The following is a 230686-nucleotide window of genomic DNA, read 5'->3' as shown; positions in this document are numbered from 1 at the left end:
GGCGAGCTCCTCGTCGAGCTGGCGGCGGCGGGCGATCGCCTCGGTGTGCCAGTCCGACTCGAACCTGGCCTGGTGCTCGGCCTGCTCCTGGAGCAGCCGCTGGGTCTGGGCGCGGGCCTCGCGCAGCTCCCGCTCGGCGTCGGCGCGCAGCTGGTCGGCCTGGATCTGGGCGTTGCGCAGCAGCTGGTCGGCCTGGTGGCCGATGTTGTCGTAGGCGGGACGGGTGGCGAGAGTGCGGCGCGCCTCGTGCAGCTTGGCGCGCAGCACTTCGACCTGGTAGCCGAGGTCGTCGGCGTGATCGACCGCCTTGCCGCGCTCGGTACGCAGCCGGTCCATCTCGGCTTCGAGTCGAGAGAGCTGGTCGTCAGCCCGGTAGCTGTCGTTGCCCCGCACTCCGCGGTCCCATCGGTCTCCTGGCGTCCTCACCCGCCAACCGGGTGAGATTCTCCGTAGCTCGGTTTGAGAGAACAGAGCTATACGAAGAATGGTGTCAGATCAACGTCACGGAGCGGGAGCGTACCCAGGAGCGTGCTCCCGGCCGCCCACCCCGGTCGGCCCTCGGTCACTCTACCGGGCGGCACCGGGGTTGGGTCAGTGGTCTCGGGCCTGTTCGGCGGTCCTGGGGGCCCGGTTCGGCCGGATCGCTACGCCTTGTCGCCGGCGTCGGGGGTGTGCGGGGCGGAGGTGACCAGCTCGGTGAGCACCCCGTGGCAGTCCTTGGGGTGCAGGAAGGTGATCCGCGACCCCATGGTGCCGATCCGCGGCTCCTGGTAGAGCACCCGCACGCCCTTGTCGCGCACCGCCTCGGAGTCGGTGTCGACGTCCCCGGTGCCGAAGGCGATGTGGTGCACGCCCTCGCCGTTCTTCGCCAGCCACTTGCCGACCGCGGAGTCCTCCCGGGTCGGCTCCAGCAGCTGCAGGTAGGAGGCGCCGCCGTCGTCCGTCCCGCTGATCCTGATCATCGCCTCGCGGACACCCTGCTCCTCGTTGACCTCGGTGTGCTCCACCTCGAAGCCGTACGTGGCACGGTAGAACTCGACGGTCGCGTCGAGGTCGAAGCAGGCGATCCCGATGTGGTCGATGCGTGTCAGCATGCGCACAGTTCACCGTACCGGCGGGCGGTCACGCAACGTGCGCGCCATCACACGTTCCGCCTCGTGACCCGGCGACTACCGGTCAGTACATTGACGGTAACCCTCGTTAACCTCTCTTCAGCCGAAGGGGCCGCACCATGACCAGTCAGGAAGCCCGCACCTCCGTGATCGTCGCCGGCGCCCGCACCCCGATGGGGCGGCTGCTCGGCAGCCTGCGCACCTTCTCCGGCGCCGACCTCGGCGGCGTCGCGATCAAGGCCGCGCTGGACCGGGCCGGCATCGCCGGCGACCAGGTCGAGTACGTGATCATGGGGCAGGTGCTCCAGGCCGGCGCCGGCCAGATCCCGGCCCGGCAGGCCGCGGTCAAGGCCGGCATCCCGATGAGCGTGCCCGCGCTCACCGTGAACAAGGTGTGCCTGTCCGGCCTCGACGCGATCGCCCTCGCCGACCAGCTGATCCGGGCCGGCGAGTTCGAGATCGTGGTGGCCGGCGGCCAGGAGTCCATGACCAACGCGCCGCACCTGCTGCCCAAGTCCCGCGAGGGCCACAAGTACGGCGCGATCGAGATGCTCGACTCGATGGCGCACGACGGCCTGACCGACGCCTACGACGAGATCGCGATGGGCGCGTCCACCGAGCGGCACAACACCCGGCTCGGCATCGAGCGCGCCCCGCAGGACGAGTTCGCCGCGCTGTCCCACCAGCGCGCCGCGGCCGCCCGGAAGAACGGCCTGTTCGACGCCGAGATCACCCCGGTGGAGATCCCGCAGCGCAAGGGCGACCCGGTGGTCTTCGCCCAGGACGAGGGCATCCGCCCGGAGACCACCGCGGAGTCGCTCAGCCGGCTGCGGCCCGCCTTCGCCGACGCCACCGGGGCGGGCACCATCACCGCGGGCACCTCCTCGCAGATCTCCGACGGGGCCGCCGCGGTCGTCGTGATGAGCCGGGCCAAGGCGGAGGAGCTGGGCCTGTCCTGGATCGCCGAGATCGGCGCGCACGGCAACGTGGCCGGGCCGGACAACTCGCTCCAGTCGCAGCCGTCGAACGCGATCAACCACGCGCTGCGCAAGGAGGGGCTGACCGTCGGCGACCTCGACCTCATCGAGATCAACGAGGCGTTCGCCGCGGTCGCCGTGCAGTCGATGAAGGACCTGGGCGTGACACCGGAAAAGGTGAACGTCAACGGCGGCGCGATCGCCCTCGGCCACCCCATCGGCATGTCCGGCGCCCGTATCGTGCTGCACCTGGCCCTCGAGCTCAAGCGGCGCGGCGGCGGCACCGGAGCGGCCGCCCTGTGCGGCGGCGGCGGCCAGGGCGACGCCCTGATCCTCCGCGTCCCGGGCAACTGACGGGAAAAGGGTGCCTACGGTCGGCTGACGGCGGAACGGTGCCTACGGTCGGCTGACGGCAGAACGGCGCCCCCGGACCGGACCTGAGGGCGCCTCGCGGGCGCGGCTTCCGGGGCCCGGAGGCGAACCGAGGACCAGAGAGCGGAAAGAGGTCGAGGTGCAGGCGGACGTCGGGACGCTGGTGGAGCAGGCGCGGGAGGGGCGGCCGCGGGCGGTGGCGCGGCTGATCTCGCTCGTGGAGGGCGGTTCCCCGCAACTGCGCGAGGTGATGGCGACGCTCGCCCCGCTGACCGGCGGAGCCTACGTCGTCGGGCTGACCGGTTCACCCGGCGTCGGCAAGTCCACCTCGACCTCGGCGCTGGTCACGGCGTACCGCAGGTCCGGCCGCCGGGTCGGCGTGCTCGCGGTCGACCCGTCCTCACCGTTCTCCGGCGGAGCCCTCCTCGGCGACCGGGTCCGGATGTCCGAGCACGCTTCGGACCCGGGCGTCTACATCCGCTCGATGGCCACCCGCGGCCACCTCGGCGGCCTGGCCTGGGCCGCCCCGCAGGCCATCCGGGTGCTGGACGCCGCCGGGTGCGACGTGGTGCTGGTGGAGACCGTCGGCGTCGGCCAGTCCGAGGTGGAGATCGCCGCGCAGGCCGACACCTCGGTGGTGCTGCTCGCCCCCGGCATGGGCGACGGCATCCAGGCCGCGAAGGCCGGCATCCTGGAGATCGGCGACGTCTACGTGGTGAACAAGGCCGACCGCGACGGCGCCGACGCCACCGCCCGCGAGCTGAACCACATGCTCGGCCTCGGCGAGGCCCGCGCGGCCGGCGACTGGCGGCCGCCGATCGTCAAGACGGTCGCCAGCCGCGGCGAGGGCATCGACGAACTCCTCGACGCACTCGACAAGCACCGCGGCTGGATGGAGGAGCACGGCACCCTCGTCGAGCGGCGCCGTGCCCGCGCCGCCGGCGAGATCGAGACCATCGCCGTCACCGCGCTGCGCCGCCGTATCGGCAGCCTGCACGGCGACGCCCGGCTCTCCGCGCTGGCCGGGAAGGTGACCGACGGCACGCTCGACCCGTACGCGGCGGCGGACGAACTCGTCGCGGGCCTGACGGAGTCGTAGCGGCGCGGGGCCGGCCCGATCGCGGCCCCACGCCGACCCGCTCGCCGTGGCCGCGTCGCGCCGGACCGGGCGGTCGGGCCGCCGCGTAGGAGCCCTGCGCCGGTTCGTCCGCCCGCCGTGGCCGCGCCGGCGCCCTACGCCGGCTCGCCCGTCGCTGCCGCCGCCTCGCGCGTGATGCCGGTCCTGCGCACCGACCTGAGCACCATGAACACCCCGGCCGTCCCCACCAGCCCGCCGCCGCCGACCACCGCGTACGGCGGGACCACCTCGGCGACCGCGCCGCCGGCCGTCAGGCCGACGCCCTGAAGCGTCATCAGGCCGGTGCCGAGCAGGGTCATCGCCCGGCCGCGCATGTCCAGCGGCACCGCCTGCACGAACCAGCGGTCCATGCCGAGCGCGTAGGCGCCGCACAGCCCGGTGAGCACCAGCAGCCCCACCGCCAGCGGCAGCGGGGGATGGACGAAGAACGCGAGCATCGGCAGCAGCGCGACGGCCGCCAGCGGCAGGGTGATCCGGTCCCTGGCCTCCGGACCGAGCAGCGACCCGGCCGCCATCTGACCGACGACGGTGCCGGCCGGCATCGCGGCCAGGAAGATGCCGTAGCCCACCGATCCGGCGCCGGCCTCGGCCGCGAACGGCACCGCCACCCCCTCGGCGACCCCGAAGAACATCGGCGGCACCCACCACATCAGCAGCAGCGCCCTGATCCGCGGCTGCGACAGCAACCGGCCGCTCGCCCCGAGCGACTCGCGCATCAGCGCCGCCCCCCGGGTGTCGCGGGCCGGCCGGGGCAGCGTGCCGAACCGCAGCAGCAGCGCCGAGCACAGGAACGTGCACACGGTGATGTAGAGGGTCTGGCGCGGGGTGAGCCAGGCGACCACCAGACCGGCCACGCCGAAGCCGATGATCTGCGAGGTCTGGGAGACCGTCGAGATCAGCGAGCGGCCCAGCACGTACAGGTCGCCGTCCAGGATCTCGGACAGGCTCGCGCCGCGGGTGCCGGTGAACAGCGGCGAGATGATCGAGACGCCCATCCGCAGCACCAGGAGCGCGGCGATCGGCATGTTCGGGATGACCATCAGGGCGACGCACGACGCCGACAGCAGGTCGCAGGTGACCAGCACCCGCCGGGCGGGGGCACGGTCGGTGATGCCGGACAGCAGCAGGCCGCTCAGCGCGTACGGCAGCGTGGTCAGCGCGAAGACCAGCGCGGTGAGCAGCGCGGAGCCGGTCTGCCGGAACACCATGACCGCCAGGGCGACTTCGCAGAACATCGTGCCGAGCATCGAGAGCACATGGGCGGCGAACATCGCCCGGAACTCCCGTACCGCGAACACCGCGCCGTATCCGGCGCTTCTCTTCTTCTCCCCCTGGGTGTCGGGGGAGTTGTCCGAGCCCGTCTGCGAGGAGTGGTTCCCCTCACGAGACGGGTGCTCGCTGTCCGTTGTCATGACATCACACTGGTGGCACTGGCCCCACCCGTCGTAGTCTTTCGGCTGCTGCCGAATCTTGGGGGGTGTGATGTCGCAGCGCATGCGCTTCACGGCCGAGGAACTGCTGCGCTGCCGCTTCGCGATCTCACCGTTGCGCGAGGCGCAGGGGGCGATCCGGACCCTCTCCCACCCGGACCGGCACGGCTATCACCTTCCGTGGCTGCGCCAGGTCCGTACGGTCGCCGCCGGCCTCGACCTGATCGCGTTCTGGTTGCTCGCTCCGGGCAACGGCCACGGCCCCGACTTCCTCCACCCCGTCCCCGCGGTGCCGTTGGCTGCGCTGGAGGACGAGACCGCCGCGATACGCGCCACCGATCCGGAGGTCGCCCGGCAGCAGATCGCGCAGGCGCTGGCCAAGACCCCGGGCGCGAGGGACTCCCGCCGCGGCCGCGCCATGCTCGCCGACCCGGCCGGCACCGTACGGCAGTTGGCCGGGCAGTACGAACACGTGTGGTCCGCGCTGCTCGCGCCGCACTGGCCGCGGTTGCGGGCGGTGCTGGAGGCGGATGTCGCCTATCACGCGCGGCGGTTGGCCGACGGCGGCATGCAGCGGCTGTTCACCGGGCTGCACCCGCTGCTCAACTGGTCGGAGGGGGCGCTGTCGGTCGGCGGCGGCCTGCCGGAGAAGGAGCGGCTGCCCTCGGCGAGCGGCGGCCTGGTGCTGGTGCCCAGCGTCTTCTTCTGGCCCGAGGCGAGCAGCGCCTTCGACCCGCCGTGGCAACCGACCGTGGTCTACCCGGCCCGCGGGGTCGGCGGCCTGTGGGCGCGCACCGGGCCCAGCGCGTCCGACGCCCTGGTCCGGCTGCTGGGCGCCAACCGGGCCGCGATCCTCTCCGGCCTCGACGCGCCCACGACCACCACCGCCCTCGCGCACCGGCACGACCTGGCGATGTCCTCGGTCTCCGCCCACCTCGCGGTGCTGCGCGACGCCGGGCTGCTCAGGTCCCGCCGCTACGGCCACCAGGTGCTCTACGAACGCACCCCGCTGGGCATCGCGATGGCGACCGGCGGCCTGCTCTGAAACGTCCCACGTCCCGCGTCCCACGTCCCGCGTCCCGCGCTCATGACGTCCCGCGCTCATGACGTCATGCCGTCATGCCCCTCATGCCCTCACTGCGCCAGGAACCGCTCCACCGTCTCGACCTTCGAGGTGAGCCCGTCCGTCACCGACGGCCGGATGTCGGCCTTGAGCACCAGGGACACCCGGGGCGCGCGAGCCTCGACGGCGGCCACCGCGCGCCGTACGACGTCCATCACCTCGTCCCACTCGCCCTCGATCGAGGTGAACATCGCGTCGGTGCGGTTCGGCAGCCCGGACTCGCGGACCACCCGCACCGCGTCCGCGACGTACTCACCGACGTCCTCGCCGACGCCCAGCGGGGTCACGGAGAAGGCGACGATCACGCGGAGGTCACCGCCTCGGCGTCCTGGTCGGAACCGGCCGGGCCCTCGGCCGCGGCCTGCTCCTGGGCCGCCCGCGCCGTCGCCACCGCGGTCTCGCACTCGCGCGCCAGCATCCGCTCCGCGAAGAAGCCGCCGGTGGGCAGCACCGACAGCACCAGGTAGAGCGCCGAGCGGCCGAGCGGCCAGCGCGCCCGGTTCCAGGCGTCCGCCCAGAAGAGCACGTAGATGATGAACAGGATGCCGTGCACCATGCCCATCACGGGCACGGCGTTGAAGTCCGTGGTGCTCTTCAGCACCACGCACACCAGCAGGATCACGAAGGACGCCGCCTCCGGGGCGGAGATCAGGCGCAGCCGGCGCAGAGCGGCGGCGGTCTTCAGTTCCACGGGGACCTCGCTGTCGAAAACGGTCGGGTGCGATGTGCGGACGGGCGGATGCGAAGCCTTTGTGAAGGCGATCACAAACTCTTCTCCATTATCACCGGACCGTATCGATGACCCGCGTCCGGGGTGGGCAACCGCGCGACGGGCGATAACGTCCCTCTCCACGGAGCGCCGTCCGGCCACGGGGCCGGCGCACCGCGTCACCACCAGTACCTTCCGTTTCCGAGCGACCACCACCCACGGGGACCGACACCGATGAGCAGAGACTGGGACCGCAGGCACTGCGCCAGCAAGGGCCACATCACCTACGCGCCCGACGAGCCGGGCCTGCGCGAGCGGCTCCAGGCCAGGACCGCCGTGGGCACCGTCTGGCGCTGCCTGCGCTGCGGGGACTTCGTGCTCGGCGAGCCGCACGGCTCGGGGCCGGCCGAGCAGGCGCCGCTGGTGCCGCGCGGCCGGGCGCTGCGCGACCTGTTCATCCTGCGCTTCCTCGCCGTCGAGCGGGTGCTGCGCGGGGTGCTGGTGATCCTGGCCGCCTGGGCGGTGTGGAAGTTCTCCAACTCCCAGGACGCGGTGCGCCGGCTCTTCGAGCAGGACCTCACCGTCTTCCGCCCGGTCGCCAACCACTTCGGCTACGACCTGGACCACTCCCCGGTCGTCGGCACCATCCAGAAGACCTTCGACTACAAGAAGTCGACCCTGCACGTGGTGGCGGGCGGCCTGCTCGGGTACGCCCTGATCGAGACGGTCGAGGGCGTCGGGCTGTGGTTCGGCAAGCGCTGGGCTGAGTACCTGGCGGTCATCGCCACCGCCGCGTTCCTGCCGATCGAGGTCTACGAGCTCACCGAGAAGATGAGCGGGTTCAAGGTCGGCACGCTCGCGCTGAACGTCGTCGCGGTGCTCTACATCCTCATCGGCAAGCGGCTGTTCGGGCTGCGCGGCGGCCACGCGGCGTTCGAGGCGGCCCGGCGCGGGGAGTCGCTGATCGAGGTCGAGGCGGCGGCGGGCGCGGCGGACACCGCGGGCACGCCGGTCGGCGGGCTGTTCGGCGGTCAGGACGACGCCGGCAAGGCGCCGCTTCCGGTCCGGCGCCGCCCGTCGGCCGATACCGTGTGACCCATGGCCAACTTCCGGTTGCAGGGCACCCGCGTGCTCGCCGTCGACCTGGCGGGCGATGCGGTCAAGGCGAAGAACGGCGCCATGGTCGCCTACGACGGCGAGATGACCTTCAAGAAGATGACCGGCGGCGGCGAGGGCCTGCGCGGCCTGATGACGCGCCGCATCACCGGTGAGTCGATGGCCGTCATGGAGGTCAAGGGCCACGGCACCTGCTACTTCGCCGACCGCGCCACCGAGATCAACCTGGTCCGGCTCAGCGGCGAGAAGCTCTACGTCGAGGCGTCGAACCTGCTGGTCACCGAGCCGTCGCTGCGCACCGGCACCACCTTCACCGGGCTGCGCGGCGCCTCCCAGGGCAACGGCCTGTTCACCACCACCGTCGAGGGCAGCGGCCAGGCCGCGATCATGTCCGACGGCCCGGCGATCGTGCTGCGGGTCAGCGCGCAGACCCCGCTCGTGGTCGACCCGGGCGCGTACATCGCGCACACCGGGGGCCTGCGCCAGCAGCTCCAGGCCGCGGTCGGCTGGCGCACCCTGATCGGCGAGGGCTCGGGCGAGAGCTTCCAGCTCCGCTTCGAGGGCGAGGGCCTGGTCTACGTCCAGCCCAGCGAGCGCGTCACGGTCGGGGGGCAGCTGTAGTGCCGTTCACCCGGATCAACTCGAAGATGGTCGAGGCGCACATCGCGCCCGGGCAGCGGGTGTTCAGCCAGCGCGGCGCCATGCTCGCCTACCGCGGCCCCGTCACCTTCACGCCCAGCATCACCGGCGGCCAGGGCGGGGTGATGTCCATGATCGGCCGCCGGGTGGCCAACGAGGCCACCCCGCTGATGACCGTGGAGGTGCCGGTCGGGCCCGGTGGCCCCGGCGGGACCCCGCCGGGCTCGGTGATGTTCGGCCACGGCGGCCACCACATCCACACCGTGGACCTCACCGGCGAGACGCTCTACGTGGAGGCCGACCGGCTGCTCGCCTTCGACGGCTCGCTCCGGCAGGGCACGATGTTCATGGGCTCGCAGGGCGGTGTGATGGGCGTGATCCGCGGCCAGGTCACCGGCCAGGGCCTGTTCACCACCACGCTGGCGGGAAAGGGCTCGGTCGCGTTCATGGCGCACGGCGGCGTCATCGAACTGCCGATCACCGCCCGGGGCCCGGTCCATGTCGACCCGCAGGCGTATGTCGCGCACCGCGGCGACGTCCGCAACAAGCTGACCACCGCGCTCGGCTGGCGCGAGATGGTCGGCCGCGGCTCGGGCGAGGCGTTCCAGCTGGAGCTGTCCGGCAACGGCACGGTGTACGTACAGGCGTCGGAGGAGAAGCTGTGACGTCCCCGGAGTTCCACGGACACGCGGGCGCTTCCACGCCTCCGCCCCCGCCCTCGTCGCCGCCTTCCGTGCCGCCGCAGGCGCCGCCCGCGCCGCCGGGCGGGCCGGTGGTCCATGACGCGTGGACGCTGCCGTCGAACGACAACGTCAACCCGTACGCCTTCAGCGTGGACCTGGACGGCCAGTGGTTCCTGCAGAAGGGGAAGATGATCGCCTTCTTCGGGCAGATCGACTTCCAGGCGATCGGCGCGGGCCCGCTGGACCACCTCATCGCGGAGAACTTCCACTCGCCGATGCACGCCGCCGAGTGGGTGGTCGCGCAGGGCCGCGGCAAGATGCTGCTCGCCGACCGGTCGTACGACATCAACTCCTACGACCTCGACGAGGGCAACCTCACCATCCGCTCGGGCAACCTGCTCGCCTTCCAACCCGGCCTGTCGCTGAAGCAGTCGATCATCCCGGGCTTCCTCACCCTCATCGGCACCGGCAAGTTCGTGGCCGCCTCCAACGGCGCCGTGCACTTCGTGGAGCCGCCGATCCGGGTCGACCCGCAGGCGCTCGTCGGCTGGGCCGACTGCCCCTCGCCCTGCCACCACTACGACCACGCGTACCTGCGCGGCGTGCTCGGCGGTATCCGGGCGATGACCGGGATAGGGGGCGCGTCGGGCGAGGAGCACCAGTACGAGTTCGTCGGCGCCGGGCAGGTGCTGCTCCAGTCGACCGAGTCGGTGCTCGCCGAACGCGCCACCGGCGCGGGGCCCGAGCCCGGCACGTGACGACCTGACTGACGCCCTGGCGCACCCCGGGGCGTAACCCCCGCGTCCGCGCGCTCGTTCCTCAGGGTGACCACACGGCTACCCTGGTGATCGAACGAGGTGCAACTCCCGGTAGCATAGGGGCCATGGGGACCATGGAGACCGAGACCGCGGGTGACACGACCACCTGGCTCAACGAGGACGAACAGCGGGCCTGGCGCCTTCACTTGGACGTCAGCCGCCTGCTCATGTACCAACTCGAGCGCGACCTCCAGCCGTTCGGCCTGACCAACAACGACTACGAGATCCTGGTCAACCTCTCCGAGGCCGCCGACCGCCGGATGCGGATGAGCGATCTGGCGAAGTGCACGCTCCAGTCGAAGAGCCGGCTCTCCCACCAGATCACCCGGATGGAGACCGCCGGCCTGGTCCGCCGGGTGGACTGCGAGTCCGACCGCCGCGGGCTGTACGCGGTCCTCACCGACGAGGGCTGGGCCACCATGCGCCAGGTCGCCCCGCGCCATGTCGCCTCGGTCCGGGAGCACTTCATCGACCTGCTCGCCCCCGGCGCGCTCGCCGCCTACCGCGAGGCCCTGCAGCCGGTGGCCGATCAACTGCGCGCCGCACGCCTGCGGTAGTGCCCACACGGTGGACACCTGTGCCCGGTATGTGACCGGCGGGTAGGCTCGGGGGCGTGCCAAAGCCGTTGAGCCTGCCCTTCGACCCCATCGCCCGCGCCGACGAGCTGTGGACGCGGCACTGGGGCGGCGTGCCCTCGATGTCCGCCATCACCTCCATCATGCGCGCCCAGCAGATCCTGCTCGGCCAGGTCGACGCGGTGGTCAAGCCGTACGGCCTCACCTTCGCCCGGTACGAGGCGCTGGTGCTGCTCACCTTCTCCAAGGAGGGCGAGCTGCCGATGTCCAAGATCGGCGAGCGGCTGATGGTGCACCCCACCTCCGTGACCAACACCGTCGACCGGCTGGTCTCCGCCGGCCTCGTCGACAAGCGCCCCAACCCCAACGACGGGCGCGGCACCCTCGCCTCCATCACCGGCAAGGGCCGGGAGATCGTCGAGTCCGCGACCCGCGACCTGATGGCGATGGAGTTCGGCCTCGGCGTCTACGACCAGGAGGAGTGCGGCGAGATCTTCGCGCTGCTGCGCCCGCTGCGGATAGCGGCGGGCGACTTCCAGCCGGAGAGGTGAGGGCCGACGCCCGAGCGGTGAGGCGTGGGGGCGGGCGCCCGTGCACGCGGGGGTGGGGGCCCTGAGCAGCACGGGGTCTGCGGGGCCGCCCCGGAGTCGGGGGGAGTTTCCGGGCGGTTTACGCTCGTACCCATGAAATCCAGCGTGTTGACCCGCTACCGGGTGATGGCCTACGTGACGGGTGTGCTGCTGATCGTGCTCACCCTCAGCGTCATCGCCGAGTACGTGCTCCACATCGACGGCGCGAGCACCGCCACCGGCATCGTGGGCTTCGCCCACGGTTGGCTCTACGTGGTCTACCTCATCTTCGCCTTCGACCTGTGCACCAAGGCGAAGTGGCCGCTGGGCCGGATGGTCTGGGTGCTGCTGGCCGGCACCGTGCCGACCGCGGCCTTCTTCGTCGAGCGCCGCGTCAGCCGCGAGCTGGCCCCGAAGGTGATCGGCGCCGAGAAGGTCGCCGAGCCGGTCGAGGTCTGACCGGTATTTCACCCTGACCTGCCGCTCCGTCGCAGGTCAGGGGCGTATCCCTCGGCTTCACCCGAGTGCGGGTCGGCTTCCCGTCGACATTTAGTAGGACGTCCAAGTAAATTTGAGGCATGGACGCCCACGAGATCGAGACAGGCCGCCGGCGCTGGCAGGCGCGCTACGACTCAGCGCGCACCCGGGACGCCGACTTCACCACCCTCTCCGGTGACCCCGTGCAGCCGGTGTACGGGCCACCGCCCGGCGCCGACGTGCCGGGCTTCGACCGCATCGGCTGGCCGGGTGAGTACCCCTTCACCCGCGGCCTGCACGCCACCGGCTACCGCGGCCGGACCTGGACCATCCGCCAGTTCGCCGGCTTCGGCAACGCCGAGCAGACCAACGAGCGGTACAAGATGATCCTGGAGGCGGGCGGCGGCGGCCTGTCCGTCGCGTTCGACATGCCGACGCTGATGGGCCGCGACTCCGACGACCCGCGCTCGCTCGGCGAGGTCGGGCACTGCGGCGTGGCGATCGACTCCGCCGCCGACATGGAGGTGCTCTTCGGCGGCATCCCGCTCGGCGACGTCACCACCTCGATGACGATCTCCGGGCCGGCCGTGCCGGTCTTCTGCATGTACCTGGTCGCCGCCGAGCGCCAGGGCGTGGACCCCGGCGTGCTCAACGGCACCCTCCAGACCGACATCTTCAAGGAGTACATCGCGCAGAAGGAGTGGCTCTTCGCGCCCGACCCGCACCTGCGGCTGATCGGCGACCTGATGGAGCACTGCGCGCGCTCCGTCCCCGCGTACAAGCCGCTGTCGGTCTCCGGCTACCACATCCGCGAGGCGGGCTCCACGGCCGCGCAGGAGCTGGCGTACACCCTCGCCGACGGCTTCGGCTACGTGGAGCTCGGCCTCTCCCGCGGACTGGACGTCAACGCCTTCGCGCCCGGGCTCTCCTTCTTCTTCGACGCGCACCTGGACTTCTTCGAGGAGATCGCCAAGTTCCGGGCCGCCCGCCGGATCTGGGCCCGCTGGATGCGCGACGAGTACGGCGCCACCTCCGACAAGGCGCAGTGGCTGCGCTTCCACACCCAGACCGCGGGCGTCTCGCTCACCGCCCAGCAGCCGTACAACAACGTGGTGCGCACCGCGGTCGAGGCGCTGTCGGCGGTGCTCGGCGGCACCAACTCGCTGCACACCAACGCGCTGGACGAGACGCTGGCGCTGCCCAGCGCGCAGGCCGCCGAGATCGCGCTGCGCACCCAGCAGGTGCTGATGGAGGAGACCGGGGTGGCCAACGTGGCCGACCCGCTCGGCGGCTCCTGGTACGTGGAGGCGCTGACCGACCGGATCGAGGCGGACGCGGAGAAGATCTTCGAGCGGATCAGGGAGCTGGGCGCCAAGGCGGTGCCGAGCGGGCAGCACCCGATCGGCCCGATCACCTCGGGCATCCTGCGCGGCATCGAGGACGGCTACTTCACCGGGGAGACCGCCGAGTCCGCCTTCCGCTACCAGCGGGCGCTGGAGAAGGGCGAGAAGAAGGTGGTGGGCGTCAACTGCCACACCGGCTCGGTCACCGGCGACCTGGAGATCCTGCGGGTCAGCCACGAGGTGGAGCGCGAGCAGGTGCGGGCGCTGGCCGACCGCAAGGCGGCCCGCGACGACACGGCGGTGCGCGCCGCGCTCGACGCGATGCTCGCCGCCGCCCGCGACGGGTCCAACATGATCGAGCCGATGCTGACCGCGATCCGGGCCGAGGCCACGCTCGGTGAGGTCTGCGGCGTGCTGCGCGACGAGTGGGGATCGTACACGGAGCCGGCCCGATTCTGATCGGACGTCACCCGAACAGACCAACACCCCCTTCCTGAAGCCGAGTTGATCACGGGATGCTACGGGCTGCAACGCCCGTAACCTCGTACGCACTCAACCGGCATCTCCGAGGAAGGAACCTGGTGTCCCTCGAAGCGACCGTCGGTGACGACGGGTTGATCTACATCCGCGAGACAGAGCGGCCTGAGGTGGTGGCGGTGACCACGCCCGCGAAGTGGGAGGCTTTCGTGAAGGGCGTCAAGGCCGGCGAGTTCGACCACTTCGTCGCGGGTGTGGAGGCGGAGGCAGGCTGAGGCGGCGGCGGGCCGGGGTGGCACGGGCCGATGTGGCGCGGGCCGAGGTGGAGGTGGACCGAGGGGCGGCGGGCCGGCGGGAGCGCGCGCCGGCCTGGACACCGGGCCGGCGCCGCATTGGCCCGGACGGGCGGTGGACCCGGGCTCAGCAGCCCGGGTTCGCGGTCAGGCCGCCCACCAGCAGCCGGGCCAGCCGGTCGGCCCACTCCTGGTCGACCGGCTCCGAGCTGACCATCACCCGGTGCACCACCGCGCCCGCCACCACGTCGAAGATCAGGTCGTCGCGGGCCGGGTCCGCGGCGCCCTCGTCGCCGGGCAGCTCGCCGCGCGACTGCGCGCGGGCCCGGCCCAGCAGCACCAGGTGCTTCTGCCGGTCGACGATCGCCTCCCGGATGCGCTCCCGCAGCGCCTCGTCGTGGCTCGCCTCGGAGACCACCGCCATCAACGAGGTCCGGGTCTCCGGGCGGTTGAGCAGTCCGGCGAAGCGCAGCACCACGCCCTCGATGTCGGCTCGCAGGCTGCCGCGGTCCGGCAGCTCCAACTGCTCCTCGAACAGCGCCGCGAGCGCGTCCACCACCAGCTCGTTCTTGCCCGCCCAGCGCCGGTACAAGGTGGTCTTCGCCACGCCCGCGCGGGCCGCCACGTCGCCGAGCGTCAACCCGCCGAAGCCCAACTCCACCAGCGCCGCGCGGGTCGCGTCCAGGATCGCGCGGTCCGCCTCGGCACTTCTGGGCCGGCCGGTTCGTTTGTGCGAGTGGGCCGGGGGAGTGGGGGGCATAGGCCGGACCATACCGGCCAGTAGCCTTCGTGGGTCGAGTGACGGTTGTCACAACGCCCGCCACCGCGCGGCCCGTGCCCGGCAGTTACGCTACGACTCGTAGCGAAAGGGTGGACCACGCGGCCCACCGACGCGACAGCCACACCGTACGGACGGGGATTCCGTACCCAGCACGTTCCGCGGCGGTCTCACCGCCGCGCCGGGGACCATCCCCGGTGCCCGCAAGCCGGCGGGTCCCGGGGTCTGTACACGCTTTGCTCCGCGAGGGGGGAGGATTGCCTCATGCAGCCACGGAACATGTCCATGAGCGGCGTGGTCGACCTCGCCGCGGTGAAGGCGGCCACTGAGGCCAAGGCGAAGGCCGAGCAGGCCAGGGCACAACGCCAGGAGGCCGGCCCGGGCGCCGCCCCCGCCTCCCCGCTCGTCATCGAGGTGACCGAGGCGACCTTCGAGAGCGATGTCCTGCAGCGCTCCGCCGAGGTCCCGGTCGTCATCAGCTTCTGGGCCGATCAGGCCGAGCAGAGCAAGCAGCTCAACACGGTGCTGGAGCGGCTGGCCGGCCAGTACCGGGGGCGCTTCGTCCTCGCCACGGCCGAGGTCTACGCCAACCAGATGCTCTTCCAGCAGTTCGGTGTCCAGGGGGTGCCGGCGGTCTTCGCGGTGCTGGCCGGGCAGGCGATGCCGCTCTTCCAGGGCGCCGCCCCCGAGGAGCAGATCACCGAGGTGCTCGACCAGGTGATCGCGGTCGCCGAGCAGCGGTTCGGCATCGTCGGCGCCGAGGTGGACCCCGGCGACGCGGCCGAGGAGCCCGCCGAGGAGGCCCCGCCCCGCCCCGCCACCCCGCAGGAGCTCGCGCTCGGCGCCGCGCACGAGGCGCTGGACGCGGGCGACCTGGCCGGCGCCGTCCAGGCGTACAAGAACGTGCTCGCCGACGAGCCGGCCAACGCCGAGGCCAAGTTGGGCCTGGCGCAGGCCGAGTTGTTGCAGCGGGTGGAGGGTGCCGACCCGCAGCAGGTGCGCCGGGCGGCGGCCGACGCGCCCGACGACATCGACGCCCAACTCGCCGCGTCCGACCTCGACCTGGTCGGCGGTCACGTCGAGGACGCCTTCGGGCGGCTGGTGGACACCGTGCGGCGCACCGCGGGCGAGGACCGCGACCGGGCGCGGCTGCGGCTGTTGGAGATGTTCGAGGTGATCGGCCCGGACGACCCGCGGGTGGCCGCGGCGCGTACCGCCCTCGCCAGGGTGCTGTTCTGACCGGCGCGGCGGGCTTCGCGTACTCAGGGATTTAGCGACACGGCGGCCGCACTTTATCAAACCGTGACAATGGGCGGCCGCTGTTACTTCCGGTAGGAAGCCCGCCCCCCTTTGCGAGTTGTTGTCCGGTGATGCCGGATTCGCTCCTCCCGAATTTGGTCACACAGCGTCATATAAAGCGCCCTGGCGATCATGTTGGTGACGCTCTGCCGTTACTCGCTGGTAACGAACCCCCTTGTGCACCGGCTCCGAATGGACCACGATCGGCCAAGCTCGGTCCCGTAACCGTGCGTCCGGCCGCCAGTCGGTACGACGGGTAACGGGTCCCCGCCGGGCGGGGTGTGCGGTGATCGCCGCCGCCCCGGGACAGGGGGGTCTCCGTCCACGGATGGAACCGGATGGAGCCTGTCCCGCAAGGTTGCGCGAGAGCGTGGCCAGTGGTTGTCGCTCGGGGGTGATCGCCGGCGTTCGGACACCGCCGTCCGTACTCCCCTGGGAGGGACGGCTCACCGACCACCGGCGCTCTCCTTTCCGAGGACGTAGCACTTCTCCCATCCCGGGCCGGGCCTGAACGATCCGGCCGGAGATGTACGTCCGAGAAGGAGGAAGTATGGAGTCGCTCGTTCGTGGCGGTACCAGATGGCGGCGGTTCGCCGTCGTCATGGTGCCGAGTATCGCGGCCTCGGCCGCGATAGGCGTGGCACTGGCGCAAGGGGCGCTGGCCGCGTCCTTCAGCGTGTCGGGCCAGGAGTTCAAGGTGCACGCCGACACCTTGAACGGCACCGGGTTCATCCAGTACGGCGCGGTCGACGTCCAGCACGACGGCAAGGCTCAGCCGGTCGCGGTGTCGGCCTTCAAGTCGGCCACCATCACCGGCCTTTGCCAGTCGGTGGTGCTGCCGAACGTCCCGCTGGTCGGCGATGTGACGTTGCGGCTCACCGCGGGAAACCACGGCAAGAAGGTCAAGGCCAGCAACCTCTACATCGACCTGAACCAGCTCAACGCGGATGCGACCTTCTACGACATCAACATCGGTGTCGCGGCGGGGGACAGCCACAAGGGCCCCGGGATCGCGTCGGGCGACAAGGCCGACCCGGGTTCGTTCGCGCAGGAGGCCGACCGGGCCGTCCTGACGGACGTGGATCAGACCGCTTGGGCGACCAGTGCCGGCACCTTCAAGCTCGCCGGTCTGAGCATGAGCGTGAAGAAGGGCTCCGGTTCCGGAGTCGAGTGCTACTAGGCGACCTGGCGAAAGCCGCGCCGAGTGGCCACGGGCGAGTCGCGCCGGTCGCGGCTCGCCCCGGCCGCCGAACGTATTTCCACCGCACCAAGCCAGTCCCAGGGAGCTGTTTTCGATGAGCGCCGAGTCGACAGGACTGAGTGCCCGGTTCCGCTACGGACGCCTGGCGTTCCGCCACTGGAGGTGGCAACGCCCCTTCTGGGCCGGACTGCTGACCCTCCTCGCGGGCCTGCCCATCGCGTACTTCCCGTACGCGGACCTCACGCTCGGCCAGTTGACCGTGCGGATGTCCACCACCACCGGGTCCGCCTCGCTGATCATCGGTGTCCTGCTGTTCGTGCTGGGCCTGACCATGTGGTTCCAGCCCGCGGTACGGATCTTCTCCGGCGTCGCCTCGATCCTGCTCGCCCTGGTGTCGCTGCCGAAGTCCAACGTCGGCGGCTTCCTGATGGGCTTCCTGCTCGCGCTGCTCGGCGGTGCGCTCGCCGTGTCCTGGGCGCCCGGCGTCCCGGCGACCGACGAGCCCGGTGAGAAGGCCGAGTTGCCCGACGGCGACCCGGGCCCGGCGGGCGAGGACCAGGGCACCCCGGACACCACGCGGCCGGACGAGCCGTTCGTGCCCGCGCAGGCGCGGGGCGACGAGCCGCAACGTGCCGAGGAGCCGGTGCTCGCCGGCGGCCGCGGCGACGAAGAGACCACCAAGGAGAACGGGAGGCACCGTGCTGGGTGACGACGCTCAGCCGGCCACGAGCGACGGGCCACGCGTCAGGGCGACCTCGGGGCCGCGCCACGCGGCTCCGCGCAAGTCGCTGCTGACCAAGCTGCATGTCCCCGCCGGGAAGGCGGTGGCGCTCGCCGCGATGCCGACGGCGGTGCTGATGGGCATGGGCCTGACTCCGCACCTCGCCCAGGCCGACGAGCCCTCGACCCCGTCCTTCGCACCCGGCGCCTGCGTCTCCCAGTCCGACACGCCGTCCCCGACGGCGAGCGGGCAGGACACCAAGGACGCCAAGAAGGCGGACAAGAGCGGAAAGGACGCGAAGTCCGGGTCGACCGGCAAGGACGGCGCCAAGGACGGCTCGGGCACGCCCTCGCCGTCGGCCAGCCCGGAGGGCGACAAGCCGTCCCCGAGCGCCAGTCCGAGCGCCTCGGGCGACAGCGCGGCCAAGGACACCAAGTCCACGGCCACCACCGCCCCGACGCCCACGGCGAGCCCGACCTCGTCGTACAACCCGCTGGACCCGCTGGGCCTCGGCGACCTGCTCAACGGGCTGCTGGGCGGCGGCAAGAAGACCGACCCGACCCCCGCGCCCACCACGACGAGCCCGACCCCGGCGCCGACCACCTCCGCGCCGAAGCCGGACCCGTCGCCCAGCGGCGGCTCGGACGCGGGCGGCGCGAAGGACAGCGGCAAGAAGGCCGCCAAGGACGCGGGCAAGAGCACCACGGACGCCGCCAAGAAGGCCGCCAAGGCGCTCAAGGACGCCACCGCGACCCCGAAGCCGACGGCCAGCCCGTCGCCCTCGTCCACGGCCGGCTCCGACGGCAAGCAGGGCTACCCCTGCCCGACGTACGACGCCAAGGCGCTCGACGACGCGAAGACCGAAGGGGGCATCCCCCTTCTGCCGGACCAGCCCTGGGTGCTCAAGAGCAGCATCCTGACCCTGCACGGCCTCAGTTACGACGGCATCGTGCAGGTGAAGACGGCCAGCGGTGAGATCAAGGACGTCCTGAAGTTCACCACCAGCGGCATCGACATCGGCGACCTCGACCAGTTCGTGGTCGGCGCGAACGGCAAGGGCCACACCGAGGTCAAGGCCGCCAAGGGCTCCACGTCCACGATCACCGGCGGCACCACGACGCTCTACACGGAGTCGCTCAGCGGCAATCTGCTCGGCCTGATCCCGATCACCTTCACCCCGAAGGCGCCGCCGCCGCTGACCCTGCCGGAGCTGTTCTTCACCGACGTGACGGTCATCAACGCCGGCCAGTTCGGCGGCAACCTGCACGTGCCCGGCATGCAGGTGCTGCCCGACCAGCCCTAGCGTTCCCACGGTCCGGCGAACAGCAGCGGCCACGTACCCCCTCCCACAGGGGTGCGTGGCCGCTGGTCGTCGCGCCGTCAGTTCCCGAGGTGGTGCACCCGGACCAGGTTGGTGGTGCCGGGCACGCCGGGCGGGGAGCCGGCCGTGATGATGACGGTGTCGCCCTTGGCGTACTCCGAGAGCTTGAGCATCTCCCGGTCCACCAGCTCCACCATCGCGTCGGTGTTGTCGACGTGCTCGACCACGAACGTCTCGACGCCCCAGGTCAGCGCGAGCTGGTTGCGGGTGGCGGGGTCGGTGGTGAACGCGACCACCGGCTCGGGCACCCGGTAGCGGGCCAGCCGGCGGGCGGTGTCACCGGACTTGGTGAACGCCACCAGGGTGCGCGCGTCGAGGAAGTCGGCCAGCTCGGCCGCCGCGCGGGCCACCGCGCCACCCTGGGTGCGGGGCTTCTTGCCCGGCGCCAGCGGCTGGAGCCCGCGGCAGAGCAGCTCCTCCTCGGCGGCCTCCACGATCCGCGACATCGTCTTGACCGTCTCGATCGGGTACTTGCCGACCGAGGACTCCGCCGACAGCATCACCGCGTCCGCGCCGTCCAGGATCGCGTTGGCCACGTCGGACGCCTCGGCGCGGGTCGGCCGGGAGTTGGTGATCATCGACTCCATCATCTGGGTCGCCACGATCACCGGCTTGGCGTTGCGGCGGCACAGCTCGATCAGCCGCTTCTGCACCACCGGCACCCGCTCCAGCGGGTACTCCACCGCGAGGTCGCCACGGGCCACCATCACGGCGTCGAACGCCATGACGACGTCCTCCATGTTCTCCACCGCCTGCGGCTTCTCCACCTTGGCGATGACCGGGACCCGGCGGCCCTCCTCGTCCATCACCCGGTGCACGTCGCGCACGTCCTTGGCGTCCCGGACGAAGGAGAGCGCGACCATGTCGACGCCCATCCGCAGCGCGAACCGCAGGTCCTCGATGTCCTTCTCGGACAGCGCGGGCACGTTCACCGAGGCACCGGGCAGGTTGATGCCCTTGTGGTCGGAGATCACTCCGCCCTCGACCACCAGCGAGCGGACCCGGGAGCCCTCGACCTCGATGACCCGCAGGGCCACGTTGCCGTCGTTGATCAGGATCGGGTCGCCCTGCGAGACGTCGCCGGGCAGGCCCTTGTAGGTGGTGCCGCAGATCGTCCGATCCCCGGGCACCTCCTCGGTGGTGATGACGAACTCGTCGCCGGCCACCAGCTCGACCGGTCCGTCGGCGAAGGTGGCCAGCCGGATCTTCGGCCCCTGGAGGTCGGCGAGGATGCCGACCGCTCGGCCGGTCTCCTCGGCGACCTTGCGCACGCGCTGGTACCGGTTCTCGTGCTCGGCGTGGCTGCCGTGGCTGAAGTTGAGGCGGGCCACGTTCATACCGGCGTCGACCAGCGTCTTGAGCTGGTCATACGAGTCGACGGCGGGACCCAGGGTGCAGACGATCTTGGCTCGGCGCATGGGCGCTATCCTATCGGTTTGTTCCGCTCCGGAATAATCTGGGTGTCAGTCCTCAACCGCTCACCAAGCGGTAAGTATCCCGCGCGATCTCGAACTCCTCATCAGTGGGGACCACCGCCACCGCCACCCGGCTGGCGGCGGTGGAGATCAGCCGGGCGCCGCCGGCGCGGACCGCGTTGTGCACCGGGTCGAGCGCGATGCCCAGGGTCTCCAGGTCGCGCAGGGCGGCGGCGCGGACCGCGGCGGAGTTCTCGCCGACGCCCGCGGTGAACGCGATCGCGTCGACCCGCCCGAGCACCGCGGTGAACGCGCCGACGTAGCGGCGCAGCCGGTGGACGTAGACGTCGAAGGCGAGCCGGGCGGCCGGGTCGCCCTCGCCCATCCGGCGGCCGATCTCCCGCATGTCGTTGTCGCCGCACAGGCCCAGCAGGCCGGACCGCTTGTTGAGCAGGGCGTCGATCTCGTCGCTGCCCATGCCGCCGACCCGCTCCAGGTGGAAGACCACCGCCGGGTCGATGTCGCCCGAGCGGGTGCCCATCACCAGGCCCTCCAGCGGCGTCATGCCCATCGAGGTGTCCACGCACTCCCCGCCCCGCACCGCCGACGCCGAGGCACCGTTGCCCAGGTGCAGCACGATCACGTTGACCTCGGCGGGCTCCCTGCCGAGCAGCGCGGCCGTGGCCCGGGAGACGTAGGCGTGCGAGGTGCCGTGGAAGCCGTAACGGCGGATGCCGTACCGGTCGGCGGTGGCCGCGTCGATCGCGTAGCGGGCCGCGGCCTCCGGGATGGTGGCGTGGAAGGCGGTGTCGAAGACCGCCACCTGCGGCAGGTCGGGGCGCAGCTCGCGGGCGACCTTGATGCCGGTGATGTTCGCCGGGTTGTGCAGCGGCGCGAGCGGCACCAGCTTCTCGATCTCGGCGACCACCTCGTCGGTGATCAGGGTCGGCTCGGTGAAGCGGGTGCCGCCGTGCACCACCCGGTGCCCGACCGCGGCGAGCGCCGGCGAGTCCAGGCCCAGGCCCTGCTCGTCGAGCTGCCGCGCGACCTGCCGCAGCGCCTCGGCGTGGTCGGCGACGCCGCCCTCCTCGCCGATCCGCTCCACCACGCCGGCCGCGGGCCGGGAGTGGTCGGCCATGTCGAGCAGCTGGTACTTCACCGACGAGGAGCCGGAGTTGAGCACGAGTACGCGGGTCGCCGCTGTCACCGGGGGTCCCCCTGGGCCTGGATCGCGGTGATCGCGACCGTGTTGACGATGTCCTGCACCAGCGCGCCCCGGGACAGGTCGTTCACCGGCTTGCGCAGCCCTTGCAGGACCGGGCCGACCGCGACCGCGCCGGCCGAGCGCTGCACGGCCTTGTAGGTGTTGTTGCCGGTGTTGAGGTCGGGGAAGACCAGCACCGTGGCCTGGCCGGCCACCGCGGAACCGGGCAGCTTGGTGGCGGCGACCACCGGGGAGACCGCCGCGTCGTACTGGATCGGGCCCTCGACCAGCAGGTCGGGCCGCTGCGCGCGGACCAGGTCGGTGGCGGCCCGCACCTTGTCCACGTCGGCGCCGGAGCCGGAGGTGCCGGTGGAGTACGACAGCATCGCCACCCGCGGCTGCACGTCGAAGCGCGCCGCGGTGCCCGCCGCCTGGATCGCGATGTCCGCGAGCTGCTCGGCGTCCGGGTCCGGGTTCACCGCGCAGTCGCCGTAGACCAGCACCCGGTCGGCCAGGCACATGAAGAACACCGACGAGACGATGGCCGCGCCCGGCCGGGTCTTGATGATCTCGAAGGCCGGGCGGATCGTGGCGGCCGTGGAGTGCACCGCGCCCGAGACCATGCCGTCGGCCAGGCCCTCCTGCACCATCAGGGTGCCGAAGTACGACACGTCGGCGACCACGTCGTACGCCAGCTCGTAGCTGATGCCCTTGTGCGCGCGGAGCTCGGCGTACAGGGCGGCGAAACGGTCCCTCAGCGGCGAGGTGTGCGGATCGACGATGTCCAGCGCCGGGTCGTCCAGGCCGATGCCGAGGTCGCCGGCCTTCTTGCGGACCACGTCCTCCTCGCCGAGCAGGGTCAGCTCGCACACGCCCCGGCGCAGCAGCACCTCGGCGGCCCGCAGGATGCGCTCCTCGGCGCCCTCCGGCAGCACGATCCGCCGCTTGTCGGACCTGGCCCGCTCCAGCAGCGCGTGCTCGAACATCATCGGGGTGACCCGCGCGGAGCGGGCCACCGACAGCCGGTCGGTCAGCTCGGCGGTGTCCACGTGCGTCTCGAACAGGCCGAGCGCGGTCTCCGCCTTGCGCGGGGTGCCCGCGCCGAGCTTGCCGTCCAGGCCGAACAGCTCGGTCGCGGTGAGGAACGACCCGGTCGGCACCGCCACCACCGGCGTGCCGGGCGCCAGCCGGTCGGCGAGCTGGAGGATGTCCGGGCCGGGCTTCTCGCCCAGCGTCAGCAGCACGCCCGCGATCGGCGGCGACCCGGCCGAGTGCGCCGCCAGCGACCCTATGATCAGGTCGGCGCGGTCGCCCGGGGTGACCACCACGCAGCCCGTGGTCAGCGCCGGCAGGAACGTCGGCAGCATCGCACCGCCGAAGACGAAGTCCAGCGCGTCCCTGGCCAGCCCCGCGTCGTCGCCGAGCAGCACCTCCGCGCCCAGCGTCTCCACGATCTGCCGGACCGTCGGCGCCGACAGCGCCGGCTCGTCGGGCAGCACGTACACCGGTACGTCCAGGCTGCGCCGCAACTGGTCGGTCGCGGCGTCGAGCTGCGCCGGGTCCACCCGGTTGGCGATCATCGCGATCACGTCGCAGCCGAGGTTGGTGTAGGCGTGGTGGGCGTTGCGGACCTCGGCGACCACCGACTCGGCGCTCTGGTCGCGGCCGCCGATCACCGGCAGCACCGACGCGCCGCACTCGTTCGCCAGCCGGGCGTTGACCCCCAGCTCGGCGGGCAGGTTGGTGGCGGCGAAGTCCGAGCCGAGGATCAGCACCGTCTCGAAGCTCCGGGCGACCCGCAGATAGCCCTCGACCAGCCGCGCGGTCAGCGCCTCCTGGCCCTGTTCGGCCTGGAGCGCGGCGGCCTCCTCGTATCCCATGCCGAAGAACGTCGCCGGGTCCTGGGCGAGCCGGTAGCGGCCGCGCAGCAGTTCGAAGATCCGGTCGGGGGTGTCATGGACCAGCGGGCGGTAGATCCCGACCCGGTCCACCTGCCGGGTCAGCAGCTCCATTATTCCGAGCTCCACGACCTGGCGGCCGTCGCCACGGCCGATGCCCGTGACATAGACGCTGCGCGTCACCCCTGTGCTCCGTTCCTGCCGAACCCGTGCCGCGGGCCGGCCCCGGCCCGCGCGGTGTGTGTAGGTGCGTACGTGCGCAGATCGCGCGTACGTACAGCAGACGCTAACGCGCCAACCGGGCGAATGCCCGACCAGGGCGGGGCATACCGGGGACGCGTCGGGGGACGGACGGTGCGCTGGGCCGTTCGGCTCAGCCGGCCGGGCGCGCCCCGGCGGCTCCGGCGGGTCCGGTCGGCGGAACCGGATGTGCACGTAGAGTGAGGGGGAGTGAAGAGGGAGGGCGGTGCCATGGAGGTCCTGGCCACCGGAGTGCAGCGCGACGAACGGCCCCTGCTGGAGCGCGCCTTCGCGCCGCGGCACGAGGTCCGCTGCCTGGAGACCGTCCTGACCGCCGACACCCTGCCGCTCGCCGCGGGCTACGAAGCGGTGTCGACCAGCGTCAACGCGGTCCTGGACGCGCCCGCGCTGGAGGCGCTGGTGCGTGGCGGCACCCGGCTGATCGCCCAGCGCTCGACCGGCTACAACAACATCGACCTCGCGCACGCCGAGCGGCTGGGCCTGACCGTGGCCCGGGTGGCGCGCTACTCCCCGTACGCGGTGGCGGAGTTCGCGTGGGCGCTGGCGATGGCGCTCAACCGCCGGATCGTGCGGGCCGCCTCGCGCACCCGCGACTTCGACTTCCGGCTGGACGGCCTGCTCGGCCGCGACTTCCACGGCCGCACCGCCGGGGTGATCGGCACCGGGCGGATCGGCTCGGCGTTCGCCTCGATCGCCCGCGGCTTCGGCATGCGGCTGCTCGGCTGGGACATCTCGGTCAGCCCGCAGTGCCAGGAGATGGGGATGGAGTACGTCGAACTCGACCGGCTGCTGCGCGAGTCCGACCTGATCAGCCTGCACGTGCCGCTGATGCCCTCCACCCACCACCTGCTCGGCGCCCGGCGGCTGTCCGAGCTGAAGGACGACGCGATCGTGGTCAACACCAGCCGCGGCGCGCTGATCGACTCCGGGGCGCTGGTGGACACGCTGCGCGAGGGCCGGCTCGGCGGGGTCGGGCTCGACGTGTACGAGGAGGAGGCCGGCGTCTTCTTCTACGACAAGTCCCTGGAGGTGATGACCGACGACACCCTGGCGCGGCTGCTGACCTTCGCGCAGGTGCTGGTCACCTCGCACCAGGCGTACTTCACGGTGGACGCCGTGGAGGAGATCGTGGCGGCGACCGTCCGCAATGTGGACGACTTCGTCGTCGGGCGGATCACGGAGTGCACGCTGATCCCGAAGTCCCCGTGACGCCGGGGGCCCGTTCTGCCGACCCGCGAGGCCGGTGCGGACCCGCGCCCGACCCGCGAACCGCTATCCGTGTCTCCTGGAGATATCGCCCATGCGCATCGGAGTGCTCACCGCCGGAGGCGACTGCCCCGGCCTCAACGCCGTCATCCGATCGGTCGTGCATCGTGCGCTGACCGGCCACACGGACGAGGTGATCGGCTTCGAGGACGGCTTCGTCGGCCTGCTCGAAGGCCGGTTCCGCGAACTCGACCTCAACTCCGTCAGCGGCATCCTGGCCCGCGGCGGCACCATCCTCGGTTCGGCCCGGCTGGAGCGCGCCCGGCTGCGCGAGGCCGCCGACAACGCCGACGAACTGTGCGCCGCCTACGGCATCGACGTGCTGATCCCGATCGGCGGCGAGGGCACGCTGACCGCCGCCCGGATGCTCGCCGACGCCGGGATGCCGGTGGTCGGGGTGCCCAAGACCATCGACAACGACATCAACGGCACCGACCGCACCTTCGGCTTCGACACCGCCGTCACCGTCGCCTCCGAGGCGATCGACCGGCTCCAGACCACCGCCGAGTCGCACCAACGGGTCATGGTGGTCGAGGTGATGGGCCGGCACGCGGGCTGGATCGCCCTGGAGGCGGGCATGGCCAGCGGCGCGCACGGCATCTGCGTGCCCGAGCGGCCCTTCGACCCGGCCGACCTGGTGGACATGGTCGAGAAGCGCTTCGCCCGCGGCAAGAAGTTCGCGGTGGTCTGCGTCGCGGAGGGCGCGCACCCGGCGAAGGACACCATGGACTACGGCGTCGGCGCCATCGACAAGTTCGGCCACGAGCGCTTCACCGGCATCGGCACCACCCTCGCCCGCGAGTTGGAGACCCGGCTGGGCAAGGAGGCCCGCCCGGTCATCCTCGGCCACATCCAGCGCGGCGGTGTCCCCACGCCGTACGACCGGGTGCTGGCCACCCGCTTCGGCTGGCACGCGGTCGAGGCCGCGCACGCCGGTTCGTTCGGGCACATGACCGCGCTGCACGGCACCCGGATCGTGATGGTGCCGCTCGCCGACGCCATCACCCACCTCAAGACCGTTCCCGAGGACCGGATGGACGAGGCCGAATCGGTGTACTGACCGTCAGGGCCGTCCACTTGAGGCCCGTCACCCGAGTCCGTCGTCCGAGTGCCTTCACCCGCCGGTCAAGTCCCGTACAACTCTTCGCCACGTTCGGCAGTCTCCCAAGCAAAGCACCGTTCAAGTGGTGCGTGGAGGGGAATTGCCGTGCTGAAGGCCAGTATTGTCGTACCCGTTTACAACGCCGGAGAGTACATAGACCGTTGCGCTCCGTCGCTGACCGGGCAGACCATCGGGCCGGACGCCTATGAGGTCATTTACGTCGACGACGGTTCCACCGATGACTCGGCACAGCGGCTGGCCCGGTTGGCCGAGGAGTTCCCGCACGTCAGAGTGCATGAGCAGGAGAACTCCGGCTGGCCGGGAAAACCCCGCAACGTGGGGATCAGACTGGCCCGGGGCGCGTATGTGCACTTCGTCGACCAGGACGACGAACTCGCCCCCGACGCGCTGGAACGGCTGCACGCGCTCGCGGTGCGCAACGGCTCCGACATCGTGTTCGGAAAGGCGCACGGCGAGATGCAGGGGCCCGGGAACATCTTCCGGCACACCCGGGAGCGCTGCTCGGTCCAGGACACCGAACTCTTCGAGACGCTCACCCCGCACAAGATGTTCCGCCGCGACTTCCTGCTGGAACACGGCATCGAATTCCCCGAGGGCCGCGTCCGGTTGGAGGACCAGCTCTTCCTCGCCCGCGCCTACCCGCTGGCCAGGACCGTCTCCATCCTCGGCGACCGCCCCGTCTACCACTGGCAGCGGCGCGGCGACGGCGGCAACAACAGCAGCCGGCCGCCCAGCCCCGAGGACTACTACGGGCACCTGCGCAACGTGGTGCGCGCGGTCAAGGAGCGCTCCGAGCCCGGCGAGATCCAGGACCGCATGCTGCGCCGCAACTACCGGGTGGAGATCCTCCGTCCGGTCACCGAGCCCCGGGTGCTCCAGCGCACCGGCAAGCAACTGGAGCGCCACTTCCGGATCGTCCGCGACCTGGCCCGCGAGGAGTTCCCGCCCGGTGTCGCCGCCGGACTGCCCGGCATCGCGGGGCTGCGGGCCCACCTGCTGGAGCAGGGCAACCTCGACGGGCTGGTCGCACTCGGCCGCCGTTCCCAGGACATCCGGCTGCGCGTCGAGGTCGGCGCCGCGCGCTGGCACGGCGGCCGGCTCACGCTGCCGCTGCGGGTCTGGCTGGCGCACGCCGACGGCAGCCCGGTCACCCTCGCCCGGCAGGACGACGGCCGCCTCCTGCTCGACCCCGGGCTGCTGGCCGACATACCCGGCCAGGACACCTGGGAGGTCAAGGACCCCTTCGCGTACGCGCACGGCGAGGTGCTGGTCAAGGACCCCCGGCAGACCCTGTACTGGTACCCGGAGAACGACCTGCGCCCGCGGCTGGAGGACATCGGGGACGGCCGCTGCCACGTCGTGCTCGCCGCCGACACCGTCATCGACCCGCTCACCCTCGCCGGCGGCGGCCCCCTGGACCCCGGGCGCTACGAACTGTGGCTGGACGTCCAGTCGCTGGGCGTGGGCCGCCGCCCGCGGGTGACCCTCCCCGCGAGCGCCCGCAGCGCCGGCCACCCGGGCCGGCACGCCGCCCGCCTCGCCATCGTCGGCACCCCGCCGCGCATGGTCGTGGCCGGCTGGAACGGCCCGGGCGGCCAGCTCCAACTGCGCGTCTCCCCGCCGCAGAAGACCTCCCTGCGGCGCGCCGTGCTGATGCGGGCGGCCGCCGACGAGCGGCTGCGTTCCCCCGCGAAGGCCGTCTTCCGCCGCCTGCCGCCGTCCGCCCGCGCCCATCTGCGCCGCACGCTGCGACCCGACGTCTGACCCGCGGGCGGCCGGCGCGGCGCGGCCACCCGCGGCGCGGCCGGCTCAGTCGATGGCCGGCCGCAGCCAGACCGTGGCGAGCGGCGGGACGGTCACCGCGATGCTGTGGCGCCGGCCGTGCCAGGGCGACGGCTCGCTCTTGACCGGCCCCTCCACCCGCACGCCGCTGCCGCCGTACCGGGTCTCGTCGGTGTTGAGCACCGCGGTCCAGACCCCTTCGGGGCAGCCGAGCCGGTAGTCCTGGCGGACCACCGGGGAGAAGTTGCTGACGCACATCAGCGGGCGCCCGGCGGTGTCGTAGCGCAGGAAGGACAGCGTGTTGTCCTCCGCGGCGCCGCCGTCGATCCACTCGAAGCCGCCCGGGTCGGTGTCGCGCTGCCACAGCGCGGGCGTCGCGGTGTAGACCGCGTTGAGGTCGCGCACCAGGTCGCGCACCCCGCGGTGGTCGCCGGCCGCGGAGTAGGTCTCGTCCAGCAGCCACCAGTCCGGGCCGCTCTCGTGCGACCACTCCGCGCCCTGGGCGAACTCCTGCCCCATGAAGAGCAGTTGCTTGCCCGGGTGGGCCCACATGTAGCCGAGGTAGGCGCGGTGGTCGGCCCGCCGCTGCCACCAGTCGCCGGGCATCTTCTCGACCAGCGCCCGCTTGCCGTGCACCACCTCGTCGTGCGAGATGGGCAGGACGTAGTTCTCGCTGTACGCGTACACCATCGAGAACGTCATCTCGTTGTGGTGGTACTTGCGGTGCACCGGCTCGTGCGCCATGTACTCCAGCGTGTCGTGCATCCAGCCCATGTTCCACTTCAGGCCGAAGCCGAGGCCGCCGAAGCCGGTCGGGCCGACCTGGTGGGTGGGGCGGGTGACGCCGTCCCACGCGGTGGACTCCTCGGCGATGGTGACCGCGCCGGGGCAGCGCCGGTAGACGGTGGCGTTCATCTCCTGGAGGAAGGCCACCGCGTCCAGGTTCTCCCGGCCGCCGTACACGTTGGGCAGCCAGTCGTCGCCCTCCCGGGAGTAGTCGAGGTAGAGCATCGAGGCCACCGCGTCGACCCGCAGGCCGTCGATGTGGAACTCCTCGCACCAGTACACCGCGTTGGCCACCAGGAAGTTGCGGACCTCGGTGCGGCCGAAGTCGAACTCCAGGGTGCCCCAGTCGGGGTGCTCGGCGCGGCGCGGGTCGGCCGGTTCGTACAGCGGCTCCCCGTCGAACCGGGCCAGCGCCCACTCGTCCTTCGGGAAGTGCGCCGGCACCCAGTCCATGATCACGCCGATGCCGGCCCGGTGCAGCGCGTCCACCAGGAACCGGAAGTCGTCCGGCGAGCCCAGCCGCGAGGTCGGGGCGTAGTAGGAGGTGACCTGGTACCCCCACGAGCCGCCGAAGGGGTGCTCGGCGACCGGCATCAACTCCACGTGGGTGAAGCCGAGTTCCTGCACGTAGGCGGGCAACTGCTCGGCCAGGCCGCGGTAGTCCAGGCCCGGCCGCCAGGAGGGCAGGTGCACCTCGTACACCGACAGCGGGGCGCGGTGCAGCGGGGTGTCCGCGCGGTGCGCCATCCACTCCGCGTCGTTCCAGTCGTACGACGACCGCGTGACGATCGACGCGGTGGCCGGCGGGAGTTCGGTGGCGCGGGCCATCGGGTCGGCCTTCATGCCGCGCGAGCCGTCCGGGCGGGTGATCTCGTACTTGTAGGCGGTGCCGGGGCCGATGCCCGGGACGAACAGCTCCCACACGCCCGACGAGCCCAGCGAGCGCATCGGCAGTCCGGTGCCGTCCCAGAAGTTGAAGTCCGCGGCCAGCCGCACCCCGCGCGCGTTCGGCGCCCACACCGCGAAACGGGTGCCGGTCACCCCGCCGTGCGTCATCGGCTCCGAGCCCAGCGCCTTCCACAGCTGCTCGTGCCGGCCCTCACCGATCAGGTGCAGGTCCAACTCGCCGAGCGAGGGCAGGAACCGGTACGGGTCGTCGACCACCAGCTCGCCCGCGTCGTATGTCACCGCGAGCTGGTACCGCGTCGGCACGTCGGCGAGGGGGAGCAGCGCGGAGAACAATCCGTCGCCCTCCGCGGCCAGTTCGCTGCGTTCCCCGTCCACGACGACCGCGACGGATCGGGCGAACGGGCGCAGGGCCCGGAACCGGAGGCCCCCCGGCTCGGGGTGCGCTCCCAGCAGCGCGTGCGGGTCGTGGTGGGCGCCGTTGAGCAGCCGCCACTTCTCGTCAGGGCTGAGCCCGGAGCCGTCGCCGGCGGTGCCCTCGCCCTTCGGGGTGGCCGCTCCCCGATCTCCCGGGGTGCCCCCGGTGCCCCTGCCGGCAGCGGCGCCGTTGCCGTTCGGGGTGGCCGCCACCGTCCCGGTGGGGCGGTTCGGTTCGTCCCGGACCACCTGCCCGGTGGGGGGCTTGTCGCGCGGTTCCCCGCGGGCCGCGCCGCCCGAGGCGGCGGGGTGGGGGGTGGTGGCGTCGTAGCCGCGGGCGGCGGCTTCCGGGAGGGCGCCGTCACCGGCGGACGGCTGGCGCGGGGGCTGTGCGGCGGGGGTCACGGCGAGCACTCCTCGGATTCGGACGCGGACAGGGGGGACGGGGCCGGCGACGCGGCCAGGCGGGCCAGGGCGGAGAGCGGGATGGGCAGCCAGGCGGGACGGTGCCGGGCCTCGTACCGGGCCTCGTACACCGCCTTGTCGGTCTCGAAGGCCCGTATCAGCACGGGCTGTTCGCGCGGGTCGGTGCCGGCGACCCCGGCGTACCCGGCGCAGAACGCGTCGCGGTGCCGGGCGGCCCAGGGGCCGTTGCCGCTGTGGTGGGCGGCGTAGTCGAAGGACCTCAGCATGCCGGCGACGTCCTGGACCGGCGGCGCGGGGCGGCGCCGCTCGGCCAGCGGGCGGGCCGGCTCGCCCTCGAAGTCGATCAGCACCCACTCGCCGTCCGGCCCGCGCAGCGCCTGGCCGAGGTGCAGGTCGCCGTGGATGCGCTGGGCGATCACCACCCCGCCGGGACCGGTGCCCGCGCCGAGTTTGGCGAGGTCGTCGTAGGCGGAGCGGAGCGCGCCCGCGAAGGGGCGGACCGCGGGCACTTCGGCGGCGGTCTCCTCCAGCCGCCGGGTCATCGCGGCGGCGACCCGCTCCAGCGCGCGGCCGTCGAGCCGGTGCACCGGCAGGGCCGAGGCGAGCGCCTGGTGCACCTCGGCGGTGGCCCGGCCGAGCGCGGCCGCCTCGGCCCGGAAGTCACCGTCCTCGGCCACCGACGCCAGCGCGAGCGCCCACCCGTCGGACGAGCCGGGCAGGAAGCGCTGGAGCACCCCGAGGGTGGTCGGCTCCCGGCCCTGCGCCGGGGCGCTGTCGCCGTCGTCGCCGTCCAGCCCCTCGAACCACGCCACCGGCTCGGCCACCCGCCGCGACCCGGACCGGGCCAGCGCGAGCGACAGTTCCAGGTCCGGGTTGGTGCCGGGCGAGACCCGGCGGAAGAGCTTGAGGATGTAGCGGTCGCCGTAGACCACGGAGGTGTTGGACTGCTCCGCGGTCGACACCCGGGGGGCCAGCCCGGGCGGGAACTCGGCGGTCGGCTCGGTGGTGAAGCGCAGGCCCCCGCTGCGGCCGGGCAGTTTGAGCCGTTCCAGCAGAAGTGCGGCCATTCGGGGGTCGTGCGGTGCGTCGTAGAGGGTCAGCCCGTCGTACGGGCCGCCGACGGCCGGGCCGAGGGCGGTGCGCACCAGCGCGGACGGCAGCAGCGGATGCGCGCCGAGCAGGAGTTGGTAGCAGTCCGGCGGCCGGCCGGGCTGCTCCACGTCGACCAGGACGTGCAGCAGGCCGAGCGGGCCGAGTCGGCCACCCGGGGGAACCAGCTCGGTCGCGGCGGCCAGCCGGAAGTCACCGATCGGCAGGCCCTTGCCGGCGAACCAGCGCTGTCTCGGCAGCCAGCCGCGCAGCAGCGGGTCGAGGGAGCGAAGCAGCCCCGGCACGAGATCGCGGCCGGTGACGGCGGGGACACGGGTCCAGGAGCTGTCCGACATGACGTCCTTTCCCCGGGGGAGTCGCGCACCCTGCCGCTGGGTCGAGCGGCGGATGCGCCAGCCTCCCGGATGACGGGTTCGGGCTGTCCGGCGACACGGGGAGCCTGCCCCGGCCGGGTGACAGGAAACCGCCGTACGGGCTGCTGCGGGTTTCGCTTGATCGTCCCAAAGGTGCGGGCCCCCCGCACCTCGGGCGCGGGAACGTAACCTCCCGGCGGTCGGACGTAACCGTCCGGGTGACGGAACGTTACGCCGAGGGGCCGGTCGAGCCCGGTCGAGCCCGGGGAGCCGGGGGAGCGGCCCAGTGGGGGCCGGTCCGCCCGGCCCCCGCCGTCAGGACGGGTCGCGCCGCAGCCGGAACCAGTAGAAGCCGTGCCCGGCCAGGGTGAGCAGGTACGGCAGTTGGCCGATCGCCGGGAAGCGCACCCCGCCGATCAGCTCCACCGGGTGGCGGCCCGCGAACTGCCGCAGGTCCAGCTCGGTGGGCTGGGCGAAGCGGGAGAAGTTGTTCACGCACAGCACCAGGTCGTCGCCGTCCTCCCGCAGGAAGGCGAGCACCGCCGGGTTGCTCGACGGCAGTTCGGTGAAGGAGCCGACGCCGAACGCCCGGTTCTGCTTGCGGATCTCGATCATCCGCCGGGTCCAGTGCAGCAGCGAGCTGGGGGAGCTCATCTGCGCCTCGACGTTGGTGACCTGGTAGCCGTAGACCGGGTCCATGATGGTCGGCAGATAGAGCCGGCCGGGGTCGGAGGAGGAGAACCCGGCGTTGCGGTCCGGCGTCCACTGCATGGGGGTGCGCACCCCGTCGCGGTCACCGAGCCAGATGTTGTCGCCCATCCCGATCTCGTCGCCGTAGTAGAGGATCGGCGAGCCGGGCAGGGACAGCAGCAGCGCGGTGAACAGCTCGATCTGGTTGCGGTCGTTGTCCAGCAGCGGGGCCAGCCGGCGCCGGATGCCGATGTTGGCGCGCATCCGCGGGTCCTTGGCGTACTCCGCGTACATGTAGTCGCGCTCTTCGTCGGTGACCATCTCCAGCGTCAACTCGTCGTGGTTGCGCAGGAAGATGCCCCACTGGCAGTTCGCCGGGATGGCCGGGGTCTTGGCGAGCACCTCGGAGACCGGGTAGCGCGACTCGCGGCGCACCGCCATGAAGATCCGCGGCATCACCGGGAAGTGGAACGCCATGTGGCACTCGTCGCCGCCGGCCGGGAAGTCGCCGAAGTAGTCGACCACGTCCTCCGGCCACTGGTTCGCCTCGGCGAGCAGCACGGTGTCCGGGTAGTGCGCGTCGATCTCGGCGCGCACCTTCTTCAGGAAGCTGTGGGTGCGCGGCAGGTTCTCGCAGTTGCTGCCCTCCTCCTGGTAGAGGTAGGGCACGGCGTCCAGCCGGAAGCCGTCGATGCCCAGGTCCAGCCAGAACTTCAGGGCGGCCAGGATCTCCTCCTGCACCTGCGGGTTCTCGTAGTTGAGATCCGGCTGGTGGGAGAAGAAGCGGTGCCAGTAGTACTGCTTGCGGACCGGGTCGAAGGTCCAGTTCGACGTCTCGGTGTCCACGAAGATGACCCGGGCGTCGGAGAACTGCTTGTCGTCGTCCGCCCAGGTGTAGTAGTCGCCGTACGGCCCGTCCGGATCGCTGCGGGACGCCTGGAACCACGGGTGCTGGTCGCTGGTGTGGTTCATGACGAAGTCGATGATGACGCGCATGCCGCGCTGGTGGGTGGCGTCCACGAACTCCACGAAGTCGGCGAGGTCGCCGAACTCCGGCAGTACCGCGGTGTAGTCCGCGACGTCGTATCCGCCGTCCCGCAGGGGGGAGGCGAAGAACGGCGGCAGCCACAGGCAGTCCACGCCGAGCCATTGCAGGTAGTCGAGTTTGGCGGTGATCCCCTTCAGGTCGCCGACGCCGTCGCCGTTGCTGTCCTGGAACGAGCGGACGAGGACTTCGTAGAACACCGCCCGTTTGAACCATTCGGGATCACGGTCCTTGGCCGGCGTGTCCTCGAACGTGTCAGGAACGGGTTCGTTGACGATCAACTGAGTGACCCTCCGATCGATGGAGACGGTCGCAGCGACAGGACGTGCGCGGGCGCGCGGCCCGGTTCAAGGCGCACATAGTTGTCCCTGCCCCAGTGGTAGGTCTGACCGGATAGCTCGTCGCGTACCGGGAACGACTCGTGCCAGGAGAGCCCGAGCGCCGCCATGTCCAACGACACGGTGGCCTCCTGGGTGTGGAAGGGGTCCAGGTTGACGACCACCAGTACGACGTCGTCGCCGTGCCGCTTGGAGAACGCGAGCAGGGCTTCGTTGTCCACCGGGTGGAACGTGATGTCCCGCAGCTGCCGAAGCGCCGGGTGACGGCGGCGCAGCCGGTTGAGCGTGGTGAGCAGCGGGGCCAGCGAGCGCCCCTCGGCCTCGGCCTTTGCCCAGTCACGCGGCCGCAGTTCGTACTTCTCGGAGTCGGCGTACTCCTCGCTGCCGGGGTGCGCGGGGGTGCCCTCGCACAGCTCGAATCCCGCGTAGACGCCCCAGCTCGGAGAGAGGGTGGCGGCGAGCACGGCGCGGGTCTCGAAGGCCGGCCGGCCGCCGTTCTGCAGGTAGGCGTGCAGGATGTCGGGGGTGTTCACGAAGAAGTTCGGCCGCATGTGGGCCGCGCTGTCCCCGCTCAGCTCCCGCAGGTAGTCGGTGAGTTCGGCGCGGCTGTTGCGCCAGGTGAAGTAGGTGTACGACTGCTGGAAGCCGATCTTGCCGAGGGTGGCCATCATCGCCGGGCGGGTGAACGCCTCGGCGAGGAAGATCACGTCGGGATCGGTCCGGTTGATGTCGGCGATCACCTTCTCCCAGAAGACCACGGGCTTGGTGTGCGGGTTGTCCACCCGGAAGATCCGGACGCCGTGCGCCATCCAGTGCCGCAGCACCCGCAGCGTCTCCCGCACGATGCCGGCGAAGTCCTGGTCGAAGGCGATCGGGTAGATGTCCTGGTACTTCTTCGGCGGGTTCTCCGCGTAGGCGATGGTGCCGTCGGCGCGGTGCGCGAACCACTCCGGGTGCTTCTCCACCCAGGGGTGGTCCGGCGAGCACTGCAGGGCGAAGTCGAGGGCGACCTCCAGGCGCAGGTCGCGGGCGCGGGCCACGAAGTGGTCGAAGTCGGTGAGGGTGCCCAGGTCCGGGTGGACCGCGTCGTGGCCGCCCTCGGGCGAGCCGATCGCCCACGGCGAGCCGACGTCGTCGGGCCCGGGGGTCAGGCTGTTGTTGCGGCCCTTGCGGAACGCGGAGCCGATCGGGTGGATCGGCGGCAGGTACACCACGTCGAAGCCCATCGCGGCCACCGCGGGCAGCCGCTCGGCGGCGGTGCGGAAGGTGCCCGAGCGCAGCCGCCCGTCCGGCCCGGCGGTCGCGCCCTCCGAGCGCGGGAAGAACTCGTACCAGGACCCGAACAGGGCGCGCTCGCGCTCGACGTGCAGCGGCATCGGCCGGGAGGCGCTGACCAGTTCGCGCAGCGGGAAGCGGTCCAGCGCCGCCACCACCTCGGGGGCCAGCGCGGCGGCGTGCCGGGCGGACGGGGCGAGGGCGGAGTCGCGCAGCACGTCCACCGCGGCGAGCACCGCGGGCCGGCCGTCGCCCTTGGGCACTCCGGCCGCGGCCCTTTCGTACAGGTGCGCGCCCTCGGCGAGCACCAGTTCGGTGTCGATGCCGGCCGGGATCTTGATGCCCGCGGTGTGCCGCCAGGTCGCCACCGGGTCCGACCACGCCTCGACCGTGTACGTCCAGCGCCCTTCGGCCGTCGGAGTGATGTGCGCCCCCCACCGGTCGGTGCCCGGCGCCAGCTCCCGCATCGGCGTCCACGGTCCGGACCGGCCGGAGCCGTCGCGCAGCACCACGTTCGCGGCCACCGCGTCATGGCCCTCGCGGAAGACGGTGGCGGTCACCTGGAACCGCTCACCGACCACCGCTTTGGCGGGCCTTCTGCCGCAGTCCACACTCGGCTGGACATCGACGACGGGGATACGACCGATCATTTCCTCACCTGACAGCTCGGTACGGGACGGACTCGACTGACGCGCGGGTGACTTCGGTGCACGGGGTATCCGGGACTGCCCGGGGACGGGAGCCTCGCTACTTTTTAACTGTTCTTGGCCGAACCGGCTCGCCTGCGGGGTCCCTCCGGGAGGGGTTCACCCGGGTGGCTGCCGGTGCGGTGCGGTGCGGTGCGGTGCGGTGCGGTGCGGTGCGGTGCGGTGCGGTGCGGTGCGGTGCGGTGCGGTGCGGTGCGGTGCGGTGCGGTGCTGGTGCTGATGCGGTGCCGGTGCAGTGGTGGTGCGGTGCCGCATACGTCCGAGCCTGCCCACGCTTCCCGGACTGAACGCCCCCTCTGACGCCGTTTCGGTAGCGCGCGGCGAGTGCGCGCGTTCGTGGTGACCGATCCGCCGACCGGCCGCACCCCTTACGCACGCTCGGTGTGAGAGCTTCACGCCCCTTTGCGCGCCCCCGCGTACGCCTGCGGGTGGGCGAACGCCGCCGGTGAGCCGCTCGCACGCCGTCTCGTTCCAGCCACCAGCATCGCACCCCCTCGGTACCACCGCAGCCCTCCCCTGCCTGCGGTGGACGTGCCCGCCGACCGGTCTCGAACGCGCCCGCGCCCAGGCCCGTCAGGCGTTCGCTTCCGTGAGCCTCCGTTCGGGCGTTTGGCCCTGGAGATCGTGGACAACCGGCCCGCCCCCCGGCCCACCGGGCTACGGTCGAAGGCGTGAAGGCAATCCGTCGATTCACCGTGCGCACCGTCCTGCCGGAACCTCTGCGCCCGCTGGGGGAACTGGCCGCGAACCTACGCTGGTCCTGGCACGAGGAGACCAGGGAGCTGTTCCGCAGCGTCCACCCCGAAGGCTGGCGGGCCGCCCAGGGCGATCCGGTCCGGCTGCTCGGCTCGGTCTCCAAGGAGCGGCTGGCCGCGCTCGCCGGCGACCGCCGCTTCCTGCGCCGGCTGACCGCCGCCGCGGAGGACCTCGCGGACTACACCGCCGGGCCCCGCTGGTACCAGGAGCAGAGCGACCTGCCCGCCGCCGTCGGCTACTTCTCACCCGAGTTCGGCATCACCTGGGCGCTGCCGCAGTACAGCGGCGGCCTGGGCATCCTCGCCGGAGACCACCTCAAGGCCGCCAGCGACCTGGGCGTGCCGCTGATCGGCGTCGGCCTGCTCTACCGGCACGGCTACTTCCGGCAGAGCCTGTCCCGCGAGGGCTGGCAGCAGGAGCAGTACCCCGTCCTCGACCCCAACTCGCTGCCGGTCAGCCCGCTGCGCGAGGCCGACGGCACCCCGGCCCGGGTCGCCCTCGCGCTGCCCGGCGGCCGGACGCTGACCGCGCGGATCTGGACCGTCCAGGTCGGCCGGGTGCCGCTGCTGCTGCTCGACTCCGACGTCGAGCCCAACCAGCCCGCCGAACGCGACGTCACCGACCGGCTCTACGGCGGCGGCAGCGAGCACCGCCTGCTCCAGGAGATGCTGCTCGGCATCGGCGGGGTCCGCGCCGTCCGCGCCTACTGCCGGATCACCGGCCACCTGGAGCCCGAGGTCTTCCACACCAACGAGGGCCACGCCGGCTTCCTCGGCCTGGAGCGGATCAGGGAGCTGTCCCACGAGGGGCTCGACTTCGACGCGGCCCTGGAGGCGGTGCGGGCCGGCACCGTGTTCACCACCCACACCCCGGTCCCGGCCGGCATCGACCGCTTCACCCGCGACCTGGTCGCCCGCCACCTCGGCGACGGCGGCGAGCTGCCCGGCGTGGACGTCGGCCGGATTCTCGAACTCGGCCGCGAGACCTACCCCGGCGGCGACCCCGACCTGTTCAACATGGCCGTGATGGGCCTGCGGCTGGCCCAGCGCGCCAACGGCGTCTCCACGCTGCACGGCGCGGTCAGCCGGCAGATGTTCGCCGGGCTGTGGCCCGGGTTCGACCCCGAGGACGTGCCCATCACCTCGATCACCAACGGCGTGCACGCGCCCACCTGGGTGGCGCCGGAGGTGCTGCGGCTCGGCAGCCGCCAGTTCGGCGCCTCGCGCGCCGAGGACGCCCTGATGATCGGCGGCGCCGAACGCTGGGAGGCGGTCGCCGACGTGCCCGACGCCGCGGTGTGGGAGCTGCGCCGCACCCTGCGCGAGCAGCTCGTCGAGGACGTGCGCAGCCGGCTGCGCGCCTCCTGGCGGCAGCGCGGCGCGAACGACGCCGAACTGGGCTGGACCGACCACGTCCTGGACCCGGACGTGCTCACCATCGGCTTCGCCCGCCGGGTGCCCTCCTACAAGCGGCTCACCTTGATGCTGCGCGACAAGGAGCGGCTGGCCGCGATGCTGCTGCACCCGGAGCGGCCGATCCAGATCGTGGTGGCCGGCAAGGCCCACCCCGCCGACGAGGGCGGCAAGCGGCTGGTCCAGGAGCTGGTGCGGTTCACCGACGACCCCCGGGTCAGGCACCGCATCGTCTTCCTGCCCGACTACGACATGCGGATGGCCCGCACCCTCTACCCCGGTTGCGACGTCTGGCTCAACAACCCGCTGCGCCCGCTGGAGGCGTGCGGCACCTCCGGGATGAAGGCCGCGCTCAACGGCTGCCTCAACCTGTCCGTCCTCGACGGCTGGTGGGACGAGTGGTACGACGGCGAGAACGGCTGGGCGATCCCGACCGCCGACGGCGTCACCGACGAGGACCGGCGCGACGAACTGGAGGCCGCCGGGCTCTACGACCTGCTGGAGCAGCAGGTCGCCCCGCGCTTCTACGACCAGGGCAGGAACGGCCTGCCGCAGCGCTGGGTCCAGATGGTCCGGCACACCCTGAGCACGCTGGGCCCCAAGGTGCTCGCCGGGCGGATGGTCCGCGACTACGTCCGGCAGCTCTACGCCCCGGCGGCCCGCTCGCACCGGGCCGTGCGCGGCCCGGCCGCGGCAGAACTCGCGCAGTGGAAGCGGCGGGTGCGCCAGGAGTGGCCGCGGGTCGCGGTCGACCACGTGGAGACCGTCGCCGCCGAGGGCGCGGTGGACGACGCCGCGGAGCTGGGCTCCACCCTCACGCTGCGGGTGCAGGTCGCGCTCGGCGGCCTCGACCCCTCCGACGTGGACGTCCAGTTGCTGTCCGGGCCGGTGGACGCCGCGGACCGGCTCACCGCGCCCGCGGTGCAGTCACTCAAGCCGGTGACGCGCGCCGACGTGGCGGGCCGCTACACCTTCGAGGGACCGCTCACCCTGGACCGGACCGGCGCCTTCGGCTACACCGCCCGGGTGCTGCCGGCCCATCCGCTGATGGCGACCCCGGCCGAGCTGGGCCTGGTCGCGGTCCCGCCGGAGACCGAGGGCATGACGGCGGGCGTGCTGCGCTAGCGAAGCGCCCCGGGCAGGGGGGAGGCCCGCACCGATGTGCGTGGTGCGGGCCTCCGCTCAGCCACTGGGGTGAAGCCGGACGGCGGTCCTCAGACCGCGCTGTCGAGCATGCGGATGTTCTCCGCCTGCGGGCCCTTGTTGCCTTGGGTGACGTCGAACTCCACCTTCTGACCCTCCAGCAGCTCCCGGTAGCCGGTGGCCATGATGTTGGAGTAGTGGGCGAAGACGTCGGAGCCGCCGCCGTCCTGCTCGATGAAGCCGAAGCCCTTTTCCGAGTTGAACCACTTCACGGTTCCGGTTGCCATAATCCATCTCCTACGGGGTGGTGCGGGTTTCCAGAACCGCACTGTACGGAATCGGGCCCCTGGGGATGATCACCCCACACCGGTGGAAACCGGCAAAAATCACTCCGGCTGACGGCCGATCAGTCGACCCGGCTGCCGACGCCGATCGCCGCCCAGGTGTCGGCCACCGTGTTGTACGTGGCGCTGCCCGCGCCCCACAGGTCGGCCGCGGCCTGGAGGGACTGGGTCCGGGCCTTGGCGTAGTTGGTGGTCGAGGTGAAGTGCTCGGTCAGCGAGGTGTACCAGAGCTTGAGCGCGTTGTCCCGGCCGATGCCCGGCACCGACTGGTTGTCGTAGGTCGGGCTGTTGTACGACACCCCGTTGACCACCTTGGCGCCGCTGCCCTCGGAGAGCAGGTAGAAGAAGTGGTTGGCCGGGCCGGAGGAGTAGTGCACGTCCAGGCCGCCGAGGCTGGAGGACCAGTAGTCCTTGGAGGCGCCGTCCTTGCTGGGCTTGTCCATGTAGCGCAGCGGTGAGCCGTCGCCGTTGATGTCGATCTTCTCGCCGATCAGGTAGTCGCCAGGGTCGGCGGCGTTGTCGGCGTAGAACTCCACGCCGGTGCCGAAGATGTCGGAGGTGGCCTCGTTGAGGCCGCCGGACTCACCGGAGTAGTTCAGGCCCGCGGTGGCCGCGGTGACGCCGTGGCTCATCTCGTGGCCGGCCACGTCGATCGCGGTCAGCGGGTGGGCGTTGCCCGAGCCGTCGCCGTAGGTCATGCAGAAGCAGGAGTCGTCCCAGAAGGCGTTGACGTAGTTGTTGCCGTAGTGGGTGCTGGAGTACGCGGCCCGGCCGTCGTCGGCGATGCCGTTGCGGCCGAAGGTGTTCTTGTAGAAGTCCCACGTCTCCTGGGCGCCGTAGGCCGCGTCCACGCCGGCGGTCTGCGCGGTGGTGCCCTTGCCGTCGCCCCACACGTCGTCGGTGTCGGTGAAGAGGGTGCCCTTGCCGGAGCTGGCGTGGTTCAGGTTGTACGTGCTGTGGCCGCCGCGGCTGCCGTCGGTCAGCGCGTAGGACGAGCCGGACTTGGTGGTGGTGATGTTCACCTGGCCGCTGTACTCGCTGTTGCCGACGCTGTTCTCTATGCCCTGGTACTGGTAGAGCTTCGCGCCGGTGGTGGCGTCGGTGATGACGTGCAGCTCGTTCGGGGTGCCGTCGTCCTGGAGGCCGCCGACCACCGACTCCCAGGCGAGCGTCGGGGTGCCGCTTGCCGCCCAGACCACCTTGCGGGGTGCTGCCGACGCGGTGGGGGCGGCCGCGCCCGCGGCCTTCGCGGCGCTCAGGGCGTACGACCGGGCGGAGGAGGCGCTCCTGGCGGCGGTCTCGGTGGGCACCGCGATCGTCGCGTCGGTGGCCCGGTCCACGCTGGTGGTGCGGCCGGCCGCGTCCGTCGCCACGACGAGGTCGCCGCCGAGCACCGGCAGGCCGTCGTAGGTGCGCTCGTAGCGGGTGTGCAGGCTGCCGTCGGCGGCCTTGACCACGTCCCGGACGACCAGGCGCTCCTTCGCGCCCAGGTGCAGGGACGTGGCGGTCGCGGCGCTCGCGTCCTGCGCCTGGGCGAGCAGGGTGCCGCGCTGCGCGGGGGACAGCGAGGCGGGCAGGGCGCCGGACCTCGGCTGCGCGTGGCCGCTCGCGGCGGCCGTGCTCGGGTCCGGGGCGGCGGAAGCGGTGTTCGCCGGGAGGGCCACCGCGAGCATCGCGGCGCCGGCGAGCAGGGCGCCGGCCGCGGCACGTGCCGAGTGGGGTGGACGGGGGGTGCGGGACGTGCGGAGGGTGTGTCGCACTCGTCGCTCCTTCTGCGTCGGCCGCGGAGTGGCGGCCGGGACAGTCCGGACAGCAGGGGTTGGTGAGCCGCCGGATGGTGGGGGTGGAGAAGAGGACTGCGTGGTGCGGATGACTCCGTGGTGCTGCTGTGGAACGGGCCACAGAGTGGCATTCTTTACCTGTCCATGTCATGGCTGTGGTGCAAACTTGGCCGAAACTCGTTCGTTCACCGGGGTGTTGGGTTCGCATAACGGACAGAGGGGACGCGTGTTCGCCGCTCGATCGGTAGGGCGTACCCGGTCGCACCGGCGGGCCGTCCGGCCGGAAAACCGGATGAGGGCTGTCACAGGGTGGGCCTAGTGTCGACAAGTGACCTCTCCCACCAGCGATACGACCGCGCCGGAAAACCGCCACCGATCCACCGTCCGCTCCCTGGTCCGCCTGTGGCCTTACGTCAGACCGGTGCGGGTGAGACTGGCGGTCTCGGCGGTCGTCGCGGTGGTGGCGTCCTGCATGTCGCTGCTCATCCCGCTGGTGCTGAAGTGGATGGTCGACGGGCCGGTCCAGGACCGCGACCCGGGCGGGGTCTGGCTCGGCGGCGGGCTGGTGCTGCTGCTCGGGCTGCTGGAGGCCGGCCTGTTCGGCGTGCGGCGCTGGCTGGTGGCCCGCCCGCTGGCCCGCGTCGAGGCGGCCATGCGCAAGGACCTCTACGAGCACTTGCAACGCCTGCCGGTGGATTTCCACGACCGGTGGGCATCGGGCCAGCTGCTCTCCCGGGCCACCATGGACCTGCAGATCCTGCGGATGTTCCTCGCCTTCCCGCTGGTGTTCCTGGTGGTCAACGGGGCCACGATCCTGATCGGCTTCGCGATCCTCTTCAGCCAGTCCTGGCTGCTCGGGCTGCTGCTGCTCGCCCCGGCCGTCCCGCTGATGATCCTGTGCTCGTACTTCGAGACCAGCTACGCGCTCGCCGCCCGCCGGGCCCAGGACCAGGCCGGCGACCTCGCCACCCTCGTCGAGGAGTCCGTGCTCGGTATCCGCATCATCAAGGCGTTCGGCCGGCACCGCAGCCAGGCCGACGCCTTCCGCCGGCAGACCCGCGAACTGTGGGACACCGAGATCCACAAGGCGCGGCTGCTCTCCAACCTCTGGGCGGTCATCATGACGCTCCCGGAGATCGCGCTCGGCGCCGCGCTGGTGGTCGGCTCGCTCCAGGTCGCCGACGACAAGCTGTCGGCCGGCACCCTCGTGGCGTTCCTGTCCACCGCGCTCGCCCTGCGCTGGCCGGTCGAGTCGATCGGCTTCCTGCTCGCGATGAGCAACGAGTCGGCCACCGCCGCCGACCGCTACTTCGAGGTCTGCGACACCCCGACCGTGGCCGACGCCACCGGCACCGGCGACGACGCCCGGCCCGACGGCATCCGGCTGGAGGACGTCCGCTTCCGCTACCCCGACGCCCCGCCGCACAGCCCCGAACTGCTGCGCGGCATCGACCTGCACATCCGCCCCGGCGAGACGATGGCGCTGGTCGGCGCCACCGGCTGCGGGAAGACCAGCCTGACCGCGCTGCTGCCCCGGCTGCACCGCGCCACCGGCGGCCGGATCACCCTGGACGGCGTCGACACCGCGGGGCTGGCCGCCGACCGGCTGCGCACGCTGGTCGCAGTCGCCTTCGAGGAGCCGACGCTCTTCTCCGCCACCGTGCGGGAGAACGTGGCGATGGGCGCGGGTCCGGGCGGCGCCGACGAGGAGGCGGTGCGGCGCGCGCTGGCTGTCGCACAGTGCGACTTCGTGGACGCGCTGCCCCAGGGCCTGGACACCCAGGTCGGCGAGCAGGGGCTGAGCCTGTCCGGCGGGCAGCGGCAACGGCTCGCGCTGGCCCGGGCGGTGGTCGGCCGCCCGCAGTTCCTCGTGCTGGACGACCCGCTGTCCGCGCTCGACGTGCACACCGAGGCGCTGGTCGAGGCCGCGCTGCGGGACGTGCTGCGGGAGACCACCGCGCTGGTCGTCGCCCACCGGCCCTCGACGGTCATGCTCGCCGACCGCGTCGCCCTGCTCGCCGACGGCCGGATCACCGCCGTCGGCACCCACGCCGACCTGCTGCGCGACAGCGCCGAGTACCGCTATCTGATGTCGGGCGGCGCGCAGGAGCACGACGAACTCGCCGCGCTCGAAGGGAGCGACGCCTGATGACCCCCTCGGCCGCCACCACGACCGGACCCACGCCGGACGCCCCGGACCCCAAGGGCACCCAGGACTCCCAGGAGTCCCAGGGTTCCGCGGACCTCACGGGCGCCGCGACCGGCACCCTCCCGGGCCCCGCGACGAGCACCGCGCCCGCCGCGCCTGCCGCCGCCGCACCCGCCACGCCCGCGACACCCGGCGACGGCGACCCGTTCGACCGGGACGTCCTCCCCGCGCCGCGCAACGCCCAACTCCGGCTGCTGCGCTCCCTGCTGCGCCCGCACTCCAAACGGGTCTGGGCCGCGGCGATCTACCTGCTGATCCAGCAGGCCGCCGTCCAGGTCGGCCCGCTGCTGGTCGCCTACGCCATCGACCACGCCATCCCCGCGGTCCGCGACGGCCGGCACGGCCCGCTGATCGCGGTGGCCTGCGGCTACATCGGCTGCGGCCTCGCGTCCGGCGCGCTGCAACGGGTGTTCATCAGGGCCGCCGCCCGGGTCAGCCAGGACGTCCTGGTCGACCTGCGCGGGCGGATCTTCCGGCACGCCCAGACCCTCAGCCTCGACTTCCACGAGCGCTACACCTCCGGGCGGCTGATCGCCCGCGCCACCTCCGACGTCGAGTCGATCCGCGAACTGCTCAACGACGGCCTCGACGAGCTGATCGAGGTCGTGCTCTCGGCCGTCTACATCACCGCCCTGCTGCTCTTCCTGGACTGGAAGCTCGGCCTGCTCACCCTGGTGTCCTACGGCCCGCTGTACCTGGCCATCCGCAGCTACCAGGGCCGCGCCGTCGAGGCGTACCGCAGGCGCTCCACCGCGATCGCCGCGGTCATCGTGAAGTTCACCGAGACGATGAACGGCATCCGCCCGGTCAAGGCGTTCCGCCGCGAGCAGCCCAACGACGAGGCGTTCGCCGAGCTGAACGCGCGGCACTACCAGGCCAACGGCGACGCGATCCTGGAGATGGCGCGCTACGTCGTCTGGTCCCGGCTGATCGCCAACATCACCATCGCCGGGATCGTGCTGTGGGGCGCCTACCGGGTGGCCGGCGGCGGCATGGCGCTCGGTGTGCTCGCCGCGTTCGTGCTCTACCTGCGGCGGCTGTACGACCCGATCGACCGGCTCGGGATGTTCCTCAACTCCTACCAGTCCGCGGCCGCGTCGCTGGAGAAGATCGCCGGGCTGCTCGCGCAGGCGCCGACCGTGCCGGAGCCGGAGCGGCCGGAAGCGCTGCCCGCCCGCGGCGACGACGCGCTGCCCGGCCGCGAGGTCGTCTTCGACGCCGTGCGGTTCGCCTACCGCACCGGCGGCGAGGTGCTGCCCACCTTCGACCTGCGCATCCCCGCCGGGCAGACGGTCGCGGTGGTCGGCGCGACCGGCGCGGGCAAGTCCACGCTCGCGAAGCTGCTCGCCCGCTTCTACGACCCGACCGACGGCCGCGTCCTGCTCGACGGCGTGCCGCTGCGCGACCTCGCCCGGGACGACCTGCGCCAGGGCGTGGTCATGGTCACCCAGGAGGCGTTCCTCTTCTCCGGCACCGTCGCGGAGAACATCACCATCGGGCGGCCCGACGCCACCCGCGAGGAGATCGAGGCCGCGGCGAAGGCGATCGGCGCGCACGACTTCATCGCCGCCCTGCCCGACGGATACGACACCGACGTCCGCAAGCGCGGCGGCCGGATCTCGGCCGGGCAGCGCCAACTCGTCGCGTTCGCCCGGGCGCTGCTCGCCGACCCGGCCGTCCTCATCCTCGACGAGGCGACGTCCTCGCTCGACGTCCCCGGCGAACAGGCCGTCCAGCACGCCATGGACACGGTGCTGCGCGGCCGTACCGCGGTGATCATCGCGCACCGCCTGTCCACGGTGGAGATCGCCGACCGGGTCCTGGTGATGCGGGCCGGCCACGTCGTCGAGGACGGCACCCCCGCCGAACTCATCGCCGACGAGGGCCACTTCGCCGGGCTGCACCAGGCGTGGCAGGACAGCCTGGTGTAGCGCCCGCGCGCCGGCTGCGGCGCAGGAGCGAGAGCCGCGCCCATCTCGTTCCTCCATGGTCCGGGGAGTGCGTCCCGGCTGGTCAACGAGCCGGGGCCGTGCCCGGTACGGGCAGCCGGCGGACATGGACGGCGCGGTGACGTGGAGAGAAGGACGTGGAGAGAAGGCGGCCCCGCCGCCGAGACAGGGCCGGGCGGGCGCTGTTCGGGTGGCGGGGCGGGGGAGAGGGGAGCGGGGGTCAGGCGGTCGGAGTGGTGAAGTAGTGGCCCTTGTCGAGGTCTTCGAGGAGGCCGGGGCCGGTCGGCTGCCAGTCGAGCAGCTCGCGGGTGCGGGCGCTGGAGACGGGGCTGTCGAGGCCGATGAAGGTGGACATCCAGGTGAAGTGGGCGTCCGCGTCGTCGGGGGCGATCGAGGCCACCGGCAGGTCGAGGTGGCGCCCGATCACCTCGGCGACCTCGCGGATCGGCACGCCCTCGTCCGCGACGGCGTGCAGCGTCGATCCGGCGGGGGCGCTCTCCAGGGCCAGCCGGAAGAGGGTCGCGGCGTCGGAACGGTGTACGGCCGGCCAGCGGTTGGCGCCGTCGCCGACGTAGCCGGAGACGCCCTTGGCGCGGGCGGTGCCTACGATGGTGGCGAGGAAGCCGTGGTCGCCGTCTCCGTGCACCGTCGGGGGGAGGCGGACGACGGAGGAGCGCACCCCGCGCTCGGCGAGGGCGGCCGTGGCGTGCGCGTTGGCCAGGCGCTTGGCCGGACCGCCGGTCACGTGGTCGCCGACCGGGCTGCCCGCGAGGCCGTCCTGCTCGGTGGCGAGCCGGCCCGGGGACAGCCCGAGCACGCCGGACGCGATGACGAGCGGCCGGTCGGAGCCGGCGAGCACCTCGCCGAAGGTGTCGATGGCGAGGCGGTCCGCGTCCGCCGCGGCCTCGAAGCCGCCGCTGAACGCGATGTCGTGCTTGAAGGCCAGGTGGATCACGCCGTCGGACTCGGCGGCCGCGTCGCGCAGCGTGTCGATGTCGTCGATCGTGCCGCGGCGCACTTCCGCGCCGGCCCGGGCGAGGGCGTCGGCCGAGGCGTCGGAGCGGGCCAGCCCGATCACCTGGTGGCCGGCGCCGAGGAGTTCCGGTACGACCGCGGAGCCGATCCAGCCGGACGCGCCGGTGATGAACACACGCATGAGGGGAGCCTCCTGGTAGGCAGGGTAGGCCGGCATATGCCGGGTCGCGACTGCCGATGTCAGTCACTGCTATCAACCGTAGCACTCGATGTCAGTCACTGCTATCGCGTAGGATCGGGGCATGGGTCGATGGGAGCCGAACGCGCGGGGGCGGCTCGAACAGGCCGCGATGGAGCTCTATCGGGAGCGGGGGTTCGAGCAGACCACCGCCGCGCAGATCGCGAGTCGTGCGGGGCTCACCGAGCGGACGTTCTTCCGGCACTACGCCGACAAGCGGGAGGTGCTGTTCGCGGGGGCGGCTCAGCTGGAGAAGCTCTTCGTGGACACGCTGGCGGGGGTGCCTGCGGCGGCCACGCCGATGGAGGCGGTGGCGGCGACGCTGGCGGGGGTGGCGGAGGTGTTCGCGGGGCGGTACGAGTTCGCCCGGCAGCGGCAGGAGATCATCCTCGCGAACGAGGAGTTGCGGGAGCGGGAGTTGATCAAGCTGGCGGCGATATCGGCGCGGCTCGCGGAGGGGTTGCGGCGGCGGGGGGTCGCGGAGCCGGCGGCGAGTCTGGCGGGGGAAGCGGGGATCGCGGTGTTCAAGGTGGGGTTCGAGCAGTGGGTGGGGGTTGATGCGGGCGGGGGTGGGGTGCCCGGGGGGAAGGGTGGGCGTTCGCTCGGGGAGTTCGTGGGGGAGGCGCTGGGGGAGTTGAGGGTGGTGGTGGGGGGCTGACCCTCCGGAGTGGTGCGTTCTGTCGGTTCCGGGACCACCTGCCGGTGGGGGCTTGTCGCGCCGTTCTCCCCCAGAGCTTCGCCTGGGAGGTGCCCCCACGCGCCCCTGGGTATGTGACGGCTCTTCCGTGAAACGAAGCTCCCCTGGTGGGGGGGGCTTGATGTGGGATACGGGATCACCACGTGGGTGGGGGGCTTGTCGCGCCGTTCTCCCCCAGAGCTTCGCCTGGGAGGTGCCCCCACGCGCCCCTGAGTGACTGCGGCTGCTTCCTCGGAAAGAACCTGACCTGGCTGGGGTGGCGTTGCGGGTTCCGGGTTCACCCTGCGGGTGGGGGCTCCCCAGGGGCGCGGGGGACCCGCACTTGCTCAGGGGCGCGGGGAACTGCGCGGGCAACCAGGGGCGGCGTGGGGTCGGGGTCGGGCCTGGGCACTCGCGGCGGGTTGCCGTGGGGCGCGGGGGACCCGTACTGGACCAGGGGCGCGTGGGGGCACCTCCCAGGCGAAGCTCTGGGGGAGAACGGCGCGACGAGGCACCCACCGGGGGGTGGTCCCGGAACCGACAGAACGGGGCGGCCTGGGGGGTTCGGCACCGTGGGGAGCTATTTGCGGGGGAGGTTGCGGACGGCGGGGATGGCGAGGAGGGCGGTGGCGACGAGGAGGGGGACGGCGCCGCCGAGGAGGAGGACGTGGCGGGCGCCGAACGTGGTGGAGGCGGGACCGGCCATGGCCTGGCCGACGGGGACCATGGCGATGGAGCCGGCGACTTCGTAGGCGTGGATGCGGTTGAGGATGTCCCCGGGCACTTGGGTCTGCACGCTGGTCGCCCAGTTGACGCCCCAGTAGGCCGAACTGGCCCCGGCCACGAGCATGCAGCAGGTGATCGCCCAGACGGGGAGCCCGAGGCCGACGGACGTCGGCATGAGCATCGTGCCGAAGAGCGCGAGGGAACCGGCCCGCAACGGCCGGCTGGACCGTATCCGCATCGCGCACAGCGCGCCGAGCGCGGTGCCGGCGCCGAGCGCGGAGTTGACCAGGCCGTAGGCGCCCGCGCCGTGGGCCGGGATGATCTGGGCGGCGGCCAGCGGGGTGTACGGGCCGACCGTGCACACCATGTAGACCATCCACACGAGGATCACCGACCACATCCAGGTGCGGGCGCGGAACTCCCGCCAGCCCTCGGCCAGGTCGGCCCGGAAGGTCGAGACGGCCGCGGTCAGCCGCGGCGGCAGCGGCGGCAGCCGCAGCGAGATCAGGCACAGCGCGCTGGCGAGGTAGGTGGTGGCGTGGGCGGCGAAGACCACGCCGGTGGAGGTGAAGCCGACCAGCACGCCCGCGAGCGCGGGTCCGACCAGGCTGGCCACGGACTCGGCGGTGCGGGTCGCCCCGTTGGCGCCCTGCACGTCGGTCGCCACCCGCACGATGGTGCTGGCCACGCCGGGCTGGAACATCGCCGCGCAGGTCCCGTTGATCACCGCGATCACGGCCATCTCCCACAGCCGCACCTGGTGGGTGGCGAACAGCACGGCCGCGGTGGACTGCGAGCAGACCCGGACCAGGTCCGCGCCGATCATCAGCGCGCGGGCGTCGAACCGGTCCGCGAACACCCCGCCGAAGACCACGAACCCGGCGAAGCAGGCGGTGGACGCGGCCATCACCAGGCCGATGTCGCCGGCCGAGTAGCCGTAGCCGAGCAGGCCCGCCGACAGCGCCACGGGCAGCATGGTGTCGCCGAGCATCGCGACCGTGCGGGCGGTGAAGAAGTACCGGAAGTTGGCGGACCACAGCGGGCCGGCCGGCGGGCGTACGGAAGGCCCCGAAACGGCGGTGGCGGCTTCGGGGCCGAAATGCGGAGAGCTCACCCCGCCAATATGGACTGGACCACTCGGTAACTTCCACAGGGTTCTGACCTGCGAGATGCCGGGACGGTCCAGGTCGGGCGGGGGCGGCCGGGACGGGGCGGGACGGCCGGGTTCAGCCCGATTCCGGCCGTACCCGCAGCAGCCGTACCGAGCGTGCCGAGATCGTCACCGGCCGTCCGCCCGCGACGAGTCGACCGGCCGTTCCGTCCGCGACGAGTTGAGCGGGCGTTCCGTCCTCCGCGGTGTCCAGCACCACCTCGTACCCCGACGCCCACGGCGGTCCCGGCAGCGTGAACTCCAGCGGGCGGTGGTCGGCGTGCACGATCAGCAGGAAGCTGTCGTCCACCACCGGCTCGCCACGCGCGTCCCGCTGCGGGATGTCCCGGCCGGACAGCAGCATGCCCAGCGTCGCGGACGGCGCGAACCAGTCCTCCTCGGCCATCTCCCGCCCGTCCGGCCCGAACCAGGTCACGTCCCGCAGCCCCTCGGGCGCCAGCGACAGGCCGGAGAAGAAGCCGCCGCGGCGCAGCACCGGGTGCGCGTGGCGCAGCGCGATCAGCCGCGCTGCCAGGTCGAGCAGCGCCGCCCAGCACGGGTCCTCGCGCAGCGACCAGTCCACCCAGCCGGTCTCGTTGTCCTGGCAGTAGGCGTTGTTGTTGCCGCCCTGGGTGCGGCCCATCTCGTCGCCGGCCACCAGCATCGGCACCCCGGTGGACAGCAGCAGCGTGGCCAGCAGGTTCCGCAACTGGCGGTGGCGCAGCGCGAGGACGTCCGGGTCGTCGGTGCCGCCCTCCGCGCCGCAGTTCCAGGAGCGGTTGTCGTCGGTGCCGTCCCGGCCGTCCTCGCCGTTGGCCGCGTTGTGCTTGCCGTTGTAGCTGACCAGGTCGCGCAGGGTGAAGCCGTCGTGCGCGGTGACGTAGTTGACCGAGGCGTACGGCCGCCGGCCGCCCCAGTCGTAGAGGTCGCTGGACCCCGACAGGCGGTAGCCGAGGTCGCGCACGTCGCCGGTCGCGCCGCGCCAGAAGTCCCGGACGGTGTCGCGGAACCGGTCGTTCCACTCGGTCCACAGCGGCGGGAACGCGCCCACCTGGTAGCCGCCGTCGCCGACGTCCCATGGCTCGGCGATCAGCTTCACCCGGCGCAGCACCGGGTCCTGGGCGATCACCGCGAGGAACGGCGAGAGCATGTCCACGTCGTGCAGCGAGCGGGCCAGCGCGGCGGCGAGGTCGAAACGGAAGCCGTCCACGCCCATCTCGGTGACCCAGTAGCGCAGGCTGTCGGTGATCAGCCGCAGCACGTGCGGCTGCACCACGTTGAGGGTGTTGCCGCAGCCGGTGTAGTCGGAGTAGCCGCGCGGGTCCGGGCCGAGCCGGTAGTAGCCGCGGTTGTCGATGCCGCGCAGCGACAGCGTCGGGCCGCCCTGGCCGCCCTCGGCGGTGTGGTTGTAGACCACGTCGAGGATCACCTCGATGCCCGCCGCGTGCAGCGCCCGCACCATCCGCTTGAACTCCCCGACCTGCCCGCCGCGGCTGCCGCTGGCGCTGTACCCGGCGTGCGGGGCGAAGTAGCCGATCGAGTTGTAGCCCCAGTAGTTGTGCAGGCCCCGGCGCAGCAGGTGCTCCTCGTCGGCGAACTGGTGCACCGGCAGCAGCTCCACGGCGGTGACGCCCAGCCGGGTCAGGTGCGCGATCGCGGCCGGGTGGGCGAGACCGGCGTAGCTGCCGCGCAGCTCCGGCGGGACGTCGGGGTGCCGCCGGGTGAACCCGCGCACGTGCAGCTCGTAGATGACCGTGTCCGACCAGGGCGTCTTGGGGCGGCGGTCGTCCTGCCAGTCGTCGTCGTCCTCGACCACCACCCCCTTGGGGACGTACGGCGCGGAGTCGCGGTTGTCGCGCACGGTGTCGGCGACGTCCTGCTCGGGCCAGTCGCGCGCGTGGCCGTACACCTCGGGGACCATCGTGAACCCGCCGTCCACCGCGCGGGCGTACGGGTCGAGCAGCAGCTTCGCCGGGTTCCAGCGGGCGCCGGTCCACGGGTCCCAGCGGCCGTCGACCCGCAGGCCGTAGCGCTGCCCGGGGCGCACGCCGGGCAGGAAGCCGTGCCACACCTCGTGGGTCAGCTCGGTGAGCGGGGCGCGGGTCTCGGTGCCGTCGTCGGCGAACAGGCAGACCTCGACGGACTCGGCGCCGCCCGCCCACAGCGCGAAGTTGGTGCCGGGCGTGCCGTCGGGGCCGGTGTGGAAGCGGGCGCCGAGCGGCTGCGGGGAGCCGGGCCAGACGGTGGCGGGGGCCGGCGGCGCGTCGGCGGGGGAGGCCGGGGCGGCGCCGGTCCCCGGGCCCGCGCTGTGCGTACGGATCGTGCCGCTCGTCGGGCTGGTACGGGGCCCCGGCGGCGCGGCCGGGGCGCCGGGTATGCCGGGCTGCTGGGGCACTTCACGGACTCCCGGGGCCGGGCGGGGGAAGGACTCCGCCCGCCCGGCGGCGCCGAACTCGCGCGTCTCGGACACGTGTCTGCCCTCCAGCGGCTCCGGCACGGCTCTCGGCGTCGCCAGGCGTCCCGTGCCCGGCGGCCGACCGTGTCTTTGCAGGCATTGTTCCCTCGCGGGTGGCCCGTCACCCCGAAGCCGCCGCGCAGTCACCAACCCGGCATCACGTCGTTGACCTTGTGTGACAGGTGTGGCGACGCGCGCACAGCGTGCAACGAAGGGTCCGGTCGCGGTGATCGCCGCGGCGGTGGCGGCACTGGCGGTGCTGACCGCCGGATGCGGCGCGGGCGGCGGCACGGACGACAAGCCGCGCCCGTCGGCGAGCACGGGCCAGGCGACGAAGCCGCCGTCGTTCGTGGGTGTCTACTCCCCGGAGACGGGGACCACCGTCGGCACCGGAATGATCATCTCCCTGGACTTCACCCGGCACATCACCGACCGGGCCGCCGTCGAGCGCGGCGTCAGCGTCACCAGCGTGCCGCCGGTCGAGGTGACCGGCCACTGGTTCGGCGACCAGCGGCTCGACCTGCGCCCGGCCCGGTTCTGGCAGCCGGGCACCCGGGTCACCCTCCATCTGCGGCTGCGCGGGGTGATGGGCACCCCGGGCGTGCGCGGGGTCCAGTCCAAGGACGTGGCCTTCTCCGTCGGCCGTGACCAGCACAGCACCGTGGACGTGCTCACCCACACCATGACCGTGGTCCGCGACGGCCACCTGCTGCGCGTGCTGCCGATCTCCGCGGGCAGCGACCAGCACACCACGTACAACGGCATCATGATGATCTCCGAGAAGTACAAGGTGACCCGGATGAACGGCAGCACCGTGGGCTTCGGCGGGGAGTACGACATCCCGGACGTGCCGCACGCGATGCGGCTGACCAGATCGGGCACCTTCGTGCACGGCAACTACTGGTCGCCGCCGTACGTCTTCGGCACGCGGAACGTCAGCCACGGCTGCGTCGGCCTGCGGGACCGCAAGGGCGGCGGCGCGGACACGCCGGCCGGGTGGTTCTACGGGCAGTCCATCGTGGGCGACACTGTGGAGGTGGTGAACTCCCCGGACGCCACGGTCGCCCCGGACAACGGGATGAGCGGGTGGAACCTGAGCTGGCCGGAGTGGACCGCCGAGTCCGCGCTCTGAGCCGCGGCGGGTATCCGTACACGTGCGCACCCGGTACTCCCGAGGTGAATCGGGCGTTGACCGGCCGCGTCTTCGGGTAGACACCCGGATGGCAGTTGGGACGGAACAGTGACATTCCCGTGGCACGGGTACGCGGTTCATATGGTTTTCTTGCGCTGGCAGGGGGAGTTCGGGTGTGTCGCGCGGTAGGGGAGTCAGGACTTTGAAGCCGATAGGTGGGGCCCGTGGTGCCAGAAGGCACGCGGCTGCGGCTCTGGTGCTCGGAGCGCTGATGCTGGTGGTGACCGCTTGCGGTCCCGACGGCAGCGGCAGCAAGGCGAGCTCGGGCAGCGACGACGGCAAGGGCGGTGGCGCCAAGACCAGCGCCCCGGACACGACCGTCTCGAAGGCGGTCGTCGACATCACGCCCAAGGACGGCGCGAGCAACGTCGCGACCACCGGTGTGCTCAAGGTGGCGGCGACGGGCGGCAAGCTGTCCACGGTGACCGTGAAGGACGACAAGGGCAACCCGGTGGACGGCAGCATCACGTCCGACGGGCTGGGCTGGGCGCCGAGCGGCCATCTCAACACCTCCACCGAGTACACGGTGGACGCGTCCGCGAAGGACTCCTCGGGCCGCGAGTCCGACAAGCACGCGACCTTCACCACGGTGGTGCCCAAGGACACCTTCGTCGGGTTCTTCACCCCGGAGGACAACTCCACCGTGGGTGTCGGCATGGAGGTGTACCTCAACTTCAACCGGCCGATCACCAACAAGAAGGCCGTCGAGCAGGGGCTGAGCGTCACCGCGTCGCCGTCCGTGCCGATCGCGGGCCACTGGAACGGCAACACCCAGCTCTTCTTCCGCCCGCAGGACTACTGGGCGGCCGGCACCAAGGTCACCCTCAAGCTCAACCTGGACGGGGTGGAGGGCGCCCCCGGGGTGTACGGCAAGCAGAACAAGTCGGTGCACTTCACGGTGGCCCGCCGCCAGGTCAGCGTGGTGGACGCGGCGAAGCACACCATGACCGTCTACCGCGACAACAAGGCGATCAGGACCATCCCGATCTCCTCCGGCGCTCCGGCACACACCACGTACAACGGCAAGATGGTGATCTCGGAGAAGTACATCAAGACCCGGATGAACGGTGACACGGTCGGCTTCGGCGGGGAGTACGACATCCCGGACGTGCCGCACGCGATGCGGCTGACCAACTCCGGCACCTTCATCCACGGCAACTACTGGGCCGCGACCTCCGTCTTCGGCCACAGCAACACCAGCCACGGCTGCGTCGGGCTGCACGACGTGCGCGGCGCGGGCGACGCGAGCACACCGGCCGCCTGGTTCTACAACAACTCGCTGATCGGGGACGTGGTCCAGGTGACCAACTCCCACGACAAGACGGTGCCGTGGTACAACGGCCTCAACGGCTGGAACATGCCGTGGAGCGAGTGGACGCAGGCGTCCTGACCCGATCGTCATGACCCGATCGTCCTGATCCGACCGTCCCGATCGGACCGTCCCGATCAGGCATCCGGCCTCCGGCCGAGGAGATCGACCGTACGGCCCGCCCTTCGCCGGGGCGGGCCGTCGTCGTACGCTCCGGTCATGACTGAAACCCCGGTGACTCTTGAGGTCGAGGACGGCGTCGGCACCATCCGGCTGGACCGGCCGCCGATGAACGCGCTGGACGCGGCGATGCAGGACCTGCTCAAGGAGCTGGCCGAGCAGGCCGCCGCGCGGGCGGACGTACGGGCGGTGGTGGTGTGGGGCGGCCCGAAGGTGTTCGCGGCGGGCGCGGACATCAAGGAGATGCGGGCGATGTCCTACCAGGACATGGTGGACCGCTCGCGCGGGTTGCAGGATGCCTTCAGCGCGGTGGCCCGCATCCCGAAGCCGGTGGTGGCGGCGGTCAACGGCTACGCGCTGGGCGGCGGTTGCGAGCTGGCGCTGTGCGCGGACATCCGGATCGCCGCGGAGAACGCCAAGCTGGGCCAGCCGGAGATCCTGCTCGGGCTGATCCCGGGCGCGGGCGGCACCCAGCGGCTGGCCCGGCTGGTCGGCCCGTCCCGCGCCAAGGACCTGATCTTCACCGGCCGGACCGTCGGCGCGGCCGAGGCGCAGACCCTCGGCCTGGTCGACCGGGTGGTCCCGGCCGAGCAGGTGTACGCGCAGGCGCTGGCGTGGGCGCGGCAGTTGGCCCGCGGCCCGGCGTACGCGCTGCGGGCCGCGAAGGAGGCCGTGGACGGCGGCCTGGACACCGACCTCGCCAGCGGGCTCACCCTCGAACGCACCCTGTTCGCCGGACTGTTCGCGACCGAGGACCGCGAGACGGGGATGCGCAGCTTCGTCGAGAACGGCCCTGGCCAGGCGGAGTTCGCCTGAGCGCGGTTCGGTTCGCGGGCGGTCGCGGGCGCGGTCACGAGTGCTCGCGGCCGCCCGGCCGGGGGCGCGCCGGCGCCGTGTGACGTGGGTGACGCCGGTTCAGATGAATTAGCGGGGTTACCGGGCGAACCCGTCCTGTTACGGCCATCATGAAGACATGGCGGTACGGGGTGGTGCGGAGCAGCCGCGGCAGGCGGCACAAGTGGCTGACGGGGTACCGCTCATGGCCGCGGACGACCCCGGTGAGGCCGATGACCCCGACGACGCAGCCGCCGCCGCGGCCAAGGCACTGGAGCTGATCGGGGACCCCTCGGTCAAGGAGGTGCACCTCGCCTCGCGGCCCGAGTCGGCCTCCACCGCCCGCCGGCTGTCGCTGTCGGTGGTGCGGATGTGGGGCCTGCCGCACCTCGCCGACACCGTGGAACTGCTCGTCTCGGAACTGGTCGGCAACGCGGTACGGCACACCGGTGCGCAGATGTTCGGGCTGCGGATGCCACGGCGGCGCGGCTGGGTGCGGGTGGAGGTCCGCGACCCGTCGCGGGCGCTGCCCTGCCTGATGCCGGTGCGCGAGATGGACACCAGCGGCCGCGGGCTCTTCCTGGTCGACAAGCTCTCCGACCGCTGGGGGGTCGACCTCCAGCCGCGCGGCAAGACCACGTGGTTCGAGCTGCGGGTCATGGACCGGATCTGAGGGGTGCGGCACACTCGTCAGGAGCGGTGCGGGAGACTCGTCGGGAACCGCCGGGAACGGGAAGAGGCCCTCCGCGCGTCGGGGGGGATGACAGCGGGGGGCCTCTTCAACATCGCCGCGAAGCAGGGGGGGGTGTTCCGCGGCGCCCTGGGAACGGCCGAGCTCGGGTCCGTGGCGGCCGTTGTACTCGACTCTCGCACGGGTCGGGGTGCGAGAGCAAGTTTGGGAAGCGTGTCTCTCGCCACAAACCGGGCATATTACTTGTGGATGAAAGGGTGACATGTGCCACCCACCTTGTAAATGATGGTTAAACTCTCTCATGACCTTTTCATATAGAGAATGCTTATGTGACCGGTGAGACCCTGTAGGGGGTTCACCCTGACTCCATGGTGGGGTAAGCCCCCATAGGAGTTGGGGGATTCGCCGGATGGGCTGGGCCGCGCCGCCGCGAGAGGCTCGGGTGGTCGGTCGGCAACACGAGGAGAGCCTGTGGCAGGCACCATGGCAGCAACGGGGGCGGGCACCGCCCCGGCGGCGATACGCGCCGTACCGGCCTTCGTCCGGTTCGTGGTCTTCGGCGGCGGCGTCACCCTGCTGGGCAGCGGCGCGCTGCTGCTGGTCGGCGACCGCGCGCCGGTCGCCGCCGCCAACGCCGTCGTCACCGTCGTGACCACTCTGCTCGCCACCGAACTGCACACCCGCTTCACCTTCCGGCGCGGCCGGGCGAGCTGGAGCGACCACTGCGCGAGCGGGCTCACCGTCCTGCTGTCGTACCTCTTCACCACCGGCGCGCTGCTCGGCTACGACGCCTTCCACACCGGCGGCGGCGCCCTGGTGCGGCAGGGCGTCTACCTCGCCGCCTCCGGGGCCGCCGGGATCGCCCGCTTCCTGCTGCTGCGGTACGTCTTCGCGCGGACCCGCCGCGCTCAGTCGCCGACCGCGCGCGGCGGGCGGATCGCCGGGGTCGCGGGCCGGGCGGCCGGCGTCGCGGGTCCGGTCGTGCGGGCCGCCCGGAGCGCTTGGGGCGCCTGGGGCGCTTGGGGTGCCGCGCCGCTCGCCCGTGCCGTACGGGCCTTCCGGTTCGCGCCGGTCGTCGTGCCGCCGTCGGTGCCGCGGCCGGTTCCGGTTCCGGTGCGCGTGGCCCTGCGGGCGCGGGGGCCGGTCGCCGCGCCGGGCGGGGGAGCGGTGGCCGCGGTGGCGGGTCCGCGCACCGCACCCGCCGACCCCGTACCCGGGCGGGCCGCGCCCGACGTCCTCGTCGCCGCCGTGATCCCGTCGAGCCGGGCCGCCTCACGGCCCCCCGTCGTGGCAGCGGCCATCGCCGCCACGGCGCCCTGGGCCACGCCCGCGCTGTGGGCCATGGCCACCGCCTCCCCGCGCGAACCGGCGCCCAACTTGCCGAGGATGTTCGCCACATCAACTTCTTGGCCCTGAGGGCCGGTCTCGTCGACCTGTTCTCAGGCTTCGTCGCGCTCCCGACTGCCCCCTACGATAGGACGGTCACGGGTCGCATCCACCACTTCGGGCTATGTCCGTTGTGGTGCGGGTCCGTTGATGAGAACCCACGCCGAGCGTGCGCGGTTGCGCACGTTGACCCCGGCGACGTGGTCGGCGGGGCCAGCGAGCCCGCACCGACGACAGCAGAACGTATCCCGGTCGGGACGATTGTTATTCGCGGTGTGCCCACATCTGGGGCACATCTGCGATGTGTAGGCCGGGTCCACCCAGATCACCGGGACCCCGGCACTCTCAGCCTTGTACGCGATGTACCGGTCGAGTTGGTGGAACGGCCAGGAGGACAGCGCGGCCCGCTGATCGCGGCGGGGCCGTACCCGGTCGCGGATACCCCGAAGCTCCTCCAGGGCGATCCCGCGACCGGTGCGTCTCGCGACGGCCACGCAGTCCTTGGCAATGGTGTGGTTGATGTGCGCGGCGTGCCGCGCCTCCCTCCTCGCCCGCCGTTTCAACCGGCGGTTCGCACTACGAGTCCGCTTCGCCTGCAACTCCGCCCTCTTGCGGGCCTGCCACCTGCGGTAGCGCGACAGCCTGCGGCCGGAGTAGTTCCTGCCGTCCGAGGTCGTGGCGAGGTTGACGATGCCCCGGTCCACCCCGATCCAGTCCACCGGGTGGACGTTCAGTGGGACGGCTGGGACCTCGCACACCGCGAGCAGGAACCACTTCCCCTCCCGGCACACCAGATCGCTCTCGCCCTTCCGGAACGCGGCGAGGGTCTTCAAGTGGTCGGGCGCGCCGGTGAACCGCACACCTTTCAAGCGCCCCGCCACCGTCCAGATACTCACGGTGCCCGCGTCGTGCTGCCAGGACAGCATCCGGTCGTCGAACGGCTGCGCCGCGTCCGGCCGGAACGCAATCCGCTTGCTCGTCGTCCGGGCCCGGCGCGGGGAGCCTTCCGGACCGAGCCGCCCGGCCCGGACGTTGCCGCGCAGGGCGGCGTAGGCGTCCACGACCTTCTTCACCGTGCGCACCGCCGCCTGCGCACCCAGCCCGAACTCGCCCTTCAGCCGACCGTAGGTCAACTTGTGCAGGTCATTGCGCGAGGTAGCGCCCTTCGCGAACGCGACCGCCGAGACAGCGTCAGCCGCTTCGTTCACCACCCGCAGGGTCGCCGCCAGCGCAGCCGCCTCCTCCGGCCCCGGCAGCAGCCGCACCCGCACCATGATCTTCACGATGACAGGCTAAACGGGGGCACTGACAATGCCTGCTGAGCCGCAACGCCACCGCGAGGCGGCGGCACACTGCCAATCAGGCGACGGTCGTCCGCCTCGGCGCCGAAGTAAAGGCCAGGGAGCCGGGCGAGACGTATGGTGGAGCCACCAGGCGGCCGGTGCAAGGGACTCCGCCGAGCTCACCATCGCGTGGCCCATTCCCAGCGGTGGTGGGCGGAGTCATGCCGGTCTCACGAACCAGGGAGCGGGACACGCCATGACCAAGGCCATCGCCTTCACCGAGTTCGGCACCCCTGACGTGCTGCACACCCTTGACGTCGACCTGCCCGAGCCGGGCGCCGGGCAGGTGCGGATCGCCGTGCGCGCCGCGGGCGTCAACCCGGTCGACAGCAAGATCCGTTCCGGCGCCATGCAGCAGGTCTTCCCGACCTCCTTCCCGCACGTGCCCGGCGTCGAGGCGTCGGGTGTGGTCGAGGCGGTCGGCCCCGGCGTCACCGGGTTCGCCGTCGGCGACGAGGTCTTCGGCCAGACTGTCACCGGTTCGTATGCCGAACAGGCACTCGCGCCCGCCGACCGCCTGGCACCGAAGCCGGACAGCCTCGACTGGGCCGCCGCCGCGGCGCTCCCGGTCGCCACCGAGACCACCTACCGCGCGCTGGAGCCGCTCGCCTTGCGGCCCGGCGAGACGCTGCTCGTGCACGGCGCCGCCGGCGGGGTCGGCACCGTCGCCGTCCAGTTCGCGGTCGCGCGCGGCGTGAAGGTGATCGGCACCGCGAGCGACGCCAACCACGAGCGCCTGCGCGCGCTCGGCGCCGTGCCGGTCCGCTACGGCGACGGCCTCGTCGAGCGGGTACGGGCCCTCGCTCCCGACGGGGTCGACGCCGCGTTCGACCTCTCCGGTCAGCCGCAGGCGCTCGCGGACTCCGTCGAACTGACCGGCGGCAGCGAACGCGTCATCACCGTCGCCAACGCCGTGGCCGCGAAGGAGACCGGGATCGCGTTCTCCGGCGGCGGCGAATCCGACCGCAGCCGGCCCGCCTTCGAGGAGGCGCTCGCCCTGCTCGCCGCCGGAAAGCTCCACCTCGCCGTGCATCGCGCCTATCCGCTCGCCGAGGCGGCCGACGCGCAGCGGGAGAGCGAGACGGGCCACGCGACCGGGAAGATCGTCCTGACCGTGTGAGGACCTGAGCACGGCACGCCGGGCCGCCTCGCCGTACGGCGATCCGGGGTGCACGGACGCGGCGGGTGGGCCGGACGTGGAGTCCGGCCCACCCGCCGTTCATGGGGTGCCGCGGTGCGTGGAGTGGTGCGGTGCGACGCTCGAGCGGCTACGGCGCCTTGTTGTAGACCGCGACGTAGTCGACGTTCATCTGACCGCCGGAGACCGTCGAGGAGTTGGGGCCGCCGCCGAACGCGTCGGGGAAGCCGCCGCCCATCGCCAGGTCGTAGATGATGAAGAACGGGTGGTCCACGGCGTTCGCCCACGTGGTGGCGTCCACCTGCGTGGAGTTGACGGTGAAGTAGTTCTGCCCGTCCAGGTACCAGCGGATCTGCTCGGGCGACACCGAGCGGTCGATCTGCACCGCGTACGTGTGGTAGCCGGTCTGGCAGCCGGAACAGGCGTGCTCGCCGGAGCCGATGCCGGTCGACTCGTTGCACGGGCCGCCCGGGTTGGTGCCGCAGTGCAGCGTGCCGAACACCGAGCTGCGGGCGTTGATGTCCTCCAGGATGTCCACCTCGCCCGAGGTCGGCCAGGTGGTGCCGGTGCGCAGCGTCGAGCCGAGCATCCAGAACGCGGGCCAGTAGCCCGCGCCGTTGGCCGTGGTCAGGTCCGGCTGCTGGATCGAGGACTGCATCATCACCACGCCGCCGGCGGGCGCGCCGAAGCTGTCGCTCTGCGTCTCGATCCGGCCCGACGTCCAGCCCGAGCCCGGGTCCGACCCGTCGTGCAGCGCCTTCAGCACCAGGTGGCCGTTGCCGTCCTCGTAGACGTTCGAGGTGCTGTTGGTCATCGTCTCGATCTCACCGGTGCCGAAGCTGCTGCCCGGCCCGGTGTCGTACTTCCAATCCGACGACGGCACACCGGTGTTCGCGGCGCCGTTGAAGTCGTCGCTCCAGGTGGTGGTGAAGCCGGCAGGCGGCGCGGGCACGTCGTTCGGTGCGACGGTGGCCGCGGTCGGGGCGGCCGCGCTTCCGGTGCCCGTGGCCGCGGTCATCCCGGCCAGGCTCAGCGCGGCCACGGCCAGCGCGGTCAGCGCCAACCGTCCCTTCGGCCTCCGGGTGCGCCGCGCCGCGCGGCCTGGCCCGCCCTGCGCCTTTTCCTGCTCTGGTACCTGTCCGCTGGACATGCGATCTCCTGTCCCGATCGGAATCTGTGGGGGGTTGCGCCCGTGGGCGCGCAAGTGCCATGAGCGAGCGCTGAGTTCACGACGCGCATACGGCTGCCATGCATCTCTCCTGCCCGGGTGGGGTCCGTGTACAGGGTCGCTACGCCAGTGAGAGCGCTCTCTCGGTCAGACAGTGGTCTAGTGCCCCGCTTCCTGGGAGTCAACCCGCCCCACACAAACCCTGCGCAACTCCTGTCCCACAGTGATCCGTTCGGCGGGCGCGCGGGAGGGCGCGCGGAGGTGCTCGGGGTGTGCGGGGGCGTAACGCGGGCCGGTAGGTGGTCCGTTGGGGATGCCGGTCGCCGTACGCGACTGGTGCGGTGCCGCGTTGCCGGTGGTGGGTTGCGGGCGGCGCGTGGCGGGCGGTGGGTGGCGCGCTCAGATCCGCCCGGAGGACCGGAGCGCGCGGTAGTGCGCGAGGCGGTCGTCGGTCCACGCGGTGTGGCGCGTGCGGAGCTCTGCCGGGGTGAGGTCGGTGCGCCCGAGATCCTGGTAGTTCGGGTACCAAGTCTCCACGGAGTGAAGCGAGTTGGTGAGGGCGAACAGGTCCCACAGCACCATGGCGGGCAGGTTCTGGCCGGCCGCCTCCTCGTACGCGGCCAGGAACGTCTCGGCCGCGGCCGGGCCGTGCAGCAGGACGAGGTCGAGCCTGCACCAGCTCACGTCGAAGCCGCGCGGTGCCAGCGAGGCGCCGGACCAGTCGATGACGCCGGTGAGCCGGTCCCCCTGCCACAGGACGTTGCCCGACCAGTAGTCGTAGTGCGTCAGGACCGGTGCTTCCTCGGTGAGGCGGTGGCCGTGGGAGGCCAGGATCGCCGAGGCGGGAGCGGGAGCGGTGCCGGTGCCCGGGTCGGAGGAGGCGGCGGCATGGGCGGAGGCGGCGTCCTTGATGGTCGCCATTCCGTCGCGAAGTCCGGTGAGCCCGTGGAGCGGGACCTCGTGGAGCCGGGCCAGGGTGCGGCCCAGTTGGACCGCCGCCACCTCGGGGGACGCCGGTGTGATGTCCGAGCGGCCCGGGAGACGGGTGATCAAGGTCGCGGGCTCGCCGAACCGCTCTCCTTCGGGGTCGGCGCCGAGCAGCCGAGGCGCCCAGCCGCCCAGCCCGTCGAGCGCCGCAAGGACGACGGCCGCCCGAGCGGCGGCGCGGTCGCCGGGCGGGTAGCGGTGCAGGATCATCTCGTGCGCCGGGTCCACGGTCTCCAGCAGGTGCGTGGCGGCGTGGGTGCCCCCGAGCAGTCGCCGTACGGTGTGCGCGGAGGCTTCGGGTCCGGCGACTTCCGCCGCCCAGGTGAGCGCGGCGGCAGGCGGCTGGGAGTCGATCACCGGGTCAGTGTGCATGGCCGCAGTCCGCGGGGCCACCGGTTTCCGCGCCGTGGCGGCCGTGGTGGCCGTGGCCGCCGTTGCCGTTGCGCCCGATGTGGTGCGGGCGCAGCGGATTCCGCGTTCCCCGTGCACCGATCGCCTGTTGTCCTGCCGTCCCCAGGGCCGTCGTCCTATGGTGGGCCGATGCGTGCACACTCCGTTGACCGCCCGGCCGACCTCGACAAGGTTCGCGAGTCCTATGACCGGGTGGCGGACAACTACGTTCACATGGTGGCGACGACGGGGCTCGGCGACATCCGTCTCCAGCCCTGGCTCAAGGCGACCATGGACGCCTTCGCCGACACCGTGAGCGACCTCGGCCCGGTACTCGACGTCGGCTGCGGCCCCGGAACGGTGACCGCCTACCTCGTCGAGCGCGGCCTGGACGCGTCCGGCGTCGATCTCTCGCCCCGCATGATCGAGAACGCCCGCCGGCTGCACCCGGAGTGCCGCTTCGACGTCGCCTCCGCCACCGAACTCGACCTCGCGGAAGGGTCACTCGGCGGCGTGCTCGGATGGTGGTCGCTGTTCAACCTCCCGCGCGACGTCCTTCCGCAGGTGCTCGCCATGTTCGCGCGCGCCCTGAAGCCCGGCGGGCACTTCATCACCGCGACCCACGTCGGCGACGAGGACGCGGTGCGCACCGAGGCGTACGGCGGCGTGTCCGTTCGGTGGACCACGCACAAGTGGCGGCCGGAAGAACTCGTGGACCTGATCGAACGGGCCGGCCTGAGCCTCGTCGCCGAACTCCGGCTCCCCGCCGACGAGCAGGTCGGCCCCGGGGTGGTCGTCGTCGCCAAACGCCCCGCCTGAGCCCGGGCGGCGGGAGAGGCGCACCACCCGGTGGACGTCAGGGAGCCGGTCGTACGGGTGCGGCGGGGGTTCGGCTGAGGGTCGGCGGGCGGCTCGGGTCGGTGAGGGTCCCGTACGGGGGCCGGCCGTCGAGCTGTTCGGCGGCCGGGGTGGCCGGGGTGGCCGGGGTGGCCGGGTCCCAGCCGCGGGCCGTGGCCTCGTCCGGGAAGGCCCGGTCCGTGCCGGGTTCGTGCAGGGTCAGCCAGGGGCCGCCCGCGGTGGCGATGGCGCCGGAGGGGGCGCGGCCGTCGGGGCTTCTCGTCGTCGCGCGCCATCGGTGGAGGGCAACCCCCGTCATTCGGCGTCGAGTTGGTGGTCGGCCCAGACGTAGCTCTCGGGGAGCAGCGCGGTGATCGGGACGGCGCGGAGCTGGTCGCCGGCGCCGACGATGACGGTCAGGGCGGGGAAGTAGTCGAGGAGGACCTGTCGGCAGCGGCCGCACGGGGGCACGACGCCGCGCTCGCGGTCGCCCACGGCGACGATGGTGACCAGGTCGTCGATGCCCTGCGTTGCTGCCGTGCCGAGCGCGACCAGTTCCGCGCAGGGGCCGCCGGTGAAGTGGTAGACGTTCACCGCGGTGACGACGCGGCCGTCCCGCGCGCGGGCCGCGGCCGCCATGGTGTGGTTGTCGCCCCGGCAGGCCGTGGCCGCGACATCGGCCGCCGCCCGGATCAGTTCGTGGTCGACGCGATCGGTCGGTGTGGTCATCTGGTCCGCTTTCGTACGGTGCCGGGGGACGCGCCGGGCGACGCGCCGGGGGACGCCGGTGCGGCGACCAGTCTGCCCTGTCGACGCGTCCGAGCGCGCCGGTGAACGTGCGTCGGTCAGCGCGCCGTAGTACTCCTGGAGGCACGCAAACACGTCCGTCCGTCCGTACTTGGAGTCGTCGATGACCGTTCGCCGGGTCGTGCCCAACATCCAGTCCGAAGCCGCGGGGGAGAGCCGGGAGTTCTACGGGCTGCTGGGCTTCGAGGAGGTCATGAACCACGGCTGGATCATGACGCTCGCCTCCCCGTCCAGCCCGGCCGCGCAGATCAGCATCATGAGCGAGGACAGGACCGCGCCCGTCACCCCTGACCTGAGCGTCGAGGTGAGCGACGTGGACGCGGCCTACGCGCTCATGCGGGAGAGCGGCGCCGAGATCGTCCACCCGCTGCAGGACGAGGAGTGGGGTGTGCGGCGCTTCTTCGTCCGCGACCCCAGCGGACGGGTGGTCAACGTGCTGGGCCACCGCTGAGGTTCGCCGCGCGGGCGGCGGGCGGCGGGCGCCGGGTACGGCAGTCGCGCGCGCGGGGTGCGACGAACAGGTGGCGGCGGCCACTTCCGTGACCGCCGCCACCCGTCAACAGGCCCGCCCCTCATGGGCGTTGCCCGCGGCGTGCTGCGTGCTAGGCGTTACGCCGTACGAGTTACGGCTTGAGGCGGATGACCTGCGGGTCGTGGTCACTCGTCTGGTCGGCGAACTCGGAGTTGATGTGGACCACGTCGTAGTCCACGTGCTTGCCGAGGTTCGGGCTGACCAGGATGTGGTCGAGCACCTGGGAGTTGCCCTCGTAGACGTAGGAGTAACGCTCCGCGACCGGGAGGGTGTTGACCAGGTCGGTCAGCGCCTTGCCGTTGCCGGTGAGGGCGTACACCGCGGGCGAGAACTGGTAGTCGTTGAGGTCGCCGAGGACGACGACGTCGGCCTTCGGGTCGGCGGCCTCCAACTGCTCCACGAAGTCGTGCTCGAGGATCGCCTGGCGCACCCGCTGCACCTCGGAGCTGCGCACCGGCGGCTGGAAGCGGCTGTCGACGCCCTGGTCGCCGCCCTTGCTGTCGAAGTGGTTCGCGATCACGAACAGCTTCTTGCCGCGGAAGGTGAACTCGCCCGCGAGCGGCTTGCGGCTGCTGTTCCACGCGGGGTCGTTCGGCGCGATCCGGCCGGGGGAGGCGGTGAGTTCGGTCTTGTCGCCCTTGCCGGTGATGCCGACCGCGGTGGTCGAGTCGCCGCCGGCGTGGTCGACGAAGCCGACCCGGGCCGGGTTGAAGAGGAACACCTGGCGGATGTTGCCGCCGGGCTCGCCGCCGTCCTTGTCGTTGACCGGGTCGATGCCGCGCCACTGGTAGTGCGGGCCGCCGGCCGCGGCGATCGCGGCGGTGAGCTTCGTCAGCGTCTGGTCGGCGGCCACCACGCCGTCGTCCTTCGCGCCGTCGTTGTCCTGGATCTCCTCGAGCGCCACCACGTCGGGCGAACGCAGGTTGGTGACCAGGCCCTTGGCCAGCGCGTCGAACTTCGACTGCGGGTTGTCGGGCGCCAGGTTCTCCACGTTGTACGTGGCGACGGTGGCCTGGTCCGACGACGCCTTCGCGGTGACCTCGGGCTTGATGCCGCCGCTCTTGACGGTGCCGAGGGTGCGTGCCTGGAGCGCGTACGTGCCGCCGAACTGGTTGTAGTCCAGCGGGCCGGTGGTGGTGCCCTTCAGCGTGTCGCCGACGTTCGCGGTCGGGAACGCGGAGGTGGAGGTCGGGATGAGCGACTGCACCATCAGCCGGCCGGAGTTGGGGTCGTCGTAGCCCTTGTAGAGGGTGCCGCCGCGCTTGGTCGGGTTCTGCTTCGGCTTCACCGTGACCCACAGCTCGGAGTACGGGTCGGTGGCGCCGACCACCCGGCTGTCGCCGATCTGGACGTTCATCCCTTCGAGGGAAGCGTACAAATCGAGCGCGTATTCGGACGGGCGCAGGGGGAAGCTCTCGATGGAACCGCCGCCCGCGCTGGGCGCGAAGGAGTCGGGCACCTTCTTGTCGTCGAGGACCACGGGGGCGGGCACCGGGTTGCCGCTGGAGATCTTGGTCACCGTGGGCTTGGTGATCTCCGTGACGGCCTGGCCTCCGGCGGTGGTTCCGCCCGGGTAGTAGTCCGAGACCGTACCGGCGACGGAGACGCTGTCGCCGACCGAGACCGTGGGAGTGGAGCTGGTGTAGACGTAGATTCCCTCGCTGGTGCGCGGGTCGTTGTCCGGGTGCGGGTCCTGGAACCAGAAGCCCTGCGACGAACCGTAGGCGCGCACGCCGGTGACGATGCCGGTCGCGCCGCTGATCGCCTTGCCCTCGTACGGCGACACCCGGGTGTCGCCCTGGATGTCGTGGATCTTCACCGTGGCCGGCGGTGACGTCGGCGGCGTGGTGGGCGGGGTGGTGGGCGGCGAGGTCGGGCCGCTGCCGCCGGTGCCCGCGGCGTTCTGCGGGGTCGGGTCGCCCGCGGTGAAGTCGGCCGCGTTGTCGTCGGTGTCGGTCAGCGTGGCATTGCGCGCCACCGACGCGGTGTTGCTCGCGCCGGCCGCCGGGCCGCTGCCCTCGTGCACCACGGCCGTGCCGTATCCGACCAGGTCCTTGACCCGGGAGTCCGCGGCGCAGTCCGCCGCCGTCACGCAGGTCAGCGGGTCGGCGCCCTGCACCAGGGCGATGGTGCCGGACGTGCCGGACATCGCGATGTTCCCGGTCGCGTCCGGCGCCGGCAGCGCGGTGCTGCCGCCGGTGCCGGCGGCCTCGCCGACCAGGTAGCGGCCGCCCGCGGCCAGCGACCCGGTCAGCGGGGTGGCCTGCCACTTGGAGGTCGCGGTCGGCGCGCCCGACAGGTACTGGATGCTGTAGTCGCTCAGATCCAGCGTGGCGGCACCGGAGTTGGCCAGTTCGACGAAGTCGTTGGTGTAGGTGGCACCGGCGTTGCCGCCACCGCCGTACACCTCGGCGATCACGGCGTCGGCGGACGGCGTGGCGAAAGCGGAGTGGACGCCGATGCCCGCCAGGACGACGGCGCCGGCTATGCCGAACGGCAGGACCCGCTTGCGCAGCAGGGCCGAGCGCGGCGGGTGCGTGGCGGACGCGGCCTGCGCGGAAGGCGCGGCCTGCCCGGGCGTACCGGGTCTCGCGGGGCGCGAGGCGCCCTCAGGGGAGTGCGACACCGGAGGGGATCTCCTTTGTGCGGTGGGCGATTTACGGTGCCGCGGGCGCTACCGCCCCCGGGGAGGGAGGAGGAGACACGCGCGAACGCGCTCAAGATACGCGCGTAGATCTGGCCGCAGAAGGTACTTGGAGTTAATTCTCCGTGCCTGTCGCCGTGGGCCCGCTCACCGTGGGCGACGGACGCGGGGTCAGGAGGGGTGGGTGTCGCCGTCTGGGGCGCAGGGGTGCGCGTTCCCGTCCGGGGTCCGGGGCCGGCTGGAGCCGGCGTCCTTCGCCTCGGCTTCGAGGCGTTCGGCGGCCCACCGCGCCCATTTCGCGGTGGCGGCGGACAGGCGTACCCCCGGTTCCGCCGCGTACGCGCCGAATCCGGAGCTGCCGGGGATCGGTCGCCAGGTCGCGCAACCGGCCGCTCTCCTCGGCCCGTTGGCGGTGGCACCGCTCCTCCGCCCGGGCCGGGCCGGCGGCGTCCTCCGGGGCGGGGGTGGACAACAGGAAGGCGCGGAGAGCGACTTCGCCGCGTACGGTGCGGCTCGGCTCGAACTCGGTCGGCCACGCCCGCGGTTCCGCTCGGCCGGCCTCGGTGACGTGGTAGCACTTGCGGCCCCACCGGGCTCCCGGATCGGACCCCGGGACCGGGCTCCCGGACCGGACCTCGCCGGCGTGGACGCCGGGCCGTAGGAGAGCCGGAGCGGTCGGGGTCGCGGTCGAGTCGCGGTCGGGGTCGGGGCTATCCCGCCACCGGCTGCGACCCGCTCCGCAGGCCGCGCAGGCCGGTGACGATCAGCTCGATCCCGCGGCGGTAGTACAACTCGGCGCTCGCGCAATCGGCGAGCGGGCCGGCCGCGGCCACCACGTGCGGATAGCGGCGCGGCGAGAGGGAGTTCAGGTGGGCCCGCTTGGCGCGGACCGCGGCCTCCTGCTCCTCCGCGTCGCCCGAGGCGTGCCCGGGCTCGCCGATCACCAGGGTGATCAGTGACGCCAGGACGTGGCAGGAGCTGTCCGCGCCCCGCTGGACGTCCATCCCGGCGGAGCCGAGCTGGGCGAGCACCCGCTCGGTGATGTCCAGGCCCGGCTCGCTCCCGGTGATCCGGGTGAGCAGCAGCACGGCGGCGTTCGGATGCGGCACCAGCGCCTTGACCACGGCGGTCAGCACGCCCTCCAGCTGCTCGTACCAGGGCCGGTCGTCCGGCTCGGGCATCTCGACCGAGGCGAGCAGGCTCTCGGCGACCGCGTCGAGCAGGCCCTCCTTGTCCGGGAAGTGCCGGTAGAGCGCCATCGGCGTCACGTCGTGCTGCTGGGCGACCCGCCGGATCGTGACGGCGCCCAGGCCCTCCGTGTCGGTCAGGGACAAGGCCGTCGCGATCAGCTCGTCGCGGTTGAGTCGCTTCTGCGCGGCCATCTCTCGCCTTCCGATCAGCTCGGTTGTGTACATCGTACGCAGGGTCCGTACCCGTCGATCCCGCGCGCGGTCCGCGCCCGGCCACGGCGCCAGCACACGTCACTAGGTATACGTCGTACACGTCTCATGTATGGTGACTCCGTAAGCATACGCCGTACACATTCGGCGTACCTGCTCGTTCCGGCCTGCCCGGATCTGCTCCCACCAGCTACCTGCGGAGACGCCATGCGACGCAGTCCCTGGGCCACGCTCACCGTGCTGGCCCTCGCTCAGTTCATCGTGGTGCTCGATGTGACGATCGTGAACGTCGCGCTCCCCGACATCCAGTCCGACCTCGGCTTCAGCACCGACGGCCTGCAATGGGTGATCAGCGGCTACACCCTCCTGTTCGGCGGATTCCTGCTGCTCGGCGGCCGCGCGGCCGACCTGCTGGGCGCCCGCCGGATCTTCGTCGCCGGGCTCGTCCTGTTCGGCGTGACCTCGCTGGCCGGCGGCCTGGCCGGCTCGCCCGGGCTGCTCATCGCCGCCCGCGCGGTCCAGGGGCTGGGTGGCGCGATGCTCTCGCCGGCCGCGCTGTCCATCCTCACCGTCACCTTCGAGCACGGCCGCCGCCGCAACATCGCGATGGGCATCTGGGGCGGCCTGGCCGGACTCGGCGGCACCCTCGGGGTCGTCGCGGGCGGCGTGCTGGTGGACTCGTTCAGCTGGCGCTGGGTCTTCATCGTCAACGTGCCGATCGTGGTCGGCCTGGTGATCGCCGCGCCGCTGTTCGTACGGCACTTCCCACGGCGCGCCGGTGCGCGCTCGTTCGACCTGCCGGGCGCGCTGCTCGGCACCGGCGGGCTGCTCGCGGTCGTCTACGGCGTGGTGCGCGCCGAGCCGGTCGGCTGGTCCTCGTTCGAGGTGATCGGCTGCCTGGTCGCAGGCGTCGCCATGCTCGCGGGCTTCCTGGTGGTCGAGTCCCGCGCGGCGGCGCCGCTCGTGCCGCTGCGGCTGCTGCGCTCCCGCGCGTTGAGCACGGCCGGCGGCGCGCTCGCGCTCAACGGGGCCGGCTTCCTGTCGATGTTCTTCCTCACCGCGATCTTCCTCCAGCAGGTCAGGCACGGCAGCGCGCTGCACGCGGGGGTCGAGTTCCTGCCGATGGGCGGCACCGCGATCTTCGGCGCGGTCGCGGCCACCCCGCTGGTCACCCGGTTCGGCACCCGCCCGGTGCAGATCGGTGGCGCGATGATGAGCACGGTGGGGCTGCTGCTGCTCACCGCGGCCGGCGCCGACGGGTCGTACGCCGGCCAACTCCTGCCCGGCCTGCTGCTGTTCGGCGCGGGCATCACGTCCGTGGCGGTACCCTCGCAGATCGCCGCGGTCGCCGACGTCTCCGCGCACGAGGCCGGCGCCGCCTCCGGTGTCGTCACCGCCTTCAACCAGGTCGGCGGCGCACTCGGGCTCGCCGTCGTCACCACGCTGTCCACCTCGAAGACCACCTCCGACCTCGCGCACGGCAGTTCCCAGTCCGACGCGCTGGTGGCCGGGTTCCACCGCGGACTGCTGGTCGCGGCCGCCTTCATGGTGGTGGCGATCGCGGTCACCGCGCTGTCGCCGCGGCTGGCGCCCAGCGCCGAGCAGATCGCCGAGGAGCCGGTGGCGGCGTAACGCCCGCAGGGACGCCTGCCCGTAGGCCCATCCGCCCATCCGCCCGCCGGCCCGCCCGTACCTCCCGATCGATCGATCGATCGCGGGAGCGTACGGGCGGGCCGGCGGGCGGTGGCGGTGGCCGGTCAGCCCGCGGCCGTCTCCGCGTCGAGCCAGGCCAGGTACGGCGCGCTGCCGCGCTCGATCGGCACCGCGATGATCTCCGGAGTGTCGTACGTGTGGGCGGACTCGAGCAGCGCTTCGAGCGTGTCGTACCGCTCGGCCGGGGTCTTGAGGAGCACCCGCCACTCCTGCTCGACCCGGACCTCGCCCTCCCACCAGTAGACGGAGCGGATCGGCCCGTCGATCTGCGCGCAGGCCGCGGCGCGGGCCTCGACCGCCACCCGTGCCAGCTGCTCGGCGCGTTCGGCGCTGTCGGTCGTGGTCTGCACGGTGACGTACCCGGACACGGGGCCTCCACAGGTCGGTTGGGCCGAGCGTAACGGCCCTCTCAACCGGTCGGCCCCGGTCAGCCGGTCAGCCGGTCACGTCGTGAGCGTCGCCACCGCGACCGCGTATCCGCCCAGCGGGTAGGAGTCGGCGCTGCTCCACTCGCCGCGGATGTCGCCGCCGGCCGACTTCTGGTCCACCACCCTGACGTGGGCGCCGCGCAGCCCGTCGATCGTGACGGTGACCGGCGCGTTGGTCTTGTTGACCAGCAGCACCTTGCGGCGGCCCCTGTCGACGAGCGCGAGGGCGTACACGTCGCCGGAGGGCTGGTCGGGGAGTTCGATCAGCCGGCTGCCGGGCCGGATCTCGTCGAGGATCAACTCCAGCACGCGATAACGCGCGTTGGGCTCGCCGGTCGTCCAGTCCAGCATCGACACCGACGGGTACTGGCTCGGGTAGCCCATCAACTGGCTCTCGCCCACGATGTCGATGCCCATCAGCGCGAGCCGGGCGAAGACGTAGGCGTAGAGCCCGCCGGAGAAGTTCCAGTACGCGTCGGGGATCGGCGCCGGGTCGGACTGGGTGGCCGAGTCGGGCAGGATCGTGCCCAACTCGTCGACGGTGGTGCGGACATCGGGTGCCAGCGAGGTACGGATCTGCTCGACCTGGGCGACGGTCGCGAGGAACCCGTCCGCCTGCGCGAAGCCGTCCGGCCCGTAGTCGTCCGCGGTGTCGGCGGAGTTGGGCACGGCGTAGAAGTGGTAGCTGATCAGGTCGAGCGGGACGCCCGGCCGGTGGTTGGCCCGGTCCAGGAAGTAGCGGTAGAAGTCGAAGCCGGCGGAGTTGCCGAGCGCCAGCGCGACGAACTTGGTGCGCGGTGACACCTCGTGGATCGCGGTGACGATCGCGTCGTACAGCTCCGTGTACTCCTGCGGGGTCATCGCGTGCTCGAAGTCGACCTCGTTGAGCACTTCCCAGTACGGCAGTTGGTAGTGGTACGGCGACCGGTGGAAGGCGCCGTACTCGTCGGTGAAGCCGCCGGCGGTGTACCAGGAGACCAGCCGCCGGTAGTAGTCGGCGACGACCGAGACCGGCACGGCCAGGCGCTGCCCCTGCGAGTAGCCGAAGTCCGGCGCGTCCGGGTCGTCCGGGTAGGCGACGGGCGCCGTCCAGCGGGACAGGTCGCCGGAGAAGTCGTCGGAGAGCAGCGTCGTCCCGTCGGCCGACGTCACGACGACGTTGTCGAAGTCGGCCGACTCCGAGCCGTGTTCGCGGAACCCGACCGTTCCGGCGGCGAAGGTGTCGTCCTGCACGGTCAGCACGTCCGTGCCGTCCACGCTGACGGTCAGGGTGGAGCCGGCGGCGGTGGTGCGCACCTGGTAGGTCCGGCCGTCCTCGACCGCGAACGGCAGCGCGGTGGCCCGGACGGGGCCCGACTGGCCGTCCTTGAAGGGCACGAAGACGAGGTAGCCGCTCTGCGCCGGGGCGCTGTACGGGTAGTTCGACAGCAGGAACCCGTAGCCGTTGCCGGGGTCCCGCATCCGGACCGTCCAGCCCGCCTGCGCGTAGTCGGACCCGTCCTGCACGCCGGTCGCCCGCGGGGTGACGTCGACGGCGAAGGTGTAGTCGGTCCAGTCCGTGCCGCTCGCGGCGATGCCGATGTCGCCGCCGACCACGTGCAGCGCACCGTCCTTCAGCGTCCACGGCGTGGGCTGCCACATCCACTCCGGGATGGTGCTGAAGTTGAGGATCGTCGATCTGCCGCGGGTGGCCTTCTCGAAGTCCTCGACGAGCGGGTCGATGAGCGAGAAGTCCCAGCTGGTACGGCCGTCGGTCGGCGGTTCCAGCTCGGCCACCCCGAGCTTCGGGTAGGGGAACCACGGCACGAAGCGCACGTAGTCGGTGTCGAGGTTGCGCAGCGCGCGGTAGACGCTGTCGTGGATCGGCGACTCCCGGCGGATCTTGGGGTTCACCACGACCTGGAGCGTCGGCGTGGTCTTCGACACACGGCCGGCGGCGTGCCAGTCGATCGGCAGCGGCGCGGCGGCTCCCGCGGCGCCCTCGGCGTGTGCGGCGGTCGCGGGCAGCAGCGGGGCGGCCGCGGCGGCGGCACCTGCGGCGCCCAGGGACTTGAGCACCGTGCGGCGGGCGGGCGCCGCCGGGTTGCCCGCCGGGCGGGCCGGATCGGTCGGATGGGTCGGGCGGGTCGGATCGGTCGGGCGGTCCATGTCGGCTCCTGTCGCATCAGGTCATGAACATGACAGTTCCGCCCGAAGGGCGCCGGGCGCCTCGCGTCTCGAACGGTCGCGCACGGGAGGGGTGCGCGGCTCCCACGATAGGTGTGAAACGATTCATAATGGCGGAACGACGCGAGACTATGTGCTGTGCCGCGCGAGCGTCCAGGGTCCGGCGCCCCATATCTGTGCCAACGGTGGTGGGGGAGAAGGCGGTTGGAGGCGGGCTGCGCGGGCGGGTCGGGCCGGCCTGTCCGGGGGTGGCGGGCCGCGGGTGGGTGGGCCGCGGGGTGAAACGTTTGTATGGAGGCCGGGTGCGCGGGCCGGCTCGGGTTCGCCGCGGTGGTGGCGTCGGACGGGTTCCGGGTTCCGGGTTCCGGGGTGCGGGGCGCCGGGTGCCGGGTGCCGGGTGCTGGAGACCGGGTGTCAGGCGCCGGGTGCTAGGCGGTCAGGGCTTCGGGCTCCGGTGGGCTGCACTCGGCGGCCAGGCGGTCGGCGGACAGGCCGAGGGCGTTGGCGAGGGCGGTGATCGTGAAGAAGGCCGGGGTGGGGGCGCGGCCGGTCTCGATCTTGCGCAGCGTCTCCGCGGAGATGCCGGCCGCGGCCGCGACGGCGGTCATGCTCCGGTCGCCGCGGGCTGCGCGGAGCAAGGCGCCGAGGCGTTCGCCACGGGCCCGCTCCTCGGGGGTCAGGGGATTGCGCACCATGGACGTGATACTAATACCGGGATAGTTATCCGGTATGAGAATGGGGAGGCGCGTTCCATGGTCGAGATCAAGACGGACGCGGCATTGGACGCGATGCGCGAGGCCGGGCGGGTGGTGGCCGACGCGCTCGGCGCCACGCGGTCGGCCGCGGCGGTCGGCGTATCGCTCACCGAGCTGGACGAGGTGGCCCGCGCGGTGCTGGCCGAAGCGGGCGCGAGCTCGCCGTTCCTCGGGTACCGGCCGTCGTTCGCGTCCGTGCCGTTCCCCGCGGTGATCTGCGCCTCGGTCAACGACGCCGTGGCGCACGGCATCCCGGACGGCTACCGGCTGCGCGACGGCGACCTGGTCAGCATCGACTGCGGCGCCGAACTGGACGGCTGGACCGGCGACGCCGCGATCAGCTTCATCGTCGGCACGCCCCGCCCCGAGGACGTCGCGCTGATCGACGCCACCCAGCGCGCGCTCGACGCGGGGATCGCCGCCGCGGTGGCCGGCAACCGGATCGGCGACATCTCGTACGCGGTGGGCGAGGTGGCCGACGCGGCCGGCTGCGGCATGCCCCCGGACTTCGGCGGCCACGGCATCGGGCGGCGGATGCACGAGGACCCGCACGTGCCCGGGCGCGGCCGCCCCGGCCGCGGCTTCCCGCTGCGGCACGGCCTCACGCTGGCGATCGAGCCGATGCTGATGTCCGGCGGGCGCAACGCCTACTTCACCGCCGACGACGGATGGACCCTGCGCACCACCGACGGCAGCCGTGCCGCGCACATCGAACACACCGTCGCCGTCACCCCGTCCGGCCCGCGGGTGCTGACGCTGCCGTGACCGCCCTGCCGCACGCTGCGTCGCGTGGTGGGGCCACGCGGAGCGCGTGCGTGCGGATCAGGCGCCGACCCGAACCCGGCGCGGGCGAGGGCGAGTTCGAACCCGGCCCGGATGAAGGCGAGTGCGAACCCGGCCCGGATGAAGGGGAGTTCGGACCCTGTGCGAGGCTGGGCGGCGTGATCCGGATTCCCCGTCGGGAAGCGCCGCGCCGGCCGGGCCGGGTGCGGTGGAGCCGTACCCCGCGAACGCTGCTCGTCGCGTCGGCCGTTGCCCCGTTGCTCGCCGCGTGCGGGGGCGGCGGCGGTTCCACGTCGGCCGGCACCGACGACCTCGCGCCGATCGCCGCCACCCGGCGCGTGGCGGCGCCCGACCTGGCGGGCAGCACGCTGAGCGGCGGCCGCGACAGCCTCGCCGCGTACAAGGGCCACGTGGTGGTGATCAACATCTGGTCCAGCAACTGCGGCCCCTGCCGCGCGGAAGCGCCCGGGCTGGCCGCGGTCGCCGCGTCCACCCGCGCGCAGGGCGTGCGGTTCCTCGGTATCGACACCCGCGACTACTCGCGGACGAACGCCGCGGCCTTCGCGAAGCGGTTCGCCCTGCCCTACCCGAGCCTGTTCGACCCGTCCGGGCGGGAGGTGCTGAAGTTCCCCAGGAACAGCGTCAATCCGCAGAGCGTGCCGGCCACCGTCGTGATCGACGCGCAAGGCAGGATCGCGGCCCGCGCGTTGCACATCCTCGGCGAGGCGGACCTGCGGCGGATGCTCCGGCCGTTCCTCCCCGCGTAGCCGTTCCTCCCCGCGCAGCCGTCGTCGGCCGCCGTGCCCACGGGGTCCGCGCTGCCGCCGTCGCCGTGGTCCGCGTCCCCATCCACCCCCTCGCGGGCGTCCGCTTCGCACACCCGCGCGCAACTGCGCCCGGATTGGGCCGTACGGGCGAATCTCGCACCCTATGTGAGTGAAGCGCGTAGACGTCCACGGAACGGCGTTGCCATCCTCCGAGCAGCAGGACGCTGTATCGAGGGGGACCACGCATGGTAGAGCCCCATGCGGCCGCGGTAGGGGCCGCGGGTCGCATTCCGTCGCAGCAGTCGGAGCCGTACGCCGAGCCGTACACCGAGTCGCGCGACGCGGACGAGCCTGCCCAAGGCCCACCGGAGGCAGCCGCGTTCGGTCCCGCGCACTTCCGTACGGCCGCCGAGCGCACCCTCGGACAGCTGGCCCGGCACATCGGCGACCACTCCGTGCGCGGTCTCGGACTGACCGACCCGCGGGTGCTGGCCAAGACCGCGCGCTCGCTGATGACGCGGGAGCGCGAGCGGGTCGCCGGCTTCGACGGGGACCGGCTGGCCGCGATCGTCGACCTCTACCTGGAGACCGGCATCCAGGTGCACTCGCCGGGTGCGATGGGCCGGCAGTTCACCGGCTCGGTGCCGCTCGCGGCCGTCGTGGAGTTCGCCGGATCGGTGGCCAACCAGCCCTCGTCGTTCTACGAGGCCGCCCAACTGCCCAAAGTGGCCGAGCAGATCATGGCCGCCGAGCTCAACGCGTACATCGGCTGGGACCCCGGGCGGTTCTGCATGACCACCACGTCGGGCGGTTCGCTGGCCAACCTGACCGCGCTGCTGGCCGCCCGCAACCGCGCCTTCCCGGGCTTCTGGGCCGACGGCGCCGCCGCGTTCGGCGGGCGCGGGGCCCGGCCGGCGATCGCGATCGGCGCCGACGCCCACTACAGCGTGGCCCGGGCGGCCGGCGTGATCGGCGTCGGCGAGTCCCAGATCGTCCGGCTGCCGCTCAACGCCGCCAAGCAGATCGACCCCGACGCGGCCCGCACCACGCTCGACGCCGCCAAGGCCCGCGGCCTGGACGTCTTCTGCCTGGTCGCCTCGGCCGGCACCACCGCGCTCGGTGCGTTCGACCCGCTGGACGAACTCGGCGACCTGGCAAGGGAGATGGGCTTGTGGCTGCACGTCGACGGTGCCCACGGTGCGAGCCTGCTCCTCTCCGGCCGGCTGCGGCACCGGCTGCGCGGCATCGAGAAGGCCGACTCGCTCACCTGGGACGCGCACAAGATGATGTTCGTGCCCGCGCCGTGCACCCTGCTCTTCCACCGGGACAAGGACGCCGGCGCCGGCGCCTTCCGGCAGCAGGCCAGCTACGTCTTCGACGACGAGCCCGACCTCTACACCGCGCTCGACAGCGGCGACCGGAACCTGGAGTGCACCAAGCGCCCCATGATCATGCCGCTGTGGGTGCTGTGGGCGGTCTACGGGCCGGCGCTGTTCGCCGAGCGGATCGAGCAGCTGTGCCGGCTCACCGAGCGGGCGTACCAACTGGTCCGCGCCGCACCGGACTTCGAGGCGCTGCACCACCCGGAGGCGAACATCCTGTGCTTCCGGCACCGCCCGCCCGGGCTGCCCGAGCACCACGTGCACCGCCACCAGATCGCGATCAGGGACCGGATCAAGGCCCGCGGCGACTTCTTCATCTCGAAGGTCGACGTCGACGGGACCGCCGCGCTGCGCGTCGTGCTGATGAACCACCGGACCACCGCCGACCACTTCCGGACCCTGCTCGCGGAGATCCGGACGGCCGGCCAGGGAGTTGAGCGAGCATGCTGACCGAGAACACCACCGCGGCCGGCCGCACCGAGCTGGTGAGGCGGCTGATCCCCGACCTCGACCACCGCCCGGCGAGCATCGAGCAGGTCTCCCGACTCCCCTCCTTCCTGAGCGTGTTGCGGGCCTGCGAGCAGACGCTCGGCACCCCGTACAGCGCGGTGGACCACGAGGTGCAGGACACGCTGGTGCTCCGCCGGCTGCAGCAGATGGTGCACACCGTGCGGCTCAACCCGCTGTGGCGCGAGCGGCTGGCCGGGGCCGGAGTGCCCGACACCCCGGCGACGTACGACGAGTGGCAGCGGGTACCGCTCGCCGACAAGGACACCCAGCGCGAGTTGTTCATGGGCGAACGGCCCGGGCTGGTCGTGCCCCTGACCCGCGGCGGCTTCGAGATCGTCGCCAGCGGCGGCACCAGCGGCGGCCTGCCGGTCGAAACGGTCTACTCGCTACGGGAGTTGCAGGACACCTACCGGCTGGCCGGCGACTTCATCGGCCGGCACATGCTCGCCCCCCACCTCACCGGCGACGACCCGAAGTGGCTGTTCACCACGCTCGCCGACTACCAGATGTGGAGCAGCGGCACCATGGTCGGCGGTGTCCTGCAGAGCGTGCCGGGCGTCAACTACATCGGCGCCGGCCCGGTCGGCACCGCCGTCATCGAGCAGATGTTCTCCTACCCCGGCCCCAAGGCGCTGATGGGCATCACCGCCGGCATCGCGATCCTCACCGAACTCGGCGCCGGCATGAGCCGTCCGGCCAAGGAGAGCTTCCGGGTGGCGATGTACGGCAGCGGGGTGCTCGCCAGGCGCAAGCGCGCCGAACTCAAGGCGATGTACCCGAACCTGTCCATCCTCAGCTACTTCGCCGCCACCCAGGCCGAGACCATCGGCCTGCAACTGAGCGAGTCCTCAGCATGGTTGGCGGCCGTGCCCGGACTGCACCTGGTGGAGATCGTGGACGACAGCGGCCGCTGGGTGCCGGAGGGGGCGGAGGGCGAACTCGTCGTCACCCGCCTGCACGCCCACGAGGCCCCGCTGCTGCGGCTCAAGCTCGGCGACCGGATGATCCGCCGGCCCAGGACCGACGAACCGGGCCTGCGCACCCAGCGGTTCGAGTTCGCCGGCCGCAGCGGTGACGTCCTGCACCTGGGCGACACGCAGTACGCCGCCGCCCGCGCCTACGCCGCACTGCGCGACCGGCTGCGGGCCGGGAGGGTGCTGGACCTCGACGAGGCCGCGCACGACGTGCAGTTCGTCAACCACCGCGAGTCGAAGCTGCTCACCCTGCTCGCCGCCGTCGACGACGTGCCCGGCGCCGCCTACCGGCTGGACGAGGCGCTGGGCGCGCACGGCGTGCAGCGCGCGTTCGCCGAGAGCCTGCCGCTGTCCCTGTCCGTGTACAACCAGTGGGAGGCCGACCCGGTGTCGATCGCGAAGAGCGGATACCGCTTCGACCTGCGGTTCGTGCCCCGCGACTCGCCGGAGATCGAGCACACCGCCGTCGGCAAGGTGCCGCTGGTGCGCGACCGTACGACCGACTGGACCGCCCGGTGAGGCCCCGCGTCCAGCCGCAGGTGAACATCGCGGTCGCCGTGGACGTGGTCGGGGCGCTCTCCACGGGCACCCTGCGCGGCGGCCACCTCTGCCTGATGGACGACAGCGGGTGCGACAGCCAGGGGCAGGGCACCCCCGACCTGTGCACGGTGGTACGCCCCGGCCAGGTCGTCCAGTGGTCGGCCGTGCCGCTGGACGTGCAGACGCCAGTGGCGATCCGACGCATCGTGTTCCTGGGCCCGGAGCAGGGGGAGTCGGGGGACGTGGGGGAGGTCCCGGAGAGCGCCCGACCGGACCTGGCGGTCTGGTCCGGTGTGGTTCCCGCCGACATGCCGCGCGGTGTGCCGCAGCGCTACCGGCTGGAACTCCGCATGTCCGGGGGCGAGTCGAGCCTCGCGTACGTCGACACCCCGTCGCTGCTGTGCCCGTAGGAACGCTGCGCTCCGCACGCCGTGCACCTCGGACCACACACCGCACGCCGCGCACCGCGCCCGTACAAGGAAGAAGGAAGGTGGGCCGTATGAACCAGCAAGTGGCGGTCGTCGTGCTGGTGGACGTCGCCGCCGCCCTGGAGAGCCGGACCCTGGAGGGCAGCATCCACCTCCTCGACAACGCGCGGCTCCAGGGCTCGGTCGGCCAGGGCAGCGCGGACCTGATCACCGCGATCAACGGCAGCTACTGGAGCGACGGTTCGCAGGCCGACGAGCAGGTGATCAACTGGGCGCTGTACAGCCTCGGTTCGATCCCGCCGACCGTCCCGCGCGGCTACCTCGCGGCCGAACGCGGCCGTGGCACCGCCAGGACCCCGGCCCGCGCGGGCGGCACGTCGGGCGGCAAGCCGGTGGGCAAACCGGGCGGCAAGCCGGTCGGCCGGGTCGCCGACATCACCGGCGGGCTCCACACCCCGAGGTCCGGCTGGTTCCCCGCGGGCCACGCCCACCCCGAGCCGGTGCTCGGTGCCATCGTCGGCGAGGCGGTCGACAAGGGCGTGCTCCACCCGGCGGTCTACGGCTCGCCCGACCAGGTCACCGACGGCTGGTACTGGTCCGCGTCCGTCGACACCACCCGGCCGGGCACGTACGGCTACACGATGCGGATCGAACTGCACGAACCGGTGGAGAGCGACGGGCAGTGGAGATGGGAGCCGGTGCGGCTGGCGTACGACTCGGCGGTCAGGATCAGGACCGCCCCGAAGCGCAACGGGTTCACCAAGGCCGGACTGGGGCCGCTGCCGATCCGCGCAGCTGCCGCCGGGTTCGGCACAGGCGCGGCGGACTGCCGCAAGCCGGAAGGGGATGGGCGATGACCGCGGCGAAGCACCAGACGAGCGGGGCGGGTTCGGCCGGCGGAGGCCGGGGCCGGGACGACGAACGGCGGCCGATCTCGATCGCCGCGGTGATCGACGTGGTGGGCGCGCTCGCCACGGGCGCCCTGCACCGCAACCTGTACCTCTACGACACCGGGAAGGCGGCCGGCTCGACCGGTCACGGCACCGAGCAACTGCGTACCGTGGTCCGGGCCGGCGACCAACTCCTGTGGTCCGCGATCCCGTTGGAGTGCGAGGCGTATCTGGCCATCGACGCCGTCGAGATCGACCCGTCGGTGTGCGAGCCGGTCCGGAAGATCTACCCGGGCACCGACATCTCGTACTGGACCGGCACCGTGAAGAAGGACGCCATCCCGGCCACGCCGTACCGCATCGCGTTCCTGCTGGGCAGCAGGAACGAGCCGATGGTCACCGAACTGTCGCCGCTGCTGGCCTGGGAGAGGTGACCGCACCGCCATGAGACCCGCCACGACATCGGCCGGGCAGCGGCGCGACCCCGACGGCCTCGGCTCCGGTTCCGACCGGCCCGGTCGGCCCGACCCCGACCGTCCTTACCCCGGTCAGCTCAACTCCGTCCAGCTCAACGTCGTCACCTTCGTGGACGTGGCCAAGGCCACCGCCGCCCGCTCCCTGGACGGCGCCGTCTTCATGATGGACAACAGCGTCGGCGGCGCGGGCCAGGGCACCGCCGACCTGCGGACGGTCTGCAAGCAGGGCCAGGTGCTCAACTGGATCGTCCGGCCGATCGCCATGTCGCCTCGCCCGGACGGCAGTTGGCCACCGCTGCCCAGGATCGGCGGGGTCGTCTTCCTCGACGGCGAGGAGGGCGACGAGGACGACGTCGCCGAGGTGAAGGTCTGCACCGACCTGAAGAGGTACGGCGTGCCCGACCGGATGCGGGACCCGTACACCCCGGTCTACTGCTACTGGGCCGGCGCGGTGGTCGCCACTCTCGCCCCCGGCCGCTACCCCTACCGGCTCACGGTCGAGCTCGAACAGGACGGCAGGAAGGAGCGGTTGTACCTGGACTCGCCGGGGCGGCCGTCGATCGAGGTCATGCCGGTCGGCTGATCCGTCATGCGGCCCGTCCGATCGGCCGAGCCGGTCAGCCGTGCCGGTCAGCAGTGCCGTCAGCCGAGTTCGAGGGACGTGGTGCCGTAGACCGCCTCGACGCGGCTCACCGGCGCCGTGCCGCTGTACATCCGCAGGCACTCCGAACTGGCGGTCAGGCCGCGGTCGGCGGCGAGCTTCGCCGCTGCCGGGTACAGGTCGGGGATGTCGATGGACACCTCCGCCCCGGGCGGCAGCGTGGCGACGAGGGCGTCGAAGAGGACGCCGGCCTCCTCGGCGGTGTCCGCGAACAGCGGTCCGACGCGGTGGCCTTGGTGTGCCGGGCGGATGACGCCGTACCCGCGGACGCCGCCGTCGGCACCGAGCAGCACCCGGGCGGTGTGGCCGTCGTCGGTGAGCCAGCGGGACACGAAGTCGGCGCGGGCGGCGGGGAAGCAGCCGCGGTCGTACGCCGCGATCGCCCGGTGGTGGTGCGGCTGCACCGCGAGGACGGCGGGGTCCGTCGCCGCACCGGCCGTGCGCGGACGGCCGGTGTGGCGGACGTTGCGGTAGGCCGGGGCGAAACCGGCACGCGCGTAGGTGGCTTGCTGCGCCGGAACCCCGTCGAGGCCGATCACCCGGCCCTCGGCGTGGGGCAGCGCGGCGTGCCAGGTGGCGAGGCCGAGGCCGGTGCCGCGGTGGTCGGGATGGACCAGGTAGTAGCCGAGGAAGGCGTACTCGGGGGAGTACACCACGACCGAGACGGCCGACACGACGCGGCCGTCCAGCCGGCCGACGAAGAAGCCGGCCGGATCGCTGGGGAGGAAGTGGGCCGCGTCGCCGTGGCCGGGGTTCCAGCCCTCGCCGGCGGTCCACGCCACGATCTCGTCCCACTCGGCAGCCGTCGCCTGGGTGACGGTGAGGTCGTCCCGCACGTTCCTCTCCTTCCGCCGGCATGGTGCCGGTCCGCCGGCGCGCTGCCGGTCCTCTGCCGGGCCGCTCCGCCTGGTCGTCCTGCTGGATCGTCCCGCTGGAACTCCCCGCTTGGCTACTGCCTGGTCCGCTGCGTCGGCGCGGTGACCGCCGCTCAGACCAGGTCCATCGCCGCGACCTCGTCGGGACCGCCGTAACTGACCGGTCCGTGGAAGGACTTGCGGGCCGTGGCGAACCACCACAGGGTCGCGATCACCAGGACCGCCGCGAGGGCGATCGGTGCGTAGTTGAAGGTGCTCGCGGTGATCGGGGTGGCCTGCGGCAGCATGAACAGCACGTTGCTGGTGATGATCCACAGTACCGCGACGATGCCGACCGGCTTGCTCCAGCGGCCGAGGTGCCACGGGCCGGCGGCGAACTCGTCCTTCAGGCGCAGCCGCAGGAAGATCGGGATGCCGTAGGAAAGGAACAGGCCCACCACGTTGACGCTGACCACGGCGCTGAACGCGGTGTGCGACCACCAGCCCGGCAGCACCAGCACCAGCGAGGAGGCCGCGGCCAGCCAGACCGCCTTGACGGGCGTGCGGGTGCGCGGGGAGACGGAGTGCCACAGCCGCGAGCCGGGCATGGCGCCGTCCCGCGAGAACGCGAAGATCATGCGGGTGTTGGAGGTCATGTTGGCCAGGCCGCAGAAGAGCATGGCGCCGATGATGATGACCAGGATCGCCTTGGACAGGCCCTGGCCGAGCGCGTCGATCAGGATCTGGACCGGCGGCGCGGACGACGTGACCTCGCTGCCGTAGTCACGGATCGAGTACACCAGCGCGACCATGAGGATCAGGCCGGTGATCGCCGAGTAGCCGATGGCGCGCACGATGCCCTTGGGGGCGTTGACGGTGGCCTGGACGGTCTCCTCGGACATGTGGAAGCTGCCGTCGAAGCCGGTGAAGGTCCAGCTCGTGACCAGCAGACCGAGCAGCCCGGCGTAGATCGCGCTGTGGAAGCCGGTGGTGTTGACGTAGTGGAAGGCGTAGCTCGCGTGCTGGTGGTGCGAGGGCACCGAGATCAGCGAGATCACGATCACCAGCAGGCCGATGATCAGCCACCACACGGAGATCCGGTTGATGAGGGCGACCAACCGAACGGTGTACGTGTTGAGCAGCGCGTGGACCAGCAGGATGGCCGCGGTGATCAGCACGGTCTTCTTGAGCGTGGGCGTGTAGTCCCACTGCATGGCTATGTACGACTGGATGAAGGTCGCGGCGGCGTAGTCGGTGGCGGCGGTGCCGGCCACCTGGCCGATGAAGTTGAGCCAGCCGGTGTACCAGGACCAGGCGCCGTTGTGCCGCTTGGCGAGCTTGCCCGCGGAGAAGTACAGCGCACCGCTGGTCGGGTACGCCGAGGCGATCTCGCCCATGGCGGCCCCGACGAAGAGCACCATCACCGACACCCCGATCCAGCCGAAGATCAGGATGCGCGGGCCGCCGCCGGCCATTCCCATCCCGAACGCCGAGAAGATGCCGGAAATGATGTTGATGATGGTGAAAGAGATCGCGAAATTGTCGAATGCCCGGAATCGCCGGGTCAATTTCCGCGGGTAGCCCATCGCATGCAGCGTGGCGTCGTCGTCCAGGGCGATCGGTGCCGCCTGGTCCGTTCTCCTGTCGCGGCTGGTCACTGCTGGGTCAGACATGCGAACCGTCCATTCTGGTGGGATCTGGTCGACCGGTACCGGTATGGGCTCACGGACCGCCGGGCACGGTGAGGCCGCATGCCTCTCGGGCCTTCGTGAGCTGTTCCTCCGGGGCGCCGAACGCGCTCCAGGGCATGCGTGAGGCATACGGGCCCATCAACATGAAGGCCGCCCGCGCCTCGAACTCCTTGCGCGCCATGACCAGCGCGTGCGCGAGGTACGACAGATCCACCACCGGCGTGAACCGGTAACCGGCCACGTTCGGGAGCCACTTGTGGTAAATGCTCAACGCCGCGGTGCTCCACGGCGGTTGCTCCCACATCTTGTAGGCGAGTGGTGCCGACGGGTTGTAGTTCTCGACCAGGGCCACCAGGGGGAGCAGCGACAGCGGTGATCCGCTGGGGGCCCGTTGACTCAGGAAGGCGGCCACGTCCCAGACTTCGGACGCGCGGCCGCCGTTGCGGGGGAAGTAGATGGACAGGAAGCGGTGGTGCGCTTCGCGGTTCCAGGGGTCGAGCCGCAGGATGTGGGACAGCAGCCGCCAGGGTCCGGGCGGCGCGGTCAGCAGGCCCTGTGGGGCCGGGTCGAAGGACCGATGGAAGCGGGCCAGGGCGAGTTGGGCCACCCATGGGGTCGGGTCCTGCGGTGCGTGGCCGGCCGCCTGCTGGCAGGCGGCCAGGGCTATCCGGGACAGCGCGGTGGCGCGGTCGTCCTTGCTGTCCGCGGCGCGCAGGGCCCGCAGGACGGCGACCCGGGCCCACAGCAGCGCCGACTCGGCGCAGGGCTCCTCGGCGACCCAACGCTCCGTCAGGTCCGAGTCCCATGCCTCGGAGGCGAGCACCAGCGAGCGATGCGCGCGTAAGCCGAAGTCGTCCTGCGTCTCCCGCAGGGTTTCGGAGGCGCTCAGGTAGCGGCCCGCCTGCACATCCACGCAGGCGTCGGCCAACTGCCGGTCGTCGGCGGCGGAGTGCCAGATGTACCGTCCTTCGAAGGACGGGTGCCGCGGCTTCTTTCGTGGCTCGCGCTGGTGCCGGCTACTCACCGTGCATCCCCGTCCTCAGTCTCCATCGTCGGCGCGTGTGTCGGTCGCCAGTAGAAGCCGTCTCCCCGGTGGGGCGGGGGTGGTCACGGCTGTCAGAACGCGCCAAAACGGAAATTCCGCCCTGAGCCGCGCTTGGCCCGGGAATTACTCGGAGTTGACGGGGGCTGACTCTACGAGTGGGTTTCCCGGCGTGTCAAATACCTGCTAACGCCGTCTCACCCGCCACTCGCCTTTGTGCCTTTGATACTCCATGGATACCAAAACGTCCCTCCGAAACGGCGGAGGGACGGCGATCGTCACGACGATCCGCCGCCCCTCCTGGTGGCCCGTTCCGCCCTACCCGGCGGTTGGTCGAGGCGTCAGCACATTTTGTACGCGACCCGCGTCGAGTTGTACGAGCAGGTGTCGATCTTGGTGCCCTTGGAAGACCTGAGCGTGGCCGTGTCCTTGTCGTTGTTCCAGACGTACGCGGAACGACCCTGATACCGGTTGGCGGCCGTGTTGCTCCCCTTGCCGGTGTGTATGGTCACGGTTTTGTGAGCGCCAAGTGTGTAAGTGGTGAAGGTGTACTTGTGCTTCGACGCATCCGTTAGGGTCCAACCTTTCAGACTCGCCGACTTGCCGGTGGTGTTGGATATCTGCACGTACTCCGCGTTGAGGCTCGCGTTCGTCCGCCGGTCCACCCCCGGGCTGTTGTAGTAGATCTTGTGCAAGTGCACGGACCCGGCCGACGCGCTCGCCGGAGTCGGCACGAGCAGCGCCCCGGCGACGGCCGCACCGGCCACGGACCCGGCGGCGAGCATGCGAAAGCGATTCATGATGTCCCTGACGTCCCCTGATCGATCCCGGGTGCCCCCCTGGCGAACCCGGTAGGACAGTCAGAGTAAGGACGAACCCCCCGCACCGCCCGCCCGTTATCCAACCGGGACACAACGGCACCCACGTGCGGCCGTCAACCAGGCGCGGACCCAGCCTCGTTCATCCGTTCGTACGGTTTCGCCGTTCCCGTTCGAGCGGCGGCCCCAGCGCGGCACACTGGTCGCATGGCTGAGGGGGACGCGGTACGCGTACGGGGGCTTCGCAAGCGGTACGGCGACGTCATGGCGGTGGACGGGCTCGACCTGGACATCAGGGCGGGCGAGGTGTTCGGCATCCTCGGGCCCAACGGTGCCGGAAAGAGCACCACCGTGGAGATCCTCCAAGGCCACCGCTCCCGCGACGAGGGCGAGGTGACCGTCCTGGGCGCCGACCCCGCCACCGCCGACCGGGCCTGGAAGGCGCAGGTCGGCATCGTATGGCAGGACGAGTCGGCGGTGAGCGAACTGACCGTCGGTGAGACGGTCCGGCACTTCGCCCGCTACTACCCCTGCCCGCGCGACCCGGCGGAGGTGATCGCGCTGGTCGGGCTCGAAGCGAAGGCCGGCAGTCGTGTCAAAGCGCTCTCCGGCGGCCAGCGCCGCCGGCTCGACGTGGCCCTCGGCGTGATCAGCGACCCGAGGCTGCTGCTCCTCGACGAGCCCACCACCGGCTTCGACCCGGTGGCCCGGCGGCAGTTCTGGGAACTGATCCGCTCCCTCGCCGACGAGGGCACCACCATCATCCTCACCACGCACTACCTGGAGGAGGCCGAAGCCCTCGCCGACCGGCTCGCCGTGATCACCGCGGGCAAGGTCGTCGCCGAGGGCGCCCCCGGCACGCTGGCCGGCCGCGCCGACGCCCGCACGACCGTCCACTGGACCGGCCCCGACGGCACCTCGCACGCCGAGGAGACCGACACCCCGACCCGCGTCGTCACCGAACTCGCCCGCCGCTTCGACGGGGAGATACCCGGACTGCGGGTGACCCAGCCGACCCTTGAGGACGTCTACCTGCGACTCATCGGACAGGAGGCCCCGCGATGACCGCCGCGAATGCCCCGACTCCCGCGGGCCACCCCGATCCCGATCCCGAGCCCGCGTCCGGTGCCGGCCCGCGCGCCGGCCTATGCACCGACCCAGACGCAAGTCTCGGCACCGACCCCGGTCCCGCCGAGGGGCGAGGCGCGGGCGGCACCAGCCGGGGCGCCGGCCGTCGCGGCGGCCACGACGGCACCGCCACCGCACGGCTGCCCGGCGCCTGGCAACTCGGTCTGCACCGGGGCGCGATGGAGATCAAGCTCTTCTTCCGTCAGCGTGAGCAGGTCGTCTTCACCTTCGCCTTCCCGATCATCTTCCTCTTTCTCTTCGCCTCGATCTTCAGCGACAACATGAAGAACACGGGCACCAGCGCCTCCCAGTACTACGTCACCTCGATGATCGCCTCCGGCATCATGTCGACCAGCTTCCAGTCACTGGGCATCTCGATCGCGATCGAGCGGGACGAGAAGGTGTTGCGGCGGCTGCGCGGCACCCCGATGCCCCCGGCCGCGTACTTCCTCGGCAAGATCTGGCTGGTCTTGACCACTGGCATCCTCGAAACTGCGATCCTCCTCGTCTTCGGCACCACCGTGTACGGCGTGGACCTGCCCTCCACGCCCGTCAAGTGGCTGACTTTCGGCTGGGTGTTCGTCCTGGGCATCACCGGATGCGCGCTGCTCGGCATCGCGATCAGCAGCGTGCCGAAGTCCGGACGCAGCGCCACCTCCGTGGTGGTCCTGCCCTTCCTGGTGCTCCAGTTCATCTCCGGCGTCTACATCCTCATTGACACGATTCCGAACTGGATGCTCACTGTCGGCTCCTTCTTCCCGCTCAAGTGGCTCTGCCAGGGGCTGCGCGGGGTCTTCCTCCCGCAGGCGGCCGCGGCCCTCGAACCGGCGGGCGCCTGGGAGTTCGGCCGAACCGCCCTGGTCCTCGCCGCGTGGTGCGTCGGCGGCCTCTTGCTGTGCCTGTTCACCTTCCGCTGGAAGAACCGCAACGACGCGTGAGACGGCGTCTGACCCGAGGAGAACAGTGCGGCCTGTGGGTGAAGGAGCCCTCGGCGACGTCGAGCTCGGCCGGCCCGCGCGGGATCGCGGTGAGCGGGTGCCGGTGCCGGCGGGATGGAGGGGCCGTGGGGAGGCGCATGGTCGTGTCCGTCCATGGCGCCGGCGCGTGGCCGTACTCGATCGCGCCCGCGGGAGAGATGCGGAACGCCTGCGGATCGGTGGACGCGGGCGGTTTGCAGTACTGACGTTGATTCGATTCCATAGCCATGGACATGGCATCCTCGCATTTCCTGTTCGCGCGGTGAAAGGGGCCGACGCCGGTCCCGTCCCGAATAGGCGTGCTCCGGCCTCGTTTTCATCAACGCTACGACCTGCGGCGGGAGTCGTCATCCCCCCACGGGTGGAGCCCGGGTGGATAAATTTCTCCACCCGGGAATCAACCCGGGGGTGGAGGACGCGGCGCCTTCATCGCCGTACATTTTCGAGCAGCGGGAAATCCCCGCCCGGGTCGTCAATTCGCATATAAGCGGAAGGGACAGTCGCCGTGAGCCAGCTGCGAGGCTTTCTCCCCTGGATCGTGTTCGCCGTAGTGTCGAGTCTCGCCTGGCAGTGGGCGGCGCTTCTGGCGCTGGCCCTTGGCGTGCTCTCTCTGGTGAAGGACCGCAGGGCGGGAGTGACCGCGGACGCGCAGATATTGGAGTTCGGCACGGTTGCCTACTTCGGTGCGCTGACCGCGGTGGCCTTCGCCGACCCCCACTCGCCGCTGCGTGATGTCGCCGGCGGACTGTCCTCGGCGTGGCTGGCGCTGATAGCAGCGGTGACGCTTTTGGTGCGGCGGCCGTTCGTCCTGGGCATCGCCAAGCGGCATACCGCACCGGAGGTTTGGACCACTCCGCTCTTCCGGCGCACCTGCACGGTGCTCACCGGCGCCTGGACGATCGGTTTTACGCTCAGTGCAGTTGCGACCCTTGCCTGCGAGGCCGCCGGCTCCGGGACTCTGCCCCGGGTCATCGTCCAGGTCCTCGGCTTCGGCCTGCCCGCCGCGTTCACACGCTTCTACGTCAAGAAGGTCCGCGATCGTGCCCGCGGCTCTCACGGCTCCCACGTCCCGGCGATAGCCGTCGGCGGCGAGACGACGTTCAGTACCGTCCCGCCGGCCGGCCGGTGACGGCCCGGCGGCGGTGCGCTCGCGGTGGTCGTCGTCCCGGCACGCCGACGCGCCCCGCCGGGGGCGGGGCGCGTCAGTGCGCGGTGCGCGGGTGGAGCAGGGTCCGGGTCAGCAGGAGAGGTTGCTGCCCGCGGGGACGCCGAGGATGGAGGTGAAGTTCTCGTAGGCGTTGACGCGGTCCTGGACCTCGGCGGGGTTGCCGCCGTTGCACTCGATGCTGCCGTTGATGCTGCGGATGGTCTCGCCGAAGCCGGCGCCGTTGACCATGGCGTCGTGCGGGGTCATGGTGCCCGGTCCGGTCTGGGTGTCCCAGTACCAAAGTCCGGTCTTCCAGGAGATGGCGGGATCGGTCTCGACGAGGCTGGGGTTGTCCAGGAGGTCGACGCCGAGCGCGTCGCCCGCGGCCTTGTAGTTGAAGTTCCAGCTGAGCTGGATGGGGCCGCGCCCGTAGTACGAGTAGGTGCCGGCAGGGCAGCCGTAGGGCTCAGAGGCGCAGTAGTTGCCGGACTTGTCGATCTCGGTGACGTAGACGAGGCCGCCGGTCTCGTGGCTGACGTTGGCGAGGAAGGCCGCGGCCTCCTGCTTCTGGACGGTGTCGCTGCCGGTGGTGGCGAAGCCCGGGTAGGCGCTGAGGGCGGCGGTCAGGCCGGCGTAGGTGTAGAAGGAGTTCCGGTTCGGGAACATCTGGTTGAACTGCGCCTCGCTGACCACGAATGCGCCGTTGGTCGGGGGCGTGGTGCCGCCACCGCCGGAGCAGCTGTACGGGCTCCAGTACCAGGTGCTGATGGTCGGGTCGTAGCCCGGGTTGTCGTGAGTGGCGATGTAGTCGCTGCCGTTGGTGTACTGCACGATGTCGCCGGTGACGTAGTTCTGGCCCGCGACCCAGGCGGGGTAACTGCAACTGTCGTTGCCGCCGGTCGAGCCGCCGGTGCCACCGCCCGAGTTGCCGCAGGCGCCCTGGTCGGCCCAGACGTCGGCGGAACCGGGGGTCTCGCCCTGGGTCCACCACTTCGCCGACCAGTTGTGCGCGTTGTAAGAGGCGGTCTGGCCGCCCGTGTAGACAGAGGAGGAACTCCAGGCGGCGGCGCAGTCCGTGGCTGAAGCGGAGGATGCGAAGGGGACCATGACCGCCAAGCCGACCGCGACCGCGAGCGCGGTGAGGAAGGCGATGAAGCGTTGTCTCGACACGTGCCACTCCTTGTGGGGGTGCGAAGTGGGACCGGAGTCAGCACTCAAACGGAAATGGTCTGAACCTGTCAATAGTCCAGACCAATTCTGAGGGGTCGACGGGAGGTCCAACGGGGCGGATTCGGCCCGGTGTTCACTCATGGGCGCCCGGTGCTGCCCGTGGGGGAGTCCTATTCGGCGGGTGAGGGGAGTGGAAGGGGGCGTGGTGGTACCGGGGTCACCACGACGAGGGATGTGGTGGTCTGGCCGTAGAGGAGGAACTCGTCGAGGACGGTTTCGAGGCCGTCGATGGTCGCCGTGTGGATCTTCAGCAGTAGGCAGTCCTCGCCGGTGAGCCGGTGGCATTCGCTGACCTGTTCGTGGTCGGTCGCGAGGGCCATCAGGTTGGGCAGTTGTCCGGGGCCGGGCCGTACCCGTACCAGGGCGGTGACGGGCAGGCCGAGTGCGGACGGGTCGACGGCCATGCGGAAGCCGGTGATGATGCCGTCCTCCTCCAGCCGGCGCACCCGGTCGGTGACGGCGGGCGCCGACATGCCGACGATGCGGGCGAGGGCGGACATGGACAGGCGTGGGTTGCGGTGGAGTTCGGCGAGGAGTCTGACGTTCATCTCGTCCAGGGCCGGGTGTGGCTCGCCAAAGGAAATCCGCCTCTTCTTCTTGGATTTTCCAGGCACATTCGCTCCTTGGGCTTCAATATCGGCTTCAACGGAAGCCCGGTGCAGAGGAGAATAGCCGGGCGGTCAAGGTCGTAAACAGCGAATACGACGCCATTTCGGCGGGACAAGGGGAAGCATGCGGTATTCGCGCGTCGGGTCGTCCGGCCTGGTCGTGTCGCGGGTCGGGCTGGGGATGATGAGTTACGGCTCCACCTCGCGCCGCGCCTGGCACCTGGACGCTGACGCGGCGCTGCCCCTGGTGCGGGCGGCGGCGGAGGCGGGCGTGACGTTCTTCGACACCGCGGACATGTACGACCAGGGCGCGAGTGAGGAGGTCACCGGCACTCTGCTGCGCGAGGTCTTCGGCTCCCGCGACGACTTTGTGCTCGCCACGAAGGTGTACTTCCCGATGGGCGACGCGCCTACCTCGCGGGGCCTGTCCCGCAAGCACCTGCACGCCGCGGTGGACGCGTCGTTGCGCCGGCTGGGCACCGACCACATCGACCTGTACCAAATTCACCGATGGGACGACGCGACCCCGATCGAGGAGACGATGTGCGCCCTCGACGAACTCGTGCGGGCGGGAAAGGTCCGATATCCGGGGGCGTCCAGCATGTACGCGTGGCAGTTCGCCAAGGCGCAGTACACCGCCCGCGCCCACGGGTGGAGTGGATTCGTGTCGATGCAGAACCTCTACAACCTCGCCTACCGCGAGGAGGAGCGGGAGATGATCCCGCTCTGCCGCGACCTCGGCGTCGGCGTGCTGCCGTACAGCCCGCTCGCCCGCGGGTTCCTGACCGGCAGCCGCACCCGTGGCGGTGGACGCAGCACGGTCCGGGGCCGCAGCGACCCGCTGGCCGAAGAGCACTACACGGACGACGACTTCACCGTGGTGGACACGGTGGCGGAGGTCGCGCGGGAGCGCGGGGTGCCGCCGGCGCAGGTCGCGCTGGCGTGGCTGCAGGGGCGGCCGGGGGTCGTCTCGCCGATCGTCGGGGTGACCCGGCCCGCGCATCTGGACGACGCGGTCGCCGCCGTCGAGTTGGAGCTGGACGACGCAGAGGTACGGAGGTTGGAGGCTCCGTACCGCCCGCACCCGGTGCTGGGGCACGGGTGACCGTCGGACGGTGGAGCCCTGCGCCGAGCGCCCTCCGGGTCGGCTCGCGGCTGTCGGGTGTCCCCACCAGCGCGCCGCCCGCGGTGTTCATCCTGTGCAGCGCGGTCTTCCCCTACCTCGGACCGTCGCTGGCGGTCCTGCTCTTCTCGCGCGTCGGGGTCCTGGGTGTCGCGTGGCTGCGGATCGCGGGCGCGGCCGCGGTGTTCCTGCTCTGGCGGCGCCCGCTGCGGGTACTCCGGCAGGCGGCCCCGGCCCGACGCGGGCTGTTCGTGGCGCTCGGCGTGCTGCTCGCCGCGATGAACGCGATGTTCTATCTGGCCGTCGACCGGCTGCCGTTGTCGACGGTGGGGCGATCGAGTTCCTCGGGGTGGTCGTCCTGGCCCTCGTCGGGACCCGCAGCGGCCGCAACCTCGCCGCGCTCGCCCTGGCCGTCGGTGGGGTGGCGGTTCTCACCGATGTACGCCTGGCCGGTGAGCCCCTCGGGTTCGGCGATGCCGGCACCGCCTTCGTTCACCTGCTGTGGCTGCTGTGGCTGCTGTGGCTGCTGTGGGGGATCGGGGTGGGAGTCTGCTCCTCCGTCATTCCCTACGCCAGCGATCAGTTGGCCATGGCCCGGCTGCCGCGGTCCGTCTTCGCCTTCCTGCTGGCGCTGCTGCCCGCGTCGTCCACCGTGATCGGGCTGGTCGTGCTTGGCCAGATACCCACCTGGCGCGACATCATCGGTGTGGCCGCGGTGATCGCCGGTGTTGCGATACGCCAGGAGCGGCCGGACACGTCACGACCAGGGCCGGGCCGGGGCCGGGCCGAAGCCGGTTCAGGTCTCGCCGGGGCGCGGTCTCCCGCGGTCAGGGCCCGAAAGGTCGCGCAGACAGGAGCAGCATGCAGACCACGCAGCGCGCGCAGGAGGAGGACGGGTGGCCGGACATCCCCGGCGACACCGCACTCACCATCAAGGTTCCCGAGGCGGACCCGCTGGTCCGGGTCGGGTTCCCCGCGCATGTGACCGTGCTCTACCCGTTCCTGCACGAGAGCCGCATCGACGCGCGAGTCCACCGTGAACTGGCCGAACTCTTCGCCGGGCACGACGCGTTCACCCTGACGTTCGGCGAGTTCGGCCGCTATCCCGGCGTGCTCTACCTCGACCCGTGGCCGCACGATCCGGTGGTCGCGCTGACCAAGGACCTCACGCGGCGCTGGCCCGAAGCGCTGCCGTACCGGGGGATCTTCGGTCCGGGGCCCGGCCCGCACCTGACGGTCGCGGTCAGCGACGACCCCGCGGACTCCGGCGCCGCGCACGACGCGTGCGAGGCCGAACTCGCCGCGTCCCTGCCGCTGACCAGGCACGTCCGCGCGGTCCACCTGATCGTCTGGGACGGCACACGCTGGCGGGACCGTACCGCGTACGACCTTGGGAAGCCGGTCAGCTGTCGCGCTTGATCCAGTCGCTGCCGCCGTTGGGGTAGTCGTAGCCGGGGCGGTCGACGTCTGCGCTGGTGTGGAAGGGGGTGCCCTTGTCGTTGATGCTGATCGTGCCGCTGCGGGTGCCGCTGGACCAGTCCAGGCTCAGGTCCCAGCGGACGTCGTGCGCCTTGGTGTGCGCGGTGACGTAGAAGACCTCCGGGTCGGACTCGCTGACCTTGTAGGGGAAGTTGCGCTGACCGTTCAGGACCGTGGCCGTGGGGCTGCCGTTGTCGAGGTCGATGTCGAAGGTCTTGACGTCCACGCCGCCACCGCAGCCGACTCCCATCGAGTAGTCGTTCCAGGCGAGCGGGGCGCCGCTGCTGATGGCGCGTACGTGCAGCGCCTGTAGGACGACGGTGTCCGAGCCGGTGCCCTGGATGGTGAGGGCGATCCGCTGCTCGCCCGAGGAGACCCCGCCGTACGCGGCGGCCCAGCGCGGCGCGTCCTGCTCGTTCCCGGGCGGGCCGACCTGCGCGGGTGCGCTGTCGACGAGGAAGTGCTGGCGGCACGGATCGTCGAAGGCGTAGGGGCGGACGCCGACGGTGAGCGGGGTGCCTTTGCTGCTGCTCCCGGTGGGCGTCGACTTCGCGCCCTGGGTGGTCACGCCCTGCGGGGCACCGGACGTGCTGCTGCTCGCGGGGGTCGACGGCGACGCGGAGCGGGTGTGCCGCGACCCGGTCGGCGACGGGGTGGTGGACGGCGCCTTCGCGTCGGCCGTGTCGCTGCTCGCGGTGGCGCCGACGGCCTGCTGGTCACGGCCGTTGTCGCCGGCCCGGTCCCATGGGTGCGCCACGAGCGCCGTCGTCGCGAGCACGGCGGCCGCCGCGGCGGAGGCGATCAGCGCGTTGCGGCGCCGCCGCGGCGACGAGGGGCCACGCGGCAGCCGCACGACGACCTGGCCGTCCGGCTCGTCCGGTCCGCCGTCCGCGTCCTGCGCGGGTCCCGCTGTCAGTCCCGGTGCGGGCGACGGTCCAGGGGAGGAGGCGGGAAGTGCCGCGGTACGGTCCGACTCGGCCGCTGATCCGGTGCCCGCCGTCTGCGGCGCGCCCGCCTCGGCCGCGGGATCGGCCCAACCGGCGCCCTGAGCTGAATCCGGGGCTGAATCCGGGGCCGGGGTCGGGGTCGGGGCAGGTGCGGGGGCGGGGGCCCACGCCGTGTCCGCGGCCGGACCGGCTGCCGCGCCCGCCGCCGCGCCCGCGACCGTACCCGCGCCGGCGTCACCCGAAGCCGCCGCCTCCGCCCGCGTCGCCGCCGCCTGGTCCCCCCTGACCCTGCGCGCCTCGTCCGCCAACACCCAGCGCCGATGCAGTTCCACGAGTTCCTGCGGGGTCGCCCGGCACGCGCGTGCGAGGCGTTCCACCGGCGCGTACTCGTTCGGGACCGCGGTCCCGTTGCAGTAGCGGTGCAGCGTCGACGTGCTCATGTGCAGCCGCTTGGCCAGCCCCCCGTAGCTCAGTCCCGAGCGGTCCTTGAGCTCGCGCAGAAGCGTCGCGAACTGGTCCGTCTCCCTGGCTCCTGCCGCACCCGACACCCGTGCCTCCATTTCGCAGTGTCCCGTTCCAGCGTTCCAGGGGCACTGTGTTCCCCCTGCTCAGAGCGGCGTTCTGCGTTCCAGTGTCCCCAACTGTCCGCCGTGCGTGGCGGTTGGGACGGATCTCCCCACAAGCTCCCCTCATCCAAGCACTCCGACCACCAGAACCGCGAAAGAGGTACGACCTCATGTCCATCATCCGAAACACCCGTAGCCGTCTCCTCGGTGCCGCCGCGACCGTCGTGCTGGGCGCGCTCTCCCTGACCGCGTGCGGTGACGACGGATCGGGCAGCAGGAACGAGGGTGCTTCGACGGCCGACGTCTCGGCGACCCTGGCGCCTTCGGCGGGTGTCACCTCGGCGGGCGCTTCCTCGGCGGCGGGTTCCACGGCCGCGGGTTCCGCTGACGGCGTGTCCGCGCCGGCCACCACGGCGCCGTCCGGGGTCAAGCCGTCGGCGGGGTCCGGTGCCAACCGGCCGGCGGCGAAGGGTGTTCCCACCAAGGTCCCGGCCGCCTCGGGGAAGCCGGTCACGTGCCAGGGCTCCGACACGAAGGTGGTGGCGGCCCCGTTGAACCGTCCGGTGAACCACATGCTGCTCACGGTCACCAACACCGGCAGCAGGACCTGCTATCTCTACAACTACCCGGAGCTGCGGTTCACCGGCGCGCAGGCGGTGCCGCCGGTGATCAAGGACTCCGTGCCGCAGGCCGTGGTCACCCTGGAGCCGGGCCAGTCCGGCTACGCCTCGGTCGCCTTGTCCGCGAGTGACGGCAGTGGCACGAACGGCCGCACGGTGAAGAGCCTGGAGGTCTACTTCTCCGGCCGCTCCGGTGTCGGCAGCGTCGGCAGTGCCGCCCACCCCCCGCTGCCCGCCAAGGGCGTCTACATCGACGACTCCCTCGCCACCACCTACTGGCAGCAGACGATGGACCTCGCCCTGGCCTGGTGACCCCGGCGAACGGCCGGCAGTGAAAGCCGAACGCCGAAACGCCGAATCGCCGAAAGCCGAGAGCCGACCGCCGACAACGGCCCGGGCCCGTCGCGGGCCCACGGACCGATCCCTTCCGCCCGTACAACTGTTCCCCGGGCCGGTGAGTCCTACGTCGCGGGAGTTCACCGGAACATCATCCGGTCGTCGCATCATCGTTGAACGGAGCCCGAATGTCTCAACGTATCCCCCGTCGCGCCCACCGGCTGGCGCTGGCGGCTGCCGTGGCCGTGGTCAGCGCGGTGGTCGCACCGGCGGCGGTGGCCCAGGCCGCCCCCGGCGGCACCGCGCACGCGGCCACCGCGGGGGCCAAAGCCACCCAGAAGGCGCAGGTCGTCGACTTCAACGGGGACGGCCACGCCGACATGGCGGTCGGTTCGCCGTACGGGACCGCCAGCGGCAAGTCCGAGGCCGGCTACGTGTCGGTGGTGTACGGCGCGGCCGGCGGCGTCGACCAGGCGAAGCACTACCTGTTCGCGCAGGACAGCCCCGGAATCCCCGGCGGCTCCGAGGCACTTGACCGGTTCGGGTCCACGGTGGTGCCGGTGGACCTCAACGGTGACGGCTACACCGACCTCGTGGTCGGCGCCTCCGGGGAGGACATCGGCACCGACGCGTCCGGTGTCGACGCGGGCATGCTGACCGTGTTGTGGGGCAGCGCGTCCGGTCTGGGCAACGCCACCGCCATCGACACCGGCGCCACCGCGCACGCGGGGGTCGGCGCCTTCCTCCAGGCCGGCGACTTCAACGGCGACGGAAAGCAGGAACTGGTCACCTCCTACGGCAGCCAGACCCTGCGGACGCTGTCCGGGATCGGCACGGACGGCAAGGTCGCCTCGGTCTCCGACCTCAACCTGTGGGATATGGAGGGCGGCGACACGGTGAGCCTGCACAGCATCGCGGCGGGCGACATCAACGGCGACGGCACCACCGACCTCGTGGCCCTGGTCACCGACACGGACGAGCCCGACTCCTACCGCGGCTACCTGCTGCTGGGCGGCGCGAACGGTTTCACCTACACCGGATACGCCAAGCAGACCAGCGGGATGCGGGTGCCCGGCCAGAGCGTGGCGATCGGCGACGTGAACGGCGACGGCTACGGGGACATCGTCTTCGGCCACAGCACCGACTACTACGACAGCGACGAGGACCTGCCGGTCAAGGGCGGCGCCGTCACGATCGTCTACGGCGGCGCCCACGGTCAGAGCACCACCCTCCCGCCGGTGTGGATCAACCAGGACACCCCGGGCGTCCCGGGCGTCGGCGAGACCGGCGACGCGATGGGCGCATCCGTGGCGGTCGGTGACGTCAACGGCGACGGGTACGCCGACGTCGTCGCGGGCGTGCCCGGTGAGGACTACGACGGGCTGACCAACGCGGGCTCGTTCCTTCTCCTGCTCGGCTCCTCGAAGGGTGTCACCGGGACCGGCTCCCAGGTCTTCACGCAGAACTCCGACGGCGTACCCGGCGCTTCCGAGAGCGGCGACAAGTTCGGCGCCGTGGTCGGCGCGCTCCCGGCGACGCCCTCCGACCCGGCGCAGGTGGTGATCGGCGACCCGGACGAGAACGCCGGCACCGGCGCGGTCTGGGTGCTGCACGGCACCACCACCGGTCTGACCGGCACCGGCACCGCCAACTTCGGCTCCTCCACCATGGGCACCAGCGGGGTCGGCGCCTACTTCGGCGAGGAACTCAGCACCACCCCGGCCGACGTGGACATCAACGAGGGCGTCTGAACCCTCGCCCCGTCAACGGCCGGCCATTGACCGTCAACGGTCGCCTGCCAACGGCCGGCCGTCGTGCGCCCGCCCCGACTGACGGGCGGGCGCACGCACGTTCCCGGCTACGCCAATTCGGGCCACGCCAATCCGGGCCACACCAAACCGGGCCACACCAATCCGGGCTACGCACCCTCCGCCGTGGACGCACGGTCCACGGCGGCGGTGTCACCCCAGCCCTGTTCGAGCGCGTCACGCAGCGCCGTGACCCGCCGCTTCCCGATCCGCTGCGCCAACTCCGCCTCCAGATCGTCGAGTACGTCCAGCGCCTGCCGGCGGCGGGTGAGACCTTCCGGCGTGAGCACGACGAGCTTCGACCGTCCCGAGCGGGGGTTCGGCACCACCTGGAGCAGCCCGAGGGCGGCGAGCTGGTGGACCATCTGATGGGTCGCCGGGGGACTCACACCCATCTGCCGGGCCAGGTCGGACATCGGCATGCCGTCCGGATCGAGCTGGCTCAGCAGCGTCGCGTGCGCCGGACTCACCCCGCCGGCGCCGTCCTCAAGGTGCGTGGTCACGGCCGTACGGAACCAGTTGTGCGCCCGCCACAGCAGCTTGGCGAGCGGTTCCTGGGTCGACTTGTCTTCGCTGGGCACCGTGTTACCGTAGCACCGAGAACCATTAAGCTACTTAATGGTTTACGCGGTGCCCGCCGCCCTTCCGCCGACGGCACCGCCGATCCGTGACTCAAGCGGAACGGATGGATGAGAGGCGCTCCGATGAAGCTGATCGCCCTGGAGGAAGCGTTCTGGTACGACGAGCTCCAGACCAAGGGCTCGCCGGTCGGCCATATCCCCCTGAAGCCCGAAGTGCTCGCGAACGTAGGGCGGTTGCTGCCTGACTTCACCGAGTTCAGGCTCGCGGACATGGACCGGAACGGCGTCGACCTGCAGGTGCTCTCGCTGACCGCCCCCGGTGTCCAGACGCAGCCGGACCCGCGGATCGCGGTGGCCGACGCCCGCAAGGCCAACGACTTCCTCGCCACCGTCGTCGCCGAGCACCCGGGCCGGTTCCAGGGCCTGGCCGCCGTCCCGTTGCAGGACCCGAGGCGGGCCGCGGCCGAACTGCGCCGCGCCATCGGGGAACTCGGCCTGTGCGGCGCCCTGGTCAACGACCACACCCTCGGCCACTACCTGGACGAGCCGCAGTACGCGCCGTTCTGGGAGACCCTGCACGACCTCGGCGTCCCGCTCTACATCCACCCGAACCCCGTGCCGTCCGACCACTGGAACGTGGTCAAGGGGTACCCGGGGCTGGAGCACGCGACGTGGGGCTGGAACCACAGCACGGGCGGGCACGCACTGCGGCTGGTCTTCGGCGGCGTCTTCGACCGGTTCCCCGGCGCCCGGATCATCCTGGGGCACATGGGCGAGTTCCTGCCCGCGCAGCTCTACCGCGTCGACGCCCGCTACCGCGATCTCGACCCCGACGTGCAGCGGCCGCTGAAGAAGGCGCCCTCGGAGTACTTCGGAACGAACATCGCGATCACCACCTCCGGCGTGTTCTCGCACGCGGCGCTGGTCGACGCGATCCAGACCATCGGCGTCGACAACGTGATGTTCTCGATCGACTACCCGTTCGAGCCGACCGCGACGGCGGCCGAGTTCATGCGCACCGCGCCCCTGGCCCCACCGGACAAGGCCAAGGTCGCGCACGCGAACGCCGAGCGCATCCTGCGGCTCACCTAGGTGTATTGACCCGTTTCGTTTGGATCATCGGGCGGACCAGATGAGGATGCCTGCGAGGTGGAGTCCGGCGAGGTGGATGGTCGCGGTCTTGCCGTAGGTGGTGGCGAGGCCGTGCCATTGCTTCAGCTGTGCTCGCGGATGGCGCGTGAGGCGTAGGCCTTGTCGGCCGGGACCACATCGGGCCGGGTGCGGGGCCGCCCCCGCGGCCATGAATGCGCGGCCGCACAGCCCGCGCCCTGTCCGCGCGATCCGTACGCGAACGCACCTCGTACTGCGGCGACTTGACGGCGAGCAGGGGGCATGGGTCGAACCGGTCCTCACGGCATGGACGGGCCGCCAGCATCCGGCCCGCGGGCACGGCGGCCGATCAGGCGGGGCAGGAGGGGGCCCGGGTCATACCGCCCGGGTCATACCCCCAGGTCCTCCGTCACGGGCAGGCACTCGGCGAGCAGGTCGACGACGTCGCGCCAGGCGCGCCGCGCGTGCTGCGGGTGGTAGCCGACGCCGGGGACCGCGGGGTGGTCGACCGGCGGGTGGTGGAAGGCGTGCAAGGCGCCGCCGTAGACCGCGAGGCGCCAGTCGACGCCCGCGGCCTGCATCTCGGCGGTGAACGCGTCCCGTTGCGCGGGCGCCATGATCGGGTCTTCCGATCCGACCCCGGCCCACACCGGGCAGCGAATGCGCGCTGCCTCGCCGGGTCGGCCCGTGATGGTTGCGTTGACCGTCCCGATCGCGCGCAGGTCGACGCCGTCGCGGCCGAGTTCCAGCGCGATGGCGCCCCCGGTGCCGTAGCCGACGGCGGCTATCCGGTCGGGGTCGGTCCGCGGTTCGGCGCGCAGCACGTCGAGCGCCGCGTGGCCGATGCCCCGCATTCGGTCGGGGTCGGCGAGCAGCGGCATGCAACGGGCCAGCATCTCCTCGGGGTCGCCCAAATAGCGCCCGCCGTGGAGGTCGAAGGCCAGCGCGACGTATCCCAGTTCGGCGAGCGCGTCGGCCCTGCGGCGCTCGACGTCGCTGAGCCCCATGCCCTCCGGTCCGAGCAGCACCGCGGGCCGGCGGTCGACACCGGCCGGGAGCGCGAGGTGCCCGATCATCGTCAGACCGTCGGCCGGGTACTCGACGGTGCGGGTCGTCATCGTTGTCATGAGTCCGGACTGTAGTGATCGTCGAGCCCGGTCGGGCCGGGGTTCACCGCCGGCAGAACAGCCCGGGTCTCCCTCTGACGAAAGGCGGCGAGGGCCCACCAGAACCGTTGCGAACCCGTCGATGCCGTCGATGCCTTCGTTCCGGCTCGGCCGGCGCGGTCAAGGCGGCAGGCGGCACTGCTCGTTGGGGTGAAGCAGACCCGCACCGCTGGCTACCCAAAGGAGTCATCGGCCACTGTGAGTAGCGATCCGATCGGGTTCGTCGAGGAGGCTCTCCCATGATTGCTCTCAAGAAGTCGCAGGTCATCGCGGTGACGGTGGTGGCCGTGTCCGCGCTCACCGCCGGAGCCGTCGCGGCCGCGCCGCCGGACAGGGCACCGGACAAGGCACCGGCGGCCGTGCCGGTCGCCGTCGCCCCCTACGCGCGGGCCGCGGCCGTCGTCGCCGCGGACGGCACGCTGGTGCGGGCGAAGGCCGTCTCCTCGGTCAAACGGGTGGCGCTCGGCGAATACTGCGTGAAGGTCTCCGCGTCGGGCTTCGACGTCAGGACCGCGGTGTCGGAGGTCTCGGTGAACCTCAGCGGCGGCAAGCGCGTGTTCATCGAGGTCGCCCGCTCCACTCAGCCCCTGTGCGGGAACAACGCCACCACTGTTCTGGTCCAGACGTCCTCCGCGACCGCCCGGCTCAACGCCGCCTTCACCCTGGCCGTCCTCTGACCCCTCACCGCCGGCCGGCGGCAACCGCGTGAACTCCGATCGCCGCGGGCCCCCTCCCCGCGGCAACCGCGTGAACTCCGATCGCCGCGGGCCCCCTCCCGGTCCCCGACACCCGGCCACCCCCGCCGGCCGCCGGAACCGCCTTTCGCGAAGGACACCTTCATGACCATTCCCGCCCTCGACCACGCGGCCGGCGGCTACTCGCTGCCCCACGCCTACTGGATGGCCCGCGCAGCCGCGCTGGCCACCTTGGACCAGGACGGCATCCAGGCCCAGGCGTCCGCCTGGGGCTTCGACCGGGTCCGGTACTTCGAGTCCACGCATCGGATGCCGTTCCCCATCGAGGACACCCAGGCCTACGTCATGGCCGACGATCAGATGATCATCGTGGGCTTCCGCGGCACCGAGGTCGCCAAGATCCGCGACTGGCTCACCGACGTCGACACCCCGCCGGTCCCCGGGCCCGCCAACACCGGCTTCGTCCACTACGGCTTCCACCAGGCCCTGCAGTCGGTCTACCCGCAGATCCGCGACACCGTCGTCGACTTCCGCGACCACGGCCAGAGCCTGTGGTTCACCGGCCACAGCCTCGGCGCGGCCCTGGCCATGCTGGCCGGCGCCCGCCTGTACCTGGAACAGCCCAGGCTGCTCGCACACGGCATCTACACCTTCGGCCAGCCCCGCACCTGCGAACGCCTCCTGGCCGCGGCACACAACAAGGCCTTCGCCGACCGCTGCTACCGCTTCGTCAACAACAACGACATCGTCCCCCACCTCCCACCGGAGCCCGCCTACACCCACGTCGACGCCCTGCGCTACTTCGACGCCGACGGCCGCCTGCACCACGCCATGCCACTGCTCGCCACGCTCCAAGACCGCGCCAAAGGCGTGGCCATCGACCTGCTCGCCCCCGAGACCGACGCCATCAAGGACCACCACCTGCCCAACTACATCGCCGCGCTCGAGAAGAACATCACCGCGACGCCCTGACCCCACCGCCGTCGCCCAGCCGCCCGGCCCTTCGGGCGGGAGCGACGGCCCCCGGAGCGAGGGGGCTTCGTGGCCACCGAGGTTCACGTGGACGACGTTGCCCTCGACAAGCCATGAACCGTCGCAGACCGGCGCCGCGGCCGTGGTGGCAGAACCGGGCATCTCCGCACCCCGTCACGCTACTTGCGGGGAAGGGGTCGTCACGGGACGTCACGGGCCGTCACGGGCCGGTGCGGGTCCCCGCGGGTGGCATGGGGGCCCAGCGCCGTTCGGCTCGCCGAGAGACGGCGGGCATGGCCAGTGCCGCGACGGCGAAGATGGCCGCCAGTGTGCACCAGCCGGCCGTGCCGTGCGGGAGGACCAGAGCGGTGACCACGACAGGGCCCAGTGCCTGGGTCACGGAGACGCCGGTTTGGAAGACGCCTTGGTAGGCGCCTTGGGCGTGGTCGGGGGCCAGGGCGTAGCCGAGGGTCCAGCTGCCCGCCTGGGAGGTGACCTCGCCGAGAGTGAGCAGCAGGACGGCGGTCAGCAGGATCGCGGTGGCCGCGGTGGGGTTGTGGTGGGCGGCGGTGGCGGCGGTGGCGCAGGCGAGCGCGGTGAGCAGGCCGCCCGTGCGGAAGGAGCGGGCGGCCGTGGGCAGGTCGCCGGTGTGGCGGGTGGCGCGGACCTGGAGTGCGACGACCAGGGTGGTGTTGAGGACCAGCAGCGTGCCGACCAGGGGCCGAGGGGCGTGGGTGTAGTTGACCAGCCAGAGCGGCAGGGCGACTTCCAGCACGACGTAGAGCATGTTGACGATCGCGTTGAGGGCGGTGACGGCGAGGTAGGGGCCATCGCGCAGTGCGCTTGCCGGGCGCTTGCCGCGGTGTTCGTCGTCCGCCGCCGCCGCCGCGGGGGCGGGGGCGAGGTGGGCGGGGACGGTGCGCAGGGGGATGAGTGCCAGGAGGAAGGTGGCCGCGTTGATCATGATCGCGGCCTGGTAGGCGCCGGTGTGGCCGAGGGCGACGACGGTGGTGCCGAGCGCGGCTCCGGCGCCGATGCCCACGTTGTTGACCGCGCGGAGCAGGCCCAGCGCGGGGGTCCGGGTGGTGGCGGGCAGGCTGTGCGCGTAAAGGGTGCTGCGGACCGTGCTGTTGGCCCGGCTGCCGGCGGTCACGGTGCAGGCCAGCAGGAGGAAGGCGGGGTAGCTGCGGGCGACGGCGAAGCCCGCCATCGCGACCGCCTGCGCCAGGTGCAGGGCGACGAGGGCGGGCTTGGCACCGTACCGGTCGGCCGCGCGGCCGGCGGGGAAGGAGGCGAGGATGCCGCACAGGCCGGCCACCGTCAGGGCCAGGCCCACCTTGGAGGCGGAGTAGCCCAGACCGTGGGTGAACCAGAGCGTGCTGACGGTCAGGAACAGGCCGTTGCCGAGCGCGTTGATCACGAGCAGGACGGCGAGCGCCCGCACGACGGGGTCCGTCCGGGGAGAGGAACCACCCGGCGCGGGCGGCAGTGGGGCGGGCGACGGGCGTCCGGTGGCGCCGGGGGTACGGGCGTCGGACGGCGGTGCGGTGGTCATGCGCGCCAGCCAATCCGCCGTGCGCGGGGGGCAGAAGGAGTTAAGACTGGGGCTTAATGATTCGCTTCCGACTGGAGACCGCCGATCTCGCGGCTACCTCCTTCGCCTACTCTCCGCTCCAGGAGACCGTCCTGAGCCTGCGGCTGTGGGCCGGACACGCTGCTCGCCTGCCACAACTGCGCGGCCTGCGCGAAGCGATGCGCCCGGCCTTCGGCCGGCTCGACCAGGAACTGCTGACCTCGCTGGTCGCGCGCCGCCGCTACTGGGTGCCCGACCTGCTCACCCCCCGTCCCCACACCCCGGCCCCCGACATCCGCGCCGAGCTCACCGCCCTGCGCCGCACCGACCCGCTCCTGCTCGGACCCGACCTGGAACGCACCTTCCTGCCCCTGGGCGAACCCCTTCCGCCGCCACTGGCCGCCGGGCTGCTGGACCCGGCCCGTCTCCTGACCCGGATCGCCGACGAGCTGGAGGCCTACTGGAACGCCTGCCTGCTCCCCCATTGGCCACGCATCCGCTCCATCCTGGAGAGCGACCTCGCCCACCGGGCCCGCATCCTGGCCGAACACGGCGCAGCACACCTGTTCACCGACATCCACGACCGCCTGACCTGGACCGACGGCATCCTGAGCGTCCAACGCGGCGGCCGCCGGAGCGACGATCTCGCGGACATTCCCATCGACGGCCGACGCCTGCTGCTCACACCCAGCTGCTTCGTCGACGGCGTCTCGACCATGCTCAGCCTCGACGCCCCGCCCCACATCGTCTACACCGCACGCGGCCTGGCCCTCCTCGGCGAGAACCCAGCCCCCTCCGCGCCCCGGCCGCTGGAGTCGCTCCTGGGCCGCCCACGCGCCCGGCTCCTCGCCCTGCTCGCCGAACCCGCCACCACCACCGAACTCGCCCACCGGCTCGGCGTCACCCCCTCCGCGGTCAGCCAGCACCTGTCCGTGCTCGCCGCTTCCCACCTGGTCGAACGCACCCGCCACGGACGCCGGGTCCTGTACCGGCAGAGCGCCCTCGGCGCGGCCCTCCACAACCCCCAGGACACGTAAGCCGACCCGACCGCCGCGGTGTACGCCCGAAGCCGGCCATCACTTCGCCGGAGCAGGGGAACGGTACGGCCGGGCGGGCCCCTCGGGGTGGCCGCACACTTCCGAGGGACTTTCCGACGTACAGGCCCGGAAGGCTCCGACAGCGCGGAAGGACGGGAAACCCCAGGTCAGGGTCTTCCGCGTCAGCACTCGATGACGTTGACGGCGAGGCCGCCGCGGGCGGTCTCCTTGTATTTGACCTTCATGTCCGCGCCGGTCTGCTTCATGGTCTTGATGACCTTGTCGAGGGAGACGTGGTGGCGGCCGTCGCCGCGCATGGCCATGCGGGCGGCGGTGACGGCCTTGACCGCGGCCATGCCGTTGCGCTCGATGCAGGGGATCTGGACGAGGCCGCCGACGGGGTCGCAGGTGAGGCCGAGGTTGTGCTCCATGCCGATCTCGGCGGCGTTCTCGACCTGTTCCGGGGTGAGCCCCAGGATCTCCGCGAGGCCGCCCGCGGCCATGGAGCAGGCCGAGCCGACCTCGCCCTGGCAGCCGACCTCGGCGCCGGAGATGGAGGCGTTCTCCTTGAAGAGCATGCCGATCGCGCCCGCGGCCAGCAGGAACCGGACCACCGCGTCGTCCCGGTCGGCGGCGGAGGTGGTGGGCGAGCAGACGAAGGCGAGGTAGTAGTGCAGGACGGCCGGGATGATCCCGGCGGCGCCGTTGGTGGGGGCGGTGACCACCCGGCCGCCCGCCGCGTTCTCCTCGTTGACGGCCATCGCGTAGAGGGTGATCCACTCCATCGCGCGGGCGGACGGATCACCCTCGGCCCGCAGCTGGCGGGCGGACTGCGCCGCGCGGCGGCGCACCTTCAGGCCGCCGGGCAGGATGCCCTCACGGGACATGCCCCGCTCCACGCAGTCCCGCATCACCTGCCAGATCTCCAGCAGCCCGGCCCGGATCTCGGCCTCGCTGCGCCAGGCCTTCTCGTTCTCCATCATCAGCGCGGAGATCGACAGCCCGGTCTCCCGGGACAGCCGCAGCAGTTCGTCGCCGGTGCGGAAGGGGTGGCGCAGCACCGTGTCGTCCAGCTTGATCCGGTCCTCGCCGACCGCGTCCTCGTCGACCACGAAGCCGCCGCCCACCGAGTAGTACGTCTTCGCCAGCAGCACCTCGCCGGCGTCGTCGTACGCCGACAGCGTCATCCCGTTGGCGTGGTACGGCAGCGAGCGGCGCCGGTGCAGCACCAGGTCGGTGTCGGCGTCGAAGGCGATCTCGTGGGTGCCCAGCAGGTCCAGCCGGTGCTCGGCGCGGATACGGGCGACCTCGTCGTCGGCCGTCTCCACGTCGACGGTGCGCGGCGCGTGTCCTGACAGGCCGAGCAGGACGGCCTTCGGGGTGCCGTGGCCGTGGCCGGTCGCCCCGAGCGAGCCGAACAGCTCGGCCCGCACGGAGGCGGTATGGGTGAGCAGCGCCTCGTTCTTGAGGCGGTGCACGAAGATGTTCGCCGCCCGCATCGGGCCGACGGTGTGCGAGCTGGACGGGCCTATTCCGATGGAGAACAGGTCGAAGACGGAGATTGCCACGGTGTTCTTAGCTCCTGGGGTTCGCGGACGCCGTTGTCCGCAGGGTGCTGCGGCCGCGCTCGGCGGGGGCGCGCTGCCGGGCCGGATACGGTGTCCCGCCGGCCGGCCGGTGGCCGGTTCGTGCCCGCCTCCCCCTTGAGCTTCGCACGGGGGAGTACCCGCGACCACGGGGCGCGGGCGGACACGAACCGGCGACCCGGCTACAGGCCCGGGTACAGCGGGTGCTTCTCCGCCAGCGCGGTGACCCTCTGCCGCAAGGGCCCGCTCTCCGACGGCGGGAAGGCCGGCGACGCGGTGAGCGTCGCCGCGATGATGTCGGCGACCTCGCGGAAGTCGTCGGCGGTGAAGCCCCGCGTCGCCAGCGCGGGCGTGCCGATCCGCAGACCCGAGGTGACCATCGGGGGCCGCGGGTCGTTCGGGATCGCGTTGCGGTTGACGGTGATGCCGACCGCGTGCAGCCGGTCCTCGGCCTGCTGGCCGTCGAGCGCGGAGTTGCGCAGGTCGACCAGGACCAGGTGGACGTCGGTGCCGCCGGAGAGTACGGAGACGCCGAGTTCCGCCACGTCGGGCCGGGTCAGCCGGTCGGCGAGGATCTTCGCGCCCTCCAGCGTACGGGACTGGCGGTCCTTGAACTCGTCCGTCGCCGCGGCCTTGAACGCGACCGCCTTCGCGGCGATCACATGCTCCAGCGGGCCGCCCTGCTGTCCCGGGAAGACCGCGGAGTTGATCTTCTTGGCGAGTTCGGCCTTGGCCAGGATCACCCCGCCGCGCGGGCCGCCGAGCGTCTTGTGGGTCGTGGTGGTGACCACGTCGGCGTACGGCACGGGGGAGGGGTGCAGCCCGGCCGCGACCAGCCCGGCGAAGTGCGCCATGTCGACCATCAGGTACGCGCCGACCTCGTCGGCGATCCGGCGGAACTCCGCGAAGTCCAGCTGCCGCGGGTACGCCGACCAGCCCGCCACGATGAGCTGCGGGTGGTGCTCCTTCGCCAGCCGCTCCACCTCGGCCATGTCGACCAGGTTGGTCTCCGCGTCCACGTGGTACGCGGCGACCTTGTAGAGCTTGCCGGAGAAGTTGATCTTCATGCCGTGGGTCAGGTGCCCGCCGTGCGCCAGGTCCAGGCCGAGGATGGTGTCACCCGGCTTGAGTAGGGCGAACATCGCGGCGGCGTTCGCCTGGGCGCCCGAGTGCGGCTGCACGTTGGCCGCCTCGGCGCCGAACAGCGCCTTGACCCGGTCGATGGCGAGCTGCTCGATGACGTCGACGTGCTCGCAGCCGCCGTAGTAGCGGCGGCCGGGGTAGCCCTCCGCGTACTTGTTGGTGAGCACCGAGCCCTGCGCCTCCAGCACCGCGACCGGCGCGAAGTTCTCGGACGCGATCATCTCCAGCGTGGACTGCTGGCGGTGCAGCTCGGCGTCGACCGCGGCCGCCACATCCGGGTCGAACTCGTGCAGGGACTGGTTCAGCAGCGACATCGCGGGTCCCCTCAGTTCTCGATGAAGGCGTCGTACTCGGCGGCGGACAGCAGGTCGGACGGCTCCTCGGCGACCTTCACCTTGAACAGCCAGCCGCCCTCGAAGGGCGCGGTGTTCACCAGCGAAGGGTCGTCGACGACGTCCTGGTTCACCTCGGTGACCTCGCCGCCGACCGGCGAGTACAGGTCGCTGACCGACTTGGTGGACTCCAGCTCGCCGCAGGTCTCACCCGCGGTCACCGTCGCGCCCACCTCGGGGAGCTGGACGAAGACCACGTCGCCGAGCGCGTCGGCGGCGTGCGAGGTGATGCCCACCGTGGCCGCGCCGTCGGCGGGGGCGGAGAGCCACTCGTGCTCCTTGCTGTAACGAAGCTGCTCAGGGTTGATGCTCATGGCTGAATTCTCCCGGATCGGCAGGGGTGCTCGCGGGTGCGGCACGGCAAACGGAAAGCTGAGGGAAAGGGGGGCGAGGGGGAAGAACGGGGAAACGGCGAGGTGCGGCGCGGGCCGCGGAACCGGCGCCGGGTGCGGCGCCGGGGGAGCGAGCCCGGTCCGCTCAGCGCTCGCGCCGGTAGAACGGCAGCGCCACGACGTCGTACGGCTCCCGCGAGCCGCGGATGTCCACCGCCACCCCCGGCGTGCCGGGCGCCGCGTGCGCCGCGTCCACGTACGCGATCGCGATCGGCTTGCCGAGGGTCGGCGACGGGGCGCCCGAGGTGACCTCGCCGATCACCGCGCCCGAGGCGTCGGTGACCGGGTAGCCGGCCCGCGGCACCCGGCGGCCCTGCGCGACCAGCCCGACGAGCTTGCGCGGCGGCAGGTCCTTGGCCCGCTCGGCGGCGGCGCCCAGCGCGGCGCGCCCGACGAAGTCCCCGGGCTTGTCGAACTTGACCACCCGGCCGAGCCCGGCGTCGAACGGCGTGACCGAGGCGGTCAGCTCGTGCCCGTACAGCGGCATGCCCGCCTCCAGGCGGAGCGTGTCGCGGCAGGACAGCCCGCACGGCACCAGGCCGGCCGACTCGCCGGCGTCGGTCAGCGCCCGCCACAGCCGCTCGGCGTCGGCCGGCGCGACGAACAGCTCGAAGCCGTCCTCCCCGGTGTAGCCGGTGCGGGCGATCAGCGCGTCCACCCCGGCGACGGTGCCGGGCAGCCCGGCGTAGTACTTCAGCCCGTCCAGGTCGGCGTCGGTCACCGCCTTCATGATCGCCGGGGCCTGCGGGCCCTGGACGGCCAGCAGCGCGTACGCGTCGCGGTCGTCGCGGACCTGCGCGTCGTACTCCGCCGCGCGCAGCGCCACCGCGTCGAGCACGGTCTGCGCGTTGGACGCGTTAGCGACGATCATGAACTCCTGCTCGCCGAGCCGGTACACGATCAGGTCGTCGAGGATGCCGCCGTCGGGCGCGCAGATCATCGTGTAGCGGGCCCGGCCCACCGCCAGCGCGGACAGGTGGCCGACCAGGGCGTGGTCCAGCGCCTCGCCCGCCTGCGGGCCGGTCACGGTGATCTCGCCCATGTGCGACAGGTCGAAGAGACCGGCCCTGGTGCGGACCGCCTGGTGCTCCTCGCGCTCGCTGGCGTACCGCAGCGGCATGTCCCAGCCGGCGAAGTCGGTCATGGTCGCGCCGAGGGCGCGGTGCAGGGCGTCGAGCGCGGTGTGACGGGGTTCGCTCATCGGTGACAGGCTCCCAGGCTCGGTCTCGGTGAAGAGGAAGGAGAGATGACGGATGGACACTCCCCATCTGTCATCGGAACCTGAGAGGTTCACCGTGAACCCCGCTCGCGCGGGCCGCGGTTTGCACCTTGGGTGGGCGGGACCGCACACCCGAGGGTGCGCCGACGGCTCCGCCGCTTTTCAGATCTGCCTCGCCCGCGCGGTATCTGTGCCTGAGAGATTCAAGGGAGGACTTGCTCCTTCGGCGCCCGTCCCGGCGCCCGCGAGCTGGTCGCGTGCACAGGTCCGGGGCTCTCCCGCGCGGCCTCGAACGGCCGGTATGCAAGTTGTGGCCTTCATCATTGCATGCCCAGGGTCCCCGGCCCCCGGCAGCGGTTAGGGTTTCCCGGGCATGACGCTGCACAACGCTACAGACGCGGTACACGGGCGGACAAGGGTGGACATGGAGAATCCGGCACCGTACATATGGCCGGCCAACGAGCTGGAAGAGGTGCTGGGGGCCAGCCTCGGCAATCCGTCGGCCACCCCCCGGCTGCTGGAGGTGCTCGGCCGCTCCCAGGTGTGGGTGCCGCTGCCGAACGGCGGCTCGCCGGACGCGGCCGGCCTCGACCTGCCGACCGTCGTGCTCGGCGGCGCGCCCTACGTACCGGTCTTCAGCTCCGAGCAGCAGTTCCGGCAGGCCGCGGACGGCATGTCCTGCACGGTCGCGCCGGTGCACGAGTTCGCCCGCGGGCTGCCGCCGCTGGTCGGCATCGCCGTCAACCCCGGCGGGGCGGTCGGCGTGCCGCTGCCGCCGGCCGCGGTGGCCCAGCTGTGCCGGCCGGTGCCGGGCGAGCGCGCGCCGCAGTTCTCCGGGGTACGCGGCGGGGACGCGCCCCCCGGTGCCCGGGTGCGGCTGTGGGAGCCGGGCCACGACGAGGAACCGGTGGACTTCCTGGCCGCCGCGGCCGGCGAGTTCGCGGTCACCCCGGTGCTGCTCTCCGGCCGGCGGGCGCTGGCCGCCGTGGAGGAGGAGCCGCCCGCCCTGTTCATCGGTGTGGAACTCGACCGCTGGCAGGAGGACGACCGGGCCGCCGCGATGAACGCGCTCGGCCGGGCGATGGGCGTGGCCCCGCCACCGTGGCCGGTGCACCTGATCCTGCTGGACGTGGCGCAGGACCCGGTGGGCGACTGGCTGCTGGAGACGGTGCGGCCGTTCTTCGCCCGCGACTGAGTCCGTGACCGCGTCCGTGACCGCGTCTGCGGGCGGGTTCGCGGGCGAGTTCGCGGACGGGCCGCGAACCGGCTGCGGCCCGGCGGTGATCGGGCGGTGATCGGGCCGCGGACCGGCGCTGATCTCGGCCGCGGTCGCGTGGCGAGCGGGTCCGGCCGCCTCGCGCCCGTTCAACGGTCGTATACCTGGTCTATAGCCGGTTCCGCTTGAGTCGGTCGCCATACCGCTGGGCACACTCGACCTGGTTTGATGTCGTGCGAAGAGCAGAACGAAACGAGGGGAAAGGGGCGGTCCCACGTGATCGCGGGCGCGCAAGGCGGTGCGGCGCAGGCCGGCCATGTGGAGCAGATGCTGCTCCAGGTGGCTCCCGGCCGGTTCGACGCATACGAGAACCTGCTCGCGTCACTCGCCGAGGGCCAGGTGTGGATGCTGCTGTGGCACGGCAGTTCCGGGGCGTCCGACGCGCAGTACGGCACCATGGAGGTCGGCGGGTACGGCTACGCGCCGTGCTTCACCTCGCCGCGTGAGCTGGCCGCCAGCGGCTGGAACCGCGACCACGAGGTGGTCTCCGGGCGGGACATCGCGCAGACCCTCTACCCGGACCGCTCCGGGCTGTGGCTCAACCCGCACGCGGCCGGCGGCGGGATCGGCATCCCCTGGGCGGACCTGCGCAGGATCGCGGTCGGGCTCGACCTGCTGCCCGCCGGCCCGCTCCAGATCGGGGAACCGTCCCTGCAGATGCCGCAGTTCTACGCGCTTCTCGCGCAGGCCGCGCACCGCACCTCCGCGGTGCGGGCGCTGCGGCAGGCATGGGTGCAGCCCGTACTCGGCGAGCCCTACCTCGCGATCGGCGTCGAACTCCACGAAGGTGCCGCGCAGGCGGTGGAGTCCGTCCGCCTCATGATGCAGCAGGCGGTCGCCGGCGTACCCGACGGCGTCGCCGTCTCCACGGTGGCCATGGCCGACCCCTACGACCCGGTCGCCCTGTGGATGCGCACCTTCGGCCGCCCCTTCTTCGACAGGTAGGGCGCCCCTGCCCCCCTGGCGGCGGCCGCGCCTACAGGGGCGCGGGGAAATGCGCGACACGCCGCAGCGGACCGTAAGGTCCGGGACATCACGTGGTGGGGCCGGGCGGGCGGACCACCGCGTCCAGCAACCCCAAAGGCGGGCTGCCCAGGTGCATGAGGGCACCGTGGAAACGGGGCAGGGAGAAATCCGCGCCCCACTCCCGCTCCGCGCGCCGGCGCACCCGGAGGATCTCCAACTTGCCCCAGGTGTACCGCCCGTAGCCCGCGTCGAAAGTGCCGCGCCGCGCCTCCGCCGAGGCCGCCGCAGGCGAAAGGTGGGCGTCGCGCACGAAGTACCTCGCGGCCTCGTCCAGCGACAGCGCCCCCGTATGCAAACCGATCGCGCAGGTGAGCCGGGTGACCCGGACCAGCGCTTCGAGGGCCACGCCGATCGCGAAGCGCGGGTCGCGTGCGCGGAACCCCTCGTCGAGGCAGACCTCCTCGACGTAGTGGGCCCAGCCCTCGGAGAACGAGAGGCTGTGCAGGAGGCGGCGGACCGGGGACGGCGCCCGGCGCAGCGCGCGGCCGTGCGCGAAGTGCCCGGGGGCCACCTCGTGGAGGGTGATGGACGGCAGGCTGGTGCGGCTGAAGACCGTCAGCCACTCCTCGCGCTCGTCGGCGGGCCAGTCCGCGTCGGGCGGCGTGACGTGGTACCAGGAGGGCGCGTCGGGCTCGGCCGGCGCCGACCACGTCATCATGGCCATCGCCCAGCGCCGGGACGCGGGCGCCGGGCCGACCAGGCACTCGCCGTCCACGTAGGGCGCGAGCCCCCGCTCGCGGGTGAACTCGATGGCCTCCTCGGTGAGTCGGGCCGCCTCGGCGATGACGCCGTCGGCGCCCGGGTGGTCGGCGAGCAGCCCGGGCAGCAGTTCGTCCACGTCGCTGCGCGGGTCCAGGACGCGGCAGGAGTCGGTGAGCAGTTCGGTGAGCCGGGCGCGCTCCCGGTCGGCCCGCCCGGCCAGTTCGGTGAGGTCCACCCGCAGACCCTCCTGGGCGCCCATCAGCGCGGCGAGCGCCCGTCCGCCGAGCCGGGGGTCGGGGTCGCCGTGTTCGGCGATGTGCTGGATGTGGGCGACCAGCCGCTCGTGCGCGCGCAGCGCGGCCCGTTCGACCTCGCCGGCGTCCGGGTCCAGGTCGGCGGCCAGGCCGAGCACCGAACCGAGCAGCGCCTCGGCGACCGGGGCCCGTACCTGGTCGAGCGAGGACAGCGCGGCGTCCACGGCCTCCGGCCACCGCGCGAGGTGCTCCCGGCGGGCCCGGGCGCGGTCCCCGCGCGGGGCGTACTCCCGGTCGTAGCAGGCCAGTTCGAGGTTGGACAGGTGCGGGTAGGGGTCGCGCCGGTGCAGTTCGAGCTCGCCGAACTGCACGCGCAGGGCCTCCTCGAAGACCGCAAGGTGGGCTTCGTCGTGCGGGTCCCGGAGCGGGCCGCCGCGCCGGGCGCGGGCCAGGGCCGCCAGCCCGTCGCGGACTCCCTGGGGGGACAGGTCCTGCACCCGGCCGTCGTATTCGTGCAGGCCCGACATCTCCCGGGCCTGGGGCATCATCAGGTCGCAGACCGCGCGCAGCCGTTCGTCCATCAACCGACCGTACCCCGAGGTACGCGTCGGTAACGATGAAAGAACCACCCACATCACAGTTGCGCATCCCTTCGCGGCCAGGTCTGGCGGGTGATCGCCAACCAGAAGAAGAATCCAGCGGCAAGACACCTTGGTGTTGACATGTCCCAACCGCAACGCGCGTAGTGGATACGCACGTCGCACGCATGATCACGTCGAGCGGCCACTGTGGGTGACCTCAGTGCCATCTGCAACTACCGCATCAAGTGCACCAACTGACGAGGAAGCCGCTACAGCGGCGGGCGCGCGCCGGTTACCCACCGGCGAGAGGGGTCGGCAAACGCCATGACCGCACCTATCGAGACCACCTCCGGACAGGCCGAAGCGCATCCGGAGGCCGTACTCAGCGGGGCCGGGCGAGGCATGATCGAGGGGCGCTCGCTCGGGCAGATCGCCTGGGGCCGGCTCAGACGGGACAAGGTCGCGATGGCCGGCGGCGTGGTGGTGCTGCTGCTGGTGCTGCTGGCGATCCTCGCCAAGCCGATCGAGATGGTCTTCAACCTCGATCCGAACGCCTTCCACCAGAACCTGGTCGACCCCGAACTGCTGTCGCCCAAGGGCGGCTGGGGCGGCATGAGCTGGTCCCACCCGCTGGGCGTGGACCCGAAGTTCGGCCGCGACATCCTGGCCCGGATCATCGAGGGCTCCTGGATCTCCATGCTGGTGGCCACCGGTGCCACCGTGCTGTCCAACGTGATCGGCACCGTGCTCGGCGTCATCGCCGGCTACTACGGCGGCTGGGTGGACAGCCTGATCAGCCGGCTGATGGACGTCTTCCTCGCCTTCCCGCTGCTGCTGTTCGCGATCTCCATCTCCGCCTCGCTGCAGGACGGCGCCTTCGGGCTGAGCGGGCTTCCGTTGCGGATCTGCGTGCTGATCTTCGTGATCGGCTTCTTCAACTGGCCCTACATGGGCCGGATCGTCCGTGGCCAGACGCTGAGCCTGCGCGAGCGCGAGTTCGTCGACGCCGCCCGCGGCATGGGCGCGCGCGGGCCGTTCATCCTCTTCCGCGAGCTGCTGCCGAACCTCGTGGCGCCGATCCTCGTCTACTCCACGCTGCTGATCCCCACCAACATCCTGTTCGAGGCCGCCCTGAGCTTCCTCGGGGTCGGTATCGCGCCTCCGCAGGCCTCCTGGGGCGGCATGTTGACCAGCGCGGTCGACGTCTACCAGTCGGACCCGCAGTACATGTTCGTGCCCGGCCTCGCGATCTTCATCACGGTGCTGGCCTTCAACCTCTTCGGCGACGGGCTGCGGGACGCCCTCGATCCGCGCAGCAAGTGATTCCGCAGGGATGACCCACCGACCCCGGGTGGCACCTCGTGTGCCGTGCGGCACCCATGGCCGACCCGGCGACTCAAATAGGAAGTGAGGGGCGTAACCCGGTATGAACACCAGAAAGGTGACCTCCGCTCTCGCGCTCTGCTTGGCGATGGCACTCGGCGTGTCCGCCTGCGGCGGCTCGGGCGGCTCCAGCGGCTCGGGCAAGAAGGACCAGGCGCTGACCTCGATCGTCAACGCGTCGAGCAAGAAGGGCGGGACGGTCACCGCCGACCACTCCACCGGCCCTGACTCCCTCGACCCGGGCAACACCTACTACGGCTGGGTGCAGGACTTCTCCCGGCTCTACGCCCGTACGCTGCTGACCTTCAAGCCGGCGGCCGGCAAGGCGGGTCTCACGGTGGTCCCGGACCTGGCGACCGGACTCGGCACCTCCAGCCCCGACGCGAAGACCTGGACGTACCACCTGCGCACGGGTGTGAAGTTCCAGGACGGCACCCCGGTGACCTCCAAGGACGTCAAGTACGCGATCGAGCGCAGCAACTTCGCGCCCGACGTGATGTCCAACGGCCCGGTGTACTTCAAGAGCTACCTGGCCGACGACGGCAAGTACCAGGGCCCGTACAAGGACAAGAGCCCGAACGGGCTGTCGTCCATAGAGACGCCCGACAACCAGACGATCGTCTTCCACCTGTCGCAGCCGTTCGCCGACTTCGACTACCTGGCGACGTTCTCGCAGACCGCTCCGGTCGAGCAGTCCAAGGACACCGGCGCCACGTACGTGCAGCACATCCAGTCGACCGGCCCGTACAAGTTCTCCTCCTACTCCGAGGGCAAGGGCGCCACGCTGGTGCGCAACCCGGAGTGGAGCAAGGCCACCGACCCGATCCGCACCGCGCTGCCCGACAAGTACGTGCTGAAGTTCAACGTCAACCAGAAGACGATCGACAACGACCTGCTCTCCGACAACCTCACCGTCGACCTCCAGGGCACCGGTGTCGAGGCGGAGACGCAGTCGAAGATCCTGGGCAACAAGAACCGGCTGGCGCACACCGACGACTCCATCGCCGGCGCCACCTCGTACATGGCGCTCAACCTGCACGTGAAGCCGTTCGACAACATCAACTGCCGCAAGGCCGTGCAGTACGCGGTGAACAAGACCTCCGTGGTCAACGCCGAGGGCGGCGCGGTCAAGGGCGACGTGGCCAGCACCCTGCTGCCCCCGTCGGTGAACGGCTACACCAAGTTCGACGACTATCCGACCGCGGGCAACAACGGTGACGTGGCCAAGGCCAAGGCGGCGCTGGCGGCGTGCGGCAAGCCCGGCGGCTTCACCACCACGCTCACCGCGCGCAGCGACCGGCAGCCCGAGATCGACGGCGCCACCGCCATCCAGGCGGCGCTGAAGAAGGTCGGCATCACCGTCAACATCAAGACCTTCCCGTCGGACAAGTACTTCTCCAACTACGCGGGCGTCCCGGACTACGTGCACTCGCACGGCGTCGGCATGATGATGATGGCGTGGGGCGCCGACTGGCCGACCGGCTACGGGTTCCTGGACCAGATCGTCGACGGCAGCGCGATCAAGCCGTCCGGTGGCAACAACCTGATGGAGCTGAACGACCCGAAGATCAACCAGGCGCTGTCCTCGGCGATCTCCAACACCGACACCGCCGCGCGGACCAAGGCGTGGGGCGACATCGACAAGATGGTGATGGCGAACGCCTCGGTGGTGCCGCTGATCTACCGCAAGAACCTGCTCTACCGCCCGGACTCCGCCACCAATGTGACGGTCACTCAGGCGTACCTGGGCATGTACGACTTCCTGCTGATGGGTTCCTCGAAGTAGCCGCAAGGCTCCTACGCACCGAAAGGCAGGTGAAGGCTCCGGCGTCCGCCCGGTCCGGCCCCCGATCCGGGCCGGGCGGACGCCAGCCGGAACGGCCGTGACCGCTTACCTCATCCGTCGCGTGTTCGCCGCGATCGTGCTCCTTCTGGTGGTCAGCATGATCACCTTCGCGATCTTCTTCCTCGTCCCCCGCATCGGTGGCCAGACCACCACCCAGCTCGCCACGCAGTACGTGGGCAAGGACGCCAACCCGGCGGCCGTCGCGGCGATCAAGAAGAACCTCGGCTTCGACCTGCCGCTCTACGAGCAGTACTGGCACTTCCTCAAGGCGCTGGTCGCCGGCGCCGACTACCACTACGGTCCCGACCCGGTGCACTGCAACGCGCCCTGTTTCGGCTACTCCTTCAAGAGCCATGTCGAGGTCTGGCCGCAGCTGAAGTCCCGTATCCCGGTGACGTTCTCGCTGGCGATCGGGGCCGCGGTGATCTGGGTCGTCACCGGCGTGGCGGTGGGCGTGGTCTCCGCGCTGAAGCGGGGCACCATCATCGACCGGCTGTCGATGGGCGTGGCCCTGATGGGCGTGTCGCTGCCGATCTTCTTCACCGGCATCCTCGCGCTGAGCGTGTTCACCGTGCAGTGGCCGCTGTGGAGCAACGGCATGAACTACGTGTCGTTCACGCACAATCCCGCCGACTGGGCGTGGAACCTGCTGGTGCCCTGGTGCAGCCTCGCCTTCCTGTACTCCGCGCTGTACGCCCGGCTCACCCGGGCGGGCATGCTGGAGACCATGGGCGAGGACTACATCCGCACCGCGCGCGCCAAGGGCCTGCGGGAACGGGACGTCGTGGTCCGGCACGCGCTGCGCTCCACGCTCACCCCGATCGTGACCATCTTCGGCATGGACTTCGGGCTGCTGGTCGGCGGCGCGGTCATCACCGAGCAGGTCTTCTCGCTGCCGGGCATGGGCGCCTACGCCATCCAGGGTGTGACCGCCAACGACCTGCCCATCGTGATGGCCGTGACCTTGGTGGTCGCCTTCTTCGTCGTGGTCTGCAACCTGCTGGTGGACCTCGCCTACGCCGTCCTCGACCCCCGCGTGAGGTACTCGTGAGTTCCGCCGACAGGCTGCTGAAAACGCCCGCAGAACCGGCCGCCGCCCAGGACGCCTACCTGTCCGTGCGCGACCTGCGCATCCACTTCGACACCGACGACGGCGTGGTGAAGTCGGTCGACGGCCTCAGCTTCGACCTGCCGCGCGGCCGTACCCTCGGCATCGTCGGCGAGTCCGGGTCGGGCAAGTCCGTCACGTCGCTGGGGATCATGGGCCTGCACCGCACCGCGCGGGCCAGGATCTCCGGTGAGGTCTGGCTCGACGGCGAGGAACTGGTCGGCGCCCCGCCGGACGCGGTACGCCGGCTGCGCGGCCGCAAGATGGCGATGATCTTCCAGGACCCGCTGTCGGCGATGCACCCGTACTACTCGATCGGCAACCAGATCGTCGAGGCGTACCGGGTGCACCACCAGGTGCCCAAGAAGATCGCGGCCCAGCGGGCCATGGAGATGCTGGACCGGGTCGGCATCCCCGAGCCGCGCAAGCGGTTCCGGGACTACCCGCACCAGTTCTCCGGCGGCATGCGCCAGCGCGCCATGATCGCGATGGCGCTGGTGAACAACCCCGAACTGCTCATCGCCGACGAGCCGACCACCGCGCTCGACGTCACCGTGCAGGCGCAGATCCTCGACCTGATCCGCGACCTGCAGCAGGAGTTCGGCTCCGCGGTCATCATGATCACCCACGACCTCGGGGTGGTCGCCGAGGTCGCCGACGACCTGCTGGTGATGTACGCCGGCCGGGTGGTCGAGCGCGGCACTGCGGAGAAGCTCTTCGGCGAGCCCCAGCACCCCTACACCTGGGGCCTGCTGGGCTCGATGCCGCGGATGGACCGGGAGCGCACCGACCGGCTCAACCCGGTCAAGGGCTCGCCGCCCAGCCTGATCAACGTGCCGACCGGCTGCGCCTTCCACCCGCGCTGCCCGTACGCCGCGTTGACCGGCGGCGCCTCCGAGACCGAAGTGCCCGAGCTGCGCGAGGTGGCCGAGGGCCATCTGTCCGCCTGCCACCTCGCCGACGAGGAGCGGGCCAGGATCTGGACCGAAGAGATCGAGCCGAAGCTGTGAAGAGCCAGGACGCAGAAGCCGGGAAGGGCCGGGACGAGACCGTGGCGGAGAAGACCTCGCTGGACAAGGGCGGTCCGGCCGCCGGCGCCGAGCCGCAGCCGCGTACCCCCGCGCCGCGCAAGCCGCCGGGGGAACCGCTGCTGAAGGTCACCGGGCTGACCAAGCACTTCCCGATCACCAAGGGCCTGCTGCGCCGCCAGGTCGGCGCGGTCCAGGCGGTCGACGGCATCGACTTCCAGGTCAACGCCGGCGAGACGCTGGGCGTGGTCGGCGAGTCCGGCTGCGGCAAGTCCACCATGGGCCGGCTGATCACCCGGCTGCTGGAACCGACCGGCGGCACGGTCGAGTTCGACGGCCGCGACATCACGCACCTGAGCACCGGCGCGATGCGCCCGCTGCGCCGCGACGTGCAGATGATCTTCCAGGACCCGTACTCGTCGCTGAACCCGCGGCACACCATCGGCACCATCGTCGGCACGCCGTTCCGGCTGCAGAAGGTCGCCACCGAGCACGGGGTGAAGAAGGAGGTCCAGGGACTGCTGGAGCTGGTGGGCCTGAGCCCCGAGCACTACAACCGCTACCCGCACGAGTTCTCCGGCGGGCAGCGGCAGCGGATCGGGATCGCCCGGGCGCTGGCGCTGCGCCCGAAGCTGGTGGTCGCCGACGAGCCGGTCTCCGCGCTGGACGTGTCCATCCAGGCGCAGGTGGTCAACCTGCTGGACGACCTGCAGTCCGAACTGGGCCTGACCTACGTGATCATCGCGCACGACCTGTCGGTGATCCGGCACGTCTCGGACCGGATCGCGGTGATGTACCTCGGCAAGGTCGTGGAGCTGGCCGACCGCGAGACGCTCTACCGCACGCCGTTCCACCCGTACACCACCGCGCTGCTGTCGGCGGTGCCGGTGCCGGACCCGAAGCGGCGCAACCGGCCGACGGTGAAGCCGGCGGTGGCCGCGGACAGCGCCGAGGGCACCGAGGACGCGGCGACAAGCGGCACCGAGGACGCGGCGGCCGAGGGGAGCACGGCGGGTACGAGGGCCGCGCCGGTCAGCAGCAACGGCCGCATCCTGCTCACCGGCGACGTGCCGTCGCCGATCTCGCCGCCGTCCGGCTGCCGCTTCCACACCCGCTGCTGGAAGGCGACCGACGTGTGCCGCGACGAGCAGCCGCCGCTGGTGGATCTGGCCCCGGGCCACCAAGTCGCCTGCCACCACCCGGAGAACGCGGCCGACCAGCGTCCGGAGCCCGCGACCCGATGAGTATGCCGCTCTTACCCGCCGGCCGCGTCGCGCCCTATCGTCGTTGACATGGTCGAAGACGCGGACAGGTCATCAGGTGGTACGCCCGAGCACGGATTCGGCCGTACCGGAAAAGTGCTGCTGAGCATCGAGTCGGTCAGCAAGCGGTTCGGCGACCTCGTCGCCCTGCGCGATGTCGATCTCGACGTGCACGAGGGCGAGGTCGTGGTCGTGCTCGGCGCGTCCGGGTCCGGCAAGTCGACGCTGTGCCGGTGCGTCAACCGGCTGGAGACGATCGACTCCGGCCGGATCGTCTTCGACGGCCGCGAACTGCCGCAGGAGGGCGCCGCGTTGGCCGCGCTGCGGGCCGATGTCGGGATGGTCTTCCAGTCGTTCAACCTGTTCGCGCACAAGACCGTGCTGGAGAACGTGGTGCTCGGCCCGACCCGGGTGCGCAAGGTGCCGAGGGACGAGGCGGTCGAGGAGGCCCGGGCGCTGCTGGACCGGGTCGGCGTGCGGGACAAGGAGTCCCGGCACCCCGCGGAGCTCTCCGGCGGCCAGCAGCAGCGCGTCGCGATCGCCCGCGCGCTCGCCATGCACCCCAAGCTGATGCTCTTCGACGAGCCGACCTCGGCGCTGGACCCGGAGATGATCCGGGAGGTGCTCGACGTGATGGTCGGCCTCGCCCGCGACGGCATGACGATGGTCGCCGTCACCCACGAGATGGGATTCGCCCGCCGGGCCGCGGACCGGGTGGTGTTCATGGACGACGGCCAGATCGTCGAGACCGGCGAACCCGACGCGTTCTTCACCGAGCCGCGCACCGAGCGGGCCCGCGACTTCCTGTCCACGATCCTCCGGCACTGACCCGTCCGTCGCCGGCCAGCCCACCCGTACCGAAGGAGATCCATGATTCCCCAGAAGAACGGCAACCGGTCGGCCCGCGGACGCGAGCGTGGCGTCGGCGGTGGCGGTGGTGGCGCCGTCGGTGTCGGCGGCCCAGGGCGCGGCAGGGGGCGCGGCGGAAGGCGCGGGGTGGCCGCCGCCGGCGCGGCGCTGGCCCTGGCCGGCGCGCTCACCGCGTGCGGCGGTGGCGGCTCCTCGTCGCTGCCGTCCTCGCCCGGCGGCAAGTCCGGCGCCGGCAAGCCGTCGGCGTACACCCAGGCGCAGGTGGTCGCCGCCGCCCCGGTCGCGCCGGCCTCCGCGATCACCGCCGGCTCCTGGATGGCCAAGGTCAAGAAGCGCGGCACCCTGCTGGTCGGCGGCACCGACTCCTCCGCGATGTTCTCCCAACGCAACCCCGTCAGCGGCCAGTTGGAGGGCTTCGACGCGGGCCTGTCGCAGATGCTGGCGAAGTACATCACCGGCAAGCCCGCCACGAAGCTCTCGCTGGTCACCGTCGACACCCGCGAGACGATGCTGCAGAACGGCACCGTGGACACCGTGTTCGCCACCTACACCATCACCCCGCAGCGCGCCCAGAAGGTCGCCTTCGCCGGGCCGTACTACGAGTCGGGCGACGCGATCCTGGTCAAGGCGAGCAACAGCACGATCACCAAGCCGGCCGACCTCAACGGCAAGACGGTCGCCACCGAGGGCAACTCCACCGCCGCGCTTGACCTGAAGAAGTTCGCCCCCAAGGCCAAGACGCTGCTCTTCCAGGAGGACGGCGAGTGCGTCGCCGCGGTCAAGCAGGGCCGCGCCGACGCCTACGTGCTGGACCAGGGCATCCTGCTCGGCGACGTGGTCAGCGACCCCCAACTCAAGGTCGTCGGGCAGCCGTTCACCCAGGAGCCGTACGGCATCGGGCTGCCGAAGGCCGACCCGGAGGCGAAGGCGTTCGTCAACGCGTGGCTCAAGACCATCTACGCGGACGGCGAGTGGGCCAAGCTGTGGAAGGCCACCGTCGGCACCAAGATCGCCGGTTCGCCGCCAGCGCCGCCCACCATCGGCTCCGCCGACGGTTCCTGACGAGCCGTCATGCATGAGGTCCTCCACCACCTCGGCTACCTCGCCGGCGGGCTCGGCACCACCCTGGAGCTGTCCCTGCTCGGCTTCGCCGGCGCCGTCGTCCTCGGCACGCTGCTGACGGTGATGCGGGTCAGCCCGATCCTCCCGCTGCGGGTGCTCGGCACCCTCTACGTCGAGGTGTTCCGCAACGTGCCGCTGCTGGCGTTCCTGGTGCTGTTCGTCTTCGGCCTGCCCGACGCCGGCATCACCTACTCACTGTTCACCTCCGAGGCGATCTGCCTGGCGCTGTACTTCGCCGGGTACGTCTGCGAGGCGGTGCGGGCCGGGATCAACGCGGTCCCGGTCGGGCAGGCCGAGGCGGCCCGCGCGATCGGTATGACCTTCGGCCAGTCGCTGGCCCTGGTGATCCTCCCGCAGGCGTTCCGCACCATGGTCCAGCCGCTCGCCAACGTGTTCATCGGCGTGGTGCTCTCCTCGTCGCTGGGCGCGGCGGTCGGCGTCAGCGAACTCATCGGCCGCACCCAGTGGTTGGACCTGCAGTACGACGAGCCGGTGCCCACGTTCCTGCTCGCCACGGTCGGCTACGTGCTGATCACCCTCGCGGTCGGGCTGCTCGCCGGGCGGCTCCAGAAGCGGATGGCGGTGCGCAGATGACCGGACCGAACCGCGTGCTCTTCGACGCGCCCGGCCCGCGGGCCCGGCGCCGGATACGCCTCGCCACCGCGCTGTCCGTACTGGTCATCGCGGGCCTGATCGCCCTGGGCGTGCACCAGCTCGCGCGGCACGGCCAGCTCGACCACGCCCGATGGCAGCCGTTCGGGCAGTGGCCCTACCAGCGGTTCCTGCTCCAGGGCCTGGTGCGGACCCTCAAGGCCGCCGGGATGGCCGCGCTGATCGTGCTGCCGGCCGGCGCGCTGCTCGCGCTCGGCCGGCTCTCGCCGCACCGGGTGCTGCGGCTGGCGGCCGGCGGCTTCGTCGAGCTCTTCCGCTCGGTGCCGCTGCTGCTGGTGCTGTACGTCTTCCTGATGGGCATCCCGCGGGCCGGCTACACCTTCCCGGTCTTCTGGGAGCTGGTCATCCCGGTGGTGCTGTGCACGTCCGCGCTGCTCGCCGAGATCTTCCGGGCCGGCGTACTCGCCCTGGACCGCGGCCAGTCCGAGGCCGGCTACGCCCTCGGGATGCGGCGCCGCCAGGTGATGTGGCTGGTGGTGCTGCCGCAGGCGGTCCGGCTCGTGGTGCCCACGCTGGTCTCCCAACTGGTCAGCCTGCTCAAGGACACCACCCTCGGCTACATCGTCAGCTACCCCGAACTCCTCAACCAGGGAAAGGTGCTGGGCTCCTACACGCACGACTTCCTGCAGAGCTACCTCAGCGTCACCGCGATCTACATCGTGGTCAACGCCGTGCTCTCCCAGCTCGCGGAGGCGCTGGAGCGCCGCGGCAAGCGCCGCCCGAAGGCGGGCGCCGCCGGGACCGGACCGGGACTGCCCGGGCCGCGGACGCCCGAGGGCGTCGGCGTGGAGGCGCTGCGCACGACGTAGCGGGCGGGTGCGCGGACCGGTGTGCGGGTCAGGCGCGGCCGGCGGCGCGGGCGCGTTCCACCGCGCCGCCGATCGCGCCGGTGAGCGCGGCCACCTCGTCGGCGGTGGAGGTGTGCCCGAGGGAGAAGCGCAGCGTGCCGCGGGCGTCGGCCGCCGAACGGCCCATGGCCAGCAGCACATGGCTCGGCTGGGCCACGCCCGCGGTGCACGCGGAACCGGTGGAGCAGGCGATGCCCTGGGCGTCGAGGAGGAGCAGCAGCGCGTCGCCCTCGCAGCCGGGGAAGGTGAAGTGGGCGTTGCCGGCGAGCCGTCCGTCGGGGGAGGGGTCGCCGTTGAGCACCGCGTCGGGTACGGCCGCGCGGACGCCGCGCACCAACTCGTCGCGCAGCGCCCCGACATGGCCGACGAACTGCGCGCGCCGCTCGGCCGCCAGCGTGCCCGCCGCGGCGAACGCGGCGATCGCGGGCACGTCGAGGGTGCCGGACCGGCTGCGCTCCTGCCCGCCGCCGTGCAGCAGCGGTACGGGCGTGTCCTCGCGCCGCAGCAGCAGCGCGCCGACGCCGTACGGGCCGCCCACCTTGTGCCCGGTGACGGTCATCGCGTCCAGGCCGCTGGCGGCGAAGTCGAGGTCGATCTGGCCGAACGCCTGCACCGCGTCGGAGTGCATCGGCACCCCGAACTCGCGGGCGACCTCGGCGAGTTCGGGCACCGGCAGGATGGTGCCGACCTCGTTGTTCGCCCACATCGCGGTGACCAGCGCCACATCGTCGGGACCGGCGCCCCGCTCCAACGCGGCCCGCAGCGCCTCCGGGCGCACCCGGCCGTGTCCGTCGACCGCCAGCCACTCCACGACGGCGCCCTCGTGGTCGGCGAGCCAGTACACCGCGTCGAGCACCGCGTGGTGCTCCACCGGGCTCGCCAGCACCCGCACCCGCCGCGCGTCCTCCGCCCGGCGGGACCAGAACAGGCCCTTCACGGCGAGGTTGTCCGATTCCGTGCCCCCGGCGGTGAACACCACCTCGCTCGGCCGCGCCCCGAGCGCCGCGGCCAGCGCTTCCCGGGACTCCTCGACGGTACGGCGGGCCTGGCGGCCGGCTGCGTGCAGTGCGGACGCGTTCCCGGTCACCGTCAGGTGCGCGGTCATCGCCCGGACCGCCTCCGGGAGCATCGGCGTCGTGGCGGCGTGATCGAGGTAGGCCATGGTCCCCCGATTCTAAGGGTGTCCCCGACCCACCCGGCGGCCCCGTCCTGTCGTCCCGGGGGCCACCTCCCGGTGGGGGCTTGCCGCGCCGTTCCCCGCGCCCCTGGACGCGCCCGGGTTCCTCCGGGGCAAGCACGTGGGAAGCCGCACTTGCTCGGGGGCGGGGCGCGTGGGGGCACCTCCGAGGCGGAGCTCTGGGGGAGAGCGGCGCGACGAGCCACCCGCCGACCGCAAGGTCCCGTGCATCACCGAGGGGGCAGCCGGGCGGGTCCGTTAGCCCCGGGGGGCCCGCGCGAGTTGGCGGGACTGGGCGACGAGGCGGTCCGCGCTGTCCCAGACCTCCGCGTCCTCCTCCAGCAGTCCCCCCGCGAGGTTGCGCGTGGTGAGAGAGATCCGCACCGGCCCGGGCGCGGGCCGGCACCGTACGTGCACGGTGAGCTCCAGCGTCGGCGTCCACCCCTTGAGCCCGAGGTCGAACGCGGTCGGCGGGAGCGCGTCGACCGCGAGCAGCAGCGACAGCGGATCGTGGTCGCGCCCGTCCGCCAGCCCGAGCCACCCGCGGATGTCGCCGACCCCGGAGGGCGCCCCGACCGCCCACCCGGCGGTCGCCGGGTCGAGCCGTACGTCCAGCCGGTCCATGATCGCGGTGGACCCGACGAACGGGGCGTTCTCCGGGGCGCTCTCACTGCCCACGCACGCGTCGTACCCGGGCATCTCCGGCGGCCGCGCCGAGGTCCGCACCTCGTCCGTCAGCGCGTCGAGGTCGCCGTAGGCGGTCAGCACCCGCAGCCGCTCCACCTCGTCGCCGTGCTCGTCGTACTGGAGGACCGACGCCTGCCCGGTGGACATGGTCCGCCCGGCCCGCGCCGTCTGCGTCCGGACCACCGCGGGGCCGGGCTGCGCCGAGGTCAGGTAGTGCGCGGTGATCGTCAGCGGGTCCGGGTGGGGCAGTTCCTCGCGCAGCGCGCGGGCGGCCACCGCGAGCAGGTACCCGCCGTTGATCGCCGAGACGATCGTCCACCCCTCGGACAGCTCCGCGTCGTAGGTCCCGGGCTCGCCCGCCCGGGCCCGGACCGAGGTGTCCCGGTCGAACTCGCTGTCGCCGATGGCCGCGGGGGCCGTGCTCTGTGCCATACCGCATGTTACCCAGCGGTATGGCCGGCCCGTCCAGTCCTCCCGGGCAAAAACTGAGCGAGCGCTTAGGGCTCGGGGGTGTGGGGGAGCGGGCTCGCTACGCCGTCTCCTGTGGTGCCGTCGGTCGACGGTCCCCCCGGCATCGCCTCCCTCCTCCGCCTTGGACGCGAAGCCGGAAGCCACGTGACGCCGCTCCCAGATCGCTCCCGGCTACTCCCCGGGACGCCGGCGGCCGGCCCCGGCGCCGGCGCTGCCGCCGTCCACGCGGGTGAGCCGTTCGGTGATCTCGGCGAGCCGGGCGCGTGCTGCCGGGTCGTACGCCTCGTCGTGCGCCCGCGCGTCGGTGAACCGGTCGAAGTAGCGGCCGGTGACGCCGGCCAGGGCCGGGTCGGTGATCAGCCGGGCCGTCGGCGCGACCCCTTCCGCGGTGCCGACCACCGGCGTGAGGCCGTACGCGCGCACGCCCGGGGTGTCCATGAGGTGGGCCGGATGCACGGCGTTCACCGTGACCCCGCGGTCGGCCAGCTCCTCGGCCAGGTCGAAGGTGGACATGATCATCGCGAGTTTGCTCCGGCAGTACGCGTCGAGCCCCTCGTAGCCGCGCTCCAGCATGACGTCGTCGAAGTCGACGGGTGTCTGGCCGATCGAGGCGACGTTGACGACGCGCGCGGGCGCCGAGGCGGTGAGCAGCGGCAGCAGCGCGCGGATCAGCGCGTAGGGCGCCAGGTGGTTCACGGCGAACCGCAGTTCGTGGCCCTGGCGGCTCACGTCGCGCCGGGCCGGCTCGCTGCCGCCCCCGGCCGCGGCGTTGTTGACCAGCACGTCGAGGCGGGGTTCCGCGTCGATGACGCGGGCGGCCATCTCCCGCACCTGGTCGAGGTCCGCCAGGTCGGCGAGGTAGCCGCGCACGGCCGCGCCCGGAGCGGCGGCGCGGACGGCGTCGACCGCCTCCTGGAGCCGCCCGGGGTCGCGGCCGTGCAGCAGGAGGGTCGCGCCGTCGCCGGCGAGATGGCGGGCGAGGTCCCGGCCCATGCCCTGGGTGGCACCGGTGACGAGGACCACCTTGCCGTGCAGGGGGCGCGGGTCCGTGTGTGCGACTGGGATATTCATGTCCTGAGATATATCAAGGCATTGATACATCTTCAAGCCTTGTCATCAGTTCACATCTGTACGATGGGCGGTATGGGACTGCCAGAAGGCGAGCGGCTCGGGCTGGACATCAAGCGCGCGGAGCAGGTCCTGATGGCCGCGAAGGGCGCCGCCCTGAAGCCGCTCGACCTCACCGTCGCGCAGTACGCCGCGCTGTTCGCCCTCTCGGGCAGCCCCGGTATCTCGGGTGCCGCGCTGGCTCGGGCCTGCCTGGTCACACCGCAGGCGATGACCGCCGTCCTGAAGACCCTCGAAGAGCGGGGGCTGGTGACCAGAACGGCGCACCCTTGGCACCAGAAGGTGCTGGAGACCCGCCTCACCGACGAAGGAGCGGCGCTTCTCGACCGTGCCGACGAGCGGGCCGTACGTATCGAGCGCCGGATGTCCGACGCGCTCACGCCCCAGGAGCGCGCCGCGCTCAAGGACCTGCTCGGCCGCTGTGTCGGCGCGTTGCACGACGACCGGGACGGCGGCGAGGCGGGCCGGGACGGCGAGGCAGGTCCGGACGGCGCGGGCTGAGACCGGCCGAGCGCCGGCCGAGCGCGCGCCGGAAAAGCAGGGGCGGGCGGGGGAGGGCGGGCCGTTACCCTGGTCGGGTGACCGATTTCCCGACTGAGCCCCCGCGCCAGCGGCTCCGCGTGCTGGCAGCGATGAGCGGCGGCGTCGACTCCGCGGTCGCGGCCGCCCGGGCCGCCGAGGCGGGCCACGACGTGACCGGGGTGCACCTCGCCCTGTCCGCGAACCCGCAGAGCTTCCGTACCGGTGCCCGCGGCTGCTGCACGCTGGAGGACTCCCGGGACGCCCGGCGCGCCGCCGACGTGATCGGCATCCCCTTCTACGTATGGGACCTCGCCGACCGCTTCCGCGAGGACGTGGTGGACGACTTCGTCGCCGAGTACGCGGCCGGCCGCACCCCCAACCCGTGCCTGCGCTGCAACGAGAAGATCAAGTTCGCCGCGCTCCTCGACAAGGCCCTCGCCCTCGGCTTCGACGCGGTCTGCACCGGCCACTACGCCGCCGTGCGCACCGCCCCCGACGGCAGCCGCGAGCTGCACCGCTCCGGCGACGTCGCCAAGGACCAGAGCTACGTCCTCGGCGTCCTGGACCAGCGGCAGCTCGCCCACGCGATGTTCCCGCTCGGCGACACCGCGGCCACCAAGGACGAGATCCGCGCCGAAGCCGAGCGCCGCGGCCTCGCGGTGGCCCGCAAGCCCGACAGCCACGACATCTGCTTCATCGCCGACGGCGACACCCAGGGCTTCCTCGCCCAGCGGCTCGGCACCCGCGAGGGCGAGATCGTCGACGAGAGCGGCGCGGTGGTCGGCACCCACACCGGCGCGTACGGCTTCACCGTCGGCCAGCGCAAGGGCCTGCGGCTCGGCGTCCCCGCCGACGACGGCAAGCCGCGCTACGTCCTGGACATCTCGCCGGTGGACAACACCGTCACCGTCGGCCCCGCCGAGGCGCTCGACGTGACCGCGCTCACCGCGATCCGCCCGCGCTGGTGCGGCACCCCGCCCACCGGCCGGGCCGCGTACACCGCGCAGTTGCGCGCCCACGGCGAGGAGGTGACCGCCACCGCCGAACTCCTCGACGGCACCCTGCACGTCGCCTTCGCCCAGTCGATGCGCGGCATCGCCCCGGGCCAGGCGGTCGTGCTCTACGACGGCACCCGCGTCGTCGGCTCGGCGACGATCGCCACCACCGACCGCGATCGTGACCGGGACCGTGGCCGGAACCGGCCCGCCCCGGCCGCCGCCGGACGCACCGCATGACCGACCCGACGACCGATCCCGTGGTGGACTCTGTGACCAGCTCCGCGAACGACTCCGCGACCACTCCCGTGGGTACCCCCGCGGCCGACACGGCGACCGGCGTCGTGACCGGTGCGGCACCCGGCACCGCGGCCGGCACGGGCACCACTGCCGGCACGGCCACGGCTGCCGCCACCGGTGCCGCCGGGCCGCGGCCGACCCGCCCGCTCAACATCTGCGTGTTCCTCTCCGCCGCCGACCTGCCCGACCGCTACACCGCGCCCGCCCGGGAGTTCGCCGACCTGCTCGGCAGGGCCGGCCACACGCTGGTCTGGGGCGGCTCGGAGTCCGGCCTGATGAAGGTCGTCGCCGACGGTGTGCAGCAGGCCGGCGGGCGGCTGGTCGGCGTCTCCGTCGAGTTCCTGCGCGCCAAGGCCCGCGCCGGCGCCGACGAGATGGTGATCGCACCGGACCTCGCCACCCGCAAGGCCGAACTGCTGCGCCGCTCCGACGCGATCGTGGTGATGGTCGGCGGCACCGGCACGCTCGACGAGGCGACGGAGATCCTGGAGCTGAAGAAGCACGGACTGCACGCCAAACCGGTGGTCCTGCTCAACAGCGCGGGTTTCTACGACGGGTTGGCCGCGCAGTTCCGCAGGATGGAGGAGGAGGGCTTCCTGCCCCTGCCGCTCTCCGAGCTGGTGCACTTCTCCGACGACGGCGCCGACGCGCTGGCCTACCTCCAGGAGCACGCGTGAGCGTCCACCTCGTCACCGGTGCCGGGTCCGGGATCGGCGCGGCGGTGGCCCGCAAGCTGCTGGCCCGCGGCGACGAACTGTGGCTGCTGGCCCGCGACGCGGGCCGGGCCCGGCAACTGGCCGACGCGTTCCCCGGCGCGCGGACCCTCGTCGGCGACCTCGCGGTCCCGGCCCGGCTGTCCTGGGCGCTGGAGAAGCAGGCGCTCCCGGACCGGCTGGACTCCCTGCTGCACAGCGCCGGCACCGTCGACCTCGGACCGGTCGGCGACCTCACCCCGAAGCTGTGGGAGCACACCCTCGCGGTGAACCTCGTCGCGCCCGCCGAACTCACCCGGCTGCTGCTGCCCCAACTGCGGCTCTCCCGGGGCACCGTGGTCCTCGTCAACTCCGGCGCCGGGCTCCAGGCACACGCCGAGTGGAGCGCGTACGCCGCGAGCAAGCACGGGCTCAGGGCCCTCGCGGACTCGCTCCGCGCGGAGGAGCAGGAGCACGGCGTACGCGTCACCACCGTGTATCCCGGGCGGACCGCCACCCCCATGCAGCAGAAGGTCCACCAGCAGGAGGGCAGGTCCTACGACCCCTCGCGCTGGATCGACCCCGAGTCCGTCGCCACGACGGTTCTCTCCGTCCTCGACCTCCCGCGCGACGCCACGATCCCCGACGTGACGCTGCGCCCCGCGCGGTAGGCGGTCCCGCGCGGTAAGCGGTAAGCGGTCCCGCGCGGTGCTTCGGTCCCCCGCACGGCACGAGGCCCCGGGGCGGTGAGAGGTCCCCCGGGCGGGCACGCGAACCCCGGCGGCGGGGAGCCGTCTACGCTGCCACCGTGAGCACCGAGGCGACCACCGAGACCAGCGAACGTTTCACCCTGCCCGAGGGCGCCGCGACAGGCGTGGGCTCGATGCCGGGGGGAGACGCGCGAGAATCCGCCCGGGTGGCCACGGAGGCCGTCGGCGCGCTGCCGTACCTGCCCGAGCTGCCGGCCCGCGGCCCGGGCGCGGACATGATCGGCCGCACCCTCGGCCTGCTGGTGGAGCTGTACGCGCGGGTGGAGCCCAGCGGCTGGAGGTTCGGGGACCGCCCGGGGCGCGACACCAAGCGGGCCAGGTCATGGCTGGGCGAGGACCTGGACGCGCTGGAGGAGTTCACGCAAGGACACCAGGGCCCGTTGAAGATCCAGGCGGTCGGCCCGTGGACGCTCGCCTCGGCCGTCGAACTGCACAACGGCGAGGCGGCGCTGCGCGACCCCGGCGCGGTGCGCGACCTGACCGCGTCCCTCGCGGAGGGCCTGACCGCGCACCTCGCGGACGTCCGCCGCCGCGTGCCGGGCGCCGCCCTCCTGCTGCAACTGGACGAGCCGGGCATCACCGCGGTGCTGCGCGGCGAGGTCAGGACCGCCAGCGGCTACCGCACCCACCGCGCGGTGGACCGCGCGGTCGTCGAGGGCGCGCTGCGGGACCTGGTCGACGCGGCGGGAGCGGCCGGCGCCGCCGTCAGCGTCCACTCCTGCGCCCCCGACGTGCCGTTCGCGCTGCTGCGCCGGGCCGGGGTCGCCGGGGTCTCCTTCGACTTCGACCTGCTCACCGAGCGTGACTGGGACGCGTTCGGCGAGGCCGTGGAGGCCGGCACCGCGCTCTTCGCGGGTGTCGTGCCGGGCACGGATGCCCCGTTGTCAGACCCAGCGGGTAGCGTCAGTGGTGTTCGGGCGCTGTGGCGCAGGTTGGGACTGGCACCGGGGGCGTTGGGGTCCTCCGTCGCCATCACCCCGTCCTGCGGTCTGGCGGGGGCCTCACCGGCCTATGCCCGTGCCGCGCTCGTGCACTGCGCGAGGGCGGCACGCTCGCTCGTCGACAACCCAGAGTGACGCCGGAGTGCGGCCGCTTGCGGCCCGATTGGTAGGAGGGACACGGACGTGGCAGCCGAGCAGGAGGCCGGCCGGGCGGACATCCCCGCCGAGGCCCGTGAGGAGCACGCGCGCCTGGCCGAGCAGGTCGAGGAGCACCGCTTCCGTTACTACGTGAACGACGCACCGGTCGTCAGCGACGCCGAGTTCGACCGGCTGCTGCGCCGGCTGGAGGCGATCGAGGAGCAGCACCCGGCGCTGCGCACCCCCGACTCGCCCACCCAGAAGGTCGCGGGCGCCTACGCGACCGAGTTCACCTCGGTCCAGCACCGCGAGCGCCTGCTCTCGCTGGACAACGCCTTCAGCGACGAGGAGTTGACCACCTGGGCCGACCGGGTCGCGGCCGAGCTGGGCCCGCCGGACAACACCCGCAGCCCGTACCACTTCCTGTGCGAGCTGAAGGTCGACGGCCTCGCGGTCAACCTGACGTACGAACACGGCCGGCTCACCCGCGCCGCCACCCGCGGCGACGGCCGCACCGGCGAGGACATCACGCCCAACGTCCGGACCATCGCCGACATCCCCGACCGGCTGGCCGGCGACCGGGTGCCCGCCCTGGTCGAGATCCGCGGCGAGGTCTACTTCCCCGGCGAGAAGTTCGAGGAGCTCAACGCCCGGCTGGTCGAAGGCGGCGACAAGCCGTTCGCCAACCCGCGGAACGCCGCGGCCGGCTCGCTGCGCCAGAAGGACCCCCGGATCACCGCCACCCGCCCGCTGCGGATGGTGGTGCACGGCATCGGCGCCCGCGAGGGCTTCGACATCGACTGCCAGTCGCACGCCTACGCCCTCCTCCACGAGTGGGGCCTGCCCACCGCCCGCTACAACAAGGTGGTCGACTCGCTGGCCGCCGTCCGCGAGTTCATCGCGTACTACGGCGAGCACCGCCACGACGTCGAGCACGAGATCGACGGCGTCGTCGTCAAGGTGGACGAGATCCCGCTCCAGGGCCGGCTCGGCTCCACCTCGCGCGCCCCGCGCTGGGCCATCGCCTGGAAGTACGCCCCGGAGGAGGTCAACACCAAGCTCGTGGACATCCGGGTCGGCGTCGGCCGCACCGGCCGGGTGACGCCGTACGCAGTGGTCGAACCTGTCACCGTGGCCGGCTCCGAGGTCGAGTTCGCCACCCTGCACAACCAGGAGGTGGTGAAGAAGAAGGGCGCCCTGATCGGCGACACCGTGGTGCTGCGCAAGGCCGGCGACGTCATCCCGGAGATCCTGGGCCCGGTGGCGGACCTGCGGGACGGCAGCGAGCGGGAGTTCGCGATGCCCGCCGAGTGCCCCGAGTGCGGCACCGCCCTCCAGCCCATGAAGGAAGGCGACATCGACCTGCGCTGCCCCAACGCGCGGCGCTGCCCGGCCCAGTTGCGCGAGCGGATCTTCTACCTCGCCGGCCGCCGCTGCCTGGACATCGAAGCGCTCGGATACGTCGCGGCGACCGCGCTCACCCAGCCGCTCGCCCCCGACCAGCCGCCGATGGCCGACGAGGGCGACCTCTTCGACCTCGACATCGAGCGCCTGCTGCCGATCCGCTCCTACGTCCTGGACCAGGACAGCGGGCTGCCCAAGCGCGACCCGGAGACCGGCGAGGAGAAGGTCGTCACCTTCTTCGCCAACCAGAAGGGCGAGCCGAAGAAGAACGCGCTGTCCATGCTGGAGAACATCGCGGCCGCCAAGGAGCGCCCGCTGGCCCGGGTGATCACCGGCCTGTCCATCCGCCACGTCGGCCCGGTGGCCGCCGAGGCGCTGGCCCGCGAGTTCCGCGACCTGGACCGGATCAAGAACGCCGAGGAGGCCGAGCTGGCCGCGGTCGACGGGGTCGGGCCGACCATCGCCGCCTCGCTCAAGCAGTGGTTCGCGGTGGACTGGCACCTGGAGATCATCGAGAAGTGGCGCGCGGCCGGCGTGAAGTTCACCGAGGAGGGTTCCGACGAGGGCCCCAGGCCCCTGGAGGGGCTGACCGTGGTGGTGACCGGCACGCTCACCGGGCACACCCGCGACGGCGCGAAGGACGAACTGGGCGGCCGCGGCGCGAAGGTCACCAGCGCGGTCTCCAAGAAGACGCACTTCGTGGTGGTCGGCGACAACCCTGGGTCGAAGTACGACAAGGCGGTCCAGCTGAAGGTCCCGATCCTCGACGAGGCCGGCTTCGGGGTCCTCCTCGAACAGGGTGCCGACGCGGCCCGCGCGGTGGCGGTGAACCCGCCGGAGCCGGAGCCGGCGTCCGACCCGGAGCAGGCGTCCGACCCGGAACCGGCAGCCGATGATCCGGCGCCGCCCGCCGACACGCCGTCCGATCCCGCCCCAGGCACGGCATCCGACGGCGAATCAGACTGACCTAGGACCACATGTCACCCGATCGGCCTATATCAGACGGGGGAGTTCGGGCGCGAACCCACCGGGGCGCACTGAAGCATTGACGGCCGATCGGTGCCCGCGGCGCGCCGTCGCGGCCTACTGTTGAGGAGCGCTCCTGTCGGGGCGGCAGGATCGCGGCGGCCCGTCGGCCGAACCGCGTCCCCCGGCACCCGCGCACCTGCTTGCTTCATGGGCTGTGAGAGGGACACGGGTATGGAACCCACGGAGAGTGCCGGAGCGGCACGGCTGCCCCGAAGCAGCGTGGCCGCGCCCGTTCTCCCCGCGAGCCCGGCGCCCTTGGTGCGGTGGGCCGTACTGGTCGCCGCGGCCGCCGCGCTGGCCGCCGGTGTGGGCCGCTTGCTGGACAACGGCGACGCGCTGTTCCCCGGCGGCCGGATCGGCTGGGCACTCGCCGTCCTCAGCGGGATCATCGTCGGTCATCTCGTCGCGATGGGGCGCGACCGCTGGTGGGGCGGCACCGGTTCCGGTGCCGCCCTCGTGCTCGCGGTGCTGCTGCTGTTCGGCTGGGTGCCCGCGGTGCTGGTCAGCCTCGCGGTGGTGGTGCTGGTCGGTGCCGCCCGCCGGCACCGCTGGCGGCAGGCCGGGCTGCACGGCGCGATCGACATCCTCGGCATCGGCGCCGGCGCGCTCAGCCTCGACCTGTTCGGCATCCACCCGTCCGTGGCGCACCCCTGGACGACGGCCGACTGGGGCTGGTCGGCGCTGCCCTGCGTCGTGGTCACCGCACTGGCCTATCTCGCGGCGACCCGGGTGCTGCTGTGGGCCGCGTTCGCGCCGCGCGGCGGGCTGCCCACGGTGGCGCGCACCGCGCTGGTCCGGCAGGGGCTGGTCGGCGCGGCCCTGCTCGGCATCTCCCCGCTGATCCTCGTCGTCGCCTGTGACCAGCCGGCGCTGCTGCCGCTCTTCGCGGTCCCGCTGATCGCGCTGGACTCCACGCTGTGGATCGTGCACGCCCGCGCCGAGGAGCAGTTGCGCGACCCGCTGACCGGCCTGCCCAACCGCCAGTGGCTGCTGGAGCGCACCTGGTCCGCGATCGACGCCGCGCGGACCGTCGGCCGCGCCGAGCCGGGCGAGCCCGCGCCCGCGGGCTGGGGCCGGGTCGGGCTGATCCTCATCGACCTCGACAAGTTCCGGTCGGTCAACGACACCCTCGGGCACCTGGCCGGCGACCGGCTGCTGCTCCAGGTCGCCGACCGGCTGCGGCTGGCCCTGCCGCGCGGCGCCGAGGCGGCCCGGCTCGGCGGCGACGAGTTCGCGGTGCTGCTGCCCGCCTGCGACTCCGCCACCCGCGCGCAGCGGATCGCCCGCACCCTGGTCGCCGCGCTCGGCTCACCCCTCAGCCTCGACGGGCTGACGCTGGTGCTGGAGGCCAGCGCCGGCGTCAGCGTCTTCCCCGAGCACGCGTCCGACGCGGAAGGGCTGCTGCGCCGCGCCGACGTGGCGATGTACCAGGCGAAGCGGGACCGCAGCGGCGCGGAGGTCTACGAGGCCACCCGCGACGCCAACACCCCCGACCGGCTGGGCCTGCTGGGCGACCTGCGCAGGGCGCTGGACGCGGGCGACGTCGAACTCCACTACCAGCCGAAGGTGCGGTTCGACGGCCAGGTGGCCGGGCTGGAGGCGCTCGTCCGCTGGGAGCACCCCGAGCGGGGCCGGGTCAACCCGGAGGAGTTCATCGCGATGGCGGAGACCTCCGGGCTGATGCCGCGGCTCACCGAGTACGTCCTGGACACCGCGCTCGCCCAGATCGCCCGGTGGCGGGCGATGGGCCTGGACGTCCCGGTCGCCGTCAACGTCTCGCCGCGCGACGTGCACAGTCCGGGGTTCGCCGGGGCGGTGGCCGCGCGGCTGGCCCGCCACCAGGTGCCGCCCGGCTCCCTCCAGCTGGAGATCACCGAGCACGTCCTGCTGGAGGACCCGCAGCGTGCCGCCGACACGCTCAACGGGCTCACCGGACACGGCGTGAAGATGTCCCTGGACGACTTCGGCACGGGCTACTCCTCGCTGGTGCACCTGCGGCGGCTGCCGGTCAGCGAGCTGAAGATCGACCGCTCGTTCGTGGCCCGGCTGATCGCGGACGCCGAGGACGCGGAGATCGTGCGCTGCACCATCGACCTCGCGCACTCCCTCGGGCTCATGGTCGTGGCCGAGGGTGTCGAGGACGACGAGACGTGGGAGCGGCTGCGGGACCTGCGGTGCGACGCGGTGCAGGGGTGGCTGGTCGCCGCCGCGATGCCCGAGCAGGAGGCGACGCACTGGCTTCAGGCGCGGGGGGACCGCGGCTGGCAGCGGCCCGCGGCGGCGCTTCCCGCGAAGCGGGCGTAGCGGGCTTCGCCCGCGGAAGCGGACCGACGGCGCCCCCTCCCCGGGGCTGGGGCGCTGTCGCGGAGGACGTTCACCCGTCAGGGGTGCGGGGTGGGCGGCATCGCCGCGGGGCTGAGCCCGCGGGCCCGGCGCGCCACGAATCCGGCTGGTCGCGCGGTTCCCCGCGCCCCTGACGGGCACCGCCTTCCGCGAGGGCGCCCCTCCGGGGGGAAACGGGGTGCGGGGACTTCCACGGGGCACCGTAGGATTGGGCACCCATTGACATCTCACCCCGCAGAGGACCGCTGCATGCCTGGCATCACGCCCGAGGAGGTCGCCCACCTCGGCCGGCTGGCGCGGATGGAGCTGTCACGCGAAGAGTTGGACCACTTCGCCGGACAGCTCGACGACATCATCGGCGCCGTAGCCCGCGTATCCGAGGTGGCCGGCGAGGACGTCCCGCCGACCTCTCACCCGCTGCCCCTGACCAACGTGATGCGCTCGGACACCGTCCGGCCGTCGCTGACCCCGCAGCAGGCGCTGTCGGGTGCGCCCGCGCAGGAGCAGCAGCGCTTCAAGGTCCCGCAGATCCTGGGGGAGGACTGACGCCGTGACGGACATCATCAGGCTCACCGCCGCCGAGACGGCGCAGAAGATCGCGTCCGGCGAGCTGACCGCGGTCGAGGTGACCGAGGCGCACCTGGCCCGGATCGAGGCCGTGGACGAGAAGGTGCACGCGTATCTGCACGTGGACCGGGAGGGCGCGCTCGCCCAGGCCCGCGCGGTGGACGCCAAGCGCGCCGCCGGGCAGGAGCTGGGCCCGCTCGCCGGGGTGCCGCTGGCGCTGAAGGACATCTTCACCACCGAGGGCGTACCGACCACCGTCGGCTCCAAGATCCTGGAGGGCTGGCTGCCGCCGTACGACGCGACGGTCACCAGGAAGCTGAAGGCCGCCGACGTGGTGATCCTCGGCAAGACCAACATGGACGAGTTCGCGATGGGCTCCTCCACCGAGAACAGCGCGTACGGCCCGACCGGCAACCCGTGGGACCTCACCCGTATCCCGGGCGGCTCGGGCGGCGGCTCGGCCGCGGCGCTCGCCTCGTACCAGGCGCCGCTGGCGATCGGCACCGACACCGGCGGCTCGATCCGGCAGCCCGCCGCGGTCACCGCCACCGTCGGGGTGAAGCCGACCTACGGCGGGGTCTCCCGCTACGGCATGGTCGCCTTCTCCTCCTCGCTCGACCAGGGCGGCCCGTGCGCGCGCACCGTGCTGGACGCGGCGCTGCTGCACGAGGTGATCGCCGGCCACGACCCGATGGACTCCACCTCGGTCGACGTCCCCGTCCCGCCGGTGGTCGAGGCCGCCCGCAACGGCGACGTCAAGGGCCTGCGGATCGGCGTCATCCAGGAGTTCGGCGGCGAGGGCTACCAGGCCGGCGTGGTGCAGCGGTTCGACGAGTCGGTGGAACTGCTGCGCGAGCTGGGCGCCGAGATCGTCGAGCTGTCCTGCCCGTCGTTCACGTACGCGCTGGCGGCGTACTACCTGATCGCGCCGTCGGAGTGCTCCAGCAACCTGGCCCGCTTCGACGCGATGCGCTACGGCCTGCGGGTCGGCGACGACGGCACCAGGTCCGCGGAGGAGGTCACCGCGCTGACCCGCGAGGCCGGCTTCGGCCCCGAGGTCAAGCGCCGCGTCATCCTCGGCACCTACGCGCTCAGCTCCGGCTACTACGACGCCTACTACGGCTCCGCGCAGAAGGTCCGCACCCTGATCACCCGCGACTTCGAGCGCGCCTTCGAGCAGGTGGACGTCATCGTCTCGCCCACCACGCCCACCACGGCGTTCCCGATCGGCGAGCGCGCGGACGACCCGCTGGCGATGTACCTCGCCGACCTGTGCACCATCCCGGTCAACCTGGCCGGCAACGCGGCGATGTCGCTGCCGTGCGGCCTCGCCCCGGAGGATGGTCTCCCGGTGGGCCTGCAGATCATCGCGCCCGCGCTCAAGGACGACCGGCTCTACCGGGTCGGCGCCGCAGTAGAGGCCGCCTTCGTGTCGAAGTGGGGCCACCCGCTACTTGAGGAGGCACCGCAGCTATGAGCACCCAGACGAAGTCCGCGGCGAAGAGCACCAGCGGCAAGAACAACGGTTCGGCGGACCTGTCGGCCAAGGGCGGCAAGAGCAAGAGGGGCACCTACCTGTCCATCGGCACCTCGCTGTTCAGCGCCTTCACCGCGGTGAAAAAGGTGCGTTCCGCCCGCAGCGAGGAGGACAACCTCCAGCTGATCGACGCCGTGCTGCGCGCCGCCGCGGTGACCACCGGCATCGTGCTGCTCGTACGCGAGCTGCGCCGGCTGAGCGATGACGACGTCCTCGCGGACTGACGGACCGACGGAGAAGAGGTACAGGGAACAGTGACCGTCACGGACCTGCTGTCCTACGAGGACGCGCTCGCGTCGTACGACCCGGTGATGGGCCTGGAAGTCCACGTGGAGCTCGGCACGCGGACGAAGATGTTCTGCGGCTGCTCCACCGAGCTCGGCGCCGAGCCCAACTCGCAGGTCTGCCCGACCTGCCTGGGCCTGCCGGGCGCGCTGCCGGTGGTCAACGAGATCGGCGTCGAGTCCGCCATCAAGATCGGCCTGGCGCTCAACTGCGAGATCGCCGCATGGTGCCGGTTCGCCCGGAAGAACTACTTCTACCCGGACATGCCGAAGAACTTCCAGACCTCGCAGTACGACGAGCCGATCGCGTTCAACGGCTACCTGGACGTCCAGTTGGAGGACGGCGAGATCTTCCGGGTGCTCATCGAGCGCGCCCACATGGAGGAGGACACCGGCAAGTCCACCCACATCGGTGGCGCGACCGGCCGTATCCACGGTGCCTCGCACTCCCTGCTGGACTACAACCGGGCCGGCATCCCGCTGATCGAGATCGTCACCAAGCCGATCGAGGGCGCCGGCGCCCGTGCGCCCGAGGTGGCCCGCGCCTACGTCGCCGAACTGCGCGAGCTGATCAAGGCGTTGGGGGTGTCCGAGGCCCGGATGGAAATGGGCCAGATGCGCTGCGACGTCAACCTGAGCCTGCGCCCGCACGGCCGGGAGAAGTTCGGCACCCGCAGCGAGACGAAGAACGTCAACTCGCTGCGCAGCGTGGAGCGGGCGGCCCGCTTCGAGATCCAGCGGCACGCCGCGGTGCTCTCCTCGGGCGGCACCATCGTGCAGGAGACCCGGCACTTCCACGAGGAGGACGGCTCCACCGCCTCCGGCCGGATCAAGGAGGAGGCAGAGGACTACCGCTACTTCCCCGAGCCGGACCTGGTGCCGGTCGCCCCGGCCCGCGAATGGGTCGAGGAACTGCGGGCCGGGCTGCCCGAACTGCCGCTGGCCCGCCGGGGGCGGCTCAAGCAGGAGTGGGGCATCTCCGACTTCGAGATGCAGTCCGCGCTCAACGCCGGTGCGATCGACCTGATCACGGCCACCATCGACGAGGGCGCGGACGCGGCCTCGGCCCGCAAGTGGTGGATGGGCGAACTGGCCCGGCACGCCAACGAGACCGGCGCGGAGCTGTCCGCGCTGGCGATCACCCCGGCGCAGGTGGCCAGGGTCGCCGCGCTGGTGGCGGCCGGCGACCTCAACGACAAGCTGGCCCGGCAGGTCATCGAGGGCGTGCTGGCCGGCGAGGGTGACCCGGACCAGGTGGTCGACAAGCGCGGGCTGAAGGTCGTCTCCGACGACGGCGCGCTCGGTGCGGCCGTCGACCAGGCCATCGCGGACAACGCGGCGGTCGCCGAGAAGATCCGCGGCGGCAACCTCGCGGCGGCCGGCGCGCTCATCGGCGCGGTCATGAAGCTGACCCGCGGGCAGGCGGACGCCAAGCGGGTGCGCGAACTGGTGCTGGAGAAGCTCCAGGGCTGACCCGGAGGACGTCTCCAGGGCGACCTGGACGACACGCCCGAGGAGGCGGCACCCCCGATCCGGGGGTGCCGCCTTTATCCTTTTCGGACAGTTGTGAGGAGCAGCACGAAAGCCGCAAAGGATCTCTTTCTCCTGGCACAGTAGGCGGCACGTATCGCCACGGGACACGCGGGGCGTACCGACCACGCAACCGCACCCGCAAGGGGACAGCAGCCCATGGCCGTACTCGCCCGGTGGTGCCTCAGCCGCCGACTCACCGTCGTCCTGCTGTGGCTCACCGCACTCGTCGGACTCACCGCCGCCGCCACGGTCGCCGGCTCCGCGTACTCCCAGAAGTACGAAGCGCCGAACACCGAGTCCAGCCACGCCGCGGACCTGCTGCGAACCGCGTTCCCCGGACAGGCCGGCGACTCCGACTCGATCGTGTGGCACACCGAGCACGGCACGGTACGCGCCGGCGCCGTCGAGCAGACCATGACGAAGGTGCTCGACCAGGCCCGCACCCTGCCCGGCGTCACCTCCGTGATCAGCCCCTACGGCTCCTCGGGCGCCGCCCAGATCAGCTCCGACGGCCACACCGCCTACGCCACCGTCGGCTACGGCAAGGACGCCGACGGCGTCAGCCGCGGCCAGGCCCAGGCGCTGGTGGACACCGCCAAGGCGGGCCAGGGACCCGGCCTGGAGGTCGAACTCGGCGGGGAGGCGGTCGGCAACACCGAGGCGGCCAGCGCCCACCTGAGCGAGGTGGTGGGGGTCGCGGTGGCCGCGGTGGTGCTGCTGGTCGCCTTCGGGTCGTTCGCGGCGATGCTGCTGCCGATCGCCACCGCGCTGATCGGCTGCGGCACCGCCTACATGGGCACCGTGCTGCTCGGCCACGCGATGACCGTCGCCGACTTCGCCCCCATGCTCGGCATGCTGATCGGGCTGGGCGTCGGCATCGACTACGCGCTGTTCATCGTCACCCGGCACCGCAAGGGCCTCAAACGCGGGCTGTCCGTCGCCCGGGCCGCCGAGGAGGCGGTGGCCACCACCGGCAAGGCCGTGGTCTTCGCCGGCGGCACGGTGTGCGTGGCGGTGCTCGGCATGCTGCTGCTCCGGCTCAGCTTCCTCAACGGCGTCGCGGTCGCCGCCTCGCTGACGGTCCTGCTCACGGTGGCCGCGTCGGTGACGCTGCTGCCCGCGCTGCTCGGCTTCATAGGGCACCGGGCGCTCAGCAGCAGGGAGCGGCGGGCGCTGGCACACGGGGGCGGCTGCCAGGCCGCGCAGCACCGCCGATCCGAGGAGCACGCCGGCTGCCGCGGCGCCGACACCCCCGCGCAGCCGGCCACCGGCGTCGCCGCGCGCTGGTCCGGGTTCGTCTCCCGGCACCCACGGCTGCTCGGCGCGCTCGCCGCCGTCGTCATGGTGGTGCTCGCGCTGCCCACCTTCTCGCTGCACATGGGCACATCCGACCAGGGCAACGACCCCTCCACCGCGACCACCCGCAAGGCGTACGACCTGCTCGCCGACGGCTTCGGGCCCGGCACCAACGGCCCGCTCACCCTGGTGGCCACCACCGACAGCGCGGGCGCGCTGGTCGCCCTCGAACACCTGCCGCAGACCCTCCGGGACACCCCGGGCGTCGCCTCCGTCAGCGGCCCCGACATCGACGCCTCCGGCAGCACCGGCGTCATCACGGTGGTGCCCGACAGCTCCCCGCAGTCCACCGCCACCTCCCATCTGGTCGACGAACTGCGCCACGACGTGCTGCCGACCGCGGAGAAGGGCACCGACCTCCAGGTCTACGTCGGCGGCTCCACGGCCAGCTACGACGACTTCGCCGCGGTGGTGATCGGGAAGCTTCCGCTCTTCGTGGGCTGCGTGGTGGGGCTGGGCTGCCTGCTCCTGCTGCTCGCCTTCCGCTCGATCGGCGTCCCGGTCAAGGCCGCGGTGATGAACGTCGCCGCCGTCGCCTCCTCCTTCGGCGTGGTCACCGCGATCTTCCAGTGGGGCTGGGGCAGCGAATGGCTGGGGCTGGGCCGGGCCGGGCCGATCGAACCGTTCCTGCCGGTGATCCTCGTCCCGGTGCTGTTCGGGCTCTCCATGGACTACCAGGTCTTCCTGGTCAGCCGGATGTACGAGGAGTGGCGGGAGACCCGGGACAACCGCCGGGCGGTACGCGTGGGGCTCGCCGAGACCAGCCGCGTGATCAACTCCGCGGCGGTCATCATGGTCGCGGTCTTCCTGGCGTTCGTGCTCAGCGGGGACCGGGTGATCGCGATGTTCGGCATCGGCCTGGCCGCGGCGGTCGCCCTCGACGCCTTCGTGCTGCGCACCTTGCTGGTCCCGGCGCTGATGCACCTGCTCGGCCCGGCCAACTGGTGGCTGCCGGGGTGGCTGGACCGACGGCTGCCGCAGCTCAACATCGAGACGGTGCCGACCGCGCGGCCGCCCGCCGCCGCACCCGTCCCGTCACCGGCCGGCGCCGTGTCACCGGGCGCCGTGCCACCGGGCTCGGTACCCGCAGGCGCCCTGACCGCGGTCGAGCCACCCGCGGGGCGCGTCACCGTATGACCGCGGCGGATCGTCGGGGCGCGTGACCCCGGTGCGCGCCCGTACCCGGGCGGCGCGCTCCGACTCAGTCCGTTCGACGCCGACTAAGGCGCCCTCAGGTGTCCTGTAAGGCGTCTAAGGCCCCGCGCGCTCGGATAAGGCACCGTCTAAGGCGCATCTGAGTACCGCCTAGGCCGATCGTGCGGCCGCCTAGGCACATGAAGGCCCCGGCAGGCACCGGAACTTCGGGAAGCTGCCCGATGTGGCCGACCCCCCTTGGAGACGAAGCTAGGAGGCACAAAGAGAGCAGCACTTCCAAGGAGCAGCCAGATGTTTGCTTACGAACTCCACCAGGCCCGCAGCGCCGAACTCCGCCGTCGCGCCGAGGAGCGTCGCCTCGTCGAGGAGGCGAAGGCCGGTCGCGCCGCGCAGCGCCGGGCCCGCGCCCAGGCACGCCGCGCCCAGCCGCACACCGCGGCGCGCACGGACGCCGAGGGGGCGTCTCCCTCCGATCGCGCCGGCACCTCCCGGGTCGGTTCCACCGATCGCTCCGGCGCGGGCTCCCTCGGCCGCGTCCACCGGGCCCCGAGCCCGCGTGGCGCGGCATGACCACCCAGCCGGCGACCCGGGGTGCGGCGAGGAACGGGCCCGCCACCGCACCCCGGGCCGTAATCGGTGTCGCTACAGGCGCCGGGCGTGCGATGCTCGGAAACGTGCAGACGCAGTCCCTCAGCCCCGAGTTCATCGGCCGCGACACCGAACTGGCCCGGCTCACCGCCGCGCTGTCCGCCGCCGACGGCTGCGAGCCGCAGGCGGTGCTCATCGGCGGCGAGGCGGGCGTCGGCAAGACCCGGCTCACCGAGGAGTTCATGGCGGCGGCGCGTGCAGCGGGGGCCGTCACCGCCATCGGTGGCTGTGTGGAGATCGGCGCGGAGGGCCTGCCCTTCGCGCCGGTCTCGACCGCGTTGCGCCACCTCTACCGCACCCTCGGCACCGAGCTGACCAGCGCCGTGGCCGGCCAGGAGGCCGAACTCGCCCGGCTGCTGCCCGAACTGGGCGACAGCGGCGCCGGCCACCGCGACCAGCACGACGAGGAGGGCCGGGTCCGGCTCTTCGAACTCACCGCCCGCCTGCTGGAGCGGCTGGGCGCCGACCGCACCCTCGTCGTGGTCGTCGAGGACCTGCACTGGGCCGACCGCTCCACCCGCGAACTGCTCGCCTACCTGTTCCGCTCGGTGCAGCGCGCCCGGTTGCTGATCGCCGCCACCTACCGCAGCGACGACATCCACCGCCGGCACCCGCTGCGGCCGTTCCTCGCCGAGACCGACCGGCTGCGCACCGTCGAGCGCATCGAGCTGAGCCGCTTCAGCCGCGACGAGGTGGGGCGCCAGCTCACCGCGATCCTCGCCGAGACCCCCGGCGAGGCGGTGGTCGACGACGTGTTCGCCCGCTCCGACGGCAACCCCTTCTTCGTCGAGGAGCTGGCCTGCAGCATCCGCGGCGACTGCCTCAGCGGCATCAGCGACTCCCTGCGCGACCTGCTGCTGGTCCGGGTCGAGCAGCTGACCGAATCGGCCCAGCGGGTCGCGAAGTTCGTCGCCGAAGGCGGCAACGCCGTCGAGTACCGCCTGCTGGACGCCATCACCGGCCTCAGCGAGGACGACCTGCTCGACGCGCTGCGCACCGCCGTCGGCGCCAACATCCTGCTGCCCTCCGACGACGGAGACGGCTACCGCTTCCGCCACTCCCTGGTCCGCGAGGCGGTCGGCGACGACCTGCTGCCCGGCGAGCGCAGCCGGATCAACCGCCGCTACGCGGAGGCGATCGAGGCCGACCCGTCCCTGGTCCGGGCCGGCGAGCGCGCCGCCCGGCTGGCCAGCTTCTGGTACGCCGCACACGACCCGGCCAAGGCGCTGCCGGCCGTGCTGCGCGCCGCCGTCGAGGCCCGCGACCGGCGCGCCTACGCCGAGCAGTACCGCCTGCTGGAACGCGCGCTCGAACTGTGGGACACCGCGCCCGCCGAGGTCCGTGAAGCGCTGCGGCTGGCCGACTTCGTCGAGGCGTACGCCTCGCTGGTCCACGCCGAGTACACCTCGGCGGCCCGTACCGGTGACCCGGAGCGGCCGATCCACTTCCTGGACCTGCTCGCCGAGATCACCGTCGCCGCCCGGCTCGGCGGCGAGCGCGAACGCGCCTACACGATGGCCAAGCGGGCGCTGCGGCTGATCGAGCTGGACGGCGCGCAGGACCCGCTGCGGGCCGCCTGGTTCTGGTCCCAGCGCTCCCGGCTGATCGAGGACCTGGGCCGCGGCGACGGCTGGGAGGAGCTGGGCCGGGCCCAGGAGCTGGTCCGCGGGCTGCCGTCGTCGGCCGCGCACGCCGAGGTGCTGGCGCAGACCGCGGGCTGGATCATGATCCACAACCCCAGTGCCGCGGGCATCACCGCCGCCGAGCAGGCCGTCGAGTTCGCCCGGCGGGCCGGGACCCGCGACACCGAGTTCCAGGCACGGATCACCCTCGGCGTCCTCCAGGCCGACTGCGGCGACGTCGAAGGCGGCATCGCCGAGATGGAGGACGTGCTGGCGCAGGTCGTGAAGTTGTCGCTGCCGAGCCTCATCGCCCGCGCGCACGGCAACCTCGCCTCCGTGCTCGAAGGCGCCGGCCGATCCGTGGACGCGCTGCGGGTGGCCCGCGCCGGGCAGACCCTCGCGGACTCCCAGATCTCCGGGCTGACCCGGTCCTGGTTGCTCCTCGACGAGGGCGAGTCGCTGCTCTCGCTCGGCCGCCTGGACGAGGCGGCGGCCTGCCTCACCGAGGCCAACCGGCTGGTCCCCAGCGCCTATCTGAAGGCCGGCGGCGAGCTGCTGTTCGGCTTCCTCGCCCTCATCACCGGCGACATCGACGCCGCCGCCGGACACCTTGCCGCCGCCGCGGACGGGCTGCGCAGTGACAGCCAGCCGCAGCACCAACTGCCGCTGATGCTGCTCGGCATGCGGGTCGCGCTCGCCCAGGGCCGGACCGCCGACGCCGGCGCGGAACTGGCACGCGCGATCACGCACGGCTTCCCGCTCGGCTCGTCCCGGTTCGCCTGGCCGATCATGGTCACCGGCGCGCGCATCGACCCCGAGGCCGTACGCTCCGCCGCGGCGCAGCTGGCCCGGCCCACCTCGCTGAGCCGGGCCTACGCGGCACTGCTCGACGCCGAACTCGGAGGCGACGACACCGCGTTGTGGGCCGCGGCCGAGGACGCCTTCGCCGCCGAGGAGCGGCCGCTGGAACTGGCCCGGGTCCGGCTGTGCCGCGCCGAGGCCCTGCTCGCCGAGGGCGGAGCCGGCGCGCGCGACGAGGCCGGCCGCCTGCTCGGCCTCGCCGACGCCACCGCCACCGGGATCGGCGCGGTGCCGCTGGCCGGGCGGGTCGCCGAGCTCGCCCAGCGCGCGCGGCTGCGCACCGCCCCCGAGGACCCGGTCCGCACCCTCGGGCTCACCGCTCGCGAGCGCGATGTGCTGCGCCTGGTGGCCGACGGCCGTACCAACCGGCAGATCGCCGAGGAGCTGTTCATCTCCCCGAAGACGGCGAGCGTCCACGTCTCCAACATCCTCGCCAAGATGTCCGTGTCCACCCGCACGGAGGCCGCGGCGCTCACCCATCGCCTCCAGCTCTTCCCGAAGGCGCGATAGCGCGAATAGCGCGAGGGCCGAGCGCCGCCGGGAGCAGCGGCCCCTTGCGGCAGCCGCCCGGCCGCTGCTTGCCTGCGGCCCGGTCGCGCGCCGCCTGGTTGGCCGTCGGCGGCGCCAGGAGACGGTTCAGGGGAGGGTTCAGGAGACGGTGAGTTGGAGGACGCGGTCGTCGCCGGAGTGCGCGGTGCCGCGGTCGTCGGTGTTGCTCGTGGTGAGCAGCAGCGTGTGGTCGTCGAGCGCGACGACGGTGCGCAGCCGGCCGTACTTGCCGTCGAGGAACGCCTGGGGTGCGGCGGACGCCTTGGCCCCGGCCAGCGGGACACGCCACAGCCGGCCGCCCTTGAGGGAGGCCATCCAGATGCAGCCCGCCGCGTAGGCGACACCGCTGGGCGAGGCGTCGGCGGGGTGCCACTGCTCGACCGGGTCGACGAAGCCCGGGTGGTGGGCGATGCCCTCGACGGTGGGCCAGCCGTAGTTCTTGCCCGGCTCGATCCGGTTCAGCTCGTCCCAGGTGTCCTGCCCGAACTCCGAGGCCCACAGCCGCCCTTGGTCGTCCCAGGCCAGGCCCTGGACGTTGCGGTGGCCGGGGGAGTAGACGAGCGAGCCGGGCGTCGGGTTGTCGGTGGGCACCTCGCCGTCCGGCGTCATCCGCAGGATCTTGCCGCCGAGCGAGGACATGTTCTGCGCGAGCGACCGCTGCCCGGTCTCGCCGGTGCCCGCGTAGAGGTCGCCGTCGGGCCCGAAGGCGATCCGGCCGCCGTTGTGCAGGGAGCCGGTGGGGATGCCGCGCAGGATCGTGTCGGGGGCGCCCAGTTGCTCGCCCTTGGGCCGCGACGGGTCGTACAGGAAGCTGGCGATGCGGTTGTCGGACTCGGTCGAGAAGTAGGCGTAGACGAGGTGGTCGGAGCCGTAGTCCGGTGAGACCGCCAGCCCCAGCAGGCCGTTCTCGCCGCCCTTGGTGTGGGTGACGCCGGGCACCAGGCCGATCTGGGTGACGGAGTGCGTCTTGGGGTCGATCCGGGAGATCCGGCCCGTGTCGCGGGCGGCCACCAGCAGGCTGTCGTCGGGGAGTTGGACCAGGCCCCAGGGGGCGCTCAGCCCGGTCGCGACGGTGGCGGTGACCTTCACGGTGCCCTTCGCGGGCGGCGTGGACGCCGGGGCGGACGGGGTCGCGCCCCCGGAGGGCGCGGCACTGCCGCCCGCGGGCGGCAAGGCGGGTGCGCTGCGCCCCGTCGGATGCGCCGCCAGGTTGGGCGAGGCCGACGAGGAGCACCCGCCGACCAGTACCGCCGCCAGCACCCCCGCGACCCACGCCCCACCGCGCGCCGACGCCCGTACGGACCTGCCGCTAGCCTTCACCGTCAGCTCCCGCAACCGTCGATCCACCAGTTCTGCCGGACCCGGTTCCGCCGGGCCCCCACCAGCCAAGCACACCACATCTCGCCCTGGTGAAGGGCCTGTTCACGATCAGCGGGACAGCGGGACAGCGGGACAGCGGGACAGCGGGACAGCGGCACGCGGCCGGACGGGTAGCGGGGCATCGGCGAACCGGCGTCCGGTGCCGGGGACCCGGGTTCGCCGGGACCCCCGGCCCCGCCGGGCCTGCCGGGGCCCCTTCGCCGCGGATTCCGGTGGGCCCTGGCCGTGTTGGGGTGCCTCCCCTCGCCGGACGGCTGGGGGCGCCCGCATCGCCTTGCGATCTGGGGATGCCTCCGAGCCCTGGGTCGTGGGGGAGGGTCGGGCACCGCGGGCTCCGCCTAGCGGGCGGTTGGCGCGACCTTCCTCACACGGCCGAGGCGTAGGGAGTCGCGGGGTCAGTTGCACGAGCCCTGGGTCGTGGGGGAGGGTCGGGCATCGCGGGCTCCGCCTAGCGGGCGGTTGGCGCGACCTTCCTCACACGGCCGAGGCGTAGGGAGTCGCGGGGTCAGTTGCACGAGCCCTGGGTCGTGGGGGAGTGCCGGGCACCGCGGGCTCCGCCTACCGGGCGGTTGGCGCGACCTTCCTCACACGGCCCAGCCGTATGGGAACTGCGGGGTCAGTCCCATGAGCCCTGGGCCGCCGGCAGCGCGGCGATCTCGGCGAGGTCGGCCGCGGTCAGGACGAGGTCCGCGGCCGCCGCGTTCTCCGCCGCGCGGTCGGCCGACCTGGTGCCGGGCACCGGCACCACCGAGGGGCTCTGCGCGAGCACCCAGGCGAGCGCGACCTGCGCGGCTGTCGCGTCGTGCCGGGCGGCGACCCGGCGCAACCCGGCCACGATCGGCTGGTTCGCGGCCATCATCTCCGCGGTGAAGCGCGGGTGCCGGGCCCGCATGTCGTCCCGCTCGAAGCCCTCACCGGGGGTGAGCGTGCCGGTCAGGAAGCCGTTGCCCAGCGGCATCGCGGCGAGGAAGCCGATCCCGCGCGCCACGCACCACGGCAGCAGCTCCGCCAGCGCCTCGGGCGCCCACACCGACAACTCCGCCTGCACGCAGCCGACCGGGAAGACCTGCTGGGCCCGGCCCAGCTGGCGGATCGTCTCGTCGTGCAGCCGGCCGCGGCCCGCCCGGCCACCCCTGCTCCGCCCGCCGCGCGCGCCGACCGCGCACAGGCCCAGCGTGCGCACCTTGCCCGCCGCGACCAGCTCGGCCATCGCCCCCCACGTCTCCTCGACCGGCACCTCGGGATCGACCCGGTGCAGCTGGTAGAGGTCGATCGTGTCGGTCTGCAGCCGGCGCAGCGACGCGTCGCAGGCCCTGCGGACGTACGACGGGCGGCCGTTGGCCACGATGTGCTGCTCGCCGACGAGCAGCCCGCACTTGGTGGAGACGAACGCGTCCGCCCGCCGCTCCTTGAGTACCCGTCCGAGCAGCAGCTCGTTGGTGAACGGGCCGTACATGTCGGCGGTGTCCAGCAGGGTGACCCCCGCGTCGAGGGCGGCGTGCACCACCCGCAGCGAGTGCCCGCCGGACCGGCGGCCGCCGGGCGCCTGCGCGCCGTCCTGCCGCGAGGCGCTGTAACCCCAACTCATCGGCATGCAGCCGAGGCCGACCGCGCCCACGTCGAGCGCCGTGGCCCCGACCCTTCTGCGCTCCACCCGTCACAACCTCCTTGCGCCGCCCCACTGTGCCATAGCCTCCTGACCATGAACGACACCACCCGAACCGACCGCACCCCAGGCCAGAGCGCGTCCACCGACCGCCCCACGGTGTGGCTGTCCCTGCCGCCGGCCGAGATCGACGGACTTCCGGACGCCTTCGACTACGTCTTCTGGGACGGCGCCGAGGAGTTCCCTGCCGATCCGGCCGACGCCGCCTTCTACGTCGTCCCGTACATGAAGGGCCCGGTCGCCGGCGGGCGCCCGCTCGCGCGGATGCGCAACGTCCGCGTGGTGCAGACGCTCAGCGCCGGCGTCGACCACATCGCGCCCCACCTCGGGCAGTTGCCGCCCGGCGTCCAGCTCTGCAACGCCCGCGGCGTGCACGAGGCCAGCACCGCCGAACTCACCGTCGCCCTCATCCTCGCCTCGCTGCGCGGCATCCCCCGCTTCGTGCGCGGGCAGGACAACGAGAAGTGGTACTCCGGCTTCTACCCGGCGCTCGCCGACCGCCGGGTGGTGATCGTCGGATACGGCTCGATCGGCGCCGCCGTCGAGGACCGGCTGGCCCCCTTCGAATGCACGGTGGAGCGGGTCGCCCGCACCGCGCGCTCCTCGCCGCGCGGCCCGGTGCGCGCCATGGACGAGCTGACCGGGCTGCTGCCGGGCGCGGACGTCGTGGTGCTCACCACCCCGCTCACCGAGCAGACCCGCGGTCTGGTCGACGCCCCGTTCCTGGCCGCGATGAAGGACGGCGCGCTGCTGGTGAACGTCGCGCGCGGGCCGGTGGTGGACACCAAGGCGCTGCTCGCCGAGACGGAGTCGGGGCGCCTGATCGCCGCGCTCGACGTCACCGACCCCGAGCCGCTGCCGGCCGGCCACCCGCTGTGGCACGCGCCGGGCGTGCTGATCAGCCCGCACGTCGGCGGCAGCACCTCCGCGTTCCTGCCGCGCGCCCAGCGGCTGGTGCGCGCGCAGTTGGAGCGGTTCGCCGCGGGCCTGCCGCTGGAGAACGTGGTCGCCGAGAGCTGATCGCCCGCCGGCGGCCGAGCGCGCCGCGAGGGGGCCGAACGCGCCGCGAGGCGGCGGGACATGGCCTGATACGGCCGGCAACCCCCTGACGGTTACACACAGTAGGAAGTACCTATCCCAGAGTGACCAATCTGGTGTATCGTCGGCATTCGGGGGCACGTCGTGACCGAACGACCACGGGCGCGGCGCTGTGAACGACGACAGAGTGAGGGGGGCGGGCGATGCAGGACCGACAGCGAGAACCGATCACGCGGCGCCGGCGTACCGCGGCACACCGGACCGCACCATGAGCACCGGAGGAGCCGTGCTCGCGGCACCGCAGACCACCGCAGAGGACCAGGGGCACGCCACCGTCGGCCTGCTGCCCCAACTCCTGCTGGCCCTGGTCTGCGGCGGCTACACCACCGGCGCCTCGCTCGGCTGGGGGAGCCACGAAGCCGCCCTGATCATGGGCGACTTCGGGCTTGCCGCCGCCGCGGCCGCCGCGTCCGTCTCCGCGCTGCTGTACGCGCGCCGCGCCGCCGGCCCGCACCGCCTGGCCTGGCTGCTGTTCTCCTGCTCCTCGGCGATGACCGCCTTCGGCAACGGCATCTGGGGCTGGTACGAAGTGGTGCTGCGCCGCCCCGTGCCGCAGACCTCCGCCGCCGACTTCTGCTTCCTGATGTTCGCCCCGCCCGCGATCATCGGGCTCCTGGTGCTCGCCAAACGCCCGGTGACCAGAGCCGGTTGGGTGTGCCTCGCACTGGACACCTGGCTGATCGGCGGCTCGCTGCTCACCCTGTCATGGAGCCTGGCGCTGGCCCGCACCGCCGCGATCGACGGACCCAGTACCGCCCGAATGGCCCTTTCCCTGGCCTACCCGCTGCTGGACATCGTGCTGGTGAGCATGGTGCTCGCGCTGCACTTCCGGCGTGCCGGGGTCAACCGCGCCGCGGTCAACACCGCGATCGCCGCCCTCGCGCTCACCGTGCTGTGCGACGCGCTGTTCACCTCCCCGCTGCTGCGGGCGCACTACCGCTCCGGGCAGGTGCTCGACGCGGGTTGGTTCGCCGGCAGCCTGCTGCTGGCGTACGCCCCCTGGGTCGGCGCCCGGCTCTACGCACACGCGCACTCCTCCCGCAGGACCGGCGCCACCACCCGCCGGGTCGCCACCTCGCTGACCGCCCTGACCCCGTACCTGGCCGCCGCGGTCTGCACCCTCGGCATCCTCTACAACGTGATCACCGGCCAGAAGTGCGACCGCGTCGTGCTGCTCACCGGCTGCACCGTGGTCATGGCCCTGGTGGTCCGGCAGGGCATCATGCTGCTCGACAACATCGCGCTCACCCAGGAACTGGCCCACAAGGAGAACCACTTCCGCTCCCTGGTGCAGGGCTCCAGCGACGTCATCATGATCGCCGCGCCCACCGGCGTGCTGCGGTACGTCAGCCCCGCCGCCCAGGGGGTGTACGGCCGGGACCCGGAGGAGATGGTCGGCACCGAACTGGCCGCCCACATCCACCCCGACGACCTGGGCCGGGTCCTGCACGAGGTGCGGCGTTTCCTGGCCGCCCCGCCCGGCGAGGAACCGTCGACGCGCATCGAGTGCCGTATCCGCGCTGACCGACCCGACCGACCCGACCGACCCGACCGCGGCGACCGTTCCGAGCGGGCGGACCGGGCGGACCGGGCGGACCGGCAGGACCGTTCCGAGCGGTCCCGCGGCGGCCCCGGCGAACGCTCCCGCGGCGGCCGGCACGGCTGGCTGGACATCGAGTCCAGCGTCACCCGCTACCAAGGCGGCCTCATCTTCAACAGTCGCGACATCACCGAACGCGTCAGGTTGCAGGCCCAGTTGCAGCACAACGCCTCGCACGACCCGCTCACCGACCTGCCCAACCGCGCCCTGTTCCTCGAACGGCTCGGCCGGGCGGTCGGCGGCCGCCGGTCCGGTGACGCCAGGGCCGCCGTGCTCTACGTCGACCTCGACGGGTTCAAGGCGGTCAACGACACCGTCGGCCACCAGGCGGGCGACGACCTGCTCATCCAGGCCGCCCGCCGGCTGCGGGACACCCTCCGCTCCGGCGACATCGCCGCCCGGCTCGGCGGCGACGAGTTCGCCGCGCTCATCTCCGGCCCGGACACCGGCCAGGCCGCACACCCGGCCCCGTATCCGGCGCACGCCGCGTACTCCGGGCACACCGCCGACCACCCCGGGTACCCGCTGGGCCACCCGACCTGCCCGGCCCACCCCGGCGGCCATTCCGGCCACTCCGGCCACTCCGCGTACCTGGGACACGGCCCGATCCCCGGTCCCCGGGCGGCCCCCACCGAGCCGCCGTCCGGCTCGGGCCTGGGTTCCGGCTCCGGCCCGGCGGCCCGCGCCGTCGAGGACCGCGTCCGCGACATCGCCGACCGGCTGCGCACCGTGCTCTCCGAGCCCTACCGGGTGGACGGCGTCGAGGTCCGGGTCGGCGCGAGCGTCGGTATCGCCTTCGCCGAGCCCGGCGCCGCCCCCGGCGACGTGATGCGCCACGCCGACCTGGCGATGTACCGGGCCAAGCAGTCCGGCAAGGGCCGCGTCGAGCTGTACGCCCCCCGGCTCCAGGCCGACGCCGTACGCCGCACCGAACTCGCCGGCCGGGTCAGGAAGGCGCTCGACGACGGCGAGTTCACCCTGCTGCACCAGCCCGTCGTGGAGCTGGTCGGCGGCCGGATCACCGGCGTGGAGGCCCGCCCCCGCTGGCGCACCCCGCAGGGCCTGCTCTCCACCCCCGCCGAGTTCCTGCACGCCGCCGGCGAGGACGGCGAGCGCGGGTTAGAGACCGCGCGGCTGCTCGACCGCCTGCTGGACCAGGCCGTCGAGCAGGCCGCGCTCCGCTACGGCGCCGGCCACCGCGTCCCGGTCACCGTACGGCTGTCCGCGCGCCGCCTGCTGCACCGCGACCCACCGGTCACCGGCATCGAGAGGCTGCTGGCCCGCCACGAGCTGCCGCCCAGCGGCCTGATGGTCGAACTGACCGGCGGCGACCCGCGGATCGCGCCGGAGGAGCTGGAGCGCCGGCTGGCCGGTCTGCGGCGGCTCGGGGTGCGGATCGCGCTCGCTGGCTTCGCCGCCGGATACGGTTCGCTGGGCGCCCTGCGCACCCTGCCGGTCGACGTGATCAAACTCGACCGCGCCTTCACGGAGGGCGTCGTCGAATCCAGCCGGCTGCACAAGATCACCCGCGGCCTGCTGGGCATCGCCGCCGACCTCGGCATCCGCGCCGTCGCCGACGGCATCGACCGGCCCGAGCAGGTCCAGGCGATGCGCGAGATGGGCTGCGCGCAGGGCCTGGGGATGGCCTTCTCCGGCCCGCTCGACGAGCACCACCTGCGCGGTTCGCTGGCCCGCGGTGGCTACCCGGTGTGCTCGAATGCTGAGACGCCCGTCCCACCGGCTTGACACCCGAGCGGGGGCGGGAGGAGGGTCTGTGCCATGCGCACCCGAATTCTCGTACTTGGAAAGCGCGTCGGCTGACCGAGGCATCATCCGCCTCGCACCGCACCGGCGCGCTCCCCTCGCTTGCCTCACGGCACGAGGGGTTTTTTGTTGTCCGGCACCAGAACGCCGGCGCAGCCACCGCAGTACCAGAGCACCGACGCACCACCGCAAACCCTCATCTTCGAGAGAAGAGAACGCAGATGACCGAGCAGGCCACCGGGTCCCACCACCCGCAGCGGAGCCGCAGCGCGGCACCCGCCGCCCCCGCGGAGCGCATGACTGGTGCACAGGCCCTCATCCGCTCCCTCGAGGCCGTCGGCGCCGACACCGTATTCGGTATCCCGGGCGGCGCGATCCTGCCGGCGTACGACCCGCTGATGGACTCCTCCAAGGTCCGCCACGTGCTGGTCCGCCACGAGCAGGGGGCCGGCCACGCCGCCACCGGCTACGCGCAGGCCACCGGCAAGGTCGGCGTGTGCATGGCCACCTCAGGCCCGGGCGCGACCAACCTGGTCACCCCGATCGCCGACGCGCACATGGACTCGGTGCCGATCGTGGCCATCACCGGCCAGGTCGCCTCGAAGTCCATCGGCACCGACGCCTTCCAGGAAGCGGACATCTGCGGCATCACCCTGCCGATCACCAAGCACAACTTCCTGGTCACCGACCCGGCGGAGATCCCGCGCACCATCGCCGAGGCGTTCCACATCGCCGGCACCGGCCGCCCCGGCCCGGTGCTGGTCGACATCGCCAAGGACGCGCTGCAGAACCAGACCACCTTCAGCTGGCCGCCGCAGACGGACCTGCCCGGCTACCGCCCGGTGACCAAGCCGCATGCCAAGCAGATCCGCGAGGCCGCCCGGCTGATCAACGAGGCCCGCCGCCCGGTGCTGTACGTCGGCGGCGGCGTGCTCAAGGCCCGCGCCACCGCGGAGCTGCGCATCCTCGCCGAGCTGACCGGCGCGCCTGTCACCACCACCCTGATGGGGCTCGGCGCGTTCCCCGACAGCCACCCGCAGCACGTCGGCATGCCGGGCATGCACGGCGACGTCTCCGCGGTCACCGCGCTGCAGAAGTCCGATCTGATCATCGCGCTCGGCGCCCGCTTCGACGACCGCGTCACCGGCCGGCTGGACACCTTCGCGCCGTTCGCGAAGGTCGTGCACGCCGACATCGACCCGGCCGAGATCTCCAAGAACCGGGTCGCCGACGTGCCGATCGTCGGTGACGCCCGCGAAGTGCTCGCCGACCTGATCGTCGCCGTCCAGGCCGACCACGAGGCCGGCCACCGCGGCGACTACACCGACTGGTGGCGGCAGCTGTCCTTCTGGCGCAACACCTACCCGCTCGGTTACGAGGTGCCCGAGGACGGCAGCCTCTCCCCGCAGCAGGTCATCGAGCGGATCGGTCAACTCGCCCCCGAGGGCACGCTGTTCGCGGCCGGGGTCGGCCAGCACCAGATGTGGGCCGCCCAGTTCATCAAGTACGAGCAGCCCGGTACCTGGTTCAACTCCGGCGGCGCCGGCACCATGGGCTACGCGGTGCCCGCCGCGATGGGCGCCAAGGCGGGCCGGCCGGACGCCACCGTGTGGGCGATCGACGGCGACGGCTGCTTCCAGATGACCAACCAGGAACTGACCACCTGCGCCCTGAACAACATCCCGATCAAGGTCGCCATCATCAACAACGGCGCCCTGGGCATGGTCCGCCAGTGGCAGAACCTCTTCTACGGCGAGCGGTTCTCCAACACGGTGCTGCACTCCGGAGCCGAGAGCGTGCCCGGCTCCACCCAGGGCGTCGGCTCCATCCAGAACCGCGGCACCCGGGTGCCGGACTTCGTCAAGCTCTCCGAGGCGATGGGCTGCGTCGGTCTGCGCTGCGAGTCCCCCGACGAGCTGGACGCGGTCATCGCCAAGGCGAACGAGATCAACGACCGCCCGGTGGTCGTCGACTTCATCGTGCACGAGGACGCCATGGTCTGGCCGATGGTCGCGGCCGGCACCTCCAACGACGAGATCATGGCGGCGAGGGACGTGCGGCCTGACTTCGGCGACGGCGCGGAGGACTGACGCCCGAGCTCCCGCAGCGGGCGGCCGAGGAGCGAGGCCGCCCGCTGCGGGAGAGAGCAGGACCTCCGACCAGAAGAGCGGCCGACTGACGTCCGACTGACGTCCGACGAAGGAAACCACAGACATGTCCAAGCACACCCTCTCCGTCCTGGTGGAGAACAAGCCCGGCGTCCTGGCGCGGATCACCGCGCTGTTCTCGCGCCGCGGCTTCAACATCGACTCCCTCGCGGTCGGCACCACCGAGCACCCCGAGATCTCGCGGATCACCATCGTCGTCAACGTGGTGGACCAACTGCCGCTCGAACAGGTCACCAAGCAGCTCAACAAGCTGGTCAACGTGCTGAAGATCGTCGAACTCGACCCGTCGGCGGCGGTCGCCCGTGAACTCGTGCTGGTGAAGGTGCGGGCCGACAACGAGACCCGGTCGCAGATCGTGGAGATCGTGCAGCTCTTCCGCGCCAAGACCGTCGACGTCTCCCCGGAGGCCGTCACCATCGAAGCCACCGGCGGCGCCGACAAGTTGGAGGCCATGCTCAAGATGCTGGAACCGTTCGGCATCAAGGAGCTGGTCCAGTCCGGCACCATCGCCATCGGCCGCGGCGCCCGCTCCATCACCGACCGGAGCCTGCGCGCGCTCGACCGTTCCGCGTGAAGCAGCGGATCGGCCGGCGCGGGTGATCCGCGCGCCGGCCGATCCGTATGGCGAGACCCCGAAACCCCTTCTCGCCCACCCGTCGTACGGTGGGCCGTACCAACCGATCCAAGGAGAGACCCGAAGTGGCCGAGCTGTTCTACGACGACGACGCCGACCTGTCCATCATCCAGGGCCGCAAGGTCGCGGTCATCGGCTACGGCAGCCAGGGCCACGCCCACGCGCTGTCGCTGCGTGACTCCGGCGTCGATGTGCGCGTCGGTCTGCACGAGGGCTCCAAGTCCAAGGCGCAGGCCGAGGAGCAGGGCCTGCGCGTGGTGACGGTCGCCGAGGCCGCCGCCGAAGCCGACGTCATCATGATCCTGGTGCCCGACCCGATCCAGGCCCGCGTCTACGAGGACTCCATCAAGGACAACCTCAAGGACGGCGACGCCATCTTCTTCGGCCACGGCCTCAACATCCGCTACGACTTCATCAAGCCGCCGGCCGGTGTGGACGTCTGCATGGTGGCCCCGAAGGGCCCGGGCCACCTGGTCCGCCGCCAGTACGAGGAAGGCCGCGGCGTGCCGTGCATCGTGGCCGTCGAGCAGGACGCCACCGGCAAGGCGTTCGCGCTCGCGCTCTCGTACGCCAAGGGCATCGGCGGCACCCGCGCCGGCGTCATCAAGACCACCTTCACCGAGGAGACCGAGACCGACCTCTTCGGCGAGCAGGCGGTGCTGTGCGGCGGCACCTCCGCGCTGGTCAAGGCGGGCTTCGAGACCCTGGTCGAGGCCGGCTACCAGCCGGAGATCGCGTACTTCGAGTGCCTGCACGAGCTGAAGCTCATCGTGGACCTGATGTACGAGGGCGGCCTGGAGAAGATGCGCTGGTCGGTCTCCGAGACCGCCGAGTGGGGCGACTACGTCTCCGGCCCGCGGATCATCAACGAGAACACCAAGGCCGAGATGAAGAAGATCCTCGGCGAGATCCAGGACGGCACCTTCGCCAACAACTGGATCGCCGAGTACAACGCGGGCCTGCCGAAGTACAACGAGTACAAGAAGGCCGACGAGGGCCACCTGCTGGAGACCACCGGTCGCAAGCTGCGCAAGCTGATGAGCTGGGTGGACGAGGAGGCGTAAGGCCGCGCCGGGGCAACCCCCCGGACGAATGCCGGACGAGCGTCGCTTCGTACACCGGCCGGTCCCCTGAACAGGGGAGAACCGGCGGGGTTTGTACGAAGCGACGCAACCCTTGTGGGTGATCCTTCCATTTCGGCGATGGCGCTGGTCCACCCCGCCGATACACTCCCTTAACAAGCGCGTCAGGCTCACAGCGTCGTGCGTCTTCCACGCGGCATGCCATCCCCTGATGGGTGGGCTTCCTGTTCACTCGCTCCGCGGACGGCCTCGTACCTCGGCCGGCCACTGCGCGAGCTCAGGCGTCAGCCCACTACCTCGGATGGGTGGGCTTCCTGTTCACTCGCTCCGCGGACGGCCTCGTACCTCGGCCGGCCACTGCGCGAGCTCAGGCGTCAGCCCACTACCCCGCCCTCCCCGGAGCGGCCCCACGGGACCGGCCGCCCCCGCAGGAACAAGTGAGGACCACGTGAGCCAGAAGCCTGTCGTACTCATCGCAGAAGAGCTGTCGCCGGCCACGGTCGACGCGCTCGGCCCGGATTTCGAGATCCGGCACTGCAATGGCGCGGACCGAGCCGAACTGCTGTCCGCGATCTCCGATGTCGACGCCATCCTGATCCGCAGCGCCACCAAGGTCGACGCCGAAGCGGTCGCCGCCGCGAACAAACTGCGGGTCGTCGCCCGCGCGGGCGTCGGCCTGGACAACGTCGACGTGGCCGCCGCCACCAAGGCCGGCGTGATGGTCGTGAACGCCCCGACCTCCAACATCGTCACCGCCGCCGAGCTCGCCTGCGGCCTGATCATCGCCACTGCCCGCAACATCGCGCCCGCCAACTCGGCGCTGAAGGCCGGTGAGTGGAAGCGCAACAAGTACACCGGCGTCGAGCTGAGCGAGAAGACCCTCGGCGTGGTGGGCCTGGGCCGGATCGGCGTCCTGGTCACCCAGCGGATGTCCGCCTTCGGGATGAACGTCGTCGCGTACGACCCCTACGTGCAGCCGGCCCGCGCCGCCCAGATGGGGGTCAAGCTGCTCACCCTGGACGAGCTGCTGGAGGTCTCCGACTTCATCACCGTCCACCTGCCGAAGACCCCCGAGACGCTCGGCCTGATCGGCGACGAGGCGCTGCACAAGGTCAAGCCGTCGGTGCGGATCGTCAACGCCGCGCGCGGCGGGATCGTCGACGAGGAGGCGCTGGCCGCCGCGCTCAAGGAGGGCCGGGTGGCCGGCGCGGGCCTGGACGTGTACGCGAAGGAGCCGTGCACCGACTCCCCGCTCTTCCAGTTCGACAACGTGGTGGCGACCCCGCACCTGGGCGCCTCCACCGACGAGGCGCAGGAGAAGGCGGGCATCGCGGTCGCCAAGTCGGTGCGGCTCGCGCTCGCCGGTGAACTGGTCCCGGACGCGGTCAACGTGCAGGGCGGCGTCATCGCCGAGGACGTCAAGCCCGGGCTGCCGCTCGCCGAGAAGCTGGGCCGGATCTTCACCGCGCTGGCCGGCGAGGTCGCCGCCCGCCTCGATGTCGAGGTCTGCGGCGAGATCACCCAGCACGACGTCAAGGTGCTCGAACTCAGCGCGCTCAAGGGCGTGTTCGAGGACGTCGTGGCCGAGACGGTGTCGTACGTCAACGCGCCGCTGTTCGCGCAGGAGCGCGGGGTGGAGGTCCGCCTCACCACCAGCTCCGAGTCGCCCAACCACCGCAACCTCGTCACCGTGCGCGGCACCCTCGCCGACGGCACCGAGGTGTCGGTCTCCGGCACGCTGGCCGGCCCGAAGAACCTGCAGAAGGTCGTCGCGGTCGGCGACGAGGACGTCGACCTCGCGCTCGCCGACCACATGGCCTTCCTGCGCTACACCGACCGCCCGGGCATCGTGGGCACCATCGGTCGCATCCTCGGTGAGGTCGGCGTCAACATCGCCGGCATGCAGGTCGCCCGCGCGGCCGCCGGCGGCGACGCCCTGGTGGCCCTGACCGTCGACTCCACCATCCCGGCCGGCGTCCTCACCGACATCGCCGACGAGATCGGTGCGACGTCGGCCCGCGCCGTCAATCTCACGGACTGAATTCCGGACGACGATTGCGCGTACGCTTGATCTGAGCGCTCTGACCAGGGAACACCGGTACTACAAATAACCCTTTTGGGTGGTAGTGCCGGTGTTTTCTGGCGTTCATCTGATCAATGCCGACAAGATCCCGTCCATGGGAGGACGGATGACTGCCGAAAAACTCCCGGACTGGGTTTTTCCCCCTCCGGGTGGCTTCACCGCGGACGACCTCGACCGCATCCCCGATCTCCCGCCGCACACCGAGCTGATCGACGGGAGCCTCGTTTTCGCGAGTCCGCAGAAGAGTTTCCATACTCTGGCGATGTTTCTGCTGGAGAAAGGACTTCGCATGCATGCTCCCGACGGCCTCAGGGTGCGCCGGGAAATGACCATCGTGCTGGACAGGGAGAACCGGCCGGAACCGGACCTGACGGTGCTGCACGAACGGGCGGTACCGGCTGGCGGACACGCCGAGACGAGCTACCGGGCCGAGGACGTGGTCCTCGCCGTGGAGGTGGTCTCGCCGGAGTCCGCCAGTCGTGACCGGGCGCGCAAGCCGCAGCTCTACGCGCACGCGGGTATCCCGCACTTCTGGTTGGTCGAGCGGATGGACGGCGGTCGTCCAGTCGTCCACACCTACGAGTTGGACCGGCTCGGCCACGCGTACGCGCTGACCGGCATCCACCACGACCGCCTCAAGCTCTCCGCTCCGTTCACCATCGACATCGACCTGACCGAGATCGACCGCATGTAGTCGTATACGACCGTGGTGCGGTCCGCCCCTCTACAGGCGGGCCGCCTTCAGGGCCATGTGGAGCAGGAGGCGGGACTCGCCGTCGGAGAGGTCGAGGCCGGTGAGCTGCTCGATGCGGGACAGCCGGTAGTAGAGGGTCTGGCGGTGGATCGCCAGGGCGGTGGCGGTGCGGCCGGCCTGGCCCGCGTGGTCGAGGAACACCTCGGCGGTGTGGGCGAGTTCGCGGTGTGCCGCGGTGAGCAGGGGAGCGATCGCCGGGTCCGGCGGCGCGTCGGCCGGCAGTGCGGTGAGCAGCCGGTACGGGCCGATCCCCGACCACTTGGCGATCGGGCCGAGCAGCGGCTGGGCCCGGGCGGCCCGGGCGGACGCGGTCGCCTCCTGCCAGGCTCCGGGCAGCGCGGCCAGCGCGGTGCGCGCGTCGCTCACCCCCGCGACCAGCCCCTCCGTCTCGGCGGCACCGGCACCGGTGCCTGGCTCGGCCGCGGCCCTGCCCACCCCCGCAGCCCCACCCGTACCGGCCCCCGTACCGGCCCCCGCACTCGCCGCCGCGCTCGCCGCGAGCGCGGCCAGCACCCGGGTCGCGGCCGTCCGCGCGGGCGCGAGCACCTGCGGCGAGCGCAGCCGTACCAGCACCGCGACCGTCTCCCAGCGGCCCCACCCCGGCACCCGCACGATCGCCGCGGCGCCCGGCACCGTACGCGCGCCCGGCAGGTCGTCCGAGTGCTCGGCCCAGCGGTCCGGCGGGGACGCGGCGAGCCGCTTGCCGCCCCGGTCCGGCGGCCACACGCACACCAGCGCGTGCGGCTCGTCCGCGTCCGGGCCCAGCGCCTTGCGTAGCGAGTCCTCCGCGGTGTCCCGCGCGGCCCGGGTCGCCCCGGTGAGCAGCGCCCGCAGCGCCTGGGCCGCCTCGGTTCCGGCCACCGACATCGCGGCGAGCCGGTCGCCGATCCGTGCCGCGACCGACATCGCCGCGCTGAGCTGCGCGGGGGAGTGGTCGGCCTCGTCGAGCAGCCAGACGTAGCCGTAGACCACCCCGCCGTGCCGGACCGGGAGGCAGAGCCGGCCGGTGAAGACGCCCGCCGAGGGGGCCGCGGGGATACGGATCGGGGCGGTGGCGCGGGCGATGCCGAACCGCTCGAACCAGGCGCGGACCTCCGCGGTCGAGCGCCGGGTCAGGATCGATCGGGTCCGCACCGGGTCGACCGCCGCTTCGTCGTCGCCGTCGTGCACGCCGAACGCGATCAGCCGGAAGTCCCGGTCCTCCAGCGTCGCGGGCGCCCCGAGCAGCGCCGAGACCTCGTCCACCAGATCCTGGAAATCACCGTAGTCAGCGGCCACGCGTCCATTCTCCCTCATCGCCCTCATACATATGTATGAGGGGTCGCACCCGGATGCGTGACAGGTGTCGATGGCCCGCGCGGCGGCCGGTACCTAGATTCACGGTGACGGCACGTGATCCGTGCTGCCGCTCCGGTGCGGCGGTACCCCCGCCGCACCCACAACCCTTTCCCCTCCGCTGTCCCGCCACCCGCCAGGAGGCTCCCAGTGCTCGGTCCCGTGCTGCTCGCCGCGTCGCGCAGCGACCGGCTGCGCCGCGTCGTCGCCGCCGCGCCCGTCACCCGTCCGGTGGTCGAGCGCTTCGTCGCGGGTGACGCGCTGCACCCCGCGATGGACACCGTCCACGCGCTGACCGCGAGCGGTCTCGACGTCACCCTCGACCACCTCGGCGAGGACGTCACCGACCGCGCCACCGCCCGGCACACCCGCGACGCCTACCTGCGGCTGCTGGAGACGCTGGCCGCCGCGGACCTCGGCGACCGCGCCGAGGTCTCGGTGAAGCTCTCCGCCTTCGGCCAGGCGCTGCCCGACGGCGGCCACGACGTCGCGCTGGAGAACGTCCGCGCGGTCGCCGAACTCGCCACCGCGACCGGCACCACCGTCACGCTCGACATGGAGGACCACACCACCGTCGACTCGACGCTGGCCGTCCTGCGCGAGCTGCGCCGCGAGCACCCGCGCACCGGCGCCGTGCTCCAGTCGTACCTCTTCCGTACCGAGGCCGACGCCCGCGACCTGGCCACCGCCGGCTCGCGGGTCCGGCTGGTCAAGGGCGCCTACAAGGAGCCCGCGCACGTCGCCTTCCAGGACCGCAAGTCCGTCGACCGCGCCTACGTCCGCGCGCTGCGGACCCTCTTCGAGGGCGACGGCTACCCGATGGTCGGCTCGCACGACCCGCGCATGATCGCCATCGCCCAGGACCTCGCCGCCCGCGCCGGCCGCGCGCCCGGCTCCTACGAGTTCCAGATGCTCTACGGCATCCGCACCGCCGAGCAGCGGCGACTCGCGGCGTCCGGGGAGCGGATGCGCATCTACGTCCCCTACGGCGCAGACTGGTACGGCTACTTCATGCGCCGCCTCGCCGAGCGCCCGGCGAACCTCGCCTTCTTCCTGCGCTCCTTCGCCCCCAGCCGCTGAACCGATCCCACAAGGAGACACGCTCCATGGACGCTGTGACCCAGGTCCCCGTGCCGGTCAACGAGCCGGTGCACACCTACGCGCCCGGCAGCCCGGAACGCGCTCGGCTCGAAGCGAAGCTCAAGGAACTGGCCGGCAACCCGATCGAGCTGCCGCTGGTGATCGGCGGCCGGGAACGGCCGGGCGGCGGTGACCGGTTCGAGGTGGTGCAGCCGCACAACCACGCCGCCAAGCTGGGCAGCGGCACCGCCGCCGACAGCCAGGACGCGCGGGACGCCGTGGACGCGGCGCTGGCCGCCGCCCCGGCCTGGCGCGCCACCTCCTTCGACGACCGCGCCGCCATCATCCTGCGCGCCGCCGAACTGCTGGCCGGCCCCTGGCGGGAGACGCTGGTCGCCTCCACCATGCTCGGCCAGTCCAAGACGGTGCAGCAGGCCGAGATCGACAGCCCCTGCGAGCTCGTCGACTTCTGGCGGTTCAACGTCCACTTCGCCCGGCAGATCCTCGCCGAGCAGCCGGTCGCCAACGCGCCCGGCGTGTGGAACCGGCTCGACCACCGCCCGCTGGAGGGCTTCGTCTACGCGATCACGCCGTTCAACTTCACCGCGATCGCGGGCAACCTGCCCACCGCCCCCGCGCTGATGGGCAACGTGGTGGTGTGGAAGCCGGCGCCCACCCAGACGCACTCCGCGCTGCTGCTGATGCGGCTGCTGAAGGAGGCCGGGCTGCCCGACGGTGTCATCAACCTGGTCACCGGGCGCGGCGAGGCCGTCTCCGAGGTGGCGCTCACCCACCCCGACCTGGCCGGCATCCACTTCACCGGCTCCACCAAGACCTTCCAGTACCTGTGGCGCACGGTCGGCGAGAACATCGAGGGCTACCGCTCCTACCCGCGGATCGTCGGTGAGACCGGCGGCAAGGACTTCGTGGTCGCCCACCCGTCGGCCGACCCGGCGGTGCTCAAGACCGCGCTCACCCGCGGCTCCTTCGAGTACCAGGGCCAGAAGTGCTCGGCCTCCTCGCGCGCCTACATCCCCCGCTCGATCTGGGAGGGCGGCTTCAAGGAGGAGTTCGCCGCCGAGGTCGACGGCATCACCATGGGCGACGTCACCGACCTCACCAACTTCGTCGGCGCCCTCATCGACGAGGCCGCGTTCGCCAAGAACAAGGCCGCGATCGAGCGCGCCAAGGCCGACCCGGCCGTCGAGGTGGTGGCCGGCGGCACGTACGACGACTCGGTCGGCTGGTTCGTCCGCCCGACGGTGCTGCTCTGCACCGACCCGGGCAACGAGATCTTCCGTGAGGAGTACTTCGGCCCGCTGCTCGCCGTGCACGTCTACGACGACAGCGACGACACCGACGGCACGGCCTTCGACGCGATGCTCGACCAGATGGAGTCCGTGGCGCCGTACGCCCTCACCGGCTCGGTCGTCGCCCGCGACCGCGCGGCCGTGGCGCACGTGATGGAGCGGCTGCGCTTCGCGGCCGGCAACTTCTACATCAACGACAAGTCGACCGGTGCCGTGGTCGGCCAGCAGCCCTTCGGCGGCGCCCGCGCCTCGGGCACCAACGACAAGGCCGGCTCCGCGCAGAACCTCCTCCGGTGGACCTCGACCCGTGCCATCAAGGAGGCGCTGGTCCCGCCGACCGACTACCGCTACCCGCACCAGGGCTGAGCAGCTCGGCCCCTCGTTCCGCCGCCCCCGTCTCCTGACCCCCGTGGAGACGGGGGCGGCTTCCATGACGGGCCCCTGCGGGCTGCCGCGCCGGGCTGCCGTTTCGAGCTGCCGTTTCGGGCTGCCTTGTACCGGTTTTCGCGGCGCGTGGGGCCGAACGGACGACCGGCCGTCTCAGATAGTAGGAAGTCCGAGTAATCCTGGCGACAGGACGTCCGCTGTGTCCTAGCTTTGGAAGAAGCCGAACGTTTCCCGCTCGATCGAGCGGACGGCGGACAGGAGTCCGGCGCACTCCAGGCGGGGTCACCCCCCGCGGCGCGACTCTCCGCCCGCGTTCCATGGCACGTCTCACCTCCACCCGTCTCCACCGCTTTCCAATGGAGTTGATCACCATGGACGAGACCGCCCGCCAGAACGCCCTGCGCGCCCTGCAGCGCTCCATGGACCGCCGCGACAACGGCGGCTCCACCGGCCACGAGCACTGAGCCGTAGCCGCAGCCGGCGCCGTACCCACCCCCCACCCCGTACCCACACACCTGCGTCCGACATGCGGACATGCCGTGTCATAGGTCAAGACGCGGAGTAGGGTGCCCCGCATGTCTCGCAGCATCAACCTCGCAGTGATCCCCGGCGACGGAATCGGTCAAGAAGTCGTCACCGAGGGTCTCAAAGTCCTCGCCGCGGCGCTCCCGCAGGAAACCAAGCTGGAGACGAAGGAGTACGACTTCGGCGCCAAGCGCTATCACGCCACCGGTCAGACCCTCACCGACGCGGACCTCGCGGAGCTGAAGGCCCACGACGCGATCCTGCTCGGGGCGATCGGCGACCCGTCGGTGCCGTCCGGCGTGCTGGAGCGCGGTTTCCTGCTGAAGCTGCGGTTCGCCTTCGACCACTTCGTCAACCTCCGGCCCAGCAAGCTGTTCCCCGGCGTGGGCACCCCGCTCGCGGGCAGCCCGGACATCGACTTCGTGGTGGTCCGCGAAGGCACCGAGGGCCCCTACACCGGCAACGGCGGCGCGATCAGGACCGGTACCCCCGCCGAGGTCGCCACCGAGGTGAGCCTCAACACCGCGTACGGCATCGAGCGCGTGGTGCGCGACGCGTACGCCCGCGCCCAGGCCCGCCCGCGCAAGAAGCTCACCCTGGTGCACAAGAACAACGTGCTGGTGCACGCCGGCGGCCTGTGGACCCGGGTCTTCGAGGCGGTCGGCAAGGAGTTCCCCGACGTCAGCACCGACTACCTGCACGTCGACGCCACCATGATCTTCCTCGTCACGCAGCCCGAGCGGTTCGACGTGATCGTCACCGACAACCTGTTCGGCGACATCGTCACCGACCTCGCCGCGGCCGTCTCCGGCGGCATCGGCGTGGCGGCGAGCGGCAACATCAACCCCAGCCGCGAGTTCCCCTCGATGTTCGAGCCCGTGCACGGCTCGGCCCCGGACATCGCCGGCCAGTCCAAGGCCGACCCGACCGCGACCGTGCTCTCCGTCGCGCTGCTGCTGCGCCACCTCGGCTACGACGCGGAGGCCGACCGGATCGACGCCGCCGTCCAGGCCGACCTGGCCGAACGCACCGGCGGCCCGGCCCGCTCCACGGTGCAGATCGGCGACGCGCTGGCCGCTCGCGTGGCCGGCTGACCCGGCAGAGCCGGCTCCACAGGTACGACCCGGCCCCGTCGCTGCGATAATCAGTGGCGGGGCCGCTGCACGGCGGGAAAGTAGGACGTCCTAGCAGTACGTTCGAGGGCGTCAGCGACATGGTGAAGGAACTGAAGATGACGACGCCCACGATCGAGTTGAAGCCCTCCTCGCACCCGCTGCCCGCGGCCGAGCGCGAGGCGATCCTGTCCGACCCCGGTTTCGGACGGTACTTCACCGACCACATGGTCACCATCAAGTGGACTGCCGGCCGCGGCTGGCACGACGCCCAGCTCGTCCCGTACGCCCCGCTGTCGGTCGACCCGGCGAACATGACGCTGCACTACGCGCAGACGATCTTCGAGGGCCTCAAGGCGTACCGCCAGCCCGACGGCGGCGTGGCCACCTTCCGCCCCGAGGCCAACGCGCTGCGCTTCCAGGCGTCCTCGCGGCGGCTGGCGATGCCCGAACTGCCGGTGGAGACCTTCATCGAGGCGTGCGACGTGCTGGTCCGCCAGGACAAGGACTGGGTGCCCACCGAGGGCGAAGCCTCGCTCTACCTGCGGCCGTTCATGATCGCCACCGAGGTCGGGCTCGGCGTCCGCCCGGCCGACGAGTACCTCTTCCTGGTCATCGCCTCCCCGGCCGGCGCCTACTTCTCCGGCGGCGTCAAGCCGGTCTCGGTCTGGCTCTCCGAGGAGTACGTCCGCGCGGCCCCCGGCGGCACCGGCGCGGCCAAGACCGGCGGCAACTACGCGGCCTCCCTCGTCGCCCAGGCGCAGGCCATCGAGCACGGCTGCGACCAGGTGGTCTGGCTCGACGCGATCGAGCGGCGCTGGATCGAGGAGATGGGGGGCATGAACCTGTACTTCGTGTACGGCAACCGGATCGTCACGCCCTCGCTCACCGGTTCGCTGCTGCCCGGGATCACCCGGGACTCGCTGCTCGCCATCGCCGCGGACCTCGGGTACGAAGTCGGCGAGAGCCGGATCAGCGTCGAGGACTGGAAGCGCGGCAACGAGGACGGCACCCTCACCGAGGTGTTCGCCTGCGGCACCGCCGCCGTGATCACCCCGGTCGGCTCGGTCAAGTCCACCCGGGCGAACTGGACGGTGGGCGACGGCGGTCCGGGCGAGGTCACCATGCGACTGCGCTCCGCGCTGCTCGACATCCAGACGGGCCAGGCCGCCGACCCGCACGGCTGGATGCACCCGCTCGGCGTGTAGCCCCCCGAGGACGCTGGGCCCCCGAGGACGCTGGGCCCCCGCCTCCGCGGCGGGGGCCCAGAACGTGAGACGGCAACCCGAATGGCGGAAAGGTGTGCCACACTGCAGCTGTGTCCTCGTACGCCACGCTGATTATTGGCCGCAGGCACGCCGGTCCGCAGTGACGCTTCCGCTGAACCCAAGTGGAACGCCACCGTGCCCCAGACCCGCGTGCAGACCTCTCGCATCCGCGAGAGGTTTTTTCGTTTCCCGGCCCACCCGCGCCGGAGGCGGGAGCGCACGAGGAGACTGGGGGCAAGTGGAGTCGGAACCTCCGGATGGTGAACGCCGTTCGGGGGTAACCCCACCCACCCGACAGGAGTTGCAACTGCCATGACCGCCGAACCCGACGACAGCTTCCACGTCTTCGACACCACGCTGCGCGACGGCGCGCAGCGCGAGGGCATCAACCTCACCGTCGCCGACAAGCTGAGCATCGCGCGGCACCTGGACGACTTCGGTGTGGGCTTCATCGAGGGCGGCTGGCCCGGTGCCAACCCCCGCGACACCGAGTTCTTCGCCCGGGCCGCCGCCGAGTTGGAGCTGAAGCACGCCACGCTGGTGGCGTTCGGCGCCACCCGCCGCCCGGGCGCCAAGGCCGCCGACGACCCGCAGGTCAACGCGCTGCTGGAGTCCGGCGCGCCGGTCATCACGCTGGTCGCCAAGTCCCATGACCGGCACGTGGAACTGGCACTGCGCACCACGCTGGAGGAGAACCTGGAGATGGTCCGCGACAGCGTCGCGTACCTCGTCGCCCAGGGCCGCCGGGTCTTCGTGGACTGCGAGCACTTCTTCGACGGCTACCGGGCCAACCCGGCGTACGCCACCGCCGTGGTCAGCGCCGCGCACGAGGCCGGCGCGTCCGTGGTGGTGCTCTGCGACACCAACGGCGGGATGCTGCCCAAGCAGGTGCAGGCGGTCACCGCGCAGGTGCTCGCCGAGACCGGCGCGCGGCTCGGCATGCACGCCCAGGACGACACCGGCTGCGCGGTCGCCAACACCCTTGCCGCGGTGGACGCCGGCGCCACGCACGTGCAGTGCACCGCCAACGGCTACGGCGAGCGGGTCGGCAACGCCAACCTCTTCCCGGTCGCCGCCGCGCTGGAGCTCAAGCACGACCGGCGGGTGCTGCCCGAGGGCGCGCTCGGCGAGATGACCCGGATCTCGCACGCCATCGCCGAGATCGTCAACCTGCCCTCCTCCACGCACCAGCCGTACGTGGGCGTGTCCGCGTTCGCGCACAAGGCCGGGCTGCACGCCTCCGCCATCAAGGTCGACCCGGACCTCTACCAGCACATCGACCCCGAGCGGGTCGGCAACACCATGCGGATGCTGGTCTCCGACATGGCCGGCCGCGCCTCGATCGAGCTGAAGGGCAAGGAACTCGGCATCGACCTCGGCGGCGACCGCGAGCTGGTCGGCCGGGTGGTGGCCCGGGTCAAGGAGCGTGAGCTGAAGGGCTACACGTACGAGGCCGCCGACGCCTCCTTCGCGCTGCTGCTGCGCGACGAACTCCAGGCCGGCCGGCCGGACGGGCCGCGGCGCTTCTTCCGCACCGAGTCCTGGCGCGCCATCACCGAGGACCGCCCCGACGGCTCGCACGCCAACGAGGCCACCGTGAAGCTGTGGGCGAAGGGCGAGCGGATCGTCGCCACCGCCGAGGGCAACGGCCCGGTCAACGCGCTCGACCGCGCCCTGCGGGTGGCGCTGGAGCAGATCTACCCGCAGCTCGGCACGTTCGCGCTGGTCGACTACCGGGTCCGTATCCTCGAAGGCCGTTCCGGCACCGACTCCACCACCCGGGTCCTCATCACCACGTCCGACGGCGCGGCCGAGTGGTCCACGGTCGGCGTCGCCGACAACGTCATCGCCGCGTCCTGGCAGGCACTCGAGGACGCCTGCGCCTACGGCCTGATCCGGGCCGGCCTGGAGCCGCAGGACTAGGAGCCCGGGTAGAGCCGCGGGTCAGGGCCCCGCGGCTGCCCCGCGGCTGCCCCGCCGTACCCCCGCCGTACCCCCGCCACCTCCGCCGCGGGAAAACCGGTCGATCCGGCGGCCGCGGGGCCCTACCCTGCGGGGCGTGACGGAGACCGTGGAAGAGAAGATCGTCGTACGCCCGGCCGAGGCCGCCGACGCTGCCGCCATCGCGCGGGCGCACATCATCTCGCGCGAGGTCGCGATGCCGTGGCTGCCGCCGCGCAAGCGCACCGACGCGGAGGTGGAGCGCTGGGTGCGCGAAGTGGTGCTCGTCGAGGCGGATGTGTGGGTCGCGGTGGACGCCGGCGGCGCGGTGCTGGGCTACGCGGCGGTGGAGGGGGAGTGGCTGGAGCACCTGTACCTGCTGCCGGAGGTGCGGCGGCGCGGCATCGGCTCGCTGCTGCTGGCCCGGGCGAAGGAGCACCGGCCGGACCGGCTGGACCTGCACGTCTTCCAGCGCAACACCGACGCGCGGGCGTTCTACGCGCGCCACGGCTTCACGGTGGTGGATCTGAACGACGGTTCGCGGAACATGGAGCGTGAACCGGATATGACGCTGCGCTGGACCCCGGTGACCAACAGCACATCTACCGACGGGTAACCGTCGGGTGCCCGCGGTCGTAGGGTGAGCGCCACACCCTCGACCCGACACCACCGGGAGATCGCATGCGCTCGGCGAAGGACTTCTTCCGCCCGCTGGCCGTGGGGGCGCCGGCCCCCGTCAGGGACGTGCCGTTCCGCCCCTCGCGAATGATCCACTTCTTCGACCCGGGCAACGAGAAGATGGCGGCCAAGGTGCCGTCGATCGCGCCGAAGGTCGACGTGCTGCTGGGCAACCTGGAGGACGCGGTCCCGGCCGACCGCAAGGAGGCGGCCCGGGCCGGTCTGGTGAAGGTCGCCCGGGCCACCGACTTCGGCGACACCCAGCTGTGGACCCGGATCAACAGCCTCGACTCGCCCTGGGCGCTGGACGACCTGCTCACCCTCGGCGCCGAGATCGGTGACCGGCTCGACGTCGTGATGGTGCCGAAGGTCGAGGGCGCCCACGACATCCACTACGTCGACCGGCTGCTCGCCCAGTTGGAGGCGAAGGCCGGGCTGACCCGGCCGATCCTGGTGCACGCGATCCTGGAGACCGCGGCCGGCGTGGGCAACGTCGAGGAGATCGCCGCCGCCAGCCCCCGGATGCAGGGGATGTCGCTCGGCCCGGCCGACCTGGCCGCCAGCCGCCGGATGAAGACCACCCGGGTCGGCGGCGGCCACCCCGGCTACCTGGTGCGCGAGGACCCCGCCGCGGGCGCCCCGGTCGACGCCCCCCGGCCCACCTACCAGCAGGACCTGTGGCACTACACGATCGCCCGGATGGTCGACGCGTGCGCCGCGAACGGCATCCTGCCGTACTACGGGCCGTTCGGGGACATCAAGGACGTCACCGGGTGCGAGGACCAGTTCCGCAACGCCTTCCTGCTCGGCTGCGTCGGCGCCTGGTCCCTGCACCCGGTGCAGATCGACATCGCCAAGCGGGTCTTCTCGCCCGCCCCCGAGGACGTCGCCTGGGCCCGCCGGGTGATCGAGGCGATGGGCGACGGCACCGGCGCGGTGATGATCGACGGCAAGATGCAGGACGACGCCACCTACAAGCAGTGCCGGGTGGTCGCCGAACTCGCGGACGCGCTCGCCGCCCGCGACCCCGAACTCGCCCGCGCCTACGCCGACGCCACCGCCGAGGAGGCCGCCCGATGAGCACCCCCGCCGACCTCTCCGCGAGCGCTCCCGCCCCGCGCCCGCGCCGCTCGGTGCTCTACATGCCCGGCGCCAACGAGCGCGCCCTGGAGAAGGCCAGGACCCTCCCCACCGACGCGCTCATCCTGGACCTGGAGGACTCCGTCGCCCCCGACGCGAAGACCGAGGCCCGTGAGCGGGTGGCGGCCGCCGCGGCGAGCGGCGCGTACGGCCACCGCGAGGTCACCATCCGGGTCAACGCCCCCGGCACCCCCTGGCACGCCGACGACCTCAAGGCCGCCGCTGCGGCCGGCCCGGACGCCGTCGTCGTGCCCAAGGTGGACTCCGCGCGGACCGTACGGGAGGTCGAGGCGGCACTGGAGGCGGCCGGCGCTCCGGAGCGGACCGCCGTCTGGGCGATGCTGGAGACGCCGGCGGCGCTCTTCGACGCGCGGGCCATCGCCGAGGCGTCACCGCGGCTGACCGTCCTGGTGATGGGCACCAACGACCTCGCCAAGGAACTGCACGCCGAGCACGTCCCCGGCCGGGCCCCGCTGCTCGCCGGGCTGTCGCTCGCCCTGCTCGCCGCCCGCGCCGCGGGCAAGGTCATCTTGGACGGTGTCTACAACGACGTCCACGATCTGAGCGGCTTCGAGGCGGAGACCCTCCAAGCCCGGCAGTTCGGCTTCGACGGCAAGACCCTGATCCACCCGAAGCAGCTCGAACCCTGCAACCGGGTCTTCGCGCCCACCCAGGCGGAGATCGAGCGCTCCGGACGGATCATCGCCGCCTTCGAAGAGGCCACGTCACAGGGGCGCGGCGTGGTCACCGTGGACGGCCGGATGATCGAGAACCTGCACGTCGAGGAGGCCCGGCGGGTACTCGCGCTGGCCGAGGCCGTCGCCGGACGCTGACGGCGATCACCGCCTTGGCGGCATGAACCCGCCAAACGGGGCGGGCTCCGGCCCGGGCCTCCGGACCCCGCCCCACCTCGCCGTCTGTCGAGACCCACCAGGCAGAGCCGGTGGACACTGTACGAAGTAGATGGCCCGTTCCGACCCCGCACGCTCGTACTGTCGGTACATGACCACATCGCAAGAGCTGCCCGTCCCGGCGAACGACGCCCGGGGGCGCGTCGTGGAGCTTCGTGCGATCCGCGAGGAGGTGCGTCGGGGGCCCAGCGAGAAGGCCACGGAGGCGCAGCGGGCGAAGGGGAAGCTGACCGCGCGCGAGCGGATCGAACTTCTGCTGGACGAGGGCTCGTTCCGTGAGGTGGAGCCGCTGCGCCGGCACCGGGCCACGGGCTTCGGGCTGGAGGCGAAGCGGCCGTACACCGACGGTGTGATCACCGGGTGGGGCACCGTGCACGACCGGACCGTGTTCGTGTACGCGCACGACTTCCGGATCTTCGGCGGCGCGCTGGGCGAGGCGCACGCGCAGAAGATCCACAAGATCATGGACATGGCGATCTCGGCCGGCGCGCCGCTGGTGTCGCTGAACGACGGCGCGGGCGCCCGTATCCAGGAGGGCGTCTCGGCGCTCGCCGGGTACGGCGGGATCTTCCAGCGCAACACCCGCGCCTCCGGCGTCATCCCGCAGATCTCGGTGATGCTCGGCCCGTGCGCGGGCGGCGCGGCCTACTCCCCGGCGCTCACGGACTTCGTATTCATGGTGCGGGAGACCTCGCAGATGTTCATCACCGGCCCCGACGTGGTGCAGGCGGTGACCGGCGAGGAGATCAGCCAGAACGGCCTGGGCGGCGCCGACGTGCACTCGGCGGTCTCCGGCGTGTCGCACTTCGCCTACGACGACGAGCAGACCTGCCTGGAGGAGGTCCGCTACCTGCTCTCGCTGCTGCCGCAGAACAACCGGGAGAACCCGCCGGCGGCGGAGAACGAGGACCCGGTGGACCGCCGCAGCGACGTGCTGCTCGACCTGGTGCCGGCCGACGGCAACCGGTCGTACGACATGCACAAGGTGATCGAGGAGATCGTCGACGACGGCGAGTACCTGGAGATCCACGAGCGCTGGGCCACCAACATCATCGTGGCGCTCACCCGGATCGACGGCCAGGTGGTCGGCATCGTCGCCAACCAGCCCGCCTCGCTCGCCGGTGTGCTCGACATCGAGGCGTCCGAGAAGGCGGCCCGCTTCGTACAGATGTGCGACGCGTTCAACATCCCGATCATCACTCTTCTGGACGTACCCGGCTTCCTGCCCGGCGTCGCCCAGGAGCACGGTGGAATCATCCGGCACGGCGCCAAGCTGCTCTACGCCTACTGCAACGCCACCGTCCCCCGGATCTCGCTGATCCTCCGGAAGGCGTACGGCGGTGCCTACATCGTGATGGACTCGCAGTCGATCGGCGCGGACCTGACGTTCGCGTGGCCGACGAACGAGATCGCGGTGATGGGCGCGGAGGGCGCGGCGAACGTGATCTTCCGTCGGCAGATCGCCGACGCCGACGATCCGGAGGCGATGCGGACCCGGATGGTCAAGGAGTACAAGGCCGAGCTGATGCACCCGTACTACGCCGCCGAGCGCGGCCTGGTGCACGACGTGATCGACCCGGCCGAGACGCGTGAGGTGCTGGCCGGCTCGCTGGCCATGCTCCGCACGAAGCACGCCGACCTGCCGTCCCGCAAGCACGGCAACCCGCCGCAGTGATCCCTCGACCGCAGCCGGTGAGCGCCACGTTCCTGAACGCGGCGCACACTCCGGCCGACCCCGATCATCCGAACGACCCGGACCACCCCGGCAACCTGCCCGGCGGTTCACCCTTGGAGACCATCGTGAGCACTCCCACGGATTCGCTGGTGCGCGTCGAGAAGGGTCACGCGGACCCCGAGGAGCTCGCCGCGCTCACCGCGCTGCTGCTGGCGCGTGCTGCCGCCGGCGGTGCGGGCGAGGCCGCGCACACCGCGCCGGTGCGTTCCACGGCCGGCTGGCGCCGTCTCGAGCGCACCCCGGGCTTCCGCGCCCCCCACTCCTGGCAGGGCTGAGGGCGGCTGACCCCCCGGCTGCCCCGTCCTGCGTGACACGGGACCTCGCGGTCCGCGGTGGCTGGTCGCGCGGTTCCCCGCGGCCCTGAAACAAGTGCGGCTCCCTCCATGCTCAGCATGGAGGGAGCCGCACTACTGCGTCGGGTCAGGCCAGCTTCGCCAGAGCCGCGTCGATACGGGTCAGGGTGCGGTCGCGGCCCAGGACCTGGAGGGACTCGAAGAGGGGCAGGCCGACCGTGCGGCCGGTGACCGCGACGCGGACCGGCGCCTGGGCCTTCCCGAGCTTGAGACCGTGCTCCTCGCCGGCCGCGAGCACCGCGTCCTTGAGCGACTCGGGGGCGGACCAGTCCGCCCCCGCCAGCTTCTCCCGGGCCGTGCGCAGCAGCGCGTCGGAGCCCTCCTTCATCGCCTTCGCCCACGACGCCTCGTCGTCGACCGGCTCGTCGAGGAAGAGGAAGTCGACGTTCGCGGTGATGTCGGAGAGCACCGTCACCCGGGTCTGGGCGTACGGCGCGATCGCCTGCCACGCGGCCTCGTCGAAGGACTCCGGCGCCCAGGGCGCGAAGGGGGCGCGCAGCCACGGCGCGCACGCCTCGGTGAACTCCTTCACGCCGAGCCGCCGGATGTGGTCGGCGTTGATCGCCTCGGCCTTCTTCAGGTCGAAGCGGGCCGGGTTGGCGTTGACGTCGGCGATGTCGAACTTCGCCACCATCTCCGCGATCGAGAAGACGTCCTGGTCGGCGGAGTACGACCAGCCCAGCAGCGAGAGGTAGTTGAGCAGCCCCTCGGGCAGGAAGCCGCGCTCCCGGTACAGGTTGAGCGACGCCTGCGGGTCCCGCTTGGAGAGCTTCTTGTTGCCCTCGCCCATCACGTACGGCAGATGGCCGAAGGCCGGGACGGCCTTGGCGACGCCCAGCTCGATCAGCGCGTCGTACAGCGCGATCTGCCGCGGGGTGGAGGAGAGCAGGTCCTCGCCGCGCAGCACGTGGGTGATCTCCATCAGCGCGTCGTCCACCGGGTTGACCAGGGTGTACAGCGGCGCGCCGTTGGCCCGCACGATGCCGTAGTCCGGCACGTTGTCCGGCGTGAAGGTCAGCTCGCCGCGGACCAGGTCGGTGAAGACGATCGGGCGGTCCGGCATCCGGAAGCGGACGATCGAGGCGCGGCCCTCGTCCTGGTACGCGCCGATCTGCTCGGCGCTGAGGTCCCGGCAGTGGCCGTCGTACCCGGAGGGGCGGCCGGCCGCGCGGGCGGCCTCACGGCGGGCCTCCAGCTCCTCGGTGGTGCAGTAGCAGTCGTACGCGTGCCCGGCCTGCTTCAGCCGCAGCGCGACGTCGGCGTACAGGTCCATCCGCTGGGACTGCCGGTAGGGCGCGAACGGGCCGCCGACCTCGGGGCCCTCGTCCCAGTCCAGGCCGAGCCAGCGCATCGAGTCCAGCAGCGCCTGGTACGACTCCTCGGAGTCGCGGGCCGCGTCGGTGTCCTCGATGCGGAAGACCAGGGTGCCCTGCTCGTGCCGGGCGAAGGCCCAGTTGAACAGCGCGGTGCGGACCAGCCCGACGTGCGGGTTGCCGGTCGGGGAGGGGCAGAACCGGACGCGGACGCCGGTGCCGCCGGAGGTGGGGGAGGAGGGTGCAGGAGCGGATGCGCTAGCCACGCGAGATCACCTTGTTGGTGAGAGTGCCGATGCCTTCGATGGTGACGGCGACCTCGTCGCCGGGGAGCAGCGGGCCCACGCCCGCGGGGGTGCCGGTGAGCAGGACGTCACCGGGCAGCAGCGTCATCGCCTCGGTGATGTTGACGATCAGGTCCTCGACCGAGTTCAGCATCTGCCGGGTGCGGCCGGCCTGGCGCAGTTCGCCGTTGACCGTCGCGGTGATCGCGAGGTCGCCGGCGGCGTCGAGGTCGAGGCCGGTCTCGATCCACGGGCCGAGCGGGCAGGAGGAGTCGAAGCCCTTCGCCCGCGCCCACTGCTTCTCGGTGCGCTGGGTGTCGCGGGCCGTCACGTCGTTGGCGCAGGTGAAGCCGAGGATCACGTCCTTGACCCGGTCCCGCGGCACATCCCGGCACAGCCGGCTGATCACGACGGCCAACTCCGCTTCGTGGTGCACCTCGTGGGAGAACGAGGGGTACACGATCGGGTCGCCGGGGCCGATCACCGAGGTCGACGGCTTGAAGAACGCCCAGGGCGCGTCCGGCACCTCGTGGCCCAGTTCCGCGGCGTGGGCCGCGTAGTTGCGGCCGATGGCGACCACCTTGTTGGGCAGGACGGGCGACAGCAGCCGCACCTTGTCCAGCGGGACCTTCGTGCCGGACAGCTCGAAGTCCGCGAAGGGCACGCCCTTCATGATGTCGACGACAAGACCCTCGGGGCCGCCGGTGGGGTCGCCCTCGACCGCTCCGAACGCCACGTTGCCGTCGATGGAGAACCTGACGATGCGCATGCGCCCAGCCTAGCGGCCGGCCCGGCCTCCGCTGACTCGGTGATCGCCGCAGGTCAGCGTCGGACTCAGGGGGCGACGGGCGTCTGCGGCAGTTCGTTGAGTACCGTACGACGCGGGTTCGCGGTGCGCTGCGGCAGCGTGTTCACCGCGGGTTCGGCGGATTCGCCGGCGGTCGGGTCCGCCACGGCCGGCGTGCCGGTCAGTTCGGACGCGTCCTTGAGGTGCGCGAGAGTGGTGCGCCGCGGGTTGGCGATCATCTGACGGAACATCAAGGTGGTCTTCATCTGCCGTGTGGACCTCGGGTCTCGGTGGTGGGAGCGGGCCGCGGTTGACATCACCGCGACTTCTGTAAAGCACCAGGCTAGTGCCGCCCATTCCCGCCGTGGCCGGGCGCAGACATCTGACGCTCTGTGATTTTGCTCACGAACTACGGATCATTTCCCGCCATTCGGACAATCGGCGCGCGCGAGCGAATCGGGCAAAGCGTACTTCGGTGCGGAAATGGTCGTTTGTCGCCGGGGTGGACGCGGCCTGACACCGGTGCAACCAGTTACCATCGCGGCCCGTAATCGCCCCATATCGCCGCCCTGGCGCTCGACGCTGTGTGTATGGACCATCGCGACGAGTGACACATTCCAAGAGGACGGCTGCGGGCCTTGTTGGGAGATCCGGCACTGTGCTGGAATTCCCCGGACCGCCGCATCACAACGAACCGGCGCGCAGGGGGCGCGGACGGAACACCGAGCGGCGGTGAAGGGCACATCAGCCGTCCCGCGACCCGGGTCGGCCTGAGCCCCCATGACTCGACACCGTCCCTCCAGCCTTACGGCGAGGGGCGCCTGGTCCAGAGGTTGCGACGCTAGTGCAGGGACGTTTCAAGAGGGACAGCGGCGCTGCGGGCGACTCGGAGCGGCAGCCCGGCGGGGCCGGCAACGGCTCCCAGGCCGCGGCCGACTCCGGAACCGCCACGCCGGGTACCACTGCGGCCCCCGGGCGGATGAGCATGCCCAGCGGCCTCGAAGCCGGCAAGATCACCGGCCTCGACGGCAAGCCCGGCCCCCGAATAGCCATGCGCAACTGGCGCATCAGCACCAGACTCATCTCGCTGCTCGCCCTCCCCGTGGTCACCGCCTCCGCCCTCGGCGGCCTGCGCATCAACAACTCGGTGGACAACATCCACCAGCTCGAGCACATGAAGACCCTGACCGACATCACCGAGCAGGCCACCAACCTGGCCGCCGCCCTCCAGGAGGAGCGCGACAGCTCGGCGGGCCCGCTGTCGGCCAACCAGAAGAGCAACGACGCGGTGGCCGCCTCCCGCCAGGCCACCGACCGCGACCTCAAGCTCTACGAGCAGTCGACCGACAACATCTCGGACTCCGACCCGGTCTTCAGCGGGGTCCGCGCCACCCTGGTCGCCATCGGCGGCCAGCTCGCCAACCTCAACGAGATCCGCAGCGAGGCGTACACCTCCCAGTCGGGCATCGCGCAGACCGTCTCCGAGTACGACGGTCTGGTCACCTCGCTGCTGTCGCTCTCCCAGGACATGGCGCAGGCCACCAGCAACTCCCAGATGATCAAGGCGACCCGCGCGCTGTCGGCGTTCTCCTCCGCCAAGGAGTACGAGTCGATGCAGCGCGCGGTGATCAGCGCCGCGTTCGCCAGTGGCGGCAAGCTCAACGCCGACGAGTACCAGTCGGTGAAGTGGGCGGCCGTCGACGAGAACACCGCGATCACCCGGTTCATGAAGGTCTACGGCACCGACGCCGCCGCGCTGCTGCGCCCCATCCAGGGCGACAACGACACGATCGCCGCCCACGACAACGAGCGCGAGCGGATCGCCAGTTCGCAGACCGCGATCACCAAGATCAACAGCTCGTACCTGGACTGGGACGACGCGGCGAAGACCAAGATCGACGCGATGAACCAGATCGAGCGCTCGCTGCTCAGCGAGATGCAGCAGAAGTCGCTGCACCTGCAGAGCGAGGCGAAGCGCGAGGCGCTGATATCCGGCGCGATCATCCTGCTCGTCCTCGGCGTCGCCGTGGTCGGCGCGTTCGTCGTCGGTCGCTCGATGGTCCGCTCGCTGCGCCGGCTGCAGCAGACCGCCCAGGACGTCGCCCAGAAGCGGCTGCCCGAGCTGGTCAAGCAGCTCTCCGACACCGACCCGCAGGACGTCGACACCTCGGTCGAGTCGATCGGCATCAACAGCCGCGACGAGATCGGCCAGGTGGCCCGCGCGTTCGACGAGGTCCACAGCGAGGCGGTCCGGCTCGCCGCCGAGCAGGCGCTGCTGCGAGGCAACGTCAACGCGATGTTCACCAACCTCTCCCGCCGCAGCCAGGGCCTCATCCAGCGCCAGCTGTCGCTCATCTCCGAACTGGAGTCGCGCGAGGCCGACCCGGACCAGCTCTCCTCGCTGTTCAAGCTCGACCACCTCGCGACCCGCATGCGCCGCAACGGTGAGAACCTGCTGGTCCTCGCCGGTGAGGAGCCCGGCCGCCGGTGGACCCGCCCGGTCCCGCTGGTCGACGTGCTGCGCGCCGCCGCGTCCGAGGTGGAGCAGTACGAGCGGATCGAGCTGACATCGGTGCCGTCGGCCGAGGTCACCGGCCGCATCGTCAACGACCTCGTGCACCTGCTCGCCGAGCTGCTGGAGAACGCCACCTCGTTCTCTTCGCCGCAGACCAAGGTGCGGGTCACCGGTCACTCGCTGCCCGACGGCCGCGTGCTGATCGAGATCCACGACACCGGCATCGGCCTGTCCCCGGAGGACCTCGCCGACATCAACGAGCGGCTGGCCAACCCGCCCACCGTGGACGTCTCGGTCTCCCGCCGGATGGGCCTGTTCGTGGTCGGCCGGCTGTCCCTGCGGCACGGCATCCGCATCCAGCTGCGCCCGTCGGACTCCGGCGGCACCACCGCGCTGGTCATGCTGCCGGTCGACGTCACGCAGGGCGGCGCCAACGCGAACGCGAAGAACGCGGGCCCCGGCGCGCGTCCCGCGGGTGCCGTCGCGGGCGGTGCCGGCACCGGCATCGCGGGTGCGTTCGGCAACGCGGGCCAGGCCGGCGGCAGCCGGGCAGGGCAGCGCGGCCAGGTCGGCGCGGGCGCGGCACGCCCCGCGCTCCCCGGCGCCGGGCGACCGGCCGCCGGCCCTGGCGACCAGGGCGGCACCGGCGGTCCCGGTGGCCAGCAGGGCGGCCCGCGCTGGGCCGCGCAGGACAACCAGCAGCAGGGCTTCGGCGAGGACACCCCGCGCGGCCACGAGGACGTCGAGGCGCCCGCGTTCGACGCCTTCGACCAGTCCGGCCCCGCCGGGCGGCCGCAGTCCGGCCCCGGCCGGCACGGCCAGCACGGGCAGCCGAACGGTCCCGGCGCCCCCGGGCCCCAGGGCCCCGGCGGCTTCCCGGTCCCGCAGCCGCAGAACACCGGCCCCTCCGGCTTCCGCTCCGACGTCTTCGGCGGCCGCTCCGGCCCCGCGCCGCGGCACAGCGGCGGCCCCGGCGCCGGGGAGTCCCCGGCGGCGGCCCCCGGCGGTCCCGGTGACACCAGCCAGTTCCCGGCGGTCCGCGCCGACGGTGGCGCGCCCACCGGCCAGGACGACGGCTCGCAGAACCGCCTCCCGCAGCGCGGTTCCCGCGGCCCCCAGGGCACCCCCGGCTGGAACTCCGACGACCAGCGCGGCGGCCGCCCGGGTGACACGGGTTCCTTCCCGGTCCCCGGTGGCTCCGGTGGTCCTGGCGACACCAGCCAGTTCCCGGCCGTGCGCAGCGACGGTTTCCCGCAGGGGCAGCGTCAGCCGCAGGGTCAAGGTGGCGGTCGTCCCGGTGACACGGGTTCCTTCCCGGTCCCCGGCGGTCCTGGTGACACCAGCCAGTTCCCGGCGGTCCGCGCCGAGGACGGTTTCCCGCAGGGGCAGGGCGGCGGTCGTCCGGGTGACACGGGCTCCTTCCCGGTCCCCGGCGGTCCTGGTGACACCAGCCAGTTCCCGGCGGTCCGCGCCGAGGACGGCTTCCCGCAGGGGCAGGGCGGCGGCCGTCCCGGCGACACCGGTTCGTTCCCGATCCCCGGCGGTCCTGGTGACACCAGCCAGTTCCCGGCCGTGCGCAGCGACGGATTCCCGCAGGGGCAGCGTCAGCCGCAGGGTCAGGGTGGCGGTCGTCCGGGTGACACGGGCTCCTTCCCGATCCCCGGCGGTCCTGGTGACACCAGCCAGTTCCCGGCGGTCCGCGCCGAGGACGGCTCCGGCTCGTACCCGGCGCAGCAGCCCGGGCCCGCGCGGCCCGGCGGGATGCCGCAGCGCGGGCCGCGCGGCCCCCAGGGCACTCCGGGCTGGAACCCGCAGGGCCAGGGCGGCCAGCCGCAGCAGCGGCCGGACGCGTACGACACCGGCTCGCAGCCGATGCCGGGCCTCGGCGACACCAGCGGCCAGTACCCGATGCCGCACCAGCCGCAGCAGCACAACGGGCAGCCGTACCAGGGCCAGCCGGGCGGGCCGCAGCACGCGCCGCGCCCCGAGCCGCAACTCCCCGGCCCGGCCGAGCCGATGGCGCTGCCGCCGGCCCCGACCCGGGGCGACGAGCCGACGCCGATCTTCGCGTCGATCGAGTCCGACTGGTTCCGTACCGGCCAGGCCGAGCGGATGCAGCAGATCCACGTCGAGCAGAGCGCGCGGGGCCAGCAGGCGCCGCCGCCCCGCCCGGTGGGCCGCACCGCCCCGCCGCAGCGCCCGCGTACCGACCGGCCGGGACCGAACCCCGCCGGCGGCCCGCAGCGCCTCACCGGCGGCCCGCAGCCGGCCACCCAGGCCACCGCGCCGGCCGGCCAGGGCCAGCAGACCCAGAGCCAGGGCCAGGACCCCGCGGCACACCACAGCGCGCAGAGCGGCGCCCACATGCCTGCCGCACCGAGCGCCCAGCCGCTGCCGCGGGAGACCCCGAACTGGCGTACCTCGCCCAACGACGCACTGCGCCAGCGGGCCGAATCCATCCGGGAACCCACCGCGGGCGGGGTCACTCCCTCCGGCCTGCCGCGGCGGGTCCCCCGGGCGAATCTCGTCGCGGGCGGCGCGGCTCCCCAGCAGGCCCCCCAGGGCGGCCCGCAGGTCTCCCGCTCCCCCGACGACGTGCGCGGACGTCTGACCAACCTCCGCAGGGGCATCCAGCAGGGCCGCCAGGCCGGCGGTACCGGTACCACCGACGGCCGTGGTCTCGGCATGAACAACCAGGAGCGCTAGTTGAGTGCGATGAGCCAGGCGGCACAGAATCTGAACTGGTTGATCACCAACTTCGTGGACAACACCCCGGGGGTGTCCCACACGGTGGTGGTCTCCGCCGACGGCCTGCTGCTCGCGATGTCTGATGGTTTTCCGCGTGATCGTGCGGATCAGTTGGCGGCGGTGGCCTCGGGGTTGACGTCGTTGACCGCTGGTGCCTCCCGGATTTTCGAGGGGGGCAGTGTGAACCAGACGGTGGTGGAGATGGAGCGGGGCTTCCTCTTCATCATGTCGGTGTCGGATGGTTCGTCGCTGGCGGTGCTGGCGCATCCGGAGTGCGACATCGGTCTGGTCGGCTACGAAATGGCCCTGCTCGTCGACCGCGCGGGTGCCGTGCTGACCCCCGACCTTCGGGCCGAACTCCAGGGCAGTCTGTTGAACTGAGCACCGCACCCCGCCGCCGGGTGGCCCGCACGCAGCCGCGGACAACCGCCCGCACAACAGAACGTTCCCGTACTTCCGCACCAGCCATAGCACTGCCCGGACACGGAGGACCCTCATGACCCCGCCACCCGCCTCGCCGGGCCCGTACGGCGCGTCCCACCACGCGCCGTACGGGGTGGAAGGCGACCAGCCGCTGGTGCGGCCGTACGCCATGACCGGTGGCCGTACCCGGCCTCGCTACCAGCTCGCGATCGAGGCGCTGGTCAGCACCACCGCCGACCCGGCGCAGTACGCGGGACTGCTTCCAGAGCACCAGCGGATCTGCCATCTGACGCGTGAGATCAAGTCGGTGGCCGAGATCTCCGCGCTGCTCGCGATACCGCTCGGTGTGGCCCGGATTCTTGTGGCCGACCTCGCCGAGGCCGGCATGGTCGCCATCCACCAGCCCGGCAGCGGCGAATCGGGCGGCCAGCCAGATGTGACATTGCTTGAGAGGGTGCTCAGTGGACTTCGGAAGCTCTAGGCCGCAAGCGCAGCAGCCGGCGTACGGCGCGCCGCCGGTGCGGTCGACCACCTCCGCGAAGATCGTGGTGGCGGGTGGCTTCGGCGTGGGCAAGACCACGTTCGTGGGTGCGGTGTCGGAGATCAACCCGCTGCGCACCGAGGCCGTGATGACCTCGGCGTCGGCCGGGATCGACGACCTGAGCCACGTGCAGGACAAGACCACCACCACCGTGGCGATGGACTTCGGGCGCATCACGCTCGACGACGACCTGATCCTCTACCTGTTCGGCACCCCGGGCCAGGACCGCTTCTGGTTCATGTGGGACGACCTGGTGCGCGGCGCGATCGGCGCCGTGGTGCTGGTGGACACCCGGCGGCTGGCGGACTGCTTCCCGGCGGTCGACTACTTCGAGAACAGCGGGCTGCCGTTCGTGATCGCGCTCAACGGTTTCGACGGCCACCAGCCGTACCGGCCGGAAGAAGTGCGCGAGGCGCTGCAGATCGGTCCCGAGGCGCCGATCATCACCACCGACGCCCGGCACCGTGGCGAGGCGAAGAGCGCGCTGATCACGCTCGTCGAGCACGCGCTGCTGGCACGTCTCAAGTAGCTTGTGCCGCCGGCGATTTCGCCGGCCGGTAACGCGAGGACCCGTTATGTCGCACGACGTAACGGGTCCTTGGTCTTCATAACATTTCGAGAGAGTTTCCGGGAGGTCGCGAACACGGCTCGCGCTCGGCCGGTGCCACCGCGTGTACGTCTGTCTTATGGTTTGCTCAGCCTTTGGACTTATGCCCTTTTTATCTCTAGCCTTCTCACGGAGCCCGCCGGACGCCAGACGTTTGGCGTGCACCTGTATGACGTGCTGGAATTCGCAGAACCTGAGCGTAGGAACGGCCGTCGTTGTTGCGCCGTCGCCGAGAGGTTGTTGGTCCAGTGAGGAACACGAGGCGAGCTGAGGCGGGTACCGGGCAGGGCCCGCGTGGGAACTTCACTCCGCCACAGCGTCCGGGCAGCAGCCCGGAGCCGGTGGCCGAGGACGTGCCGGGGCCGGGCGGCCGGTTCAGCGCGCGCAACTGGCGGATGGCCACCCGGCTGAACGCCATCCTCCTCATCCCGGTCCTCGTCGCACTCGTGCTGGGCGGCTTCCGCGTCAACAGCGCCGTCAGCACCTGGCAGCAGGCCGACGACGCGGTGCACATCGCCAACCTCGTCCGCGCCGCCGCCACCTACGGCAACGCGCTGGAGAACGAGCGCGACACCACCGTGGTGCCCCTGCTGGAAGGCCACCGCGACGCGCAGGAGGTGTCGTCCGCCTACGCCACCACCGACGCCGCCGCCCGCGCCTTCGACAAGGCCGCGATCGGCATACCCGACGGCGCCGACCTCAAGCGCCGGATGGCCAGCTTCCGCAGCGTCGAGCCGCAGCTCCCCTCGCTCCGCAAGTCCGCCTTCACCGGCCAGCTCTCCGGTGTGCAGACCGAGGAGTGGTACGTCAGAATCCAGCACCCGCTGAGCGAGCTGTCTAACGAACTCGGCTTCGGCACCGGCAACAGCGCCTCCTACGGCCGCACCCTGTATGCCATCTCGCTCGCCAAGGCCGCCGAGTCGCTGACCCGCTCCATCGGCGTCCACATCCTCGTCGAGAAGCACCCCTCCGCGCAGGAACTCGCCCTCCAGAAGACCGCGCTCGGCTCGTACCAGTACCTGGAGGGCATCGCGCTGGAGGAGTACGACGGCGGTGGCAGCACCGCGGACCAGGCCCGGCTCAAGGCCGCGCAGGACAACGCGGTGAAGCAGGGCCAGGCGCGGATCACCACGGCGCTGAACAAGGCGAAGGCCGCGCACACCGCCTACGTCGTGCCGCCGGACCTCACCAAGATGGTCACCGACCTGACGGACCCGGCGTACACCGTCGCCCGGCTCGACGCCGAGGGCGTCACCCCCGCGTCCTACCTCTCCGCCGCCACGCTCTCCTTCGACGCCTACCGCTCGGTCGAGACCCACCTCGCCGACCAGGCCGCCGCGGACGCCTCGCACCTGGCCTCCCACGCCAAGCGCGACGTGTTCATCAACTCCGCGATCGTGCTGGTCGCGCTGATCATCGCGTTCATCGTGGCCGCGCTGATGGCCCGCTCGATGTCCCGCAACATGCGGCGGCTGCGCGCGGCCGCCTTCGACATCGCCGAGACCCGGCTGCCCGCACTGGTCGACCAGCTCTCCCGCACCGACCCGGGCCGGGTGAACACCCAGGTCGCGCCGATCCCGATCAACACCCGGGACGAGATCGGCGAGGTCGCCCGCGCCTTCGACCAGGTGCACCGCGAGGCGGTCCGGCTCGCCGCCGAGCAGGCGCTGCTGCGCGGCAACGTCAACGCGATCTTCACCAACCTCTCGCAGCGCAACCAGGGCCTCATCCAGCGCCAACTCAGCCTGATCACCGAGCTGGAGAACAACGAGGCCGACCCCGACCAGCTCGAGAACCTCTTCAAGATGGACCACCTCGCCACCCGTATGCGGCGCAACGGCGAGAACCTGCTGGTGCTCGCCGGCGAGGAGCCCGGCCGCCAGTGGAACCAGCCGGTGCCGCTGGTGGACGTGCTGCGCGCGGCGGCCTCCGAGGTGGAGGCGTACGACCGGATCGAACTGGTCGGCATCCCCGAGACCGACATCCACGGCAGCGCGGTCAGCGACCTGGTGCACCTGCTCGCCGAGCTGCTGGAGAACGCCACCTCGTTCTCCTCGCCGCAGACCAAGGTGCGGGTCACCGCGACCCGGCTGCCGGACGGCCGGGTGATGGTCGAGATCCACGACAAGGGCATCGGCCTGACCGCCGAGGACTTCGCGGACATCAACCACAAGCTCGCCGACCCGCCCACGATCGATGTAGAGATCGCCAAGCGGATGGGCCTGTTCGTGGTCGGCCGGCTCTGCGAGCGGCACGGCATCCGGGTCCAGTTGCGCCCCTCCGGCGAGCAGGCCGGCACCACCTCGCTGGTGATGCTGCCCGAGCCGATCACCCACGGCGGTGGCGGCGACCCGGTCGAGCCCGACAGCGACTTCACCGTCTCCCGGATCGTCCCGGAACACGCGGCCGACCAGCCCGGCCGGCCCGGCGAGCCCGGCCTGCTGCGGCCCGAGGTCAACGGGCAGCGCACCGCGGCCGAACTCGGCTTCGACGACTCCCGCTACGACGAGAACGGCCCGCGCGCGCTCGACCCGGTCGGCCGCTCGCTGCTGCGCGAGGAGCGCCGCGCCCAGCTGGAGGCCGCCGCCTCGGACCGTCAGGACGGCGAGCAGCCGGTCGAACTGCCCCAGCAGCGAAGGGAACCGGCCGACTTCGACCCGACCGGCCAGAACCTCGGGAACCAGGACCTCGGGAACCAGAACCTCGGCAGCCAGAACCTCGGGGGCCAGGACCACCTCGGCGGACCGGACTTCGGCACCCAGCAGCCGGCCGCCGGGGACTTCGCCGGCCAAGGCGGCTACCCGCAGGGGTACGCCCAGGAGTACCCGCAGGGATACACCCAGGGGTACGACCCCAGCTTCGACCCGGCCTACCAGCAGCAGGCGTACGAACAGGGCTTCCAGCCCGGCTACCAGCAGCAGGGCTACACCGAGCCGGCGGGCGGATGGGGTCAACCCCCGGCCGAGACCCCGGCGGAGAACGGCTTTTCGGCCGGTCCCGCGCAGAACGGTTTCTTCGAGCAGCCGTACGGGACCGGTTCCGGCCAGACCTACGACCCCGCGGCGCCCTATGCCGAGCAGCCCGGATACGGCACGGAGTACCAAGACGGCGGTCAGCAGGCCGGGTTCCCGGGGGCTCCCGGTTACGGCCCTGCTCAGGAGGGATGGCCGCAGGACACACCGGAGGTAACGGAATCCGTTCCGCCGCTCCCCGAGGGACCCTCCGAGAGCGTAGTCTCGCCTTCGCTGACGGACGCCGGTCTACCGCGCCGCGAACGGCAGCGCACCAGCCCCTCCGACCAGCAGTCCGATCAGCAGCCCAGCGAGCCGAGCCGGCAGCCGGGTCCGAACCCGCAGGCCGCGCCGCCCGCGGGGGAGCAGCCCGCCCAGGAGTCCACCGATCCCCACGAGCAACCCCAGCCGGACGGCACCGACTGGCGGTCGACGAACGACGAGCACTGGCAGCGGGCCGAGTCGGTCCGCGAGCCCAAGGCAGGCGGGGTCACCCCCTCCGGCCTGCCACGGCGGGTACCCAAGGCCAACCTGGTCCCGGGTGCCGCGGCACAGACCCCGCAGGGCGGCCCACAGGTCTCCCGCGCACCGGAGGACGTACGTGGCAGGTTGAGTAATCTGCGACGTGGCGTCCAGCAAGGGCGCACTGCTGGAACTGACACGAACGGACAGGCCACCGACAGCCGATTCGGCGGCCCCCAGAACCAGGAGCGCTAGTTGAGTCCGATGAGCCAGGCGGCACAGAATCTGAACTGGTTGATCACCAACTTCGTGGACAACACCCCGGGGGTGTCCCACACGGTGGTGGTCTCCGCCGACGGCCTGCTGCTCGCGATGTCTGATGGTTTTCCGCGTGATCGTGCGGATCAGTTGGCGGCGGTGGCCTCGGGGTTGACGTCGTTGACCGCTGGTGCCTCCCGGATTTTCGAGGGGGGCAGTGTGAACCAGACGGTGGTGGAGATGGAGCGGGGCTTCCTCTTCATCATGTCGGTGTCGGATGGTTCGTCGCTGGCGGTGCTGGCGCATCCGGAGTGCGACATCGGTCTGGTCGGCTACGAAATGGCCCTGCTCGTCGACCGGGCAGGAAGCGTACTCACCCCCGACCTTCGGGCCGAACTTCAGGGCAGCTTGCTCAACTAACGCATGGGCGGCGGGCACGCCCGGGCACCTGCCAGGTGCTCGGGTGGCAGCGCGGCCGTTTCAGGAGGAGGACTCGTGAGCACTTCCCCCGGTGGAGACCCGTACGGCAACCAGCCCCAGCAGCCGGCGAACCCGTACACCTACCCGTCGGCGCCCGACCCGGAGCAGCAGCCCGGGCAGCCCGGCACGCCCTACCGCCAGCCCCGCATCCAGCCGTACGCCCCGCCGCAGGCCCCGCCACCGCAGAGCCAGGCGCCGGGGCAGCGCCAGGGCCAGCACGGCCGCCCGCCGGCGCAGGGCCAGGGATACGGCCAAGGTCAGGGCCAGGGGTACGGCCAGGGGCAGGGCCGGCACGACGCGGGCCGCTCACGCACGCCCTCAGGACTGGTCCGCCCCTACGCCATGACCGGCGGGCGGACCCGGCCGCGCTACCAGCTCGCCATCGAGGCACTGGTCAGCACCACCGCCGACCCGGAGCGCCTGCGCGGGCAGCTCCCCGAGCACCAGCGGATCTGCCTGCTGTGCCGCGAGGTCAAGTCGGTGGCCGAGATCTCCGCGCTGCTGACCATCCCGCTCGGTGTGGTCCGCATTCTTGTCGCCGACCTGGCCGAGGCCGGACTGGTCGCGATCCACCAGCCCGGCGGCGACGAGGCCGCGGGCGGCCAGCCAGATGTGACACTGCTTGAAAGGGTGCTCAGTGGACTTCGGAAGCTCTAGCGGTCCGGCCCGCGCCACCACCTCCGCGAAGATCGTGGTGGCGGGCGGCTTCGGCGTGGGCAAGACCACGTTCGTCGGTGCCGTCTCGGAGATCAACCCGCTGCGCACCGAAGCCGTGATGACCTCCGCGTCAGCCGGCATCGACGACCTCACGCACGCGCCGGACAAGACCACCACCACGGTGGCGATGGACTTCGGCCGCATCACGCTCGACGAGGACCTGATCCTCTACCTGTTCGGCACCCCGGGGCAGGACCGGTTCTGGTTCATGTGGGACGACCTGGTGCGCGGCGCGATCGGCGCGATCGTGCTGGTCGACACCCGGCGGCTGGCGGACTGCTTCCCGGCGGTCGACTACTTCGAGAACAGCGGGCTGCCGTTCGTGATCGCCCTCAACGGCTTCGACGGCCACCAGCCGTACGGCCCCGAGGAGGTCCGTGAGGCGCTGCAGATCGGTCCCGAGGCGCCGATCATCACCACCGACGCCCGGCACCGCGGCGAGGCGAAGAGCGCGCTGATCACGCTCGTCGAGCACGCTTTGATGGCCCGGCTGCGCTGACGCCGGCGGGTCCGCCGGTGCGTCCGAGGGGCGCACCGGCCCGGTTCCGGGGGGACTTGGCGATACTCGTTTTGGAGCGCCGTCCCGGATCGGGTAATGTTCTTCCTGCGCCGCCGGACAGGGCCAAGGCCCGAACCGGAGACGCACACCGAACAAGATCCCTTACCGGGATTGCGTTTTGGTGGGGTATGGTGTAATTGGCAACACGGCTGATTCTGGTTCAGTTGTTCTAGGTTCGAGTCCTGGTACCCCAGCAGCACTTCAGCAAGTGCGAGCCCCCGTTGTGTAGCGGCCTAGCACGCTGCCCTCTCACGGCAGTAGCGCCGGTTCGAATCCGGTCGGGGGTACAGATCCTTTCATTCCGTCCACGTCGGGTCGCTCCCGGCCTGGACGACGCGAGGATCGCCAGGGCCCCCGTTGTGTAGCGGCCTAGCACGCTGCCCTCTCACGGCAGTAGCGCCGGTTCGAATCCGGTCGGGGGTACAGAGTTCGACCCGAAGCCCGCCGCGGTCCGCGGCGGGCTTCGTCGTTCATCCGGAGCGGCGCAGTGCCTCGCTGAGCCGGCCGGCGGCGTCGACCACGGCCTGGGCGTGCATCCGGCCCGGGTGCCGGGTGAGCCGCTCGATCGGCCCGGAGACCGACACCGCGGCGACCACGCGGTTGGACGGCCCGCGCACCGGCGCGGAGACCGAGGCGACCCCGGGCTCGCGCTCGCCGATCGACTGCGACCAGCCCCGGCGGCGCACCCCGGACAGCGCGGTGGCGGTGAAGCGGGCGCCCTGCAGGCCCCTGTGCAGCCGCTCGGGCTCCTCCCAGGCCATCAGGACCTGAGCGGCAGAGCCGGCCTTCATCGGCAGCGTGGAGCCGACCGGCACGGTGTCCCGCAGCCCGGACAGCCGCTCCGCCGCGGCCACGCAGATCCGCATGTCGCCCTGGCGGCGATAGAGCTGCGCGCTCTCGCCGGTCATGTCGCGCAGGTGCGTCAGCACCGGCCCCGCGGTGGCCAGCAGCCGGTCCTCGCCGGCCGCGGCGGCCAGCTCCGACAGGCGCGGGCCCAGGATGAAGCGGCCCTGCATGTCGCGAGCCACCATGCGATGGTGTTCGAGCGCGACCGCCAGGCGGTGCGCGGTGGGGCGGGCCAGGCCCGTGGCACCGACAAGCCCGGCCAGGGTGGCCGGACCCGACTCCAGCGCACTGAGCACCAGAGCCGCCTTGTCGAGAACGCCGACGCCGCTAGAGTTGTCCATGAAACGATACTCGCGTCTCAGAGTGTGAAACGCAAGTTCAATTTTCCCGGGAACGCGTCACGCTGGGAGCACAGCGCAGGACCAACACCTAGTGGGCCCCGCGACGACGCGGGCCGGAGGGACAGCGATGGGTAGGACACTCGCGGAAAAAGTCTGGGACGACCATGTCGTCCGCCGCGCCGAAGGCGAACCTGATCTGCTTTTCATCGATCTCCACCTCCTGCACGAGGTGACCAGCCCCCAGGCGTTCGACGGGCTGCGGATGAACGGCCGGCGGGTGCGCCGTACCGACCTCACCATCGCCACCGAGGACCACAACACCCCGACCCTCGACATCGACAAGCCGATCGCCGACCCGGTCTCCCGGACCCAGTTGGAGACGCTGCGCAAGAACTGCGCGGAGTTCGAGGTGCGGCTGCACCCGCTCGGTGACGTCGAGCAGGGCGTGGTGCACGTGGTGGGGCCGCAGTTGGGCCTGACCCAGCCCGGCACCACCGTGGTCTGCGGCGACTCGCACACCTCCACGCACGGCGCTTTCGGCGCGCTGGCGTTCGGTATCGGCACCTCGCAGGTCGAGCACGTGCTGGCCACCCAGACGCTGCCGCTGGCCCCGTTCCGCACGATGGCGGTCACCGTCGACGGCGAACTGCCCGACGGCGTCACCGCCAAGGACCTGATCCTCGCGGTGATCAGCCGGATCGGCACCGGCGGCGGCCAGGGCTACGTCATCGAGTACCGCGGCTCGGCGATCGAGAAGCTCTCGATGGAATCCCGGATGACCGTCTGCAACATGTCGATCGAGGCGGGCGCCAGGGCGGGCATGATCGCCCCGGACCAGACCACGTTCGACTACCTGGAGGGCCGCGCGCACGCCCCCAAGGACGCCGACTGGGACGCGGCCGTCGCGTACTGGAAGACGCTCAGGACCGACGACGACGCCGTCTTCGACCACGAGGTGCGGATCGACGCGGCCGAGTTGGCGCCGTTCGTCACCTGGGGCACCAACCCGGGCCAGGGCGCGCCGCTGAGCGCGTCCGTGCCGGACCCGGCGTCGTACACCGACGCCGGCGACCGGATCGCCGCCGAGAAGGCCCTGGAGTACATGGGCCTGACCGCGGGGCAGCCGCTGCGCGAGGTCGCCGTGGACACCGTCTTCGTCGGCTCCTGCACCAACGGCCGGATCGAGGACCTGCGCGCGGCCGCCGCCGTCGTGCAGGGCCGCCGGATCGCCGACGGGGTACGGATGCTCGTGGTCCCCGGCTCGGTGCGGGTGGCGCTACAGGCCGTCGAGGAGGGCCTGGACAAGGTGTTCACCGCGTCCGGCGCCGAATGGCGGCACGCGGGTTGCTCGATGTGCCTGGGTATGAACCCCGACCAACTCGCGCCCGGCGAGCGCTCCGCGTCCACCTCGAACCGCAACTTCGAGGGACGGCAGGGCAAGGGCGGCCGTACCCACCTGGTCTCCCCGCAGGTGGCCGCCGCCACCGCGGTGCTCGGCCACCTCGCCTCGCCCGCCGACCTGTCCGACGCCCCTGTCCTGACGGAGGTCTGAGCCGCCATGGAAGCCTTCACCACCCACACCGGCCGGGCCGTGCCGCTGCGCCGCAGCAACGTGGACACCGACCAGATCATCCCCGCGCACTGGCTGAAGAAGGTCACCCGCAACGGGTTCGAGGACGGCCTGTTCGAGGCGTGGCGCAAGGACGACTCGTTCGTGCTCAACGCGCCGCAGTACGCGGGTGCCACCGTCCTGGTGGCCGGCGCCGACTTCGGCACCGGCTCGTCCCGTGAGCACGCCGTCTGGGCGTTGCAGAACTACGGCTTCAAGACGGTGATCTCGTCCCGCTTCGCGGACATCTTCCGCGGCAACTCGCTGAAGAACGGGCTGCTGACGGTGGTGCTGCCGCAGGAGACCGTCGAGGAGCTGTGGCAGCTCGTCGAGGCCGACCCGACCGCGGAGATCACCGTGGACCTGGTCGCCCGGGAGGTGCGCGCCGACCGCCCGCAGGGGCCGCTGACCGCGCCGTTCGAGCTGGACGACAACGCCCGCTGGCGGCTGCTGGAAGGGCTGGACGACATCAGCCTGACGCTCGCCAACGAGCCGGACATCGCCGCGTTCGAGAGCACCCGGCCGTCCTGGAAGCCCAGTACCGCAAGGGTCTGACGCCCCTGGCCGGGCCCCTGGGTCCGGCCGCCGCACGCACCGCGCAAGCGCCCCTCACGTCCTCGTGGGGGGCGCTTTCGCGTGTCCGGACGACCCGGACACCACCCCGCCATGGGTACTGGAAAACAGGCTCGGAACACCCGGTTGGCCCTGTCGCGCTCGACAACTCGCCGCAGATGGCACAATCGACGCATGGAACGCGACGGCCAACTGGAGCTCTACGGGGTCCTCGCCGCGCGTTTGAAGCAGGCGCACACGCGCGTCGCCAATCCCGAAGTCCCGGACGGGACAAGGCGGGAGTTGACCCGGCGACTGCTCGCGGTGACCGCGGTGGCGAAGCACGATCTCGCCGACGCGGCACGGCGCCTGGAGGTGTTAACGGCTGAGTTGGACGAGCTCGGAATCCCCGATCACTGATCACGCGGAGTACCGAGTTCGTTGCGGCACAAGGGTGATTCGCCCGTTTCGTATTTGATTTGCGGTATATATCCGCCTAGCGTGCGAAATCAGCCCGTACTCATTCGCCGGGCAAGTTTCCGAAGGGGAAGACGTGAACAAGGCGCAGCTCGTAGAAGCGATTGCCGACAAGGTGGGCGGCCGGCAGGCCGCCGCGGACGCGGTTGACGCGGTTCTCGACGCGATCGTCCGCGCGGTGGTCTCCGGTGACCGGGTCTCGGTCACCGGGTTCGGTTCGTTCGAGAAGGTCGAGCGTCCCGCCCGTTACGCTCGCAACCCCCAGACCGGGGAGCGGGTCCGGGTCAAGAAGACCTCCGTGCCGCGGTTCCGTGCGGGGCAGGGCTTCAAGGACCTGGTCAGCGGGTCGAAGAAGCTTCCGCGTGGCGGCGAGGTCTCGGTCAAGAAGGCGCCCAAGGGCAGCCTGAGCGGCGGTGCCTCCACCACCGCCCGCACCGCGACGAAGAAGGCCGCCGCGAAGAAGGCGACCACCGCGCGGAAGGCGGCCACCGCCAAGACCGCGGCCGCGAAGAAGACCACGGCGGCCAAGAAGACCACCGCCAAGAAGGCGTCCACCGCGAAGAAGTCCGCCACGAAGAAGGCCACCACCGCGAAGAAGGCCGCCGCCAAGAAGGCGCCCGCCAAGAAGACCACCGCCAAGAAGGCGCCGGCCAAGCGCTCCGCCCGCAAGACCGCGAAGCGCGCCGCCGCCAGGTGACAGCCGCGTTACGGCTCCACCCGCTCCACCCGCTTCACCGCGCCGGGCCGGGCCCCCTTCCCACGGGGCGCCCGGCCCGCGCTATTTCGCGTCCGCGGGTCGGACGGGATCGGGCTCCGGCTCGGACGGGATCGGGCTCCGGGTCAGGCCGGGTCGGGACCCGGGTCCGGGAAGGTCTGCAGGGTCAGGAACGTCACGCGGCGGGCCGAACCCGCGCCCTCGGTGCGGATACGGACCCGCTGGCCCGGGCGCAGCAGCAGCAGCCGCCCCGCGTCGAACGCCGCGGCGTCGAACTCCAGCGGGGTGCCGTCGTCCAGCAGCACACTGCCGGCGCGGCTGACGGGATCGAACGTGAACGCGGTGGCCTGCATGGTGGCAAGCCTAGACCGGACCCTCCGGGGCGGTGCGTTCTGTCGGTTCCGGGACCCCTTGCCGGTGGACAGTTGGCCCGCGCGACAAGCCACCCACCGACAGCTGGTCCCGGAACCGGCGGGGCTACCCGCCCTGGGGGGTCAGGCTCGCCGCAGCCGCGGCCGTGTGCGGGCCGACGCCCAGCGCGAGCGCAACGGCGAGGTCTTCCAGGGTGTCCACGTCCTGCCGCACCGAGGGCGCCGCGGGGAGCGTGATCTCGGCGGCCCCGGACGCGAGGTGCCGCGCACGCGACGCCCCGCCGAACCCGGGAGCGAGCGGCAGATACGGCACCGTGGTGAGCAACGTTGTCCCCACGCCGGTCGCATCGGCGAGGAACGCCCGCTCACAGGCCCCCGCGGCCGCGCGCAGCACTTCCGCCAGTTCCCCCGGCCGCAAGGCCGGGAGATCGCCGTTCAGGGCCGCGACCGGAGCATGCGGCCGGCGCGCCCTGACCGTCTCCGCGCCGTGCCGCAGCGCGGCGTTCAGCCCGGCGGCGGGGGAGTCCGCCACGACGAAGGCGCCGAGCCCGGCGAGTTCGGCACCGGCGGTCGCGTCGTCGGTGACCACCGTGACGTCCTCGACCTCGGCGCAGGCCAGCGCGGCGCCCACCGTGTCCAGCGCGAACGCCAGTGCCAGCGCGGGTCGTACCGCTCCCGCCGCCGCCAGCCTGCTCTTGGCCACCGCGAGCGGCTTCAACGGCACGACCAGCGACCACCTCGCCTCATCCACGTCGTCCATTGTGCGGGCCACCACCGACAAAGCGGCCGGGCCCGGGCGCGGCCGGCCCCGCGGCACCGTCGGTGCCCGGTACCAACCCGGTACCCGCCCGGTGACAGCCCGGTGGCAGAGGTGCCCCGCCGGACGTGAACCGCTGGCGTTAACCTCTCGGTAGCCGCGATCCTTGAGCGGCGCCACCGGCAACGAAGAGGAGTCCCGGGTGTCCCGCCGCAGAATCGGTTTCTGGTACCGCCTGGCGGCCGCCATCGCCAAGCCGCCGCTCATCGTGCTCTTCAAGCGGGACTGGCGCGGAATGGAGAACATTCCGGCCGAGGGAGGATTCCTCACCGCGGTGAATCACAACTCCTACCTCGACCCGCTGCTGTACGCGCATTTCCAGTACAACACCGGTCGGCTTCCGCGCTTCCTGGCGAAGGCGGCGCTGTTCAAGCCGTTCTTCGTCGGCGCGGTGATGCGCGGCACCGGGCAGATCCCGGTGGTGCGGGCCACCGCCGACGCCGCGGCGGCGTACCGCTCGGCGGTCGAGGCGGTCAACAAGGGGGAGTGTGTGGCGTTCTACCCCGAAGGCACCCTCACCCGGGACCCGGACCAGTGGCCGATGGTCGGCAAGACCGGCGTCGCCCGTGTCGCGCTGCTCACCCGGGCACCGGTGATCCCGATCGCCCAGTGGGGCGCCAACGAGTTCCTGCCGCCGTACGCGAAGAAGCCGAGCTTCCTGCCGCGCAAGACGCACCGCGTGCTGGTCGGCCCGCCGGTCGACCTCAGCGCCTGGTACGGCAAAGAGCCCACCGCCGAGGTGCTGCGCGAGGTCACCGGGGCCATCATGTCCGATGTGAAGCAACTCCTGGCAGAAGTCCGCGGCATCCCCGCCCCGGACGGCCTGTACGACCCGCGCAAGGCGGCCAAGGACGCCAAGGGCAACGACGGCAAGGGGGCGGCGTGACGGCTCGCTGCGCCGTGTACGGCACCGGGTCCTGGGGCACCGCGTTCGCGATGGTGCTGGCCGACGCGGGCTGCGAGGTGTCCTTGTGGGGGCGCCGGCCCGACCTCGCCGCCGCCATCAACACCACCCGGATCAACCCGGAGTACTCCAGCGAGATCACGCTGCCGCCGGCCGTGACGGCGACCACCGACCCGGCCGAAGCCGCGGCCGGCGCCGAATTCGTCTTCCTGGCCGTGCCGTCGCAGGTGCTGCGCGCCAACCTCGCCGACTGGGCGCCCCTGATGCGCCCCGACGCGGTCCTGGTCAGCCTGATGAAGGGCGTCGAACTCGGCACCGCCAAGCGGATGAGCGAGGTGATCGAGGAGGTCGCCAAGGTCGATCAGGACCGCGTCGCGGTGCTGACCGGCCCCAACCTCGCCCCCGAGATCGCCGCCCGCCAGCCCGCCGCCGCGGTGGTCGCCTGCCGTGACGAGTCCGCCGCCCGCCGCATCCAGACCGCCTGCCACACCGCGTACTTCCGGCCGTACACCAACACCGACGTGACCGGGTGCGAACTCGGCGGCGCGGTGAAGAACGTGATCGCGCTCGCGGTCGGCATCGCCGGCGGCATGGGCATGGGCGACAACACCAAGGCGTCCCTGATCACCCGCGGCCTCGCCGAGACCACCCGGTTGGGCCTGGCGATGGGCGCGGACCCGTACACCTTCGCCGGCCTCGCCGGGATGGGCGACCTCGTCGCCACCTGCTCCTCCCCGCTGTCCCGCAACAACACCTTCGGCCACAACCTCGGCCGCGGCATGAGCCTCGCCGAGACCATCGCCGCCACCAGCCAGACCGCCGAGGGCGTCAAGTCGTGCGAGTCCGTCGCCGACCTCGCCCGCAGGCACGGCGTCGACATGCCGATCACGGAGACCGTGGTCGACATCGTGCACAACGGGAAGTCACCCGTCGTGGCCGTCAAGGAGTTGATGTCACGTTCCGCGAAACCCGAACGGTAAGGTCAACGCGACATGAGCAACCTGCCATCGCCCCAGAGCCCGGATCAGCACTCCGAGCGGCCGAGTTACGACCGCAAGCCGCGCGTCGCCGTCGTGTTCGGCGGGCGCAGCTCCGAGCACGGCGTGTCCGTGGTGACCGCGGCCAGCGTGCTGCGCGCCATCGACCGCGACAAGTACGACGTCCTGCCGATCGGTATCACCACCGAGGGCCGTTGGGCGCTCACCGCCGACGAACCCGAGCGGATGGCCATCGCCGACCGGCGGATGCCCAGCGTCGAGCAGGTCACCGACCACGACGGCGCGGTCCTGCTGCCCGTCGACCCGGGCAACCGGGAGGTCGTCTACACCGAGGTCGGCGCGGTGCCGAAGGCACTCGGCGAGGTCGACGTCGTCTTCCCCATGCTGCACGGCCCCTACGGCGAGGACGGCACCCTCCAGGGGCTGCTGGAACTGTCCGGCGTGCCGTACGTCGGCGCGGGTGTGCTCGCCTCCGCGGTCGGCATGGACAAGGAGTACATGAAGCGGATCTTCACCTCGTTCGGGTTGAAGGTCGGCCCGTACACGGTGATCCGCCCGCGCGAGTGGGAGCAGGACCAGGCCGCCGCCCGCCGCAAGGTGCTGGACTTCGCGCAGGTGCACGGCTGGCCGCTGTTCATCAAGCCGACCCGGGCCGGCTCGTCCATCGGCATCAGCAAGGTCGAGGGCCCCGACGAACTCGACGCCGCGCTCGCCGAGGCCCGCAGGCACGACCCGAAGGTGCTCGTCGAGGCGCTGCTGCGCGGACGCGAGATCGAGTGCGGCGTGCTGGAGTTCGCGGACGGCCCGCGCGCCTCGGTGCCCGCCGAGATCCCGCCGGCGTCCAGCAGCGACTTCTACGACTTCGACGCGAAGTACATCGACTCCGCCGAGGGCATCGTGCCGGCCCCGCTCACCGAGGAGCAGACCGAGCGCGTACGGCGGCTGGCCGTCGAGGCGTTCGAGGCCGCGTCCTGCGAGGGCCTGGTCCGCGCGGACTTCTTCCTGCTGGACAGCGGGGAGTTCGTGATCAACGAGATCAACACCATGCCCGGCTTCACCCCGATCTCGATGTACCCGCGGATGTGGCAGGAGAGCGGTGTCGGCTACACCGAACTGATCGACCTGCTCATCCAGGCGGCGCTGCGCCGCTCCACCGGCCTGCGCTGACCGCGGCGCCGGCCCCGACCCGCCGTCCGTACCGATCCCCGCCGAGCCGAGCGTGCCGCGCTCAGATTCCGGCGGGGATCGTGTGCTTGACGGCCGAGGCCAGATCGGTCAGCGGCCCGAGGTCGGTGGCGTACTTCTTCGGCAGCACCACCTCGACGTACGCCTTGCGCAGCGTCGTGGTCAACCGGAAGGAACCGTCCGACTGCGGTTCGATGGACCAGCCGACACCGTCGACCTCCACCCCGTCGGTGTTCTCCGAGTCGTCCGCGGCCGGACGCGGCACACCGCAGCGCAGCACGATCGTAGGATCACCCCATCCGGCGGTCAGCGGGGACACCGGCTTGAGATCATGGCCGGGCAGTCCGTTGACCTTCTTCGGCAACTGCGCGTGCAGCGCCTTGCAGTAGGCGGTGACCTGGGAGTCCGGAACCGGGACGGCGACCGACTCGTCGTCGCTACCGGAAGCGGTGAACACGTAGACCGCCGCCGCGGACAGGCACGCGGCGGCGGACACGGAGATCAGCACGACCCGGCGGTAGAACATCACCGGGAAAGCATAGGGAGAGCCCCGCTTCCAGGGCTCGGCGGGGGCTATATATGGACGACCGGGCAGGTCAGCGTGCGGGTGATGCCTTCCGCCTGCTGGACCTTGGCGACCACCATGCGGCCGAGTTCGTCGACCGTGTCGGCCTGGGCGCGGACGATGACGTCATAGGGACCTGTGACGTCCTCCGCCTGAATGACTCCGTCGATCTTGGAGATCACCTCCGCTACTGCCGAGGACTTCCCGACCTCGGTCTGGATCAGGATGTACGCCTGTACCACGGAACCTCCAGGGCGGCTTCGAGGATCATGTGGGAGGGGAGACGCCACGTTATCGCGTCGCCGCGCGCAGCGGGGAGACCCGCGCGGTACCAGACCCCCGTATTGGCGGGAAACACGCAGTGGAACGGACCGGAGCACGGGCACCGGCCGAGAATCGAGGGGACGACGATATGAAGGGGACTGTGGGCGAGCTGGGGGAGTTCGGGCTCATCAGGGAACTGACCTCCCGCCTCACCTCTACCCCCGCGGTGCAGATCGGCCCCGGCGACGACGCCGCCGTGGTCGCCGCACCCGACCGCCGGGTGGTGGCCACCACCGACGTGCTCCTCGAAGGACGGCACTTCCGCCGCGACTGGTCCACCGCCTACGACGTGGGCCGCAAGGCCGCCGCGCAGAACCTCGCCGACATCGCGGCCATGGGCGCGGTGCCCACCGCGGTGCTGCTCGCCCTCGTGGTGCCCGCCGAACTGCCCGTCACCTGGCCGGTCGAGCTGATGGACGGCATCAGGGACGAGTGCCAGGTGGCCGGTGCGGCGGTGGTCGGCGGCGACGTGGTGCGCGGCGACACCATCACCGTGTCCATCACCGCGCTCGGCGACCTGCGCAACCGCGCCGCCGTCACCCGCGCCGGCGCCCGCGCGGGCAACCTGATCGCCGTCACCGGCTGGCTCGGCTGGTCCGCCGCCGGACTCGCCGTGCTCTCCCGCGGGTTCCGCTCGCCGCGCGCCTTCGTCGAGGCGCACCGCCGGCCCGAGCCGCCGTACCACGCGGGCCCGGCCGCCTCGGAACTCGGCGCCACCGCGATGACCGACGTCAGCGACGGCCTGGTCGCCGACCTCGGCCACATCGCCGCCGCCAGCGGCGTGGACATCGACCTGCGCTCCGCCGCCATCGACGTACCCGCGCAGATGACGGACATCGGCCAGGCCGTCGGTGTCGATCCGCTGCACTGGGTGCTCACCGGCGGCGAGGACCACGCCATCGTGGCCGCGTTCCCGCGCGACGTGAAACTCCCGGCCCGCTGGCGGATCATCGGCGACGTCACCGCGCCCGCCGGACGCACCCCGCGGGTCACCGTCGACGGCGCTCCCTGGGACAAGGCCGGCGGCTGGGACCACTTCGGGTCCGACGCGTGAGCGGCCCGGACGTGGCCGGCGCCACGGGTGAGCCGGCCGCGCCCCGGCAGCAGCGCACCGCGCCACCGCGGGTGCTGACCGTGGCCGGCTCCGACTCCGGCGGCGGCGCGGGCATCCAGGCCGACCTCAAGACGATGCTCGCGCTCGGCGTGCACGGCATGAGCGTGCTCACCGCCGTCACCGCGCAGAACTCGCTGGGCGTACAGGGTGCCTGGGAACTGCCGGTCGACGCGGTCCGCGCGCAGTTCCGCGCCGTCGTCGACGACATCGGGGTGCAGGCGGTCAAGACCGGCATGCTCGCCTCCGCGGCGACGGCCGGCACCGTCGCCGACCTGCTCGGCGGGCTCGACCGCGACGTACCCGTGGTGGTCGACCCGGTCGCCGTCTCCAAGCACGGCGACGCGCTGCTGGGCGAGGAGGCGGTCGACGTGGTGCGCGGCCGGCTGCTGCCGCTGGCCACGGTGGCCACCCCGAACCTCGACGAGGTGACCCAGCTCACCGGTGTCGTGGTCGCCGACGAGGCGGGGATGCGCGCGGCGGCCCGCGCGGTGCTCGGGTACGGCCCGCGCTGGGTGCTGGTCAAGGGCGGGCACCTGCCCGGCGCCGAGCGGCACGCGGAGGCCGTGGACTTGCTCTCCGACGGCCGCACCGAGCGGTGGTACCGCGCGCCCCGGTACGCCAACCGCCACACCCACGGCACCGGCTGCACCCTGGCCAGCGCGCTCGCCTCGTACCTGGCGCTGGGGCACGACGTGCCCGCGGCGGTCGGCTACGCCAAGGAGTACGTCAGGGGCGCCATCGAGGCGGGCTTCCCGCTCGGGGCGGGCATCGGCCCGGTCGACCACGGCTGGCGGACCCGCACCGGGGAACGCTGAAAAGCCGATCCACCGTGAGGTGGATCGGCTTCAGGTAGCCACCAGGACTGCGCTGCGGTCAGCGCGTGACCTTGCCGGCCTTGATGCACGAGGTGCAGACGTTGAGGCGCTTCGGCGTCTTCCCGACAACCGCACGCACGCGCTGGATGTTGGGGTTCCAACGACGCGGAGTACGGCGGTGCGAGTGGGAGATGCTGTTGCCGAAGCCCGGCCCCTTGCCGCAGACGTCGCAGTTAGCAGCCACGGGTCACTCCAAAGACTTCAGATGCTCAGATGCATTTACGGTGAGAAAACCCGGGAGAGCCCCAGGCAACCGGAGCAGCATACAACGACCGCTCCCGTAGAACGAAACTACCACGGTCCGGGCGCCCTCCCGGCCGGTGGCCGCCCGGACCCCGCCGGTGACCACCCGGTGACCGTACGGGAGATCGGCAGGTGACGGCCAGGTTGCCGGCAGGGAGCGCGCCCGCCGGACGCCGGACGCCCGCACCACCCGGCCGTCGCCTTCCGCCCGCCCTCCCGCCCGGCAGTACGCTCACCAGCAGCCCCACCCCAGGACGCCGGACCCCCGGCCCCCGACGCCCGGACCGCCGACGTCCGAACCGCCTGACCGCCGAACTCCCGACCCCGGCGCCCCCGGTGCCCCGCAAGGAGGACCTGTTGCCCCCCACGCTCGACGCGGCCGCGGTGCGTTCCTGGTGCCGGCTCTCGCTACGGGCGCTGGGGCGGGCCCGCGAGGAGATCGACGCGATCAACGTCTATCCGGTCGCCGACGGGGACACCGGCACCAACCTCTACCTGACCGTCGAGTCGGCCGCCCAGGCCGTCGAAGCGGTCTTCGACGCGCACGCCGCCGGCCGCGCCGACCCCGGCGGCGCCCCCGCGCCCACCCTCACCGAGGCGTTCCGCGCCCTGTCGCACGGGGCCCTCATCGGCGCCCGCGGCAACTCCGGCACCATCCTCGCCCAGTTGCTGCGCGGCGTGAACGAGGCGCTGTCCGCGCCTCCGGGACCGGACGGCCGGATCGCGGCGGACGACCTGCGCCGCGCGCTCGCGGCCGCCGCGGAGGCCGGTTACGCGGCCGTGGCCCGGCCGGTGGAGGGCACCATGCTCACCGTCGCCACCCGCGCCGCCGAGGCGGCCCGCGCCGCCGAGGGCGGCATGACCGAGGTGGCACGGGCGGCCCACGCCGCCGCTCTCGCCGCGCTGGCCGCCACCCCCGGCCAACTCGGCGCGCTGCGCAGGGCCGGTGTGGTGGACGCGGGCGGCCTCGGCCTGGTCGCGCTGCTCGGCGCGCTCTGCGAGGTCGTCACCGGCGAGCCCCCCACCGACCGGCCGGTCTCCGGCACGGGCACCTCCTTCCGCCACGCGCACGTACCGGAAGCCGCCGACCCCGACGCCGGGCCCTGCGCCGACGGTTCCGCGTTCGGCGCCGACGGACCCGCGTTCGAGGTGATCTTCCTGCTGGAGGGCACCGACGCCACCGTGGACGTGCTGCGCGGCCGGCTCGACGCGCTCGGCGACTCGCTGGTCGTGGTCGGCGGCGACGGCCTGTGGAACGTCCACGTCCACGTGGACGACGTCGGGGCCGCGCTGGAGGCCGCGATCGACGCCGGGCGGCCGTACCGGATCAGGGTCACGCACTTCGGCGACCAGGCCCGGCGGCCGCGCGGCGAGCGAGCCGTACGCGCCGTGGTCGCCGTCGTCCGCGGCGACGGCCTCGCCGAACTGTGCGCCCAGGCCGGCGCGACCGTGGTCGCCCTACGCCCGGGGGAGCGGCCCGCCAGCGGCGAGATCGCCGCCGCCATCCGCCGCGCGCACGCCCGCGAGGTCGTCCTGCTGCCCAACGACACCGAGTTGCGGCACGTCGCGGGCGCCGCCGCCGAACAGGCCAGGGCCGACGGCGTACGGGTCGCCCTGATCCCCACCCGCTCGGCCGTGCAGGGCCTGTCCGCGCTCGCCGTCCACGAGCCGAGCCGCCGCTTCGACGAGGACGTGGTCGCCATGACCGCGGCCGCCGGCGCCACCCGCTACGCCGAACTCGCCGTCGCCGAGCACCAGTCCTGGACCACCGCCGGGATCTGCCAGGCCGGCGACATCCTCGGCCTGATCGAGGACGACGTCGCCGTCATCGGCGCCGACCTCGCCGAGACCGCGGTCGCCACGCTGGAACGGATGCTCACCGCCGGCGGCGAACTCGTCACCCTCGTCCTCGGCCCCACCGCCCCACCCGACCTCGCCGACCGCCTCCGCGCCCACGTCCACGACCACCACCTCGCGGTCGACACGGTCACCTACGAAGGCGGCGACACGGCCACCCCTCTCCTCATCGGCGTGGAATAGGTCCGCCGTCACCGGCAGGTGGAAGGGTTCCGGGAGCGGGCACCCGCAAATCGGGTGGAGTAGCGAGGGTCCTACGGTGGTTAGGACCGGTTCCCGGAGTGGGCGCCGTTACGTGCGAGCCGTTCTTACGTGTGGGGCACCCGCTCAGCCCCTTTTTTGCCGCCGGCTCGCCTCCGGGCGCTTAGATCCGGTGTCGACGGTCGATCGTGCTCGATCGCTCGTTCCTCACGATCTCCGCGCGTTCTCCACTTTCGACACCGGCGCGCCCTTTGGCTCGCCGGCTACAACGGCGAACCGTTCTTACGCGTAGGCACCCGGTCCGGTGCGGCGCAGCGTAAGAACGGCTCCCCACGTGACGGTGCCCCACACGTAGGAACGGCACCCCCGGTCCGGCGCCCCACACGTAAGAACGGCACCCCCGTCACCGGGCCGGCCCGTGTGGCTCGTGCCGTTGTCGGCGCGGTGCGCAAAGATTGGGCGTGATGACTGGGAACCCGCTGGACGACCCGCTGCGCAAGCTCGTCGGTGACCGTACGGCCAAGGTGCTCGACGAGCACCTCGGGCTGCGCACGACGGGGGATCTGCTGCACCACTACCCGCGGCGGTACGCGGAGCGCGGCGAGCTGACGCGGCTGGCGGACCTGCCGGTCGACGAGTACGTCACCGTGGTCGCGCAGATCGCGAAGGCGGACAAGCGGACGTACGGCGGAGGGTCCGGGGTGCGGTTGGAGGTCGTGGTGACCGACGGCAGCGGCTCGCTCACCCTGGTCTTCTTCAGCAAGGCCGCGCACGCCCACGCGCACCGGCTGCTGCCCGGCCGCCGCGGAATGTTCTCCGGCAAGGTCTCGGTCTTCAACCGCACCCGGCAACTCGCCCACCCGGACTACCAGTTGCTCGACGCGGAGGCCGATGACGGCCCGGACGCGAAGGACGCGGTCGACGCGTTCGCGAACCGGCTGATCCCGCTGTACCCGGCGGTGAAGCAGATCACGTCCTGGCGGATCGCCCAGGCCGTGGACACCGCGATCGACTCGCTCGGCGCGATCGGCTGGGCCGGGGTCGGCGAGCCGCTGCCGGCGGAGCTGCGGGCCGGGCGGGACCTGGTGGCGCTGCCCGAGGCGCTGGAGAAGGTGCACCGGCCGCGCACCAAGCGGGACATCGAGGTGGCCCGGCAGCGGCTGAAGTGGGACGAGGCGTTCGTGCTCCAGGTGGCGCTGGCCCGGCGCCGGGCCGACGAGTCGGCGCTGCCCGCGGTGCCGCGGGTGCCGGGTGAGGACGGGCTGCTGACGGCGTTCGACGGGCGACTGCCGTTCACGTTGACCGAGGGCCAGCAGGCGGTGTCGGCCGAGGTCTTCGCGGACCTGGCCACCGACCACCCCATGCACCGGCTGCTCCAGGGCGAGGTCGGCTCCGGCAAGACCCTGGTGGCGCTGCGCGCGATGCTCGGCGTGGTGGACACCGGCGGCCAGGCGGCGATGCTCGCGCCGACCGAGGTGCTCGCCCAGCAGCACCACCGCTCGATCACCGAGATGATGGGCGACCTGGCGGAGTCCGGCATGCTCGGCGGCTCCGAACTGGGCACCAAGGTGGTGCTGCTGACCGGCTCGATGGGCGCGGCGGCCCGCAGGCAGGCGCTGCTCGACCTGATCAGCGGGGACGCGGGCATCGTGATCGGCACCCACGCCCTGATCGAGGACAAGGTGAAGTTCCGCGACCTGGGGCTGGTGGTCGTGGACGAGCAGCACCGCTTCGGGGTGGAGCAGCGCGACGCGCTGCGCGCGAAGGCCGAACAGCCGCCGCACCTGCTGGTGATGACGGCCACCCCCATCCCGCGCACGGTCGCGATGACGGTCTTCGGCGACCTGGAGACCTCGGTGCTCGACCAGTTGCCCGCCGGGCGCTCCCCGATCGCCACCCACGTGGTGCCGGCCGCGGAGAAGCCGCACTTCCTCGCGCGGGCCTGGGAACGGGTCCGCGAGGAGGTCGAGTCCGGCCACCAGGCGTATGTGGTCTGCCCGCGGATCGGCGACGAGGAGGACGCGAAGGCCGTCGCGAAGGCCGCGGGCGGCAGCGGGAAGGCGAGCGGAAAGGCAAGCGGCAAGGCGGCCGCGAAGGGCGCCGCCGACGAGGGCGAGGAGCGCCGCCCGCCGCTGGCCGTGCTCGACGTCGCCGACCAGCTCGCCAAGGGCCCGCTGAGCGGCCTGCGGGTCGAGGCGCTGCACGGCAGGATGGCCCCCGACGCCAAGGACGACGTGATGCGCCGGTTCGCCGCCGGCGGCGTCGACGTGCTGGTGGCGACCACCGTCATCGAGGTGGGGGTCAACGTGCCGAACGCCACCGCGATGGTGATCATGGACGCTGACCGGTTCGGCGTCTCCCAGCTGCACCAGCTGCGCGGCCGGGTCGGCCGCGGCAGCGCCCCCGGGCTGTGCCTGCTGGTCTCCGAGGCGCCCGAGGCGAGCCCGGCCAGGACCCGGCTCGACGCGGTCGCCCGCACCCTCGACGGCTTCGAGCTGTCCCGGATCGACCTGGAGCAGCGCCGGGAGGGCGACGTGCTCGGCCAGGCCCAGTCCGGCAGCCGCTCCAGCCTGCGGGTCCTCGCCGTCATCGACGACGAGGACGTGATCGCCGCGGCCCGCGACGAGGCCACCGCGCTGGTCGCCGCCGACCCCGACCTGGCCGGACACCCCGACCTGCGCAGCGCGCTGGAGAGCCTGCTCGACGCGGACCGCGAGGAGTACCTGGAGAAGGGCTGACGACCCGGCGCACCAGGTCGTACGCCGGAAGGTTCAACCGCCGCGTCCCGGGGCCGCGACCGCCCGGACCGCGATCCCCGGGCGGCGCCCGCACACCCGACGGGTAGGGTCGGAGCTGTGAGCAAGTCATGACCCGCGTGATCGCCGGAGCGGCCGGCGGCCGGCGGCTGGCCGTCCCCCCGGGCAACGGCACCCGCCCCACCTCCGACCGGGCCAAGGAGGCGCTCTTCTCCACCTGGGAGTCGCTGCGCGGCACCCTGGAAGGGGCCAGAGTGCTCGACCTGTACGCGGGTTCGGGCGCGGTCGGCCTGGAGGCGCTGTCCCGCGGCGCCGCCCACGTCCTCCTGGTCGAGGCGGACCCGCGCGCCGCCCAGGTGGTCCGGGAGAACGCCACCGCCCTGAAGCTGCCCGGCGCCGAGGTGCGTCCGGGCCGCGCCGAGAAGGCGGTGGCCGGGCCGCCGTCCGGCCCCCCGTACGACACGGTTTTCCTCGATCCGCCCTACGACGTGCCGGACGACGAGCTGCGGGAGATCCTGCTCACACTCCTGGCCAACGGCTGGTTGACCACGGACGCACTCGTCACCGTGGAACGCAGGACGCGCGGCGGTGTCTTCGGCTGGCCCGACGGCTTCGCCGGGCTGCGCTCGCGCAAGTACGGCGAGGCGACTCTTTGGTACGGTCGCGCCGCCGAAGTTACCGCCGGGTCATGAAGTCGTGCGCCCGGCAGCGCAGATGCGGGTCGGCCCGGCCCGCACGAGTCCCTGTGAGCCCGCCATGAACCGCAGCACCCGCCCGACCGGTACGGAGAGCGAGGAGCCAGTCTTGCGCCGCGCAGTCTGTCCGGGGTCCTTCGACCCCATCACCAACGGACACCTCGACATCATCGCCCGCGCCTCCCGGCTGTACGACACCGTGTACGTCGCCGTGATGATCAACAAGGCCAAGCAGGGCCTGTTCGACATCGACCGGCGGATCGCGTTGATCGAGGAGGTCACCGCGGACCTCGGCAACGTCCGGGTGGAGTCCTTCCACGGCCTGCTCGTCGACTTCTGCAAGCAGCGCGAGATCCCCGCCATCGTCAAGGGACTGCGGGCGGTCAGCGACTTCGACTACGAGTTGCAGATGGCCCAGATGAACATCGGCCTGTCCGGCGTGGAGACGCTCTTCGTGCCCACCAACCCCGCCTACAGCTTCCTGTCCTCCAGTCTGGTCAAGGAAGTCGCCCAATGGGGCGGCGACATCTCCCACTTGGTCCCCCCGCCGGTCCTCGACGCGCTCAACGCCCGGCTCCGGCAGCAGTAGGCTTTGCCGCTGTGGACGTCCAGAAGAAGCTCGATGAGATCACGGCGACCGTCAGCAGTGCGCGGTCCATGCCGATGTCGGCCTCCTGCGTGGTGAACCGGGCCGAACTGCTCGCGATGCTCGAAGAGGTCGCCGCGGCGCTCCCGGACTCTCTGTCCCAGGCCCAGGAACTCCTCGGCGACCGCGAGCAGATGGTCCAGCAGGCCCGCGCCGAGGCGCAGCGGATCATCGAGTCCGCGCACGCCGAGCGCGGCTCCATGGTCTCGGACACCCAGATCGCCCGGCAGTCCCAGGACGAGGCCGAGCGGATCATCGCCGAGGCCCGCCGCGAGGCCGACGAGATCCGTGCCGAGGCGGACGACTACGTCGACAGCAAGCTCGCCAACTTCGAGGTGGTCCTCACCAAGACCATCGGCTCGGTCGACCGGGGCCGCGAGAAGCTGCTCGGCCGCGACCCGTACGCCGAGGACGGCCAGGGCGGCGCGGGCCTCGCGGAGGACGACCCGGAGGCCCCCGAGCGCAGCTCCGACCCGGAGACGCTGCGCCGCCGCGCCGACGAGTACGTCGACACCAAGATGCGCGCCTTCGAGGCGGTGCTCAGCAAGACCCTCCAGGCGGTCGGCCGGGGCCGGCTCAAGCTCACCGGCCACAACCCGATCGACGACCTCGCCGCGCAGATGGCCGCCGCCGACGCGGCCGAGGGCGGCCCCGAGGTCCACCGGCAGTCCGACGACGAGTTCATGGCCGGCCTCGCCGCGCCCTCCGCCGACGGCCAGGCCGACCTGTCGCAGTACGGCTACACCCCGGCCGCGGCCGCCGCCGCTGCCGCGCAGCCGGCCCCGCCGCAGCAGCCCGAGCCGGGTTACGACCCCGAGCCGGGTTACGAGCCCGACCCCGCCTACGAGCCCGACCCCGCCTACGGCTACCAGCAGCAGGACGTGTACGCGCAGCAGCCCCAGCAGGGCGCCTATCCGCAGGTCCCGCAGCCGCTGCCGCCCCAGCAGGGCCAGCAGGAGTACGCGCAGGCCGGCTACGACCCGTACGGCGGCCAGCAGCAGGGCTACGACTACCCGCAGCTGGGGGTCCCCCCGACGGAGGCCGGGGGATACGACCCGCAGTACCCGCAGCAGCAGCCGCAGATCCCGTACCAGCAGCAGGGCCAGGAGTACGGCCAGCAGCAGCCGGGCCAGCAGCCCGGGCAGCAGCCCGCCGCGCTGGACGAGACCAGCTTCTTCGACACCGGGATGATCGACCTCAACCGGCTCCGGGAGCTGGAACAGGGGTTGTGAGCAGCCCGCCGAGCAGGGGCTGAACCCTCCGGGACCGCTCTGTTTGGGTCCGGGCGAAGTGTCCAGTATCCTGTTGGCTCCAGCCGTGTCACGCACCGGCGCTTCGGCCTGCCCGTCCATCCGGGCCCCTCACCGGGGTTCGCGCGGACGCGGCCGTATCGTTGCAGGCCGTACCGATGAAAGCAGGAAGCCCTGAACACCCGCCTCGACCACCGCAACCCCCTCGTGTTCGACACACACGAGCTGGGTCGGCGTCCTGGTGCGATGAAGAAGGTCTCCCGCACGGTCTCCGCGCCCAAGGACCTCGGCATCGCCGATGTCATCTGGGTGCCGGAGGGCAATGACGTCGAGCTGGAGCTCCGCCTGGAGTCGGTCATGGAGGGTGTGCTGGTCACCGGCACCGCCCATGCACCGCTGACGGGGGAGTGCACCAGGTGCCTGGAGCCGCTAGAGCGCGAGCTGGACGCGGAGTTCCAGGAGATGTTCTCCTACCCCGACGCCGACACCCGGACCGCCCGCAGGGACGAAGCCGGTGACGACGCCGCGGCCTCCGAGGAGGACGACGTGCTGTATCTCGAGGACGACCTGTTCGACCTCGAACCCGTGCTGCGGGACGCGGTGGTGCTCGCACTGCCCATGCAGCCGGTGTGCCGGGAGGACTGCCCGGGCCTGTGCTCCCAGTGCGGAGCGCGGCTCGCCGACGACCCGGACCACCACCACGAGGCGACCGACATCCGTTGGGCCGCCTTGCAGGACTTCCAGCAGAACGGCACCGGAGACGGTGCCGACGAGAACCAGGAGAAGTAGCCGTGGCTGTTCCGAAGCGGAAGATGTCGCGCAGCAACACGCGCCACCGCCGTTCGCAGTGGAAGGCTGCGCCCGTGAGCCTGGTGGCATGCGAGCGCTGCCACGAGCCGAAGCTCCAGCACATCGCGTGCCCGAGCTGCGGCACCTACAACCGTCGTCAGGTCCTCGAGGTCTGATCGGCAGGTGACAGGCTCAGTGTCCTCCACGTCCTCCACGCCCGACGCTCCGGTGTCGAAGAAGGCCGCCACGGACAAAGCCTCGTCCCACACGCTTCTGGAAGGGCGGCTCGGGTACCACCTCGAGCCCGCCCTTCTGGTGCGTGCGCTGACCCACCGCTCGTACGCGTACGAGAACGGCGGGCTGCCCACCAACGAGCGGCTGGAGTTCCTGGGGGACTCCGTGCTCGGCCTGGTGGTCACCGACACCCTCTACCGCACCCACCCCGATCTCCCCGAGGGCCAGTTGGCCAAGCTCCGGGCAGCGGTGGTCAACTCGCGGGCCCTTGCCGGGGTCAGTCGCGGGCTCGACCTGGGCGCGTTCATCCGGCTCGGCCGTGGTGAAGAGGGAACCGGTGGACGGGACAAGGCATCCATCCTGGCGGACACCCTCGAAGCGGTCATCGGCGCGGTCTATCTCGACCAGGGCCTCGACGCGGCTTCGGCTCTTGTCCATCGACTCTTCGACCCCCTGATCGAGGAGTCCTCCAATCTCGGCGCCGGCCTGGACTGGAAGACCTCTCTCCAGGAACTCACCGCCGCCGAAGGTCTCGGCGTCCCCGAGTACGTCGTCTCCGAGTCCGGCCCCGACCACGAGAAGACCTTCACGGCTGCCGCCCGCGTCGGTGGTGTCGAGTACGGCACCGGCACCGGCCGCAGCAAGAAGGAAGCGGAGCAGCAGGCCGCGGAAGCGGCATGGCGCTCCATCCGAGAAGCGTCCAACTCGCCTGCGGGCTGAACCGCGTCTCATCCGCCGGGCGGGCTGATCCTCATCAGCCCGCCCGGCGTCTGAGGACCAAGGGGCGGGCGGGGAAGGAAACCGTGCCCGAACTACCAGAGGTGGAAGTCGTCCGCCGCGGCCTCGCCAAGTGGGCCGCCGGCCGTACCGTCGCCCGGGCCACCGTCCTGCACCCGCGTGCCGTCCGCCGCCACCCCGCGGGCGCCGACGACTTCACGCACCGCCTCACCGGCGTCACCCTCGCCGCCCCGCACCGCCGCGGCAAGTACCTCTGGGTCCCGCTCACCGAGGACACCGCGATGGTCGCCCACCTCGGCATGAGCGGCCAGTTCCTGATCCGCCCCGAGGACGCCCCCGCGGAGAAGCACCTGCGGGTCCGCCTGGAGTTCGAGGACACCGAGGGCACCGACCTGCGCTTCGTGGACCAGCGCACCTTCGGCGGGCTCTCCGTGCACGACACCGTCCCGGGCGACCCGGAGCAACTGCCGCAGCCGCTCGCGCACATCGCCCGCGACCCGATCGACCCCGCCTTCGACGACGACGCCTTCCACGCGGCGCTGCGCCGCAAGAAGACCACGATCAAGCGGGCGTTGCTCGACCAGACGCTGATCAGCGGCGTCGGCAACATCTACGCGGACGAGGCGCTGTGGCGCACCAAGCTGCACTACGACCGCCCGACCGCCACGCTGACCCGCCCGCGCACCGCCGAACTCCTCACCCACATCCGGGAGGTGATGGGTGACGCGCTGGCCGCCGGCGGCACCAGCTTCGACAGCATGTACGTCAACGTGAACGGCGAGTCGGGCTACTTCGACCGCTCCCTGGACGCGTACGGCCGCGAGGACGAGCCGTGCCGCCGCTGCGGCACCCCGATCCGGCGCAGGGCGTGGATGAACCGCTCCAGCTACTTCTGCCCGCGCTGTCAGCCGGTGCCGCGCGCCTCGTCGTAGCGCCCGCGTGCGGCCAGCACGTCGGGCATCCGGTCCTCGACCAGCGTGATGAGGGCGAGCAGCCGGTCGGTGGTCTCCCGCCCGAGCGGGCTGAGCCGGTACTCGACGTGCGGCGGGTTGACCGGCTGCGCGTCGCGGATCACCAGCCCGTCGCGCTCCAGCGCCTGGAGGGTCTGGGAGAGCATCTTCTCGCTCACCCCGTCCACCCTGCGCCGCAGCGCGTTGAACCGCAGGGTGTCGTGGGCGAGCGCGGTCAGCGTGAGGATGCCCCAGCGCCCGGTGACGTGCTCCAGCGTGGCGCGCGAGGGGCAGTTCCGCGAGAACACGTCGAACGCGTCCGGCGGCCCGCCCCGCTCGGTCCCGGGCTCTGCCGACTGCTCCACCACCTCGCTCATGGCTCCCAGCTTAACCGGGTCGGCGCTTTCCGCCAGGTTGCGCTTTCGCCGGAGCAGCGTGTCCGATCGCGGGCGGCGGGCGGCGGGCGGCGGGTGTGGCGGGTGTGTGCGAGGGGCCGTCGGCGGCGCGGGGGATGCCGTTGCCCCAGGCGGCAAGCCGCCAGGGGCAACGCGGTGGGACGCGAGAGGCGGCCGAGGCGGGCGCACGCCCGCGGCGGTCGCGTGGCTACTCGGCGCCGAGCACCTTGAAGCTCTTGCTGACGAAGACGTGGTGCGGCCAGTTGATGCTGATGTTGTGGACTTCGTACTCGCCGTCGGCCAGCTTCACCACGCGGTCGACGATGCCGCCGGCGAAGACGGACTGCGCGGCCGTGGTCGCCTGGTCGGCGGCCGTGCCGCTGACGACCGTTCCCTCGCCCTCGGTGTAGTCCGACGGGACCTTGCCCACCGACTTCGTGGGCGACGGCGTCCCCTGCTGGAAGGGGATCACCCCGGACTTCTTGGCGGCCGCGGCCCCGCCGTCGCCACCGGGCTGCACCACGACCCGGGTGGCCGTGATGGTCGCGGTGTCGACCGTCCCCAGTACCAGGACACTCGAGCCCTTGTGCACGGCGCTCGCCGAGGTGGGGTGGGTCCCCCGCAGGTAGGCCGTACCGGCCGTCTCGTCGACGGTCACCTTCACACCGGTCGCGGTCGCGAAGGTGAAGCCCGAGGCGGAGGTGGTGTCGACGATGCCGGTGGAGCCTCCGGCGGCCGGCCCGGACCGGGCGCCGCCACCGGAGCCCGGCGCGGTCGGCGTCGCGGTCGGGGTGGACGTGGCGGCCGAGGTGCCGGACGCCGAGGTGCCGGACGCCGACGCGGCGGACGACGTCGACGCCGAGAAGACGCCGAGGCCGGCCACCGCGCAGGTCATCCCGGCGGCCACGATCCACGTCCCCTTCTTCTTCGGCAGCGATCGCCAGGCGCTCGGCCGGTGCGCTTGCGCGGCGGTGGTCGCCGGGTCCGAACCGGCGGTCGAGCGGCCTGTCGTGTCGTGGTCGTTCATGATGGCGCTCCTCTTCGCTTGGTCAACACGCAGAACCTGGCAGCCGCCGATATGAGGAAGCTGTGATGTGAGGGGCAGCTGTGCCCGGTGGGCCGTCGCCGCCGGACGTTGTGGCAGGTCAGACGGAGGAGGGTGTGCGGGGGCGGTCAGGGATTCCCAGCGGATTCGCAGCCGGCACCTAGGGTCTGCCAGGGAGCTGTCGGGCGGGCGTCGTCCGATTACCCCCCGGCTCCCGGGTCAATCCCGAGCGGAACGCGCGGAGCCGAGCAGGGCGGAGTCGGTGCCTGATCCCCGGGCTGTGCCCGCGCCGCGTCCGATCCCGAGCGCGCCCGATCCCGATCCTGACCCGCGTCCGAACCGTTCCTGCCCCGGCGCGGACCGACGGACGATCAGCGCCCGAACGCGATCAGTATCCGAAGTCCTGGGTCCACCAGGGGCCGCCGGTGCCGAAGTGGATGCCGACGCCGAGGGTCTTGTAGTCGCAGTTGAGGATGTTGGCGCGGTGGCCGGGGCTGTTCATCCAGGCGGTCATCACGGCCTGGGCGTCGGCCTGGCCCATGGCGATGTTCTCGCCGCCGAGGTTGGTGATGCCGAGCTTCTTCGCGCGGTCCCACGGGTCGTTGCCGTCGGGGTCGGTGTGGTCGAAGAAGCCGCGGGCGGCCATCTCGTCGCTGAAGTTCTGCGCGAGGGTGTCGAGGGAGGAACTGGCGGTGAGCGGCTGGCAGCCGGCGGTGGCGCGCTGCTCGTTGACCAGGGTGAGGATCTGGGCCCGCGCGGAGGTGACCGCGTTGGTGGTGGCCGGGCGCACGGTGGAGGGCGCGGTGGTGGTGTGCGGCGCGGTCGTCTTCACCGGGGTGGTGGGCGCGGCGGTGGTGCGGGTGGGGGAGGGCGCGGCGGCCTTGGTGGTGGCCGGGTGGGACGGCGAGGCGCCGCGGGTCGTCGACGGGGAGCCGCCGGGCGTGGTCGCGGTGGGCGAGCCGGGCGCGGTGGTGCTGGTGCCGTCGGACGTCGGGGTGTTGGTGTCGGTGAGGGAGGAGGGCGAGTCGCCGCCGTCCGGCCCGGCCCCGTCCGCCTGGGTCACCCCGCCGTCGCCGTCGAGGTGCCCCAGCTCGCCGCTGATCTCGGACAGCAGACCCGAGGACGCGGCGACCGCGCCCACCGCGAGCGCCGCCGACGAGGCCAGCAGCCCCGTCCGTACCGGGTGGTGCCTGCGGCGGCCGCGGTGGCCGCGCGGCCCTGGCTGCGGGGCCGCGGGCTGGGCATGTCGGCTGTGACGCCCCATCGCCGCACTCCTCACTGCTCTCACTGCTCGCCTGGACTACTCCGAACGGGTGAAGCTGTTGAGGGGGGACTGTAGCGAATGTTGGCCATGCCGGACGAGGTTCGGAGGTCAGGCGGCCGCGACCGGGTGGATCGGGGCGGGATAGCGTGCCCTCATGAACGAAGAGGTCCGGCTCACCGCCTGGGTCCGCGGCCGGGTGCAGGGCGTCGGCTTCCGCTGGTGGACCCGGGCGACCGCCCTGGAGATCGGCGGCCTGGCCGGCTACGCGGGCAATCTCTCCGACGGCCGGGTCCAGGTGGTCGCGGAAGGCGCCTTCGAGCAGTGCGAGCGGCTGCTGGAATGGCTGCGGCACGGCGACACGCCCGGGCGGGTCGACGGGGTGACGGAAATCTGGGGGGTCACCCGGGGTGGATATCAAGGATTCGAGATCCGATGACCACAACCCGTTGCCTTCCGGCGATCGGCGTGTCAGGCTGCCCCCAAGCGAGGATGATCGTCAAGCCTCGCGAACCCCCACGCGGGCAGCCCGCGGCGCACGTCGGCGCCGTGTTTTCTGAGGCGGACCCGACGGCTGGGCTGTGATCGTGTTGACCGTCCCCCGTTTTGGTGAGACGCTGGAAGCCCCGCGCATCGCGGCACCAATGAATGATATGGAAGCCGCGGCATCGAGCTTTGTGCGGGAGTGTACCCCTCACCCACGACCCACCCGCCCCGGTCGGTCACTCAGCGTGGAGGACCATTCATCATGGCAAAGGCGCTTCTCGGTTACGTCGGCGGTCCCGACCCGCGACTCCTCGCCGAGATGCGAAGGCTTCAGCAGCGCGTCCAGGACCTGGAGTCCGAGCTGATCCGCATGCAGGCGGAGAACGACGCCCTGACTGTCGCATCGCGTGAAGAGTCGCTGCTCAACAGCATCGACGTCACTCGCGCGGAGCCCGCGCTCGCCTGATCCGGCGGGTGACGGGTCACTTCCCCCACCGATATCGCCGGACGGCGTCCCCAGGACCCGCCGCCCCTTTGATCACGGCTTTCATCAAGGTTTTGATCACGGCTTTCACCGTGGTGTTCCCCGTGGTGTTCACCCGCGGTTGTTTCCTCGGTTCTGCTCCACCGCGTTCGCGGTCGGCTTTCACCGCTGGAACTCCCGCGCCGGACGTTCATCGCGTGTACTGACCACGCGACATGCCATCGCCTGTCACCGCTGCGCATCGCCGCAAGGAGATATGACTACGGCACTTCAAGGGACGCCTTCTCGGCGTCCCTTCGTCGTGTCGCGAACTGCTCGCCGCCCCGGCTGTTCCTTACCCCTGGCCTCCCCTTGGGAACGCTTCCCATGCTCGACGATCACCCGTTGCCCCGGTTCTACGTCTGATCTGCCCTGCATATTCCTCGGTGAAACCGCACCCGGCGGGTAGAGTCGACCGGCGTGCATCTCAAGAGCCTCACGCTGCGCGGATTCAAGTCGTTCGCCTCCGCGACGACGCTGCGCTTCGAACCCGGAATCACCTGCGTCGTCGGGCCCAACGGCTCCGGCAAGTCCAATGTGGTGGACGCGCTGTCCTGGGTGATGGGCGAGCAAGGTGCCAAGTCGCTGCGCGGCGGCAAGATGGAGGACGTGATCTTCGCCGGCACCACCGGCCGCCCCCCGCTGGGCCGCGCCGAGGTGTCGCTGACCATCGACAACACCGACGGCGTGCTGCCCATCGAGTACGCCGAAGTCACCATCACCCGGATCATGTTCCGCAACGGCGGCAGCGAGTACCAGCTCAACGGCGACACCTGCCGGCTGCTCGACATCCAGGAACTCCTCTCCGACTCCGGCATCGGCCGCGAGATGCACGTCATCGTCGGCCAGGGCCAGCTGGACTCGGTGCTGCACGCCGACCCGATGGGCCGGCGCGCCTTCATCGAGGAGGCGGCCGGCGTCCTCAAGCACCGCAAGCGCAAGGAGAAGGCGCTCCGGAAGCTCGACGCGATGCAGGCCAACCTCGCCCGCGTCACCGACCTCACCGGTGAACTGCGTCGCCAGCTCAAGCCGCTGGGCCGCCAGGCGCAGGTCGCCCGCCGCGCCGCCGTCATCCAGGCCGACCTGCGCGACGCCCGGCTGCGGCTGCTCGCCGACGACCTGGTGACGTTGCGCGAGGCGCTGCGCGCGGAAGTCGCCGACGAGGCCGCGCTCAAGGAGCGCAGGGACGCCGTCGAGAGCGAACTGGCCGCCGCGGTGCAGCGCGAGGCCCGCCTTGAGGAGCAGGTGCGGGCGCTGACCCCGCGGGTGAACGACGCCCAGGCCACCTGGTACGCCCTGTCCCAGCTCACCGAGCGGGTGCGCGGCACCATCGGGCTGGCCGAGCAGCGCCACCGGCACGCCGTCGGCCAGCCCGCCGAGGAGCGGCGCGGCCGGGACCCGGAGGACATGGAGCGCGAGGCCGCCCGTATCCGGGAGCAGGAGGCCGAACTCACCGAAGCGCTCGACGCGGCCGAGCGTGCCCTGGAGGACACCGTCGGCCACCGCGCGGAACTCGAACGGCGGCTCGCCGAGGAGGAGACCCGGCTACGGGTCGCCGCCCGCGCCATCGCCGACCGCCGTGAGGGCCTGGCCCGGCTGAACGCGCAGGTCAACGCGGCCCGTTCGAAGGCGGGTTCGGCCGAGGCCGAGATCGGCCGGCTCGCCGCCGCCCGCGACGAGGCCCGCGACCGCGCCGAGTCCGCGCAGGCCGAGTACGAGGAACTGCGCGCCCAGGTGGAGAGCCTGGACGCCGACGACACCGAACTCGAAGCCCGTTTCGAGGCCGCCCGCGCCGCCCAGGCCGCCGCGGAGGAGGAGTTCAGCGCCGCGCGGGAGGCCGCCACCACCGCCGAGCGCCGCCGCGCCGCGGTGGCCGCCCGCCGCGACGCCCTCGCCCCGTCGCTGCGCCGCAAGGACGGCACCGGTGCGCTGCTCGCCCGGGCCGGCGCCCCCGACGGGCTCGCCGGCGTGCTCGGTTCCGCCGCCACGCTGCTGCGGGTCACCCCTGGATACGAGGTCCCGGTCGCCGCCGCCCTGGGGGTCGCCGCCGACGCGGTCGCCGTCACCGGTCCGGCCGCGGCCGCGGAGGCGCTGCGGCTGCTGCGCAAGGAGGACGGCGGCCGGGCCGCGCTGCTGCTCGCCGCGCCGCCCGCGACCCCCGAGGCGGTCCTGCCCGGCCAGACGGCGGGGGACCGTACGGACCCCGGCCGTGACACGGGCCGCGATGCGGTTCGCGCCTCCGGCGGGGGAGTTGCCGCACCCGGCGGCGGCGACGCGGACCGCAGGGTGCAGGAGTCCGGCGCGCCCGCCCACGCGGCGGGCGACCGTACCGCCGCGGATCGTGCGGCCGCGGACCGTACGGCATCGGCTGTCGCCGCGCCCGGGCTGCCGGCGCCGCGACCCGAAGGCGCCGGGCTGCCCGCGCAGGCGCGCGACGCCGTGGACCTGGTGGCCGCGGACGCCGGTCTGCTGGCCGCGGTGCGGCGGTTGTTGCACGGGTTCGTGGTCGTGCCGACCCTGGAGGACGCCGAGGCGCTGGTCGCCCGGCACCCGGAGCTGACCGCTGTGACCGCCGAGGGCGACGTGCTGGCCGCGCATCTCGCGCAGGGCGGTTCGGCGAAGGCGCCCAGCGTGCTGGAGGTGCAGGCGCAGGTGGACGAGGCGACCGCCGAACTGGAGCGGCTGGCGGAGGAGTGCGCGGAGCTGGCCGAGCGCCAGCAGGCGGCCAAGGAGCGCAGGGCCGCGGCGGCGCGGGAGGTCGACGAGTCGGGGCAGCGGCGCCGGGCCGCGGAGAAGGCGAAGTCGTCGGTGGCGCAGCAACTCGGCCGGTACGGCGGCCAGGCGCGGGCGGCGGCGGGGGAGGCGGACCGCGCGGCGGCGGCCGTCGTCCGTGCCGAGGAGTCGCTGGCCGCCGCGCGTGAGGAGTTCGAGGAACTGTCGTACCGGCTGAGCGAGGCGCAGCAGGAGCCGGGGGAGGAGGAGCCGGACACCTTCGCCCGGGACCGGCTGGCCGCCGACGGCGCCAACGCGCGGCAGACCGAGATGGAGGCGCGCTTGCAGGTGCGCACCCACGAGGAGCGGGTCAAGAGCCTGGCCGGGCGGGCCGACGGACTGGACCGGGCGGCCCGCGCCGAGCGGGAGACCAGGGCGCGGGCCGAGCGGCGCCGGGCCCGGCTGGCGTACGAGGCGTCGGTGGCGGCGGCCGTGCTGGCCGGTGCGCGCGGGTTGCTGGAGTGCGTGCAGGTCTCGCTGGGCCGGGCCGAGGCCGAGCGGCTGGCGGCCGAGCAGGCCAGGGCCGAGCGGGAGGCGGAACTCGGCGCCGAGCGGCGGCGCGGCCGGGAGCTGAAGTCCGAGCTGGACCGGCTGACCGGTGACGTGCACAAGGGCGAGGTGCTGGGCGCCGAGAAGCGGCTGCGGATCGAGCAGTTGGAGGCGAAGGCGCTGGAGGAGCACGGCATGGAGCCGGCCGGGCTGGTCGCCGAGTACGGCCCGGAGCTGCCGGTGCCGCCCTCGCCGCCCGCCGAGGGCGAGGTGCTGCCCGACGACCCGGAGCACCCGCGCAACCAGCCCGTGCCGTATGTCCGTGCCGAGCAGGAGAAGCGGCTCAAGGCGGCGGAGAAGGCGTACGCGCAGCTCGGCAAGGTCAACCCGCTGGCGCTGGAGGAGTTCGCGGCCCTGGAGGAGCGGCACAAGTTCCTCACCGAGCAGTTGGAGGACCTGCGCAAGACCCGCGCCGACCTGCTCCAGGTGATCAAGGACGTCGACGAGCGGGTGGAGCAGGTCTTCGCCGCCGCCTTCCACGACACCGCCCGCGAGTTCGAGGGCGTCTTCTCCCGGCTCTTCCCCGGTGGTGAGGGCCGGTTGCTGCTGACCGACCCGGAGAACATGCTCACCACGGGGGTGGAGGTTGAGGCGCGGCCGCCGGGGAAGAAGGTGAAGCGGCTGTCGCTGCTGTCGGGTGGTGAGCGCTCGCTGACCGCGGTGGCGATGCTGGTGTCGATCTTCAAGGCGCGGCCGAGCCCGTTCTACGTGATGGACGAGGTCGAGGCGGCGCTCGACGACACCAACCTGCAACGGCTGATCCGGATCATGGAGGAACTCCAGGAGAGCTCGCAGCTCATCGTGATCACCCATCAGAAGCGCACGATGGAGGTCGCCGATGCCCTGTACGGAGTATCGATGCAGGGTGACGGCGTGTCCAAGGTGATCAGCCAGCGGCTCCGGGACGGCAAGCGGACGGCCGCCCAAGCCGTCTGATCGTTCACAAGCCGAAGTCGCCAGCCGTCTTTTCCTTGCTTTCCATGGTGAGATCCGCCACTGACGCCTCTTTGCCAGCCTTCTCGGTTTTTTATCTTCCAAACATGTAGGCATAATCTCCGAACGCCTGACCATACGTTCGGGTGGTGGCCGCTACGTCGTCCGCCAACACTGGAAGATCCGAACCCTCCATGTGAGGGCTCACCGCCGAGCCCGAGGAGCGCACTTTGACCAGCACCACGACAGCGGCCGGCACGTCGGGCCAGGTGCCGCCGCCGACCGAGCACCTCGGCCACGTCATCTTCATCACCGCCGCCGCCGCGATGGGCGGCTTCCTCTTCGGCTACGACAGTTCGGTGATCAACGGCGCGGTCGAGGCGATCCGCTCCAAGTACGACATCGGTTCGGCGGCCCTCGCCCAGGTGATCGCGATCGCGCTGATCGGCTGTGCGATCGGAGCCGCCACGGCGGGCCGGATCGCCGACCGGATCGGCCGCATCCGCTGTATGCAGATCTCCTCGGTGCTCTTCACCATCAGCGCGATCGGTTCCGCGCTGCCGTTCGCGCTGTGGGACCTGGCGATGTGGCGGATCATCGGCGGTTTCGCGATCGGCATGGCCTCGGTGATCGGCCCCGCCTACATCGCCGAGGTCTCGCCGCCCGCCTACCGCGGCCGGCTCGCCTCCTTCCAGCAGGGCGCCATCGTGCTCGGCATCGCCATCTCCCAGCTCGTCAACTACGGCATCCTGCAAGCCGCGAACGGCGACCAGCGCGGCCATGTGATCGGCCTGGAGGCATGGCAGGTCATGCTCGGCGTGATGGTCATCCCCGCGGTGATCTACGGGCTGCTCTCCTTCGCCATCCCCGAGTCCCCGCGCTTCCTGCTCGCCGTCGGTCGCGACAAGGAGGCCCGGTCGGTGCTCGCCGAAGTCGAGGGCAAGGGCACCGACCTCGACGCGCGCATGAACCAGATCCGCACCGCGATGCACCGCGAGCACAAGGCGAGCTTCCGCGACCTGCTCAGCTCCAAGCGCGGCCGGATGCCGAACTTCATGCCGATCGTCTGGATCGGCATCGGGCTCTCCGCGTTCCAGCAACTCGTCGGCATCAACGTGGCCTTCTACTACTCCGCCACGCTCTGGCAGTCCGTCGGCATCGACCCGACCAGCTCCTTCCTCTACTCCTTCACCACCTCGATCGTGAACATCATCGGCACGGTGATCGCCATGATCTTCGTGGACCGGATCGGCCGCCGCCCGCTCGCCCTGATCGGCTCCACCGGAATGACGATCGCGCTCGCGCTCGAAGCCTGGGCGTTCTCCTCCAAGCACGGCGCGACCCTCCCCAACGCCGAGGGCACCGTCGCCCTCGTCGCCGCCCACTGCTTCGTGCTCTTCTTCGCGCTGTCCTGGGGCGTGGTGGTCTGGGTCTTCCTCGGCGAGATGTTCCCCAACAAGATCCGCGCGGCCGCCCTCGGGGTCGCCGCCTCCGCGCAGTGGATCGCCAACTGGGCCATCACCGCGAGCTTCCCGAGCCTGGCGGACTGGAACCTGTCGGGCACGTACGTCATCTACACGTGCTTCGCGCTGGCCTCGATCCCCTTCGTGCTGCTCTTCGTGAAGGAGACCAAGGGCAAGTCCCTGGAGGAGATGGGCTGACCGGCCTCCGTGGGGGCGCGCGTCCGGCCGTACCGTGCGGGGTTTCGGCCGTACGTCAGCGGCGGGCCTCGATCGTCAGGCCACCCGCGGTCACGTTGCGGATGTGGTCGCCGGAGAGCACGTCGTGCGGGTAGCCGAGGTCGATCGCGCTGACCTCGTCGAGGCGGGCCAGCTGGCCGGCGGTGAAGTCGACCTCCAGGGCGGCCAGGTTCCCCACCAGCTGCTCGTGGGTGCGAGCGCCGATGACAGGCGCCGTCACGGCCGGGTTGCGCAGGGTCCAGGCCAGCGCGACCTGGGCGGGCGTGTGCCCCACCTCCTCGGCGACCTCCCGTACGACGTCGGCGATGTCCAGCGTGCGTTCGGTGACCATGCCCAGTCCGGCGTTGAAGCTCTTGCGGGTGCTCTCAGCGGAGTCGGGGTTCGCCGCGGTCAGGTCGGCGCGGCTGTACTTGCCGGAGAGCACGCCGCCGCCCAGCGGCGAGTACGGGGTCACGCCCAGGCCCATCGTCCGCGCCATGGGCATCAGGTCGCGTTCCCCGCCCCGGTTGATCAGGCTGTACTCGATCTGCAGCGAGACCAGCGGCGACCATCCGCGCAGGTCGGCGATGGCCTGCATGCGCGAGATCTCCCAGGCCGGGGTGTTGGACATCCCCACGTACAGCACCTTGCCCTGCCGCACCAGGTCGTCCAGGCCGCGCAGGATCTCCTCGACCGGGGTCGTGAAGTCCCACACGTGCAGCAGGAGCAGATCGAGGTAGTCGGTGTCGAGCCGCCGCAGGCTGGCCTCCACCGACGCGAACAGGTTCTTGCGGTGGGCGCCGCCGGAGTTCGGGTCGCCGGGCCGGCGCAGCGTCGTGTACTTCGTCGCCAGCACCAGGCTTTCGCGGCGGTCGCGGGTGAACTCGCCGAGCATCCGCTCGGAGCCGCCGTAGCCGCTGGCGGTGTCGATGAAGTTGCCGCCGCGCTCGACGTAGGTGTCGAAGAGCCTGCGCGCGTCGTCCGGGTCGGCGGCCCAGCCCCACTCGTTGCCGAAGGTCGCCGTGCCCAGGGCCAGCGGAGACACCCGCAGTCCTGAGCGGCCCAGCAGCCGGTAGGTGTCGAGGGTGAGTGACATCAGGTACTCCCGTGCTCGTGAACGTCGCCGTCTCCGCCAGCCTGCGACCCCCGCGGGCCCGGGGTAAGGGAGGGATCTTCCTGGGAATAGCAGTCCCAGTCAGCCGGTTGGCCCGACCATGACCCGTGGCACCGTGGACGCGACGCAGGAGCTGGCCGCGTTCCTGCGGACCCGGCGCGAGCGTCTGGACCCGGGGGACTTCGGCCTGCCGACGCGCCGGCAGGCCCGGCGCACCCCCGGACTGCGCCGCGAGGAGGTCGCCGAGCTGGCCGGGGTCAGCACCGACTACATCGTGCGACTGGAACAGGCCCGCGGGCTGCGCCCCTCAGCGGGCGTGGTGGAGGCGCTGGCACAGGCGCTGCGCCTGGCCCCCGACGAACGCGCCTACCTCTTCGGCCTGGCGCAGCAGCGCCCCCGCGGCGCCGACAAACCCGCCACCGCCGCGGACCCGTCGCTGGCCCGGTTGGTCGCCGACCTGTCGCCGCGACCGGCCATGCTGATGAACCACCGCTACGACATCCTCGCCTGGAACGGCGAGATGGCGAGGCTGCTGCCGGCCTTCGACCGGCTGCCGCCGAACGAGCGCAACGCGATGCGGCTGTGCCTGCTGGACCCGGACATGCGGGAGCTCTACGACGACCGTGAACGGGTCGTGCGGGACGGGATCGCCCACCTGCGCGCCGCGTGGGCCACCCACCCGGAGGACCCTGCGCTGAGCGCCCTCATCAGCGAATGCCTCGCCGCCGACGAGGAGTTCGCGCGGCTGTGGGCCGAGCGGGACATCAAGGCCAACGGGCGTGGCCGCAAGGTGCTGCGGCACCCCGACGTGGGTGTGGTCGCCCTGCACTTCGAAGTGCTCGTGCCACTCCAAGACCCGGATCAGCGGTTGCTGATCTACCGCGCCGCGGACGACAAGAGCCAGACGGCGTTGGACCGGCTGTTTACGGGGTGACCTGGCGGCTCGGCCGATCGCGCACTGGGCCGCAACGTCATTCCGACAGCGCGGCGCGGTCGGCGGACCGTTCTCCGGTTGCCTCCGCACGGTAGTCGGCCCCGGCGCTCTCGATCAGGGTGAGCGACTGGGCCGGGGGCAGGGCGGCGCCGGCGAGCAGGTCGTGGGTGAGGTGGGCGAGGGCGACGGCGGCGGGGTCGGTCTGGTGGGTGCCGGTGTGGTGGGCCGTGAAGTGCAGCGTGGGGTTCTCCTCGGCGTACGTCATGACGCGCAACGCCCCGTCGGTGGCGGCGGGGTGCGGGGTGGCGGTCAGCGGGAGGACGTACAGCGTGATGCGCTCGCGGCGGACCAGATCGGCGAGGTGGTGGAGTTGCCCGGCCATGGCGGCGGGACCGCCGAGCGGGCGGCGTAGCGCGGCCTCGCCGAGCACCCCGGTGTAGCGGGGGCCGCGCGGGTCCAGCAGGACGGGGGTCCGCGACAGCCTCGCGTCCCAACGGTGCCGGGTGGGGCGGTCCGCCAGCAGCGCGGCGTACGTCTTCGCGACGGCCTCGGCGTACGCGTCCGTCTGGAGCAGGCCCGGCACGAGCGCGGCGTCCCACTCCCGGATGGCGGTCGCCAGCCACTCCCACTCCGCGAGCGGGGTGAGCCGCCCGGGAGCGGGCGCGGAGCGGGCGACCACCAGGTTCCGTGCGAAGAAGCCGCCGGTGCCGAGGATGTCGTCCACCGCCCGCGCCAACTCGTCGGACAGCCGCCGCTCCCCCTGCTCGATCCGGGCGAGGAACGACATCTCGATGTGCAGCCGGTCCGCCAACTCCTCCAGAGTCAGCCCGGCCCGCTCCCGGTAGTACCTCAACTCGGCCCCGTACAGCGACCGCGCGGACAGCGTCGGGTCCAACAACTTCGCCGAAAATCGGCCGGCGTTCAGAGACATGACAGGGCTCCTTGCCTTGTGGATTGGGTGGTTGCGCCGCCGGTCAGGACTCTGCGGCCGGAGCGCGTACGAGCCTTGCGCCCACGGAACGCTGTCGCCTTGTCGCGCACCGTGCTTGCACGATCAGGCTGCTGCACCACCTATGCATGGCGCAATGGATAAGCCGGTGGATATTCTTGGGAATCGAACTTGGCACATGCCGCGACCGATCGCATGGCGCAGTGAGATGAGGGCATACCGCAGGAGGCCGCTCTCATAGGTGAGTTCGACGTTCGCATGGAGCGGAGGGGCAACCGCATGGCACAGAAACCGCGACCGACCGTACGTCGCATCGAGTTGGGTCACGAGCTACGACAACTGCGTGAGCGAAGAGGCGTCACGCTCGAGGAGGTGTGCGGTTCAGGTGCGGTCGCCGGGCTGTACTTCTCCAAGTTGCAGAAGGTGGAGAAAGGGCTGACGGACCTGGGCAGCGCCGGCGCCCTCCGTGATCTGCTCGGCTTCTACGGCGTCACCGATGAGGACGACGTCAACCAGGTGCTGGCGATCCAGAGGGAAGCTGCCAGCACCGACTGGTGGACGCCGTACCGATCCACCATGCCGTCAGGCATGCCCAGATTCGTAGGCATCGAGAGCGCGGCGCGGGAGACGTGGGCCTTCCATCCAGCCCTGGTCCTCGGGCTGTTCCAAACGGAGGCGTACGCGCGCAGGCTCTACGAACTCACTCAACCGATCGACGAGACGACGACCGAGTTCATCGTGCGGAACGTAGACGTACGCATGCGCCGTAAGGAGGCGCTGACCCACCCCGACGATCCGCTGGTCGTACGGGCGGTCCTGTGGGAACCAGCGCTTCGGCATCTTGTCGGCAGCGTCGACCTGATGTGCGAGCAGTACGAGGAGATCGCGAGGTTGGCCTCCCTCCAGAACGTCACTGTGCAGGTACTTCCACTCCTGCCGCCGAAGGTTCGTGGATACCTGCCGATCCACGACTTCACTATCCTGCATCTGGAGCACGAACTGCCGACCTCCGTGCAGGTCGACAATCCATGGGGCGCGACTTCGGTCTCCGACAAGCCGCGCGAGGTCGGACGGTTCACCAGGAAGTTCCAGGCCATCTCCGCCTCGGCGCTGCCGCCGGAGGACACGCCCGTCTACCTGCAACAACTCACGCGAGAGATCACCACATGACCGAGATACACAAGCGACTGGTCGACACGAGCCCTGCGATCGGTGCCACCACGTGGTTCAAGTCGTCCTACAGCGACGGCTCGGGCAACAACTGCGTCGAGGTCGCGCCGCTCACCCGCGCGGTCGGTGTGCGCGACTCCAAGGACAAGGCGGGCCCCGCCCTCCTCGTCACCCCCGTGGCGTGGGCCTCCTTCGTGGAGTTGGTCCGTTCCGGCGCCGTCGACTTCGGCGTCGTCTGAAGCCGGGCGGGCGCCGCAGCGCGGGCATGGGAACGGGAGGAGCCGGGCTGATGGGCGCCGGAGAAGAATGGGTGCACGGGTCGGCGCCTTACGTGCGGGCGCGGGCGGAAGGTGAGCGGGACGCGTGGAGCGAGGAGACGGCGGCGCGCGGCCGGAGCGGCTCGCAGCGGATCGTGCGGGCCGGGGAGACGGCGGCGCCCGCGGAGGTGGCGAGGCTCCTCGGCGTGGGTGAGGGCGAAGCCGTGGTCGAACGGTGCCGGGTGATCCTGCTGGACGGCGAACCCACCGAAGTGACCGTGACCTACTACCCGGTGAGCGTCGCGCGCGGCACCGCGCTGGCGGGCACCGCGAAGATCCGCGGCGGCGCCGTCACCCTGCTTGCCGCGCTCGGCCACCGCGCCCGCACCGTACGCGAAGACGTCCGCGCCCGGCTGCCGCTGCCGACCGAGCGGGAAGCCCTCGGCCTCGCCGCGGCCGACCCCGTCCTCGAACTGGTCCGCGTCACCCTCGACGCCGACGGCACCGCCTTCCAAGTCGACGTATCGGCATTCTCCGCCGCCACCCAACGGCTCCACTACGAGTTGAGGGTCGACTGAGGCACCCGAGCCTCGCGGAACGCCGTACGGGCCGCCGAGGCGTGTGCGCGGCGAGGGTGTGCGTCTTTCGCGTCCCCGGGTGCCGGATCTGCCGCCGGCGGTGCTGTGACCTGCGGGTTCGCCGGGTGGGGTGCGGGGCGGGACGCTGGGAGAGGTGGATCGTCGCGGGGGGCGTTGACAAGGTTGGTTAATGGGATTAGCTTTTAGCTAACGGAATTAGCCAGATCCGAGTGTCAGGGGATGCCATGACCGAGTACCTCGCTGTCGACGGCGGCACGATCGCGTACGAAGTGGCGGGAGACGGCCCGCTGATCGTCCTCGCGCACGGAATGGGGAACAGCCGCGCCGCGTACCGCAAGGTGATGCCGGCGCTGGTGGCGGCGGGCTACCGGGTCGCCGCCGTGGACCTGCGGGGCAGCGGCGAGTCCAGCGTCGCTTGGCCGGCCTGGAGCCGTACCGCCATCGCCGGTGATCTGCTCGCCGTGATCCGGCACCTGGGCGGCCCGGCCGTACTCGTCGGGCACTCGATCTCCGGCGGCGCCGCCACCATCGCCGCGGCCCAGGAGCCCTCGCTGATCAGCGCGGTCGTCGAGCTGGGGCCGTTCACCCGCAAGCAGTCGATCCGCCTGGGCGACCTGCGGGTGAAGCGCTTCCGGCGGGGCATGCTGCGGCTGGTCGGCGCGGGGATGTTCGGCAGCGTGCGGCTGTGGAAGGCGTACCTCGACGTGGCCTACCCCGGCGTGAAGCCGGCCGGCTGGGACGAGTACCTCGGCCGGATCGACACCATGATGCGCGAGCCGGGCCGGATGAAGGCGATGCAGGGCATGGGCCGCAGCGCCCCGACCGACGCCGGCGCGCAACTCGGCAACGTCAGCTCCCCGGTCCTGGTCGTGATGGGCACGCTCGACCCCGACTGGGCCGACCCGCACGCCGAGGGCACGGCGATCGTCGAGGCCCTGCCGGCCGGCCTCGGCCGCCTGGAGATGATCGAGGGCGCCGGGCACTACCCGCACGACCAGTTCCCCGACCAGGTCGTGTCGCTGGTGCTCGACTTCCTCCGTACGGTCACCGCCCGTGCCTAGGGCCGGCCTGGACCGGGCGACCGTGGTCGCGGCCGGTGCCGCCCTCGCCGACGAGGTGGGCCTCGCCCAGCTGACCATGGGTTCGCTGGCCGAGCGGCTGGGCGTGCGCACCCCGTCCCTGTACAAGCACGTCGCCGGCCAGGACGACCTCAACCGGCGCATCGCGGTCCTGGCGCTGGGCCAGGCCGCGGACGTCATCGGCGGCGCGATCCAGGGCTACGCCGGCCGCGACGCCCTGGCAGCGGCGGCACGCGCCTTCCGCGCGTTCGTCGTGGAGCACCCCGGGCGGTACGCCGCGACGATCGGCGTGGAACCGTCCGGCCCGGACGACCCGCTGGCGGTCGAGGGCCAGCGGTCGCTCGACGCGTTCAGGGCGGTGCTGCGCGGCTACGACGTCGCGCCGGCCGACGTGGACCACGCGCTGCGGATGCTGCGCAGCCTGTGCCACGGGTTCGCCACCTTGCAGGCGTCCAACGGCTTCCAGTGGAGCGCCGACATCGACGAGAGCTTCGAGTGGCTGATCGCCTTCGCCGACCGGGGCCTGCGGGCAAGTTGAGCGCACGCGAGCAGGACGGCGTGGTCCGGAACCCGTGGGCCGCCAGTGTCCGGAGCCCGGGGTCCGGCTGAGGCCGCTTCCGTCGGGCACCCCGTCTCCGCCGCGCTCCTCGCTTCCGCCGCGCCCCCCGCTGCCGCCGCTTCTCCGACGCACCCGTGCTCGTCGCCCGGCCGTTTCCGCCACCTCCGCGGCGCGGAAGAACCCGGGTGAGACGGCGGCGACGCCGGAGTAGGGATACTAGGGAGGCTATGGAAACCGTCATCCTTGTCGTCGTCATTGCCCTGGTCGTGCTCCTTGGGGCCGGCGGGCTGGTGGTCGGCAGCCGCCGCAAGAAGAAGCAGCAGCTGCCGCCGTCCCCGCCGAGCACCCCGACGATCACCAAGCCTCCCGCCGAACCGCACGTCGGGGATGAGGCCGAGACCCCGCGGGACGAGTCCCGCAGGACCATCGAGGAGGTCGAGCTGCCCGGCGCGACCGCCGCGCCCGAGGCCCCTGAGGAGGTGGGGGTCCCCGAGCAGCTCGTGGTCGAGCAGCCGGAGCCGACCGCGGGCCGGCTGGTACGGCTGCGCTCCCGCCTGTCCCGTTCGCAGAACTCGCTCGGCAAGGGCCTGCTCACCCTGCTGTCGCGGGAGCGGCTGGACGACGACACCTGGGAGGAGGTCGAGGACACCCTCATCACCGCCGATGTCGGTGTGACCCCGACCCAGGAACTCGTCGAGCGGCTGCGCACCCGGGTGCGCGTGCTGGGCACCCGCACCCCCGACGAACTGCGCACGCTGCTGCGGGAGGAACTGGTCACGCTGGTCGACCCGACCCTGGACCGTACGCTGCGCACCGAGAGCCACGAGGAGTCACCGGCCGTCGTGCTGGTCGTCGGGGTCAACGGCACCGGCAAGACCACCACCACCGGCAAGCTCGCCCGGGTGCTGGTCGCCGACGGCCGCAGCGTGGTGCTGGGCGCGGCCGACACCTTCCGGGCCGCCGCCGCCGACCAGCTCCAGACCTGGGGCGAACGCGTCGGGGCGCGCACCGTGCGCGGCCCCGAGGGCGGCGACCCCGCGTCGGTCGCGTTCGACGCGGTCAAGGAGGGCATCGCCGAGGGTGCCGACACCGTGCTGATCGACACCGCCGGGCGGCTGCACACCAAGACCGGCCTGATGGACGAGCTCGGCAAGGTCAAGCGCGTGGTCGAGAAGCACGGCCCGGTCGACGAGGTGCTGCTCGTCCTGGACGCCACCACCGGCCAGAACGGCCTGGTGCAGGCCCGCGTCTTCGCCGAGGTGGTGGCCATCACCGGCATCGTGCTCACCAAGCTCGACGGCACCGCCAAGGGCGGCATCGTGGTCGCCGTCCAGCGCGAACTCGGTGTCCCGGTCAAGCTCATCGGCCTCGGCGAGGGCGCGGACGACCTCGCCCCGTTCGAGCCGGAGGCGTTCGTCGACGCGCTGATCGGCGAGTAGCCCGCCCGGGTCCGGCCGCGGGTGTCGGCCACTCGGCCACTCGATCGCTCGATCGCTCGCCACGCCGGCCCACGTGTAAGGGGCGCCCACCAGGAGTGGGCGCCCCTTACACATGAGCCGAGCGCGTATACGTGCGGTACGTATACGCCGAGCACGTATCCGAGGACGCGACAGCCTTACGCGCAGGCCCGCGCGCGGTGGGACACGTACGCCAGGGTGCCCAGGAGGAGGCGGGCCTCGGGGGGATGGGGCATCGAGTCCAGCCGGGGCTCGCGCAGCCAGCGGACCGGGCCGAGCCCGCCGAAGTCCGAGGGGGGAGCGGTGACATGGTCGCCGGGGCCGAGGCAGCGCAGGTCCAGCCGCGCGTCGTCCCAGCCCATCCGGTAGAGCAGGTGCGGGAGTTCGGCGGCGGCCCCCGGGGCCACGAAGAACTGCGCCCGCCCGGTGGGCGTCAGCAGCACCGGCCCCAGGTGCAGGCCCATCCGCTCCAGCCGCACCAGCGCCCGCCGGCCCGGCAGTTCGGCCACGTCGATGATGTCGAACGTCCGCCCGGCGGGCAGCAGCACCGACGCGCCCGGCATCCGCTCCCACATCCGCGCGACCGCCTCCGGCCCCGTGCCGGCCGGCACTTCGGCCGCCGGGTCCAGCGGGTGGGCGCCCGGCTCCTTGCAGCGCGGCTCCCCGCACGAGCACACCTCGCCGCCGCGCGCCGCCCGGGTCCCCGGCACCACCGCCCAGCCGCACAGCCCGGTGTACTCGGCGACCGTGCCGCACACCGTGGTGCGCGCCCTGCGGCGCGCCGCACTCCACACGCCGGGGAGCGCTGCCATCCTTGCGGCGTGCCGCACGACGGTCCGGTGCTGCCGCATCTCACGCATTGTGCCGATCGTGAACACCATGACCCCTCCAACTGATCGCGCCCGCCGTTGGTTACGCACTCGCGAGCGCCGCTCCCAGCGGCATGTGTCAAGTGAATCGCCTGCGGCCGCAACAGAGTTCATCCGAAGGGGTGGCGAATGGTGGCGTTTCCGCAATTGCGGTCGCAGGAGGGGTGACCGTGGCGCTACTTTACGTTGGTAGAAGAGGCGGGATGGGGGCGTGGCCGTGACCGGTGCAGCGGACAAGCAGCCCAACGCGCAGTTGACCTCGTGGTTCGTGCGCAGCGGCTGGTCCAAGGGCGAACTCGCTCGTCAAGTCAACCGCCGGGCACGCCAGTTGGGCGCACACCACGTCAGCACGGACACGTCAAGAGTGCGGCGCTGGCTGGACGGCGAGCAGCCCAGGGAGCCCATCCCGCGCATCCTGTCCGAGCTGTTCTCCGAACGCTTCGGATGCGTCGTCCCCGTCGAGGACCTCGGCCTGCGCTCCGCCCAGCAGCCGCCCTCCGGCGGTGACATCGACCTGCCGTGGGCCGGCCCGCAGACCGTCCAGCTCATCAACGAGTTCTCCCGCAGCGACCTCATGCTCGGCCGCCGCGGATTCCTCGGCGCCTCCCTCGTCCTGTCCGCGGGACCCGCGCTGCTCGAACCCATGCAGCGCTGGCTGGTGCCCACCTCGTCGCCGGCCCGTCCCGCCGCCGCGCAGGCCGCGGGCCGCGACGCCGGCCGCCCGTCCCGGCTGTCCGAGCAGGAGCTGCAACTCCTGGAGTCCACCGCCGCGATGTTCCGCGAGTGGGACAGCCAGTGCGGCGGCGGGCTGCGCCGTAAAGCCGTCGTCGGCCAGCTGCACGAGATCACCGACCTGCTCCAGGAGCCGCACCCCGAGCCCGTCGCCCGCCGGCTGTACCGGATCACCGCCGACCTCGCCGCCCTCGCCGGCTGGATGAGCTACGACGTGGGGCTCCAGCCCACCGCGCAGAAGTACCTGGTCCTCGCGCTGCACGCCGCCAAGGAGGCCG

General features: G+C 72.1%; 196 protein-coding genes, 3 tRNA genes and 1 riboswitch (2 of these 200 only partly in view). Of the genes, 134 read left to right on the top strand and 65 right to left on the bottom strand.

The window, feature by feature from the left end:
- Nucleotides 1-393, bottom strand: partial view of a polarized growth protein Scy gene (scy, locus tag ACIPAE_RS20405; RefSeq protein WP_402446880.1) — the start only. 3162 nt of this gene lie to the left of the window's left edge; only the first 393 of its 3555 coding nucleotides appear in the window; the start codon lies at nt 391-393; its stop codon lies off the left edge, out of view.
- A 251-nt stretch (nt 394-644) separates the two neighbouring features.
- The gene (gene mce / locus ACIPAE_RS20400) at nt 645-1094 is read right to left on the bottom strand and encodes a methylmalonyl-CoA epimerase (protein WP_329364499.1); all 450 of its coding nucleotides are present in this window, start codon (nt 1092-1094) and stop codon (nt 645-647) included.
- 164 nt (nt 1095-1258) lie between these two features.
- On the opposite strand from mce, the gene ACIPAE_RS20395 reads away from it, so the two are divergent.
- On the top strand, nt 1259-2443 hold the full coding sequence (locus ACIPAE_RS20395) for an acetyl-CoA C-acetyltransferase (protein ID WP_366412511.1): 1185 nt from the start codon (nt 1259-1261) through the stop codon (nt 2441-2443).
- A 157-nt stretch (nt 2444-2600) separates the two neighbouring features.
- Nucleotides 2601-3560 carry a methylmalonyl Co-A mutase-associated GTPase MeaB gene (gene meaB, locus ACIPAE_RS20390; protein WP_402446876.1) on the top strand — a complete coding sequence of 320 codons (960 nt, stop codon included), beginning with the start codon at nt 2601-2603 and terminating at the stop codon, nt 3558-3560.
- 134 nt (nt 3561-3694) lie between these two features.
- On the opposite strand, the gene ACIPAE_RS20385 is transcribed toward meaB, so the two are convergent.
- A complete protein-coding gene (locus ACIPAE_RS20385) occupies nt 3695-5011 on the bottom strand; it encodes an MFS transporter (protein WP_329364495.1) in 1317 nt (438 codons plus the stop codon).
- A 70-nt stretch (nt 5012-5081) separates the two neighbouring features.
- On the opposite strand from ACIPAE_RS20385, the gene ACIPAE_RS20380 reads away from it, so the two are divergent.
- A complete protein-coding gene (locus ACIPAE_RS20380) occupies nt 5082-6074 on the top strand; it encodes a DUF5937 family protein (protein ID WP_329364493.1) in 993 nt (330 codons plus the stop codon).
- Between the two features lie 89 nt (nt 6075-6163).
- On the opposite strand, the gene ACIPAE_RS20375 is transcribed toward ACIPAE_RS20380, so the two are convergent.
- On the bottom strand, nt 6164-6457 hold the full coding sequence (locus tag ACIPAE_RS20375) for an MTH1187 family thiamine-binding protein (RefSeq protein ID WP_329364492.1): 294 nt from the start codon (nt 6455-6457) through the stop codon (nt 6164-6166).
- The gene (locus tag ACIPAE_RS20370; protein ID WP_329364490.1) at nt 6454-6843 is read right to left on the bottom strand and encodes a DUF3817 domain-containing protein; all 390 of its coding nucleotides are present in this window, start codon (nt 6841-6843) and stop codon (nt 6454-6456) included. The genes ACIPAE_RS20375 and ACIPAE_RS20370 overlap by 4 nt, the downstream gene beginning before the upstream one ends.
- Nucleotides 6844-7095: 252 nt before the next feature.
- Here ACIPAE_RS20370 and ACIPAE_RS20365 point away from each other — a divergent pair, with 252 nt between their 5' ends.
- The 9 genes from ACIPAE_RS20365 to ACIPAE_RS20325 all read left to right on the top strand — a co-directional run bounded on the left by ACIPAE_RS20365 (nt 7096) and on the right by ACIPAE_RS20325 (nt 13833).
- Nucleotides 7096-7956, top strand: coding sequence for a DUF2127 domain-containing protein (locus ACIPAE_RS20365; RefSeq protein ID WP_329364488.1), 861 nt, complete (start codon nt 7096-7098; stop codon nt 7954-7956).
- A gap of 3 nt (nt 7957-7959) precedes the next feature.
- On the top strand, nt 7960-8598 hold the full coding sequence (locus ACIPAE_RS20360; RefSeq protein ID WP_329364486.1) for an AIM24 family protein: 639 nt from the start codon (nt 7960-7962) through the stop codon (nt 8596-8598).
- Nucleotides 8598-9281, top strand: coding sequence for an AIM24 family protein (locus ACIPAE_RS20355; RefSeq protein WP_402446871.1), 684 nt, complete (start codon nt 8598-8600; stop codon nt 9279-9281). Before ACIPAE_RS20360 ends, ACIPAE_RS20355 begins: the two co-directional genes overlap by 1 nt.
- 68 nt (nt 9282-9349) lie before the next feature.
- Entirely contained in the window at nt 9350-10057 is a 708-nt protein-coding gene (locus tag ACIPAE_RS20350; protein ID WP_329373885.1) for an AIM24 family protein, read from the top strand.
- Between the two features lie 134 nt (nt 10058-10191).
- A complete protein-coding gene (locus ACIPAE_RS20345; protein WP_329373883.1) occupies nt 10192-10674 on the top strand; it encodes a MarR family transcriptional regulator in 483 nt (160 codons plus the stop codon).
- Nucleotides 10675-10730: 56 nt separating this feature from the next.
- Nucleotides 10731-11243 carry a MarR family winged helix-turn-helix transcriptional regulator gene (locus ACIPAE_RS20340; protein WP_402446868.1) on the top strand — a complete coding sequence of 171 codons (513 nt, stop codon included), beginning with the start codon at nt 10731-10733 and terminating at the stop codon, nt 11241-11243.
- Between the two features lie 132 nt (nt 11244-11375).
- Complete coding sequence (locus ACIPAE_RS20335; RefSeq protein ID WP_402446865.1) at nt 11376-11720, top strand: DUF3817 domain-containing protein; 345 nt, start codon at nt 11376-11378, stop codon at nt 11718-11720.
- A gap of 119 nt (nt 11721-11839) precedes the next feature.
- Complete coding sequence (locus ACIPAE_RS20330) at nt 11840-13540, top strand: methylmalonyl-CoA mutase (RefSeq protein WP_402446863.1); 1701 nt, start codon at nt 11840-11842, stop codon at nt 13538-13540.
- A gap of 122 nt (nt 13541-13662) precedes the next feature.
- Nucleotides 13663-13833, top strand: a complete 171-nt coding sequence (locus tag ACIPAE_RS20325) for a DUF397 domain-containing protein (protein ID WP_402446861.1) — start codon at nt 13663-13665, stop codon at nt 13831-13833.
- A 145-nt stretch (nt 13834-13978) separates the two neighbouring features.
- Here the strand turns inward: ACIPAE_RS20325 and ACIPAE_RS20320 are convergent, their stop codons facing one another.
- Nucleotides 13979-14611: a TetR/AcrR family transcriptional regulator gene (locus ACIPAE_RS20320; protein ID WP_329364476.1), complete on the bottom strand. Its 633-nt coding sequence runs from the start codon at nt 14609-14611 to the stop codon at nt 13979-13981.
- Between the two features lie 282 nt (nt 14612-14893).
- On the opposite strand from ACIPAE_RS20320, the gene ACIPAE_RS20315 reads away from it, so the two are divergent.
- The 4 genes from ACIPAE_RS20315 (at nt 14894) to ACIPAE_RS20300 (ending at nt 19153) form a co-directional block, all read left to right on the top strand.
- Nucleotides 14894-15868 carry a tetratricopeptide repeat protein gene (locus tag ACIPAE_RS20315; RefSeq protein WP_328469682.1) on the top strand — a complete coding sequence of 325 codons (975 nt, stop codon included), beginning with the start codon at nt 14894-14896 and terminating at the stop codon, nt 15866-15868.
- A 610-nt stretch (nt 15869-16478) separates the two neighbouring features.
- Nucleotides 16479-17108 (top strand): DUF6230 family protein, encoded by a 630-nt coding sequence (locus ACIPAE_RS20310; RefSeq protein WP_329364474.1) that lies wholly within the window; start codon nt 16479-16481, stop codon nt 17106-17108.
- 115 nt (nt 17109-17223) lie between these two features.
- The gene (locus tag ACIPAE_RS20305; RefSeq protein ID WP_329364471.1) at nt 17224-17838 is read left to right on the top strand and encodes a DUF6114 domain-containing protein; all 615 of its coding nucleotides are present in this window, start codon (nt 17224-17226) and stop codon (nt 17836-17838) included.
- Nucleotides 17828-19153, top strand: a complete 1326-nt coding sequence (locus ACIPAE_RS20300; protein WP_329364469.1) for a hypothetical protein — start codon at nt 17828-17830, stop codon at nt 19151-19153. Before ACIPAE_RS20305 ends, ACIPAE_RS20300 begins: the two co-directional genes overlap by 11 nt.
- A gap of 77 nt (nt 19154-19230) precedes the next feature.
- Here the strand turns inward: ACIPAE_RS20300 and pyk are convergent, their stop codons facing one another.
- Genes pyk through pta form a run of 3 tightly spaced genes read right to left on the bottom strand, consistent with a single transcriptional unit; the run spans nt 19231 to nt 23931 of the window.
- The gene (pyk, locus tag ACIPAE_RS20295) at nt 19231-20649 is read right to left on the bottom strand and encodes a pyruvate kinase (protein WP_328469691.1); all 1419 of its coding nucleotides are present in this window, start codon (nt 20647-20649) and stop codon (nt 19231-19233) included.
- 52 nt (nt 20650-20701) lie between these two features.
- Nucleotides 20702-21853 carry an acetate kinase gene (locus ACIPAE_RS20290; protein WP_402446854.1) on the bottom strand — a complete coding sequence of 384 codons (1152 nt, stop codon included), beginning with the start codon at nt 21851-21853 and terminating at the stop codon, nt 20702-20704.
- Complete coding sequence (gene pta, locus ACIPAE_RS20285; RefSeq protein WP_366412499.1) at nt 21850-23931, bottom strand: phosphate acetyltransferase; 2082 nt, start codon at nt 23929-23931, stop codon at nt 21850-21852. Before pta ends, ACIPAE_RS20290 begins: the two co-directional genes overlap by 4 nt.
- 288 nt (nt 23932-24219) lie before the next feature.
- Here pta and ACIPAE_RS20280 point away from each other — a divergent pair, with 288 nt between their 5' ends.
- The 3 genes from ACIPAE_RS20280 (at nt 24220) to ACIPAE_RS20270 (ending at nt 28162) form a co-directional block, all read left to right on the top strand.
- Nucleotides 24220-25218 carry a 2-hydroxyacid dehydrogenase gene (locus ACIPAE_RS20280; protein WP_328469697.1) on the top strand — a complete coding sequence of 333 codons (999 nt, stop codon included), beginning with the start codon at nt 24220-24222 and terminating at the stop codon, nt 25216-25218.
- Between the two features lie 91 nt (nt 25219-25309).
- On the top strand, nt 25310-26335 hold the full coding sequence (locus tag ACIPAE_RS20275) for an ATP-dependent 6-phosphofructokinase (RefSeq protein WP_329364464.1): 1026 nt from the start codon (nt 25310-25312) through the stop codon (nt 26333-26335).
- A gap of 147 nt (nt 26336-26482) precedes the next feature.
- Nucleotides 26483-28162, top strand: coding sequence for a glycosyltransferase (locus ACIPAE_RS20270; RefSeq protein WP_402446849.1), 1680 nt, complete (start codon nt 26483-26485; stop codon nt 28160-28162).
- A 45-nt stretch (nt 28163-28207) separates the two neighbouring features.
- Here ACIPAE_RS20270 and glgB read toward each other — a convergent pair whose 3' ends face one another.
- From glgB to ACIPAE_RS20250, 4 genes are all read right to left on the bottom strand, one after another.
- Nucleotides 28208-30361: a 1,4-alpha-glucan branching enzyme gene (gene glgB, locus ACIPAE_RS20265; RefSeq protein WP_402446937.1), complete on the bottom strand. Its 2154-nt coding sequence runs from the start codon at nt 30359-30361 to the stop codon at nt 28208-28210.
- A gap of 329 nt (nt 30362-30690) precedes the next feature.
- Nucleotides 30691-32160, bottom strand: a complete 1470-nt coding sequence (locus ACIPAE_RS20260; protein ID WP_402446846.1) for a maltokinase — start codon at nt 32158-32160, stop codon at nt 30691-30693.
- A 333-nt stretch (nt 32161-32493) separates the two neighbouring features.
- Nucleotides 32494-34194 carry a maltose alpha-D-glucosyltransferase gene (treS, locus tag ACIPAE_RS20255; protein WP_328469707.1) on the bottom strand — a complete coding sequence of 567 codons (1701 nt, stop codon included), beginning with the start codon at nt 34192-34194 and terminating at the stop codon, nt 32494-32496.
- Nucleotides 34191-36176: an alpha-1,4-glucan--maltose-1-phosphate maltosyltransferase gene (locus tag ACIPAE_RS20250; protein WP_402446842.1), complete on the bottom strand. Its 1986-nt coding sequence runs from the start codon at nt 36174-36176 to the stop codon at nt 34191-34193. The genes treS and ACIPAE_RS20250 overlap by 4 nt, the downstream gene beginning before the upstream one ends.
- A gap of 728 nt (nt 36177-36904) precedes the next feature.
- Here ACIPAE_RS20250 and glgP point away from each other — a divergent pair.
- Nucleotides 36905-39526 carry an alpha-glucan family phosphorylase gene (gene glgP / locus ACIPAE_RS20245; RefSeq protein ID WP_366412494.1) on the top strand — a complete coding sequence of 874 codons (2622 nt, stop codon included), beginning with the start codon at nt 36905-36907 and terminating at the stop codon, nt 39524-39526.
- An 89-nt stretch (nt 39527-39615) separates the two neighbouring features.
- On the opposite strand, the gene ACIPAE_RS20240 is transcribed toward glgP, so the two are convergent.
- Nucleotides 39616-39831: a cold-shock protein gene (locus ACIPAE_RS20240; RefSeq protein ID WP_328469713.1), complete on the bottom strand. Its 216-nt coding sequence runs from the start codon at nt 39829-39831 to the stop codon at nt 39616-39618.
- A 119-nt stretch (nt 39832-39950) separates the two neighbouring features.
- A complete protein-coding gene (locus ACIPAE_RS20235; RefSeq protein ID WP_329373880.1) occupies nt 39951-41561 on the bottom strand; it encodes a M4 family metallopeptidase in 1611 nt (536 codons plus the stop codon).
- Between the two features lie 529 nt (nt 41562-42090).
- On the opposite strand from ACIPAE_RS20235, the gene ACIPAE_RS20230 reads away from it, so the two are divergent.
- Nucleotides 42091-43818: an ABC transporter ATP-binding protein gene (locus ACIPAE_RS20230; RefSeq protein ID WP_402446837.1), complete on the top strand. Its 1728-nt coding sequence runs from the start codon at nt 42091-42093 to the stop codon at nt 43816-43818.
- Entirely contained in the window at nt 43818-45809 is a 1992-nt protein-coding gene (locus tag ACIPAE_RS20225; protein ID WP_402446835.1) for an ABC transporter ATP-binding protein, read from the top strand. Before ACIPAE_RS20230 ends, ACIPAE_RS20225 begins: the two co-directional genes overlap by 1 nt.
- Nucleotides 45810-46047: 238 nt before the next feature.
- Here ACIPAE_RS20225 and ACIPAE_RS20220 read toward each other — a convergent pair whose 3' ends face one another.
- Entirely contained in the window at nt 46048-46983 is a 936-nt protein-coding gene (locus tag ACIPAE_RS20220) for an SDR family oxidoreductase (RefSeq protein WP_402446832.1), read from the bottom strand.
- Nucleotides 46984-47104: 121 nt separating this feature from the next.
- On the opposite strand from ACIPAE_RS20220, the gene ACIPAE_RS20215 reads away from it, so the two are divergent.
- Nucleotides 47105-47698 carry a TetR family transcriptional regulator gene (locus tag ACIPAE_RS20215; protein WP_366412491.1) on the top strand — a complete coding sequence of 198 codons (594 nt, stop codon included), beginning with the start codon at nt 47105-47107 and terminating at the stop codon, nt 47696-47698.
- A 598-nt stretch (nt 47699-48296) separates the two neighbouring features.
- Here the strand turns inward: ACIPAE_RS20215 and ACIPAE_RS20210 are convergent.
- Nucleotides 48297-49565, bottom strand: a complete 1269-nt coding sequence (locus ACIPAE_RS20210; protein ID WP_402446934.1) for an MFS transporter — start codon at nt 49563-49565, stop codon at nt 48297-48299.
- 103 nt (nt 49566-49668) lie between these two features.
- Nucleotides 49669-51912, bottom strand: a complete 2244-nt coding sequence (gene glgX / locus ACIPAE_RS20205) for a glycogen debranching protein GlgX (RefSeq protein ID WP_402446931.1) — start codon at nt 51910-51912, stop codon at nt 49669-49671.
- 361 nt (nt 51913-52273) lie between these two features.
- On the opposite strand from glgX, the gene ACIPAE_RS20200 reads away from it, so the two are divergent.
- The 5 genes from ACIPAE_RS20200 to ACIPAE_RS20180 all read left to right on the top strand — a co-directional run bounded on the left by ACIPAE_RS20200 (nt 52274) and on the right by ACIPAE_RS20180 (nt 57669).
- Nucleotides 52274-53179: an Ig-like domain-containing protein gene (locus ACIPAE_RS20200; protein WP_402446829.1), complete on the top strand. Its 906-nt coding sequence runs from the start codon at nt 52274-52276 to the stop codon at nt 53177-53179.
- 271 nt (nt 53180-53450) lie between these two features.
- Nucleotides 53451-54629, top strand: a complete 1179-nt coding sequence (locus tag ACIPAE_RS20195; RefSeq protein WP_329364445.1) for an Ig-like domain-containing protein — start codon at nt 53451-53453, stop codon at nt 54627-54629.
- Between the two features lie 138 nt (nt 54630-54767).
- Nucleotides 54768-55544, top strand: coding sequence for an enoyl-CoA hydratase-related protein (locus ACIPAE_RS20190; protein WP_329364444.1), 777 nt, complete (start codon nt 54768-54770; stop codon nt 55542-55544).
- Nucleotides 55545-55767: 223 nt separating this feature from the next.
- A complete protein-coding gene (locus ACIPAE_RS20185) occupies nt 55768-56235 on the top strand; it encodes an ATP-binding protein (RefSeq protein WP_402446928.1) in 468 nt (155 codons plus the stop codon).
- 489 nt (nt 56236-56724) lie between these two features.
- Nucleotides 56725-57669, top strand: a complete 945-nt coding sequence (locus ACIPAE_RS20180; RefSeq protein WP_402446825.1) for a hypothetical protein — start codon at nt 56725-56727, stop codon at nt 57667-57669.
- Between the two features lie 92 nt (nt 57670-57761).
- Here the strand turns inward: ACIPAE_RS20180 and ACIPAE_RS20175 are convergent, their stop codons facing one another.
- Nucleotides 57762-58913 (bottom strand): RNA-guided endonuclease InsQ/TnpB family protein, encoded by a 1152-nt coding sequence (locus tag ACIPAE_RS20175; protein ID WP_402446925.1) that lies wholly within the window; start codon nt 58911-58913, stop codon nt 57762-57764.
- Nucleotides 58914-59178: 265 nt separating this feature from the next.
- Here ACIPAE_RS20175 and ACIPAE_RS20170 point away from each other — a divergent pair, with 265 nt between their 5' ends.
- The gene (locus tag ACIPAE_RS20170) at nt 59179-60102 is read left to right on the top strand and encodes an NADP-dependent oxidoreductase (RefSeq protein ID WP_329364440.1); all 924 of its coding nucleotides are present in this window, start codon (nt 59179-59181) and stop codon (nt 60100-60102) included.
- A gap of 148 nt (nt 60103-60250) precedes the next feature.
- Here ACIPAE_RS20170 and ACIPAE_RS20165 read toward each other — a convergent pair whose 3' ends face one another.
- Together ACIPAE_RS20165 and ACIPAE_RS20160 are read right to left on the bottom strand one after the other, a co-directional pair.
- Nucleotides 60251-61270, bottom strand: coding sequence for a glycoside hydrolase family 16 protein (locus ACIPAE_RS20165; RefSeq protein WP_402446821.1), 1020 nt, complete (start codon nt 61268-61270; stop codon nt 60251-60253).
- Nucleotides 61271-61687: 417 nt separating this feature from the next.
- Nucleotides 61688-62647: a phosphotransferase family protein gene (locus ACIPAE_RS20160; RefSeq protein ID WP_402446818.1), complete on the bottom strand. Its 960-nt coding sequence runs from the start codon at nt 62645-62647 to the stop codon at nt 61688-61690.
- Nucleotides 62648-62815: 168 nt separating this feature from the next.
- On the opposite strand from ACIPAE_RS20160, the gene ACIPAE_RS20155 reads away from it, so the two are divergent.
- Nucleotides 62816-63484: a methyltransferase domain-containing protein gene (locus tag ACIPAE_RS20155; protein ID WP_366411943.1), complete on the top strand. Its 669-nt coding sequence runs from the start codon at nt 62816-62818 to the stop codon at nt 63482-63484.
- A 37-nt stretch (nt 63485-63521) separates the two neighbouring features.
- Here the strand turns inward: ACIPAE_RS20155 and ACIPAE_RS20150 are convergent, their stop codons facing one another.
- A complete protein-coding gene (locus ACIPAE_RS20150) occupies nt 63522-63821 on the bottom strand; it encodes a hypothetical protein (RefSeq protein ID WP_402446815.1) in 300 nt (99 codons plus the stop codon).
- Nucleotides 63818-64231, bottom strand: coding sequence for a cytidine deaminase family protein (locus tag ACIPAE_RS20145; RefSeq protein WP_402446812.1), 414 nt, complete (start codon nt 64229-64231; stop codon nt 63818-63820). The genes ACIPAE_RS20150 and ACIPAE_RS20145 overlap by 4 nt, the downstream gene beginning before the upstream one ends.
- A 181-nt stretch (nt 64232-64412) precedes the next feature.
- Between ACIPAE_RS20145 and ACIPAE_RS20140 the strand changes: the two genes are divergently transcribed.
- Nucleotides 64413-64760 (top strand): VOC family protein, encoded by a 348-nt coding sequence (locus tag ACIPAE_RS20140; protein ID WP_328469742.1) that lies wholly within the window; start codon nt 64413-64415, stop codon nt 64758-64760.
- Between the two features lie 172 nt (nt 64761-64932).
- On the opposite strand, the gene ACIPAE_RS20135 is transcribed toward ACIPAE_RS20140, so the two are convergent.
- Together ACIPAE_RS20135 and ACIPAE_RS20130 are read right to left on the bottom strand one after the other, a co-directional pair.
- Nucleotides 64933-67359: an endonuclease/exonuclease/phosphatase family protein gene (locus ACIPAE_RS20135; protein WP_402446923.1), complete on the bottom strand. Its 2427-nt coding sequence runs from the start codon at nt 67357-67359 to the stop codon at nt 64933-64935.
- A gap of 836 nt (nt 67360-68195) precedes the next feature.
- Nucleotides 68196-68900 carry a TetR/AcrR family transcriptional regulator gene (locus ACIPAE_RS20130; protein WP_329364428.1) on the bottom strand — a complete coding sequence of 235 codons (705 nt, stop codon included), beginning with the start codon at nt 68898-68900 and terminating at the stop codon, nt 68196-68198.
- 192 nt (nt 68901-69092) lie between these two features.
- Between ACIPAE_RS20130 and ACIPAE_RS20125 the strand changes: the two genes are divergently transcribed.
- Nucleotides 69093-70517, top strand: coding sequence for an MFS transporter (locus tag ACIPAE_RS20125; RefSeq protein WP_366411940.1), 1425 nt, complete (start codon nt 69093-69095; stop codon nt 70515-70517).
- A gap of 125 nt (nt 70518-70642) precedes the next feature.
- Here the strand turns inward: ACIPAE_RS20125 and cutA are convergent, their stop codons facing one another.
- From cutA to ACIPAE_RS20110, 3 genes are all read right to left on the bottom strand, one after another.
- The gene (gene cutA / locus ACIPAE_RS20120; RefSeq protein ID WP_402446808.1) at nt 70643-70966 is read right to left on the bottom strand and encodes a divalent-cation tolerance protein CutA; all 324 of its coding nucleotides are present in this window, start codon (nt 70964-70966) and stop codon (nt 70643-70645) included.
- A gap of 75 nt (nt 70967-71041) precedes the next feature.
- On the bottom strand, nt 71042-73174 hold the full coding sequence (locus tag ACIPAE_RS20115) for a hypothetical protein (RefSeq protein ID WP_402446805.1): 2133 nt from the start codon (nt 73172-73174) through the stop codon (nt 71042-71044).
- Nucleotides 73175-73620: 446 nt separating this feature from the next.
- Nucleotides 73621-73887, bottom strand: a complete 267-nt coding sequence (locus ACIPAE_RS20110; protein WP_328469754.1) for a helix-turn-helix transcriptional regulator — start codon at nt 73885-73887, stop codon at nt 73621-73623.
- Nucleotides 73888-73944: 57 nt separating this feature from the next.
- On the opposite strand from ACIPAE_RS20110, the gene map reads away from it, so the two are divergent.
- The 8 genes from map to ACIPAE_RS20070 all read left to right on the top strand — a co-directional run bounded on the left by map (nt 73945) and on the right by ACIPAE_RS20070 (nt 81280).
- Nucleotides 73945-74712: a type I methionyl aminopeptidase gene (gene map, locus ACIPAE_RS20105; protein ID WP_366411937.1), complete on the top strand. Its 768-nt coding sequence runs from the start codon at nt 73945-73947 to the stop codon at nt 74710-74712.
- 176 nt (nt 74713-74888) lie between these two features.
- Entirely contained in the window at nt 74889-75497 is a 609-nt protein-coding gene (locus tag ACIPAE_RS20100; protein WP_366411936.1) for a TlpA disulfide reductase family protein, read from the top strand.
- A gap of 245 nt (nt 75498-75742) precedes the next feature.
- Nucleotides 75743-77329, top strand: coding sequence for a pyridoxal phosphate-dependent decarboxylase family protein (locus tag ACIPAE_RS20095; protein WP_402446800.1), 1587 nt, complete (start codon nt 75743-75745; stop codon nt 77327-77329).
- Complete coding sequence (locus ACIPAE_RS20090) at nt 77323-78882, top strand: hypothetical protein (protein WP_402446798.1); 1560 nt, start codon at nt 77323-77325, stop codon at nt 78880-78882. The genes ACIPAE_RS20095 and ACIPAE_RS20090 overlap by 7 nt, the downstream gene beginning before the upstream one ends.
- Nucleotides 78879-79313 carry a hypothetical protein gene (locus ACIPAE_RS20085; protein WP_402446796.1) on the top strand — a complete coding sequence of 145 codons (435 nt, stop codon included), beginning with the start codon at nt 78879-78881 and terminating at the stop codon, nt 79311-79313. Before ACIPAE_RS20090 ends, ACIPAE_RS20085 begins: the two co-directional genes overlap by 4 nt.
- Nucleotides 79314-79402: 89 nt before the next feature.
- Complete coding sequence (locus ACIPAE_RS20080; protein ID WP_366411933.1) at nt 79403-80188, top strand: hypothetical protein; 786 nt, start codon at nt 79403-79405, stop codon at nt 80186-80188.
- The gene (locus ACIPAE_RS20075) at nt 80185-80655 is read left to right on the top strand and encodes a hypothetical protein (RefSeq protein WP_402446793.1); all 471 of its coding nucleotides are present in this window, start codon (nt 80185-80187) and stop codon (nt 80653-80655) included. The genes ACIPAE_RS20080 and ACIPAE_RS20075 overlap by 4 nt, the downstream gene beginning before the upstream one ends.
- Nucleotides 80656-80665: 10 nt before the next feature.
- Entirely contained in the window at nt 80666-81280 is a 615-nt protein-coding gene (locus ACIPAE_RS20070) for a hypothetical protein (RefSeq protein WP_402446790.1), read from the top strand.
- A 59-nt stretch (nt 81281-81339) separates the two neighbouring features.
- On the opposite strand, the gene ACIPAE_RS20065 is transcribed toward ACIPAE_RS20070, so the two are convergent.
- The 4 genes from ACIPAE_RS20065 to ACIPAE_RS20050 form a co-directional block, all read right to left on the bottom strand.
- The gene (locus ACIPAE_RS20065) at nt 81340-82194 is read right to left on the bottom strand and encodes a GNAT family N-acetyltransferase (protein WP_402446788.1); all 855 of its coding nucleotides are present in this window, start codon (nt 82192-82194) and stop codon (nt 81340-81342) included.
- Nucleotides 82195-82346: 152 nt separating this feature from the next.
- On the bottom strand, nt 82347-83798 hold the full coding sequence (locus ACIPAE_RS20060; protein ID WP_328474546.1) for an amino acid permease: 1452 nt from the start codon (nt 83796-83798) through the stop codon (nt 82347-82349).
- Between the two features lie 136 nt (nt 83799-83934).
- On the bottom strand, nt 83935-84861 hold the full coding sequence (locus tag ACIPAE_RS20055; RefSeq protein WP_329373875.1) for a hypothetical protein: 927 nt from the start codon (nt 84859-84861) through the stop codon (nt 83935-83937).
- A 425-nt stretch (nt 84862-85286) separates the two neighbouring features.
- A complete protein-coding gene (locus ACIPAE_RS20050) occupies nt 85287-85730 on the bottom strand; it encodes a lamin tail domain-containing protein (RefSeq protein ID WP_329364402.1) in 444 nt (147 codons plus the stop codon).
- A gap of 240 nt (nt 85731-85970) precedes the next feature.
- Here ACIPAE_RS20050 and ACIPAE_RS20045 point away from each other — a divergent pair, with 240 nt between their 5' ends.
- The 3 genes from ACIPAE_RS20045 (at nt 85971) to ACIPAE_RS20035 (ending at nt 88997) form a co-directional block, all read left to right on the top strand.
- Nucleotides 85971-86828 carry an ABC transporter ATP-binding protein gene (locus ACIPAE_RS20045; protein ID WP_366411929.1) on the top strand — a complete coding sequence of 286 codons (858 nt, stop codon included), beginning with the start codon at nt 85971-85973 and terminating at the stop codon, nt 86826-86828.
- 242 nt (nt 86829-87070) lie between these two features.
- Nucleotides 87071-87829, top strand: coding sequence for an ABC transporter permease (locus ACIPAE_RS20040; protein ID WP_329373873.1), 759 nt, complete (start codon nt 87071-87073; stop codon nt 87827-87829).
- 544 nt (nt 87830-88373) lie between these two features.
- Complete coding sequence (locus ACIPAE_RS20035; RefSeq protein ID WP_402446784.1) at nt 88374-88997, top strand: hypothetical protein; 624 nt, start codon at nt 88374-88376, stop codon at nt 88995-88997.
- Nucleotides 88998-89105: 108 nt separating this feature from the next.
- Here ACIPAE_RS20035 and ACIPAE_RS20030 read toward each other — a convergent pair whose 3' ends face one another.
- Together ACIPAE_RS20030 and ACIPAE_RS20025 are read right to left on the bottom strand one after the other, a co-directional pair.
- A complete protein-coding gene (locus tag ACIPAE_RS20030; RefSeq protein ID WP_402446918.1) occupies nt 89106-90122 on the bottom strand; it encodes a glycoside hydrolase family 19 protein in 1017 nt (338 codons plus the stop codon).
- Nucleotides 90123-90355: 233 nt separating this feature from the next.
- Entirely contained in the window at nt 90356-90793 is a 438-nt protein-coding gene (locus ACIPAE_RS20025) for an Lrp/AsnC family transcriptional regulator (protein WP_402446781.1), read from the bottom strand.
- Between the two features lie 184 nt (nt 90794-90977).
- On the opposite strand from ACIPAE_RS20025, the gene ACIPAE_RS20020 reads away from it, so the two are divergent.
- Entirely contained in the window at nt 90978-91958 is a 981-nt protein-coding gene (locus tag ACIPAE_RS20020; protein ID WP_402446779.1) for an aldo/keto reductase, read from the top strand.
- A gap of 310 nt (nt 91959-92268) precedes the next feature.
- On the opposite strand, the gene ACIPAE_RS20015 is transcribed toward ACIPAE_RS20020, so the two are convergent.
- On the bottom strand, nt 92269-92472 hold the full coding sequence (locus tag ACIPAE_RS20015; RefSeq protein WP_402446776.1) for a hypothetical protein: 204 nt from the start codon (nt 92470-92472) through the stop codon (nt 92269-92271).
- 365 nt (nt 92473-92837) lie between these two features.
- Here ACIPAE_RS20015 and ACIPAE_RS20010 point away from each other — a divergent pair, with 365 nt between their 5' ends.
- Complete coding sequence (locus ACIPAE_RS20010) at nt 92838-93395, top strand: 2'-5' RNA ligase family protein (RefSeq protein WP_402446773.1); 558 nt, start codon at nt 92838-92840, stop codon at nt 93393-93395.
- Here ACIPAE_RS20010 and ACIPAE_RS20005 read toward each other — a convergent pair.
- Nucleotides 93379-94950: a helix-turn-helix domain-containing protein gene (locus ACIPAE_RS20005; RefSeq protein ID WP_402446770.1), complete on the bottom strand. Its 1572-nt coding sequence runs from the start codon at nt 94948-94950 to the stop codon at nt 93379-93381. The two genes, ACIPAE_RS20010 and ACIPAE_RS20005, sit on opposite strands and share 17 nt — an antisense overlap.
- Before the next feature lie 188 nt (nt 94951-95138).
- Here ACIPAE_RS20005 and ACIPAE_RS20000 point away from each other — a divergent pair, with 188 nt between their 5' ends.
- Both ACIPAE_RS20000 and ACIPAE_RS19995 read left to right on the top strand, forming a co-directional pair.
- Complete coding sequence (locus ACIPAE_RS20000) at nt 95139-95900, top strand: DUF4232 domain-containing protein (RefSeq protein ID WP_402446768.1); 762 nt, start codon at nt 95139-95141, stop codon at nt 95898-95900.
- A gap of 212 nt (nt 95901-96112) precedes the next feature.
- Complete coding sequence (locus ACIPAE_RS19995; RefSeq protein ID WP_402446765.1) at nt 96113-97675, top strand: FG-GAP and VCBS repeat-containing protein; 1563 nt, start codon at nt 96113-96115, stop codon at nt 97673-97675.
- A gap of 167 nt (nt 97676-97842) precedes the next feature.
- On the opposite strand, the gene ACIPAE_RS19990 is transcribed toward ACIPAE_RS19995, so the two are convergent.
- Nucleotides 97843-98313, bottom strand: coding sequence for a MarR family winged helix-turn-helix transcriptional regulator (locus ACIPAE_RS19990; RefSeq protein ID WP_402446762.1), 471 nt, complete (start codon nt 98311-98313; stop codon nt 97843-97845).
- Nucleotides 98314-98421: 108 nt separating this feature from the next.
- Between ACIPAE_RS19990 and ACIPAE_RS19985 the strand changes: the two genes are divergently transcribed.
- Nucleotides 98422-99405, top strand: a complete 984-nt coding sequence (locus tag ACIPAE_RS19985) for an amidohydrolase family protein (RefSeq protein WP_402446759.1) — start codon at nt 98422-98424, stop codon at nt 99403-99405.
- 407 nt (nt 99406-99812) lie between these two features.
- Here the strand turns inward: ACIPAE_RS19985 and ACIPAE_RS19980 are convergent, their stop codons facing one another.
- Nucleotides 99813-100550, bottom strand: a complete 738-nt coding sequence (locus ACIPAE_RS19980; RefSeq protein WP_329364377.1) for a dienelactone hydrolase family protein — start codon at nt 100548-100550, stop codon at nt 99813-99815.
- Nucleotides 100551-100828: 278 nt separating this feature from the next.
- On the opposite strand from ACIPAE_RS19980, the gene ACIPAE_RS19975 reads away from it, so the two are divergent.
- Together ACIPAE_RS19975 and ACIPAE_RS19970 are read left to right on the top strand one after the other, a co-directional pair.
- The gene (locus tag ACIPAE_RS19975; RefSeq protein ID WP_402446757.1) at nt 100829-101266 is read left to right on the top strand and encodes a hypothetical protein; all 438 of its coding nucleotides are present in this window, start codon (nt 100829-100831) and stop codon (nt 101264-101266) included.
- A 162-nt stretch (nt 101267-101428) separates the two neighbouring features.
- Nucleotides 101429-102256, top strand: coding sequence for a lipase family protein (locus ACIPAE_RS19970; RefSeq protein ID WP_402446755.1), 828 nt, complete (start codon nt 101429-101431; stop codon nt 102254-102256).
- Between the two features lie 220 nt (nt 102257-102476).
- Here ACIPAE_RS19970 and ACIPAE_RS19965 read toward each other — a convergent pair whose 3' ends face one another.
- Nucleotides 102477-103811 (bottom strand): MFS transporter, encoded by a 1335-nt coding sequence (locus ACIPAE_RS19965; RefSeq protein WP_402446753.1) that lies wholly within the window; start codon nt 103809-103811, stop codon nt 102477-102479.
- Between the two features lie 56 nt (nt 103812-103867).
- Here ACIPAE_RS19965 and ACIPAE_RS19960 point away from each other — a divergent pair, with 56 nt between their 5' ends.
- The gene (locus ACIPAE_RS19960; RefSeq protein WP_329364369.1) at nt 103868-104866 is read left to right on the top strand and encodes a helix-turn-helix domain-containing protein; all 999 of its coding nucleotides are present in this window, start codon (nt 103868-103870) and stop codon (nt 104864-104866) included.
- 182 nt (nt 104867-105048) lie between these two features.
- Here ACIPAE_RS19960 and ACIPAE_RS19955 read toward each other — a convergent pair whose 3' ends face one another.
- From ACIPAE_RS19955 to gcvT, 4 genes are all read right to left on the bottom strand, one after another.
- Nucleotides 105049-106434, bottom strand: coding sequence for an L-serine ammonia-lyase (locus tag ACIPAE_RS19955; RefSeq protein WP_329364367.1), 1386 nt, complete (start codon nt 106432-106434; stop codon nt 105049-105051).
- A gap of 200 nt (nt 106435-106634) precedes the next feature.
- Entirely contained in the window at nt 106635-107909 is a 1275-nt protein-coding gene (gene glyA, locus ACIPAE_RS19950) for a serine hydroxymethyltransferase (protein WP_366411915.1), read from the bottom strand.
- A gap of 11 nt (nt 107910-107920) precedes the next feature.
- A complete protein-coding gene (gcvH, locus tag ACIPAE_RS19945; RefSeq protein WP_329364363.1) occupies nt 107921-108301 on the bottom strand; it encodes a glycine cleavage system protein GcvH in 381 nt (126 codons plus the stop codon).
- A 163-nt stretch (nt 108302-108464) separates the two neighbouring features.
- Nucleotides 108465-109580: a glycine cleavage system aminomethyltransferase GcvT gene (gene gcvT, locus ACIPAE_RS19940; RefSeq protein WP_328469806.1), complete on the bottom strand. Its 1116-nt coding sequence runs from the start codon at nt 109578-109580 to the stop codon at nt 108465-108467.
- Nucleotides 109581-109770: 190 nt separating this feature from the next.
- Nucleotides 109771-109889: riboswitch (glycine riboswitch) on the bottom strand.
- Nucleotides 109890-110022: 133 nt separating this feature from the next.
- On the opposite strand from gcvT, the gene ACIPAE_RS19935 reads away from it, so the two are divergent.
- Nucleotides 110023-110793: an enhanced serine sensitivity protein SseB gene (locus ACIPAE_RS19935; RefSeq protein WP_366411914.1), complete on the top strand. Its 771-nt coding sequence runs from the start codon at nt 110023-110025 to the stop codon at nt 110791-110793.
- A 297-nt stretch (nt 110794-111090) separates the two neighbouring features.
- A complete protein-coding gene (locus ACIPAE_RS19930) occupies nt 111091-111819 on the top strand; it encodes an enhanced serine sensitivity protein SseB C-terminal domain-containing protein (protein WP_329364359.1) in 729 nt (242 codons plus the stop codon).
- A gap of 88 nt (nt 111820-111907) precedes the next feature.
- Here the strand turns inward: ACIPAE_RS19930 and ACIPAE_RS19925 are convergent, their stop codons facing one another.
- On the bottom strand, nt 111908-113437 hold the full coding sequence (locus tag ACIPAE_RS19925) for a DUF885 family protein (protein ID WP_366411913.1): 1530 nt from the start codon (nt 113435-113437) through the stop codon (nt 111908-111910).
- Nucleotides 113438-113761: 324 nt separating this feature from the next.
- On the opposite strand from ACIPAE_RS19925, the gene ACIPAE_RS19920 reads away from it, so the two are divergent.
- The 9 genes from ACIPAE_RS19920 to ACIPAE_RS19880 all read left to right on the top strand — a co-directional run bounded on the left by ACIPAE_RS19920 (nt 113762) and on the right by ACIPAE_RS19880 (nt 123537).
- Nucleotides 113762-114760 (top strand): ABC transporter permease, encoded by a 999-nt coding sequence (locus ACIPAE_RS19920; protein ID WP_328469812.1) that lies wholly within the window; start codon nt 113762-113764, stop codon nt 114758-114760.
- A gap of 103 nt (nt 114761-114863) precedes the next feature.
- Nucleotides 114864-116606 (top strand): ABC transporter substrate-binding protein, encoded by a 1743-nt coding sequence (locus ACIPAE_RS19915; RefSeq protein WP_329364354.1) that lies wholly within the window; start codon nt 114864-114866, stop codon nt 116604-116606.
- A 97-nt stretch (nt 116607-116703) separates the two neighbouring features.
- The gene (locus tag ACIPAE_RS19910; protein WP_328469816.1) at nt 116704-117717 is read left to right on the top strand and encodes an ABC transporter permease; all 1014 of its coding nucleotides are present in this window, start codon (nt 116704-116706) and stop codon (nt 117715-117717) included.
- Nucleotides 117714-118784 carry an ABC transporter ATP-binding protein gene (locus ACIPAE_RS19905; protein ID WP_329364352.1) on the top strand — a complete coding sequence of 357 codons (1071 nt, stop codon included), beginning with the start codon at nt 117714-117716 and terminating at the stop codon, nt 118782-118784. Before ACIPAE_RS19910 ends, ACIPAE_RS19905 begins: the two co-directional genes overlap by 4 nt.
- The gene (locus ACIPAE_RS19900) at nt 118781-120046 is read left to right on the top strand and encodes an ABC transporter ATP-binding protein (protein ID WP_402446744.1); all 1266 of its coding nucleotides are present in this window, start codon (nt 118781-118783) and stop codon (nt 120044-120046) included. The genes ACIPAE_RS19905 and ACIPAE_RS19900 overlap by 4 nt, the downstream gene beginning before the upstream one ends.
- A gap of 48 nt (nt 120047-120094) precedes the next feature.
- Nucleotides 120095-120892 (top strand): amino acid ABC transporter ATP-binding protein, encoded by a 798-nt coding sequence (locus ACIPAE_RS19895; RefSeq protein WP_366411911.1) that lies wholly within the window; start codon nt 120095-120097, stop codon nt 120890-120892.
- Between the two features lie 42 nt (nt 120893-120934).
- Nucleotides 120935-121996, top strand: coding sequence for a glutamate ABC transporter substrate-binding protein (locus tag ACIPAE_RS19890; RefSeq protein ID WP_402446741.1), 1062 nt, complete (start codon nt 120935-120937; stop codon nt 121994-121996).
- 9 nt (nt 121997-122005) lie between these two features.
- Nucleotides 122006-122650 carry an amino acid ABC transporter permease gene (locus ACIPAE_RS19885; RefSeq protein ID WP_328469824.1) on the top strand — a complete coding sequence of 215 codons (645 nt, stop codon included), beginning with the start codon at nt 122006-122008 and terminating at the stop codon, nt 122648-122650.
- Nucleotides 122647-123537: an amino acid ABC transporter permease gene (locus tag ACIPAE_RS19880; protein ID WP_402446738.1), complete on the top strand. Its 891-nt coding sequence runs from the start codon at nt 122647-122649 to the stop codon at nt 123535-123537. The genes ACIPAE_RS19885 and ACIPAE_RS19880 overlap by 4 nt, the downstream gene beginning before the upstream one ends.
- 28 nt (nt 123538-123565) lie before the next feature.
- On the opposite strand, the gene ACIPAE_RS19875 is transcribed toward ACIPAE_RS19880, so the two are convergent.
- From ACIPAE_RS19875 to ACIPAE_RS19865, 3 genes are all read right to left on the bottom strand, one after another.
- Nucleotides 123566-124738 (bottom strand): cysteine desulfurase family protein, encoded by a 1173-nt coding sequence (locus ACIPAE_RS19875; RefSeq protein ID WP_402446735.1) that lies wholly within the window; start codon nt 124736-124738, stop codon nt 123566-123568.
- Between the two features lie 273 nt (nt 124739-125011).
- Entirely contained in the window at nt 125012-125872 is an 861-nt protein-coding gene (locus ACIPAE_RS19870) for a thioesterase family protein (protein WP_329364343.1), read from the bottom strand.
- 210 nt (nt 125873-126082) lie between these two features.
- Nucleotides 126083-126982 (bottom strand): SDR family NAD(P)-dependent oxidoreductase, encoded by a 900-nt coding sequence (locus ACIPAE_RS19865; RefSeq protein ID WP_402446732.1) that lies wholly within the window; start codon nt 126980-126982, stop codon nt 126083-126085.
- Nucleotides 126983-127054: 72 nt separating this feature from the next.
- Between ACIPAE_RS19865 and ACIPAE_RS19860 the strand changes: the two genes are divergently transcribed.
- The 14 genes from ACIPAE_RS19860 to ACIPAE_RS19795 all read left to right on the top strand — a co-directional run bounded on the left by ACIPAE_RS19860 (nt 127055) and on the right by ACIPAE_RS19795 (nt 146246).
- Complete coding sequence (locus ACIPAE_RS19860; RefSeq protein ID WP_402446730.1) at nt 127055-127540, top strand: MarR family winged helix-turn-helix transcriptional regulator; 486 nt, start codon at nt 127055-127057, stop codon at nt 127538-127540.
- A 77-nt stretch (nt 127541-127617) separates the two neighbouring features.
- Nucleotides 127618-128796, top strand: a complete 1179-nt coding sequence (gene mnmA, locus ACIPAE_RS19855) for a tRNA 2-thiouridine(34) synthase MnmA (RefSeq protein WP_402446727.1) — start codon at nt 127618-127620, stop codon at nt 128794-128796.
- Nucleotides 128797-129008: 212 nt separating this feature from the next.
- Nucleotides 129009-129533: a TIGR00730 family Rossman fold protein gene (locus ACIPAE_RS19850; protein ID WP_328474556.1), complete on the top strand. Its 525-nt coding sequence runs from the start codon at nt 129009-129011 to the stop codon at nt 129531-129533.
- Nucleotides 129530-130219 carry an SDR family oxidoreductase gene (locus ACIPAE_RS19845; protein WP_402446724.1) on the top strand — a complete coding sequence of 230 codons (690 nt, stop codon included), beginning with the start codon at nt 129530-129532 and terminating at the stop codon, nt 130217-130219. Before ACIPAE_RS19850 ends, ACIPAE_RS19845 begins: the two co-directional genes overlap by 4 nt.
- Nucleotides 130220-130356: 137 nt before the next feature.
- Complete coding sequence (locus tag ACIPAE_RS19840; RefSeq protein WP_329364333.1) at nt 130357-131394, top strand: methionine synthase; 1038 nt, start codon at nt 130357-130359, stop codon at nt 131392-131394.
- Between the two features lie 48 nt (nt 131395-131442).
- Nucleotides 131443-133767, top strand: coding sequence for an NAD-dependent DNA ligase LigA (gene ligA / locus ACIPAE_RS19835; protein ID WP_402446721.1), 2325 nt, complete (start codon nt 131443-131445; stop codon nt 133765-133767).
- Between the two features lie 234 nt (nt 133768-134001).
- Complete coding sequence (locus ACIPAE_RS19830) at nt 134002-136134, top strand: EAL domain-containing protein (RefSeq protein WP_329364330.1); 2133 nt, start codon at nt 134002-134004, stop codon at nt 136132-136134.
- Between the two features lie 288 nt (nt 136135-136422).
- Nucleotides 136423-136719 (top strand): Asp-tRNA(Asn)/Glu-tRNA(Gln) amidotransferase subunit GatC, encoded by a 297-nt coding sequence (gene gatC / locus ACIPAE_RS19825; protein ID WP_202236395.1) that lies wholly within the window; start codon nt 136423-136425, stop codon nt 136717-136719.
- Between the two features lie 4 nt (nt 136720-136723).
- The gene (gene gatA, locus ACIPAE_RS19820; RefSeq protein WP_329364326.1) at nt 136724-138217 is read left to right on the top strand and encodes an Asp-tRNA(Asn)/Glu-tRNA(Gln) amidotransferase subunit GatA; all 1494 of its coding nucleotides are present in this window, start codon (nt 136724-136726) and stop codon (nt 138215-138217) included.
- On the top strand, nt 138214-138501 hold the full coding sequence (locus ACIPAE_RS19815) for a hypothetical protein (RefSeq protein WP_329364324.1): 288 nt from the start codon (nt 138214-138216) through the stop codon (nt 138499-138501). Before gatA ends, ACIPAE_RS19815 begins: the two co-directional genes overlap by 4 nt.
- A gap of 30 nt (nt 138502-138531) precedes the next feature.
- Nucleotides 138532-140034 (top strand): Asp-tRNA(Asn)/Glu-tRNA(Gln) amidotransferase subunit GatB, encoded by a 1503-nt coding sequence (gatB, locus tag ACIPAE_RS19810; protein WP_329364322.1) that lies wholly within the window; start codon nt 138532-138534, stop codon nt 140032-140034.
- A gap of 216 nt (nt 140035-140250) precedes the next feature.
- Entirely contained in the window at nt 140251-142587 is a 2337-nt protein-coding gene (locus ACIPAE_RS19805) for an MMPL family transporter (protein ID WP_402446715.1), read from the top strand.
- A 309-nt stretch (nt 142588-142896) separates the two neighbouring features.
- On the top strand, nt 142897-143175 hold the full coding sequence (locus tag ACIPAE_RS19800; protein ID WP_329364318.1) for a hypothetical protein: 279 nt from the start codon (nt 142897-142899) through the stop codon (nt 143173-143175).
- Between the two features lie 104 nt (nt 143176-143279).
- Nucleotides 143280-146246, top strand: a complete 2967-nt coding sequence (locus ACIPAE_RS19795) for an AAA family ATPase (protein WP_329364316.1) — start codon at nt 143280-143282, stop codon at nt 146244-146246.
- Between the two features lie 138 nt (nt 146247-146384).
- On the opposite strand, the gene ACIPAE_RS19790 is transcribed toward ACIPAE_RS19795, so the two are convergent.
- A complete protein-coding gene (locus tag ACIPAE_RS19790) occupies nt 146385-147605 on the bottom strand; it encodes a PQQ-dependent sugar dehydrogenase (RefSeq protein WP_402446711.1) in 1221 nt (406 codons plus the stop codon).
- A 676-nt stretch (nt 147606-148281) separates the two neighbouring features.
- On the bottom strand, nt 148282-149319 hold the full coding sequence (locus ACIPAE_RS19785) for an aldo/keto reductase (RefSeq protein ID WP_329364314.1): 1038 nt from the start codon (nt 149317-149319) through the stop codon (nt 148282-148284).
- A 111-nt stretch (nt 149320-149430) separates the two neighbouring features.
- Between ACIPAE_RS19785 and ACIPAE_RS19780 the strand changes: the two genes are divergently transcribed.
- The 7 genes from ACIPAE_RS19780 (at nt 149431) to ACIPAE_RS19750 (ending at nt 160454) form a co-directional block, all read left to right on the top strand.
- On the top strand, nt 149431-150351 hold the full coding sequence (locus ACIPAE_RS19780) for a 2-hydroxyacid dehydrogenase (protein ID WP_328474560.1): 921 nt from the start codon (nt 149431-149433) through the stop codon (nt 150349-150351).
- Nucleotides 150352-150637: 286 nt separating this feature from the next.
- Nucleotides 150638-153775, top strand: a complete 3138-nt coding sequence (locus ACIPAE_RS19775) for a putative bifunctional diguanylate cyclase/phosphodiesterase (RefSeq protein WP_402446708.1) — start codon at nt 150638-150640, stop codon at nt 153773-153775.
- A 239-nt stretch (nt 153776-154014) separates the two neighbouring features.
- Nucleotides 154015-155883: an acetolactate synthase large subunit gene (locus tag ACIPAE_RS19770; RefSeq protein WP_329364309.1), complete on the top strand. Its 1869-nt coding sequence runs from the start codon at nt 154015-154017 to the stop codon at nt 155881-155883.
- A 124-nt stretch (nt 155884-156007) separates the two neighbouring features.
- Nucleotides 156008-156535: an acetolactate synthase small subunit gene (gene ilvN / locus ACIPAE_RS19765; protein WP_328469867.1), complete on the top strand. Its 528-nt coding sequence runs from the start codon at nt 156008-156010 to the stop codon at nt 156533-156535.
- 125 nt (nt 156536-156660) lie between these two features.
- Complete coding sequence (ilvC, locus tag ACIPAE_RS19760; RefSeq protein ID WP_329364307.1) at nt 156661-157659, top strand: ketol-acid reductoisomerase; 999 nt, start codon at nt 156661-156663, stop codon at nt 157657-157659.
- 466 nt (nt 157660-158125) lie between these two features.
- Complete coding sequence (gene serA, locus ACIPAE_RS19755) at nt 158126-159718, top strand: phosphoglycerate dehydrogenase (RefSeq protein ID WP_366411901.1); 1593 nt, start codon at nt 158126-158128, stop codon at nt 159716-159718.
- A gap of 148 nt (nt 159719-159866) precedes the next feature.
- Nucleotides 159867-160454 carry a Uma2 family endonuclease gene (locus ACIPAE_RS19750; protein ID WP_402446915.1) on the top strand — a complete coding sequence of 196 codons (588 nt, stop codon included), beginning with the start codon at nt 159867-159869 and terminating at the stop codon, nt 160452-160454.
- 30 nt (nt 160455-160484) lie between these two features.
- Here the strand turns inward: ACIPAE_RS19750 and ACIPAE_RS19745 are convergent, their stop codons facing one another.
- Nucleotides 160485-161810: a PucR family transcriptional regulator gene (locus tag ACIPAE_RS19745; protein ID WP_402446704.1), complete on the bottom strand. Its 1326-nt coding sequence runs from the start codon at nt 161808-161810 to the stop codon at nt 160485-160487.
- A 189-nt stretch (nt 161811-161999) separates the two neighbouring features.
- On the opposite strand from ACIPAE_RS19745, the gene ACIPAE_RS19740 reads away from it, so the two are divergent.
- From ACIPAE_RS19740 to ACIPAE_RS19695, 10 genes are all read left to right on the top strand, one after another.
- Complete coding sequence (locus ACIPAE_RS19740) at nt 162000-162929, top strand: proline dehydrogenase family protein (protein ID WP_329364303.1); 930 nt, start codon at nt 162000-162002, stop codon at nt 162927-162929.
- A 26-nt stretch (nt 162930-162955) separates the two neighbouring features.
- On the top strand, nt 162956-164605 hold the full coding sequence (pruA, locus tag ACIPAE_RS19735) for an L-glutamate gamma-semialdehyde dehydrogenase (protein WP_329364301.1): 1650 nt from the start codon (nt 162956-162958) through the stop codon (nt 164603-164605).
- Nucleotides 164606-165201: 596 nt separating this feature from the next.
- Entirely contained in the window at nt 165202-166245 is a 1044-nt protein-coding gene (locus ACIPAE_RS19730; protein WP_328469879.1) for a 3-isopropylmalate dehydrogenase, read from the top strand.
- A gap of 137 nt (nt 166246-166382) precedes the next feature.
- On the top strand, nt 166383-167471 hold the full coding sequence (locus ACIPAE_RS19725) for a branched-chain amino acid aminotransferase (protein WP_402446701.1): 1089 nt from the start codon (nt 166383-166385) through the stop codon (nt 167469-167471).
- 372 nt (nt 167472-167843) lie between these two features.
- Nucleotides 167844-169454 carry a citramalate synthase gene (gene cimA, locus ACIPAE_RS19720; protein ID WP_402446698.1) on the top strand — a complete coding sequence of 537 codons (1611 nt, stop codon included), beginning with the start codon at nt 167844-167846 and terminating at the stop codon, nt 169452-169454.
- A gap of 136 nt (nt 169455-169590) precedes the next feature.
- Complete coding sequence (locus tag ACIPAE_RS19715) at nt 169591-170088, top strand: GNAT family N-acetyltransferase (RefSeq protein WP_329364295.1); 498 nt, start codon at nt 169591-169593, stop codon at nt 170086-170088.
- A 65-nt stretch (nt 170089-170153) separates the two neighbouring features.
- A complete protein-coding gene (locus ACIPAE_RS19710) occupies nt 170154-171230 on the top strand; it encodes a CoA ester lyase (RefSeq protein WP_329364293.1) in 1077 nt (358 codons plus the stop codon).
- Nucleotides 171227-172123, top strand: a complete 897-nt coding sequence (locus ACIPAE_RS19705; RefSeq protein WP_402446695.1) for an HpcH/HpaI aldolase/citrate lyase family protein — start codon at nt 171227-171229, stop codon at nt 172121-172123. Before ACIPAE_RS19710 ends, ACIPAE_RS19705 begins: the two co-directional genes overlap by 4 nt.
- A 169-nt stretch (nt 172124-172292) precedes the next feature.
- Nucleotides 172293-173876 carry an acyl-CoA carboxylase subunit beta gene (locus ACIPAE_RS19700; protein ID WP_329364290.1) on the top strand — a complete coding sequence of 528 codons (1584 nt, stop codon included), beginning with the start codon at nt 172293-172295 and terminating at the stop codon, nt 173874-173876.
- Nucleotides 173877-173998: 122 nt separating this feature from the next.
- Nucleotides 173999-174211 (top strand): acyl-CoA carboxylase epsilon subunit, encoded by a 213-nt coding sequence (locus ACIPAE_RS19695; RefSeq protein ID WP_329373864.1) that lies wholly within the window; start codon nt 173999-174001, stop codon nt 174209-174211.
- Nucleotides 174212-174356: 145 nt separating this feature from the next.
- Here the strand turns inward: ACIPAE_RS19695 and gltX are convergent, their stop codons facing one another.
- From gltX to ACIPAE_RS19680, 3 genes are all read right to left on the bottom strand, one after another.
- A complete protein-coding gene (gene gltX / locus ACIPAE_RS19690; protein ID WP_329364289.1) occupies nt 174357-175868 on the bottom strand; it encodes a glutamate--tRNA ligase in 1512 nt (503 codons plus the stop codon).
- Nucleotides 175861-176655 carry a fumarylacetoacetate hydrolase family protein gene (locus ACIPAE_RS19685; protein WP_329364287.1) on the bottom strand — a complete coding sequence of 265 codons (795 nt, stop codon included), beginning with the start codon at nt 176653-176655 and terminating at the stop codon, nt 175861-175863. The genes gltX and ACIPAE_RS19685 overlap by 8 nt, the downstream gene beginning before the upstream one ends.
- Nucleotides 176656-176720: 65 nt before the next feature.
- Nucleotides 176721-176939: a hypothetical protein gene (locus tag ACIPAE_RS19680; protein WP_329364286.1), complete on the bottom strand. Its 219-nt coding sequence runs from the start codon at nt 176937-176939 to the stop codon at nt 176721-176723.
- A gap of 578 nt (nt 176940-177517) precedes the next feature.
- Between ACIPAE_RS19680 and ACIPAE_RS19675 the strand changes: the two genes are divergently transcribed.
- The 11 genes from ACIPAE_RS19675 (at nt 177518) to ACIPAE_RS19625 (ending at nt 189417) form a co-directional block, all read left to right on the top strand.
- Complete coding sequence (locus tag ACIPAE_RS19675; RefSeq protein ID WP_402446692.1) at nt 177518-181894, top strand: nitrate- and nitrite sensing domain-containing protein; 4377 nt, start codon at nt 177518-177520, stop codon at nt 181892-181894.
- Between the two features lie 9 nt (nt 181895-181903).
- Entirely contained in the window at nt 181904-182317 is a 414-nt protein-coding gene (locus ACIPAE_RS19670; RefSeq protein ID WP_037917495.1) for a roadblock/LC7 domain-containing protein, read from the top strand.
- Between the two features lie 115 nt (nt 182318-182432).
- A complete protein-coding gene (locus tag ACIPAE_RS19665) occupies nt 182433-182840 on the top strand; it encodes a DUF742 domain-containing protein (protein WP_328469901.1) in 408 nt (135 codons plus the stop codon).
- Nucleotides 182821-183429 carry a GTP-binding protein gene (locus tag ACIPAE_RS19660; RefSeq protein WP_402446689.1) on the top strand — a complete coding sequence of 203 codons (609 nt, stop codon included), beginning with the start codon at nt 182821-182823 and terminating at the stop codon, nt 183427-183429. The genes ACIPAE_RS19665 and ACIPAE_RS19660 overlap by 20 nt, the downstream gene beginning before the upstream one ends.
- A 473-nt stretch (nt 183430-183902) precedes the next feature.
- Nucleotides 183903-187235 carry a nitrate- and nitrite sensing domain-containing protein gene (locus ACIPAE_RS19655; RefSeq protein WP_402446910.1) on the top strand — a complete coding sequence of 1111 codons (3333 nt, stop codon included), beginning with the start codon at nt 183903-183905 and terminating at the stop codon, nt 187233-187235.
- Between the two features lie 9 nt (nt 187236-187244).
- On the top strand, nt 187245-187658 hold the full coding sequence (locus ACIPAE_RS19650; protein WP_093787504.1) for a roadblock/LC7 domain-containing protein: 414 nt from the start codon (nt 187245-187247) through the stop codon (nt 187656-187658).
- 75 nt (nt 187659-187733) lie between these two features.
- Nucleotides 187734-188375 carry a DUF742 domain-containing protein gene (locus tag ACIPAE_RS19645; RefSeq protein ID WP_402446686.1) on the top strand — a complete coding sequence of 214 codons (642 nt, stop codon included), beginning with the start codon at nt 187734-187736 and terminating at the stop codon, nt 188373-188375.
- A complete protein-coding gene (locus ACIPAE_RS19640) occupies nt 188356-188934 on the top strand; it encodes an ATP/GTP-binding protein (RefSeq protein WP_328469907.1) in 579 nt (192 codons plus the stop codon). The genes ACIPAE_RS19645 and ACIPAE_RS19640 overlap by 20 nt, the downstream gene beginning before the upstream one ends.
- 182 nt (nt 188935-189116) lie before the next feature.
- Nucleotides 189117-189188 (top strand) — tRNA-Gln (locus ACIPAE_RS19635).
- Nucleotides 189189-189208: 20 nt separating this feature from the next.
- Nucleotides 189209-189281, top strand: a tRNA-Glu gene (locus ACIPAE_RS19630).
- Nucleotides 189282-189344: 63 nt separating this feature from the next.
- A tRNA-Glu gene (locus ACIPAE_RS19625) sits at nt 189345-189417 on the top strand.
- Between the two features lie 47 nt (nt 189418-189464).
- On the opposite strand, the gene ndgR is transcribed toward ACIPAE_RS19625, so the two are convergent.
- Nucleotides 189465-190181: an IclR family transcriptional regulator NdgR gene (ndgR, locus tag ACIPAE_RS19620; RefSeq protein WP_328469909.1), complete on the bottom strand. Its 717-nt coding sequence runs from the start codon at nt 190179-190181 to the stop codon at nt 189465-189467.
- 127 nt (nt 190182-190308) lie between these two features.
- On the opposite strand from ndgR, the gene leuC reads away from it, so the two are divergent.
- The 4 genes from leuC (at nt 190309) to ACIPAE_RS19600 (ending at nt 193516) form a co-directional block, all read left to right on the top strand.
- Nucleotides 190309-191733 (top strand): 3-isopropylmalate dehydratase large subunit, encoded by a 1425-nt coding sequence (gene leuC, locus ACIPAE_RS19615; RefSeq protein ID WP_402446683.1) that lies wholly within the window; start codon nt 190309-190311, stop codon nt 191731-191733.
- Between the two features lie 6 nt (nt 191734-191739).
- The gene (leuD, locus tag ACIPAE_RS19610; protein WP_328469913.1) at nt 191740-192345 is read left to right on the top strand and encodes a 3-isopropylmalate dehydratase small subunit; all 606 of its coding nucleotides are present in this window, start codon (nt 191740-191742) and stop codon (nt 192343-192345) included.
- A gap of 192 nt (nt 192346-192537) precedes the next feature.
- Complete coding sequence (locus ACIPAE_RS19605; RefSeq protein WP_329364275.1) at nt 192538-192762, top strand: hypothetical protein; 225 nt, start codon at nt 192538-192540, stop codon at nt 192760-192762.
- 133 nt (nt 192763-192895) lie between these two features.
- Nucleotides 192896-193516: an HU family DNA-binding protein gene (locus tag ACIPAE_RS19600; protein ID WP_329364273.1), complete on the top strand. Its 621-nt coding sequence runs from the start codon at nt 192896-192898 to the stop codon at nt 193514-193516.
- Nucleotides 193517-193659: 143 nt separating this feature from the next.
- Here ACIPAE_RS19600 and ACIPAE_RS19595 read toward each other — a convergent pair whose 3' ends face one another.
- Both ACIPAE_RS19595 and cofC read right to left on the bottom strand, forming a co-directional pair.
- Nucleotides 193660-193887 (bottom strand): hypothetical protein, encoded by a 228-nt coding sequence (locus tag ACIPAE_RS19595; protein WP_329364271.1) that lies wholly within the window; start codon nt 193885-193887, stop codon nt 193660-193662.
- Between the two features lie 124 nt (nt 193888-194011).
- On the bottom strand, nt 194012-194665 hold the full coding sequence (gene cofC / locus ACIPAE_RS19590) for a 2-phospho-L-lactate guanylyltransferase (protein ID WP_328469921.1): 654 nt from the start codon (nt 194663-194665) through the stop codon (nt 194012-194014).
- Between the two features lie 199 nt (nt 194666-194864).
- On the opposite strand from cofC, the gene ACIPAE_RS19585 reads away from it, so the two are divergent.
- The 3 genes from ACIPAE_RS19585 to ACIPAE_RS19575 are packed head-to-tail and all read left to right on the top strand — an operon-like array spanning nt 194865 to nt 197791.
- Entirely contained in the window at nt 194865-195608 is a 744-nt protein-coding gene (locus ACIPAE_RS19585; protein ID WP_328469923.1) for a lysophospholipid acyltransferase family protein, read from the top strand.
- Nucleotides 195605-196606 carry an NAD(P)H-dependent glycerol-3-phosphate dehydrogenase gene (locus ACIPAE_RS19580; RefSeq protein WP_329364267.1) on the top strand — a complete coding sequence of 334 codons (1002 nt, stop codon included), beginning with the start codon at nt 195605-195607 and terminating at the stop codon, nt 196604-196606. Before ACIPAE_RS19585 ends, ACIPAE_RS19580 begins: the two co-directional genes overlap by 4 nt.
- A gap of 12 nt (nt 196607-196618) precedes the next feature.
- On the top strand, nt 196619-197791 hold the full coding sequence (locus tag ACIPAE_RS19575) for a D-alanine--D-alanine ligase family protein (RefSeq protein ID WP_329364265.1): 1173 nt from the start codon (nt 196619-196621) through the stop codon (nt 197789-197791).
- A gap of 61 nt (nt 197792-197852) precedes the next feature.
- Here the strand turns inward: ACIPAE_RS19575 and ACIPAE_RS19570 are convergent, their stop codons facing one another.
- Together ACIPAE_RS19570 and ACIPAE_RS19565 are read right to left on the bottom strand one after the other, a co-directional pair.
- Nucleotides 197853-198335: a DUF3515 domain-containing protein gene (locus ACIPAE_RS19570; RefSeq protein WP_329373855.1), complete on the bottom strand. Its 483-nt coding sequence runs from the start codon at nt 198333-198335 to the stop codon at nt 197853-197855.
- Between the two features lie 47 nt (nt 198336-198382).
- Nucleotides 198383-198616 carry an Lrp/AsnC ligand binding domain-containing protein gene (locus tag ACIPAE_RS19565; RefSeq protein ID WP_328469928.1) on the bottom strand — a complete coding sequence of 78 codons (234 nt, stop codon included), beginning with the start codon at nt 198614-198616 and terminating at the stop codon, nt 198383-198385.
- Nucleotides 198617-198786: 170 nt separating this feature from the next.
- Here ACIPAE_RS19565 and ACIPAE_RS19560 point away from each other — a divergent pair, with 170 nt between their 5' ends.
- Nucleotides 198787-199752 carry a thiamine-phosphate kinase gene (locus ACIPAE_RS19560; RefSeq protein WP_328469930.1) on the top strand — a complete coding sequence of 322 codons (966 nt, stop codon included), beginning with the start codon at nt 198787-198789 and terminating at the stop codon, nt 199750-199752.
- A 71-nt stretch (nt 199753-199823) separates the two neighbouring features.
- Nucleotides 199824-200627, top strand: coding sequence for a bifunctional hydroxymethylpyrimidine kinase/phosphomethylpyrimidine kinase (thiD, locus tag ACIPAE_RS19555; RefSeq protein ID WP_402446906.1), 804 nt, complete (start codon nt 199824-199826; stop codon nt 200625-200627).
- Nucleotides 200628-200685: 58 nt separating this feature from the next.
- On the opposite strand, the gene rpmB is transcribed toward thiD, so the two are convergent.
- Complete coding sequence (gene rpmB / locus ACIPAE_RS19550; RefSeq protein ID WP_093737864.1) at nt 200686-200871, bottom strand: 50S ribosomal protein L28; 186 nt, start codon at nt 200869-200871, stop codon at nt 200686-200688.
- A 416-nt stretch (nt 200872-201287) separates the two neighbouring features.
- On the opposite strand from rpmB, the gene ACIPAE_RS19545 reads away from it, so the two are divergent.
- From ACIPAE_RS19545 to mutM, 9 genes are all read left to right on the top strand, one after another.
- On the top strand, nt 201288-202970 hold the full coding sequence (locus ACIPAE_RS19545) for a DAK2 domain-containing protein (protein WP_402446673.1): 1683 nt from the start codon (nt 201288-201290) through the stop codon (nt 202968-202970).
- A 482-nt stretch (nt 202971-203452) separates the two neighbouring features.
- The gene (gene recG / locus ACIPAE_RS19540) at nt 203453-205726 is read left to right on the top strand and encodes an ATP-dependent DNA helicase RecG (protein ID WP_402446671.1); all 2274 of its coding nucleotides are present in this window, start codon (nt 203453-203455) and stop codon (nt 205724-205726) included.
- 128 nt (nt 205727-205854) lie between these two features.
- Complete coding sequence (rsmD, locus tag ACIPAE_RS19535) at nt 205855-206436, top strand: 16S rRNA (guanine(966)-N(2))-methyltransferase RsmD (RefSeq protein WP_329364260.1); 582 nt, start codon at nt 205855-205857, stop codon at nt 206434-206436.
- 112 nt (nt 206437-206548) lie between these two features.
- Nucleotides 206549-207028 carry a pantetheine-phosphate adenylyltransferase gene (gene coaD, locus ACIPAE_RS19530; protein WP_328469942.1) on the top strand — a complete coding sequence of 160 codons (480 nt, stop codon included), beginning with the start codon at nt 206549-206551 and terminating at the stop codon, nt 207026-207028.
- Nucleotides 207029-207039: 11 nt separating this feature from the next.
- On the top strand, nt 207040-208317 hold the full coding sequence (locus ACIPAE_RS19525) for a cell division initiation protein (RefSeq protein ID WP_402446667.1): 1278 nt from the start codon (nt 207040-207042) through the stop codon (nt 208315-208317).
- A gap of 192 nt (nt 208318-208509) precedes the next feature.
- Nucleotides 208510-209124, top strand: coding sequence for a YceD family protein (locus tag ACIPAE_RS19520; protein ID WP_328474577.1), 615 nt, complete (start codon nt 208510-208512; stop codon nt 209122-209124).
- A gap of 2 nt (nt 209125-209126) precedes the next feature.
- Entirely contained in the window at nt 209127-209300 is a 174-nt protein-coding gene (gene rpmF, locus ACIPAE_RS19515; RefSeq protein ID WP_069465182.1) for a 50S ribosomal protein L32, read from the top strand.
- Nucleotides 209301-209307: 7 nt separating this feature from the next.
- On the top strand, nt 209308-210078 hold the full coding sequence (gene rnc, locus ACIPAE_RS19510; protein ID WP_402446665.1) for a ribonuclease III: 771 nt from the start codon (nt 209308-209310) through the stop codon (nt 210076-210078).
- 83 nt (nt 210079-210161) lie between these two features.
- A complete protein-coding gene (gene mutM / locus ACIPAE_RS19505; RefSeq protein WP_329364256.1) occupies nt 210162-211028 on the top strand; it encodes a bifunctional DNA-formamidopyrimidine glycosylase/DNA-(apurinic or apyrimidinic site) lyase in 867 nt (288 codons plus the stop codon).
- Here mutM and ACIPAE_RS19500 read toward each other — a convergent pair.
- The 3 genes from ACIPAE_RS19500 to ACIPAE_RS19490 form a co-directional block, all read right to left on the bottom strand.
- Nucleotides 211001-211423 (bottom strand): winged helix-turn-helix transcriptional regulator, encoded by a 423-nt coding sequence (locus ACIPAE_RS19500; RefSeq protein ID WP_402446661.1) that lies wholly within the window; start codon nt 211421-211423, stop codon nt 211001-211003. The genes mutM and ACIPAE_RS19500 overlap by 28 nt on opposite strands.
- Nucleotides 211424-211649: 226 nt before the next feature.
- Nucleotides 211650-212468: a hypothetical protein gene (locus ACIPAE_RS19495; protein ID WP_402446658.1), complete on the bottom strand. Its 819-nt coding sequence runs from the start codon at nt 212466-212468 to the stop codon at nt 211650-211652.
- Nucleotides 212469-212874: 406 nt separating this feature from the next.
- Nucleotides 212875-213750 (bottom strand): CAP domain-containing protein, encoded by an 876-nt coding sequence (locus ACIPAE_RS19490; RefSeq protein WP_329364250.1) that lies wholly within the window; start codon nt 213748-213750, stop codon nt 212875-212877.
- Nucleotides 213751-213904: 154 nt separating this feature from the next.
- Between ACIPAE_RS19490 and ACIPAE_RS19485 the strand changes: the two genes are divergently transcribed.
- From ACIPAE_RS19485 to ACIPAE_RS19470, 4 genes are all read left to right on the top strand, one after another.
- Nucleotides 213905-214186 carry an acylphosphatase gene (locus ACIPAE_RS19485; RefSeq protein WP_328469957.1) on the top strand — a complete coding sequence of 94 codons (282 nt, stop codon included), beginning with the start codon at nt 213905-213907 and terminating at the stop codon, nt 214184-214186.
- Between the two features lie 309 nt (nt 214187-214495).
- Entirely contained in the window at nt 214496-214699 is a 204-nt protein-coding gene (locus tag ACIPAE_RS19480) for a hypothetical protein (RefSeq protein WP_329364246.1), read from the top strand.
- 477 nt (nt 214700-215176) lie between these two features.
- Complete coding sequence (locus ACIPAE_RS19475) at nt 215177-219013, top strand: AAA family ATPase (protein ID WP_402446653.1); 3837 nt, start codon at nt 215177-215179, stop codon at nt 219011-219013.
- Nucleotides 219014-219240: 227 nt separating this feature from the next.
- Nucleotides 219241-220671, top strand: a complete 1431-nt coding sequence (locus tag ACIPAE_RS19470; RefSeq protein ID WP_329364242.1) for a sugar porter family MFS transporter — start codon at nt 219241-219243, stop codon at nt 220669-220671.
- A gap of 55 nt (nt 220672-220726) precedes the next feature.
- Here the strand turns inward: ACIPAE_RS19470 and ACIPAE_RS19465 are convergent, their stop codons facing one another.
- The gene (locus tag ACIPAE_RS19465) at nt 220727-221785 is read right to left on the bottom strand and encodes an aldo/keto reductase (protein ID WP_402446650.1); all 1059 of its coding nucleotides are present in this window, start codon (nt 221783-221785) and stop codon (nt 220727-220729) included.
- 118 nt (nt 221786-221903) lie between these two features.
- Here ACIPAE_RS19465 and ACIPAE_RS19460 point away from each other — a divergent pair, with 118 nt between their 5' ends.
- Nucleotides 221904-222737: a helix-turn-helix transcriptional regulator gene (locus ACIPAE_RS19460; RefSeq protein WP_402446648.1), complete on the top strand. Its 834-nt coding sequence runs from the start codon at nt 221904-221906 to the stop codon at nt 222735-222737.
- A 37-nt stretch (nt 222738-222774) separates the two neighbouring features.
- Here the strand turns inward: ACIPAE_RS19460 and ACIPAE_RS19455 are convergent, their stop codons facing one another.
- Entirely contained in the window at nt 222775-223668 is an 894-nt protein-coding gene (locus ACIPAE_RS19455; RefSeq protein ID WP_402446646.1) for a Scr1 family TA system antitoxin-like transcriptional regulator, read from the bottom strand.
- 297 nt (nt 223669-223965) lie between these two features.
- On the opposite strand from ACIPAE_RS19455, the gene ACIPAE_RS19450 reads away from it, so the two are divergent.
- The 6 genes from ACIPAE_RS19450 (at nt 223966) to ftsY (ending at nt 228789) form a co-directional block, all read left to right on the top strand.
- Nucleotides 223966-224856, top strand: a complete 891-nt coding sequence (locus tag ACIPAE_RS19450; RefSeq protein ID WP_402446643.1) for a helix-turn-helix domain-containing protein — start codon at nt 223966-223968, stop codon at nt 224854-224856.
- Nucleotides 224853-225095, top strand: coding sequence for a DUF397 domain-containing protein (locus ACIPAE_RS19445; RefSeq protein ID WP_402446641.1), 243 nt, complete (start codon nt 224853-224855; stop codon nt 225093-225095). Before ACIPAE_RS19450 ends, ACIPAE_RS19445 begins: the two co-directional genes overlap by 4 nt.
- A gap of 50 nt (nt 225096-225145) precedes the next feature.
- A complete protein-coding gene (locus ACIPAE_RS19440; RefSeq protein ID WP_402446638.1) occupies nt 225146-225691 on the top strand; it encodes a GntR family transcriptional regulator in 546 nt (181 codons plus the stop codon).
- 245 nt (nt 225692-225936) lie between these two features.
- Nucleotides 225937-226773, top strand: a complete 837-nt coding sequence (locus ACIPAE_RS19435) for an alpha/beta fold hydrolase (RefSeq protein WP_402446635.1) — start codon at nt 225937-225939, stop codon at nt 226771-226773.
- A 22-nt stretch (nt 226774-226795) separates the two neighbouring features.
- Entirely contained in the window at nt 226796-227329 is a 534-nt protein-coding gene (locus tag ACIPAE_RS19430; protein ID WP_366414159.1) for a TetR/AcrR family transcriptional regulator, read from the top strand.
- Between the two features lie 248 nt (nt 227330-227577).
- On the top strand, nt 227578-228789 hold the full coding sequence (gene ftsY / locus ACIPAE_RS19425; protein WP_329364227.1) for a signal recognition particle-docking protein FtsY: 1212 nt from the start codon (nt 227578-227580) through the stop codon (nt 228787-228789).
- 176 nt (nt 228790-228965) lie between these two features.
- Here ftsY and ACIPAE_RS19420 read toward each other — a convergent pair whose 3' ends face one another.
- Nucleotides 228966-229688 carry a bifunctional DNA primase/polymerase gene (locus ACIPAE_RS19420; RefSeq protein ID WP_402446632.1) on the bottom strand — a complete coding sequence of 241 codons (723 nt, stop codon included), beginning with the start codon at nt 229686-229688 and terminating at the stop codon, nt 228966-228968.
- Nucleotides 229689-229887: 199 nt separating this feature from the next.
- Between ACIPAE_RS19420 and ACIPAE_RS19415 the strand changes: the two genes are divergently transcribed.
- On the top strand, nt 229888-230686 hold the 5' portion of the coding sequence (locus tag ACIPAE_RS19415; protein WP_366414146.1) for a hypothetical protein. 665 nt of this gene lie beyond the right edge of the window; only the first 799 of its 1464 coding nucleotides appear in the window; its start codon is at nt 229888-229890; the stop codon falls past the right edge of the window.

It is taken from the genome of Streptomyces sp. NPDC087270 (assembly GCF_044744625.1).
Classification (GTDB): Bacteria; Actinomycetota; Actinomycetes; order Streptomycetales; family Streptomycetaceae; genus Actinacidiphila.
This window is presented reverse-complemented; position numbering and strand designations above follow the sequence as displayed.

Excerpts from the sequence above, each read along its gene's own strand:
- ACIPAE_RS19870 (WP_329364343.1), bottom strand. The coding sequence starts at position 125,872 with ATGGCACAGAGCACGGCCCCCGCGGCCATCGGCGACAGCGAGTTCGAC.
- ACIPAE_RS19920 (WP_328469812.1), top strand. The coding sequence starts at position 113,762 with ATGACCGCACCTATCGAGACCACCTCCGGACAGGCCGAAGCGCATCCG.
- ACIPAE_RS19500 (WP_402446661.1), bottom strand. The coding sequence starts at position 211,423 with ATGAGCGAGGTGGTGGAGCAGTCGGCAGAGCCCGGGACCGAGCGGGGC.
- ftsY (WP_329364227.1), top strand. The coding sequence starts at position 227,578 with ATGGAAACCGTCATCCTTGTCGTCGTCATTGCCCTGGTCGTGCTCCTT.
- ACIPAE_RS20040 (WP_329373873.1), top strand. The coding sequence starts at position 87,071 with ATGGAGATCAAGCTCTTCTTCCGTCAGCGTGAGCAGGTCGTCTTCACC.
- ACIPAE_RS19485 (WP_328469957.1), top strand. The coding sequence starts at position 213,905 with ATGAACGAAGAGGTCCGGCTCACCGCCTGGGTCCGCGGCCGGGTGCAG.
- ACIPAE_RS20025 (WP_402446781.1), bottom strand. The coding sequence starts at position 90,793 with ATGAACGTCAGACTCCTCGCCGAACTCCACCGCAACCCACGCCTGTCC.
- ACIPAE_RS20030 (WP_402446918.1), bottom strand. The coding sequence starts at position 90,122 with ATGGTCCCCTTCGCATCCTCCGCTTCAGCCACGGACTGCGCCGCCGCC.
- leuD (WP_328469913.1), top strand. The coding sequence starts at position 191,740 with ATGGAAGCCTTCACCACCCACACCGGCCGGGCCGTGCCGCTGCGCCGC.
- glyA (WP_366411915.1), bottom strand. The coding sequence starts at position 107,909 with ATGTCGCTGCTGAACCAGTCCCTGCACGAGTTCGACCCGGATGTGGCG.
- ACIPAE_RS20345 (WP_329373883.1), top strand. The coding sequence starts at position 10,192 with ATGGAGACCGAGACCGCGGGTGACACGACCACCTGGCTCAACGAGGAC.
- ACIPAE_RS19465 (WP_402446650.1), bottom strand. The coding sequence starts at position 221,785 with ATGTCACTCACCCTCGACACCTACCGGCTGCTGGGCCGCTCAGGACTG.
- ACIPAE_RS19440 (WP_402446638.1), top strand. The coding sequence starts at position 225,146 with ATGGGCGCCGGAGAAGAATGGGTGCACGGGTCGGCGCCTTACGTGCGG.
- ACIPAE_RS19700 (WP_329364290.1), top strand. The coding sequence starts at position 172,293 with ATGACCACATCGCAAGAGCTGCCCGTCCCGGCGAACGACGCCCGGGGG.
- ACIPAE_RS19995 (WP_402446765.1), top strand. The coding sequence starts at position 96,113 with ATGTCTCAACGTATCCCCCGTCGCGCCCACCGGCTGGCGCTGGCGGCT.
- gcvH (WP_329364363.1), bottom strand. The coding sequence starts at position 108,301 with ATGAGCATCAACCCTGAGCAGCTTCGTTACAGCAAGGAGCACGAGTGG.
- ACIPAE_RS19775 (WP_402446708.1), top strand. The coding sequence starts at position 150,638 with ATGAGCACCGGAGGAGCCGTGCTCGCGGCACCGCAGACCACCGCAGAG.
- ACIPAE_RS20140 (WP_328469742.1), top strand. The coding sequence starts at position 64,413 with ATGACCGTTCGCCGGGTCGTGCCCAACATCCAGTCCGAAGCCGCGGGG.
- ACIPAE_RS19915 (WP_329364354.1), top strand. The coding sequence starts at position 114,864 with ATGAACACCAGAAAGGTGACCTCCGCTCTCGCGCTCTGCTTGGCGATG.
- ACIPAE_RS19985 (WP_402446759.1), top strand. The coding sequence starts at position 98,422 with ATGAGAGGCGCTCCGATGAAGCTGATCGCCCTGGAGGAAGCGTTCTGG.
- ACIPAE_RS20080 (WP_366411933.1), top strand. The coding sequence starts at position 79,403 with ATGAACCAGCAAGTGGCGGTCGTCGTGCTGGTGGACGTCGCCGCCGCC.
- ACIPAE_RS19680 (WP_329364286.1), bottom strand. The coding sequence starts at position 176,939 with ATGAAGACCACCTTGATGTTCCGTCAGATGATCGCCAACCCGCGGCGC.
- ACIPAE_RS19685 (WP_329364287.1), bottom strand. The coding sequence starts at position 176,655 with ATGCGCATCGTCAGGTTCTCCATCGACGGCAACGTGGCGTTCGGAGCG.
- ACIPAE_RS20185 (WP_402446928.1), top strand. The coding sequence starts at position 55,768 with ATGGCCGCGGACGACCCCGGTGAGGCCGATGACCCCGACGACGCAGCC.
- cimA (WP_402446698.1), top strand. The coding sequence starts at position 167,844 with ATGACCGCCGAACCCGACGACAGCTTCCACGTCTTCGACACCACGCTG.
- ACIPAE_RS19750 (WP_402446915.1), top strand. The coding sequence starts at position 159,867 with ATGACTGCCGAAAAACTCCCGGACTGGGTTTTTCCCCCTCCGGGTGGC.
- ACIPAE_RS19460 (WP_402446648.1), top strand. The coding sequence starts at position 221,904 with ATGACCCGTGGCACCGTGGACGCGACGCAGGAGCTGGCCGCGTTCCTG.
- ACIPAE_RS20260 (WP_402446846.1), bottom strand. The coding sequence starts at position 32,160 with ATGTCGGACAGCTCCTGGACCCGTGTCCCCGCCGTCACCGGCCGCGAT.
- ACIPAE_RS20165 (WP_402446821.1), bottom strand. The coding sequence starts at position 61,270 with ATGTCCAGCGGACAGGTACCAGAGCAGGAAAAGGCGCAGGGCGGGCCA.
- ACIPAE_RS19670 (WP_037917495.1), top strand. The coding sequence starts at position 181,904 with ATGAGCCAGGCGGCACAGAATCTGAACTGGTTGATCACCAACTTCGTG.
- ACIPAE_RS20150 (WP_402446815.1), bottom strand. The coding sequence starts at position 63,821 with ATGACGGGGGTTGCCCTCCACCGATGGCGCGCGACGACGAGAAGCCCC.
- ACIPAE_RS20050 (WP_329364402.1), bottom strand. The coding sequence starts at position 85,730 with ATGCTCGCCGCCGGGTCCGTGGCCGGTGCGGCCGTCGCCGGGGCGCTG.
- ACIPAE_RS19860 (WP_402446730.1), top strand. The coding sequence starts at position 127,055 with ATGGGACTGCCAGAAGGCGAGCGGCTCGGGCTGGACATCAAGCGCGCG.
- ACIPAE_RS19445 (WP_402446641.1), top strand. The coding sequence starts at position 224,853 with ATGACCGAGATACACAAGCGACTGGTCGACACGAGCCCTGCGATCGGT.
- ACIPAE_RS19435 (WP_402446635.1), top strand. The coding sequence starts at position 225,937 with ATGACCGAGTACCTCGCTGTCGACGGCGGCACGATCGCGTACGAAGTG.
- ACIPAE_RS19570 (WP_329373855.1), bottom strand. The coding sequence starts at position 198,335 with ATGTTCTACCGCCGGGTCGTGCTGATCTCCGTGTCCGCCGCCGCGTGC.
- ACIPAE_RS20195 (WP_329364445.1), top strand. The coding sequence starts at position 53,451 with ATGCTGGTGGTGACCGCTTGCGGTCCCGACGGCAGCGGCAGCAAGGCG.
- ACIPAE_RS19725 (WP_402446701.1), top strand. The coding sequence starts at position 166,383 with ATGACGACGCCCACGATCGAGTTGAAGCCCTCCTCGCACCCGCTGCCC.
- ACIPAE_RS19975 (WP_402446757.1), top strand. The coding sequence starts at position 100,829 with ATGATTGCTCTCAAGAAGTCGCAGGTCATCGCGGTGACGGTGGTGGCC.
- ACIPAE_RS19420 (WP_402446632.1), bottom strand. The coding sequence starts at position 229,688 with ATGGTGTTCACGATCGGCACAATGCGTGAGATGCGGCAGCACCGGACC.
- ACIPAE_RS20000 (WP_402446768.1), top strand. The coding sequence starts at position 95,139 with ATGTCCATCATCCGAAACACCCGTAGCCGTCTCCTCGGTGCCGCCGCG.
- ACIPAE_RS19865 (WP_402446732.1), bottom strand. The coding sequence starts at position 126,982 with ATGAATATCCCAGTCGCACACACGGACCCGCGCCCCCTGCACGGCAAG.
- ACIPAE_RS19830 (WP_329364330.1), top strand. The coding sequence starts at position 134,002 with ATGGAACCCACGGAGAGTGCCGGAGCGGCACGGCTGCCCCGAAGCAGC.
- ACIPAE_RS19925 (WP_366411913.1), bottom strand. The coding sequence starts at position 113,437 with ATGGACGAACGGCTGCGCGCGGTCTGCGACCTGATGATGCCCCAGGCC.
- ACIPAE_RS19805 (WP_402446715.1), top strand. The coding sequence starts at position 140,251 with ATGGCCGTACTCGCCCGGTGGTGCCTCAGCCGCCGACTCACCGTCGTC.
- ACIPAE_RS20365 (WP_329364488.1), top strand. The coding sequence starts at position 7,096 with ATGAGCAGAGACTGGGACCGCAGGCACTGCGCCAGCAAGGGCCACATC.
- ACIPAE_RS19980 (WP_329364377.1), bottom strand. The coding sequence starts at position 100,550 with ATGACAACGATGACGACCCGCACCGTCGAGTACCCGGCCGACGGTCTG.
- ACIPAE_RS19770 (WP_329364309.1), top strand. The coding sequence starts at position 154,015 with ATGACCGAGCAGGCCACCGGGTCCCACCACCCGCAGCGGAGCCGCAGC.
- ACIPAE_RS20060 (WP_328474546.1), bottom strand. The coding sequence starts at position 83,798 with ATGGGCTACCCGCGGAAATTGACCCGGCGATTCCGGGCATTCGACAAT.
- ACIPAE_RS19710 (WP_329364293.1), top strand. The coding sequence starts at position 170,154 with ATGCGCTCGGCGAAGGACTTCTTCCGCCCGCTGGCCGTGGGGGCGCCG.
- ACIPAE_RS20115 (WP_402446805.1), bottom strand. The coding sequence starts at position 73,174 with ATGGACCGCCCGACCGATCCGACCCGCCCGACCCATCCGACCGATCCG.
- ACIPAE_RS20225 (WP_402446835.1), top strand. The coding sequence starts at position 43,818 with ATGACCCCCTCGGCCGCCACCACGACCGGACCCACGCCGGACGCCCCG.
- ndgR (WP_328469909.1), bottom strand. The coding sequence starts at position 190,181 with ATGGACAACTCTAGCGGCGTCGGCGTTCTCGACAAGGCGGCTCTGGTG.
- ACIPAE_RS20275 (WP_329364464.1), top strand. The coding sequence starts at position 25,310 with ATGCGCATCGGAGTGCTCACCGCCGGAGGCGACTGCCCCGGCCTCAAC.
- ACIPAE_RS20220 (WP_402446832.1), bottom strand. The coding sequence starts at position 46,983 with ATGCGTGTGTTCATCACCGGCGCGTCCGGCTGGATCGGCTCCGCGGTC.
- ACIPAE_RS20130 (WP_329364428.1), bottom strand. The coding sequence starts at position 68,900 with ATGTACACAACCGAGCTGATCGGAAGGCGAGAGATGGCCGCGCAGAAG.
- ACIPAE_RS20335 (WP_402446865.1), top strand. The coding sequence starts at position 11,376 with ATGAAATCCAGCGTGTTGACCCGCTACCGGGTGATGGCCTACGTGACG.
- rsmD (WP_329364260.1), top strand. The coding sequence starts at position 205,855 with ATGACCCGCGTGATCGCCGGAGCGGCCGGCGGCCGGCGGCTGGCCGTC.
- ACIPAE_RS19885 (WP_328469824.1), top strand. The coding sequence starts at position 122,006 with ATGCATGAGGTCCTCCACCACCTCGGCTACCTCGCCGGCGGGCTCGGC.
- gcvT (WP_328469806.1), bottom strand. The coding sequence starts at position 109,580 with ATGAGCGAACCCCGTCACACCGCGCTCGACGCCCTGCACCGCGCCCTC.
- ACIPAE_RS20095 (WP_402446800.1), top strand. The coding sequence starts at position 75,743 with ATGGTAGAGCCCCATGCGGCCGCGGTAGGGGCCGCGGGTCGCATTCCG.
- ACIPAE_RS19960 (WP_329364369.1), top strand. The coding sequence starts at position 103,868 with ATGATTCGCTTCCGACTGGAGACCGCCGATCTCGCGGCTACCTCCTTC.
- cofC (WP_328469921.1), bottom strand. The coding sequence starts at position 194,665 with ATGGACGACGTGGATGAGGCGAGGTGGTCGCTGGTCGTGCCGTTGAAG.
- ACIPAE_RS19890 (WP_402446741.1), top strand. The coding sequence starts at position 120,935 with ATGATTCCCCAGAAGAACGGCAACCGGTCGGCCCGCGGACGCGAGCGT.
- ACIPAE_RS20385 (WP_329364495.1), bottom strand. The coding sequence starts at position 5,011 with ATGACAACGGACAGCGAGCACCCGTCTCGTGAGGGGAACCACTCCTCG.
- ACIPAE_RS19970 (WP_402446755.1), top strand. The coding sequence starts at position 101,429 with ATGACCATTCCCGCCCTCGACCACGCGGCCGGCGGCTACTCGCTGCCC.
- ACIPAE_RS20110 (WP_328469754.1), bottom strand. The coding sequence starts at position 73,887 with ATGGTGCGCAATCCCCTGACCCCCGAGGAGCGGGCCCGTGGCGAACGC.
- ACIPAE_RS19495 (WP_402446658.1), bottom strand. The coding sequence starts at position 212,468 with ATGAACGACCACGACACGACAGGCCGCTCGACCGCCGGTTCGGACCCG.
- ACIPAE_RS20305 (WP_329364471.1), top strand. The coding sequence starts at position 17,224 with ATGAGCGCCGAGTCGACAGGACTGAGTGCCCGGTTCCGCTACGGACGC.
- ACIPAE_RS20160 (WP_402446818.1), bottom strand. The coding sequence starts at position 62,647 with ATGCACACTGACCCGGTGATCGACTCCCAGCCGCCTGCCGCCGCGCTC.
- ilvN (WP_328469867.1), top strand. The coding sequence starts at position 156,008 with ATGTCCAAGCACACCCTCTCCGTCCTGGTGGAGAACAAGCCCGGCGTC.
- ACIPAE_RS20310 (WP_329364474.1), top strand. The coding sequence starts at position 16,479 with ATGGAGTCGCTCGTTCGTGGCGGTACCAGATGGCGGCGGTTCGCCGTC.
- ACIPAE_RS20315 (WP_328469682.1), top strand. The coding sequence starts at position 14,894 with ATGCAGCCACGGAACATGTCCATGAGCGGCGTGGTCGACCTCGCCGCG.
- ACIPAE_RS19880 (WP_402446738.1), top strand. The coding sequence starts at position 122,647 with ATGACCGGACCGAACCGCGTGCTCTTCGACGCGCCCGGCCCGCGGGCC.
- ACIPAE_RS20190 (WP_329364444.1), top strand. The coding sequence starts at position 54,768 with ATGACTGAAACCCCGGTGACTCTTGAGGTCGAGGACGGCGTCGGCACC.
- ACIPAE_RS19490 (WP_329364250.1), bottom strand. The coding sequence starts at position 213,750 with ATGGGGCGTCACAGCCGACATGCCCAGCCCGCGGCCCCGCAGCCAGGG.
- gatC (WP_202236395.1), top strand. The coding sequence starts at position 136,423 with ATGCCTGGCATCACGCCCGAGGAGGTCGCCCACCTCGGCCGGCTGGCG.
- ACIPAE_RS20330 (WP_402446863.1), top strand. The coding sequence starts at position 11,840 with ATGGACGCCCACGAGATCGAGACAGGCCGCCGGCGCTGGCAGGCGCGC.
- ACIPAE_RS20045 (WP_366411929.1), top strand. The coding sequence starts at position 85,971 with ATGGCTGAGGGGGACGCGGTACGCGTACGGGGGCTTCGCAAGCGGTAC.
- ACIPAE_RS20240 (WP_328469713.1), bottom strand. The coding sequence starts at position 39,831 with ATGGCAACCGGAACCGTGAAGTGGTTCAACTCGGAAAAGGGCTTCGGC.
- pyk (WP_328469691.1), bottom strand. The coding sequence starts at position 20,649 with ATGCGCCGAGCCAAGATCGTCTGCACCCTGGGTCCCGCCGTCGACTCG.
- ACIPAE_RS20175 (WP_402446925.1), bottom strand. The coding sequence starts at position 58,913 with ATGGTGCGGGTGCGGCTGCTGCCGGGGCCGGAGGAGGCGGCTGCGCTG.
- ACIPAE_RS20215 (WP_366412491.1), top strand. The coding sequence starts at position 47,105 with ATGGGTCGATGGGAGCCGAACGCGCGGGGGCGGCTCGAACAGGCCGCG.
- ACIPAE_RS20250 (WP_402446842.1), bottom strand. The coding sequence starts at position 36,176 with ATGATCGGTCGTATCCCCGTCGTCGATGTCCAGCCGAGTGTGGACTGC.
- ACIPAE_RS19705 (WP_402446695.1), top strand. The coding sequence starts at position 171,227 with ATGAGCACCCCCGCCGACCTCTCCGCGAGCGCTCCCGCCCCGCGCCCG.
- ACIPAE_RS20090 (WP_402446798.1), top strand. The coding sequence starts at position 77,323 with ATGCTGACCGAGAACACCACCGCGGCCGGCCGCACCGAGCTGGTGAGG.
- ACIPAE_RS20280 (WP_328469697.1), top strand. The coding sequence starts at position 24,220 with ATGGAGGTCCTGGCCACCGGAGTGCAGCGCGACGAACGGCCCCTGCTG.
- ACIPAE_RS19935 (WP_366411914.1), top strand. The coding sequence starts at position 110,023 with ATGGAGAATCCGGCACCGTACATATGGCCGGCCAACGAGCTGGAAGAG.
- ACIPAE_RS19895 (WP_366411911.1), top strand. The coding sequence starts at position 120,095 with ATGGTCGAAGACGCGGACAGGTCATCAGGTGGTACGCCCGAGCACGGA.
- ACIPAE_RS19605 (WP_329364275.1), top strand. The coding sequence starts at position 192,538 with ATGGAACGCGACGGCCAACTGGAGCTCTACGGGGTCCTCGCCGCGCGT.
- ACIPAE_RS20125 (WP_366411940.1), top strand. The coding sequence starts at position 69,093 with ATGCGACGCAGTCCCTGGGCCACGCTCACCGTGCTGGCCCTCGCTCAG.
- ACIPAE_RS20020 (WP_402446779.1), top strand. The coding sequence starts at position 90,978 with ATGCGGTATTCGCGCGTCGGGTCGTCCGGCCTGGTCGTGTCGCGGGTC.
- ACIPAE_RS20235 (WP_329373880.1), bottom strand. The coding sequence starts at position 41,561 with ATGCTCGCGGTGGCCCTCCCGGCGAACACCGCTTCCGCCGCCCCGGAC.
- ACIPAE_RS20155 (WP_366411943.1), top strand. The coding sequence starts at position 62,816 with ATGCGTGCACACTCCGTTGACCGCCCGGCCGACCTCGACAAGGTTCGC.
- map (WP_366411937.1), top strand. The coding sequence starts at position 73,945 with ATGGTCGAGATCAAGACGGACGCGGCATTGGACGCGATGCGCGAGGCC.
- ACIPAE_RS19875 (WP_402446735.1), bottom strand. The coding sequence starts at position 124,738 with ATGGCCTACCTCGATCACGCCGCCACGACGCCGATGCTCCCGGAGGCG.
- ACIPAE_RS20010 (WP_402446773.1), top strand. The coding sequence starts at position 92,838 with ATGCAGACCACGCAGCGCGCGCAGGAGGAGGACGGGTGGCCGGACATC.
- pruA (WP_329364301.1), top strand. The coding sequence starts at position 162,956 with ATGGACGCTGTGACCCAGGTCCCCGTGCCGGTCAACGAGCCGGTGCAC.
- ACIPAE_RS19730 (WP_328469879.1), top strand. The coding sequence starts at position 165,202 with ATGTCTCGCAGCATCAACCTCGCAGTGATCCCCGGCGACGGAATCGGT.
- ACIPAE_RS19665 (WP_328469901.1), top strand. The coding sequence starts at position 182,433 with ATGACCCCGCCACCCGCCTCGCCGGGCCCGTACGGCGCGTCCCACCAC.
- ACIPAE_RS20145 (WP_402446812.1), bottom strand. The coding sequence starts at position 64,231 with ATGACCACACCGACCGATCGCGTCGACCACGAACTGATCCGGGCGGCG.
- ACIPAE_RS19745 (WP_402446704.1), bottom strand. The coding sequence starts at position 161,810 with ATGAGGGAGAATGGACGCGTGGCCGCTGACTACGGTGATTTCCAGGAT.
- ACIPAE_RS19450 (WP_402446643.1), top strand. The coding sequence starts at position 223,966 with ATGGCACAGAAACCGCGACCGACCGTACGTCGCATCGAGTTGGGTCAC.
- ACIPAE_RS19965 (WP_402446753.1), bottom strand. The coding sequence starts at position 103,811 with ATGACCACCGCACCGCCGTCCGACGCCCGTACCCCCGGCGCCACCGGA.
- ACIPAE_RS19480 (WP_329364246.1), top strand. The coding sequence starts at position 214,496 with ATGGCAAAGGCGCTTCTCGGTTACGTCGGCGGTCCCGACCCGCGACTC.
- recG (WP_402446671.1), top strand. The coding sequence starts at position 203,453 with ATGACTGGGAACCCGCTGGACGACCCGCTGCGCAAGCTCGTCGGTGAC.
- ACIPAE_RS20075 (WP_402446793.1), top strand. The coding sequence starts at position 80,185 with ATGACCGCGGCGAAGCACCAGACGAGCGGGGCGGGTTCGGCCGGCGGA.
- ACIPAE_RS19650 (WP_093787504.1), top strand. The coding sequence starts at position 187,245 with ATGAGCCAGGCGGCACAGAATCTGAACTGGTTGATCACCAACTTCGTG.
- leuC (WP_402446683.1), top strand. The coding sequence starts at position 190,309 with ATGGGTAGGACACTCGCGGAAAAAGTCTGGGACGACCATGTCGTCCGC.
- ACIPAE_RS19575 (WP_329364265.1), top strand. The coding sequence starts at position 196,619 with ATGAGCAACCTGCCATCGCCCCAGAGCCCGGATCAGCACTCCGAGCGG.
- ACIPAE_RS19655 (WP_402446910.1), top strand. The coding sequence starts at position 183,903 with ATGGCCACCCGGCTGAACGCCATCCTCCTCATCCCGGTCCTCGTCGCA.
- ACIPAE_RS19560 (WP_328469930.1), top strand. The coding sequence starts at position 198,787 with ATGAAGGGGACTGTGGGCGAGCTGGGGGAGTTCGGGCTCATCAGGGAA.
- ACIPAE_RS19800 (WP_329364318.1), top strand. The coding sequence starts at position 142,897 with ATGTTTGCTTACGAACTCCACCAGGCCCGCAGCGCCGAACTCCGCCGT.
- ACIPAE_RS20170 (WP_329364440.1), top strand. The coding sequence starts at position 59,179 with ATGACCAAGGCCATCGCCTTCACCGAGTTCGGCACCCCTGACGTGCTG.
- mce (WP_329364499.1), bottom strand. The coding sequence starts at position 1,094 with ATGCTGACACGCATCGACCACATCGGGATCGCCTGCTTCGACCTCGAC.
- ACIPAE_RS19595 (WP_329364271.1), bottom strand. The coding sequence starts at position 193,887 with ATGCAGGCCACCGCGTTCACGTTCGATCCCGTCAGCCGCGCCGGCAGT.
- ACIPAE_RS20380 (WP_329364493.1), top strand. The coding sequence starts at position 5,082 with ATGTCGCAGCGCATGCGCTTCACGGCCGAGGAACTGCTGCGCTGCCGC.
- ACIPAE_RS20360 (WP_329364486.1), top strand. The coding sequence starts at position 7,960 with ATGGCCAACTTCCGGTTGCAGGGCACCCGCGTGCTCGCCGTCGACCTG.
- ACIPAE_RS20320 (WP_329364476.1), bottom strand. The coding sequence starts at position 14,611 with ATGCCCCCCACTCCCCCGGCCCACTCGCACAAACGAACCGGCCGGCCC.
- ACIPAE_RS19815 (WP_329364324.1), top strand. The coding sequence starts at position 138,214 with ATGAGCACCCAGACGAAGTCCGCGGCGAAGAGCACCAGCGGCAAGAAC.
- ACIPAE_RS19455 (WP_402446646.1), bottom strand. The coding sequence starts at position 223,668 with ATGTCTCTGAACGCCGGCCGATTTTCGGCGAAGTTGTTGGACCCGACG.
- ACIPAE_RS20070 (WP_402446790.1), top strand. The coding sequence starts at position 80,666 with ATGAGACCCGCCACGACATCGGCCGGGCAGCGGCGCGACCCCGACGGC.